At 51.4% G+C, this 230,686-nt stretch carries 219 protein-coding genes, 2 tRNA genes, 1 other RNA gene and 2 pseudogenes (2 of these 224 only partly in view); 97 read left to right on the top strand and 127 right to left on the bottom strand.

Annotated elements, in window-relative coordinates; all coding sequences use genetic code 11:
- The 4 genes from OGV80_RS11190 to ppsR all read right to left on the bottom strand — a co-directional run.
- Positions 1-1,919: the 5' portion of a TonB-dependent hemoglobin/transferrin/lactoferrin family receptor gene (locus tag OGV80_RS11190; protein WP_075146068.1), read on the bottom strand. Its footprint begins 67 nt before the window's first position; only the first 1,919 of its 1,986 coding nucleotides appear in the window; the start codon lies at positions 1,917-1,919; its stop codon lies off the left edge, out of view.
- 74 nt (positions 1,920-1,993) lie between these two features.
- On the bottom strand, positions 1,994-2,182 hold the full coding sequence (gene hemP, locus OGV80_RS11185) for a hemin uptake protein HemP (RefSeq protein WP_072033381.1): 189 nt from the start codon (positions 2,180-2,182) through the stop codon (positions 1,994-1,996).
- Between the two features lie 170 nt (positions 2,183-2,352).
- Complete coding sequence (aroH, locus tag OGV80_RS11180; RefSeq protein ID WP_047411681.1) at positions 2,353-3,399, bottom strand: 3-deoxy-7-phosphoheptulonate synthase AroH; 1,047 nt, start codon at positions 3,397-3,399, stop codon at positions 2,353-2,355.
- A 126-nt stretch (positions 3,400-3,525) separates the two neighbouring features.
- Complete coding sequence (gene ppsR / locus OGV80_RS11175; RefSeq protein WP_043016583.1) at positions 3,526-4,359, bottom strand: posphoenolpyruvate synthetase regulatory kinase/phosphorylase PpsR; 834 nt, start codon at positions 4,357-4,359, stop codon at positions 3,526-3,528.
- A gap of 328 nt (positions 4,360-4,687) precedes the next feature.
- Between ppsR and ppsA the strand changes: the two genes are divergently transcribed.
- A complete protein-coding gene (gene ppsA, locus OGV80_RS11170) occupies positions 4,688-7,066 on the top strand; it encodes a phosphoenolpyruvate synthase (protein ID WP_043016582.1) in 2,379 nt (792 codons plus the stop codon).
- A 67-nt stretch (positions 7,067-7,133) separates the two neighbouring features.
- On the opposite strand, the gene fadK is transcribed toward ppsA, so the two are convergent.
- From fadK to OGV80_RS11145, 5 genes are all read right to left on the bottom strand, one after another.
- Positions 7,134-8,780 carry a medium-chain fatty-acid--CoA ligase gene (gene fadK, locus OGV80_RS11165; RefSeq protein WP_286514910.1) on the bottom strand — a complete coding sequence of 549 codons (1,647 nt, stop codon included), beginning with the start codon at positions 8,778-8,780 and terminating at the stop codon, positions 7,134-7,136.
- Positions 8,781-8,862: 82 nt separating this feature from the next.
- Positions 8,863-9,156 carry a ferredoxin family protein gene (locus tag OGV80_RS11160; protein WP_043016580.1) on the bottom strand — a complete coding sequence of 98 codons (294 nt, stop codon included), beginning with the start codon at positions 9,154-9,156 and terminating at the stop codon, positions 8,863-8,865.
- The gene (locus OGV80_RS11155) at positions 9,153-10,442 is read right to left on the bottom strand and encodes an FAD-dependent oxidoreductase (protein WP_286514908.1); all 1,290 of its coding nucleotides are present in this window, start codon (positions 10,440-10,442) and stop codon (positions 9,153-9,155) included. The genes OGV80_RS11160 and OGV80_RS11155 overlap by 4 nt, the downstream gene beginning before the upstream one ends.
- 53 nt (positions 10,443-10,495) lie before the next feature.
- Positions 10,496-11,431, bottom strand: coding sequence for an electron transfer flavoprotein subunit alpha (locus tag OGV80_RS11150; protein ID WP_080625095.1), 936 nt, complete (start codon positions 11,429-11,431; stop codon positions 10,496-10,498).
- 21 nt (positions 11,432-11,452) lie between these two features.
- On the bottom strand, positions 11,453-12,217 hold the full coding sequence (locus OGV80_RS11145) for an electron transfer flavoprotein (RefSeq protein ID WP_286514906.1): 765 nt from the start codon (positions 12,215-12,217) through the stop codon (positions 11,453-11,455).
- Between the two features lie 506 nt (positions 12,218-12,723).
- Here OGV80_RS11145 and OGV80_RS11140 point away from each other — a divergent pair.
- Positions 12,724-13,614 carry an AraC family transcriptional regulator gene (locus OGV80_RS11140; RefSeq protein WP_047411666.1) on the top strand — a complete coding sequence of 297 codons (891 nt, stop codon included), beginning with the start codon at positions 12,724-12,726 and terminating at the stop codon, positions 13,612-13,614.
- Positions 13,615-13,668: 54 nt separating this feature from the next.
- Here OGV80_RS11140 and OGV80_RS11135 read toward each other — a convergent pair whose 3' ends face one another.
- The 9 genes from OGV80_RS11135 to ydiK form a co-directional block, all read right to left on the bottom strand.
- On the bottom strand, positions 13,669-14,820 hold the full coding sequence (locus tag OGV80_RS11135) for an acyl-CoA dehydrogenase (RefSeq protein WP_047411663.1): 1,152 nt from the start codon (positions 14,818-14,820) through the stop codon (positions 13,669-13,671).
- 13 nt (positions 14,821-14,833) lie between these two features.
- Entirely contained in the window at positions 14,834-16,429 is a 1,596-nt protein-coding gene (locus OGV80_RS11130; protein WP_220772133.1) for an acyl CoA:acetate/3-ketoacid CoA transferase, read from the bottom strand.
- A 156-nt stretch (positions 16,430-16,585) separates the two neighbouring features.
- Entirely contained in the window at positions 16,586-17,344 is a 759-nt protein-coding gene (gene aroD, locus OGV80_RS11125; protein WP_220772131.1) for a type I 3-dehydroquinate dehydratase, read from the bottom strand.
- A 36-nt stretch (positions 17,345-17,380) separates the two neighbouring features.
- On the bottom strand, positions 17,381-18,247 hold the full coding sequence (gene ydiB, locus OGV80_RS11120; RefSeq protein ID WP_043016572.1) for a quinate/shikimate dehydrogenase: 867 nt from the start codon (positions 18,245-18,247) through the stop codon (positions 17,381-17,383).
- Between the two features lie 21 nt (positions 18,248-18,268).
- Positions 18,269-19,504 carry an MFS transporter gene (locus OGV80_RS11115; RefSeq protein WP_043016571.1) on the bottom strand — a complete coding sequence of 412 codons (1,236 nt, stop codon included), beginning with the start codon at positions 19,502-19,504 and terminating at the stop codon, positions 18,269-18,271.
- 239 nt (positions 19,505-19,743) lie between these two features.
- Complete coding sequence (locus OGV80_RS11110; RefSeq protein WP_286514902.1) at positions 19,744-20,964, bottom strand: MFS transporter; 1,221 nt, start codon at positions 20,962-20,964, stop codon at positions 19,744-19,746.
- Positions 20,965-21,012: 48 nt separating this feature from the next.
- Positions 21,013-21,369 (bottom strand): YdiL family protein, encoded by a 357-nt coding sequence (locus OGV80_RS11105; RefSeq protein ID WP_043016569.1) that lies wholly within the window; start codon positions 21,367-21,369, stop codon positions 21,013-21,015.
- Between the two features lie 156 nt (positions 21,370-21,525).
- An RNA gene (gene rprA / locus OGV80_RS11100) (antisense sRNA RprA) lies at positions 21,526-21,633 on the bottom strand.
- 184 nt (positions 21,634-21,817) lie between these two features.
- On the bottom strand, positions 21,818-22,927 hold the full coding sequence (ydiK, locus tag OGV80_RS11095; protein WP_286514898.1) for an AI-2E family transporter YdiK: 1,110 nt from the start codon (positions 22,925-22,927) through the stop codon (positions 21,818-21,820).
- Positions 22,928-23,140: 213 nt separating this feature from the next.
- On the opposite strand from ydiK, the gene ydiJ reads away from it, so the two are divergent.
- From ydiJ to OGV80_RS11080, 3 genes are all read left to right on the top strand, one after another.
- Positions 23,141-26,197 (top strand): D-2-hydroxyglutarate dehydrogenase YdiJ, encoded by a 3,057-nt coding sequence (ydiJ, locus tag OGV80_RS11090; RefSeq protein ID WP_286514896.1) that lies wholly within the window; start codon positions 23,141-23,143, stop codon positions 26,195-26,197.
- On the top strand, positions 26,194-26,604 hold the full coding sequence (menI, locus tag OGV80_RS11085) for a 1,4-dihydroxy-2-naphthoyl-CoA hydrolase (RefSeq protein ID WP_114682693.1): 411 nt from the start codon (positions 26,194-26,196) through the stop codon (positions 26,602-26,604). Before ydiJ ends, menI begins: the two co-directional genes overlap by 4 nt.
- A 76-nt stretch (positions 26,605-26,680) precedes the next feature.
- Positions 26,681-26,869: a YdiH family protein gene (locus tag OGV80_RS11080; protein ID WP_003030540.1), complete on the top strand. Its 189-nt coding sequence runs from the start codon at positions 26,681-26,683 to the stop codon at positions 26,867-26,869.
- A 67-nt stretch (positions 26,870-26,936) separates the two neighbouring features.
- On the opposite strand, the gene OGV80_RS11075 is transcribed toward OGV80_RS11080, so the two are convergent.
- Positions 26,937-27,788, bottom strand: a complete 852-nt coding sequence (locus tag OGV80_RS11075) for a Vmh family MBL fold metallo-hydrolase (RefSeq protein WP_200001507.1) — start codon at positions 27,786-27,788, stop codon at positions 26,937-26,939.
- Positions 27,789-27,910: 122 nt separating this feature from the next.
- Here OGV80_RS11075 and OGV80_RS11070 point away from each other — a divergent pair, with 122 nt between their 5' ends.
- From OGV80_RS11070 to ldtE, 8 genes are all read left to right on the top strand, one after another.
- A complete protein-coding gene (locus tag OGV80_RS11070; RefSeq protein WP_047411640.1) occupies positions 27,911-28,786 on the top strand; it encodes a LysR family transcriptional regulator in 876 nt (291 codons plus the stop codon).
- A 485-nt stretch (positions 28,787-29,271) separates the two neighbouring features.
- The gene (gene sufA, locus OGV80_RS11065) at positions 29,272-29,640 is read left to right on the top strand and encodes a Fe-S cluster assembly scaffold SufA (protein WP_043016560.1); all 369 of its coding nucleotides are present in this window, start codon (positions 29,272-29,274) and stop codon (positions 29,638-29,640) included.
- 8 nt (positions 29,641-29,648) lie between these two features.
- On the top strand, positions 29,649-31,136 hold the full coding sequence (gene sufB / locus OGV80_RS11060) for a Fe-S cluster assembly protein SufB (protein WP_043016559.1): 1,488 nt from the start codon (positions 29,649-29,651) through the stop codon (positions 31,134-31,136).
- A 17-nt stretch (positions 31,137-31,153) separates the two neighbouring features.
- The gene (gene sufC / locus OGV80_RS11055) at positions 31,154-31,900 is read left to right on the top strand and encodes a Fe-S cluster assembly ATPase SufC (RefSeq protein WP_080625103.1); all 747 of its coding nucleotides are present in this window, start codon (positions 31,154-31,156) and stop codon (positions 31,898-31,900) included.
- Positions 31,875-33,146, top strand: coding sequence for a Fe-S cluster assembly protein SufD (gene sufD, locus OGV80_RS11050; RefSeq protein ID WP_047411629.1), 1,272 nt, complete (start codon positions 31,875-31,877; stop codon positions 33,144-33,146). The genes sufC and sufD overlap by 26 nt, the downstream gene beginning before the upstream one ends.
- Entirely contained in the window at positions 33,143-34,363 is a 1,221-nt protein-coding gene (gene sufS, locus OGV80_RS11045) for a cysteine desulfurase SufS (protein ID WP_080625105.1), read from the top strand. The genes sufD and sufS overlap by 4 nt, the downstream gene beginning before the upstream one ends.
- 12 nt (positions 34,364-34,375) lie before the next feature.
- Entirely contained in the window at positions 34,376-34,792 is a 417-nt protein-coding gene (sufE, locus tag OGV80_RS11040; protein WP_043016555.1) for a cysteine desulfuration protein SufE, read from the top strand.
- 123 nt (positions 34,793-34,915) lie between these two features.
- Complete coding sequence (ldtE, locus tag OGV80_RS11035; protein ID WP_075146085.1) at positions 34,916-35,920, top strand: L,D-transpeptidase LdtE; 1,005 nt, start codon at positions 34,916-34,918, stop codon at positions 35,918-35,920.
- A 67-nt stretch (positions 35,921-35,987) separates the two neighbouring features.
- Here the strand turns inward: ldtE and lpp are convergent, their stop codons facing one another.
- The 3 genes from lpp to ynhH form a co-directional block, all read right to left on the bottom strand.
- Positions 35,988-36,224 carry a murein lipoprotein Lpp gene (gene lpp / locus OGV80_RS11030; protein WP_003029373.1) on the bottom strand — a complete coding sequence of 79 codons (237 nt, stop codon included), beginning with the start codon at positions 36,222-36,224 and terminating at the stop codon, positions 35,988-35,990.
- 309 nt (positions 36,225-36,533) lie between these two features.
- Positions 36,534-37,946 carry a pyruvate kinase PykF gene (pykF, locus tag OGV80_RS11025; RefSeq protein WP_003029366.1) on the bottom strand — a complete coding sequence of 471 codons (1,413 nt, stop codon included), beginning with the start codon at positions 37,944-37,946 and terminating at the stop codon, positions 36,534-36,536.
- 7 nt (positions 37,947-37,953) lie between these two features.
- Positions 37,954-38,148, bottom strand: a complete 195-nt coding sequence (ynhH, locus tag OGV80_RS11020) for a protein YnhH (protein WP_242637968.1) — start codon at positions 38,146-38,148, stop codon at positions 37,954-37,956.
- A 376-nt stretch (positions 38,149-38,524) separates the two neighbouring features.
- Between ynhH and OGV80_RS11015 the strand changes: the two genes are divergently transcribed.
- From OGV80_RS11015 to OGV80_RS11005, 3 genes are read left to right on the top strand one after another with little or no spacing between them, the layout of a single operon-like run.
- Positions 38,525-39,547, top strand: coding sequence for a methionine ABC transporter ATP-binding protein (locus tag OGV80_RS11015; protein ID WP_043016552.1), 1,023 nt, complete (start codon positions 38,525-38,527; stop codon positions 39,545-39,547).
- Entirely contained in the window at positions 39,540-40,208 is a 669-nt protein-coding gene (locus OGV80_RS11010; RefSeq protein ID WP_047411615.1) for a methionine ABC transporter permease, read from the top strand. Before OGV80_RS11015 ends, OGV80_RS11010 begins: the two co-directional genes overlap by 8 nt.
- Before the next feature lie 21 nt (positions 40,209-40,229).
- Positions 40,230-41,042 (top strand): MetQ/NlpA family ABC transporter substrate-binding protein, encoded by an 813-nt coding sequence (locus OGV80_RS11005; RefSeq protein WP_047411612.1) that lies wholly within the window; start codon positions 40,230-40,232, stop codon positions 41,040-41,042.
- 94 nt (positions 41,043-41,136) lie between these two features.
- Here the strand turns inward: OGV80_RS11005 and ttrA are convergent, their stop codons facing one another.
- Genes ttrA through ttrB form a run of 3 tightly spaced genes read right to left on the bottom strand, consistent with a single transcriptional unit; the run spans position 41,137 to position 45,952 of the window.
- Entirely contained in the window at positions 41,137-44,202 is a 3,066-nt protein-coding gene (gene ttrA, locus OGV80_RS11000; RefSeq protein WP_199995131.1) for a tetrathionate reductase subunit TtrA, read from the bottom strand.
- Positions 44,195-45,217 (bottom strand): tetrathionate reductase subunit TtrC, encoded by a 1,023-nt coding sequence (gene ttrC, locus OGV80_RS10995; RefSeq protein WP_286514887.1) that lies wholly within the window; start codon positions 45,215-45,217, stop codon positions 44,195-44,197. The genes ttrA and ttrC overlap by 8 nt, the downstream gene beginning before the upstream one ends.
- Positions 45,218-45,952, bottom strand: a complete 735-nt coding sequence (gene ttrB, locus OGV80_RS10990; RefSeq protein ID WP_047411602.1) for a tetrathionate reductase subunit TtrB — start codon at positions 45,950-45,952, stop codon at positions 45,218-45,220.
- A 226-nt stretch (positions 45,953-46,178) separates the two neighbouring features.
- On the opposite strand from ttrB, the gene ttrS reads away from it, so the two are divergent.
- The 9 genes from ttrS to ydhT all read left to right on the top strand — a co-directional run bounded on the left by ttrS (position 46,179) and on the right by ydhT (position 55,112).
- Positions 46,179-47,912 carry a tetrathionate respiration histidine kinase TtrS gene (ttrS, locus tag OGV80_RS10985; RefSeq protein ID WP_286514962.1) on the top strand — a complete coding sequence of 578 codons (1,734 nt, stop codon included), beginning with the start codon at positions 46,179-46,181 and terminating at the stop codon, positions 47,910-47,912.
- Complete coding sequence (gene ttrR / locus OGV80_RS10980; protein WP_075146090.1) at positions 47,887-48,471, top strand: tetrathionate respiration response regulator TtrR; 585 nt, start codon at positions 47,887-47,889, stop codon at positions 48,469-48,471. Before ttrS ends, ttrR begins: the two co-directional genes overlap by 26 nt.
- A 92-nt stretch (positions 48,472-48,563) precedes the next feature.
- The gene (gene fumD / locus OGV80_RS10975) at positions 48,564-48,773 is read left to right on the top strand and encodes a fumarate hydratase FumD (RefSeq protein ID WP_003029345.1); all 210 of its coding nucleotides are present in this window, start codon (positions 48,564-48,566) and stop codon (positions 48,771-48,773) included.
- Positions 48,774-49,255: 482 nt separating this feature from the next.
- Complete coding sequence (locus OGV80_RS10970; protein ID WP_286514885.1) at positions 49,256-49,882, top strand: ferredoxin-like protein; 627 nt, start codon at positions 49,256-49,258, stop codon at positions 49,880-49,882.
- Between the two features lie 120 nt (positions 49,883-50,002).
- On the top strand, positions 50,003-52,105 hold the full coding sequence (locus tag OGV80_RS10965; RefSeq protein ID WP_047411596.1) for an aldehyde ferredoxin oxidoreductase: 2,103 nt from the start codon (positions 50,003-50,005) through the stop codon (positions 52,103-52,105).
- Positions 52,106-52,115: 10 nt separating this feature from the next.
- Positions 52,116-52,781 carry a YdhW family putative oxidoreductase system protein gene (locus OGV80_RS10960; protein ID WP_047411593.1) on the top strand — a complete coding sequence of 222 codons (666 nt, stop codon included), beginning with the start codon at positions 52,116-52,118 and terminating at the stop codon, positions 52,779-52,781.
- A gap of 64 nt (positions 52,782-52,845) precedes the next feature.
- Positions 52,846-53,514: a 4Fe-4S dicluster domain-containing protein gene (locus OGV80_RS10955; RefSeq protein WP_051642705.1), complete on the top strand. Its 669-nt coding sequence runs from the start codon at positions 52,846-52,848 to the stop codon at positions 53,512-53,514.
- Positions 53,511-54,296: a thiosulfate reductase cytochrome B subunit gene (phsC, locus tag OGV80_RS10950; RefSeq protein ID WP_043016542.1), complete on the top strand. Its 786-nt coding sequence runs from the start codon at positions 53,511-53,513 to the stop codon at positions 54,294-54,296. The genes OGV80_RS10955 and phsC overlap by 4 nt, the downstream gene beginning before the upstream one ends.
- Positions 54,297-54,299: 3 nt before the next feature.
- On the top strand, positions 54,300-55,112 hold the full coding sequence (gene ydhT, locus OGV80_RS10945) for a protein YdhT (protein WP_286514883.1): 813 nt from the start codon (positions 54,300-54,302) through the stop codon (positions 55,110-55,112).
- Between the two features lie 9 nt (positions 55,113-55,121).
- Here ydhT and OGV80_RS10940 read toward each other — a convergent pair whose 3' ends face one another.
- Genes OGV80_RS10940 through OGV80_RS10925 form a run of 4 tightly spaced genes read right to left on the bottom strand, consistent with a single transcriptional unit; the run spans position 55,122 to position 58,227 of the window.
- Positions 55,122-55,799 carry an amino acid ABC transporter permease gene (locus OGV80_RS10940; protein ID WP_043016540.1) on the bottom strand — a complete coding sequence of 226 codons (678 nt, stop codon included), beginning with the start codon at positions 55,797-55,799 and terminating at the stop codon, positions 55,122-55,124.
- The gene (locus OGV80_RS10935) at positions 55,789-56,574 is read right to left on the bottom strand and encodes an amino acid ABC transporter permease (RefSeq protein ID WP_286514881.1); all 786 of its coding nucleotides are present in this window, start codon (positions 56,572-56,574) and stop codon (positions 55,789-55,791) included. The genes OGV80_RS10940 and OGV80_RS10935 overlap by 11 nt, the downstream gene beginning before the upstream one ends.
- Positions 56,574-57,392 carry an amino acid ABC transporter ATP-binding protein gene (locus OGV80_RS10930; RefSeq protein ID WP_286514880.1) on the bottom strand — a complete coding sequence of 273 codons (819 nt, stop codon included), beginning with the start codon at positions 57,390-57,392 and terminating at the stop codon, positions 56,574-56,576. Before OGV80_RS10930 ends, OGV80_RS10935 begins: the two co-directional genes overlap by 1 nt.
- Before the next feature lies 1 nt (position 57,393).
- The gene (locus OGV80_RS10925) at positions 57,394-58,227 is read right to left on the bottom strand and encodes an ABC transporter substrate-binding protein (RefSeq protein WP_043016537.1); all 834 of its coding nucleotides are present in this window, start codon (positions 58,225-58,227) and stop codon (positions 57,394-57,396) included.
- 305 nt (positions 58,228-58,532) lie between these two features.
- Here OGV80_RS10925 and OGV80_RS10920 point away from each other — a divergent pair, with 305 nt between their 5' ends.
- Positions 58,533-59,441 carry a LysR family transcriptional regulator gene (locus OGV80_RS10920; protein WP_286514878.1) on the top strand — a complete coding sequence of 303 codons (909 nt, stop codon included), beginning with the start codon at positions 58,533-58,535 and terminating at the stop codon, positions 59,439-59,441.
- 37 nt (positions 59,442-59,478) lie between these two features.
- On the opposite strand, the gene OGV80_RS10915 is transcribed toward OGV80_RS10920, so the two are convergent.
- Complete coding sequence (locus tag OGV80_RS10915; RefSeq protein ID WP_003832695.1) at positions 59,479-59,619, bottom strand: hypothetical protein; 141 nt, start codon at positions 59,617-59,619, stop codon at positions 59,479-59,481.
- A gap of 332 nt (positions 59,620-59,951) precedes the next feature.
- Here OGV80_RS10915 and OGV80_RS10910 point away from each other — a divergent pair, with 332 nt between their 5' ends.
- A complete protein-coding gene (locus OGV80_RS10910; RefSeq protein ID WP_043016535.1) occupies positions 59,952-61,433 on the top strand; it encodes an APC family permease in 1,482 nt (493 codons plus the stop codon).
- A 21-nt stretch (positions 61,434-61,454) separates the two neighbouring features.
- On the opposite strand, the gene OGV80_RS10905 is transcribed toward OGV80_RS10910, so the two are convergent.
- Entirely contained in the window at positions 61,455-62,153 is a 699-nt protein-coding gene (locus OGV80_RS10905) for a cache domain-containing protein (RefSeq protein ID WP_043016534.1), read from the bottom strand.
- 24 nt (positions 62,154-62,177) lie between these two features.
- A complete protein-coding gene (locus tag OGV80_RS10900) occupies positions 62,178-62,903 on the bottom strand; it encodes a FadR/GntR family transcriptional regulator (protein WP_043016533.1) in 726 nt (241 codons plus the stop codon).
- Positions 62,904-63,218: 315 nt separating this feature from the next.
- On the opposite strand from OGV80_RS10900, the gene OGV80_RS10895 reads away from it, so the two are divergent.
- The 4 genes from OGV80_RS10895 (at position 63,219) to OGV80_RS10880 (ending at position 68,324) form a co-directional block, all read left to right on the top strand.
- Positions 63,219-64,646: a gamma-aminobutyraldehyde dehydrogenase gene (locus tag OGV80_RS10895; protein WP_087050625.1), complete on the top strand. Its 1,428-nt coding sequence runs from the start codon at positions 63,219-63,221 to the stop codon at positions 64,644-64,646.
- A gap of 11 nt (positions 64,647-64,657) precedes the next feature.
- Complete coding sequence (locus OGV80_RS10890) at positions 64,658-65,131, top strand: ester cyclase (RefSeq protein ID WP_286514875.1); 474 nt, start codon at positions 64,658-64,660, stop codon at positions 65,129-65,131.
- Between the two features lie 88 nt (positions 65,132-65,219).
- Positions 65,220-67,112: an NAD(P)-binding protein gene (locus OGV80_RS10885; RefSeq protein ID WP_043016530.1), complete on the top strand. Its 1,893-nt coding sequence runs from the start codon at positions 65,220-65,222 to the stop codon at positions 67,110-67,112.
- Positions 67,113-67,115: 3 nt separating this feature from the next.
- Positions 67,116-68,324, top strand: a complete 1,209-nt coding sequence (locus OGV80_RS10880; RefSeq protein WP_043016529.1) for a cytochrome c — start codon at positions 67,116-67,118, stop codon at positions 68,322-68,324.
- Positions 68,325-68,367: 43 nt separating this feature from the next.
- Here the strand turns inward: OGV80_RS10880 and pdxR are convergent, their stop codons facing one another.
- Entirely contained in the window at positions 68,368-69,843 is a 1,476-nt protein-coding gene (gene pdxR, locus OGV80_RS10875) for a MocR-like pyridoxine biosynthesis transcription factor PdxR (protein WP_221922453.1), read from the bottom strand.
- 105 nt (positions 69,844-69,948) lie between these two features.
- Here pdxR and puuE point away from each other — a divergent pair, with 105 nt between their 5' ends.
- From puuE to OGV80_RS10845, 6 genes are all read left to right on the top strand, one after another.
- The gene (gene puuE / locus OGV80_RS10870) at positions 69,949-71,211 is read left to right on the top strand and encodes a 4-aminobutyrate transaminase (RefSeq protein ID WP_043016527.1); all 1,263 of its coding nucleotides are present in this window, start codon (positions 69,949-69,951) and stop codon (positions 71,209-71,211) included.
- A gap of 214 nt (positions 71,212-71,425) precedes the next feature.
- On the top strand, positions 71,426-73,558 hold the full coding sequence (locus tag OGV80_RS10865) for a TonB-dependent receptor (protein WP_043016526.1): 2,133 nt from the start codon (positions 71,426-71,428) through the stop codon (positions 73,556-73,558).
- Positions 73,559-73,567: 9 nt separating this feature from the next.
- Positions 73,568-74,578 carry an ABC transporter substrate-binding protein gene (locus OGV80_RS10860; protein WP_043016525.1) on the top strand — a complete coding sequence of 337 codons (1,011 nt, stop codon included), beginning with the start codon at positions 73,568-73,570 and terminating at the stop codon, positions 74,576-74,578.
- 158 nt (positions 74,579-74,736) lie between these two features.
- Positions 74,737-75,792, top strand: coding sequence for an ABC transporter substrate-binding protein (locus OGV80_RS10855; RefSeq protein ID WP_286514867.1), 1,056 nt, complete (start codon positions 74,737-74,739; stop codon positions 75,790-75,792).
- Entirely contained in the window at positions 75,779-76,783 is a 1,005-nt protein-coding gene (locus OGV80_RS10850) for a FecCD family ABC transporter permease (RefSeq protein WP_043016523.1), read from the top strand. The genes OGV80_RS10855 and OGV80_RS10850 overlap by 14 nt, the downstream gene beginning before the upstream one ends.
- Positions 76,780-77,532, top strand: coding sequence for an ABC transporter ATP-binding protein (locus OGV80_RS10845; protein WP_075146097.1), 753 nt, complete (start codon positions 76,780-76,782; stop codon positions 77,530-77,532). Before OGV80_RS10850 ends, OGV80_RS10845 begins: the two co-directional genes overlap by 4 nt.
- Here OGV80_RS10845 and OGV80_RS10840 read toward each other — a convergent pair.
- The 6 genes and pseudogenes from OGV80_RS10840 to OGV80_RS10815 all read right to left on the bottom strand — a co-directional run bounded on the left by OGV80_RS10840 (position 77,519) and on the right by OGV80_RS10815 (position 80,058).
- Positions 77,519-78,241, bottom strand: a complete 723-nt coding sequence (locus tag OGV80_RS10840; protein ID WP_075146098.1) for a substrate-binding domain-containing protein — start codon at positions 78,239-78,241, stop codon at positions 77,519-77,521. The genes OGV80_RS10845 and OGV80_RS10840 overlap by 14 nt on opposite strands.
- Before the next feature lie 184 nt (positions 78,242-78,425).
- Positions 78,426-78,502, bottom strand: a tRNA-Val gene (locus OGV80_RS10835).
- 4 nt (positions 78,503-78,506) lie between these two features.
- Positions 78,507-78,583 (bottom strand) — tRNA-Val (locus tag OGV80_RS10830).
- A 199-nt stretch (positions 78,584-78,782) separates the two neighbouring features.
- Positions 78,783-79,265: a glutathione peroxidase gene (locus OGV80_RS10825; protein ID WP_199995139.1), complete on the bottom strand. Its 483-nt coding sequence runs from the start codon at positions 79,263-79,265 to the stop codon at positions 78,783-78,785.
- A 168-nt stretch (positions 79,266-79,433) separates the two neighbouring features.
- A pseudogene (locus OGV80_RS10820) lies at positions 79,434-79,692 on the bottom strand (hypothetical protein).
- A gap of 33 nt (positions 79,693-79,725) precedes the next feature.
- On the bottom strand, positions 79,726-80,058 hold the full coding sequence (locus OGV80_RS10815; protein WP_063941528.1) for an EmrE family multidrug efflux SMR transporter: 333 nt from the start codon (positions 80,056-80,058) through the stop codon (positions 79,726-79,728).
- 268 nt (positions 80,059-80,326) lie between these two features.
- Here OGV80_RS10815 and OGV80_RS10810 point away from each other — a divergent pair, with 268 nt between their 5' ends.
- From OGV80_RS10810 to OGV80_RS10800, 3 genes are read left to right on the top strand one after another with little or no spacing between them, the layout of a single operon-like run.
- Complete coding sequence (locus OGV80_RS10810) at positions 80,327-81,343, top strand: ABC transporter substrate-binding protein (protein WP_087053218.1); 1,017 nt, start codon at positions 80,327-80,329, stop codon at positions 81,341-81,343.
- Complete coding sequence (locus OGV80_RS10805; protein ID WP_047411538.1) at positions 81,343-82,368, top strand: FecCD family ABC transporter permease; 1,026 nt, start codon at positions 81,343-81,345, stop codon at positions 82,366-82,368. Before OGV80_RS10810 ends, OGV80_RS10805 begins: the two co-directional genes overlap by 1 nt.
- Positions 82,369-82,370: 2 nt before the next feature.
- Entirely contained in the window at positions 82,371-83,126 is a 756-nt protein-coding gene (locus OGV80_RS10800; RefSeq protein WP_043016475.1) for an ABC transporter ATP-binding protein, read from the top strand.
- 536 nt (positions 83,127-83,662) lie between these two features.
- Here OGV80_RS10800 and OGV80_RS10795 read toward each other — a convergent pair.
- Complete coding sequence (locus OGV80_RS10795; RefSeq protein WP_087050614.1) at positions 83,663-84,142, bottom strand: hypothetical protein; 480 nt, start codon at positions 84,140-84,142, stop codon at positions 83,663-83,665.
- Between the two features lie 364 nt (positions 84,143-84,506).
- On the opposite strand from OGV80_RS10795, the gene OGV80_RS10790 reads away from it, so the two are divergent.
- Both OGV80_RS10790 and OGV80_RS10785 read left to right on the top strand, forming a co-directional pair.
- Positions 84,507-85,196: a helix-turn-helix transcriptional regulator gene (locus OGV80_RS10790; protein ID WP_075146102.1), complete on the top strand. Its 690-nt coding sequence runs from the start codon at positions 84,507-84,509 to the stop codon at positions 85,194-85,196.
- Positions 85,197-85,267: 71 nt separating this feature from the next.
- Positions 85,268-86,014, top strand: coding sequence for an SDR family NAD(P)-dependent oxidoreductase (locus OGV80_RS10785; RefSeq protein WP_043016469.1), 747 nt, complete (start codon positions 85,268-85,270; stop codon positions 86,012-86,014).
- A gap of 319 nt (positions 86,015-86,333) precedes the next feature.
- Here OGV80_RS10785 and fecE read toward each other — a convergent pair whose 3' ends face one another.
- From fecE to OGV80_RS10740, 9 genes are all read right to left on the bottom strand, one after another.
- Positions 86,334-87,101 carry a Fe(3+) dicitrate ABC transporter ATP-binding protein FecE gene (gene fecE, locus OGV80_RS10780; protein ID WP_286514865.1) on the bottom strand — a complete coding sequence of 256 codons (768 nt, stop codon included), beginning with the start codon at positions 87,099-87,101 and terminating at the stop codon, positions 86,334-86,336.
- Positions 87,102-88,058, bottom strand: coding sequence for a Fe(3+) dicitrate ABC transporter permease subunit FecD (gene fecD / locus OGV80_RS10775; RefSeq protein ID WP_286514864.1), 957 nt, complete (start codon positions 88,056-88,058; stop codon positions 87,102-87,104). It lies immediately after the preceding gene.
- A complete protein-coding gene (fecC, locus tag OGV80_RS10770; RefSeq protein ID WP_286514863.1) occupies positions 88,055-89,053 on the bottom strand; it encodes an iron-dicitrate ABC transporter permease FecC in 999 nt (332 codons plus the stop codon). The genes fecD and fecC overlap by 4 nt, the downstream gene beginning before the upstream one ends.
- A complete protein-coding gene (locus OGV80_RS10765; protein WP_286514861.1) occupies positions 89,050-89,949 on the bottom strand; it encodes a Fe(3+) dicitrate ABC transporter substrate-binding protein FecB in 900 nt (299 codons plus the stop codon). The genes fecC and OGV80_RS10765 overlap by 4 nt, the downstream gene beginning before the upstream one ends.
- A 75-nt stretch (positions 89,950-90,024) precedes the next feature.
- Positions 90,025-92,349, bottom strand: a complete 2,325-nt coding sequence (fecA, locus tag OGV80_RS10760) for a TonB-dependent Fe(3+) dicitrate receptor FecA (protein ID WP_087053225.1) — start codon at positions 92,347-92,349, stop codon at positions 90,025-90,027.
- A gap of 86 nt (positions 92,350-92,435) precedes the next feature.
- A complete protein-coding gene (gene fecR, locus OGV80_RS10755) occupies positions 92,436-93,389 on the bottom strand; it encodes a ferric citrate uptake sigma factor regulator FecR (protein WP_286514856.1) in 954 nt (317 codons plus the stop codon).
- Complete coding sequence (gene fecI, locus OGV80_RS10750; protein ID WP_043016462.1) at positions 93,386-93,907, bottom strand: ferric citrate uptake sigma factor FecI; 522 nt, start codon at positions 93,905-93,907, stop codon at positions 93,386-93,388. The genes fecR and fecI overlap by 4 nt, the downstream gene beginning before the upstream one ends.
- A 334-nt stretch (positions 93,908-94,241) precedes the next feature.
- Positions 94,242-95,093 (bottom strand): glyoxalase III HchA, encoded by an 852-nt coding sequence (hchA, locus tag OGV80_RS10745; protein ID WP_100194430.1) that lies wholly within the window; start codon positions 95,091-95,093, stop codon positions 94,242-94,244.
- A gap of 343 nt (positions 95,094-95,436) precedes the next feature.
- Positions 95,437-96,375 carry a LysR family transcriptional regulator gene (locus OGV80_RS10740; protein WP_286514854.1) on the bottom strand — a complete coding sequence of 313 codons (939 nt, stop codon included), beginning with the start codon at positions 96,373-96,375 and terminating at the stop codon, positions 95,437-95,439.
- Between the two features lie 137 nt (positions 96,376-96,512).
- Here OGV80_RS10740 and OGV80_RS10735 point away from each other — a divergent pair, with 137 nt between their 5' ends.
- Together OGV80_RS10735 and OGV80_RS10730 are read left to right on the top strand one after the other, a co-directional pair.
- The gene (locus OGV80_RS10735) at positions 96,513-97,943 is read left to right on the top strand and encodes an aspartate ammonia-lyase (RefSeq protein ID WP_286514852.1); all 1,431 of its coding nucleotides are present in this window, start codon (positions 96,513-96,515) and stop codon (positions 97,941-97,943) included.
- Positions 97,944-98,050: 107 nt separating this feature from the next.
- Positions 98,051-99,349 (top strand): anaerobic C4-dicarboxylate transporter, encoded by a 1,299-nt coding sequence (locus tag OGV80_RS10730; RefSeq protein WP_100194428.1) that lies wholly within the window; start codon positions 98,051-98,053, stop codon positions 99,347-99,349.
- A gap of 216 nt (positions 99,350-99,565) precedes the next feature.
- Here the strand turns inward: OGV80_RS10730 and trpS are convergent, their stop codons facing one another.
- The 4 genes from trpS to OGV80_RS10710 form a co-directional block, all read right to left on the bottom strand.
- A complete protein-coding gene (gene trpS / locus OGV80_RS10725; RefSeq protein WP_043016457.1) occupies positions 99,566-100,570 on the bottom strand; it encodes a tryptophan--tRNA ligase in 1,005 nt (334 codons plus the stop codon).
- A gap of 219 nt (positions 100,571-100,789) precedes the next feature.
- Positions 100,790-102,574: a diguanylate cyclase gene (locus tag OGV80_RS10720; protein WP_200000749.1), complete on the bottom strand. Its 1,785-nt coding sequence runs from the start codon at positions 102,572-102,574 to the stop codon at positions 100,790-100,792.
- A gap of 119 nt (positions 102,575-102,693) precedes the next feature.
- Positions 102,694-103,803, bottom strand: coding sequence for an AI-2E family transporter (locus OGV80_RS10715; protein WP_047411496.1), 1,110 nt, complete (start codon positions 103,801-103,803; stop codon positions 102,694-102,696).
- 284 nt (positions 103,804-104,087) lie between these two features.
- On the bottom strand, positions 104,088-104,504 hold the full coding sequence (locus OGV80_RS10710) for a hypothetical protein (RefSeq protein WP_286514846.1): 417 nt from the start codon (positions 104,502-104,504) through the stop codon (positions 104,088-104,090).
- Between the two features lie 207 nt (positions 104,505-104,711).
- On the opposite strand from OGV80_RS10710, the gene OGV80_RS10705 reads away from it, so the two are divergent.
- Both OGV80_RS10705 and OGV80_RS10700 read left to right on the top strand, forming a co-directional pair.
- Positions 104,712-105,662 (top strand): helix-turn-helix domain-containing GNAT family N-acetyltransferase, encoded by a 951-nt coding sequence (locus tag OGV80_RS10705; protein WP_286514844.1) that lies wholly within the window; start codon positions 104,712-104,714, stop codon positions 105,660-105,662.
- A gap of 150 nt (positions 105,663-105,812) precedes the next feature.
- Positions 105,813-106,772, top strand: a complete 960-nt coding sequence (locus tag OGV80_RS10700) for a YbgA family protein (RefSeq protein ID WP_043016453.1) — start codon at positions 105,813-105,815, stop codon at positions 106,770-106,772.
- Between the two features lie 139 nt (positions 106,773-106,911).
- Here OGV80_RS10700 and OGV80_RS10695 read toward each other — a convergent pair whose 3' ends face one another.
- The 7 genes from OGV80_RS10695 to OGV80_RS10665 form a co-directional block, all read right to left on the bottom strand.
- Positions 106,912-108,840: a putative bifunctional diguanylate cyclase/phosphodiesterase gene (locus tag OGV80_RS10695; RefSeq protein WP_047411482.1), complete on the bottom strand. Its 1,929-nt coding sequence runs from the start codon at positions 108,838-108,840 to the stop codon at positions 106,912-106,914.
- Between the two features lie 17 nt (positions 108,841-108,857).
- A complete protein-coding gene (locus OGV80_RS10690; protein WP_286514841.1) occupies positions 108,858-109,352 on the bottom strand; it encodes a putative pterin-binding protein in 495 nt (164 codons plus the stop codon).
- Positions 109,353-109,776: 424 nt separating this feature from the next.
- Positions 109,777-110,418: a helix-turn-helix transcriptional regulator gene (locus OGV80_RS10685; protein WP_087050602.1), complete on the bottom strand. Its 642-nt coding sequence runs from the start codon at positions 110,416-110,418 to the stop codon at positions 109,777-109,779.
- A gap of 124 nt (positions 110,419-110,542) precedes the next feature.
- A complete protein-coding gene (locus OGV80_RS10680) occupies positions 110,543-111,511 on the bottom strand; it encodes a threo-3-hydroxy-L-aspartate ammonia-lyase (protein WP_080625134.1) in 969 nt (322 codons plus the stop codon).
- 27 nt (positions 111,512-111,538) lie between these two features.
- Positions 111,539-111,934: a RidA family protein gene (locus OGV80_RS10675; protein ID WP_087053235.1), complete on the bottom strand. Its 396-nt coding sequence runs from the start codon at positions 111,932-111,934 to the stop codon at positions 111,539-111,541.
- A 242-nt stretch (positions 111,935-112,176) separates the two neighbouring features.
- A complete protein-coding gene (locus OGV80_RS10670; protein WP_043016447.1) occupies positions 112,177-112,485 on the bottom strand; it encodes a monooxygenase in 309 nt (102 codons plus the stop codon).
- A gap of 36 nt (positions 112,486-112,521) precedes the next feature.
- Entirely contained in the window at positions 112,522-113,313 is a 792-nt protein-coding gene (locus OGV80_RS10665) for a PhzF family phenazine biosynthesis protein (RefSeq protein WP_043016446.1), read from the bottom strand.
- A gap of 133 nt (positions 113,314-113,446) precedes the next feature.
- On the opposite strand from OGV80_RS10665, the gene OGV80_RS10660 reads away from it, so the two are divergent.
- On the top strand, positions 113,447-114,145 hold the full coding sequence (locus tag OGV80_RS10660) for an RluA family pseudouridine synthase (protein WP_080625135.1): 699 nt from the start codon (positions 113,447-113,449) through the stop codon (positions 114,143-114,145).
- 38 nt (positions 114,146-114,183) lie between these two features.
- On the opposite strand, the gene mdtK is transcribed toward OGV80_RS10660, so the two are convergent.
- A complete protein-coding gene (gene mdtK, locus OGV80_RS10655) occupies positions 114,184-115,557 on the bottom strand; it encodes an MdtK family multidrug efflux MATE transporter (protein ID WP_047411470.1) in 1,374 nt (457 codons plus the stop codon).
- 217 nt (positions 115,558-115,774) lie between these two features.
- Between mdtK and OGV80_RS10650 the strand changes: the two genes are divergently transcribed.
- Positions 115,775-116,422, top strand: coding sequence for a riboflavin synthase (locus OGV80_RS10650; RefSeq protein ID WP_043016443.1), 648 nt, complete (start codon positions 115,775-115,777; stop codon positions 116,420-116,422).
- 41 nt (positions 116,423-116,463) lie between these two features.
- On the opposite strand, the gene cfa is transcribed toward OGV80_RS10650, so the two are convergent.
- Together cfa and punC are read right to left on the bottom strand one after the other, a co-directional pair.
- Positions 116,464-117,612, bottom strand: a complete 1,149-nt coding sequence (gene cfa, locus OGV80_RS10645) for a cyclopropane fatty acyl phospholipid synthase (RefSeq protein WP_043016442.1) — start codon at positions 117,610-117,612, stop codon at positions 116,464-116,466.
- Positions 117,613-117,903: 291 nt separating this feature from the next.
- A complete protein-coding gene (punC, locus tag OGV80_RS10640) occupies positions 117,904-119,109 on the bottom strand; it encodes a purine nucleoside transporter PunC (RefSeq protein WP_043016441.1) in 1,206 nt (401 codons plus the stop codon).
- Positions 119,110-119,222: 113 nt separating this feature from the next.
- Here punC and punR point away from each other — a divergent pair, with 113 nt between their 5' ends.
- Positions 119,223-120,155, top strand: a complete 933-nt coding sequence (gene punR / locus OGV80_RS10635) for a DNA-binding transcriptional activator PunR (protein WP_043016440.1) — start codon at positions 119,223-119,225, stop codon at positions 120,153-120,155.
- On the opposite strand, the gene purR is transcribed toward punR, so the two are convergent.
- Positions 120,152-121,177: an HTH-type transcriptional repressor PurR gene (gene purR / locus OGV80_RS10630; RefSeq protein WP_043016439.1), complete on the bottom strand. Its 1,026-nt coding sequence runs from the start codon at positions 121,175-121,177 to the stop codon at positions 120,152-120,154. The two genes, punR and purR, sit on opposite strands and share 4 nt — an antisense overlap.
- 297 nt (positions 121,178-121,474) lie before the next feature.
- On the opposite strand from purR, the gene cydH reads away from it, so the two are divergent.
- On the top strand, positions 121,475-121,564 hold the full coding sequence (cydH, locus tag OGV80_RS10625; protein WP_072036634.1) for a cytochrome bd-I accessory subunit CydH: 90 nt from the start codon (positions 121,475-121,477) through the stop codon (positions 121,562-121,564).
- Between the two features lie 175 nt (positions 121,565-121,739).
- Complete coding sequence (locus tag OGV80_RS10620; protein WP_087053237.1) at positions 121,740-122,909, top strand: MFS transporter; 1,170 nt, start codon at positions 121,740-121,742, stop codon at positions 122,907-122,909.
- Between the two features lie 38 nt (positions 122,910-122,947).
- On the opposite strand, the gene sodB is transcribed toward OGV80_RS10620, so the two are convergent.
- Both sodB and OGV80_RS10610 read right to left on the bottom strand, forming a co-directional pair.
- Positions 122,948-123,529 carry a superoxide dismutase [Fe] gene (gene sodB / locus OGV80_RS10615; protein WP_048211764.1) on the bottom strand — a complete coding sequence of 194 codons (582 nt, stop codon included), beginning with the start codon at positions 123,527-123,529 and terminating at the stop codon, positions 122,948-122,950.
- Between the two features lie 127 nt (positions 123,530-123,656).
- Positions 123,657-124,487 carry a C40 family peptidase gene (locus tag OGV80_RS10610; protein ID WP_043016436.1) on the bottom strand — a complete coding sequence of 277 codons (831 nt, stop codon included), beginning with the start codon at positions 124,485-124,487 and terminating at the stop codon, positions 123,657-123,659.
- Between the two features lie 334 nt (positions 124,488-124,821).
- Between OGV80_RS10610 and grxD the strand changes: the two genes are divergently transcribed.
- Positions 124,822-125,169: a monothiol glutaredoxin 4 gene (grxD, locus tag OGV80_RS10605; protein ID WP_003832760.1), complete on the top strand. Its 348-nt coding sequence runs from the start codon at positions 124,822-124,824 to the stop codon at positions 125,167-125,169.
- 53 nt (positions 125,170-125,222) lie between these two features.
- On the opposite strand, the gene rnt is transcribed toward grxD, so the two are convergent.
- The 4 genes from rnt to OGV80_RS10585 all read right to left on the bottom strand — a co-directional run bounded on the left by rnt (position 125,223) and on the right by OGV80_RS10585 (position 128,222).
- Positions 125,223-125,870: a ribonuclease T gene (gene rnt / locus OGV80_RS10600; RefSeq protein WP_003029200.1), complete on the bottom strand. Its 648-nt coding sequence runs from the start codon at positions 125,868-125,870 to the stop codon at positions 125,223-125,225.
- 95 nt (positions 125,871-125,965) lie between these two features.
- Entirely contained in the window at positions 125,966-126,373 is a 408-nt protein-coding gene (gloA, locus tag OGV80_RS10595; RefSeq protein ID WP_043016435.1) for a lactoylglutathione lyase, read from the bottom strand.
- A gap of 97 nt (positions 126,374-126,470) precedes the next feature.
- Positions 126,471-127,568, bottom strand: coding sequence for an alkene reductase (locus OGV80_RS10590; protein ID WP_043016434.1), 1,098 nt, complete (start codon positions 127,566-127,568; stop codon positions 126,471-126,473).
- A gap of 54 nt (positions 127,569-127,622) precedes the next feature.
- Positions 127,623-128,222: a TetR/AcrR family transcriptional regulator gene (locus OGV80_RS10585; protein WP_047411458.1), complete on the bottom strand. Its 600-nt coding sequence runs from the start codon at positions 128,220-128,222 to the stop codon at positions 127,623-127,625.
- A 101-nt stretch (positions 128,223-128,323) separates the two neighbouring features.
- Between OGV80_RS10585 and OGV80_RS10580 the strand changes: the two genes are divergently transcribed.
- The 3 genes from OGV80_RS10580 to sodC all read left to right on the top strand — a co-directional run bounded on the left by OGV80_RS10580 (position 128,324) and on the right by sodC (position 130,115).
- Complete coding sequence (locus tag OGV80_RS10580) at positions 128,324-128,563, top strand: DUF1289 domain-containing protein (protein ID WP_087053238.1); 240 nt, start codon at positions 128,324-128,326, stop codon at positions 128,561-128,563.
- Positions 128,564-128,612: 49 nt separating this feature from the next.
- Positions 128,613-129,509, top strand: coding sequence for an aldo/keto reductase (locus OGV80_RS10575; protein WP_043016431.1), 897 nt, complete (start codon positions 128,613-128,615; stop codon positions 129,507-129,509).
- Between the two features lie 81 nt (positions 129,510-129,590).
- On the top strand, positions 129,591-130,115 hold the full coding sequence (sodC, locus tag OGV80_RS10570) for a superoxide dismutase [Cu-Zn] SodC (RefSeq protein ID WP_047411451.1): 525 nt from the start codon (positions 129,591-129,593) through the stop codon (positions 130,113-130,115).
- Here the strand turns inward: sodC and OGV80_RS10565 are convergent.
- The 3 genes and pseudogenes from OGV80_RS10565 to OGV80_RS10555 all read right to left on the bottom strand — a co-directional run bounded on the left by OGV80_RS10565 (position 130,091) and on the right by OGV80_RS10555 (position 133,230).
- Positions 130,091-132,131: pseudogene (locus OGV80_RS10565) on the bottom strand (FUSC family protein). The gene sodC and the pseudogene OGV80_RS10565 overlap by 25 nt on opposite strands.
- Positions 132,128-132,991, bottom strand: coding sequence for an efflux RND transporter periplasmic adaptor subunit (locus tag OGV80_RS10560; RefSeq protein WP_047411447.1), 864 nt, complete (start codon positions 132,989-132,991; stop codon positions 132,128-132,130). The pseudogene OGV80_RS10565 and the gene OGV80_RS10560 overlap by 4 nt, the downstream one beginning before the upstream one ends.
- A 2-nt stretch (positions 132,992-132,993) precedes the next feature.
- On the bottom strand, positions 132,994-133,230 hold the full coding sequence (locus tag OGV80_RS10555; protein ID WP_047411444.1) for a DUF1656 domain-containing protein: 237 nt from the start codon (positions 133,228-133,230) through the stop codon (positions 132,994-132,996).
- Positions 133,231-133,422: 192 nt separating this feature from the next.
- Here OGV80_RS10555 and slyA point away from each other — a divergent pair, with 192 nt between their 5' ends.
- On the top strand, positions 133,423-133,863 hold the full coding sequence (slyA, locus tag OGV80_RS10550) for a transcriptional regulator SlyA (protein ID WP_043016426.1): 441 nt from the start codon (positions 133,423-133,425) through the stop codon (positions 133,861-133,863).
- A 47-nt stretch (positions 133,864-133,910) separates the two neighbouring features.
- Here slyA and slyB read toward each other — a convergent pair whose 3' ends face one another.
- A complete protein-coding gene (gene slyB / locus OGV80_RS10545) occupies positions 133,911-134,378 on the bottom strand; it encodes an outer membrane lipoprotein SlyB (protein WP_003029175.1) in 468 nt (155 codons plus the stop codon).
- Positions 134,379-134,652: 274 nt separating this feature from the next.
- Between slyB and anmK the strand changes: the two genes are divergently transcribed.
- From anmK to pdxY, 5 genes are all read left to right on the top strand, one after another.
- Entirely contained in the window at positions 134,653-135,774 is a 1,122-nt protein-coding gene (anmK, locus tag OGV80_RS10540) for an anhydro-N-acetylmuramic acid kinase (RefSeq protein ID WP_087053241.1), read from the top strand.
- 87 nt (positions 135,775-135,861) lie between these two features.
- A complete protein-coding gene (mliC, locus tag OGV80_RS10535; protein ID WP_087050595.1) occupies positions 135,862-136,191 on the top strand; it encodes a C-type lysozyme inhibitor in 330 nt (109 codons plus the stop codon).
- A gap of 58 nt (positions 136,192-136,249) precedes the next feature.
- A complete protein-coding gene (gene pdxH / locus OGV80_RS10530; RefSeq protein ID WP_043016423.1) occupies positions 136,250-136,906 on the top strand; it encodes a pyridoxamine 5'-phosphate oxidase in 657 nt (218 codons plus the stop codon).
- Between the two features lie 126 nt (positions 136,907-137,032).
- Positions 137,033-138,307, top strand: a complete 1,275-nt coding sequence (gene tyrS, locus OGV80_RS10525; RefSeq protein ID WP_003029168.1) for a tyrosine--tRNA ligase — start codon at positions 137,033-137,035, stop codon at positions 138,305-138,307.
- A 64-nt stretch (positions 138,308-138,371) separates the two neighbouring features.
- The gene (pdxY, locus tag OGV80_RS10520) at positions 138,372-139,232 is read left to right on the top strand and encodes a pyridoxal kinase PdxY (RefSeq protein WP_087050594.1); all 861 of its coding nucleotides are present in this window, start codon (positions 138,372-138,374) and stop codon (positions 139,230-139,232) included.
- 107 nt (positions 139,233-139,339) lie between these two features.
- Here pdxY and gstA read toward each other — a convergent pair whose 3' ends face one another.
- The 12 genes from gstA to blr form a co-directional block, all read right to left on the bottom strand.
- Complete coding sequence (gstA, locus tag OGV80_RS10515) at positions 139,340-139,945, bottom strand: glutathione transferase GstA (RefSeq protein ID WP_043016421.1); 606 nt, start codon at positions 139,943-139,945, stop codon at positions 139,340-139,342.
- 104 nt (positions 139,946-140,049) lie between these two features.
- Complete coding sequence (gene dtpA / locus OGV80_RS10510; RefSeq protein WP_047411438.1) at positions 140,050-141,555, bottom strand: dipeptide/tripeptide permease DtpA; 1,506 nt, start codon at positions 141,553-141,555, stop codon at positions 140,050-140,052.
- 613 nt (positions 141,556-142,168) lie between these two features.
- The gene (gene nth / locus OGV80_RS10505) at positions 142,169-142,804 is read right to left on the bottom strand and encodes an endonuclease III (RefSeq protein ID WP_003029161.1); all 636 of its coding nucleotides are present in this window, start codon (positions 142,802-142,804) and stop codon (positions 142,169-142,171) included.
- On the bottom strand, positions 142,804-143,496 hold the full coding sequence (locus OGV80_RS10500; protein ID WP_043016420.1) for an electron transport complex subunit E: 693 nt from the start codon (positions 143,494-143,496) through the stop codon (positions 142,804-142,806). The genes nth and OGV80_RS10500 overlap by 1 nt, the downstream gene beginning before the upstream one ends.
- 3 nt (positions 143,497-143,499) lie before the next feature.
- Positions 143,500-144,120, bottom strand: a complete 621-nt coding sequence (rsxG, locus tag OGV80_RS10495) for an electron transport complex subunit RsxG (protein ID WP_043016419.1) — start codon at positions 144,118-144,120, stop codon at positions 143,500-143,502.
- A gap of 9 nt (positions 144,121-144,129) precedes the next feature.
- The gene (gene rsxD, locus OGV80_RS10490; RefSeq protein WP_080625146.1) at positions 144,130-145,182 is read right to left on the bottom strand and encodes an electron transport complex subunit RsxD; all 1,053 of its coding nucleotides are present in this window, start codon (positions 145,180-145,182) and stop codon (positions 144,130-144,132) included.
- Positions 145,183-147,300, bottom strand: coding sequence for an electron transport complex subunit RsxC (gene rsxC / locus OGV80_RS10485; protein WP_087053243.1), 2,118 nt, complete (start codon positions 147,298-147,300; stop codon positions 145,183-145,185). It abuts the gene before it with no gap.
- Positions 147,293-147,871 (bottom strand): electron transport complex subunit RsxB, encoded by a 579-nt coding sequence (rsxB, locus tag OGV80_RS10480; RefSeq protein WP_080625148.1) that lies wholly within the window; start codon positions 147,869-147,871, stop codon positions 147,293-147,295. The genes rsxC and rsxB overlap by 8 nt, the downstream gene beginning before the upstream one ends.
- Positions 147,871-148,452: an electron transport complex subunit RsxA gene (gene rsxA, locus OGV80_RS10475; RefSeq protein ID WP_003029144.1), complete on the bottom strand. Its 582-nt coding sequence runs from the start codon at positions 148,450-148,452 to the stop codon at positions 147,871-147,873. Before rsxA ends, rsxB begins: the two co-directional genes overlap by 1 nt.
- A gap of 76 nt (positions 148,453-148,528) precedes the next feature.
- Entirely contained in the window at positions 148,529-148,969 is a 441-nt protein-coding gene (locus OGV80_RS10470) for a DUF2569 domain-containing protein (RefSeq protein ID WP_087053244.1), read from the bottom strand.
- A gap of 91 nt (positions 148,970-149,060) precedes the next feature.
- Positions 149,061-149,276 (bottom strand): transcription modulator YdgT, encoded by a 216-nt coding sequence (gene ydgT, locus OGV80_RS10465; RefSeq protein WP_043016415.1) that lies wholly within the window; start codon positions 149,274-149,276, stop codon positions 149,061-149,063.
- Between the two features lie 291 nt (positions 149,277-149,567).
- A complete protein-coding gene (blr, locus tag OGV80_RS10460; RefSeq protein ID WP_003029134.1) occupies positions 149,568-149,693 on the bottom strand; it encodes a division septum protein Blr in 126 nt (41 codons plus the stop codon).
- A gap of 241 nt (positions 149,694-149,934) precedes the next feature.
- Between blr and OGV80_RS10455 the strand changes: the two genes are divergently transcribed.
- Entirely contained in the window at positions 149,935-150,975 is a 1,041-nt protein-coding gene (locus OGV80_RS10455) for an oxidoreductase (RefSeq protein ID WP_043016414.1), read from the top strand.
- A gap of 45 nt (positions 150,976-151,020) precedes the next feature.
- Here OGV80_RS10455 and add read toward each other — a convergent pair whose 3' ends face one another.
- Positions 151,021-152,022: an adenosine deaminase gene (gene add, locus OGV80_RS10450; protein ID WP_087053245.1), complete on the bottom strand. Its 1,002-nt coding sequence runs from the start codon at positions 152,020-152,022 to the stop codon at positions 151,021-151,023.
- A 95-nt stretch (positions 152,023-152,117) separates the two neighbouring features.
- On the opposite strand from add, the gene OGV80_RS10445 reads away from it, so the two are divergent.
- The gene (locus OGV80_RS10445) at positions 152,118-152,873 is read left to right on the top strand and encodes a hypothetical protein (RefSeq protein ID WP_286514826.1); all 756 of its coding nucleotides are present in this window, start codon (positions 152,118-152,120) and stop codon (positions 152,871-152,873) included.
- Between the two features lie 45 nt (positions 152,874-152,918).
- Here OGV80_RS10445 and OGV80_RS10440 read toward each other — a convergent pair whose 3' ends face one another.
- Both OGV80_RS10440 and malX read right to left on the bottom strand, forming a co-directional pair.
- Positions 152,919-154,091 (bottom strand): MalY/PatB family protein, encoded by a 1,173-nt coding sequence (locus OGV80_RS10440; protein ID WP_047411419.1) that lies wholly within the window; start codon positions 154,089-154,091, stop codon positions 152,919-152,921.
- Between the two features lie 10 nt (positions 154,092-154,101).
- Positions 154,102-155,694: a maltose/glucose-specific PTS transporter subunit IIBC gene (gene malX / locus OGV80_RS10435; RefSeq protein WP_075146134.1), complete on the bottom strand. Its 1,593-nt coding sequence runs from the start codon at positions 155,692-155,694 to the stop codon at positions 154,102-154,104.
- Positions 155,695-155,863: 169 nt separating this feature from the next.
- Here malX and OGV80_RS10430 point away from each other — a divergent pair, with 169 nt between their 5' ends.
- Positions 155,864-156,892 (top strand): Mal regulon transcriptional regulator MalI, encoded by a 1,029-nt coding sequence (locus tag OGV80_RS10430; protein WP_043016409.1) that lies wholly within the window; start codon positions 155,864-155,866, stop codon positions 156,890-156,892.
- A 47-nt stretch (positions 156,893-156,939) separates the two neighbouring features.
- Here OGV80_RS10430 and OGV80_RS10425 read toward each other — a convergent pair whose 3' ends face one another.
- Entirely contained in the window at positions 156,940-158,448 is a 1,509-nt protein-coding gene (locus tag OGV80_RS10425; RefSeq protein WP_087053420.1) for a YdgA family protein, read from the bottom strand.
- Positions 158,449-158,554: 106 nt separating this feature from the next.
- A complete protein-coding gene (gene manA, locus OGV80_RS10420) occupies positions 158,555-159,730 on the bottom strand; it encodes a mannose-6-phosphate isomerase (RefSeq protein WP_087053246.1) in 1,176 nt (391 codons plus the stop codon).
- A 262-nt stretch (positions 159,731-159,992) separates the two neighbouring features.
- Between manA and fumB the strand changes: the two genes are divergently transcribed.
- Positions 159,993-161,639 carry a class I fumarate hydratase gene (gene fumB / locus OGV80_RS10415; protein ID WP_043016407.1) on the top strand — a complete coding sequence of 549 codons (1,647 nt, stop codon included), beginning with the start codon at positions 159,993-159,995 and terminating at the stop codon, positions 161,637-161,639.
- Between the two features lie 141 nt (positions 161,640-161,780).
- Positions 161,781-163,184, top strand: a complete 1,404-nt coding sequence (gene fumC / locus OGV80_RS10410; RefSeq protein ID WP_047411410.1) for a class II fumarate hydratase — start codon at positions 161,781-161,783, stop codon at positions 163,182-163,184.
- Here fumC and tus read toward each other — a convergent pair.
- Positions 163,181-164,110, bottom strand: a complete 930-nt coding sequence (gene tus, locus OGV80_RS10405) for a DNA replication terminus site-binding protein (RefSeq protein WP_286514822.1) — start codon at positions 164,108-164,110, stop codon at positions 163,181-163,183. The genes fumC and tus overlap by 4 nt on opposite strands.
- A 73-nt stretch (positions 164,111-164,183) precedes the next feature.
- A complete protein-coding gene (rstB, locus tag OGV80_RS10400) occupies positions 164,184-165,485 on the bottom strand; it encodes a two-component system sensor histidine kinase RstB (protein ID WP_087050586.1) in 1,302 nt (433 codons plus the stop codon).
- Between the two features lie 65 nt (positions 165,486-165,550).
- Here rstB and OGV80_RS10395 point away from each other — a divergent pair, with 65 nt between their 5' ends.
- Positions 165,551-165,892 carry a DUF1294 domain-containing protein gene (locus OGV80_RS10395; RefSeq protein WP_286514819.1) on the top strand — a complete coding sequence of 114 codons (342 nt, stop codon included), beginning with the start codon at positions 165,551-165,553 and terminating at the stop codon, positions 165,890-165,892.
- A gap of 29 nt (positions 165,893-165,921) precedes the next feature.
- On the opposite strand, the gene OGV80_RS10390 is transcribed toward OGV80_RS10395, so the two are convergent.
- Positions 165,922-166,713, bottom strand: a complete 792-nt coding sequence (locus OGV80_RS10390; protein WP_087053248.1) for an MBL fold metallo-hydrolase — start codon at positions 166,711-166,713, stop codon at positions 165,922-165,924.
- A gap of 191 nt (positions 166,714-166,904) precedes the next feature.
- Here OGV80_RS10390 and OGV80_RS10385 point away from each other — a divergent pair, with 191 nt between their 5' ends.
- Together OGV80_RS10385 and OGV80_RS10380 are read left to right on the top strand one after the other, a co-directional pair.
- The gene (locus tag OGV80_RS10385; protein ID WP_075146137.1) at positions 166,905-167,747 is read left to right on the top strand and encodes an aminoglycoside phosphotransferase family protein; all 843 of its coding nucleotides are present in this window, start codon (positions 166,905-166,907) and stop codon (positions 167,745-167,747) included.
- 120 nt (positions 167,748-167,867) lie between these two features.
- Positions 167,868-168,896, top strand: a complete 1,029-nt coding sequence (locus OGV80_RS10380; RefSeq protein ID WP_075146138.1) for a HoxN/HupN/NixA family nickel/cobalt transporter — start codon at positions 167,868-167,870, stop codon at positions 168,894-168,896.
- Between the two features lie 54 nt (positions 168,897-168,950).
- Here OGV80_RS10380 and OGV80_RS10375 read toward each other — a convergent pair whose 3' ends face one another.
- Entirely contained in the window at positions 168,951-170,291 is a 1,341-nt protein-coding gene (locus tag OGV80_RS10375; protein ID WP_047411391.1) for an L-cystine transporter, read from the bottom strand.
- Positions 170,292-170,537: 246 nt separating this feature from the next.
- On the bottom strand, positions 170,538-171,281 hold the full coding sequence (gene rstA, locus OGV80_RS10370; protein ID WP_043016399.1) for a two-component system response regulator RstA: 744 nt from the start codon (positions 171,279-171,281) through the stop codon (positions 170,538-170,540).
- A gap of 117 nt (positions 171,282-171,398) precedes the next feature.
- Here rstA and OGV80_RS10365 point away from each other — a divergent pair, with 117 nt between their 5' ends.
- The gene (locus OGV80_RS10365) at positions 171,399-171,734 is read left to right on the top strand and encodes a GlpM family protein (RefSeq protein WP_043016398.1); all 336 of its coding nucleotides are present in this window, start codon (positions 171,399-171,401) and stop codon (positions 171,732-171,734) included.
- Here the strand turns inward: OGV80_RS10365 and folM are convergent.
- The 3 genes from folM to ydgH all read right to left on the bottom strand — a co-directional run bounded on the left by folM (position 171,731) and on the right by ydgH (position 175,061).
- Positions 171,731-172,453, bottom strand: a complete 723-nt coding sequence (gene folM / locus OGV80_RS10360; protein ID WP_213733074.1) for a dihydromonapterin reductase — start codon at positions 172,451-172,453, stop codon at positions 171,731-171,733. The two genes, OGV80_RS10365 and folM, sit on opposite strands and share 4 nt — an antisense overlap.
- Before the next feature lie 36 nt (positions 172,454-172,489).
- Positions 172,490-173,872: an amino acid permease gene (locus OGV80_RS10355; protein WP_043016396.1), complete on the bottom strand. Its 1,383-nt coding sequence runs from the start codon at positions 173,870-173,872 to the stop codon at positions 172,490-172,492.
- Between the two features lie 244 nt (positions 173,873-174,116).
- The gene (gene ydgH / locus OGV80_RS10350) at positions 174,117-175,061 is read right to left on the bottom strand and encodes a DUF1471 family protein YdgH (protein ID WP_043016395.1); all 945 of its coding nucleotides are present in this window, start codon (positions 175,059-175,061) and stop codon (positions 174,117-174,119) included.
- A gap of 525 nt (positions 175,062-175,586) precedes the next feature.
- Between ydgH and pntA the strand changes: the two genes are divergently transcribed.
- The 3 genes from pntA to OGV80_RS10335 all read left to right on the top strand — a co-directional run bounded on the left by pntA (position 175,587) and on the right by OGV80_RS10335 (position 179,872).
- The gene (pntA, locus tag OGV80_RS10345; protein ID WP_080625158.1) at positions 175,587-177,116 is read left to right on the top strand and encodes a Re/Si-specific NAD(P)(+) transhydrogenase subunit alpha; all 1,530 of its coding nucleotides are present in this window, start codon (positions 175,587-175,589) and stop codon (positions 177,114-177,116) included.
- Between the two features lie 10 nt (positions 177,117-177,126).
- Complete coding sequence (pntB, locus tag OGV80_RS10340) at positions 177,127-178,515, top strand: Re/Si-specific NAD(P)(+) transhydrogenase subunit beta (protein WP_043016393.1); 1,389 nt, start codon at positions 177,127-177,129, stop codon at positions 178,513-178,515.
- Positions 178,516-178,675: 160 nt separating this feature from the next.
- Positions 178,676-179,872, top strand: a complete 1,197-nt coding sequence (locus OGV80_RS10335; RefSeq protein ID WP_087053249.1) for a multidrug effflux MFS transporter — start codon at positions 178,676-178,678, stop codon at positions 179,870-179,872.
- Positions 179,873-179,902: 30 nt separating this feature from the next.
- Here the strand turns inward: OGV80_RS10335 and OGV80_RS10330 are convergent, their stop codons facing one another.
- Complete coding sequence (locus OGV80_RS10330) at positions 179,903-180,937, bottom strand: AI-2E family transporter (protein WP_043016391.1); 1,035 nt, start codon at positions 180,935-180,937, stop codon at positions 179,903-179,905.
- Positions 180,938-181,075: 138 nt separating this feature from the next.
- Between OGV80_RS10330 and OGV80_RS24510 the strand changes: the two genes are divergently transcribed.
- The 3 genes from OGV80_RS24510 to mdtI all read left to right on the top strand — a co-directional run bounded on the left by OGV80_RS24510 (position 181,076) and on the right by mdtI (position 182,036).
- On the top strand, positions 181,076-181,246 hold the full coding sequence (locus OGV80_RS24510; RefSeq protein ID WP_087050578.1) for a protein YdgV: 171 nt from the start codon (positions 181,076-181,078) through the stop codon (positions 181,244-181,246).
- A 108-nt stretch (positions 181,247-181,354) separates the two neighbouring features.
- Positions 181,355-181,720, top strand: a complete 366-nt coding sequence (gene mdtJ / locus OGV80_RS10325) for a multidrug/spermidine efflux SMR transporter subunit MdtJ (RefSeq protein ID WP_167373452.1) — start codon at positions 181,355-181,357, stop codon at positions 181,718-181,720.
- The gene (gene mdtI, locus OGV80_RS10320) at positions 181,707-182,036 is read left to right on the top strand and encodes a multidrug/spermidine efflux SMR transporter subunit MdtI (RefSeq protein ID WP_043016389.1); all 330 of its coding nucleotides are present in this window, start codon (positions 181,707-181,709) and stop codon (positions 182,034-182,036) included. Before mdtJ ends, mdtI begins: the two co-directional genes overlap by 14 nt.
- Positions 182,037-182,070: 34 nt before the next feature.
- Here the strand turns inward: mdtI and OGV80_RS10315 are convergent, their stop codons facing one another.
- The 6 genes from OGV80_RS10315 to msrP form a co-directional block, all read right to left on the bottom strand.
- Positions 182,071-182,892: a trypsin-like serine peptidase gene (locus OGV80_RS10315; RefSeq protein ID WP_087053250.1), complete on the bottom strand. Its 822-nt coding sequence runs from the start codon at positions 182,890-182,892 to the stop codon at positions 182,071-182,073.
- 100 nt (positions 182,893-182,992) lie between these two features.
- Positions 182,993-183,076: a small membrane protein YdgU gene (ydgU, locus tag OGV80_RS24505; protein WP_100194403.1), complete on the bottom strand. Its 84-nt coding sequence runs from the start codon at positions 183,074-183,076 to the stop codon at positions 182,993-182,995.
- 86 nt (positions 183,077-183,162) lie between these two features.
- Positions 183,163-183,558, bottom strand: a complete 396-nt coding sequence (gene asr / locus OGV80_RS10310) for an acid resistance repetitive basic protein Asr (RefSeq protein ID WP_087053251.1) — start codon at positions 183,556-183,558, stop codon at positions 183,163-183,165.
- Positions 183,559-183,695: 137 nt separating this feature from the next.
- The gene (locus tag OGV80_RS10305) at positions 183,696-185,183 is read right to left on the bottom strand and encodes a carboxypeptidase M32 (protein WP_043016387.1); all 1,488 of its coding nucleotides are present in this window, start codon (positions 185,181-185,183) and stop codon (positions 183,696-183,698) included.
- Between the two features lie 46 nt (positions 185,184-185,229).
- Positions 185,230-185,856, bottom strand: coding sequence for a protein-methionine-sulfoxide reductase heme-binding subunit MsrQ (gene msrQ / locus OGV80_RS10300; RefSeq protein ID WP_286514811.1), 627 nt, complete (start codon positions 185,854-185,856; stop codon positions 185,230-185,232).
- The gene (msrP, locus tag OGV80_RS10295; protein WP_080625163.1) at positions 185,857-186,861 is read right to left on the bottom strand and encodes a protein-methionine-sulfoxide reductase catalytic subunit MsrP; all 1,005 of its coding nucleotides are present in this window, start codon (positions 186,859-186,861) and stop codon (positions 185,857-185,859) included. It abuts the gene before it with no gap.
- A gap of 189 nt (positions 186,862-187,050) precedes the next feature.
- On the opposite strand from msrP, the gene OGV80_RS10290 reads away from it, so the two are divergent.
- From OGV80_RS10290 to OGV80_RS10280, 3 genes are all read left to right on the top strand, one after another.
- Positions 187,051-187,773: a winged helix-turn-helix domain-containing protein gene (locus OGV80_RS10290; RefSeq protein WP_043016384.1), complete on the top strand. Its 723-nt coding sequence runs from the start codon at positions 187,051-187,053 to the stop codon at positions 187,771-187,773.
- Positions 187,770-189,260 (top strand): sensor histidine kinase, encoded by a 1,491-nt coding sequence (locus OGV80_RS10285; RefSeq protein WP_075146144.1) that lies wholly within the window; start codon positions 187,770-187,772, stop codon positions 189,258-189,260. The genes OGV80_RS10290 and OGV80_RS10285 overlap by 4 nt, the downstream gene beginning before the upstream one ends.
- A gap of 151 nt (positions 189,261-189,411) precedes the next feature.
- Positions 189,412-190,098: a CPBP family intramembrane glutamic endopeptidase gene (locus OGV80_RS10280; protein WP_043016382.1), complete on the top strand. Its 687-nt coding sequence runs from the start codon at positions 189,412-189,414 to the stop codon at positions 190,096-190,098.
- Positions 190,099-190,131: 33 nt separating this feature from the next.
- Here OGV80_RS10280 and ynfM read toward each other — a convergent pair whose 3' ends face one another.
- Positions 190,132-191,385 carry a multidrug efflux MFS transporter YnfM/SxtP(Kp) gene (ynfM, locus tag OGV80_RS10275; RefSeq protein ID WP_043016381.1) on the bottom strand — a complete coding sequence of 418 codons (1,254 nt, stop codon included), beginning with the start codon at positions 191,383-191,385 and terminating at the stop codon, positions 190,132-190,134.
- Positions 191,386-191,491: 106 nt separating this feature from the next.
- Between ynfM and ynfL the strand changes: the two genes are divergently transcribed.
- The 3 genes from ynfL (at position 191,492) to bioD (ending at position 194,560) form a co-directional block, all read left to right on the top strand.
- Positions 191,492-192,400, top strand: a complete 909-nt coding sequence (ynfL, locus tag OGV80_RS10270; protein ID WP_047411352.1) for a multidrug efflux transcriptional activator YnfL/SxtR(Kp) — start codon at positions 191,492-191,494, stop codon at positions 192,398-192,400.
- Positions 192,401-192,518: 118 nt separating this feature from the next.
- On the top strand, positions 192,519-193,739 hold the full coding sequence (mlc, locus tag OGV80_RS10265; protein ID WP_043016379.1) for a sugar metabolism global transcriptional regulator Mlc: 1,221 nt from the start codon (positions 192,519-192,521) through the stop codon (positions 193,737-193,739).
- Between the two features lie 125 nt (positions 193,740-193,864).
- Complete coding sequence (bioD, locus tag OGV80_RS10260) at positions 193,865-194,560, top strand: dethiobiotin synthase (protein ID WP_043016378.1); 696 nt, start codon at positions 193,865-193,867, stop codon at positions 194,558-194,560.
- Here bioD and clcB read toward each other — a convergent pair.
- From clcB to OGV80_RS10225, 7 genes are all read right to left on the bottom strand, one after another.
- Positions 194,516-195,805, bottom strand: a complete 1,290-nt coding sequence (gene clcB / locus OGV80_RS10255; protein ID WP_286514804.1) for a voltage-gated ClC-type chloride channel ClcB — start codon at positions 195,803-195,805, stop codon at positions 194,516-194,518. The genes bioD and clcB overlap by 45 nt on opposite strands.
- A 119-nt stretch (positions 195,806-195,924) precedes the next feature.
- Positions 195,925-196,539 carry a Tat proofreading chaperone DmsD gene (dmsD, locus tag OGV80_RS10250; protein WP_286514802.1) on the bottom strand — a complete coding sequence of 205 codons (615 nt, stop codon included), beginning with the start codon at positions 196,537-196,539 and terminating at the stop codon, positions 195,925-195,927.
- Between the two features lie 42 nt (positions 196,540-196,581).
- Positions 196,582-197,436 (bottom strand): dimethyl sulfoxide reductase anchor subunit family protein, encoded by an 855-nt coding sequence (locus OGV80_RS10245; protein ID WP_286514800.1) that lies wholly within the window; start codon positions 197,434-197,436, stop codon positions 196,582-196,584.
- Position 197,437: 1 nt separating this feature from the next.
- Positions 197,438-198,055, bottom strand: a complete 618-nt coding sequence (dmsB, locus tag OGV80_RS10240) for a dimethylsulfoxide reductase iron-sulfur subunit DmsB (RefSeq protein WP_043016374.1) — start codon at positions 198,053-198,055, stop codon at positions 197,438-197,440.
- 10 nt (positions 198,056-198,065) lie between these two features.
- Positions 198,066-200,492, bottom strand: a complete 2,427-nt coding sequence (ynfF, locus tag OGV80_RS10235) for a selenate/tellurate reductase subunit YnfF (protein WP_286514797.1) — start codon at positions 200,490-200,492, stop codon at positions 198,066-198,068.
- A gap of 276 nt (positions 200,493-200,768) precedes the next feature.
- Positions 200,769-203,207: a selenate/tellurate reductase subunit YnfE gene (ynfE, locus tag OGV80_RS10230; RefSeq protein WP_087053258.1), complete on the bottom strand. Its 2,439-nt coding sequence runs from the start codon at positions 203,205-203,207 to the stop codon at positions 200,769-200,771.
- A gap of 148 nt (positions 203,208-203,355) precedes the next feature.
- The gene (locus OGV80_RS10225) at positions 203,356-203,664 is read right to left on the bottom strand and encodes a DUF1161 domain-containing protein (protein ID WP_087053259.1); all 309 of its coding nucleotides are present in this window, start codon (positions 203,662-203,664) and stop codon (positions 203,356-203,358) included.
- A 102-nt stretch (positions 203,665-203,766) separates the two neighbouring features.
- On the opposite strand from OGV80_RS10225, the gene OGV80_RS10220 reads away from it, so the two are divergent.
- A complete protein-coding gene (locus tag OGV80_RS10220) occupies positions 203,767-204,477 on the top strand; it encodes a YnfC family lipoprotein (protein WP_087053422.1) in 711 nt (236 codons plus the stop codon).
- Positions 204,478-204,483: 6 nt separating this feature from the next.
- On the opposite strand, the gene speG is transcribed toward OGV80_RS10220, so the two are convergent.
- The gene (speG, locus tag OGV80_RS10215; RefSeq protein WP_043016370.1) at positions 204,484-205,044 is read right to left on the bottom strand and encodes a spermidine N1-acetyltransferase; all 561 of its coding nucleotides are present in this window, start codon (positions 205,042-205,044) and stop codon (positions 204,484-204,486) included.
- Positions 205,045-205,079: 35 nt separating this feature from the next.
- The gene (locus OGV80_RS10210) at positions 205,080-205,421 is read right to left on the bottom strand and encodes a DUF1283 family protein (protein ID WP_043016369.1); all 342 of its coding nucleotides are present in this window, start codon (positions 205,419-205,421) and stop codon (positions 205,080-205,082) included.
- Between the two features lie 153 nt (positions 205,422-205,574).
- Here OGV80_RS10210 and OGV80_RS10205 point away from each other — a divergent pair, with 153 nt between their 5' ends.
- From OGV80_RS10205 to OGV80_RS10185, 5 genes are all read left to right on the top strand, one after another.
- Complete coding sequence (locus OGV80_RS10205) at positions 205,575-205,901, top strand: YnfA family protein (RefSeq protein WP_075146147.1); 327 nt, start codon at positions 205,575-205,577, stop codon at positions 205,899-205,901.
- 107 nt (positions 205,902-206,008) lie between these two features.
- On the top strand, positions 206,009-207,223 hold the full coding sequence (gene rspA / locus OGV80_RS10200) for a starvation-sensing protein RspA (protein WP_043016367.1): 1,215 nt from the start codon (positions 206,009-206,011) through the stop codon (positions 207,221-207,223).
- A 13-nt stretch (positions 207,224-207,236) separates the two neighbouring features.
- Positions 207,237-208,256 carry a Zn-dependent oxidoreductase gene (locus OGV80_RS10195; protein WP_087053260.1) on the top strand — a complete coding sequence of 340 codons (1,020 nt, stop codon included), beginning with the start codon at positions 207,237-207,239 and terminating at the stop codon, positions 208,254-208,256.
- 53 nt (positions 208,257-208,309) lie between these two features.
- Positions 208,310-209,689, top strand: coding sequence for an MFS transporter (locus tag OGV80_RS10190; RefSeq protein ID WP_087053261.1), 1,380 nt, complete (start codon positions 208,310-208,312; stop codon positions 209,687-209,689).
- A gap of 164 nt (positions 209,690-209,853) precedes the next feature.
- On the top strand, positions 209,854-211,320 hold the full coding sequence (locus OGV80_RS10185) for a mannitol dehydrogenase family protein (protein WP_087053262.1): 1,467 nt from the start codon (positions 209,854-209,856) through the stop codon (positions 211,318-211,320).
- Positions 211,321-211,395: 75 nt separating this feature from the next.
- On the opposite strand, the gene ydfZ is transcribed toward OGV80_RS10185, so the two are convergent.
- From ydfZ to ydfG, 3 genes are all read right to left on the bottom strand, one after another.
- Complete coding sequence (gene ydfZ, locus OGV80_RS10180; protein ID WP_005121144.1) at positions 211,396-211,599, bottom strand: putative selenium delivery protein YdfZ; 204 nt, start codon at positions 211,597-211,599, stop codon at positions 211,396-211,398.
- 191 nt (positions 211,600-211,790) lie between these two features.
- The gene (locus tag OGV80_RS10175) at positions 211,791-212,477 is read right to left on the bottom strand and encodes a GntR family transcriptional regulator (protein WP_043016365.1); all 687 of its coding nucleotides are present in this window, start codon (positions 212,475-212,477) and stop codon (positions 211,791-211,793) included.
- 86 nt (positions 212,478-212,563) lie between these two features.
- A complete protein-coding gene (gene ydfG, locus OGV80_RS10170; RefSeq protein WP_087053263.1) occupies positions 212,564-213,310 on the bottom strand; it encodes a bifunctional NADP-dependent 3-hydroxy acid dehydrogenase/3-hydroxypropionate dehydrogenase YdfG in 747 nt (248 codons plus the stop codon).
- A 137-nt stretch (positions 213,311-213,447) separates the two neighbouring features.
- On the opposite strand from ydfG, the gene dcp reads away from it, so the two are divergent.
- Together dcp and OGV80_RS10160 are read left to right on the top strand one after the other, a co-directional pair.
- A complete protein-coding gene (gene dcp / locus OGV80_RS10165) occupies positions 213,448-215,493 on the top strand; it encodes a peptidyl-dipeptidase Dcp (protein WP_087053264.1) in 2,046 nt (681 codons plus the stop codon).
- A gap of 346 nt (positions 215,494-215,839) precedes the next feature.
- Complete coding sequence (locus OGV80_RS10160; protein WP_075146150.1) at positions 215,840-216,766, top strand: diguanylate cyclase; 927 nt, start codon at positions 215,840-215,842, stop codon at positions 216,764-216,766.
- Between the two features lie 286 nt (positions 216,767-217,052).
- On the opposite strand, the gene mgtS is transcribed toward OGV80_RS10160, so the two are convergent.
- Complete coding sequence (gene mgtS, locus OGV80_RS10155; protein WP_003032406.1) at positions 217,053-217,148, bottom strand: protein MgtS; 96 nt, start codon at positions 217,146-217,148, stop codon at positions 217,053-217,055.
- Between the two features lie 486 nt (positions 217,149-217,634).
- Here mgtS and urtA point away from each other — a divergent pair, with 486 nt between their 5' ends.
- From urtA to urtE, 5 genes are read left to right on the top strand one after another with little or no spacing between them, the layout of a single operon-like run.
- A complete protein-coding gene (urtA, locus tag OGV80_RS10150; protein WP_087053265.1) occupies positions 217,635-218,906 on the top strand; it encodes an urea ABC transporter substrate-binding protein in 1,272 nt (423 codons plus the stop codon).
- A gap of 43 nt (positions 218,907-218,949) precedes the next feature.
- Positions 218,950-220,524, top strand: a complete 1,575-nt coding sequence (gene urtB / locus OGV80_RS10145) for an urea ABC transporter permease subunit UrtB (RefSeq protein ID WP_087053266.1) — start codon at positions 218,950-218,952, stop codon at positions 220,522-220,524.
- Positions 220,524-221,597 (top strand): urea ABC transporter permease subunit UrtC, encoded by a 1,074-nt coding sequence (gene urtC / locus OGV80_RS10140; protein WP_047411331.1) that lies wholly within the window; start codon positions 220,524-220,526, stop codon positions 221,595-221,597. Before urtB ends, urtC begins: the two co-directional genes overlap by 1 nt.
- Positions 221,597-222,394 carry an urea ABC transporter ATP-binding protein UrtD gene (urtD, locus tag OGV80_RS10135; RefSeq protein WP_043016359.1) on the top strand — a complete coding sequence of 266 codons (798 nt, stop codon included), beginning with the start codon at positions 221,597-221,599 and terminating at the stop codon, positions 222,392-222,394. Before urtC ends, urtD begins: the two co-directional genes overlap by 1 nt.
- A 9-nt stretch (positions 222,395-222,403) precedes the next feature.
- Positions 222,404-223,102 carry an urea ABC transporter ATP-binding subunit UrtE gene (urtE, locus tag OGV80_RS10130; RefSeq protein ID WP_043016358.1) on the top strand — a complete coding sequence of 233 codons (699 nt, stop codon included), beginning with the start codon at positions 222,404-222,406 and terminating at the stop codon, positions 223,100-223,102.
- A 40-nt stretch (positions 223,103-223,142) separates the two neighbouring features.
- On the opposite strand, the gene ydeE is transcribed toward urtE, so the two are convergent.
- Complete coding sequence (gene ydeE / locus OGV80_RS10125) at positions 223,143-224,330, bottom strand: efflux MFS transporter YdeE (RefSeq protein ID WP_043016357.1); 1,188 nt, start codon at positions 224,328-224,330, stop codon at positions 223,143-223,145.
- Positions 224,331-224,527: 197 nt separating this feature from the next.
- Here ydeE and eamA point away from each other — a divergent pair, with 197 nt between their 5' ends.
- Positions 224,528-225,427 (top strand): O-acetylserine/cysteine exporter, encoded by a 900-nt coding sequence (gene eamA / locus OGV80_RS10120; RefSeq protein WP_047411328.1) that lies wholly within the window; start codon positions 224,528-224,530, stop codon positions 225,425-225,427.
- A gap of 30 nt (positions 225,428-225,457) precedes the next feature.
- On the opposite strand, the gene marB is transcribed toward eamA, so the two are convergent.
- Genes marB through marR form a run of 3 tightly spaced genes read right to left on the bottom strand, consistent with a single transcriptional unit; the run spans position 225,458 to position 226,543 of the window.
- Positions 225,458-225,676, bottom strand: a complete 219-nt coding sequence (gene marB / locus OGV80_RS10115; RefSeq protein ID WP_003832934.1) for a multiple antibiotic resistance protein MarB — start codon at positions 225,674-225,676, stop codon at positions 225,458-225,460.
- Between the two features lie 30 nt (positions 225,677-225,706).
- Complete coding sequence (gene marA, locus OGV80_RS10110; protein WP_003032424.1) at positions 225,707-226,090, bottom strand: MDR efflux pump AcrAB transcriptional activator MarA; 384 nt, start codon at positions 226,088-226,090, stop codon at positions 225,707-225,709.
- 18 nt (positions 226,091-226,108) lie between these two features.
- The gene (marR, locus tag OGV80_RS10105; RefSeq protein ID WP_016156485.1) at positions 226,109-226,543 is read right to left on the bottom strand and encodes a multiple antibiotic resistance transcriptional regulator MarR; all 435 of its coding nucleotides are present in this window, start codon (positions 226,541-226,543) and stop codon (positions 226,109-226,111) included.
- 257 nt (positions 226,544-226,800) lie between these two features.
- Between marR and OGV80_RS10100 the strand changes: the two genes are divergently transcribed.
- Positions 226,801-227,466, top strand: coding sequence for a MarC family NAAT transporter (locus OGV80_RS10100; protein ID WP_043016355.1), 666 nt, complete (start codon positions 226,801-226,803; stop codon positions 227,464-227,466).
- A gap of 37 nt (positions 227,467-227,503) precedes the next feature.
- On the opposite strand, the gene OGV80_RS10095 is transcribed toward OGV80_RS10100, so the two are convergent.
- From OGV80_RS10095 to OGV80_RS10085, 3 genes are all read right to left on the bottom strand, one after another.
- Positions 227,504-228,700, bottom strand: a complete 1,197-nt coding sequence (locus OGV80_RS10095) for a sugar transporter (protein ID WP_047411323.1) — start codon at positions 228,698-228,700, stop codon at positions 227,504-227,506.
- 176 nt (positions 228,701-228,876) lie between these two features.
- Positions 228,877-230,196 carry an MFS transporter gene (locus OGV80_RS10090; RefSeq protein ID WP_043016353.1) on the bottom strand — a complete coding sequence of 440 codons (1,320 nt, stop codon included), beginning with the start codon at positions 230,194-230,196 and terminating at the stop codon, positions 228,877-228,879.
- A 61-nt stretch (positions 230,197-230,257) separates the two neighbouring features.
- Positions 230,258-230,686 carry the final stretch of a phosphoglycerate dehydrogenase gene (locus OGV80_RS10085; RefSeq protein WP_043016352.1) on the bottom strand. 522 nt of this gene lie beyond the right edge of the window, so the window shows 429 of its 951 coding nt (coding positions 523-951); its start codon lies beyond the right edge, outside the window — the gene reads right to left on this strand; it ends in the stop codon at positions 230,258-230,260.

Below are 230,686 nucleotides of genomic sequence, written 5' to 3'. Positions count from 1 at the left end.
TACTCTTTGTCGAAGGCGTTGCCCAGTACCAGTGTGGTGGTCATACCTTTCAGCGCTTGTTGGCCCTGATAGCTCACGTAGAAATCGTTTACCGCATAGCCGGGCTGTTTAGTGTAGCTGCTGCTGATATGCGTTGAACGATCGGCAAATGTCCCTATCCAGCCCACGGAGAATCCGCTGTGCGCAACCGGCACGTTCAGTTTGCTGGTGACCGTATCTGGGTTAATGCTGGAAATGTATTCTCCCGTGTCAGTATCTTTGCCGCGCGTACGGTTATAGGCCATGTCGAGGCTGAACAGATCGGCGGAATATTTCGCCATGACGTCCCAGCCCCAGATTTTCGCGTTGGGGACGTTATAAGACATCGTTGTTGCGGCGGCGAAGTCGACGCTGGTGGAGATGTAATCTTTCGCTTTGGTGTCGAAATAGCTGGCTTTAAATTCGAGCGCATCGCTTGCCATCAGCAGATCGTCAAAGCGCAGACCAAATCCGTATTCCTGTGTTTCGTTGGTTTCCGGACGCAGGTTAGGGTTTGGCACCCAGTAGTTGGTGTAGAAACGGCCAATCGAGAAGTGTTTCGCATCGTTATACATCTCGCCCATAGTCGGTGCACGGAAGGCCTGAGCGTAAGAACCAAACAGCATCAGCCAGTCTGCTGGCGCAACGGTGAGTCCGGCGCGGGACGACCATTTATCGGCATCGACATCTTCATAGCCGTCGCTGCTGCCGCGATAAGAGTCATAACGGGTACCGCCCAGCAGCGTAACCGGCAGATCGCGCAGGGTGATTTCATCCTGTAGCCAGCCGGAGCTGAAATCAATCTTTGCCTCTGGGAAACCGGTGGTTGTGCCACCTGGCTGTTGTTCCTGACGATAGTACTCACCGCCGTAGGTCAGCAGGTGAGATGCGAAAGAGTCGGTAAACAGGCGGGTACGGTTGTCGAGTTTACCGCCTTTGGTCGTCTGCTTGCGAAACTCGCCGGTGTTATCCGTGTTTTGTGCATTAATGCGCGCTTCGGACCAGTAAATACGAGCATCCGCGTTCAGCCAGTCATTGTCCGCCGGGGAGAGCGAGTAGGTCAGTTGCGCATCGCGCTGGATCGTTGAACGGTTGGTCATCGGGTTGCTGGTGGCATCCGCTGCGCTGGTTTGCGGATTTTTAGGTTCACGGGCGTCATTGTTGTAGTAACGCAGCGAACCGGCCAGCGTCTGGGCGCTGTCAATTTTCCAACTGCCTTTCGCCAGCATATTGTTGATCGCTTCGTCGTTTGGCGCTGTTGTACCGTCACTCTGACGCAAATCACCACGATCGCGACTCGACCAGGCAAGCAGTCCGTCCAGCGTATCGGTGCGCCCAAAAGCGCTGGCGCCCATACCGAGGCTGTGATCGCCGGTTGCCGCAGTACCGAACACGCGATAACCGCTGTTTTGTCCGGCTTCCAGCAGATCTTTGGCATCCGCTGTGTCATAGGCGATAACGCCGCCCAGCGCACCGCTGCCGTACAGCAGTGCAGAAGGGCCGCGTACGACTTCGATGCGTTTGATAAGCGCCGGGTCGAGGAAGGTACTGTTCAGGTGTCCGGTGTCGGTGCCCTGACGAACGCCGTCAACCAGCACCAGAACGCCGCGTCGATCGTAGCCGCGTAGATTCACGTCCTGGCCATTGGTACGACCTGTGCCATCGAGGGTCAGACCCGGAACCGTCCGCAACAGATCGGCTGCCGAGCTGGCGGTCTGGTTTTCTGGGGCCGTGGCATCAATCACGCTGACCATCATCGGCGCTTCAAAGGCGCTACGGGCATTGCCAGTGGCGGTAACGGTCATATCTTCAACCGCCGCATAAGCGACGGCGGGCAGGTTACTGATAATCGCCAGCGCCAACAGTGATGGACGCAGGGATGCAGTGTGCAGGTGTGGCATAGCAACTCTCCATTAGGAAATCGAAAAGCGCTGGCTGCCTGGGGATTACCTGGGTGGCTGGCGAAAAGTGTTGTTTATTTAGTCAGAATGAGTTTTCCGGCTTGGGTCTGGCGCAGCAGATAGAGCTGACCATCGTGTTCTATGATCACGCGTCCCTCTTTGCCCAATAGACTTTTACTGTCAATTCGACGCTCGTTTGGCGCGACAGCAGGGGGGGCTTTCTCTTTTGCGTGCGTTGTTGTTGTGTTATCCATACGTGAAATAGTTTTTAAAAATAACAATCAATTTAACAATGATAATCATTATCATCAAACTGCAAATTTGCGGCAAGCATTTTTGTGAAATAATTGTGACGAGAATAGATTTTGTACAACAAGGAGGGGAAAAACAAAGGATTAGCACCGGGCAACGTGATGTTACCCGGCGAACAACATTAAAAACGGCTATCAACCGCAGAGGCGAGTTTTTCAACCAGCAGTTCAGTATCTTCCCAGTTCAGGCATGGGTCGGTAATGGACTGACCGTAAACCAGCGGCTGGCCGCTAACGATTTTTTGCGTACCTTCACGCAGGAAACTCTCCGCCATAATCCCGGCAATCGCCGTCGAACCGTTGCGAATTTGCTGACACACGTCATCACAAACGTCCAACTGACGACGATGCTGCTTCTGGCAATTGCCGTGGCTAAAATCGACTACCAGATGCTCAGGCAGGGAAAATTCGTGCAGGGTATCGCAGGCGGCGGCAATATCTTCAGCATAATAATTCGGCTTTTTACCGCCGCGCATAATGATATGTCCGTAAGGATTACCGCTGGTTTGATAAATGGTCATCTGGCCGGTTTTATCCGGAGAGAGGAACATGTGGCTGGCGCGGGAGGCGCGGATCGCATCGACAGCGATACGCGTGTTGCCATCCGTGCCGTTTTTAAAGCCGACCGGACAGGAGAGCGCAGACGCCATTTCACGGTGGATTTGGCTTTCGGTGGTGCGCGCGCCAATGGCTCCCCAACTGATTAAATCGGCAATAAACTGACCGGTCACCATGTCGAGGAATTCTGTTGCCGTGGGTACGCCCAGTTCATTGACCTGCAACAGCAGCTTGCGCGCCAGTTCAATGCCGTGGTTCACGCGGTAGCTGCCGTTTAAATCCGGGTCGGAAATTAAGCCTTTCCAGCCCACGACGGTGCGCGGTTTTTCAAAATAGGTGCGCATCACGATTTCCAGGCGCGCCTGATGTTTTTCGCGCAGCCCCTGCAAGCGGGTCGCGTATTCCATGGCGGCATCAAGATCGTGAATCGAGCAGGGACCTACGATCACCAGCAAACGAGCGTCTTCACCATTTAATATTTTTTCTATCCGACGTCGGGATTCCGTGACATGACGGGCGACGGAGGAAGAAACAGGATGCCGTTGCGCAAGCTCTGCTGGAGTGACCAGATTGTCAATACGCGCAGTACGGAGTTCATCGGTTCTGTTCATTACTTGTCTCAGAAATTTGTTGCTTCAACGGCAGGACTACCGGGAAGTGATGTACATCACAATATCACACTCATCCTGCCTGGTGGCGAGCATAATAACAAAAAATCGAACCAATGCACTAGCATTCTAGTACATGCGGCGATTCAGCCCCATTATGTCGAGGATCTTGGTAGCAATCTCTTCTACCGAATAATTGGTACTGTTCAGCCATGGGATCTGATTTTTACGATACAGCGCTTCCACCTCAGCCACCTCCATACGGCACTGGCGCATGGAGGCGTAACGGCTGTTCTCCCGGCGCTCTTCGCGGATGGCCGCCAGGCGCTCAGGGTCGATGGTCAGGCCGAATAATTTATGCTGCAACGGCTTCAGTGACGCTGGCAGCACCAGATTATCCATATCATCGGCAATAAAGGGGTAGTTGGCCGCACGAATACCAAACTGCATCGCCAAATAAAGACTGGTTGGGGTTTTGCCGCAGCGAGAAACGCCGAGCAGGATCACCTGCGCCTGATCGAGGTTGCGCAACGAAATACCGTCGTCATGGGCCAGGGTGTAATCAATGGCGGCAATGCGCGCATCGTACTTGTTGAGGTTGCCGGGATTCAGACCGTGGGTACGATGGGCTATCGGCGTGGGATCGAGCTTCATTTCGTGCTGCAGTGGGGCAACCAATGCCTGCACGATATCCTGACAAAATCCTTCGCTTTGTAGAATGATTGAGCGAATTTCCGGCAAGACGATGGAGTAAAACACCAGAGGGCGCACCCCAGTTTGTTGGTAGATCGCGTCAATCTGGTCTTTGACCGCCCGCGCACGACTCTCATTTTCCACAAACGGCAGCGTAATGCTGCTGATCGTGACCGGAAATTGCGACATTACCGCGTGGCCCAATACCTCGGCGGTGATGGCCGTACCATCAGAAATATAAAATACGTGACGATCAACAGCATTATCCATTTTGCTCATCCTGGGGCTGACATAATTCTCTGAAAGCATAAATTAAAATTCGCCAGAAGCGAATATTGCTGCATCTATTTTATAAAATGAAACGGTATTTTTATATTTAATGAAAAGTACATTTCATTTTTCGGAACAAATGTTTATACCGATAGTTTTTGTGGTGATCCCCTGTGGCTCGCGGGTTTGCGCAAATGCGTAAACAATCTGAAAAAATAAAAAATAAAGTTGCTTGAACGATTCACCGTTTTTTTCGCTGAGGTAAATATGCAAAGATAATTACGCAAAATTGAGTTTCCTAACCTCGTTCATATATAAGGATTGTTCGATGTCCAACAATGGCTCGTCACCGCTGGTGCTTTGGTATAACCAACTCGGCATGAATGATGTAGACAGAGTTGGGGGCAAAAATGCCTCCCTGGGTGAAATGATTACTAACCTTTCCGGTATGGGGGTTTCCGTACCGAATGGTTTTGCAACGACCGCCGATGCGTTTAACCAGTTTCTGGACCAGAGCGGTGTAAACCAGCGCATTTATGAGCTGCTGGATAAAACGGATATTGACGACGTCACCGAGCTTGCGAAAGCCGGTGCACAGATCCGCCAGTGGATTATCGACACTCCTTTCCAGCCGGAGCTGGAAAATGCCGTCCGCGATGCCTACGCGCAGCTTTCAGCGGACGATGCCCATGCTTCTTTTGCCGTGCGCTCTTCCGCTACCGCAGAAGATATGCCAGATGCGTCATTTGCCGGTCAGCAGGAAACCTTCCTCAACGTCCAGGGATTTGATGCCGTACTGGTTGCTATCAAACACGTATTTGCCTCGCTGTTTAACGACCGCGCGATCTCTTATCGTGTTCACCAGGGCTATGACCATCGTGGCGTGGCGCTCTCCGCTGGCGTCCAGCGGATGGTGCGCTCAGACCTCGCGTCTTCTGGCGTAATGTTCTCCATCGATACCGAATCTGGTTTCGATCAGGTGGTGTTTATCACTTCCGCATGGGGCCTGGGTGAAATGGTCGTGCAGGGTGCCGTTAACCCGGATGAATTCTACGTGCACAAACCGACTCTGGCGGCTGACCGTCCGGCGATCGTCCGTCGCACAATGGGTTCGAAAAAAATCCGCATGGTCTACGCGCCAACCCAGGAACACGGTAAGCAGGTAACGATTGAAGATGTACCGCAGGAACAGCGCGACATTTTCTCCCTGACCAACGCAGAAGTGCAGGAGCTGGCGAAGCAGGCGGTACAGATCGAGAAGCACTACGGTCGTCCGATGGACATCGAATGGGCGAAAGACGGTCACACCGGCAAGCTGTTCATTGTGCAGGCGCGCCCGGAAACCGTGCGTTCCCGCGGCCAGGTCATGGAGCGTTATACGCTGCATGCGCAGGGTAAAATTATTGCTGAAGGTCGTGCTATCGGCCATCGCATTGGCGCGGGCCCGGTCAAAGTCATTCATGACATCAGCGAAATGAACCGTATCGAGCCAGGCGACGTTCTGGTTACCGACATGACCGACCCGGACTGGGAACCGATCATGAAGAAAGCAGCGGCGATTGTGACCAACCGTGGCGGTCGTACCTGTCACGCGGCGATCATTGCCCGCGAACTGGGGATCCCGGCCGTGGTAGGCTGTGGCGATGCCACCGAGCGCATGAAAGACGGTGAGAAGGTAACCGTTTCCTGTGCCGAAGGGGATACTGGTTATGTTTACGCTGACATGCTCGACTTTAGCGTGAAAAGTTCCAGCGTGGAGACCATGCCGGATCTGCCGTTGAAGGTGATGATGAACGTCGGTAACCCGGATCGGGCTTTCGACTTCGCCTGCCTGCCAAACGAAGGCGTCGGCCTGGCGCGTCTGGAATTTATCATCAACCGTATGATTGGCGTGCACCCGCGTGCGTTGCTGGAGTTCGATGATCAGACGCCTGAGCTGCAAAACGAAATCCGCGGCATGATGAAAGGTTTCGATTCCCCACGTGAATTCTACGTCGGTCGTTTGACGGAAGGGATTGCAACGCTGGGGGCGGCGTTTTATCCAAAACGCGTCATCGTGCGTATGTCGGACTTTAAGTCCAATGAATATGCCAACCTCGTTGGTGGTGAGCGTTATGAGCCGCATGAAGAGAACCCGATGCTGGGCTTCCGCGGGGCGGGCCGCTACGTTGCAGATAGCTTCCGCGACTGCTTCGCGCTGGAATGTGATGCAGTGAAACGTGTCCGTAACGATATGGGCCTGACTAACGTTGAAGTGATGGTACCGTTTGTGCGTACCGTTGCTCAGGCGAAAGCGGTAGTAGAAGAGCTGGCGCGTCAGGGTCTGAAACGCGGTGAGAACGGACTGAAGATCATCATGATGTGTGAGATCCCGTCCAACGCCTTGCTGGCCGAGCAGTTCCTTGAGTACTTTGACGGCTTCTCCATCGGCTCAAACGACATGACGCAGTTAGCGCTGGGTCTGGACCGTGACTCTGGTGTGGTTTCTGAACTGTTTGATGAGCGTAACGACGCGGTGAAAGCGTTGCTGTCGATGGCGATTCGCGCAGCTAAGAAACAGGGTAAATACGTGGGTATTTGCGGTCAGGGACCATCCGACCACGAAGACTTCGCGGCCTGGCTGATGGAAGAGGGTATCGACAGCCTGTCGCTGAACCCGGACACCGTCGTGCAGACCTGGCTGAGCCTGGCTGAACTGAACAAGTAACATCATGCCTTATCCGGCCTATTCAATGTAGGCCGGATAAGATGCAAGAGCGTCGCCATCCGGCATTTTATCCTGCAACGATCTCCACACTCTCCACGTTTAAACGCTGAATAATATCCTGACGCAGCTGGTATTTTCGTATCTTACCGGACGCCGTGCGCGGTAACTTCTCGACAATCACGACATGCTCCGGATATTTATACTTTGCCACCCGTTTGCGGCTAAAAAAGGCCACCACTGATTCCAGCGAGAGTGAGTGATGCGGAGGTTTCAGCACCACGTAAGCGCACGACCGTTCACCTAAGCGTTCGTCCGGCATCGCGACAACGCAGGCATCATGAATGCGTGGGTGCTGCAATAAAATGTCCTCAACTTCGCGACTGCTGATGTTTTCCCCTCCGCGCACAATAATATCTTTTTTTCGTCCGGTGATTTTGATGTATCCCGCGTCGTCCATTCGGCATAAATCGCCACTGTAATACCAGCCGTCCTGATCCAGCGCGCGAGCGGTTAGTTCGGGTTCGTCGAGGTAGCCCATAAAAACATTGGGACCACGCGAGGCCTCTTCACCTTCTACTCCTGCGGGCAGGGTATTGCGCGCTTCATCGACGACTTTAATTTCGACGCCTGCGGCAGCATAGCCGTCGGTTGTCATCATGCGGGAGGATGAATCATCGAGATTGACCAGCGCATGCGGCGAGCTCTCCGTGGAACCATAAATACTTAACAATTTAATGCCTCGCTGTTGGCAGTCACGGGCAATCTTTTGCGGAATAGTGGTGCCTCCGCATAAGAAAAAACGCAGTGAGGTGAGATCGCCTGGCCGTTTTTCCATGCTACATAACATGTCGTAGACGAAGGGCGTAGCCCCGAGCACGCAGGTACAGCGTTGTTGCTCCAGCAGTTCAAGACAAGCTGTTGGGGTGAAAATATCCAACAATACGCTGCGCGCGCCGATTAAAAACGGCGCGGTAACGCCATGCAGAAAACCGGTAGCGTGTCCAAGTGGAGCGGGCATCAAAAACACATCCTGCCAGGTAAGGTTGAGGCGGGCGCAGTAGGCACGCTCGCTGGCAAGGATGTTGTTGTGGGTTAACATGACGCCTTTCGGCATTCCCTCGGTCCCGGAGGTAAACAGCACGGCAGCCAGTTCATCGGCGTGAACGTTAATCATCTGAGTTAACGGTGGCGCTAAAAGCAACTGGCTGAGCGCCAGCGAGGTTGTTGCTGGCGCCAGTTTATCTACGGCGACAATCTGTTGCAGATGCGGCAACTGGTTTTGTAAGGGGAGGATCAGATCGACCGGTCGGGTCTGCTTAAAAAGCGTTGGTGCGAAAAAAATCTTCGCCTGGCATTTGTTCAGTACCCATACCAACTCCGCTTCGCGCCAGGCAGGCAACAGTGGGACGGAAACCGCTCCGGTTTTCAGGCAGGCCAGATAGATAATGGTAAATTCGCACCAGCCCGGCAACTGAAAGGCAATGCGATCGCCGGGTTGAATACCGCAGGCTAAAAACCAGGTTGCCAGACTGCTGGCAGCACCGTCGAGTGCGGCGTAAGTGTACGAAGCGCCATGATTATCAACCACGGCGATTTTATCCGGCATGGCACTGGCCGTTTGGCACCAGTAGTCGCTAAGCGAAGCATCTCCCCATAAACCCTGTTTTCGCCAGGCTTCGCGGCGTTCGGCGTTAAACGTTAGTGTGATACTCATGAAGTTATTCCCTGGATGATTTCGGCATACATCTGACCGGATGGCCAGCGGGGCCAATCCGGCGGACAACATGCAAAACCCGCTAGCCGTAGCGGAAATCGACGCCAAATGTTCCGAGCGGATATTCCCATTGTGTGAGGATCGTGTCGCCGCACAGCACCCGGCAGGTGCCGCACTCCAGACAGCCTGCGGAGTCAAAATGAATATTGCCACTCTCATCCTGCTTATACAGTCCGGCGGGGCAGGCTTTCAGCAGCTTGCGAAATTCATTAAGGTCGGGGTGCTCAGCCAGGATGATGTGCGGATGACCTTCATCGACATTAAATTTATTGACGCCCAGTTTGACGTCGACGTTAACGTTATTGTCCTGATTCATAGCGCGGTTGCCCCCATGATGCCGTCTTTCAGTAGGTTCATCAGCCCAACTTTTCTGGCATGGGACATGATCATCTTGCGAACCGGCTGATTTGGGCGTCCGTCAACGGTAAACATATCGCTCATAATATCGGCCACCATGCGGGGATACTGGGTAAACAGGCGCGGGTTTTCCATCAGCGCCGGGATCTTGCGAAAATGCTGCAAATCACGCATCACGCAGCCCTGTTCGAGGGCGCGTTTGTAGTCCATCAGGCTAGTGGCTGAGTAATCCTGACGTTCTTTGGCTGCAATGGCTGTCTTGGCGGCGGCTTCTGCGGAGGCTATCGCCAAATCCATGCCACGCACCGTGTAACCCAGATTCAGACAGAAACCAGCGGCATCGCCGACGATCATCACACCGTCATCAACCAGCTTCGGAACCATTGCCAGTCCACCTTCCGGTACCATATGTGCGGAGTACTCCAGCAGTTCGCCGCCGGCAATCAACGGACGAATTGTCGGGTGTTGCTTAAAGTCTTCCAGCATTTGTGGAATGCTTTTCGTCGCATGGGCAATCTCTCCCAGTCCACACACCAGACCCAAAGAGATGGAGTTCTGGTTGGTATACAGAAATCCTCCGCCCATCAGTCCATCTGACGGCGAGCCTGCAAACAGCCAGGCTGCACCTTCGTTGCCTGACAGGTTGAATCGATCCGCAATGACCGCCGACGGTAAGCCGATCAGCTCTTTCACGCCAACGGCATAGTGCTGTGCAGAAGAGGGAGGCACCATCCCCAGTGACCGTCCCAGGATAGAATTGACGCCATCGGCAAGGATAACCATATTGGCTTCCAGGATGTCGTCCCCGGCTTGCACGCCGGTGACTTTATTACCTTCGCGGATTAGTGCGTCGACGCGCACGCCGGGAATGAACTGTACGCCAGCCTGTTCCGCTTTTTCCATAAGCCATGGGTCGAGCCTGTTGCGCAAAACTGTCCAGGAATCCTGCGCTGGCGCTTTGTCTTTCTCACTATGGAAGTCGAGGGTAACGGCGCTTTCTTCGGTCAGAAAGGAGATTTTTTCGCGGGTCACTTTACGTTCGAGCGGTGCTTCCTGCGCAAATCCAGGCATGATGCGCTCAAGGCTGTGCGCGTAGAGTCTCCCACCGGTCATATTTTTACTGCCTGCGCTGTTCCCGCGCTCGATGACCAGTACGTCCAGTCCTGCCTGGGCCATAACGTAGCCTGCAATTGTACCCGCTACGCCAGCACCGACCACAATGGCATCAAATTTTTCATCTGACATGCTTTATGCTCCTTTCCCGCCGCGAGGCAGCGGGAGATGTGCGTTAAAGAGGATTAGCGGCTGAGATGTTCGATAAGCGCTGGAACGACTTTGTAGATGTCGCCTACCAGGCCGTAATCGGCGTAATTGAAAATAGGCGCTTTTTTATCTTTGTTGATGGCGACAATGACTTTCGCGCCGTTACCGCCGACCATATGCTGGATTTGTCCTGAGATGCCTAGCGTGAGGTAAAGGTCCGATTTCAATAACACGCCAGAAACGCCAATATAGCGTTCGCGCTCCATCCAGTTTTCGCCTTCAGCAATGGGGCGTGAACAACCCACTTCAGCACCCAGTACGGATGCCAGTTGGTGCACCATTGCCAGGTCGTTTTGCGCAACCAGGCCGCGACCCACACCCACCACGCGTTTGGCTTTGCTGAGGTCCACGCTGCTCACGGATTTGGCGCGACGCTCCAGGCACATAATTTCATGGTGCGGTGCGATGTAATTTGCTGAGACAACAGGGCAGTTGTGCGAGGCGTTTTCCGCTACGGGTTCAAGCAGGCCAGGGGCAAGCGTGACGATCGCCAGCGTGCTTTTGATTTTTTCTTTGCCAAATGCCAGCCCACCGTACATACGGTGTTCAGCGAACAGTGTGCCTGCATCAAGCGTTACTGATGTGGCATCGTTCACCATCGCGGCGTTGAGCTGAATGCTTAAGCGCGCGCCAAGGGATTTGGCCCGTTTGGTGGCGGGCATCAATAGCAGTCCGGCGTGTTCCTGTATCAGAGCGGCGATGGTTTCGGCATAATTTTCAACACGCTGCAAACCGGAGATTGCTTCGAGCACGACGATTTTATCAGCGCCCAGGGGTTGCAACTGCTTGGCCTGGTCGCTGCCTTGCACAATAAGGTGTACCTGCTCACCCCACTGGCGAGCGCCGGCCATTAATTCTGCATAGCGTTCTACGTTATCGCTGAACACCCAGACGTTGGCTAATTTACTCATGATAATTTCTCTCCGTTGGGCTTAGTTCAGGGCTTTTTTCAGATGTTCAGCCAGTTCGGCAATGGCTTCTGCTGAGTCATTTTCCAGAATGATGTGCTGACGTTCGGTTTGCGGCGGCACGGTGAGACTCACCAGTTGTGCTAACAGTGACGCAGGTATCCAACCAATATCGCTGGCTTGCCACGGAGTGACCGGTTTTTTACCTGCGCCCAGAATCGCTTTCATCGAGGGGATACGCGGTGTGTTGATATCCGACGTCACGCAAAGTACGGCGGGGAGCGGCAGATCAATCACTTCGACTTCATCTTCCAACGTGCGCTCAACCACCAGGCGATCGCCGTTACGTTGGATGCGGCTGACGGCATTAATCACCGGGAGCTGTAATAGTTCACCAACCAGTAAGCCGACCTGCTGCGCGTAGATATCCCCCGATCCTTCACCGAACAACATCAGGTCGACATCCATTTTTTTGGCCGCGCAGGCCAGCGCCTGAGCGGTATCGCGGGGTAATGAGTGCTCCAACTGTGGATCCTGCACCATAAACAAACTGTCCGGCCCGCGGGACAGCACGTCCTTACGCACTTTAGAGTTTTGTAGTAGCGAACCACCCACCGTTAAGGCGACGATTTCATCACCCTCGGCGCTAAGTTGCGCAGCGGCCTCTATCGCATTTAAATCAAACTGACTGATTTTGGCATCGGCCCGGTCAAAGTTAAGCGAGCGCTGTGGGGTAACAACAACGTCCTGTTCTTCAGGCACCAACTTAAAGCAGGTTATTATTTTCATGGCATCTCCAGTGATTCTCGTGTGGATGATGACGTGGCGCGTCATTATCGACAGTAGGGAAAATTGACTGAAAATAGTGTGCGACAGAGGGGACTGTATTTTCGACGGGACAATCTGTTTTCATTGCCAACAATCTTGCAAAAAAAACGACCCAGGATTACCGGGTTTATCAGCAATAATCAGACGTTGCGTACTGCAGGAAAAAACGGGAAGACAAAGGCAGTGAAAATAAATGCGAAATGCATCATGTTTTTAATCGCTTTCATGCTTGATTTGTTTCTTATATGTAAATTATTAATACAGGGTTAATAACATTTATTCTTTCTGATTATTATAAAACACAAATAATCAGTGGTGACAATGCACTGGAGCAGCCGGTGTCATCTTGCAGATGGCGCAAATAATTTTGTTTCGCCTGGAAGGAATAACGTTGTATAACGTCATTATCGTTTTTATTTTTTCATATTAATAATTCATAAAATTGCTGCCTTTAGGTGGAGGTTGTCATGTATCAACGCTGCTTTGATAATGCCATGGAGACCCTTTTTGAACAGGGGAAAAACCCGAGGTTTTCGCGTTTCGTCATCAGTGATGACCCTAAGTGGGAGTCGGGGCATCATGTTCACGATAATGAAACGGAACTTATTTATGTCAAAAAAGGGGTCGCAAGATTTATTATCGATTCGTCGCTGTATGTCGCGCATGCCGGGGATATCGTGGTGATAGAGCAAGGGCGGCTTCATGCGGTTGCTTCAGATAGCAATGCGCCTGCTACCACATACACCTGTGCGCTCCACGATTTTCGTTTCAACGGTTGGCAGGATAATCAGCTATTACAACTGCACTCGTGTCCGGTCATAAGCGTGACTCAGGGTAAGGAGGTTATTAAGAGTATCTTTAATGAGTTGAGCGTCATGCTGCCCCAGAGCAAAAATAATTTGTCGTCTTCAGCTTACGATGCATTTGCTTATGCACTAACTGTTTTATATTACGAAAATTTTAAAAATGCATATCGTTCTGAACAAGGTTATATCAAAAAAGATGTTTTAATTAAAGATGTGCTGGTTTATTTGAATAATAACTTCCGCGAAAAAATAACTCTCGATCAGCTCTCCAAAAAATTCCGTGCCAGTGTCAGTTATATCTGTCACGAATTTACTAAAGAGTATCGTATTTCGCCGATAAATTATGTGATTCAGCGACGGATGACCGAGGCAAAATTTGCCCTGACAAATACGGAAGCCTCGTTAGCGGAAATCTCCTGGCGGGTAGGGTATGAAAATGTCGATCACTTTGCCAAACTCTTCCAGCGGCATGTGGGTTGTACACCCAGTGATTATCGTAAGCAGTTTAAAAATAATCTGGCTGAGCAGGAATGCCTGATGCCAGAGGTCTGATTATCCTGGCTTGTGCCGGAAAACGCATTTGCGCTATCCGGCACGTATTACCGCTTACTTGTTCTGATAGTCTTTCAGGATTTGGCGACCAGCGACGTAAATCATAATTTCGTCGGTACCGCCGCCAATACGTTCGCAACGGACATCGCGCCAGAATCGGGAAACGCGAGCTTCATCGGTGTAGCCCAACCCGCCCATGATTTGAATGGCGTCATCAATCACTTCCATTGCCGTACGGGCGCAATACAGTTTTGCCAACGCCGCGCTGGTCCGCAGTGACTGTTCCTGATCGGCCTGCCAGGCAACTTTCAGCACCATGTTGCGCATGTTTTCGATTTTAATCGCCATCAGCGCCAGTTTTTCCTGGATCATCTGGTTATGGCCAATCGGTTTACCAAATGCAATACGTTGGTTAGCGTAACGGGCGGCATCTTCGAAGGCGCACTCGGCAAAACCGGTACTGCGTGCAGCGTTGATCAACCGTTCCATTTCAAAGTTGTACATGACGTTAAGGAAACCCATGCCTTCTTCGCCGACCCTATCGCTTTCGTCTACTTCAACGTCATCAAGATAGACTTCGCAGGTGCTGAGCATGTGCCAACCAATCTTATGCAGTGGATTAACCTTAATGCCGGGTTTCTTCGAATCCACCCACCACAGCGTAAAGGCTTTTTTCGGATCTTTCGGCTCCGGATCGCGAGCCAGTACCAGCATATACGGGTACTCTTTCGCGCCGGTGATAAAGGTTTTTTGCCCGTTGAGATAGACCTTGCCATTTTTGCGAGTGTAGCTGGTGGTCGCGCTGTTGTTGTCTGAACCTGCTCCCGGCTCGGTTAATGCCAGCGCATAGGCCGGATCGCCCGTTTCCATGGTGCTTTCTGCCGTTTTACGTAACTGCTCGGCGGAGCCAAAACGGCGCATACTGTGGATACACTGACCGTTCGTTATTAAAAAAGCGGGTGCGCCGCATTTGGACACTTCCATCAGCGCCAGCATCTGCGTGACGTAATCTGCCGGGATACCGCCGAACTCTTCCGGAACGCCCAGCATCGAAATACCATTGTCGGCAAGGGCGCGCATAAACTCTTTCGGATAGGTAGCTGTCTGATCGCAGGTACGGAAATATTCTTCCGGGAAATTACTGGTAATCAGTTCCCGAATGCTGGCAAGCAGCAGTTCTTGTTCTTCAGTTAATGAAAAATCCATTAGGGTACTCCTTTTAATTGGCAGCATCGGGTAATACAAAACCCATCGAGGTGTCGATAAATAATCTTTCGTCCATCAGTTTCAGCTCGGGGGAAATAACCGGAGAAAAATCCATTTTGTCCAGAATGTCTTCCTGTAAAGAGACTCCTGGGGCAATCTCGATTAAATGAAGGCCATCTTCTTTTAACGTAAATACAGCGCGCTCGGTGATGTAGCGCACATCAAGCCCTCGCTCGAGGGCAATTTTCCCGCTGAAAGTAACTTCAGGTAATTCATTGACGAATTTTTTTACCCGTCCTTCCTGAACGATATTTAATTTGCCATCGGCAACTTCTGTTTTCAGACTTCCGGCAGTTAATGTGCCGCAAAATATTATTTTCTTCGAGGTGGCGCTGATATCGATAAAACCGCCAGTACCCATGATTTTGCCATTGAATTTATGTACGCCGACGTTGCCGTGGCGATCCACCTCAGCAAAGCTTAAATAGCATACATCCAGCCCGCCACCGTGATAGAAGTCAAACTGAGAGGTCATATCCAGAATTGCGCGAGTGTTGACGTTGGCGCCAAAAGCGATGCCCTGAGAGGTAATACCGCCTATCGGGCCGGTCTCAACCGTCAGAATGAAGTCGTCAGCGCAGCCTTCTTCGCGCGCGACGAGACCTATACCATCGGCGATACCCACGCCAACGTTGCCGACCGCGCCTTTACGCATTTCGAACAGGGCGCGGCGAGCCACCAGTTTACGCTGATTGAGCGCCAGGGGCGTTTGTTGGCTGTCATCGAGGACAAAATCGCCCGAGATAAAGCGGTTAACTGCCGCACCGCCGTACAGTTGAGTTTGATCGGGGTCGATGACCACAATATCTACCAGATAGCCCGGGATACGTACCGCTTTCGGGTGCAGGGTGGCTTTCTTCACCATTTTTTGCACCTGCATCATGACGATGCCGCCGTTGTTGTGTACGGCCTGGGCAATCACCAGCGCATCGAGATACATAACTTCATCTTCAAAGGTGGCGTAGCCTTCGCTGTCGCAGGTGGTGGCACGAATAAAGGCGATGTTTGGCGCAATGGCTTTGTAATAGAGGTACTCTTTGTTATCGATTTCCACCAGCTTGATCAGATCGTCGGTGGTCACTTCATTCAGTTTTCCGCCCTGTTGGCGGGGATCGACAAATGTTCCGATACCAATCTCACTCAGAATGCCAGGCTGGTGGGCTGCCGATGCACGCAGGGTCTGGGTTAATACGCCCTGAGGATAGTTGTAGGCGGCGATTTTATTCTGTTCAGCGAGGTCGGAGATTCGTGGTGATTGTCCCCAGTGGCCGCATAATGCCCATTTGACTAAACCTTCCTGTGCCAGCGGGCTAATTCCACGGTCTGCACGGTCACCCAGCCCCGTTGGGCTAATTAATGATAAGTTTCGCGGTGACTGTGCATTTTTATATTTTTCAGCCAGCGCGTTAATTAATGTCGTTGCTTCGAGGATACCTCCGCCTGCGCCTAAAACACAGAGCGTTGCTTCATCAGGAATGTAATTAATGGCTTCAGCTGCGGATAATACGGGTACCCGACCATCAATGCGTTTTGGTCTTAATAATTTCATGTAAACTCCAGATTATATGCGTGCGACAGCCTGTCGCTATATTCGACAATAATAATTTGAGTTATTTAATAATGTCCGGCCAGCTGCCCGATATTCATGAATGAGCGAATATCTGGGGCAGGGCATTACTGATATTAATATGAATAAATTTTATTATTACGCCTGATGCAATATGGTCAAAACGGTACGTAGATCGGTGACCGAAATTTGCCCAGGGGCAGAGGCTTTTTTTACCGCGCCAAAGGTTGCCGCTGAACCGAAAACCTCACCGGACAGGCGTGAAATCACCCCTGTTTTGGCCATTGACATGGTAATGATCGGCCGATCGGCATAGCGTTCTTGCATTTCCAGCGTGGCGCCAAGCAGGGTCAATACATCCGATGTGTTCTGCGGCATCAGGGCGATTTTAGGAATATCAGCGCCAAGTTCCTGCATTTTACGCAGACGTTGAATAATCTCTTGTGCGGCTGGCGTCTTATGGAAATCATGATTCGACATAATGACGGCGACATTTTTAGCGTGCGCATGTTCGACGGTGGCTTTAACCAACTCATCACCAGTGAAAAGCTCCAGGTCGATCATATCCACCAGACCGCTATCTACTGCCGCACGGTTTAGCTCGATATAGTTTTCAATAGATAGCGCCTGTTCACCACCTTCTTTAGCGCTACGAAAGGTAAACAGCAGCGGTTTGTCAGTCATTACATCGCGGATGGCGCGTGCAGCTTCCAGCACGCCATCTATGGAGGAGATATCGCTGAAATGGTCAACGCGCCATTCCAGAATATCGAAATCCGCTTCGCGATAGGCCAGCGCTTCACTTTTTACCGTTGCGATGTCTTTACCCATCAGCGAGACAATGATCTTCGGCGCACCCTCGCCAATCACGAGGTTTTTTACGGTTACGGTTTTCATCGATTACCCTATTAATATATTACAAATGCTTGTCCGTCAGGCTGCAAAACCCATAACCTGTTTCACATACTCCAGTGGGAAATCTTTCCCGGTCCAGAGTTTGAACTGTTCAGCCCCTTGCCATAACAACATGCCGTAACCATCAATCGTTTTGCAACCGGCAAGTTGTGCCTGCTGCAATAATTTGGTCATATGCGGGTTGTAGACGCATTCAGTTACCAGCAGGTCCGGTCGCAGCAGGGTAACGTCGGTTACGAGAGAGTCGTTCTCCAGCGGTTTCATGCCCACTTTCGTACCGTTGGTCAAAATATCTGCACTGGCCAGTGCGTCAGCAAAAGCCTGTCGATCGTCGAGATCGATAACGGTGACCACGCAGTCGGTATTCTCATTGACACGTTTGGCGAATTCTTGCGCTTTGGCAAAGAACTCATCCTGGCGGTTGAAGAGTTTTATTTCTTTGATGCCTTCAATCGCTGCCTGGGCGCCAATGGCCGTTGACGCGCCGCCTGCGCCCAACAGTACCATGGTTTTACCTCTGATATCGAAACCGCTTTCCTTGATTGCCCGAATATGACCGGTGCCATCGGTATTGTAGCCGCGCAGGTAACCATCGTCATTGACGATAGTATTGATCGCGCCGACCAGTTTGGCTGCAGGCGTTAATTCATCAACATATTCGCATGCCAGCTGTTTGTTGGGCATAGAGACTCCGGTACCGCGCATCTTTAAGGCTTTCAGCCCGGCAATTGCGTTAGCAAACGTTGAGTTATCAACTTCAAATGCCATGTAAGTAAAAGGCAATCCTGCTTTTTCTAATGCCTTGTTTTGCATTTCAGGCGACAGACTATGTCTGATAGGGTAGGCCATCAGACCAATCAGTTCATATTTTGCAGTTACGTCCATTTGATACTCCTTCTGAATAATTTATTGAAAATAACGTTCGCCCAACCGCACATCATTTTGGGGAATATCAAATACGCGGTAGTAACGAATAAAAACGATGATGGCGGTGACGAAGGCCAGCAAAGCGAATGCGAGGTCCAGCAAAATGATGTACTGCAGGCCAATGTTAGAAAGGTATCCGGTGATTAATGGGATAATAAAGTTGGCGACGCCACCCATCATCATATAAATACTGGTGACTTTGGCTTTGCTCCTGGGAAAAAACTCTGACATCACCGAAACGCCGAGCTGTAAAATCCCCCCTGCTGCAGAGAACCCAATCAGAAATGAACCGGCGTTACACACCAATGGAGATGGATATAAATAGATAATGGCAGCGGTGACGGTTGCCAGTCCGGCGTTAAAGACATTCGCCCAAATAGGTCGAACCATTTTCTTAAGCAGCGCTGCAAAAATAAACACGCAGACCAGCGATCCCATGCTGTAGTAAGAGATGGTTTTTAGCGCGTCGGCTTCTGCCATACCGGCAAATGCCATCGCGTATTTCGGCATCCAGACAACGATGACGTAAAAGGTCGAAAATGCGGCTACCCCGAACATGACGGATGCCACGCCTTCCAGCCAGACCAACGGTTTACTGTTCATCTGGGGGAGTTCTTTTGCAATGCCCGCATCCACCATCTGGCTGGGGAAGCGACTTCTTAGCAACATTAAGGTGATGATGACAAACAATACGCCCGGGATAATGACCGCATAGCCGTACCAGATATGATTGAGCAGCATGGTGCTGACGACGATGGGGTAGACCATCTGCCCAAACGAGACCATCGCTTTAACCAGGATAACAGCGGATCCAGATGCCTTAGGGAAACACTCCATCAATGCCGGATAGCCGCCTGTATCCAGCGCCGAGTTTGCCACACCGACGCAAACAGCCAGAATAAAGGCAATCATCAGATTCGGGCTGGCGGGAATACCGAAGAAAAACAGCATGTACAGAATCGCACCTAACAGAATGATTGCCCGCCGACCAAATTTGTCTGAGAGCACCCCAAAGAATAAAATACTCACTAATCGACCAAGACCAATGCCGGAAATTAAATAGGCAATCCCGGCATTGTCGGTGGAGAATTTTTCTGCAAGTGAGCTCATATTTTGCGCCAATGTAATGACGCTAATGCCGTGTAAAAAATAACTTAAATAAATACAGCTTATCGCCAAAAGAAATGGCGTAGTAAAGGTCTTGTTTTGAGACATTTTCACAACTCCTTGCGGATTTTAAAATTGTTCTGTGCTCGTCGGTTTAGTTTAAATTGCGGCGACCTTGTGAATAATATACCGGGTGGTAACTATTGGACCTACATAGCATGGCGTTTAACTTACCAGGGATGTTGCATGTCAAATTGTGAATTTAATACTCTGCGCCCACTTTTTGCTGAAATTTTAAAAATGCAGTCAATTATTTTGCAGGTATGAGGAACAATATTGCATCCGCGTTATTCTGCGACTTGAGTCATTTTTAATTGATGCTTTGACGCGATGTTGCTGCGATAACCAATAAACAGCGCCAACAGAAAACCTACAGCGGCTATGGCGGTATCAAACCACATGATGTGAGCGATGCTAATCTCGGAAAGTTTCGCTGTAATCAACGGGATGGTAAAAGTGGCTATGCTGCCTGCGCTGTAGTAAATCCCGGTGGCTTTGCCCTTTGCCTGCGGAAAGCGTGCCGCCATCAGCGTTAAACCGATTTGTACCACGCCTCCGGCTGAAGAAAAACCGATGACAAACGCGAAGCCGATGACCACGTAGGTTGTTGGATGCAGACACACCATGAGCAGGGCGCAAAATGAAATGAACGTGTACAGCATCAATAACGATGTCGCGCGTGCTGCTTTGCGTACCAGTGGGGCAGTAATTAAAACGCACAACAGGGAACCGCACGTGTAAATGCTTAAGAGTTTGATCGATAACGTATAGGACATCCCGGCGACAAACTGTCCGTATTGTGCCAGCCACTGGCTCACCAGATAAAATGTCGCCATGGCGATATAGCCGTATAAGGTATAACTGGCAAGGTCGAGCAAGGAGCATTGATGTTCAGGCTGTGCGGTTTCTTGTTTTGCAGGTTGTGTTCTGATGACGATATCAGGCCCGGGATGCGGCGGGAACCGGCAGCGAAACAAAAACACACCGTTGAATAACATAATGGCTGCAGCCAGCAGGAAGGACCAGCCAAACCAAAGTTCGGCCCACACCAGTAGACTGATAATCATAGGCAGTAAAAACTGGCCGCCGGAGACGAACGCTTTAATTAAAATATTGGCCGTGCTGGGTGTGCGGGGAAACGCCTCCATCAGGCTGGGGTAAGTACCGGCATCGAGAAAACTGTTTGCCATTCCTGCCAAAAACCCAAATGCATAGGCAATGTAAATACTGTGAGTATTGACGATACCGACAAAGAAAATCAGGTAGCAGGTCATGCCGAAAATAATAAACGGTCTGCGGCCATAGCGATCTGAGAGCATGCCTGCCACCAGTAAGACGCTTAAACGGCCAATGCCGAGTGAGGAAATAACAATTGAAACACCTGCGGCATTGGTCTGCCACTGTTGTTCCAGTGCAGACATATTGAGGCTCATCAGAATCACCCCCATGCCGTGTACCAGGTAATTAAAGTACAGCCCTATCGCAGTGGAGAAATAGGTATTTTTCATAATATGTTACTCAGCGAAGAGGCTAAATGAGAGTGGTGTTGCTGTCTCTTAACACAAACGCTCAAGGTCGTGGGCATACAGCTCTGCAGCAGCAGATTGGTAGATTTTCCAGTCAAGAAAATTATCGTGCTGATAAACCGTCTGAAAAGAGATGAAATCGGGGAAAAAACGCATGGTGTTATTACCGATACGATTATTTATTTTGTCGATAATTGCGTTAATTCTTAACTTTCTCATGGCCTTCATTTCTGCACAAATTCGCGTGATATCTTCCGGGATTTCCCTTTCGCCACTTTCCCATTGATGCCAGGCGGCAACATTATGATCCCGCGAGATATACATAGCGCTTTCTTCTACCGTCATAGCAAAAATATGGCGGAAAGCCTGGAGTTCTAATGCGTTCATTATTTGATAACCTCATCAAAGACGGTGGAATAGTAATAACATTGCTGTGGATATTTCGGCTTGAAGAGAGTCACAGTATCTTGTGCAATATTATTTGTTCATCAACGGGGAAGTGGACGTGTGGAGCGGTTAGGTGGGTGGCGAGGCGTGCTAAGGACAAAAAAAAGCCCATCGTGGGAGATGGGCAAAGACTACACACAGCAATTCGTTGTTTCACTCAGGGGATTTCCATGCTTATAAATCAATGTGTTGATCTAAAGCCATGGGCTAATAGTAGGCATACTGGTTTTTTACGTCGATCAGATTCATCTCAATAGTTTAAAAACTGTAAAGAATTTGCGACACAAATGAGTATTTAAAGAGGGGCGAGGTTCAGTCCAATATAGTAAGGGAAAGGAACTGATTAGCATTGTTAAACAATCAGGCGGCCGTGCCGCCTGAAGTGGGATTACTTATTGCGTTCCATTTCAGCAATTTCTTCGAGGATTTCATCCGGATTGCTGCCTGGTGCAGGGGCTTCGTTTACCCAGGCTGAGAACAGACGCCAGGAGACGGCCAGTACTACCGGGCCGATGAACAGACCAATCATACCGAAAGCAATCAGTCCGCCGATGACCCCAGAGAGAATCAGGATCAGCGGCAAATCGGCGCCCATGCGAATCAGCATCGGGCGAATAACGTTATCCAGTGTACCGACCACGCCGCTCCACACCAGCAGCACGGTGCCCCAGGTTGAATCCCCCGTCCAGTACAGCCAGATAATGGCCGGCACCAGCACCGGTAACGGCCCCAGTTGGATCAGGCATGACAGGATCATCAATACCGCCAGCAGCGTGGCATACGGCACGCCGGTTACCGCCAGACCAATGCCGCCAAGAACAGCCTGCACCAGGGCGGTGACCACAACACCTAATGCGACGGCGCGAATGGCCTGCGCTGCCAGCAGAATGGCAGCATCGCCGCGTTTGGATGCCAGGCGACAAGCAAAATGGCGAATACCTAACGCCACCTGTTCACCGTGCCAGTACAGCAGGGCGCTGAACAGCAGCATCAGACCACAGTGCATCATAAAGCGACCAATATGCGCAGCCTGTCCGACAAACCAGGTTGTCGTCGTGCCAATATAAGGACGAACCTTGGCCATGATGGCCGAGCCGCCCATATCCAGCAGGCTGTGCCATGCGGCATACATTTTGGCACCGACCAACGGAATACTGTTCAACCACGCCAGATCCGGCAACGTCATATCGCCAGCGGTTACGGCATGGATCAACGGCCCGCTGCCATCAACAATGCTATTCACCAGCAGCGCGATAGGAATGATAAACAACAGCACCAGCAGCAGGGTCATTACCAGCAAGGCCAGTGAGCGGCGTCCCCAAAGTAATTTTTGTAAGCGTAGCAGGATCGGCCAGGTTGCAATGACCACCGTACCTGCCCATGCAAAACCGAGGATAAAGGGTTGAACAATCCAGAGACAGGCCACAATCATGATGGCTAAAAACAGCACCGATAGCAGCACTTGTGCAATATCCCTGGGCTGACGGAAATTTACCATAAATACTTTTCACCTTTGTCTTTGCGCCAGAACGTTGACGCGACGTGAACACTTAAATGACACCCTGTAATGATGAGCAATTTCAGCGGTTTTGAACAGGCGGATTCTGCCTGTAAATCTGCTGAGCGTATTAGAAAAAAATGTGATACAACAAACAAAGCAACACGCAAACGATTAAATTCACAACACAGACCGCAGGAAAGGGTCACTATAATGATTCCACAAATTTCTCAGGCGCCAGGTGTCGTTCAACTGGTGCTCAATTTTTTGCAGGCGCTGGAGCAGCAAGGATTTACGGGCGATACGGCAACGAGCTATGCCGATCGCCTGACAATGTCGACGGATAACAGTATTTATCAGCTGCTTCCTGATGCTGTTGTTTTCCCGCGTTCAACCGCAGATGTGGCGCTGATCGCCCGTCTGGCGGCGGAACCTCTTTTCTCTTCGCTGATTTTTACCCCGCGCGGCGGTGGCACCGGGACCAACGGTCAGGCGCTGAATCAGGGCATTATTGTTGATATGTCCCGCTATATGAGCCGCATTATAGAAATCAATGTGCAGGAAGGCTGGGTGCGGGTCGAAGCTGGGGTGATTAAAGACCAGCTCAACCAGTTTCTGAAACCTTACGGCTATTTCTTTGCTCCCGAATTATCCACCAGTAACCGGGCAACGTTGGGGGGGATGATCAATACCGACGCATCCGGACAAGGTTCGTTGGTTTACGGTAAAACCTCCGATCACGTGCTGGGTATCCGCGCGGTGCTGATGGGCGGCGATATTCTTGATACTCAGCCAATGCCGGTCGAACTTGCCCAAACGCTGGGTAACAGCAATACCACTATTGGCCGCATCTACAAGACGGTTTATGAGCGTTGCCGCGATAACCGACAGTTAATCATTGATAAATTCCCCAAGCTTAATCGCTTCCTGACCGGTTACGATCTACGGCACGTCTTTAACGATGAGATGACCGAATTTGATTTAACCCGCATTCTTACCGGTTCTGAAGGTACGCTGGCGTTTATCACCGAAGCCCGTCTGGACATCACGCCGCTGCCCAAAGTCAGACAACTGGTTAACGTTAAGTACGACTCTTTCGACTCGGCGTTGCGTAATGCCCCGGTGATGGTGGAAGCTCGCGCGCTGTCGGTAGAAACCGTCGACTCTAAAGTGCTTAATCTGGCGCGGGAAGATATCGTCTGGCACTCGGTAAGTGAATTGATTACCGATGTTCCTGATAAAGAGATGCTGGGTCTGAACATTGTGGAGTTTGCCGGTGACGACGAAGCATCGATTGATTCGCAGGTCAGCGCACTGTGTGAACGTCTGGATGGCTTAATCGCTCGTCAGGAAGCGGGCGTCATTGGCTGGCAGCTATGTACCGAACTGGCGGGTGTAGAACGAATTTACGCTATGCGTAAAAAAGCCGTTGGTTTGCTGGGGAATGCTAAAGGTGCCGCGAAGCCGATCCCGTTTGCCGAGGATACGTGCGTCCCGCCTGAACATCTGGCTGACTATATTGCCGAGTTCCGCGCGCTGCTCGATAGCCATGGTCTCAGTTACGGCATGTTTGGTCACGTAGACGCAGGCGTGCTGCACGTCAGACCCGCGCTGGATATGTGCGACCCGCAGCAGGAAGTGCTGATGAAACGCATTTCTGACGATGTCGTCGCGTTGACGGCAAAATATGGCGGACTGCTTTGGGGCGAGCATGGAAAAGGTTTTCGTGCAGAATACAGCCCGGCGTTCTTCGGTGAGGAGCTGTATAGCGAACTGCGTAAAGTAAAATCGGTCTTTGATCCGCAAAACCGGCTGAATCCGGGGAAAATCTGTCCACCTGAAGGCGTAGATGCGCCGATGATGAAAGTGGACGCGGTGAAGCGCGGAACGTATGACCGTCAGATTCCGCTGGCCGTACGCCAGGAGTGGCGCGGGGCGATGGAGTGTAACGGTAACGGGTTGTGCTTTAACTTCGATGCGAAAAGCCCCATGTGTCCGTCGATGAAAATCAGCCTCAACCGTATTCATTCACCAAAGGGGCGGGCCACGCTGGTGCGTGAATGGCTGCGTCTGCTGGCCGATCGCGGGATTGACCCGGTACAGTTGGAGAAAGAGCTACCGGAAAAACGCGCCAGTTTACGTACGCTGATTGCCCGTACCCGCAACAGCTGGCATGCGCGCAAGGGTGAATACGATTTCTCGCACGAAGTAAAAGAGGCAATGTCCGGCTGTCTGGCGTGTAAAGCCTGTTCCACACAGTGTCCGATTAAAATCGATGTCCCGGAATTCCGCTCGCGCTTCCTGCAAATGTACCACACGCGTTATCTGCGACCGTTGCGCGATCATATGGTGGCGACCGTTGAGAGTTATGCGCCGTTAATGGCGCGGGCGCCCAAAACGTTTAACTTTTTCATCAACCAGCCGCTGGTGCGGAATCTGGCTAAAAAGCACATCGGTATGGTCGATTTACCGCTGCTGTCTGCGCCATCGCTTCAACGTCAGATGGTTGGTCATCGTTCCGCCAATATGACGCTGGAACAGCTCGAGTTGCTCAGCATTGAGCAAAAAGCCCGTACGGTGCTGGTGGTGCAGGATCCATTTACCAGCTATTACGATGCGCAGGTGGTGGCTGATTTTATACGCCTGGTTGAAAAGTTGGGTCTGCAGCCGGTATTGCTGCCTTTCTCGCCAAACGGCAAAGCTCAGCATATTAAGGGTTTTTTAAACCGTTTTGCCAAAACAGCGAAAAAGACATCCGAGTTTCTCAACCGGGTGGCGAAGCTGAACATTCCGATGGTGGGGGTCGATCCGGCGCTGGTGCTCTGTTATCGCGATGAATACAAGCTGGCGCTCGGGGAACAGCGGGGTGATTTCCATGTGCTGCTGGCTAACGAATGGTTATCGACAGTCCTGGAGTCACAGCCGGCAGTCACAATCGGCGGCGAACCGTGGTACTTCTTTGGACACTGTACTGAGGTGACGGCACTGCCGGGCGCGCCTGCGCAGTGGGCGGCTATCTTTGCACGCTTTGGCGCCAGACTGGAGAATGTCAGCGTGGGTTGCTGTGGAATGGCGGGCACTTATGGTCACGAAGTGAAGAATCATCAGAATTCACTGGGGATCTATGAGCTATCATGGCACCAGGCAATGCAACGATTGCCGCGTAACCGTTGCCTGGCTACTGGATACTCCTGCCGCAGCCAGGTCAAACGCGTTGAAGGCACGGGCGTTCGCCATCCATTACAGGCACTGCTGGAGATTATAGGATGATCTGGAAACGTGAAGTTACACTCGAGGCGCTCAATACTATGGGTGAAGGAAACATGGTGGGGCTGCTCGATATTCGTTTTGTGCACATTGGCGATGATACGCTGGAAGCCACGATGCCGGTGGATCACCGTACCAAACAACCTTTTGGTTTGCTGCACGGCGGCGCGTCCGTAGTGCTGGCGGAAAGTATCGGTTCGGTGGCTGGCTACCTGTGTACCCAGGGGGAACAGAAAGTCGTGGGCCTGGAGGTTAACGCCAACCATATTCGCTCCGCGCGGGAAGGGCGCGTCAGAGGGGTATGTCGCGCGGTACATACCGGCTCTCGTCATCAGGTGTGGCAAATCGAAATCTTCGATGAGCAGGGACGATTGTGCTGCACGTCGCGTCTGACAACCGCAATTTTGTGATGCATATTGCTTTTGGTCATTATCTGCACAGGGAATGTGTTATACTGTGCAGGTTTTGAACACAAGCGAGGATGATATGTCTACCCAATTAGACCCGGCCCAACTGGCAATAGAATTTTTACGTCGTGATAAAACCGATCTTTCACCGGCTCAGTACCTGAAAAGACTGAAACAACTTGAGCTGGAGTTTGCAGATCTGTTGGCGCTCTCTTCAACTGAATTGAAAGAAGAGATCTATTTTGCCTGGCGCATGGGTGTTCATTGATTCCGGTATGCTTATCGTAATAAAACCCCGACACGCGTTCGGGGTTATTTTTTGCCTTAGATCTTAATTACCACTTCATCTCACCGCTATTAACCTTCGCACTTAGCTCCAGAGAACTTGCGTCCGCAAGACCCGGCCATGCTGCGGTCATGGTTTTAATCACATAGTCTGAACCTTTCTTCGCCCCCAACGCCTGCTCAAACGACTGTAAATAGTCATGTGTGAAGCGAATGGCCTTATCGCCCGCAGGGCGTTCGCCAATGTAATGGCCCGGAACTACCTGAGTAGGCTGTAAATGCTGCATTTCGCTCAGTACGCTACGCCATGCGCTACGTTGTTCTGCAGACTGTGTATCCGCTGTCCAGACGTGAATCCCGGAAGCCACGCCGGTCCCGCCAATAATGGCACGGTTCGCCGGGATCCAGACATAGGCTGCATAATCGTCAGGATGACGCAGTTCCAGCGTTTCGCCATCAATCGTGAAATGCGTTTGCGTGGTCGCCTGTGGAACGGTGAGCGATGTTGGCGCGCCGTCCTTCATTTGCGGGCCCCAGAACTGCAGCTTAGCCTCTTTGGTGGCGCGGATATGGTCTACTACGTGCGGTGCTGCCAGAACTTTAACCTGCGGGAACGCGTTGACGATGGGCTGCAGACCGAAATAGAAATCCGGATCGCCGGAAGTGATCACGATAGCCTTCAGCGTTTTACCGCTGGCGCGAATCATCTGCACCAGTTGTTCGCCATCTTTGGTGCTGAACTGGGCGTCAAACAAAATCGCCTCTTTAGGGCCAGACACCAGCGTCGAAGAGACTGGGAAAATAGCCTTATCCTGCGGATTATAGACGTCCAGCTGTAGCGGTGCGGCGAAAGCTGAAGACGCAAACAGAGGTAACAGCAGGGCCAGAGATTTAACTTTCATACCAGGTAACCTTATGCAGGGAATTGTCTATTGATAGTTCACGTATTTTAAGCGTATTCGTATCTGTTAGAATTCCCTCATTAGGACATGCTGAGTTTCGTAAAACGATCGGATGGGATGCAATGGACAGAGTGATGGCGGCAACGGTATTCAACCATATCTGTGATTTGGGCAGTCTGAGTGCCGCCGCGCGCGCATTGGGGTTGTCGCGCCCGATGGTCAGTCGATATCTCGACGAGATGGAGAAATGGGCGGGGGCAAGGCTTATCCATCGTTCGTCGCGCCGTTTGACGATCACGCCAGCGGGTGAAGAGGCATTACTGAAAACACGTTCTCTGGCGCAACTTTCGCTGGATATTGGCGCCGCCAGCGCCGCACAAACGCCGTCCGGCACGTTACGTGTGGCCTGTGCACATTTTACTGCCTTGCATATCTTAGCGCCGGTTCTGCCCGCTTTTCTGGCGAGGTATCCGCAACTGCGTATCGAGGTGGAGATCAATAACCAACCGGTAAGCCTCGTGGGAGAACGTATCGATGTGGCGATCCGTATAACGGAAAACCCCGAGCCAGGGACTATCGCCCGTCGCCTTGGCGACTGTAAATCGGTGCTCTGTGCGTCTGTTGATTATCTGCATCAGCATGGCACTCCAGAGACTATCGATGATCTTACGCAGCATAATTGTCTCTACTACAGCGGTTTTGCTGGAAAATCCTGGCACTTTCTGGATGCCCAGGGCCAGGCTGTCTCTGCTGCAATCAGAGGTAATTTGAGCGCCGGGATCTCTTCGCTACTTTGTGAGTCGGCGTTGGCGGGAATAGGCGTTGCGTTGGTGCCTGAACTGGAGGCGCGGGAAGGGCTGGCACAGAGAAAACTGATTAGACTATTGCCCGAGCTTCAACCTAAATGCCTGCCGATATATGGTTTATACCTTTCTCGAGAGCATCAGCCAGCAGGGTTGCGCCTGTTGCTGGATGCGCTTAGTGAACCAGAGTGCTAACCGGGTGGCTAAACGTGCTTATAAAATAGTCAAACCGCCATTAGTGTTAAAAAAAACTGTTCAGTGTATGAGATTCTTCTTATCGCCCCTTCAAGAGCTAAGCCATCGTGAGTGCCGGAGATAAGCGCCGGATGGGGCCGGAACCCTTAAGCCTGCCAGCAAGCAGACTTAAGGGTTTTTTGTTTGTTCATTATTAGAATTGTATTTCCCTTCGGTCATCCCCACCTATCCCTTAAATAGACATTATCTATACATCTTTTAATATTTGACCTGCCTGAACGATTGGATTTTTATAATCCATTGTTAATCAATGTATTGAACAAAAAATTCCATCCCTGTAAACCCACGCTGCAGGGTCTATGCTTAGTAAAAGTAGTCAAAAAGGGCGATTAACCCGAATGCCCCTGCTGTTGAGGGGTTGAAGTGATAATCATTATCACTAACATGGTGTTATAGCTTCAAAGCTAGTGACTCGAGGTAACTCTATGGAATTGCATTCAGGAACATTTAACCCGGACGATTTTGCCTGGCGTGGACTGACGTTAACGCCAGCGGCTGCGGCGCATATCCGCGAGCTGGTAGCAAAGCAACCCGACATGTTGGGCGTGCGTTTAGGCGTGAAGCAAACGGGATGTGCGGGATTCGGCTACGTGCTGGACACTGTCCGCGAGGTCCAAAAAGACGATCTGTTGTTTGAAACGGATGGCGCCAGACTTTATGTGCCGTTACAGGCGATGCCGTTTATCGACGGTACAGAGGTCGATTTCGTTCGCGAAGGATTAAATCAGTTATTTAAATTTCATAACCCGAAAGCCCAGAACGAATGCGGCTGTGGCGAAAGTTTTGGGGTATAGGCGGTACTATGTCTCGTAATACTGAAGCAACTGACGATGTCAACACCTGGGCTGGCGGGCACCTTAATTATAAAGAGGGCTTCTTCACCCAACTGCAAACTGATGAGCTGGCGAAAGGGATCAACGAAGATGTCGTGCGTGCGATTTCGGCAAAACGAAATGAACCCGACTGGATGCTGGAATTTCGCCTGAATGCCTTTAACGCATGGCTCTCCATGGAAGAGCCGCACTGGCTGAAAGCGCATTACGACAAACTGAATTACCAGGAGTATAGCTATTATTCCGCGCCGTCCTGCGGCAATTGCGATGAAACCTGCGCATCTGAGCCGGGAGCGGTACAGCAAACGGGGGCGAATGCGTTTTTAAGCAAAGAGGTTGAGGACGCATTTGAACAGCTTGGCGTGCCGGTCCGCGAAGGCAAAGAGGTGGCGGTTGATGCCATTTTTGACTCGGTGTCGGTAGCGACCACCTATCGTGACAAACTGGCGGAACAGGGCATTATTTTCTGTTCGTTCGGTGAGGCGATTCACGATCACCCTGAGCTGGTAAAACAGTATCTGGGCACGGTCGTACCAGGTAATGACAATTTCTTTGCCGCGCTGAATGCGGCGGTGGCATCCGACGGTACGTTTATCTATGTACCGAAAGGTGTGCGTTGCCCAATGGAACTGTCGACCTATTTCCGTATCAATGCGGAAAAAACCGGGCAGTTTGAACGCACCATTCTGGTTGCGGATGAGGGCAGCTACGTCAGCTATATCGAAGGCTGTTCAGCCCCGGTGCGTGACAGCTACCAGCTGCATGCCGCGGTGGTGGAGGTCATCATCCACAAAGATGCCGAAGTGAAATACTCGACGGTACAAAACTGGTTCCCTGGCGATGGTAACACCGGCGGCATTTTAAACTTCGTTACCAAGCGCGCTCTGTGCGAAGGCGAAAACAGCAAAATGTCGTGGACGCAGTCGGAAACCGGCTCAGCCATTACGTGGAAATACCCAAGCTGCATTCTGCGTGGCGACAACTCTATCGGCGAATTCTATTCCGTTGCGCTAACCAGTGGTCACCAGCAGGCCGATACCGGCACCAAGATGATCCACATCGGCAAGAACACCAAATCGACCATTATCTCGAAAGGGATCTCCGCCGGACACAGCCAGAACAGCTATCGCGGTTTGGTGAAGATCATGCCGACCGCCACCAATGCCCGCAACTATACCCAATGCGATTCGATGCTGATCGGCGCGGATTGTGGGGCGCACACCTTCCCGTATGTCGAGTGTCGTAACAATAGCGCCCAGCTTGAGCACGAAGCCACAACGTCGCGTATTGGTGAAGACCAGCTGTTTTACTGCCTGCAGCGCGGCATCAGCGAAGAGGATGCCATTTCGATGATCGTGAATGGTTTCTGTAAAGACGTGTTCTCTGAACTGCCGCTGGAATTTGCCGTGGAAGCGCAAAAACTGCTCGCCATAAGCCTTGAACACAGCGTCGGTTAAAAATTTAAGGAAAGCACATGCTAAGCATCAAAGATTTACAGGTCAGTGTGGAAGATAAGGCGATCCTGCGTGGTCTCAGCCTTGAGATTCGCCCCGGAGAAGTCCACGCCATTATGGGACCGAACGGTTCCGGGAAAAGTACGCTTTCCGCCACGCTGGCCGGACGTGATGACTACGAAGTCACCGGCGGGACGGTAGAATTCAACGGTAAAGATTTACTGGAACTGTCACCGGAAGACCGGGCCGGTGAAGGGATCTTTATGGCATTTCAGTATCCGGTGGAAATCCCCGGGGTCAGTAATCAGTTTTTCCTGCAAACGGCGCTGAATGCGGTGCGCAGCTACCGTGGCGAGGAGTCGCTGGACAGGTTTGACTTCCAGGATCTGATGGAAGAGAAAATCGCGTTGTTGAAGATGCCGGAAGATCTGCTGACGCGTTCGGTAAACGTCGGTTTCTCCGGCGGCGAGAAAAAGCGTAATGACATTTTGCAAATGGCGGTACTGGAGCCTCAACTGTGCATTCTTGACGAGTCGGACTCCGGGCTGGATATCGACGCGCTGAAAATCGTCGCCGATGGCGTGAACTCGCTGCGCGATGGGCAACGTTCATTCATTATCGTCACCCACTATCAGCGCATCCTGGACTATATCAAACCCGATTATGTTCACGTTCTCTACCAGGGGCGAATTGTGAAGTCTGGCGATTTCTCGCTGGTCAAACAACTGGAGGAGCAAGGTTATGGCTGGCTTAGCGAACAGCAGTAACGTGCTGCAACAGTGGCATCATCTGTTTGAGACGCAAGGGGAGACGCGCTCGCATCATGCCCAGCAGCATCTGCAACAGATGCTACGTCTGGGACTGCCAACGCGTAAGCATGAGGACTGGAAATACACGCCGCTGGAGGGATTAACCAACAGCCAGTTTGTCAGCCATGTCGCTGAAATAACGTCAGCCCAGTGTGAAGCGTTAGCGCCGGCTATTGATGCTGTCCGACTGGTGTTTGTCGACGGGCAATTCTCTCCGACGCTCAGCGACAGCGCGGAGGGTAGCGGTTTTGAGATTGTCGTTGACGATGTGCGCCAGACGCTGCCTGCGGCTGTACAACCAGAAGTTTTTCTGCACCTGACGGAAAGCCTGTCCCGCAGCGTAACGCACATTCAGGTGAAGCGTAACCAGCGCCCCGCGAAACCGTTGCTGCTGCTGCACATTACTCAGGGACTGACGGGCGATGAGGTGAACACAGCGCACTACCGCCACCATCTGGAGCTGGCGGAAGGCGCTGAAGCCACCGTCATTGAATACTATGTAAGCCTAAGCGAGCTTCGCCATTTTACCGGTGCTCGTTTAACCATGAACGTCGCGGCGAATGCGCATTTGCGCCATATCAAACTGGCATTTGAGAATTCGCTCAGCCACCATTTCGCCCATAACGATATTCAATTGGGCGCAGATGCCACCGCCGCCAGCCACAGCTTTTTACTCGGTGCTGCGGTGTTGCGCCATAACACCAGCACCCAGCTTAATGGTGAAAACACCACGCTTCGGCTTAACAGCCTGGCGATGCCAGTGAAAAATGAAGTCTGCGATACCCGGACCTGGCTTGCGCATAACAAAGGATATTGCAACAGCCGCCAGCTGCATAAAACGATTGTCAGCGATAAGGGCCGGGCGGTATTTAATGGCCTGATCAACGTCGCCCAGCACGCTATTAAAACCGATGGTCAGATGACCAACAATAATTTGCTGCTCGGTAGACTGGCAGAAGTGGACACCAAGCCACAGCTGGAAATCTATGCCGACGACGTGAAATGCAGTCACGGAGCGACGGTAGGGCGGATTGACGATGAGCAGATGTTCTATCTGCGTTCACGCGGGATCGGCCAGCAGGATGCTCAACAAATGATTCTCTATGCGTTTGCCGCTGAGCTAACGGAAGCCCTGGGCGAGGAAACGCTGAAACAATTGGTACTGGCGCGGATCGCCCAACGCTTGCCGGGAGGCGTAGCATGACATTTCCCATTGAAAAAGTGCGGGCCGATTTTCCGGTCCTGGCGCGTGAAGTGAACGGTTTACCGCTAGCCTATCTGGACAGCGCCGCCAGCGCGCAAAAGCCTAATCAGGTGATTGATGCCGAAGCCGAATTTTACCGTCATGGCTATGCAGCGGTCCACCGCGGGATCCATACGCTGAGCGCGCAGGCCACAGAAAAAATGGAGAATGTACGCAAGCTCGCCTCGCTGTTTATTAACGCCCGTTCAGCTGAAGAGCTGGTGTTCGTGCGTGGTACCACGGAAGGTATCAACCTGGTGGCGAACAGTTGGGGCAGCAGCAATGTGCGGGCGGGCGATAACATTATCATCAGTGAAATGGAGCATCACGCCAATATTGTACCCTGGCAGATGCTGTGTACCCGCGTAGGCGCAGAACTGCGCGTTATTCCACTAAATGCAGACGGTACGTTGCAGCTGGAAACGCTACCTACGCTGTTTGACGATCGCACGCAACTGCTGGCGATTACCCACGTATCTAACGTGCTGGGCACGGAAAACCCGTTGGGTGAGATGATTGAGCTGGCGCATCAATACGGCGCAAAAGTGCTGGTGGATGGCGCACAGGCGGTTATGCATCATCAGGTGGATGTGCAGGCGCTGGATTGCGACTTCTATGTTTTCTCCGGACACAAGCTTTACGGGCCAACCGGTATTGGCGTTCTGTATGCCAGAGAGTCGCTGCTGCAGGAAATGCCACCCTGGGAAGGCGGTGGTTCGATGATTGCGACAGTAAGCCTGAGCCAGGGGACGACGTGGGCCAAAGCCCCCTGGCGGTTTGAAGCCGGAACGCCAAACACCGGGGGCATTATTGGGCTTGGCGCGGCGATTGAGTACGTTTCAGCGCTGGGGCTTACTGAAATCAGCGAATATGAACAGTTCATGATGCGCTATGCGCTGGAACAACTGGCGGAAGTGCCGGATTTGACGCTTTACGGTCCGGATAACCGCCTGGGGGTGATTGCGTTTAACCTCGGCAAACATCACGCCTATGACGTCGGGAGTTTTCTCGATAATTATGGGATCGCCGTGCGGACGGGACATCACTGTGCTATGCCGCTGATGGCCTACTACAACGTTCCCGCGATGTGTCGTGCGTCGATCGCCATGTACAACACCCACGAAGAAGTGGATCGCCTGGTAACGGGTCTCAAGCGTATTCATCACTTACTGGGATAACAGGGAGGCGTTATGGCTGCGCTACCGGACAAAGAAAAGTTGTTGCGTAATTTTCTGCGTTGCGCGAATTGGGAAGAGAAATACCTGTACATTATTGAACTGGGTCAGCGCCTGCCGACATTAAACGACGACGATCGTAATGCGGAAAATAGCATCCAGGGATGTCAAAGTCAGGTATGGATTGTTATGCGTCAGAATGGCGAAGGTATTATTGAATTACAGGGCGACAGCGATGCGGCAATTGTGAAAGGGCTTATCGCTGTGGTATTCATTCTGTATGACCGCATGACGGCTCAGGATATTGTGAACTTTGATGTGCGTCCGTGGTTTGAAAAAATGGCGCTCGCACAGCATCTCACACCGTCCCGGTCACAGGGGCTGGAGGCGATGATTCGGGCGATTCGCGCCAAAGCTGCAACTCTTAGCTAAACTGATAAAACACGTCAACTTTCAGACCGTCTTGAAAGCGTTCGTGTAGGGCAACGCAGTGACTCGTAGGCCGGATCGGGCGCTTGTCGCCGTCCGGCAAGAACGCCAGGGGGGTGAGTGAGTATGAAACGCGCGTCTGTTATTACGTTAATGCTAATCGGCGCTTACAGCGCTATTCAGGCCGCATGGGCGGTCGATTATCCTTTGCCCCAGGCGAACAGCCGTCTTGTTGGGCAAAACCAAACCTACACCGTGCAGGAAGGCGATAAAAACCTCCAGGCGATAGCCCGTAAGTTTGATACCGCCGCAATGCTGATCCTTGAAGCCAACAATACTATTGCCCCCGTACCTAAACCTGGAACGCTGATTACTATTCCCTCGCAATTACTGCTGCCGGATGCGCCACGCGAAGGCATTATTGTGAATCTGGCGGAATTACGTCTGTATTACTTCCCGCCGGGAGAGAATATTGTTCAGGTATTCCCGATTGGTATCGGTTTGCAGGGGCTGGAAACGCCGGTAATGGAAACCCGGGTTGGGCAGAAAATCCCCAATCCGACCTGGACCCCTACAGCAGGCATCCGTAAACGCTCTCTGGAGCGCGGCATCACCTTACCGCCGGTAGTACCCGCCGGGCCAAATAACCCGTTAGGACGCTTTGCACTGCGTCTGGCGTATGGAAACGGTGAATACCTGATCCATGGCACCAGCGCGCCGGACAGCGTGGGCCTGCGCGTGAGTTCTGGTTGTATTCGTATGAACGCGCCGGATATCAAAGCACTGTTTGCCCAGGTCCGTACAGGTACGCCGGTCAGGGTGATTAATGAGCCGATAAAATATTCGATTGAGCCGAACGGCATGCGGTATGTCGAGGTGCACCGACCGCTGTCGCCGGAAGAGGAGCAAAACGTCCAGACCATGCCGTATGTGCTGCCAGCCGGTTTTACCCAGTTTAAAGACAGTAACGCCGTGGATAACAGCCTGGTGGAAAGAGCGTTGTACCGCCGCGCGGGCTATCCGGTCACCGTGACTGCCGGGCAAGCCTCGGTCGTTAACAATGGAGCGGAAGTGAAGTCTGCACAGAATGGCGCGCCGGGAGAGGGCGCAGAGGTGCGTATTACGCAATAACAGGGAAGGAAATTCGGGGCAAAAAAAATGGCGCACAATGTGCGCCATTTCTATTACACAGATACTATTACTTGCGGTATTTAGTAGCTGCGTTGTCCAGACGCTGGTTAGCGCGAGCTGCGTCATCTTTAGCAGCCTGAACGTCGGAACGCATTGCGTTCACGTCGTTGCTCAGCTGGTCAACTTTAGCGTTCAGAGTCTGAACGTCAGAAGACAGCTGATCGATTTTAGCGTTGCTGGAGCAACCTGCCAGCAGAGTAGAACCCAGGATTACCGCGCCCAGTACCAGTTTAGTACGATTCATTATTAATACCCTCTAGATTGAGTTAATCTCCATGTAGCGTTACAAGTATTACACAAAGTTTTTTATGTTGAGAATATTTTTTTGATGGGAATGCACTTATTTTTGATCGTTCGCTCAAAGAAGCATCGAATTGTTCAAAAACGGCTAAAAAACCGAGTGAAAACAGAAAGCTTCCATCGGATTCATCTTAGATAATCACGGATTAGATAGTGAAATCCGATTTGATTTTTTATTAATTGTGGCTATCGATAAAATAAAAAAAGCGCCACCAGGGCGCTTTTTTAAGCAAATTAATTCGTGTTGGAATTATTACAGCACGTGAACGGATGCGGTGTTAGTCGTGCCGCTCGGAACCAGTGCGCCGGAAACCATAACCACAACGTCACCTTTCTGAGCCAGACCGCTTTCCAGAGCGACTTCTTTACCCAGGCGATAGAAATCATCGGTAGAGCTAATTTCTTTAACCACTTGTGCAACAACGCCTTTGCTCAGCACCAGCTGACGCGCGGTCGTTTCGTTGGTGGTCAGCGCCAGGATGGTGGCATCCGGGAAGTATTTACGTACTGCGCGAGCAGATTTACCGCCCTGGGTAGCGACGACGATCAGCGGCGCGTCCAGTTTTTCTGCAGTTTCAACCGCGCCACGGCAAACGGCTTCGGTGATGCGAAGTTTGCGGCTGTCGTTATTGAAGTCCAGACGGCTGGTCATCACGCGGTCAGTACGCTCACAGATGGTCGCCATGATGGTGACGGCTTCCAGCGGGTATTTACCTTTTGCAGACTCGCCAGACAGCATTACTGCGTCGGTACCGTCGAGGATGGCGTTTGCTACGTCACCGGCTTCAGCGCGGGTAGGACGCGGGTTTTTGATCATGGAGTCCAGCATCTGGGTCGCAGTGATAACGACTTTACGTGCACGGATACATTTTTCGATGATCATCTTCTGCGCGAAGATAACTTCTTCTACCGGGATCTCAACGCCCATATCGCCACGCGCAACCATGATGCCGTCAGACGCTTCGAGGATTTCGTCGAAGTTGTTCAGGCCTTCCTGGTTTTCGATTTTGGAGATGATCTGGATGTTTTCGCCGCCGTGCGCTTTCAGGTGCTCACGGATTTCTACGACGTCAGAACGTTTACGGATAAAGGATGCAGCAACGAAGTCAACGCCTTGCTCGCAACCGAAGATCAGGTCCTGTTTGTCTTTTTCAGCCAGGGCTGGCAGTGCGATGGAAACGCCCGGCAGGTTAACACCTTTGTTTTCGCCCAGGTCGCCGTTGTTCAGCACTTTACAGATAACTTTGTTACCTTCGATGGCGGTAACTTCCATGCCGATCAGACCATCGTCAACCAGAACGGTATTGCCGACGGACAGATCTTTAGTGAAGCCTTCATAAGTAACAGCAACGATTTCGTTGTTGCCTACGACAGATTTGTCGGTGGTGAACGTGAAGGTCTGGCCCGCTTTCAGGGAAACGTCGTTACCGCCTTCCAGTTTAATGGTACGGATTTCCGGACCTTTGGTGTCGAGCAGGATTGCGGCTTTCTTACCGGTTTTGCTCATGACGTTGCGCAAATTCTTGATGCGCTGACCGTGTTCTGCATAGTCGCCGTGGGAGAAGTTCAGACGCATGACGTTCATGCCCGCGTCCAGCATTTTGGTTAACATCTCTTCGGATTCGGTTTTCGGACCGATGGTGCAAACAATTTTCGTCTTTTTCATGACAGTCTTAGTCTTTAAGTTGAGAAGGATATGGAAATCTGGCTCCCGCCGCGCACGGACGGGAAGCTAAACCTGAGTTACGAAAGTTGTGATGCCTCGCTCTAAGGATAGGTGACATCGAAAGAGCGTGCAGAGGAATGTGTGCTTGTGTTTCAGCCCAACGGGATGGTGAGTTTTGTAGTCGTTGAGTTTTACAGGTCAATGTGCTGAAACCATTCAAGAGACAATTGGCGCGCATTATACGCTGAAAATTATCAAAAAGGAAAATGGAAACAGCGTTTCAAAACACATCTGTGCAGTTTTACAAAAATTATTCATTAATTTGTTCAGCTGTATGGATAAAGAAGCTGTTCGCAGCAGCGGTTTGTTGCGCAACAGGTCGTTATTGTCGTCCCACTGTCTGAATTTTTGGCATTTAACGCCGTCCAGGTAAGCATATTTCTAAAAGTTATATCAAATGCGTTTTAATTCATTTTAAAAGCCAATTCTACTGATTACACTCGTTTGGACATCCATACTGCTAAACAGCCAAAAGCGCTAGCAGAAGAACAATAAGCAGCAGCGGATACCCAAACGACATGATTGTCCTGAAAAATATTTCGAAAGTGTTTACGCCAGGCAGGCTTGCCATTACCGCTGTCGATAACGTCAACCTGACGGTTGAACAGGGACAGATTTACGGAATTATTGGTTACAGCGGGGCGGGGAAAAGCACCTTAATTCGTTTGCTCAATGGGCTGGAAAAACCGACCTCCGGCAGCGTAACGATCAACGGCCACGATATTTCTGCCGCCCGTGGGGAGTCATTACGCCAGGCGCGACTGAAAATCAGCATGGTGTTTCAGCATTTCAATTTACTGTGGTCACGAACCGTAAGCGAAAACATTGCGTTCTCAATGCAAATCGCCGGAGCGCCAAAAGCCTCTATTAAAGCGCGAGTTGCTGAACTGATTGCGCTGGTTGGGCTGAGCGGTCGTGAAAACGCGTATCCGTCCCAACTGAGCGGTGGGCAAAAGCAGCGGGTAGGAATTGCCCGTGCGTTGGCGAACAATCCGGACGTCCTGCTGTGTGACGAAGCCACCTCGGCGCTGGATCCGCAAACCACCGATCAGATCCTCGATTTACTGCTCGATATTAACCGCCGCTTCAAATTGACCATTGTGCTGATCACCCATGAAATGCACGTGGTACGCAAAATCTGCGATCGCGTGGCGGTAATGGAAAATGGCAAAGTTGTTGAGGAGGGTGACGTGCTCAGCGTCTTTACCCATCCGCAGCAGCCGATCACCCGACAGTTTGTGCGTCAGGTGAGCCAGTACACCGAGGAAGACGAATTTAATCCGCAGTTGGCAAGCGAGCTTGGCGGCGTAGTTATCAAGCTTACGTTCACCGGGCAGCGTACGCATCGGCCTGTGGTTGGCGAATTGACCCTGCGCTATGGCCTGCCGTTTAACATTTTACACGGCAAGATGACGCAAACTGCGCACGGTGTGTTTGGTCAGCTCTGGGTTCACGTTGTGGCCTCTGAAGAACAATTGAACAATATTTTGGCCGACCTGCGCCAGAGCGACATTGAAGGCGAGGTGATTCAACATGGCTGAAGAACTGTTTCCCCATCTGAAGTGGGAGCAACTGCTGGCGGCAACCCAGGAAACGCTCTATATGACAGCCCTTTCTGGTGCGGCGACCTTTGTACTGGGGATCGCACTTGGTCTGGCGCTGTTCCTGACCGCACGCGGCGGACTGTTTCACAATCGCGCGGTATATAGCGTTATTTCGCTGGTGGTGAATATCTTCCGTTCCATCCCGTTCATCATATTGATCGTGCTGCTGATCCCGTTCACCAAAGCGATGGTTGGCACCATTCTCGGTGCCAATGCCGCGTTGCCTGCGCTGATCGTGGGGGCCGCGCCGTTTTATGCGCGTCTGGTCGAAATTGCCCTGCGTGAAGTGGATAAAGGCGTTATTGAAGCGACGCGTTCGATGGGCGCACGGCTGAGCACGCTTATTTTTCGAGTTTTATTGCCGGAATCTTCTCCTGCTCTGGTGTCCGGGATCACCGTGACGCTGATTGCGCTGGTTAGCTACAGCGCGATGGCAGGGGTAATTGGCGCCGGTGGATTAGGGAATTTGGCTTATCTGGAAGGATTCCAGCGCAACCACAGCGACGTCACGCTGGTGGCGACGGTGACGATTTTGCTCATTGTCTTCATCATCCAGCTTTGCGGCGATGTGATCACCTCTCTGTTAGATAAACGCTAATAAAATACGGAAACCATTATCATGAAAAAATCACTGACGTTACTCGCCGCAGCAACCTTAAGCGCCCTGAGCTTTGCCTCCTGGGCTGATACTCTGACCGTTGGCGCATCTAACGTGCCGCATGCGGAGATCCTTGAGCAGGCTAAGCCGATTCTGGCGAAGCAGGGGATCGATTTAGAGATTAAACCGTTCCAGGATTACATTCTGCCGAACACCGCGCTGGCTGGCCGTGAGATTGACGCGAACTACTTCCAGCATATTCCGTACCTGAACAGCGTGATTAAAGACCATGCGGGTGATAAAACCTATGATTTCGTCAGCGCCGGAGCGATTCACATCGAGCCGATTGGTATCTATTCGAAAAAGGTAAAATCGCTTAAAGATCTGCCGGAAGGTGGCAAGATCATCATGCGCGATGCGGTATCTGAAGAAGGCCGTATTCTGTCGATTTTCGAAAAAGAGGGTGTGATCAAGCTGAAGCCGGGTGTGGATAAAGTGACCGCGCGCATTAGCGATATCGTCGAAAACCCGAAAAAACTGAAGTTCCTGCCTAACGTCGAAGCGGCGCTGTTACCGCAGATGTATAACAACGACGAAGGGGATGCGGTGGTGATTAACGCCAACTACGCGATCGATGCCGGGCTGGATCCGGTGAAAGATCCTATCGCCGTCGAAAGTGGTGAAAACAACCCGTATGCCAACATCATTACCGTGCATCGTGGCGACGAGAAGAAAAAGGATATCGTGGCGCTGGTTGATGTCCTGCATTCAAAAGAGATCCAGGACTGGATCCGCACCAAATATAAAGGCGCGGTGATCCCGGTAAATAACTAATTTGCTTTTTGCCGGATGGCGACTGTGCCTTACCCTGCCTACGACGTCCTGTAGGCCGGATAAGGCGCGTTGCCGTTGCCATCCGGTGCGAGAATTACACTCGCTCAATTCTCGCGGGTAACCCCTGGCGCACCGCCGCGCCCGATACCCAGTCAAGCCAGGTATTCGCTACCTGCCGGGTAGGATCCGCAAAGCCTAAATCGTTGAGATTAATCCCCGACCTTATTTGTGCATCAAACGCCATCGGTTCGCCGTCGAGCGTATGCTGCGCTGCGCCCATTTCTTTATGCCCATAACCGTGTTCAATGGCGATTACGCCAGGCATGACCCCATGCAGCAGGCTTATCTGCGCCAGCGCCTGACCGCCAGGCGTGGTGATCCGTACCTTATCGCCGTGCGCTAAGCCATATCGCTGACCGTCCTGCGGATTGAGCGCCACCAGATTTACCGGCTTCAGATGCTGCAGACGCGGGATCACCGCCGTGGCGCTGGACATTGTATTTGATTTAAAGGAAATCAGTTTCAGCGGCCACTCTTGTTCCGGGAACAACTCCTCGACAGCACGGCCATCTGACAGGCGCGAAGGATACCAGGCCGGGCAGCCGCTGAAGCGCTCGCCGGTAATCGCATGGCGGTGCGCGGCGACGTTAGCATTCCAGATTTGTAGCGGTTTTTCCCACGCATTGCCTACCCGATTCTCAACCCGCCCGCTGATGTCCGGCGCAAAGCGTCCGCCCCGGGAGTAGATAAATGCCACCCGGCTAATTTCATCGGCTTTCAGCGTTTGGGTCATCACAGGCACTATCCGCTGTACCCCAGTCAGCGCAATGTCTTCCGGCTGTGCCTCGGCGACCGGCGCTTTGCCCATAAACGCAATATTAGCGGCGAGTCGCAGGTAGTAATCTTCCGCACGGTTCAGTGGATAGCGGTTGCCTTGCGGATCGGTGATCGCATTGTCGCCGAATCCGGGTAGCCCGATGCGTTTTGCTACAGCGATACAGAAAGACTCCATCGAGGCCGGTTGACCGTTGGCGGTAGTGCTGGTCGCGGCTCTGACTACCGGCCAACGCGCGGTTGTGGCTTTACTGGCCACGCCCGCCCATGGGGCGCTGAATCCCCAACTTTCGAAGTTATGGGTATCTGGCACGATGTAATCTGCCAACGCCGTGGTTTCATTCATGAAGGCGTCAATCGCGATAAACAGCGGCAGACGTGCAGGATCCTTGAGTTTTTCTTCCGCCACGCCGCGCAACCCTGCAATGCCGTAGAACGGGTTGGTCATGTTGGAGATCCAGGCTTTCAGCGGATAAGGGTAACCTTCAAGCGCTGAGACGAGAAGTTCGGTTAGCTGACCGGCAACAAATGGATACCACGGGGCTTTGGCCGGGAAGGGGGATTGTCCGGCAGCCACTTTATTGCGGTACTCTTCCGAAGACTCATAAGCCGTTTTGCTGCGCGCGATGCTTAACCCTTTCGGTTTTACCTTCCCGGCGAAGCTGTCCATGTTGTAGCGCGGACCGTCGGTGGCGCCATTAAACTTGCCGCCGCCGACGAACACGCCGCCTTCAAGGCTGAGGTTGCCAATCAGTGCATTGAGCATCATCACCGACCAGGCATTATAAAATCCATTGCCTGCCATCATGCCACCGTGGGTGATCACCGCCGCTTTGCGTCCATGACGGGTAAACGCATCGGCCAGTGCGCTAATGTCTGCTTCAGACACGCCGCACTGCTGGCTGTATTGCGTGAGTGTTAGTTTCCCGGCGGACTCTTTCAGGCACTGGAGGCTGCTTTTGACCGTCACCGTCTGGCCGTCTGCCAGCATGACTTCGCGGCTGACAAACAACTGCGCACGCGGGCAACCGCTGGCGGCGACAATTTCGCCGGCCTCGTTAACGACTGCTGGCTCCTCGGCGGCATTTGCGTTCAAATGTGCGAGGGTTAAATGCTGTCCGGCAAGGGTTGGAAGCTCATCGGTAATCACCAGATGCGTGGCGTTAGTCCAGCTTTTTTCTTCGGCCTGCTGCATGGCCTGTATGCCGGGAATAGCGAGGTAATCGGCGTTATAGCGCTGTTTATCGATAATCCAGCGGATCATCGCCATCGCCAGCGCAGAGTCGCTTCCCGGACGTACGGGCTGCCAATGGCCGCGCTCGTCAGCCAGCACCGTAGTCAATGGCAGGGCGGGCGCCACCACCACATAACGGAAGTCGTCGCGTAACCGGGCGCTAGCCAGTTGCCGGGCCTGGCGCTTAAATGGATTACCGGATTGCGCCGGCGAAGTGCCCATAAACAGCGCGAATTCGACGTTATCCCAGTCGGGTTTCACGTGGGTGTTTTTATCCAGATCGCCCATTAGCGCACCGGATCCGGCCCGATAGGCCAGACCGCAGTAAGCGCCATGCGCACCGAAATTTTTACTGCCGAAACTGTTCAGCGCGAAGCGGCGTAAAAAGGTATCACGTCCTTCATCGCTGGTATTCGTGACCAGCAGTTGATTGGATTTCGGGCCAAAGCCGGGATGCCCGGCATCAAGCGGCGTGTTGGTATCATGGATTGCCCGCAGACCGTCAACGTGGCCTTCACCAAACAGATCGCCGCCTTCCACCACTTCTTCGATCAACTGTTCGAAGCTGATGCGCTGCCATTTCCCCTCACCGCGTTTGCCGACGCGCTTCATGGGCTGCAGAAGGCGCAGCGGACTGTACAGCCCTTCCAGTAAGGTTGCACCACGGGCGCAAGCGGTGGAACGCGCATCAAGACCCGATTCGCCCGCCAGTTGTTCCATTGCGGTGGCAAAGGGGACGGCGGAGTCAATATGATGCTCCTGAGACAATGGATGATAGGGGTTGCCCGCAATGCGCAGCACCTTGCCTTGTTCATTGTCGACGCGTACCCGCACGCCACACTGCGTCCAGCAGCCAAAGCACTGCGTCATGGAGATAACCTGCTGCGGGTTCTGCTGCCAGCGCGGCTGGGCATTGGCTTCGGGAATGAGGGCGTTACCAAAGATGCGATCACGGGTAATTTTGCCCGAGGTTCCGTCCAATAAACCGTCTATTGCGCGCTTTGCCACATCCCGATAACTCAGGCCAAAAGTCACCATGCCACCTACGGCAAGGCCTACTTTAAGCCACTGACGACGTGTTAAATTAGCCATGTTGCATTCTCCTTGCGATCGCGTTCAGGGCTTCACGAACAATAATGATCAGTGCAATCCACAGTCCAAAGGTGCCCAAAATGGCCAGCCAGCCATCGGTACCCCCAGGCAGGGTGTAAGGGTTAAACTGCGCGTTAAATTTCGGGATGGTCTGTACCTGGATGAGTAACGTCCAGCGCATCAGCCAACACAGCGCCATCGCGCTAAATGCGAGCATTATGCGCAGCGGCAGCGACAGGGGGTTACGTAGCACCAGCCCACAAAGAGCAAGCGATGCAAGCCATAGCGCAACCCAGCCGATGGCGTAGTGTCGTGCCGAAGAGGCAACGTCGAGCCACTGGCGAATAGCTGAACCGGAAAGCGAATTGCCGCTCGCCCATATCACCACCACTCCAGCCAGCGCGATCAGGGTAATTGTCTGCCCCCATGCCAGTTTGCGTGCTAATGTTTCCTGGTTTTTGGTCGTTGCGATGAGCAGGGCGAGAAACGTTTGCAGCGCGCTGAGAAACATTGCAATCGGAAAGGCGTAGCTGAACCAGACCGGACGCGCCTGCACCACTGACACTTCTCGACCGGTGTAAACCAGCAATCCGATGGCCGACAGGGCGCTACCTATGGCTAACCATTTGGTGACGCTGTAACTTTTTAGCGTTAACCGTTTAACGTGCTGCGCCAAAAACCACAGACCTAAGAAGCCGGTGAATAGGGGTAAAAACAGCGCGCCCCATGGCATCCACGACCATGGCGTTGGCCAGGCGTAGAAATGCCAGACGCGGGCGGTTTGGTGTAAGTCAGCGGTCAGCGCCAGCGGCGCGGTAATCGCGCAGGTCAGGGCGATTAACAGCGTCAGGTTTTCCAGTTCCGCCGTCTCTTGTTTGCGCCAGTGAAGCAGACAGGCGAACAGCGCGGCGCAGGCGGCAATGCCGATGAAAAAGAAATATTGTACGGCCCAGGGTAACCAGCTTACGTCCTGGGGATGGGCCAGAACCTCTTCAATAACCAGTGAATGGTTCATTTAAACCTCCTGCCAGAGAGCGGGTTGAGCACGTCCCATCAACGGGGTGACAAACGCCTCGTCCAGACCCAGATAGAACACGTGCGGTGCTGTTCCATTTTCCGGTTTCAGGACTTTGATGGCGTCATGGTGTTCACGCAGCATTTGCGAGATTCGACTGTGCGGATCTTTGATATCGCCTATGATGCGTGCGCCACCGACGCAGGATTCCACGCAGGCCGGGAGCAGGCCCGCTTCGAGACGGTGAACGCAAAAGGTGCATTTATCAGCGGTTTGCGTTTCATGGTTGATGAATCGCGCATCATAAGGACAGGCCTGCACGCAGTAGGCGCAGCCCACGCAGCGCGTGTTGTCGACTACCACAATGCCGTCTTCGCGTTGGAAAGTGGCCTGTACAGGGCAAACGGGGACGCAGGGGGGATTATCACAATGGTTGCACAGCCGCGGCAGCAGGACGTTGGTGACGCTCTGCTGGCCCTCAATCTGCACCTGATACTGGTTAACGAGGGTACGAAATTCGCCCTGCGGCGTCTGGTTTTCAATGGCGCAACTGACGGTACACGCCTGGCAGCCAATACAGCGACGCAGGTCAACCAGCATGGCGTAGCGGTGTTGAAGTGAGCCTTCATGGCGTTCAGGCGAGAAGGGGAATTGCGCCTGAGCTAAAGGTACCAGCGATGCGCCGGCGGTCAGGACGCCCAGTTGCTGGAGAAACTGCCGTTTACTGCTGTCCATATTTTCTCCCGTCACGATGCAACAACGAAACATTGGTCACGCCGTTGATTTGCTTGTGATGAATAAAGAATCTCGATGATTTACAGTGTAAAAATCGTGATGGGGGTACTCTATTGTGGTTAACCACATACCCGGCTTGTTGTTGATCTAAAACAACATAATTGACAGGGATAATTGAGTGGGACGAAACGTAGTAAAATGTCTGGTGGTGCTGGCGTCGCTATGGATGCTAAGCGGGGTGGTCAGGGCACAGACATGGAATATCGGCGTTTTGGCGATGCGTGGGGAGGTCTCCACACGTAATCACTGGCAGCCGCTGGAAACCTTGTTGAATCAGCAAATCCCCGGCGAACAGTTTCATATTCAACCGCTGGACCTGCACCAGATGCAGGAGGCGGTGAATCGTGGCAAGGTACAATTTGTGGTCACCAATCCGGCGCAGTTTGTGCAGCTAAACAGCAGCGCTGCACTACGTTGGCTGGCGTCGCTACGTTCTACTCGCGGGGGGAAAGCCACCAGTAACGTGATTGGCAGCGCGATCCTCGTCAGACGCGACAGCGGGATAACCTCCGCACACGATCTGATCGGCAAAACGGTTGGCGCCATTGACGCACAGGCATTTGGCGGTTATTTGCTGGGATATAAAGCGCTCAGCGATGCCGGTTTGCGCCCGGAGCGCGATTTGCATCTGATGTTCACTGGATTTCCCGCCGATGCCTTACTCTATTTATTACGCGAAAAAGCCGTGCAGGCAGTGATTGTACCGGTGTGTCTGCTGGAAAAAATGGATGAAGAAGGGCTTATTCGTAAAACAGATTTTATGGCCGTACTTAACCATCCAACGTCGATTCCCTGTTTAACCAGTACGCCGCTCTATCCTGACTGGTCGTTTGCGGCACTGCCTGCAGTAAGCGACGAGCTGGCCGATCGCGTCACGCGGGCACTGTTCAATGCGCCGCAGAATGCGACGTTTCGCTGGGGGGCGCCCGCCTCGACTCGCGAAGTCGAAGCGTTGCTGCGCGACGTCCGCCAACATCCGCAGCAGCGCCAGCTGTGGCTGGATGTCAAAAGCTGGTTTATTCAACATCGGCTGGCGATGGGAGGCGCGGCTCTCGTACTGCTGTTGCTGACGCTCAATTATATCTGGGTGATGCTGCTGGTTCGTCGACGCGGCAGGCAGTTGGAGCGAAACAACGTACTGTTGCGCAAACAGGAACAGGAACTGGAAACCGCTCGCCAAATGAGCGTGCTTGGCGAGATGACTTCAGGTTTTGCTCATGAGCTCAATCAGCCTCTGTCGGCTATCCGACATTATGCGCAAGGCTGTCTGATCCGCCTGCGCGGTCAGGATCAGCAGCACCCGCTGCTGCCCGCGCTGGAGCACATTGATAACCAGGCACAGCGAGGCGCTGATACGCTGCGTAATCTTCGCCAGTGGGTTAGCCAGGCGCAGGGCAATCCGGTAATTACCGACGACTGGCAAGTCGTCAATATTCACGATGCCATCCATCATGTCTGGCAATTATTGCGCATGCCTCAGCAATTCCCGGCGGTGGCGCTGCAAACGCAGATTAGTAAGGCGTTAACATTAACGCTGCCAGCCGTTCTCCTCGAACAGGTTCTGGCCAATCTGGTGCTCAATGCGGCCCAGGCAGGGGCAACTACAGTGTGGTTTAGCGCCGAGCGTGAGGATGGCGATGTGTGTATTCAGGTGCAGGATAACGCCGGAGGTATTGATGAGGCACAATTGTATCAGGCTTTTCAGCCGTTTATGACCACCCGTAAAGAGGGGATGGGGCTGGGATTAGCCATTTGTCAGCGGCTGGTGCGCTACGCGAATGGAGACATTGAGATCAATAATCATCAGGCTCCTGATGAAAAAGCGGGTGCGATGGTGACATTACATTTTAAGCAAAACCTGGAGGGAGGCCGTAGTGGCAATCATTCATCTGCTGGATGACGATATTGCCGTCACCCAGGCCTGCGCGTTTTTACTGGAAAGTCTGGGATATGAGGTGTGTTGCTGGGATCAGGGCGAAACATTCCTCGCCGAGGCAAATCTGCACCAGGTGGGCGTACTTTTGCTGGACATGCGTATGCCGGTTCTGGATGGGCACGCTGTCCATGAAGCCATGCGTCAGCAAGAAAGTACGCTAGCGGTGGTATTCCTCACCGGGCATGGCGATGTTCCGATGGCGGTTGAGCAAATGAAGCGCGGAGCGGTCGATTTTTTGCAAAAGCCAGTCTCCGCTGTGCCTTTACAAGCGGCGTTAGAGCATGCTTTGCAGGTTTCTCTCGCCGCATTCTCGCGACAAGAGATCGTCGTCTGTTATCAGCAGCTCACGCCAAAGGAGCGAGAGCTGGCACAGCTGGTAGCAAAAGGGTTGATGAATCGGGAAATTGCTGACGCAATGAATATCGCCGTGCGCACGGTAGAGGTTCATCGGGCGCGGGTGATGGAAAAAATGCAGGCGGGAAGTCTTGCGGAGCTGGTAAATCGACTCCAGAAGATTCAGTAGAGTTATGACATTTGTTTGATTTTCATTGAATTTTGTCTAAACCGTCAGACTGATATATGCTGTTGGTTTGAGTTAATGACGAGCGGGCAAAAATGGGAAATCAGACCAAAGACGATGAGCTGTACCGTGAAATGTGCAGAGTAGTCGGTAAAGTAGTGCTGGAAATGCGCGATCTGGGACAAGAGCCTAAGCATATCGTCATTGCGGGAGTACTGAGAACCACCCTCGCCAACCAACGTGTGAAGCGCAGCGAGCTAGAAAAACAAGCCATTGAGACCGTGATTAAAGCATTGGCCGGATAATCCGCAAAAAAGAGGGCGGTAGTTTCTCTCGCCGTCCTCTTATTCTCATTACGTTAATCTATCAATAATTATAATTTAGTGCTGCAATTAGCGTCATCAAACTCGCTGTATATTTAATTATATATCGCATGCGATATAAAAATATATATGAGAGTGGAGTCACAAATATTTGCACAGCATATGAAGTGCTATTTTAATTTATCTAAATGATAATAAATCTCACTCCGCATTAATTATTTCCCTTCCGTTTTTTAATTGATGACGATCAAGACTATGTATGCTGAATAACCACATTATTTCTACGCCTAACCCTAAAGAATTAGATTCATTCAGTTTAACCACCGTCATTTACGCGATCAGGTTAGGGCAAAATTTTACGTGTTGTTGGCAACATAAACCGCCCGAAATGGCTTGAGCTGGACTGGTTTAATTTAGCCTGGAGGTGTTGCTACCACAGCGTTTGCGAAGAGGATGCGAAATAAATGAACCAGGTTGATCGTCCATTTTTAGATTGTGGTTTAACGCGGCTTGAATTTCTGCGGATATCAGCAAAAGGTCTGGCGGGATTAACCATTGCCCCCGCACTGTTATCCCTTTTGGGCTGTAAGCAGGAAGATGTCGACAGCGGCACCGTGGGGCTTATCAATACGCAAAAAGGGGTGCTGGTAACCCAGCGAGCGCGCTGTACGGGCTGTCACCGCTGTGAAATTTCCTGTACTAATTATAACGATGGCGCCGTGGGCACTTTCTTTTCCCGTATAAAAATCCATCGTAATTACTTCTTTGGCGATGATGGCGTTGGTTCCGGCGGCGGACTGTATGGCGATTTAAACTATACCGCTGATACTTGCCGTCAGTGCAAAGATCCGCAATGCATGAAGGTCTGCCCCATCGGCGCTATTACCTGGAAACAGGAAGAGGGTTGTATTGTGGTGGATCACAAACGTTGTATTGGCTGCAGCGCGTGTACTACCGCCTGTCCGTGGATGATGGCGACCGTAAATACCGAAACCAAAAAATCCTCAAAATGTGTGTTATGCGGGGAATGCGCCAATGCTTGTCCGACTGGAGCATTAAAAATTATCGAGTGGAAAGATATTACTGTTTGATAGATAGCAGGTATGCCTGGTACGCGTCATTAATTGCCAAAAATATCGCATTTTTGCAGATAAAAGCTACCTGGAAAATGGCGGGTATATCTATTAAACCTTCTTGCAAAGGAAAACATGATGGCTAATGGTTGGACAGGTAATATTTTACGGGTCAATCTCACCACGGGTAATATCACCCTGGAAGATTCCAGTAAATTTAAAAAATTTGTCGGCGGGATGGGCTTTGGTTATAAAATTATGTACGACGAAGTCCCGCCTGGCACCATGCCTTTTGATGAAGGGAATAAACTGGTTTTCGCCACCGGACCATTAACGGGTTCTGGTGCCCCTTGTAGCTCCCGCGTCAATATCACCTCCTTATCGACGTTCACCAAAGGCAATTTAGTGGTGGATGCCCACATGGGCGGCTTCTTCGCCGCGCAAATGAAATTCGCCGGTTACGATGCCATTGTTATCGAAGGAAAGTCCGCATCTCCGGTCTGGATCAACATCAAAGACGATAAGGTGAGCATCGAAAAAGCCGATTTCCTGTGGGGCAAGGGAACGCGCGCCACAACCGAGGAAATTTGCCGTATTACCAGCCCGGAAACCTGCGTCGCGGCTATTGGCCAGGCGGGTGAGAATCTGGTGCCGCTCTCCTGCATGATCAACAGCCGTAACCATAGCGGCGGCGCCGGTACTGGCGCGGTGATGGGCTCGAAAAACCTGAAGGCCATTGCGGTAGAAGGGACCAAAGGGGTCAATATTGCCGATCGCAAGGAGATGAAGCGGCTCAATGACTACATGATGACCGAGCTTATCGGCGCCAACAACAACCACGTTGTGCCAAGCACCCCGCAGGCCTGGGCAGAATATTCTTCGCCAAACTCGCGCTGGACAGCCCGTAAGGGACTTTTCTGGGGCGCGGCAGAAGGTGGGCCAATCGAAACCGGCGAAATCCCGCCGGGTAACCAGAATACCGTGGGTTTCCGTACCTATAAATCCGTGTTCGATCTGGGGCCAGCCGCTGAGAAATACACGGTCAAAATGAGCGGCTGCCATTCATGTCCCATTCGTTGTATGTCGCAGCTTAATGTCCCGCGAGTGAAAGATTTTGGCGTGCCGAGTACCGGTGGTAACACCTGCGTAGCGAACTTCGTTCACACCACCATTTTCCCTAATGGCCCGAAAGATTTCGACGATAAAGACGACGGGCGCGTGGTGGGAAATCTGATAGGTCTGAACCTGTTCGACGATTATGGCATCTGGTGTAACTACGGGCAGTTGCACCGTGATTTTACTTATTGCTATTCGAAAGGCGTCTTTAAGCGCGTACTGCCCGCTGAAGAGTATGCGGAGATCCGCTGGGATCAGCTGGAAGCGGGCGATCCTCATTTTATTAAAGACTTCTACTACCGCCTGGCGCATCGCGTGGGTGAACTCAGCCATCTTGCGGACGGCTCGTATGCCATTGCTGAACGCTGGGATTTGGGCGAAGAGTACTGGGGTTATGCCAAAAATAAACTGTGGTCACCGTTCGGTTTTCCAGTCCACCATGCAAACGAGGCCTCCGCACAGGTGGGGGCGATCACCAACTGTATGTTTAACCGTGACTGTATGACGCATACCCATATCAACTTCATCGGTTCCGGATTACCGCTGAAATTACAGCGCGAAGTGGCGGGCGAGTTATTTGGTTCGCAGGATGCCTACGATGAAACCAAAAACTACACCCCGATCAATGCCGCCAAGATTAAATATGCCAAATGGACGCTGCTGAAAGTCTGTCTGCATAACGCGGTTACGCTGTGTAACTGGGTTTGGCCGATGACGGTTTCACCACTCAAGAGCCGTAACTATCGCGGGGATTTGGATCTGGAAGCGAAGTTCTTCCAGGCGGTCACCGGTGATGAAACCACGCAGGCGAGTCTGGACCTGGCCGCTGAACGCATCTTTACTCTGCATCGTGCTTATACGGTCAAACTGATGCAAACCAAAGATATGCGCAATGAGCACGATCTCATCTGTTCCTGGGTGTTTGATAAAGATCCGAAGATCCCGGTTTTCACTGAAGGAACCGACAAGATGGACAGGGAGGATATGCGTCAGTCCCTGACGATGTTCTATCAGGAAATGGGCTGGGATCCAGAGCTGGGTTGCCCAACGCGTGAAACCCTGAACCGACTCGGACTTGAAGACGTAGCCGCTGATTTGGCTGCACAGGATCTGTTGCCGGCGTAAGGAAAGCAAGATGACTAACGTGAGCGACGTTCTGATACCCGTTGAGGCGTTTCCTGACGAGGTTGACAGTCAAAAGAGACAGTGGCTGCAGGCGTTTCACCCTCCTGTAGAGCAGGTGACTGCACCTCAGGTTCAGGAACCCGTCAGCCCGGAGTCGATTGTGGCAGATTTTATTCGTCAGCATTCAGCGTCAGGACAAGTTGTGGCGCGCAGCGTGTTTCTGCAGCCACCTTATTCGGTCCCTGAAACCGAGCTTTCTACGCTGTTGGATGCGCTGTGTCAGGACGCGAATGACGCGGATATTAGCCGTGTGCAGGGCGCGGAAGATGCGTATTTCTATTCGACGCAAACCATGAGCGCAAATTACGCCGATATGTGTGTGCAGGTGATGGAAAACGACATCTGCCGTGCGATTGCCGAAGCGGTACGCTTCGACTGTCGCACGTATCCTCGCCCCTATAAGGTCGCCATGCTGACGCAACCGCCGTATAGCTTTGAGTCTCAACAGCTTGCAGCTGCGCTCACAGCCATGGAAACGCATCCTGATTACGCAGATATACGGCCTGTGGAATCGTCAAATGCGGAGCCTTATTTGTTCAGCGAACGTTTTATGAGTTATGGCAAAGCGTACGGCCTGTGTGAATGGCTTGAGGTTGAGCAGTATCAGAACCCCTGAATTATTCAGGTTGATGTCATGGAATGTGTGGACGACCACTGTCACAGTATTAGAGGATAACCCGATGTCCTTCACCCGACGAAAATTTGTCATTGGCATGGGGACGGTGATTTTTTTTACCGGCCCAGGTCAAAATCTGTTAGCGAGTACCAGAAGCCCTAAAGACGTTCATTACGTCATGATTCACGACGAATCACTGTGTAACGGATGTAATCTCTGCGCCCGCGCATGCAGGAAAACCAACCATGTTCCTGCCCAGGGCAGCCGTTTGTCGATAGCGCATATTCCGGTCTCGGACAACGACAACGAAACACTGTATCACTACTTCCGTCAGTCCTGTCAGCATTGCGACGATGCGCCTTGTATTGAGGTGTGCCCGACCGGCGCCTCCTGGCGAGATGAAAACGGTATTGTGCGGGTAGACACGTCTTCCTGTATCGGCTGCAGCTACTGTATTGGCGCGTGTCCTTATCAGGTACGTTATCTCAACCCGCAAACCAAAGTGGCGGATAAATGCGACTTCTGTGCTGAAACTCGTCTGGCGAAAGGTTTTCCGCCGATCTGTGTTAACGCCTGCCCGGAACATGCGCTGATTTTTGGTCGTGAAGATAGCCCAGAAATTCAGAGCTGGTTGCGAGAAAATAAGTATTACGAACATCAACTTGCAGGCGCCGGAAAACCCCATCTGTATCGTCGGTTCGGTCAACATTTGATTAAAAAGGATAATGTATGAACGCGTCGCAGAATGCCGAACAGTTTCACGCCCAGCTTGCGCAGTATGTTCCCCTGTTTTCACCGGACTACTGGCCTGTGTGGCTGGTTATCGCTGGGTTAATGCTGGTGGGAATGTGGCTGGTGCTGGCGCTACACGCCATGCTGCGCTTTCGAGCGGCGCATAAAGCGTCGGCAGGGCACGGTGAGAAAGTCTATTTATACTCGAAGGCTGTACGTTTATGGCATTGGTCAAATGCGCTGCTTTTTTTACTACTTCTGGCTAGTGGTCTGGTCAATCACTTCTCCGCCGTCAGCGCATCGGTGATGAAAAGCCTGCTTACCGTACATGAGGTCTGCGGCTTTTTATTGCTTGCCTGCTGGATTGGTTTTGTCCTGATCAACCTGATTGGCGGCAACGGACATCATTATATTATTCAACGTCAAGGATGGATCGCACGCGCGCAAAGACAAACGCGATTTTACCTGTTCGGCATTATGCAGGGTGAGTCACACCCATTCCCGGCATCAAAGCGTTCTAAGTTCAATCCGCTACAGCAGGCGGCCTATGTGGGCGTGATGTATGGTTTGCTGCCATTACTGCTAATCTCAGGGCTGTTGTCGCTCTATCCGACGGTTGTCGGCGATCTGTTCCCTGGCGTGCGTTACTGGCTGCTGCAGGCGCACTTCGCGCTGGCGATTGTCAGTCTGTTTTTCATTTTTGGGCATCTTTATCTCTGCACGACAGGTCGCACGCCGGGCGAAACCTTCAAGTGCATGGTGGATGGCTATCACCGACATTAAGCGATGATGATTACGCGAAGTGATTTACGGGCCTGGCGCGTTGGGCCCGTTATGTATCGCTGGTTTTTACGTACTTTTCCCGCTGGCGGAAGCTATGCCGATGTCCATCGTGCGCTCCAGCGAGAAGGGTATACAGACTGGGCAGACAGCCTGGTGGAATACGGCTGGTCAAAATGGCGGGAAGAGGCGAGTTTTGTCCAGCAGGATATTCGCGCGATGGGGAGTATTTCCCGTGTGCAAACGGCGGGGGAAACCCGCCGTCCGCTGGCGGATGCGGAAGATAATGCCCGGTTTAGTAGCGCTAGCGATAACGTTAAAATCGCCAGCGCAGGGTATGCCGCCCAGATTGCCAGCGCAGGTTATAGCGCACGCATTGGTAGCGTAGGCTACAACGTGCATATCGGCAGCTCAGGCGATCGCGGGCGAATTGCGGTTGCGGGAAATTCGGCACGTATCAGTAGCGTGGGTGACGGGACGCGTATCGCCAGTACCGGCATGCGCGTACGCATCAGCTCGCTCGGTGACCGAAACCGGATTGCCTGCAGTGGCGATTTAACCCAGTTGGCCTGTTTTGGCGCAGAGTCCAAAATCGCCAACTGTGCGGATAACATCCACATTATTGCCAGCGGAGAGAACGCCGTCGTTGCCAGTACAGGCGTTGTCGATTCGATAACGCTCGGTCCCGGCGGCTGCGCGGCGCTGGCCTACCACGATGGCGAGAGGATACGTTTTGCGCTTGCCGTTGAAGGGGAAAATAACATTCGGGCAGGGGTGAAATATCGGCTCAACGAAGACCATCAGTTCGTGGAATGTTGAGCCGTGGTGTCATTTTAGCGCGAAGCGGCGTTGGGTGATTTTCTCCAGGCTCAGGCACAGCAGGTAATAGACCAGTCCGGTAAAGATAAAAATAGCTGCCGGGTAGATTTGCACCCGGCTGTTAACCTGACCGGCAACCGTCGTGAGTTCCGGCACGTTAACGATAAATGCCAGCGATGTATCCTTCAGTAATCCAATAAAGATCCCCGTGAGCGACGGCAGCACGTTACGCAGCACCTGTGGCAATAAGATAAGCCACAGTGCCTGATAAGGGCGAAAACCCTGAACCACTGCTGCATCATATTGCCCGCCAGGCAGTGCGCTGATTCCTGCGTACACTGAGTGCATCACCGAGGCGGCGGTGAACCATGCCAACGCCAGCGTCACGGTAACGGCGCCGGGAAGATCGCTTCCGGTCAGCATGGGGAGCAAATACCACATCCAGAAAATCACAAAGATGAGCGGAATGCCGCGAATAAACTCTGCCCAGATGAACAATAGGTTGCGAATCGCGCCAGGAAACCGCCAGGCGCAGCAGGCAAGAACTATTCCGCCCGGCAGGGCCAGCAGCGCCGCGCCGAAAGCCATCAGCAAAGTGAGCAGAACGCCGCCGGGTTGCCCCTGCGCCATTCGTCCCCACAGGAGATAGTCAAGATTGTCGGTAATGACCGAAATATTAGCGATCACGCGGTATGCTCCTGACGCAGAAAATGCGCGTTCTTACCTTTGACGATTTACCCGACGCTGGCTGCGGGCCAAGACGCGTAAGCAGCATACCCAGAACGATGCCGGTGAACAGGTAAAGCGCCGTGCCAACGGCAAAGGCTTCCAGCGCGTGCGCGTTGTAGCTTTCAATTTGCCGTACCTGGTAGGTGAGCTCGGCAAAACCAATACCGCTGGCGAGCGAGGAGAGCTTCATCAGGTTGAGATACTGCCCAACAATGGGTTGCCAGGCGTTTGCCAGCCCCTGAGGCAGCAGAATGTGAAGGAACGTCGTCCAGGATGAAAAACCCTGCGCCACGGCAGCCTCGCGTTGTCCGGCAGAAACCGCTTGTAAACCAGAGGCGATCTCCTCGACCAAAAATGCCGAGGTAAATACGCCCAGCCCCCATGCTGAACAGATAAATTCTGGTGTTAACCACCAGACATCCCCCGGCAGAATAGACCATGGATGCTCAGCATTGATAAAGGTAATGATGTCGCGGGGCAGCCAGTTCCATGCGGCAAAATACCAGAACATCAGTTGCACCAGTAACGGTGTGTTGCGAAACACCGAGACCCACGCGCCGACTACCGCTTTGGCGAGGCGATTGCCCGTCAGGCGCAGGCCGATCAGCGCGATGGCAATAAGCGTGGCGAGCACGATACCTGCCAGCGTCACCCAGAGCGTGGTGAGAAAGCCGGAAATTATCCATTGCAGAGGTAGCCCGCTCAGCACCCCCTGCAAGTCCATTGCAAGCATTATAGCGATGACTCCTGGTGTAACGGATCGAGCACTTTTTTCAGGAAACGCTGGGTTCTCGGGTGCTGTGGTCGGGTGAAAAAATCTTCTGGTGCGGCTACTTCAAGAATATCGCCGCCATCAATGAATACCACCCGATCGGCAATCTCACGGGCGAAATGCATTTCATGGGTCACGACGATCATGGTGATGCCGCTGTGGGCCAGGTTTTTCATCACTTGTAATACCTCGCCGATCATTTCCGGATCCAGCGCAGAGGTTGGCTCATCAAACAGAATGATTTGTGGCGACGAGGCCAGCGCACGGGCGATGGCCACGCGCTGCTGCTGCCCACCGGACAACTGCGCGGCATAGGCGTTGGCTTTTTCTGCCAGTCCCACCTTTTCCAGCAACTCGAATGCCCGACGCTCCGCTTCCGCCTTGTTCCAGCCATGAACATATTCCAGCGCCAGCGCGATGTTCGAAAGCGCTGTCAGATGCGCATAGAGATTGAATTGCTGAAATACGAAACCAATACGGCTGCGTAACTGGCGTAATGCTGCCCCGCGCAACTGACTAATCGGTTTGTCATCAATGAAGATTTCACCTCCGCTCAGCGACTCAAGCTGGTTGATAAGACGTATAAGAGTGGACTTTCCGGAGCCAGAAGGGCCCAGAATAGTCACCACTTCACCGGGTTCAACTGAGAGGCTGACGCCGTTAAGTACGGTGTGAGCGTCATACTGTTTGGTGACATTGCGCAGTTCAACGCTCGCCTGACGCAAATGGGTAAAATCCGCAGCAGAAGCTGCGGACCGATGAAAAAGGGCTGAGAGCATATTATCTGGCTTCTATTTTAAAGGCGCGGGGTTGTGGATTCTTGGTTTCAGGACCAAACCAGACATCATAAATTTTGGCCGCCTGCCCGGTAGACTCCAGCTTCAAAAGCTCATCGTTGACGGCTTTTAACAGCGCAGGTTCACCTTTTTTCACCCCCACGCCGATCTCTTCTTTGCTCAGCAGATCCGGAAGAATTTTGAAATCTGCTTTATCCGGCGCGCCGCCTAATAAACCGGCCAGAATCGTACTGTCCTGGGTAATCGCCTGGACATTGCCGTTGCGTAGCGCGGTTAACGCCAGTGGAATATCGTCGTAGGCCAGCACACGCGACTGCGGAAAGCGCTGATGTAGCGCCTGCTCGCCGGTGGTACCTTTTACCGCGCCGATTCGCGCTTTACTGTATTCCTCGAGCTTGTCCGGAGATTTTGCTGGCACAAGGAACTGCTGACCGGTAACAAAATAAGGGACGGAGAAGTCAATCACCTGCGCCCGTTCAGGCGTGATAGTGATATCCGCGACGATTAAATCGGCTTTACCGGATTGTAATAACGGAATGCGGTTTGCCGGATTGGTCGCGACCAGTTCCAGTTTTACGCCAAGGGATTTGGCCAGCGCTTCGGCAAAATCAACGTCGTAGCCGACAATCTTATGCGTTTTCGCATCAATGGAGCCAAACGGCGGATTCGCGTCGAATGTCGCGACTTTTACTACGCCAGCGGCCTTGATATCAGCCAGTTGGTCGGCCTGTGCCTGCGAGACGGTAAGACCTGAAGCCAGCAGCACGCCGAGCGCCAGCAGTGTTTTTTTAGCGCGGTATTTTTTCGTTGCCATCATTGTATGAAATCCCTGTAGTTTTTGGTTTGTGCTTTTTACGCTCCCATAACTTACGGTTGGGACAAAATAAGAAAAAATTCTTATCTATATACAAAATGTTATTAGTGAAAAGGGTGTTAATTACGGGTGAAAATATTGCAATGGCGGAAGGCAAAATAGTGCATAACCCCGGCAGTAATTCACATTTGGTTTTTGTATGAGGGTGCGCGTGAATATGACTGAAGTGTGCTAATGTCCAGAAACGCTACTGGAATATCCTCCTGACCTGTACCATGTGTCACAACAGGTCTGGATTGGGGAAATGCATGCTGCGTGATAATTTTAACGATCTCTATTATCTCATTATCGTGGCCCGCGAGCGGAGTTTTACCCGGGCAGCGGCAAAGCTTGGGGTTTCGCAATCCGCGCTAAGCCATGCGATTCGTGGGCTTGAGGAACGTCTGGATGTACGACTTCTGACACGCACCACGCGCAGCGTTGCGCCGACCGAAGCCGGAGAACGGCTCATCAACAGTATCAGCCCGCGTTTTGATGACATTGAATCGGAGCTGCTGGCATTAACCGATGTCCGCCAGCGTGTGGCCGGTAACATCCGTCTGACGTTGGGCGAGCACGCGTTACAATCTACCGTCTGGCCCGCGCTGGAGCCTTTTTTACAGACTTACCCTGATGTGCATGTTGAAATGACCATCGACAATAGCCTGACGGATATTGTAACCGGCCGCTATGATGCGGGTATTCGGCTTGGCGAGCAGGTGGCGAAAGACATGGTCGCCGTCAGGATTGGCCCAGACTGGCGCATGGTAGTGGTGGGTTCACCGACATATTTTGCCCGTCATGGCAAACCCCATACTCCGCACGACCTGCAAAATCATAACTGTATTAACATGCGCATGCCGACGTTGGGCGGTCTGTATGCCTGGGAGTTTACCAAAGACGGTCAAGATTTGCGCGTGCGGGTGGAGGGACAGCTTATTTTTAACAATCTGCCCCCGCGGATCGGCGCGGCGATTACCGGAATGGGGCTGGCATTTGTGCCGGAAGATACCGTAGAACGGGCCGTTGCGGACGGCGCGCTGGAAAAAGTGCTGGAGGACTGGTGCGAACCGTTTCCTGGCTATTATATGTACTACCCCAGTCGCAAACAGCATACCGCCGCTTTTGCGCAACTGATTGAGGCGTTGCGATATACGGGCTCAAGCAGGAAGGGGTAGCAGGCGATAAAAAACCGGCATTGCGCCGGTTTAGAAATCAGATTTTGCAGGCGTCGCCGCAGTCATTATCAGCAATAATTTCCTGCGCTTTCTTGTCTGCATCTTCCAGACGTTCAGCATTACGCTCTTGCGCTTCTTCCAGTCCATCAAAGACCAGATTATCGAGATCAATTTCCATCATTTACCTGCTCAGGTTCAGCGTTTAACATCCCGTTATTATATTGCAAAAATGTTGCTTAATAGCAGCGATTCTTGCTACTTAGCATCGAACGCAATCCGCTGTGCGTATTTATCCGCCAAAGTGGCCCACGGTTCGCAATTGCTAAAGAATCGTTGGTCGTAAATACCGCAAAATCCTCGCTCTCTCTACCGTTTTACCTTCATTTTTTCATTAACGTGATATGCGATCATTTTTAACAAACGCGCGACAAAATCACTATACATATAACTTAATATCTTTTATACATTAATTGTTCAACCCTGCGACTATTCCACAAAAGAGAAAGCTATATGGAACAGACTACTGATAAGAAAAACGATAATTTTCAGAAAGATGGCAAAGAACAGTTCAATCGCTCGATCGGTCTTATTTCAAACTTTGCGCTGGGTTTTACCTACCTGTCGCCGCTTACCGCTGTCTATTCACTGTTTGCGTTGGCCGTAACGCTGGCGGGGCCGCCTGCAGTTTGGTGGATTTTAATCGTCGCATGTGGACAACTTTTAGTGGCGTTAGTGTTTGGTGAGGTCGCTTCCCAGTATCCAATAACCGGCGGGCTTTATCCCTGGGCCAGAAGGTTGTGGGGCAAGAAGTATGCGTGGATCGCCGCCTGGATTTACCTGTGGGCGCTGGTGGTCACCATTACGTCAATCGCGGAATATACGTCTACGTTTGTTGAATCGCTCTTCCACTATGGTCAGACGCCAGCCACCATGTTGGTGACTTCCGTCCTGCTGCTGCTGTTGATGATGGCGGTTAATATGTCCGGGACTAAGAATCTGGCCCGTGTTGCGAAAATTGGCTTCTGGTGTGAAATCGTCAGCGTGATTGCGCTGGGGATTTATCTGCTGATTTTCCACCGTTCGCAGCCGTTCTCTGTCATCTTCGATTCGATGGGCGTGCTGGCTCATGACGGCAGCTATTCCACCGCATTTATGTCCGCCGCACTGATGGGGCTGTTTATGTTCTTTGGCTTTGAGGCCTGCGGTAACGTTGCGGAAGAGGTGCAGAATCCGAGTAAAAAGATCCCGGTCGCGATGATTTTAAGCATCGTATTTGGTGCGATTTCTGCGATTATTTCCGTAATGGGTTATTTGCTGGCTTCACCGAATCTGGTCAGTATCGTGAATGGCAAAACGTCCGATCCGATCCCGGCTATCCTGAACGAAGCACTTGGCGAAACCGGCGCAACCGTCTTTATCATCGTCGCGATTGTGGCGATGCTGTCTTGCATTCTGTCTCTGCAGGCTGCCTTAAGCCGCCTTATCTTTTCCTTCTCCCGCGACAGAATGCTGCCGGGTAGTGAATGGATGTCAAAGATATCTAAAAATGGCGTTCCGGATAATGCCATGGTCGTCAGCTGTTTGCTGCCGGTCATCATCTGTGTTTGGGTCTATTTTCAGCCAGATAATCTGTCGCGTATTACCGCGTTTGCCGTCATCGGGATTTACATTTCGTTCCAGATGGTTGTGCTTGCCGCACTGCGCCAGCGCCTGAAAGGCTGGAAACCGGCCGGGGAGTGGACTATTGGCGGTTGGGGCACAATTGTGAACGTGCTGGCGCTGGCCTATGGATTATGTGGGATTTGGTTGTTGGCGCAACCGGCAGACAGCAGCGACTTCATCGATCGTTGGACGGTATTGTTCGGCCTGGCGATTGTTGTTGGCTCGGGGCTTATCTATATGTTCCTGACCCGACCGTTTGGTCGTTCTGCGGCACCGGAAAATGATGCTATTGCTTACGCTAACAAGCTGAATATAGGCCAGGATAACTAGAAACTAAGGGCCTTCGGGCCCTTAGTTTTGATAGTGATAAAGGATAAAGTAGTCGCTCTGATAAACCACACTACTGTTTGCTGGAGCGAGCAATTCACCCACGCGAAAGCGCGGCCAACTGGAGAAGATTATCCTGTTTTCCAGATTGGTCAGAATCACATAATCAGGGTGAGCGCAGGAGAGCAGTTCGGCTTCTATCTGACTAACCAGCAGGTCGACGGCAGCGACACCAAGAAACTGATCGTTGTAGTAGACCGGTACTGCCGAGGTCAGGGTATAGGAGATATTGCAGATATAGTCGACGTAGGGACCGTGGATATAGGCTTTTCCTGCCGGAGGTGAGTGTTTAAACCACTCGAAGGTTCTGAAATCCAGTCGTTGTTGTGTGGCCTGATCCAAATCGAGATGCGCCTGACTCAAACCATTATCCTTTTTATACCACCATTCCAGCAGCCAATACTCTTTTGTTGTTGCGGTACTCTCAATATGGCTGGCAAACCCGGCTCCTGAACAGTAATGATTGTCGTTGAGCGTGCGCTTGATGTGTTGCTGAACGGTCGATCTCACCGAGGGATCGAGGACAACCTCTGCCGAGGGCTTTTGCACCCCGGAAATCGCCTCATGGATGCTCCTCGCCAGCGCAACGGTAGAATCTACGGTAGAGGCGGTAATATCATCAATTTTACGAATTAATGCGCTTAAGGATGTCGAAGAGCTCATTATCTGTCCTGCCTTCACTGATTGTCAGTTCGCGTTATATTTCAGCTTTTTTTCAATAAGGTAATAGGTAAACGTGTCGATGATCCGTGTGGCAAGCTGCACAGATTCCGCCTCGTTGTGCGCCGCCAGCGCATCGGCCAACGCCGAATAAAGCGCGATAATTTCGGCATGAATGTTGTCTGCACGATAAAGTATCGCCACCAGCGATGCCCATTCAGCCTGCACCTGCAGCTCCTGGTTGGCCAGCCGCGCCGAATGCGAACTGGCGGCTATCGCCAGCAGGCAACGCATATCGGCCTGGGTCATCAGTTCAGGTGAGTTTGCTTTACTGAGTACTTCAACAAACTCGCGAAATTTGGCGATATCCGCGCTTGTCATCCGTCTGGAGGCCAGCCTTGCGCTATGGCTGATAATGGCGCAATGCATTTCACCCAGATCAGAAAGGTAATCCGTGCTGATTGCTTTGAACGGATGCAGAGCGCTGTTTTTGCCATCGATGTTTTCGCATACGAAGCTCCCGCCATTACGCCCACGAACCGTATGGATAAGATTATTAGCCCGAAGCGTGTTTAGCGCTTCTCTGATGGTGATATGTGAGACACCCATCATCTTTGCCAAATCAGTTTCGTTGGGGAGCTGTTCTTTTGGCTCCAGCAATCCCGTGATAATGGCGTTTGAAAGGCGCTGCACTATCTGGTCTGAACGACTGACCTGCCCGATAGGCGCAAATATGACCGCGTGAGTAATCATAATCTTTTCTGTACTCAATTCCCTGAAACAACGACCATTTTTAACACATGCCCGTCGGGCAAGGAAGGTAAGAATGGCCGAGTCATTTTACATGCCTGGGCGCAACTTAACTGCACAGGCGAATGTGTGTCCCGATAACCTCATGATGAGCCGGGCATAACGCGTTGACTCACGATGAAAAACCTTACCCTGTAAATGTGAAAATTAAGTTAAAAATGCGAGGCTTATCATAGTGTCAATGTTGCGCATTTGAAAATGTTTTACAATATATATATTACATAAGATTCTTTATGTATTAACTGGCAGGAGACAGGTATGAAAACCCTGAAGCATTTTATTAATGGGCAATATGTAGCAGGCAGCAGCGAAGACACCTTCGAGCTGGTGAGTCCGGTTGACGGCGAAACGTACGCATTATCTCCTAACGCCAGCGCGGCAGAGGTGGAGCAGGCATATTCGGCGGCGGAGGCGGCGTATAGCATCTGGAGAAAATCGACGCCGGCACAACGGCAAAAGGCATTATTGCGCCTGGCGGATGAGATTGAACGCAATGTTGAGCGGTTAGTAAACGCGCAGAGCCAGGAAACCGGTCAGCTTCGCCATTTTATTGAGAAAGAAGAGATCGCGGCATCCTGCGATGCCATCCGCTTTTTTGCCGGCGCGGCGCGCTGTCTTGAAGGGAAGGCGGCAGGAGAATATTCCGCCGGGTTTACCTCAACTATCCGCCGCGAACCGCTGGGTATTGTTGGCCAGGTTACGCCATGGAACTACCCGTTCATGATGGCGGTATGGAAGATTGCGCCAGCGCTGGCGGCAGGCAACACGGTTGTATTAAAGCCAAGCGACACCACACCGATCAGCACGCTGCTGTTGGCCGAACTGGCTGCCCCGTTGTTCCCGAGAGGAGCATTTAACGTCGTGTTGGGCAAAGCCAGCACCGGTTCGCTGGTGGTTTCAAACCCGAAAGCTTCGCTGGTTTCGATTACCGGTTCGGTCCGTGCGGGTCTGCAGGTTGCGGCTTCGGCTGCGGCAAACCTGACCAGGGCGCATCTGGAATTGGGCGGGAAAGCGCCCGCGGTGGTTTTTGCCGATGCGGATATGGACAAGGCGATTGCGACAATCGCCACGGCAGGCTTTTTCAATGCCGGGCAGGACTGCACGGCGGCTACGCGTATCCTGGTCGAACAGTCCATTTACGCTGAGTTTCTGGAAAAGCTGATCCAGAAAACGAAGAGTATTAAATTTGGACCGCCAGAGGACCAGGAGGCGCTGTATGGCGCATTAAATAGCAAAAATCAGTTGGAGCAGGTGAAAGGCTTTATTGAACGTTTACCAGCACATGCAAAAATTGAAACCGGTGGGCGCGCAGGATCTGGGCCTGGCTTCTATTTTGAACCGACGATCGTCTCCGGATTGCATCAAAATGATGAAGCTATTCAGCATGAAGTATTTGGTCCGGTAATGACTATTCAATCGTTTTCTACTGACGAAGAAGTACTACACAAAGCGAATGATGTGGAGTATGGTCTTGCCGCCAGCGTCTGGACCAGTAACCATGGTCGCGCGCAGCGCTTCAGCATTGACCTCGATTTTGGCACGGTGTGGATTAACAATCACATTCCTCTGTGCGCCGAAATGCCGCACGGCGGGTTCAAAAAATCGGGTTATGGCAAAGATCTCTCATCCTATTCGCTCGAAGAATACACTCGGGTGAAACATATCATGTGTGACATTTCTGAATAGAGAGAATGACGATGAAAACATTAAAAATAGCGGTGCTTTCATTAGTGATGTTCTCGGGCTTTAGCCTGGCAGAAAGCACCTCGCTGAATACCGTGAAAGAGTATATGGCGGCGTGGAATGCGCACGATGCTTCGCGAGCCGCTCAATATCTTGCTGATGATGCGGTCTATTATGATGCCGCTGCGGGCGAACCAATAAACGGCAGAGAAAAAGCGGAAAAAGAGGTCATCGGCGCTTTTATTAAGGCGGTGCCAGACCTGAGCTGGAAAATGGTGGGTAAACCCGTCTACGACGAAGATACCGTGGCATTCCGTTGGGAATTTTCAGGAAAAAATAGTGGTGAATGGGCAGGGAGTCCGCCGACAAATAATCCGATCAAATTTGAAGGCGTCAGCTATATTCATGTTAAAGCAGGAAAAATCACCTGGCAGGGTGACTATTATGATTCTAAAAAACTGGACGAAGAGTTAAAGCCAGTGAAGTAGTCGGCTGTACCCCTTTAATAATTTGAAGGGGTATATCTCTTATTTGTGTCGTATTAAGGGCAGTGTGTAGCAATAAGGAAAAAAGTTAATGGCAATTACCAGACGTGATTTTCTCAACGGCGTCGCGGTGACTATTGCGGCGGGGCTTACTCCGCTGGAATGGGTCAGGGCGGCAGGAAAGGGAAACGCATTTATAGATGGACACTATTATCCGCCCGCGCTGACGGGGCTGCGGGGTAATCATCCTGGATCGTTTGAAATGGCGCATGCGCTAGGCCGCGAGCATAAGCATTTTGATCTAAACGCTCTGCCCGTTGAGGAAGAGTACGATCTGGTGATAGTGGGGGGCGGGATTAGCGGGCTGGCTGCCGGATGTTTCTGGCGACAACTTGCCGGACAAAATAGCCGGGTCCTGATCCTCGATAACCATGATGATTTTGGCGGGCATGCCAAACGTAATGAATTTACCAGCTCGGGCAAGAAACTACTCGGTTATGGCGGCAGCGAAGCATTCCAGTCACCCGCGCATAATTTCAGTCCTGAGGTACAAAAACTGATGGAAACCGTGGGCGTCAGCGTCACGCGGTTAAAAGAGAGTTTTGACGTAAACTTCTACCCCGACTGGCAGCTCAGTCGCGGCGTTTTCTTCGACAAAAAGAATTTTGGCGAAACAAAAATCGTCAGCGGCGATCCGGGCCGCGCGGTATCTGATGATATCCCGCCGGACAGGCTCAATGGGCGTAAAATTGAAGACTTTATCAATGATTTCCCGCTAAGTGAGAACGACAGAAAAGCGCTGATCGACCTGCACGTACGTCCTGGCGATTACCTTCCGGGGATGACGGTCGATGAGAAAATGGAATGGCTGGATACCCACAGCTACAGTGAATTTTTAGCAACAAAAGTTGGTTTGAGTAAAATGGCGCTGCTCTATTTTCAGCAGCGTTCCAATGACTTCTTTGCCATCGGCATTGAAGGCATCTCCTGCAGCGATGCCAGGGCGTGCGCCTTACCCGGCATGGAAGGGATGGGGTTACCGCCGTTGGACGGAGAGTCGCTGGCCGACCTCGAAGAGCCGTATGTTTACCATTTCCCGGACGGTAACGCCGGTCTGGCCCGACTGTTAGTCAGGTATATGCTGCCGGATGCGCTACCGGGTAACACTATGGAAGACTCTGTTCTCGCCAGACTGCATTACGAAAAGCTGGATCTACCAGAAAACACCACGCGTCTGCGCCTGAACAGCACGGTGATAAATGCGGCCAACGTACAGGATGGCGTGGCGGTGACCTATCTGCGTGACGGCAAAATGCACCGTGTGCGCGGTAAGAACACCATCATGGCAGGCTATAACATGATGATCCCGTATCTGGTGCCCGAGATGCCGGAACAGCAGCAGGCGGATCTCAAACTGAACGTGAAAGCACCGCTGGTGTACACCAACGTGGTGGTCAAAAACTGGCAGGCGTTCAAACAGCTTGGCGTACATGAATTTTACTCTCCGGCTGCTCCCTATAGCAGGGTTAAGCTCGACTATCCGGTCAGCATCGGCGGGTACCAACATCCGGCCTCACCGGACGATCCAATGGTCATTCACATGGTCTATGTACCTACCTATCCGGGCAGTAACCTGTCGGCCAGAGAGCAGTTCCGTCTGGGACGAGCCTATTTACTGGGGACCACATTTGCGGCGCATGAGGAGATGATTCGCTCCCAGCTGCAGGAAATGTTTGGCTCAACGGGCTTTGATAATCAACGCGATATCGCCGCCATTACCGTTAACCGCTGGGCGCATGGCTATGCGTATTACGCCAACTCGTTATTCGATGATATGGATAAAATGCCAGAAATTATCGAGCGGGCGCGTCAGCCAGTCGGTCGCATCGCCATCGCTAACTCCGATTCTGACTGGAGTGCTTATGCCCATACGGCGATCGACCAGGCATGGCGTGCGGTTAATGAACTCAAGGATATGGGGTGATCTATGCGTAATGTAACCGTTCTTGCCGCCTGTTTATTTACCGCCTCTGTTAGCGCTGCGGAGTCTAATGGCGAATATATCGCGCGAATCTCAGACTGTGTGGCCTGCCATACCACTGAAGGTGGTGCTGCGATGGCGGGTGGCAAAAAGTTTCCTACCCCGGTAGGGGATATTTATTCGACCAACATTACCCCAGACAAGACGCAGGGTATTGGTAATTACTCATACGAGGATTTTGAAAAGGCGGTACGTCAGGGAATTGCCAAAGACGGTCATCCGCTCTATCCGGCTATGCCTTATCCCTCTTATGCAAAACTTTCTGACGCGGATGTTCAGGCGTTGTATCGCTATTTTATGCATGATGTCACGCCGTCTGCGCAACCCAATAAAGAGAATGCTATTCCGTGGCTACTCTCCGCTCGCTGGCCACTGCATATCTGGAACTGGTTGTTTACCGACGCGCCAACAACGACAGCAGTGAATGCGAAACCAGATGACAACGCTGCCCTGGTAAAACGGGGCGCTTATCTGGTGGAAGGTCCTGGGCACTGCGGTTCATGTCATACACCGAGAGGCATGGCGATGAACGAAAAAGCGTATACCAATGCTGATGCCGAGTACCTGAGCGGCGCGATGATCGACGGCTGGTATGCGCCTTCGCTGCGGGGCAGCGGAATGTCAGAGCAGGCGTTAAAATCGCTGCTGCTGACCGGTAAAAGCAAACATGCCGCGGTTTCTGGTTCGATGGCTGAAGTCGTTACGCAGAGTACGCAGTATCTGACTGATGAAGATGCCACGGCGATCGCGCAATATCTGCTGAGCCTGAAAAGCGCGAAGCCTGAAGCGGGGCGTACCGCATCGACTACTGCATCCTGGTCGAATTCACCCGAGGCGGGCAAAGTGACCTATAACCGCTACTGCTCCACCTGTCACGGACTGGAAGGGAAAGGTACGGATGATAACGCGCCTTCTTTGATCAATAACCCGTTGGTCATGGTTGATGACCCGACGCCACTGTTCAGAGTGATTGCCCACGGCGCAGAAACACCGACTACGCGTGGCAACGTCTCCTTTAAGATGCCTGCGTACGGTGGCCTGTTAAACGACACCGAAATGCGCGACGTGATTAACTACGTGCGTAAGAGTTGGGGAGAAGGGAATGGCGAAGTAAGCCAGGAAGACCTGGCTGGCGTTAAAAAAGCGTCACATTAAACAGCATGCCGGATAAGGCGCTTACGCCGCTATCCGGCAGTGCTTATACGGCGTTTACTCTGATAATACCCACCAGTCGTGTAAACGCCGCCGCCATTTCATGCTCTTCGATACTGGCAAATCCCAGCAGCAGTCCGCTGCGCTTCTCTTCATTCACGTAGTAGCGAGACAGCGGGCGCACCAGCAGCCCTTGTGTGTTCGCCTGTTGGGCAATAACAACGTCATCGCTCCCGGCGGGCAACTGTAGAATCATGTGTAGCCCGGCGTTGCTGCTGAAAGAGCCAAGATAATGCTCACCAAGCTGGCGGCTGATAAGCTCCACCAGTGTCTGACGACGACGACTGTACAGCTGGCGCATTTTACGTATGTGCGCCGCGTAGTAACCCTCACGGATAAACTCTGCCAGCGCGGCCTGAATCAGCAAATGTCCGCCGCGATAGAGGTCGTTATGAACTTTCTTCAGCGGTGCGGCTAGCGGTTTGGGCAGCACCACATACCCGAGACGTAGCGCAGGATAGAGTGTCTTACTGAATGTCCCGATATAGATGACCGGCGTCTCTTCTTCCAGTCCCTGCAAAGAGGGGATCGGCTGACCTGAAAAGCGGAACTCGCTGTCATAGTCATCTTCCACTATCCAGCTTCGCGTTTCGCGTGCGCGAAACAGAAGTTGCTGACGGCGACTGAGGCTCATCACCGAACCGAGAGGATATTGATGTGACGGTGTCACAAAAATAAGTTTTGGCGCAGGCTCTCCAGCTTCCGGAGGGACCATGCCTTGTTCATCAACCGGGATAGCCGAAAAATTTACCGCATTGATGCGCAGAATATTTTTGATTCCCCAGTAGCCCGGCTCCTCAATCCAGGCATTATCACCGGGGTTGCATAATGTTCGGGTCACCAGATCCAGCGCCTGGTGAATACCTTCAGTAATCAGAATTTGCTCCGGCGAACACCGCACGCCACGCGCGGTTCGCAGATAGTCTGCCAGCGCTTCTTTTAGCTCATTCACGCCGCCTGCGGCATCGTAAGTAAGAAACTCCGGACGCAGGCGTCTCGCCAGCCTGTCCTGAATTTTTTTGAGTACCCGGTGAGGGAAATGCTCTACATCAGGTACGCCTGGAATAAATGCCCCCCACTGACGGGGACTGGCGCTGGCATGACCCAACAGCTCAAGGCAGCGGTTAGATAAGCGGGTGTGATCCTCCGGAGTGGCAGCAACAGGTTCTTTATTGGGACGCAGGTTGAGATTGTCCAGCACGCTGTCAGTGACAAATGTGCCGCTGCTGGTACGCGCAGAAATATAACCTTCGGCCTGCAACTGCTCGTAAACCCGCAGGACGGTATTGCGCGATAGCGTCAGCTCTCCTGCCAGGTCACGCGACGGAGGCATTCGGGTAGCCGGTTTCAGGCTACCTTCGAGGATGCAACTACAAATGGCGGCATACAGACGACGATGCAGTTTTTCATCTGGCTGCTGGCTAAATGCCTGCTTGATCACATCTCCGGCAAGTGAACGCATTTGGATCCTTAAAATAAAACGATTTGGCTCTCGATTAAAGTACCAGACGGCGTCTAAATTTAAAGGGTAATTCAACCTAAATGTATTAATGGACAAGGTGTAAGAATGAACAATAAAAACCTGCAACAACGTCGTCTGGATGCCACCCCGCGTGGCGTGGGTGTAATGTGTGATTTTTATGCCCAGTCGGCAGAAAACAGCACGATTACCGATATCGAAGGCAATCAGTACATTGATTTTGCCGCCGGGATTGCCGTGCTGAACACCGGACACCGTCATCCTCGCCTGGTGCAGGCAGTCGAAGCACAGCTTCAGGCTTTTACCCATACGGCTTATCAGATTGTCCCGTATGAAAGCTATGTGTCTTTGGCTGAGAAAATCAACGCCGTTGCGCCAATCGACGGTAAGCGGAAAACCACGTTCTTCACCACCGGGGCTGAAGCGGTAGAAAACGCAGTGAAAATTGCCCGCGCGCATACCGGCCGTCCTGGCGTTATCGCGTTTGGCGGCGGTTTTCATGGGCGTACTTACATGACGATGGCGCTAACCGGCAAAGTAGCGCCCTATAAAAAAGGTTTCGGCCCGTTCCCTGGCTCCATTTACCATGCGCCGTATCCCTCTGAATTGCAGGGTATTTCTACGGCAGACTCCATAAAAGCGATCGAGCGCCTGTTTAAAGCCGATATCGATCCAACCCAGGTTGCGGCGATTATCTTCGAACCCGTCCAGGGCGAAGGAGGCTTCGTAGTAGCGCCGCCGGAATTTGTGACCGCCATCCGCCGTATTTGCGACGAGCATGGCATTGTGATGATCGCTGATGAGGTGCAAAGCGGGTTTGCCCGTACGGGCCAGCTGTTTGCGATGGATCATTACGCTGATAAAGCGGATCTGATGACCATGGCAAAAAGCCTTGCGGGCGGCATGCCGCTGTCAGGCGTCGTGGGCAAAGCCGAAATCATGGACGCGCCAGCGCCGGGTGGTCTGGGCGGAACTTACGCCGGGAACCCGCTGTCGATTGCGGCGGCTCATGCGGTGCTGGATATCATTCGTGATGAACAGTTGTGCCAGCGTGCGGCGGCCCTCGGTGAACAACTGCGCGCCACTCTGACCGAGGCGCAAACAGGGTGTCCTGAACTGGCCGAAGTGCGTGGCTTAGGCTCTATGATTGCCGCTGAATTCTGTGATGCAACGACGGGAGAACCCAACGCCGCCGCCGCACAGCGCGTGCAGAAGAAAGCCCTTGAGCAAGGATTGCTACTGCTGACCTGTGGTCAATATGGCAACGTTATTCGTTTCCTTTACCCGCTGACCATTCCGCAGGATCAGTTCGCCAAAGCGCTTGATATCATCAAAGCGGCAACCAAATAATCCATAAGTCAAAAGGATACTCATAGCCGACGGTCGTCATCACCGTCGGCTTTTTTGTTGCTATAAATTGACCAATTACACGTCGTTATATATTTACATACATATCGATTGAGTCTATCCTATTTATCATACAAATATAACAACTGTACTCTTCAAGAGAAGGCGCTTGCGTTAGTGGCCTCCAGTCTTTCTACCTAACAAACTGAATTAACGAATGTTAAATAACAAAATTACCCCAGTAGCCTCTGGGTTGTTGACCTTTGCCTGTCTTTCCACCGCCGTAACCGCGCATGCTGAAGATACCGTCATCGTTTCGGCGCCCGCCTCGTCACAATCCTCGTTTTCGAAACATGAACCGCCGGCGAGTGAAAAAAAAGCAATGTTAGGTAGCCTTGGCGAGCGTGAGCTGATTGATGTTCCCTGGTCGGTACAGACCTTGTCGAAAAGAGTGCTGGATCAGCAACAGATCAAAGACGTGAAAGATGCCTATCGTTACCTACCTTCCGTTCAGGGGGACGGCGTCCGCCCGCAAACCCGCGGCATGCAGGGGAGTGTGGTACAGAACCATATGATTGATGGCCTGAACGCCGTCTCCACGACGGAATATTCGACTGAACAGTTCCAGAGCATAGACGTGTTGAATGGAATAGCCGGATCATTGTACGGCCCAGCCAATCCGGCGGGGATGTTTAATCTGGTGTCTAAACGACCTGTCGATACGCCGTTACATCGCGTAACCGTAGGGCAAGGTACAGGGTCGGGAACGCTGACGTCGATGGATTTCAGCGGCCCAATCGATGAGGGAGACCGGGTGAAATATCGCTTTAACTTGCTAAATGATGAGGGCCGTAGTTACACCACCGATAGCCATGTCCGTCGACAGTACGCAGGATTAGGGCTGGATTTTCAACTGACAGATCAAACGGTGCTGGAGAGTAATTTCAGCTATTACCATTACTATGAAAAAGGCATGCCAGGGAGTTTTGCCCTGGCGAAGGGCGTTCACTTCCCCACGGCATTTAATCCTACGAACAGTAAATATGGTCAGTCTTATGCGGGTCATGATGACGAAACGACCACCGCCGATATGCATATTAAGCATGATTTTGACGGTAACTGGATGCTGGATCTGGGGGCGCTACACCAGGTCGCAGATCGAGAATCGACGGCAGTGACCAACACTCTGACGAATAATCGGGGAGATTACACCACCACAACCGCCAATTCGGCGGCCAGTCGCTTTACCATCAACAGTTATTTAGCGAACCTGACCGGTAGCATTGATACCGGCTGGCTGACGCAGGACATTTCTACCGGAATGCGTGGATTTGTATGGAAAAACTATAATCCCAGAAACGGGGGAACCTTCACCCTTGGGCATTCTTCTCTTGATCAACATCCCGACTACCCACGACCACCATATCCGGACTTTAACGATCGCTATCATTCAGCAACGACCACTCAGCATGCGTTTTTGCTAAGCGATACGCTGCATTTTTCCCCGCAGTGGAGCTTGCTGCTTTCCGGTAGTGAGAACCTGTTTACCGTCAGTAACTACAACAAAACTGGGCATGAAAGTAGCCGGCAGAAAGACAATGGCATGAGCGGTTCTACCAGCCTGATGTATAAACCGGTGGAGAGCGTCACGCTGTATACCACCTGGGCGGACAGCTTGCAGCAGGGCGATACCGCACCCGCTGGGGCGCGCAATGCCGGGCAGGTATTAGATCCCTACCGTAGTCGCCAGGTTGAAGTGGGCGCAAAATATGCGCCAGTAAAGGATCTGCTGCTTACCGCTGCGCTGTTTGAAGCTAAACGCCCCTTTGCCTATACCAACGACAACGGTGATTTTGCCCAGGACGGAACGCAGAAAAACCGAGGACTGGAACTGATGGCTGATGGGCATATTACCCGAAATTTGCGCGTGTTAGGCGGCGGAGCCTGGCTTGATCCGGTGCTACATAATACCGCGGCCAGCAATGCGGATGGTAAGCAAGTTGTTGGTTTACCACGCTTCGCCTCGAATATCCTCGCGATCTACACCATTGAACGGGTTCCAGGACTGGATGTCGACACGAATGTGCATTATGTCGGGCGTCGGGCTACTGATAACGCCAATGACAGCTGGGTCGGGAGTTACACCACGGTGGATATCGGCACGCGTTATGCCACCAGGCTATGGAACACGCCAACCACCTTCCGGTTTGATATCACCAACCTCACCGATCGTCACTACTGGACCAATATTGTTCCCGGCGCATTGACCGGTTACACGGGGGCAGGGGCTGCCAGCGCGCAACTTGGCGCACCGCGTCAGGCTCAGATTTCTGTTCAGGTTGATTTTTAGAGGTTACTCATGAAAACGTGCCACACATGGCTGCTTTGTGTGTGGCTGGCGTTTCCTGCCCTGGCAACACGCCAGGTTGTGGATGATGCTGGTCACACGGTTACCGTTCCCATGCAAGTTGAGCGTATTGCTGATGGCTGGTTTGCTCATCATTCGGTACTGATGACGCTGGGTGCTGGCCGTAACATTGTTGCGACGGTGAACCATGAGGAGAACCAGCCCTGGATGTTCAAAATCAATCCTTCCCTGAGACAAGCCTTACAGATACGGGGAACATCATTCAATAGTGAGGATTTGCTGGCCCGGCACGTCGATGTGCTGTTTGTGGCAAAAGGAAAAGGGGATGCTCAAAGTTACAGCCAGGCGGGCATCCCGACTCTTGAAATGGCATTTACTGACTATGCTTCGATGGAAAAATCGGTCACTACAACCGCAGAAGTGCTGGGTACCGGGCAAGCGCGCGCCCGGGCGACGGCTTACAATCAGTATCTAAACCGTGTACTCGCTGACGTGCAGGCTAAAACGGCGGGATTAACGGCAAACCATCGCCCACGGGTACTCCATATTCAATCGCTGAATCCGCTTAAAGTCGACGGCAGGCACACGTTGATCGATACCTGGATTACGCTTGCGGGCGGATTGAACGCAGCAGGAGAAGTGAACGGCAATATGAAAGAGGTATCGCCTGAGCGGGTGCTTTACTGGCAACCGCAGGTCATTATTCTCGGGGCGGGTTGCGGTGATATCGGCAATTCACCCTACGCGGCATTGTTCAAAGAACTTGACGCGGTTAAGCAGGGTAACGTTTGGCGTAATCCGGCGGGCGTGTTCCCTTGGGATCGTTACGGTACTGAAAGTGCGCTGCAGCTGCAGTGGGCTGCATCAAAACTGCATCCTGCGCTGTTTAGCGGTTTGGATATGGTCAGCGTGACGCGAGATTTTTATCGCCAGTTCTTCGATTATTCGCTTACTCAGGAGCAGGCGATGCGAATTTTAAATGCGTTACCTCCACAGGAGTAGCGTCCACGTGTAAAGACTGGCGCGCTAGGGATTGCACGCCATATTTACCCCTTTTAAATGTGGGATTTGATGCGACGCATGATGATAATGGGTTGCCAGCTATCACGTTATATAATTTAATGCATATCGATTTTACTCCTCTATCCAGATGGTATCCCATGTTTACTTTCCGTTCTTTTGTGCTGGTATGCGCCAGCATGTTGTTTGCATTTTCTGCCCTGGCCGACCGTACGATCACCGATCAGCTTGGTCGTCAGGTCACGATAGCGGACCACATCGACAAAGTGGTCGTGCTGCAACACCAGACCTTAAATATTCTGGTTCAGCTCGATGCGCAGCAGGACATTGTTGGCGTGATGTCGAGCTGGAAAAAACAGCTCGGGCCTGAGTTTGAACGCTTTATGCCGACAATTTCCACATTGCCGACACCGGGCGACCTCACCAGCGTGAATATCGAAAGCCTGCTGGCGATTCATCCACAGGTGGTGTTTGTCGCTAACTATGCGCCTGCGGAGATGATCCAGCAGATTCAAAACGCCGGTATTCCGGTCGTGGCTATCTCGTTACGTAGGGACGCCGCAGGGCAACAGAATAAAATGAACCCGACCATGGCCGATGAAGAGCAGGTTTACAACGAAGGGTTAAAGCAAGGGATTCGCCTGATTGCGGACGTGGTTGGGCGTAAACCGCAGGCCGAGACATTAATCGACTACGTTTTTGCGGCACGGGCAAAATTTAATGCGCCGGTTGCAAAAATCCCGGATGCGCAAAAAGTCCGTATTTATATGGCTAACCCCGACCTGATGACTTACGGCTCCGGGAAGTACACAGGACTGATGATGCAGCACGCGGGGGGATTAAACGTGGCGGCTGCCAGTGTGAAAGGTGCCCGTCAGGTTGCGCTGGAGCAGGTACTGGCGTGGAATCCGCAGGTGATTTTTGTGCAGGATCGCTATCCGCAGGTGGTGACTGAGATCCAAAATGATCCTAACTGGCAGGGGATTGATGCGGTGAAAAATCATCGCGTCTGGCTGATGCCTGAATACGCTAAAGCCTGGGGCTATCCGATGCCGGAAGCGTTGGCGATCGGTGAGCTATGGATGGCCAAGAAACTGTATCCGGATGCTTATAAAGACGTGGATGTTGATGCGCAGGCGCAAGACTATTATCAGCGTTTTTATCGCGTGAACTGGCAGTCTGATGCAGCTAAGTAACCGCTTTTTACCCCAGCAGCCGATTTTGATCGCGGCGGTCCTGTTGCTGGGCGTCAGTTCGCTGTGCCTCGGGCAGTATCCGCTTTCGTTGCGCGAGGTATTTTATCACCTGACGCACTTTAGCGATGCCGAAGGGATTGCCGGTCAGGTCATCTGGACGGTCAGGCTACCGCGTATTCTGATGGCGCTGCTGGCGGGTGGCGCGCTGGGTTTATGCGGCGCGACGCTGCAAGGAGTATTTCATAATCCGCTGGTCGACCCGCATATAATCGGCGTGACGTCCGGGGCCGCCTTTGGCGGCACGCTGGCTATTTTGCTCGGTCTGTCGCCGTGGTTGATGATGGGTTCAACGTTTTTCTTCGGCCTGACGGCGTTGATCCTTGTATATGCCATTGCTGCGCTGCAGGGGCTGGAAAATACGCTGGTGCTGATCCTGTCGGGTATCATTTTGAGCGGCTTTTTTGCCGCGCTGGTGAGCTTGATTCAGTATCAGGCTGATACTGAAGAGACGTTACCCAATATCGTGTTCTGGCTGCTTGGCAGCTTTGCGACGGCCAACTGGCATAAAGTACTGCTGCTGGCGATTCCGGTCGGTATTGCCGCGACGGTTTTGTACCAGCTACGCTGGCGGATAAACCTGTTATCGCTTAATGACAAAGATGCCAGAGCGCTGGGCGTCGCGGTTGTTCCTTTGCGACGCAGCGTTTTGGTGTGCTGCGCATTTTTAGTCGCCGCTCAGGTGGCGGTTAGCGGCAGTATTGCCTGGGTTGGGTTGGTTATTCCTCATCTGGCGCGTTTGCTGGTGGGCGTTGATCACCGTCGTCTACTGCCGTGCGCCTTCTGGCTGGGGGGCGGTTTTATGATTGTAGTGGATGATATTGCACGCACCCTGATGCATGCGGAGATACCGTTGGGGATTATCACCGCATTATTCGGCGCGCCGCTGTTTGCTTTTTTACTCATCCGCTCCAGCCGTCGGGAGAAATCATGAAACCTGCCGCACTGCGTGTAAATCAGCTGACTTATGGGTATCGCGCGCCGCTATTTGACCCGCTTACGTTCTGCTGCCAAAAAGGCGAGATCTGGGCTGTGCTGGGACGTAACGGTCTGGGTAAAAGTACGCTGCTCGATACGCTAACCGGCACGCTGCCTGCTTTGGGAGGCAGTATTGAAAATAACGGTGGGATAGGGATTGTGGCACAGCATAGCCATCTGCCGTTTCCTTATACGGTGAGTGATGTGGTGTTGATGGGGCGAGCACAGCACGTGAAGCTTTTTGCGCAACCGAGCCAGCAGGATCAACAAAGAGCAACGCAGGCGCTGGAGCAGTTAAATATTGCGCAGCTTGCTTCCAGCTCGTTTAGCTCACTTTCCGGCGGGCAACAACAACTGGTGATGATAGCCCGGGCACTGGTGACTGAGTGTCAGACGCTTTTGCTTGATGAACCATGTTCCGCGCTGGATCTTGCTAATCAGCAGGTGGTGCTTCAACTCATCAGCGATCTGGCCCATCATCAGGGATGCAGCATTCTCTTTTCAACCCACGATCCGCTGCATGCGTTACAGATAGCCACCCATACTTTGCTGCTGCTCCCCGAAGGCAAATGGCGGGCAGGACCTACGGACAGCATTGTGACGGAAGAAAATTTGTTCCTGGCCTATGGCTTACCACTGCGAAAACTTAGCGTGGAGAACCACCACACGCCGTTTATCGCGCCGTTGTTTTCTATTCGTCGTTAAGCGGTAAGAATCCTGCGGCGGTAAGAAACGCCTGCCCGTCGCGGGAAAGTATGAATTCAACCAGCGCCATCACTTCTTTGGACGCATCAAGCACCGCCAGTTGGTATTCGCAGTGAATATTGTGCTCATCAGGGATAGCCACGTAATGTACGTCGGGCAGCGCGCGCAGCGTGTGTGCGTAATGCGCGTAACCGATAAACAGATCGGCCAGCCCCTGGCGCAGGATCCAGGCGCTTGCTATTTCTCCTTGCGGGATTTTTACCGTATCACGACCACCAACCAGCGGGATGGCGCGCGTTCGAAGCTGTTGCCCGAGTCCCGGCTCCAGTACATCCATGTTGTCGAAAAATGCCCAGGTATAGTCTCCGGAAGGGTCACAGCCGGGCGTTGATGTACCTGGTCGCAGCGTTGGGTCGCGCAGCAAATCCAGCCAGGCGCCGGTTCGATTGCTGACCAGACTCAGTTGATTCCAGCTAAAGGTCTGCGTGAAAACCGCTTTCTTCTGAGCCAGCAGACGTTGCGGATGCTCCCGATTGGCCGAGGCAAAGAGCGCACAGGGTTCACCTGCTTCAATCCGCTCGCGCAATAAACCGGCCGGACCATATTCAACCTTAACGTCTATTCCGCTCTGGTGTGTGAACTGGCTTATCAGTGGAGTAAATGCCGGGCGTAAACTGCCTGCGGCGAACAGGAGGATGGAAGAGGGCATGGTATCCGTTCTCTGGCGAAAGACATTATGCGAAGAAGATGAATGATACGCGTTGATCATGGAACTTAGAATGATTTAGCGCAGTGCTATTGAATCATCATGGAAAATGATAAAACTGAAGGATACAAACCAGAGATAAAAAGAGAGTTTTGAAGGGAAATAGCACCAAATCAAAGAGATGATTTGGTGCGTCCGAGTGGACTCGAACCACCGACCCCCACCATGTCAAGGTGGTGCTCTAACCAACTGAGCTACGGACGCAAGATGGTGCGTTCAATTGGACTCGAACCAACGACCCCCACCATGTCAAGGTGGTGCTCTAACCAACTGAGCTATGAACGCAACGTTGTAGGTGACAACGGGGACGAATATTAGCGGCACAGACCGAATGAGGCAAGAGGGAAATAGCATTTTTCTTCCTGATCTCACGCGATTGCAGAGTAATTAAGCAAGTTGATTATATTTTGTTGATTTTGCAGCGTGTTTTTTATTCAGACAGCGAACTGGAGCATACCAGGGGCGGTTTGCATTACAGGGGCGCTCAGACTTTAAGCGCTGTAAGGATCGTGGCTTCTATTTTTTCTGGGGTAGTGAAGGGGGCAAAACGCTTGAGCGGCTTGCCGTCACGCCCGATCAGGAACTTAGTAAAATTCCACTTGATCCGCCCACCCAGCACGCCGGGTAATTCGTCTTTCAGGTAACGAAACACCGGGTGTGTAGCGGCACCGTTGACTTCCACTTTCTCAAACATCGGGAAGCTCACACCGTAGTTGATGTGACAGGTTTGCGCGATTTCGTCTGCTCCACCGGGCTCCTGATTACCGAACTGGTTGCAGGGAAAACCAAGCACTACCAGACCCTGCGCGGCGTACTTCTTGTAGAGCGCTTCAAGGCCTGTATATTGTGGCGTGAAACCACAATGGCTGGCGGTATTAACCACCAGAACCAGTTTGCCAGCGTAGTCGGCCATAGAGATGGGCTGGCCATGCAAACTGGTGGCAGTCAGTTGATGAAAGGGGGTCATACCGGATTCCTCAAATAAGATAGCATTACTCATGTTGCCCGCGAGTGACAGGCTTCGCTGCGTATCTATTTATTATGATCGCAACTGCAGGATTAATAAACTTGCCATTGGTGCAGGGCAAAAATAGAAATTCTCTGCGGTTCAGTTATGGACATTCCATAATTTATATTAACCAGGCTGACGAGCGTTCCATTCGTCGCGCGTGATTTCCCAGAGTTCAGAATCCAGCAAACCGCTGACATACTCTTTCTTTTCTGTCCTGATAAGCCGCATGCCGCTACTGTCTGAAATACGTCTGGAACGGATATGAGGATACTATATAGCGAACTATCTCCCAGCGTGGATAAAGCACCTGAATCTGCGAGGCATCTTCGGCTTCTAATGGTTTTAACAGCAAACGTTTCGTATGGAGTTTTGGTATTTTCATACTCACTTTTCCTGCTCAAGCAAGAGAAAAGAATCAATGTGGGGAGGATTTTGAAAAAATATTAATAACCAGAACCCCAGCACAAATAAGAAGCATGCCTGCGATCGCCGGAAAATCTAGCTTTTGCCCACTTACCAACCAGCCTAAAAGGCTGATTAATACGATTCCAGCACCTGACCAAATTGCGTACGCAATACCCGTTGGAATGGTCGACAGGGTCTGGGAGAGAAGATAAAAGGCTGTGCAGTAGCACACAATAGTTGCTACAGATGGCCATAAGCGTGTAAATCCGTCAGAGAACTTCATCAGGGTTGTTCCTATGACTTCCGCTACGATGGCCCCGGCAAGGAAAATGTATGAATTCAAAATCTGATCCCATGTAAAATCTAAAACAATTATCGTATCACATAGGGTGAGATGCGTTTGAACGCAACGCTAACTACTTTAGTTTAAAAAATGTCATCTTCGTGGCACGTAACGGATCGTCTGAAGCGCCGTGAGGTGTGCTATCAGCAAGAAGCGGACGTGTACGCGTTTTCTGAGATCCTGTATATGCAGGAGGCGGACTATGCGTTGACAGCGAATTTTAGAATACGTATATTGTTATGTTATAACATAACTTGAATATGGAATTATGAAACTCACTTTCCCCCTGTTGATGCCTGTACTGCTGTTGCTTCCCCTGACTGGCGCAACTGCCGGCAACTATCCACTGACAATCGAAAACTGCGGCGTTACAGAAACCTTTAACCATGCACCTTCACGTGTGGTGACAATTGGTCAACATGAAACGGAACTCATGCTGGCGCTGGAACTGAAAGATAAAATTGTAGGCACTGCTGTTTGGTTTGGTGCATTACCCGATGATTTGAAAAAGCAAGGTGCGGGGTTAAAGCGACTTGCTGAGAATGCGCCTGGATTCGAAGCCGTAGCGGCCCAGCGTCCTGAGCTGGTTCTTGCTCAGTACAATTGGCACGTTGGCCCGCAGGGAGAGGTTGCTACGCGTCAACAATTTGAACAATTGGGGATCAGGACCTGGATCTCTCCAGCCGACTGTACTGCAAAAACTGTCACAGCGACCTCCAACGGCGATGGCGCACGATCAAAACCTTACTCAATCGATATCATTCTTGATGAAATCTCGGCGCTGGCGCGCGTTTTTGATGTGCCAGCACGTGGTGAAGCTCTGAAGCAAAAGCTGTCTGAGCGAATTGTCGCCGCGCAGCAGCAAATCCACATGCAACCGCAAGCGCCGCTTAAAGTGGTTTACTGGTTTTCAAGTCCCCGTCTGAAAGGCGATCCATGGATAGCAGGCAGTAAAGGCGCGCCAGGCTGGATTAATAAAACACTTGGTCTGAACAATATCATCGATTCTGATGAGGAGTGGCCTGCGGTGACCTGGGAGCATATCGTTAAGTCTCAGCCTGATATTATTGTTATTGCGAGTATGGAAAGACGGCTTTATCCCGCCGATGACGTAGAGACTAAAAAACGGTTCCTGGAAACCGATCCCGTCACGCGTGAAATGCCTGCGGTCAAACAAGGGCATATCGTGGTGGTTCCTGCCATGTCGCTCAATCCATCCTTGCGTAACGTAGAAGCAGTAGAACTGATTAGCCAGCAGATGAACGCTTTCGCTCCCTCCAGATGATGAGCAAATCTGTTTTTTACTGGCAAATCAGCCTGATAATTTCCTGCGGGATACTAAGTCTGCCGGTCATGATGATCCTTGCTGCGGCAACCGGCGATATACCGGTAAGTTTCGCGACTGCCTTTCGCGCAATAACCAATGGTCTGGGGCTAACGCACTTTGATTTACCCGCCGTAGAAGCAGGGATTGTCTGGCAGTACCGGATGAGTCGTGCGCTGATGGCGGCCAGCTGCGGTGGAGGGCTGGCGTTATGCGGGCTGGTTCTGCAATCATTGTTGCGTAACGCGCTTGCCGATCCTTATTTGCTGGGGATCTCTGCTGGTGCCTCAACCGGCGCCGTCAGCGTGATGTTGCTCGGTATTGGCAGCGGCTCCATCACGACGGGTGTCGGGGCGTTTATCGGAGCCTGTACCGCTTTTATGCTGATCATATTGTTATCGGGTGGTATGCGCGTGAACTCTGCACGCATCATTCTGGCGGGTATCGCCGGTACGCAGTTGTTTAACGCGTTAACATCGTACATTGTCAGTACGGCGGCCAATGCTGAACAGTCGCGCGGCGTTATGTTCTGGCTGCTGGGTAGCCTGAGTGGCGTACGCTGGGCTGATGCGCTGCTGTGCTTCGCTGTCGTCATCATCGGGTTGCTTATCGTGGTTTGCTATAGCCGCTCGCTGGACACCTTTAACTTTGGTATAGAAGTCTCCTCGACGCTTGGAACGCGAGTGCTTCAGGTACGCGTTATTTTACTGCTGACTACCGCGTTGATTACGGCGGTAATCGTCAGCGCCATCGGTGCTGTAGGCTTTGTTGGGCTGGTTATCCCACATATAACCCGCATGATCGCCGGGCATCGTCATTTGCTCACTATCCCTGTTGCTTTTCTTGCCGGATGCCATTTTATGATTCTTGCAGACCTGATCTCACGCACCCTTATTAGTCATCAGGTTTTGCCGATTGGCGTAGTAACGGCGCTTGTGGGCGCTCCTGTTTTTGCCATGATTCTGTACCGCAACCGGGATAAATAATTATGCATATCGTGGTTGATAAGCTAAGTGTGACGCTCCAGGCTCGTCGGGTGTTATCTGATATCAGTTTTGTTGCGCACCGTTCGCAAACGGTGGGGCTACTTGGTCCTAACGGCTCTGGTAAATCCACGCTGATTCGCGCGATCGCTGGCGTTCAGCCCTGCGCGTGTGAGGGGGTGAAAATTGGCGGCAAGCTGACAAGTAACTTGAGCCAGCGCCAGCTTTCCCGCACGCTTGCTTTTGTTCCACAGCATGCGGAGGCGGAAGCGGAGCTAAGTGTTATTGATATTGTTCGCCTCGGCCGCACGCCGCACCGTAATGCATTCACGCCATGGCGGCAAGCTGATGAAGATGCTGTACAACAGGCGCTTTCGATGATGAGGCTTGATGCTCTGACCCAGAGAACCTGGCAGCGTCTGTCTGGCGGCGAGCGTCAGCGCTGTCAGATAGCCCGTGCGCTCACCCAGCAACCGGATATTCTATTACTGGACGAACCAATTAATCATCTGGATATCCAGTTCCAGCTGGAGCTGATGCGCCTTATTTCCGCGCTGCCGATTACCGTGATTATGGCATTACACGATCTGAATCTGGCTGCAAAATATTGTCAGCACCTGGTCGTGCTGCGTGAAGGTCAGGTTGTGGCGTCCGGTGAGCCTGCTGCTGTACTTACCCCGGAACTGATTCAGTCTACTTGGCAGGTCGATGCGACCATCTGTCGAACTGAACGGGGAATGATGAATATCCAGTACGCCTGAAATAGGCCTACGCAGAAACCATTATCAATATTCAGCGTCCGCTGGATTAAATCACTGGAATGTCAGTTTTGAGCGAAGAGCGGACGCTATTACCAACTTCAGCTATTGCCGTTTACGAAATTGTGCTTACGGTGTTTCCCGGTTGAAGCTAGCGAGAAACATCGTTATTTTTCTTATCGAATAATGCTTATATGGAGAGTAATTGAGGCTAAAGGAGGAATCAATGTCACATTCGTCATCAAGAAGAAAAGTTCTAGCCGCAGAAGGCCTTCTTACGCATAGAGCGTCACACGCACGGAGTTGCGCTAACCATGTTGCGAATAGATTGGGCATAACCCGAAGCGAGCTATTGATGAAGGTTGAGAAAGATACAGGGGCGAGTCTGGTATCGCCACTTACAGAAGATGAGTTAATGAAAGCGTTTTATTATATGGAAAACCTTTAAGAGCGACTGCTGTGAATTAAGAGCGGGGGAGAGCAATCGCTATCATGGCTGATGACGACTGCACCCGCGGTAAGATAGACAGTTTTGTCACTCAATCTATCCAGGGTACAGGTTCACCAATATAAGTGTGTGTGCAGCAACGACATGTCACCTTAACGTCATCTCTCGTGATTGAAGGATTTACCTGTTGCAGAATTCCGTTCTCATCAACAAATAGACCTGGGTAAAAACTGCTTTCACCAATGCAGACTAAATCCCTTCGCTGATGCTCATGTAGCGCGACCAACCAGAATACCGGCTCGGTGGTATCAAGACGTCCACATACTTCGCTGAATATTTCATCCCACGGTTTGCCAATCTGTTTGATCAAAAAATAAAACAATGGTGTGTAGTCTCGACCACGTTTCTGTTTGCCATGCATTGTCTCGTGCTTTGCCAGTAGCTCATCTCCAACTTTTTTACGATTGCGTCCCCAGCGATACTCAGCACCTGGATTATTAGAATGGTGCCGCGTCGTCGTGTTGACGCTGCGATACAGTTTACGGGACTTTTTCAGTTGGTGAGTACGCATAACTCGACCTCGTGCATCCATTATTCTGTGAGTCAGTAACCCCTGCCGGAGCTAGATTCAATAGTTTATGGTTGCATATAAACGGTCATGTTTAAAGATAGTCTTATTCTGCTGAAATACCTTCCTGCTGACAACTACCAAAAAGTCCGCTTCTGGCACACAGTGGACATCGCTGACTGAGCTGAAGGTCCGCGGTTAGCGAAAAGCGGATGTTTACACTCATGATCACCGCTTATGTACGCATTACGAACATAGCGCTGTATTAATCATCGGTAGCAGTTCAACTTAGCCATGTACACTTGCTTTGTACTAATATGTTTATCTAACAGATGCTTTAAAATCGCCTCAAAATGGATTTTTCAACATGACTAGAACAGAAAGACTTCTCGAATTACTACAAATATTAAGGGCACAAAGATATCCGATCACAGCATCCACCCTCTCAGAAAGATTGGGAATAAGTGTACGCTCCCTTTACAGAGATATAAAAACGCTGCAGCATCAAGGAGTATGCATTGAAGGTGGTGCTGGAATTGGTTATATTGTTAAATCTGACTTTCATTTGCCCCCCTTAAATCTTTCTCATGAAGAAATTAATGCTATTACACTTGGGTTAAATTGGGTATCGCACAATACAGATTATAATTTCAAAATTACCGCAAAGAATGCGCTTGCGAAAATACACGCCGTCATTCCCAGTGAATTGAAAAATCTTATTGAGAGTCAATCCTATCTGATCGGTCCTTCAGAAAACAATGAGATTTTTTTTGAAGACATTCGCAATGCTATAAAAAAAAGAAAGAAAATCAAAATAAATTATTGTGATAAAAAAGATTCTTACACTTCACGAGTCATATGGCCCATCGGATTGGTATACATGGAGTCGTGCTGGCTTTTGGTTGCATGGTGCGAGATGAGAAATGATTTTCGTCATTTTAGAACTGACAAAATTGAAGATATTGTGCAACTTGACTCCAACTATAGTGAAAGCAGGACAATTTTATTGAAAAAATGGAGAATAAAAGAAGGGATCTGCGAGGGGAAAGAGTACTGACAAAAACTGTCACAGATGGTTTGTATACTATCCCAGATGAAAGACTCAATTCTACTTCATAGGGGGTGGTTATGAATTTCCAGAATAAAATTGCCGTTATAACAGGAAGCACTACAGGTATAGGTGAGGCCGTCGCAGAGCAATTACATAAGCATGGTGCAAAAGTTGTTATTGTATCCCGCTCGTCAGAACAGGCTAAACAAAAAGCGGAACAATTATCTTCACAGGGACAACAAGCCATGGGGATCGGATGTGATGTGTCACAGCCCGAACAAGTACGGCAAATGATAGATGAGGTTATCAAACATTTCGGCAGACTTGATTATGCTGTAAATAATGCAGGCTTAACAGGTGAACATGGTAAAAATATAACAGAGCAGACAGTTGAAAACTGGGATAAGGTTATTGCTACCTCATTGAGCGGCGTTTTTCACTGCCTAAAATATGAAATACCCCAGATGATGAAGTTTGGTGGATCTATAGTTAATTTATCTGCAGTAAATGGTCTGGTTGGCATTCCTGGATTAGCACCTTACACCGTGGCTAAACATGGTATAATCGGTTTAACCCAAACCGCAGCGCTAGAGTTTGCATGTCAAGGCATTCGAATCAATGCAGTCGCTCCGGGCTATGTCCAAACCCCAAGAATGAGTGAGTTCCCTGAAAATATTGTAAGTAGTTTCGCAAATAGCCACCCTATGAAAAGGATGGCAAAAATGCAGGAAATAGCAGACTTCATATTGTTCTTGCTGTCAGACAGTTCTACATTCTGTACCGGAGGCGTTTATCCAATCGATGGCGGTTATTTAGCTGAATAAAAAAGCACATTATTTTGAAGTGTAAGAATTGCTTTGCCAAAGTGGTAGGCTCAATGGAAGCGTTAGAATATAAAATTAACGCTTCCATTACAGGGCTAGTGAAAACAATATTTTCGTTAGGGATCTATATGTGTATAGATGATCGGTTCTCCATTGGTTCATACATCATGCCATTAGCAACGTCCGCTCCTGGCACACAACTGACGTCGGTATCAAGCAAACCGACGCCCGTTAATATTAAGCTGAACGATTAATTAACCTATTCCCCCGTTTCGTCATCTTCTTGTTGAGACCCTGATACCATTACGGTCAGTGTCATCTACTTCACAACACACATCGGCCTGCCAGATGCCGGCTCGGGGTGTATCTCCGTATCCACGCTGAATACGGTTCTTAGCAATCCAGGGTTCATCACCTCTTCTGGTGTGCCTTGCGCCATAACATGTCCGTTCGCCATCACCACCAGATGATCGCAGTACCGGCTGGCCTGATTAAGGTCATGCAGCACTGCGACCACCGTTTTCCCTTGGGCCCGGAGTTCGCCCATCAACCGCATCAGTTCTACCTGGTGATTGATATCGAGATAGGTGGTTGGCTCATCGAGGAGTACAACGGGCGTATTCTGGGCCAGGACCATCGCCAGAAAGGCGCGCTGGCGCTGACCGCCGGAAAGTTCGGTTAACCGTCGTTCGGCAAGATGATGGATTAGGGTCTGGCTCATGGCGGTATTAACCCGCGTATTGTCTTCAGCGGAAAGCCGCCCACAGAGTGACAACCACGGGTTGCGGCCGTACGAAACCAGCTCCCGGACGGTGATCCCCTCTGGCGTTAAATGGTGCTGTGGCAGCAACGCCAGCCTGCGAGCGAGCTGGCGCGATGAAAACGCGTTAATGAGATGATCGCCGAAAAATACGCTGCCGGACTGCGGCATTAACAGCCGTGAAAAACAGTTTAACAACGTCGATTTCCCGCAACCGTTAGGGCCGAGCAGGGCGGTTATCTTCCCCGCTGGCAGTACGAGTGAAACGCCGTCAAGCACCTTATTTGTACCGTAACAGACCGTCAGATTCTCAGTTCGTAATGTCATTTATCGCATTCTCACAAGCAGCCAGACAAACCATGGCGCACCGATAATGGCGGTCAGCACGCCAGCTGGAAGCTCCAGCGGGGGATGAATAATTCGCGCCAGCATATCGGCAACCACCAGCAGCAATGCACCTGCCAGGGCCGAAACGGGCAGCAGCCAGCGGTGACGTCCGCCGGTAATGCTGCGCACCATATGCGGCACCACAAGCCCAATAAAGCTGATCGGGCCGCAGACGGACACGCCGGTTGACGTCATAGCAACAGCCAGTAGCAAAGCCCGGAACTGGGTACGCGGTACCGACACACCGAGCGTGGTGGCGCGCGCATCGCCCAATGCCAGGAGGTCGAGATCGCGGCAAAAACTCAGGCTCAGCGGCAGAAACAACATCAGCAGCGGGAGGGCAATCTTCACAAAGCTCCAGTCACGGCCCCATAAACTGCCGGTTAGCCAGAGCAGGGCGCTGTTCACATCCTGCGGGCGCGCGAGCATCAGATAATCCGTCAGGCTGGCCCAGCAGGCAGAAAGCGCGACCCCTGTGAGCGCCAGCTTTATCGGTTGGCTGGAGTTTGCCAGCATTTTCAACAGGATCAGGCCCGCCATACCACCGGCAAAGGCCAGCGGCGGTAGTGCAATCACCGGGAGTGACGGCAGGAGAAGCAGTGCGCCCACAGAGGCCAGGCTGGCGGCATGGTTTACGCCGAGTATATCCGGCGATGCCAGGGGGTTACGCACGATCCCCTGCACCAGCACGCCTGCAACCGCGAGGGCTGCGCCAACAAACAGCGCCAGCAGCAGTCGCGGCAGGCGGTACGCCGTTAACACGTAATGATACTCGCGCCCGGTCTGCCAGTCGGTCAGCAGGGCGCGCCAGGGAACGGAGATCACTCCCATTTGCAGCGACAGCACTGAAAATCCTGCCAGCGCGAGGGCGATGAAAATAACTAGCGCAATTTTCATCCACGCCTCCTGACCAGCCAGACAAAGCAGGGCGCACCAATCAGAGCCACCACGGCTCCCGCGGGTAATTCGCCAGGGAAGGCCAGTGCGCGGGCCAGAACATCGGCCAGTAGCAGCAGCGTGGCGCCCATAAGCATGCTCATCGGCAGGACTTTGCGCTGGTCGAATCCCACCCAGAAGCGAGCCAGATGTGGCATCAGCAGGCCGATAAATGCCACCGGGCCAGCCACGCTGACGCAGGTACCGACCAGAAGCAGCACCAGAATGTTGATGATTAAACGTAGCTTCGGCAGATTCACCCCCAGCGTGCGGGCGGTGCTGTCGCTGACGTTAAGCAGGTTCAGTTGATTAGCCATCAGCAACACCACCGGTACTGCAACCGCCACCACCGGTAAAAGCTGCCAGAATTCCTGCCAGCGTGCGTGGGATACGCCTCCCGCAAGCCAGTAAAAAATGCCGTAGGCGTGATCTTCCGTCAGCAGCAGAGTGATACGGGTCAGGGCCATACAAAAAGCCGAGAACGCGATACCCGCGAGGATCAGTTTGTTTCTGTCCTGGGTATGGCGGAATCCACCGCCTGCGGTCATCACCAGCAGCCAGCTTACGCCGCCGCCGCAGGCGGCGATAAAGGCGATGGAGTAACCCGTTATGGACACAGGGCTGATGGCGCTGGTGAGTGCCATCGCCAACGCCGCGCCGCTGTTAATGCCGAGTAGCGAAGGGGAGGCCATTGCATTATGCGTCAGCGTCTGCAGCAGCGTTCCCGCGAGAGCCAGGCTTGCGCCGATCAGAATGGCGACCAGGCTTCGCGGCAGACGAAGGTTTTGCACCAGCGCTTGTGGAAGCGTCGGCACATGACCCGGCAGCAGGGCGCGAATGGCGTCAACGCCAGAAACAGGAATGGCCGAGTAGCAAAACAGACTCAGCCAGAAGATTGCGATAAGCGCGACAAGGGGAAGTCCCCACTGCAACGCTGGATGTTTGAAAACTGTCATTTCACATCGGATAAAGGCTGGTGATGAAAGATTTTTACCGTGTCGCTGGCAATGCGTTCGGCCGCGAAAATGCCGCGCATTCGCGCCCAGGCGTTACTGTCGACCGATGCCGTCTGCTGTTTTTGCGCCGCGGTTAACATCTGCCATAGCGGGTCTTGCTGCCAGCGTTTAACGATGCTTTCTTCGCGATAGTGCGCGACCAGCAGCCATGCAGGATTGAGCGCCAGCAACTGTTCCAGTCCGATGGACGGCATAGACGCGCCCGACATCGCCGCAGGTACCGTCAGCCCCAGAGCGGTCAAAACGCTCCCGGTCCAGGTCTCCTGCGTGTGCAGGTTGAACTGCTGCTCCCGAGAGGTACCGAACAACACCAGCGTGCCTTTTGGCAACTGGCTGGCCCATGCCGACATCTGTTGTTTGTGTCGCTCCAGACGTAACTGCATCTGTGCCTTTTTACCAACGACTTCACCGATGATGGCCGCAGACTGCAGATTTTCAGCGTAGGTTTCATTGCGAGACTTAAGCAGCAGCACCGGTGCGATTTGCTGTAATGCGCTGTAAATACCCGCATGGCGGCTGCTGTCGGCAATGATCAGATCCGGTTTCAGCACGCTGATAGCTTCTAAACTTGGCTGTGCACGTGTGCCGACAGATTGCCAGAGGTTAAGACGGGCGCGAACCTCTGGAAGAATGCGCGCGGCGTCGTTATCGTCGGCAATGCCGACCGGACTGACATCGACGGCGGCCAGTGCGTCCGCGAACGACAGTTCCAGCACGACTATCCGCTGTGGCGTTTTATCAAGCGTAAAGGTGCCATGTTCGTCATGTATCGTGGCGGCAAAGGCGTGACTGGTGAGCAGCAGAGCGGCGAATAGCGTGCGTAATGGTGTGAACATGTGAGTTGCCTGTGTCTTGTGGCGCTGCGCTTACCCGGCATGTAAAAAACAGCATTCAGGCCGGGCAAACGGGATTTAGAACTTCAACGACCCCTGCATATACAGCGTGCGCGGTTGGCCTGTGTAGATGCCTTTGTTGTTGTCGTCGTAAGAGCGGGTGAAATACGCCTGGTCGAAAATATTTTTCACGCCGAACGCCAGATTCAGGTCTGCCATCTGCGGACCAAAGTCATAGGCTACGCGTGCGCCCCAGAGCATGAAGCCAGGGATGCGGCCGGTGCTGCCGTCGGCGCTCTCTTTAACGGTATTGGCGTTATCCGCAAACTGGCTGGACTGGAAATCGCTGTTCAGGTTGAAGGTCCAGTTGCCCGGCTTATAGTCCACGCCCAACGTGCCTTTGTGTTTCGGCGAGAAAGGCACCTGATTGCCGTAGGTATCGCCTTTCTCACGAATCTCGGCATTCACATACGCATAGCTTGCGTAGATCGACACGTCGTCGAGCGTTGGCGTCAGCGTGCCGAGGTCATAGCGGGCCTGGGTTTCCAGCCCGGTATGGCGCGTTTTACCGCGTGCGGTAACGGTGTCGTTGGTCTGGTTAGAATCGTACTGATTATTAAAGTTAATCAGGAACAGCCCCATTTCCGCTGTCAGTGCACCATCGTCATATCGGGTTCCAAGCTCCCAGGTTCGCGCTTTTTCCGGTTCCACATTGCCGCTTTGCACAGCCTTGCCAATTTGGCTGTACTGTACGGTGCCGAACGAGCCTTCGGTGTTTGCATAAAGATTCCAGCTGTCAGTCAGGTGATAGAGCACGTTTAGCGCCGGAAGTGGGGCGTTATAGCTCACTTCCTCATGTGTGCCTTTGATGGCGTTGTTCTGATATGACTCGATATGTTCAAAGCGCATACCCGGCGTGATAGTCCAGTTGCCGACGTCGATTTTGTCATCCAGATACCAGGCGTGCGCTTCGGTGCCGGAACGGGTGTCGCGATCGTAAGGGCTGGCGTTGGACGGCAGTTGTCCGCTGCTGGTGGCGGTGTAGTAACGCATTTCATGGGTCGACTCGCTCACATAGCGGTAACCTACGCCCACTTCGTGCGCGGAAGAGCCCATCATAAAGCTCTGACTGTAGCGAGGTTCAATGCCACGTACCCAGTAGTTACGCGGTGAAAGGGTGAGGCGTTTGCCCTGTTCCAGGTAGCCGCTGCGTAGGGTTTCGGTGTAGAAGCCCTGAATATTGAATTTATGCTGGCTGTCTGGCTGGAACTGATAGCCGAGGCTTGCCAGCTTGCGGCGTCCCCAGAAGCGATCGTAAGGGCGCGTGGATTGCCAGCGATCGGCGTTGTAATCCGCGCGAGACAGGCCACCGGGCATGTCGGCTTCACCGTCGTAGTATTGCAACAGACTGTTGAAGGTATGCACTTCGTTTGGCGCATATTTGCTTTTCAGCATCAGGTCGTCGATGCGCGTCGCACTGTGTTCGCGCCAGTCGCTGCCGCGAGTGCCGGAGTATAGCAGGGCGGTACCAAAACCGTTATCTGCCGTACCGCCCATCATCAGGTTGTGTGTCTCTTTTGGATTATTCTGTGAGGACGTTGGGCTGAGCTGGCCTTCCACGCCGGCTTCGATACCGAAGTCTTGCGGAATAGCGCGGGTGACAAAGTTCACCACGCCGCCCACGCTCTGCGGCCCGTAACGCACTGCTCCACCGCCGCGTACCACGTCGATGGCGTCCATATTTCCGAGCGAGACGGGTGCCAGTGAAAGCTGTGGCTGGCCGTAAGGGGCAAACGGCACGGGAATACCGTCCATCAGTACGGTTGATCGACTGGCGAGGCGCGGGTTCAGACCGCGAATACCAAAGTTCATTGCCAGATCGTGGCTGCCGGTACCGTTGTTTTCCGGGGCGGTGACGCCAGGAATGCGGTTCAGCACCTCGCGCATAGTTGTCGCACCGGTTTTGGCGAAATCCTCACGGCGGATAACGTCACGTGCGCCAGCATGTTCGAATACGTCGTTTTCGCGCGCATCTCCCAGCCAGTCGCCCACTACGGTCAGAGCATCTTCTTGCGGGGTTGGCGCAAGCTCGAGCGTCCAGCTGTTATTGCCCAGCGATTTCACCTGCAGGCCGCTACCGCTCAGCAGGTGTTGCAGACCAGTTTGGACGTCGTAGTCACCGTGAAGACCGTCACTCTGTTTACCGCGCGTCAGGCTGGCGTCAACCGACAGGGTAATTCCGCTGAGCGCGGCATACTGGTTAAGGGTTTTATCGAGCGAACCCGGAGCGATATCAACCTGTGCTGCGAAGGCGGATAACGATAACCCGGCCAGCGGCAGCAGGCTCAGGCGAATGGCGTTAACCAAAGGTGTTGTTTTGCGAAAAACGCGTAAAGGCGTCATACCTTCTCCATCATCATTTTTGTTGTGTTCAGCTATGAGTCGAACGAGAAGGGGAAAAAGGACAATCGAAATGAGAATTATTTTTCTTACAATGCGGAAATATTTACCCAGTATCGTGTAACTGACTGAATTTTCACTGGAAGGGTCTGGGCAATTACATCCAGGATCGCATCAGTATTTTTCAACGGGAAAGTTCCACTCAGGCGCAGTCCGGCCACAGCCGGATCGCAACGCAGCACGCCGTTGCGATAACGGCCGAGCGCGGCAATCACTTCACCCAGCGGTTTATCGCTGAAGCTCAGTACGCCCTGGGTCCAGGCGGCGTTGTCATCATCCGCTGAAGCTATCGCACCAAACTCAGACGCGCTAAACAGCAGACTCTCACCAGCGTTGACGATGCGTTTTTCCTGCGGACGGTTTGCCAATATGACTTCAACAGCGTGCTGTTGAACGATGACGCGCGTGGCGTTGTCCTGCTGGAAGACGGTAAATTTCGTGCCTAAGGCGGTGAGCTGACCCTGACGGGTCATCACCCGGAAAGGCCGCCGCTGGGCGTCTTTTGCCGTGGTAATGGCAATTTCACCGTACCAGAGGTGAACAGCGCGCTGTCGCGTATCAAAACGAACATCTGCGGCGCTTTGCGTGTTGAGCGTCAGCAGCGAGCCATCGTCCAGCCGCTGATGGCTGACCGCGCCTTTGGCGGTGCGGTAGTCGGCGCGCAGCCCTTCACCGGCTTCAGATTGCCAGAGTTGCCAGCCGCCGCCCACGCCCAACAGCAACAGTAACCCTTTCATGACGTGACGACGGGTAAGGCGCGTATCGTGCAATGCCCGGCTGGCGACATCGCCCGGTACGTGGCTGAGTTGGCTGCGCAGGTTTTCAACCTGTTGCCATGCCCACTGATGATCTTTGTCCTCTTCATACCATTGTTGCCAGCGCGCTTCCTGCTGTGGGCTGACGCGCTCGCCGCTCAATACGGCATACCAGTGTGATGCCGATCGCAATGCCTGGCGGCGAGAATCGGTGATAGAAGCGCTCACAGGCCGTGCTCCAGTCGAAACAGCAAACAATGTTCGATAGCCTTTGCCATATACTTTTTCACCGAGCTGACGGAAATACCCAGCTTTAGCGCGATCTCGCTGTATGTCAGACCATCCAGTTGCGAAAGCAGAAACGCTTCGCGTGTTTTGCCATTTAGTCCATCAAGCATGCAGTCGATGAGTTGCAGGGCTTCGAGCTGGCTTTCCCGTACCTCGGGCGAAGGCGCCAGCCCCTCAGGCATAAGCGCCAGCATCTCCAGGTAGGCTTTCTCCAGCGCGTGTCGGCGGAACAGGTCGACCATCACTCGTTTGGCGATAGTGCACAGGAAGGAGCGAGGATCGCGGATTGTCGAGAGCGTGTCGCTGCCCATTACCCGTAGAAAAGTGTCCTGGGCAATGTCATCTGCATCAAAGGCGGACTGGAGTTTGCGCGTCAGCCAGCTTTTCAGCCAGCCGTGATGTGCGCCATAAAGCGACTCGAGCGTAAATGAAGCAGTGGTAGTGGCGTGGTCAGACATGCGGAATGCATCAAAAGTTAATTATCACGCGGCCATATTAATATGAGAATGGTTATCATTACAATTAGAAATATAAATTGTATGTCGTTGAGGGTTTTAATATGTTGTTTTTTATGAAAAATAGTTTCAGAGACTCATTAGTATGAGCGGAGACTGCTATTTCGTCCTGACCTGACGACCAGAAAGCAGGATCACTAAATCTTCCACAAGCCCAAAACACCAAAAATATGATCTGACAGGTACATATGTCAATGTGACTGCCGCTGCCAGATCAATTAAATCTTCTATATGAAAAATAGGCAATTTCCGTATTATGCACTTAAGCTAACAATGATTAGGAGGCATAAACTGAAAGGAGCTCTTTAGCTGCCAGTTGACCAAGTGCATTGGCCGCAAAAGGACTGTCCCCAGTGAGCACCTTACGATCTTTGTAAACGCTTCCTTTAATATCCTCATTAACAATTTTCATCCCCATTTGCTTAAGCGCTTCGCCAAAATACCATGTGAGGTGACCAGGCATATAACCTATATCAGGCGTCTGCTTATCAGCTGAATCAGGGAAAGCACAAATAGAATAGCCTTTAAGAGGGTTATCGCCATTACGTAGCGAAAGGAATGCTGCAGGGCCATGGCAAAGGGATATGACGAAGCGGTCATTGTTCATGAACCAGCGAAGGGTATCGGCTACTTCGCTGCTTTCTGGCAGTCCAATCAGTGCGCCGTGGCCACCAGGAATAAACACGGCAGCATATTCACTTTGCTCGTTCAGGCTACTCAATATATTGGACAATTTTTCAGGATTTTGAAACTTAGCCCTATACCCGGTGAAAAATGGCATAATTTTTTCATCCTTATGCGGCATGGCCCAGTATTCGAACTTGGTCATGTAACCTGATATTGTCGCAATGTCAAAATCAAAACCGGCGGCATGCAGGTGATACATTGGAATCAGCGTTTCAACAGGATGGTTTCCTGTTGAGAACAGAGCCCCGCTATCAGTCATCAGGTAACGCTCATCCGCAGCGATGACCAGCACCTTTTTCTCTCCCATGTACTGTTTGGGATAGTTGTAGTCACTAAGGTCAGATACTGGGCTGGTAAACTGACTCAGAGAATAGTCAGAAGGGAAAAATGCGTTTTCTTCAGCATGATCCACTTTCGGGTGTTTACTTTTATCATCTGTCATTACGTATTCCTCGTTGATTGATGTTAACTCTCTTTCCAGGGTCTGAATTCGCCGGTTTTTTCCATTAAAAGCCTTCCGTTCACTTCAGCCCGGAGCATGCGTTCAGCGAATGGCCTCTACATGAACGAAACTGAAAAATAGGCTACAGTCAGAACCACACCATAAAGCAACTTCTCTCATATGCTGTTTCAGAGAATTCAGACCGCCCTCAGATATTCTTCATCTGAATAATAGTATTTATAGTTATCCTGATCACATCTGAAAGCGATTGTTGCTTATACCAGGCGCATGACAGAGCCAATACCTACTGGTTGGGTAACAAGCAGGTACGTATACCCATTTATTATAGAGAATTAGCACCCAGGTTCAGGTGACTGTAAAACTGCTGCTCCAGTTTCAATTCCAGTATTGAACGAATCTCAGATGCCAGGTTCTTATAAAATCCTGAAAGCTCATCATTCTTGCACAACAAAACAATTTTGCGACGCTCTTTGGGTTTATTGATCTGAATGATCTTCAGTGAGTCAGAGAAAGCTGGAAAGGTGGTAATAAATAACGGCGTGGTCAACGTCCATCCGTACCCGCAGGCAATTAGCTTTAAAATCTCATCAGCATTATCAATTTCAAACTGAATTGAAGGGGAGAAATTCTGCCATTTCAGCCAGTTGAGTGTCTGGATCCCTGTTGGCGTATTTTTGGTATAAGCAATGTAATTCCGTTGCTTACATAATTCTTCCAATTCTGTTTCCGGCCATCCTTTTGGGCAAATACAGAGGAATTCCTCCTCAATCAATGGGTACATTTTAACATTGGGCGGCATTTCCGTATGCAACATCGTTACAGCCAGATTAATATCCCCCTTATTCAGCGTCAGGAGCAATCCTGATGCTGTGCCAGTTACCTGTAAAATATGCTTCACCTGTGGTTGCAGGAACTTAAGGATATCCAAACCAACAGTTTTACTAATTGAATCCACAAAACCAATTTTCAGATGTGAGATATGTCCATCGCTTATAGCATTGATATGTTCTTGAAGGTGGACACCGTTATCAATAATTTTTTTCCCAAGTGGGTAGAGAGCCTGCCCGGCTATTGTCATCTGGATTGGGCGTTGAGAACGGTTAACCAGAGCAGTATTTAAGGCGAGTTCCAGGTTCGCAACCTGCTGTGAAATTGATGACTGGGTTACGCTAAGTTTCTTGGCTGCAGCTGTAAATGAGCCTGTATCTATCACGGCCAGAAATGCCTGTAATTGCTTAAAGTCGAAGTTGATATCCTTCATTTACACCCCGGATTATTACTGTTTTTAATAGTATCTATCTAACTTTTAAATGGTATTTTTTCTTTGAGCTACTTCAAACTATCTGTCATATCGGTAATTTAATGTATTGGCAACCTTAATACACAAGAGATAGAAAAATGCGTGAAGAGAAGGATCTATTAGGAACTTTAATGGTGCCAGACGAGGCTTACTACGGTATTCAAACACAACGTGCGGTGCTGAATTTCTCAGTGTCAGGAAAAACCGCAGGAGAAATCCCACACTTTTTATGGTCTATCGCCGTAATCAAGCAGGCAGCAGCACAGGCTAACAGACAAATTGGTGCTTTGGATCAACAGAAGGCATCAGCCATCGTTAAAGCGTCAGAGGAGGTAATGGCCGGAGATTATGATGCCCATTTCCCTATTGATATATTCCAGGGGGGAGGCGGCACTTCAACTAACATGAATATGAATGAAGTGGTCGCAAACCGTGCCAATGAGATTATGACTGGCAAACGTGGATATGATGAGATTCACCCGAATACCCACGTTAATATGGGACAGTCAACCAATGACGTCATTCCAGCGGCGATGAAAATGACCAGCCGTATGAATATAAATCAACTGTTAGTTCAATTAGAAAGACTTGAAGCCGTGTTGTCAGAAAAAAGTTGCTTGTTCGCTGACAAGGTAAAGTTGGGGAGAACCTGCTTACAAGATGCAGTGCCGATGACGTTTGGCCAGCAATTTGGCGCTTATCGCACGCAGGTCAGTAAACTTAAAGCGAAAATGGTGGAAGTAAGCGAAGAAGCATTATTTTTACCGTTGGGAGCAACAGCAATAGGTACAGGATTATCCACTCACGAAGGATATCTTCCGGCAGTTTATCAGTGGCTGGAAAGTATTACTGGAGATAAATATGCCCCAGAATCAGATTTCTTCGATGGTCTCCAACATGGTGATTTCTATATTGAATTTTCCTCGCAGCTAAAAAAAATAGCTGCATTTCTCTCAAAAATGGCTACTGATTTTCGTATTCAGGGTTCAGGACCAAGAGCCGGTTTTAATGAAATTAATGTTCCTGCTGTTCAACCCGGCTCGTCAATTATGCCGGGAAAAATTAATCCAGTGATGCCTGAATTGATAAATCAAATTGCGTATCAGGTAATTGGCAATGACCTGACCGTGACGATGGCTGTTGAGGGGGGGGAACTGGATCTGAACGTGTGGGAACCGGTATTGTTGAAAGCTCTCTTTGAGTCCTGCTCGTTATTGAGTAAAGGTATACCCTTATTTATTGATAACTGCCTGAAGGATATAGCGATCAACGAAGAAGTGAGCACGCGTTATGCAGAGGAAAGTACGGCGCTTTCGACCATCATCGCAACACTGTTTGGCTATCAGGTTGGGTCCAGAATTGCTAAGGCTGCGTATCAGCAGCAGACCAGTGTAAAACAGGTCGTGTTAGCAGAAAAGCTGCTGACGCCAGAACAGGCAGATTATTTGCTTGACCCAATGAATATGACTGACCCACAAAAAAGTACAGCAGTAATTAAACGGTATAAAAAGGAAATGAATATTTCGTAATCAATCGATGTGATAAACAACTCACTTTAACTTAAGGTAATGAATAATTATATTCATTACCTTTACATCCCTTTTGCGTGAATTATAATTTTAAACAGGTCAAATATATGGTGATTTTACATATCGCTTTATTGCTAGGGACTATCATGCTTGCCGCCCGTTGGGGAGGGATTGGCGTAGGGTTCGCTGGTGGGGTTGGATTAGCAATTGCAGTTTTTATTTTTGATGTTCCGGTTGGGAGCCCGCCTGTCGACGTTATGCTCATTATTCTGTCTACTATTGTAGCGCTCTCTGCAATGCAACAGGCTGGCGGAATGGATTATTTAGTAACTGTGACAGAGAAGTTATTACGCAATAATCCAGGTTATCTTAATATTCTTGCGCCAACTGTGACCTTTATCCTGACAGTACTTTCCGGGACAGGTTATACCGCCATGTCTGTCATGAATGTGATTCAGGAAGTTGCAAAAGATAACGGCATCAGACCCAGTCAGCCATTAAGCTCTGCTGTTGTAGCCTCACAGTTAGGGATTACAGCCTCACCAATCTCTGCCGCCACGGCAATTATGTATGGTACAGTAGAGGTAATGGGAGTCAGTTTTGCTGATGCTATGTTGATTGTTTTCCCCACCGCTTTTTTTGCTGTGTTGGTTGCAGCTTTCATCGCCAGCAAACAGGGCGAAAAACTGGCTGATGATCCCGTTTGTAGGAAAGTTATGCAGGAAAATAAAGTCGTTATAAATAAACATGTCAGCTATGAGACTCCCGCCAGCGCTAAATCATCGGTAGTGATATTCCTGATGGGTGTTTTATTTGTGGTTTGTATGTTGATGTTTAAGTCAGTTATTGGGCACAAAATTAACTCCCGCGATTTAATAATCATTACCATGTTTGTTGTTTCCACGGTCATTATCTTTACATGCAAGTTGGATATGAAGGAGCTGAAGAATTCACCTATATTTAAATCTGGTGCTGAATCATTAGTAGTGGTATTAGGTATTGTGTGGTTAAGCAGTACGCTTATTGGCGCACACATTGACGAGATAAAAATACAAGCCAGTGATATGTTGCGTTTATATCCTGGATTACTTGCAGTTGTTTTTTTCTGTACCAGTGCAATGTTATTCAGTCAGGGGGCAACGTGTGCCTTATTAATGCCTATTGCTGCTTCTATTGGCATTAGTGCTGATGCGATTTTGGCCAGTTTTGTCGCGGTTAGCGCACTTTATCTCACTAATATTTATCCAACAACTGCATTTGCTATTGCAACCGATGATACAGGTTCATTTTTAAGTAAACGATGGAATGGTTCTAAGATAGTTAATCATCCATTCTTTTTGCCAGGCTGTATCTCTATAGTGGTTGCGGTACCAGTCGGTTTCATTCTGGCAAAAATCATTCTTTAATTAATATCATTTCTAAGCAAGTTCAGGACATGCCAGGATGTAACGCAGAATATTTCATCATCTTCAGACTTATTATGACAGAATATTTTAGCGGGTTAAAGATAACTAACTTTTACTGTATTTGACCAATAAGCTGCGTGTCAGCTTCTGATAACTCCCGACGATAGTAATTCGTCGGGAGCTATCTTTATTTATCGAAAAGGGTGTTATCAGCGCTCAGAATACCGGTAAACCCAGACCTTGCTTCACTTCTCTTAATGTCTGCTGCGTAATTTCGTGCGCCTGTTCGCTTCCTTTTTTGAGCATCGCCATCAGCATGCCTTTATCCTGGATGTAGGTTGCCCGCCGCTCGCGCATCGGGGCGATAAGCTCTTGCAGGCACATCTCCAGCTCGTTTTTACATGCCCGGTCACCCAGTCCACCGCGCTGATAATGCGCTTTCATCTCAGCCACTTTCGCTTTATCCGGATGAAAAGCGTCGAGGTAAGTGAATACCATATTGCCGTCAATTTTCCCCGGATCGGAGACTTTTAGATGATTAGGGTCGGTGTACATTGCGCTGACCGCATGATGAATAGCCTCTTCGCTGGCGGATAAGAGTAATGTGTTACCGAGCGATTTAGACATTTTGGCATTACCGTCAATCCCAGGAAGGCGGCTGGTTTCACTCAGCAACGCTTTACAGTGCGACAAGACGGGGGCTGGTAACAGGCTATTCATCTTATGTACGATCTCATTGGTCTGTTCAATCATTGGCAACTGATCGTCGCCGACGGGAACCACTTCGGCTTTGAAAGCTGTAATATCTGCTGCCTGACTGATGGGATAAACCAGAAAGCCAACCGGTAACGAGCGGGCAAAACCTTTCTGCGCAATTTCGTTTTTGACTGTGGGATTACGCTCCACGCGAGCTACGGTGACGATGTTCATATAAAGAGTGGTCAGCTCAGCGAGGGCGGGCAGTGCAGATTGCAGACAAATGGTAGTGAGTGAAGGGTCTATACCAGCGGCGAGGTAATCGGCCAGTACTTCGGGAATATTGTCCCGGATCTTTTGCGGCGTGCTGCCGTTATCGGTTAGCCCTTGCAGGTCAGCAACCAATATAAACTGCTGATAATCATGTTGCAGAATAGCACGCTGGCGCAGAGACCCAACATAGTGGCCAAGATGCAGCGGGCCGGTGGGACGATCGCCAGTGAGGATGATGGTTTTGTTGTACATGTAAGACTCCTTAATCATAAAACCGAAAGGGGTCTTTAAATGCAGATAACCGCCTTTCGGCGGTTATCTAAAAATGGGGAAAACACATTCTGACCGCCTTTAAGAAGGCAGCCACCACTGGTTGTAATTAAATGCGGTGATATCGTGTTTTATGTTCATTCAGTTAACATATCACCGCCTGGCGCAGAGGTAAAGCAATGCACATAATGCCGGCGTAACTCAGTTTGCTTCCAGCATGCCAAAGCTAACGATGCGCGAACGTCCCAACTCTTTAGCACGGTACAGCGCGACATCTGCGGCGCGCAGCAAGTTGTCGCTCTGGGCGTGCTGTGGATAACTGGCAACGCCGATAGAGACATCGACGTGACCAATGTCAGAGACGCCAAAGCGCAGCGACAGTTCGCGTACGCCGTTGTAGATATCCGTTGCAAAGCGGTTAGCGGCCTGTTCATCCGTATTAGCCAGCAGCACCAGAAATTCTTCGCCGCCGTAGCGGAAGGCCATGCCGCTGTCGTGGACAACGCGTTGAATAGTCGCCGCGATACTTTTTATCACGCTATCGCCTGCCTCATGACCAAAGCGGTCGTTAATATTTTTGAAATGGTCGATATCGATCATCAGGCAGCTTATCGGCTCTTTGTTACGTACTGCCTGGCTCATTTGGGTGCGTAGCGTATCTTCCAGATGGTGACGGTTGCGCAGTCCGGTTAGCGGATCGTAGAGCGCTTTCTCCAGCAACGCATCGCGCAGGCGCTGGTTGGCTAACGCCAGACCGAGTGCTTCCGCCATCAGCTCCAGATACGCCCGTGAGGGAGCAGAATCTTTGCTGAGGTTCTGGAATGAGAGCAGACCAATGGCTTCACCCTGGGCAATCAGTGGCACGCACAAAGTGTGCTGCTGGCATGACTCCGGCAGATGATAGCAGGCGATATCGGGTTCGCCTTGCACCGGGGGATGGCTCTGACCACGGCGCACAGCCCAGCACTCGTCCGGGTGGAAAGCGTCTGCTTTGCCCTGTGGTGAAAGCCATTGTGCAACGCAGCGCATCTGCCAGGGTTCGCGGTCCAATATGTAAAGCCGCCCGGCAATACCCGGGGCAATATTTGGCGCAAACAGCTCGGCCACATTAATGACATCGGCAAAACTCTCGCAGCCCTGCAAACGTTGAGTCATGCGCGCCAGCAGCTCGCGGATAGCCCAGTCGGCATCTCGTTCTTTCTCCAGTCGTTGTCGTACCAGGCCGTTTTCGCGAAAAATTCGGATCGCCTGCGCCATATCGCCGATTTCATCGATCTGGTTAAAGCTGGGCGTTTCCACGGCGTAATCCTGCGACGCCAGACGGTTAACCACATCGCTCAGCCGTACAACGGGGCGCAGTACGCGGCGTTTTAAAATAAAGCCGAGGACAAACAAAAATAGCAGTGCCGTTAGCCCGACCATCACTTCCGAGGCCGTACGTAGCGTGCGCGATGCCTGGGTAGCATCTTCAATGGTGTCGCGTACGCGGTTGTCGAGCAACTGACGGAAATGGTCTATCCGATCCTGGGCGCGCTCCAGTTCTTGTTCATAAGTTTTCCCGTACAGCAGGGCGATGGCCTGCGACTCTTCTCCGCGCGCGACGCTGGCAAGCGCCGTAGCTTGTTCATCCTGCAGGGCATCAACAATCTGTAGTCCTTCATGTAACAGCGCCAGCTCTTCATCCGTTGCCCCGATGTCTTTTAGCTTCGACAACCGCTGTTCCACCGCTTTTAGCGATGCTTCTTTCTGACGGTAGGCATTAAGCGCCTCAGGATCTTTTGCAATAACATATTCGCGTGCCAGATCGGACAGCGACCAGGCGTCGAGCTCTACTTCTTCGGTCAGTTGATCGAATTGGTATCGCTGCTCCACCACCTGGCGTTCGGTGTTATCGGCGCTGGAGGCCATCAACATGACAACGCCGGAGGCTATGGTCAGACATACCGTCGCGCTGTAGGCCCAGTTGGTGATTGTGGCAATTCGCACTGATTAGTTCCTTCTGCGACGATTAATGAATACGCATGATTGAAATTATAGGAAACGTATGATTTTGCGTGAAAATAAAAAAGGCGGTCCGAGGACCGCCTTCTGTTATCGTCCTGCCATCATAAATCTGGAGGATTTTTTCCTTCTTCCATAAAGGCTTCGTCGATTCCTTCCACGTTACCTGCATGGTCACGCCCGGAAAACAGGTTCCAGCAGGTGATGAACAGTGCGGCAATCAGGGGGCCAATCACAAAGCCGTTAATGCCGTAGATCTCCATGCCGCCGAGGGTGGTAATCAGAATCAGGTAGTCCGGCATTTTGGTGTCTTTCCCCACCAGCAGCGGGCGCAGGATATTGTCCACCAGCCCGACGATAATCACGAAGAAGCCTACGATAAACAGCCCTTGCCACAACTGGTGCGTAGCGAAGAGAAATATTGCCGCTGGTACCCAGACGATTGCTGAGCCGACGGCGGGTACGAGGGATAGAAACGCCATCAGCGCGCCCCACAGAACGCTGCCGTCGATATCAACAATGGCAAACGCGATGCCGCCAAGGATACCTTGAACCAATGCCACTACCGCCGTGCCCTTGACCGTTGCCCGCGTCACCCCGACGAACTTGGCAAACAGGTGCTGTTTGGCAAAATCAGAAAGCGGTAATGAGTCCAGAATCTGGCGCACCAGGTACGGTCCGTCCTTCAGTAAGAAGAACAGTAGATACAGCATGATGCCAAAGCTAATAGCAAAGCCGAATGTTCCTTTACCAATCAGGAACGCGCTGCCTGCGAGGTACTGTCCACCCTGCAGGACAATGTCGGACAGTTTTTTCTGAATCTGCGCGACGTTATCCAGATTATGTTCTGCGAGGAAACTTCTGGCCCAGTCAGGAAGGTAAGAAATAATGGCGGTGACCACTTCGGGAAACTGAGTGTCGTTTTGTTGTAATTTGGCATATACCACGTTCAGCTCAATAGCTAACGAGGAGAGGATTATCATCAGTGGGATAAAGACAATCAGACAAATGATGCCGATGGTGAGCAGTGACGCCAGCCCGTTACGTTCCCCAAGCGCAGTGCGTAGTCTGTTTTTCACCGGGTTAAAGATAGTGGTCAGGATTGCGGCCCACAAAATGGCGGAAAAGTAGGGGGACAATACATCGAAGAATGCCCAGGTCACGAGGGCAAGTATGAAAATGAAGAAACCTTTTGTCAGTCCGTTAAATCGCATTAGTGAACCCTGTAATGAGAAGCAGTCACGACTATAGAACCGTTCAGAGGAATTACCAACTTTAGCTGCAGATATTAAGAAGAAAGATGACAAGGCATGAGCGGACGCCCTGTCATATGAAGATTCTTTCCTGGCTTTTAAAGGTCAGCAGCGAAGGTCTGCTGCGAGCGAGAAGCAGACTCTGTTAGCGAATGATTGTCCAGCGGCATCCACTTGTCTTACTGCAGATAAAGAGATGTAATTGATTGCCGGAAGCAGGCTACGACAACTTAAATTTACTAAAGTTAGGAGCGTACAATTGACATCTGAGATTTCGCCCATTTAACAGCATCATTAGTAAGATATTGATCGCCAGTTAAGTAGTCCACTACCAGTCCTCCGGCAAGACTAGCAATACAGCATGCTGTCGCTAAAGCCGATATCCACTCAAGTTCATATCCACCTGTTGAAAACACAATAACTAAGTCAGGTACGAAGGTAGTATTTAACTCATTAAGTTCATCACCATCCACCTCACGTGCAATATATTCGAAGCCCGAAGGTGAACCATTAACAGAACATGGTAAGAAGCCGCTGAACGTTAGAGGATCAAATTCATCATCCAGTTCGCAGGGAAAGCCTGACTGAATGATTGAATCTCTGAGGTCATTAGTTGGTGGGAATTTTTCTTTAATTATGTAAATGCCGATATCACGTGACAATTTTCATTCCTTCTCAGATAGGCTCTGGCTTTTAACAATAGATAAAAAACTGATGACTTGAATCGTTATGTCAGCTCATGGCACGAAACGGACAGCCTGATGCATCGCAAGGTCTACTTCGAGCGGGAAGCGGATATAGAATAAGGGATTGACAAATTCCTCACACCAATGGTTGTATGATGCAACTATTGTTGCAGGGTAATGCTCATGATTTCTGAACTAAGTAACATACAAAACATACGTGCGGCATCACGCTTAATGGTGCGAGAGCTTGGGTTCATGAACCAAAATCTGGCAGCTACCGACTATCCTCCTTCAGCAGTTCACGCCATGCTTGAAATTGAAACACATGGGTCATTGACAGCCGCTGAATTGGTCCAGATCTTGGGGCTAGAGAAGTCCAGCGTTAGCCGCATGCTCGCTAAACTTGTTGAAGCCGGAGAGCTTAAAGAAACTCCTTCTGCTGAAGATGCGAGGACAAAACGGCTAAGCCTTACCGGGAAGGGCGTGGAGACCGTACATAGCATCAATACTTATGCTGACGAACGTGTCGGAGCAGCACTTGGTAAGCTCGATCCGTTTACACAGCAAGCTGTATTACAAGGTCTTTCTTCCTATGCCAACGCGTTGAAAGCCTGTCGTGAAAGAAACGAGGGTAACCTGCGTAACAGCGTAAAAATAGTCACGGGTTATCATCCCGGCATGATAGGTCGTATTACTGAAATGCATGGCGGCTATTACGCCAGAGAACATAACTTCGGCAGTTTTTTTGAAGGGAAGGTTGCCGCAGGTCTTGCTGATTTTTCTGGTCGCCTGGACAAGCCATGTAATCAGATTTGGCTGGCAATCGTGAATGAGTGCATAGTCGGCTCAGTTGCAATTGACGGTGAGGATCTGGGGAATAATGAGGCGCATCTGCGTTGGTTCATCCTTGACGATGGGTGTCGTGGCAGCGGACTGGGTAGAAAACTTATTGGCGAAGCGATGAGATTTTGTGATGAGCAGAGATTCTCTTCGGTTCAATTGTGGACATTTAATAAACTTACTGCGGCAAGACGATTGTACGAATCATTCGGATTTGAATTATCGAAAGAATGGGAAGGCGATCAATGGGGTAATACTATTACTGAGCAACAGTTCACTCGAAAGGCATCTTAAAACCGCTAACCACTTCCCCTGGCGGCCAGGATTTTTTTGAGTACTTGCATCTATCAGTTGAACTCACAGCAGATATCGTACGCTATGATTTAATAGTGAAACCGTTATGTTTTTTCCCGAAAAGGGTCGTCAATAAACGAGGGGGTCGTTATGAACACTCAACCTGTCATCGGGATTAGTGGATGTTTAACCGGTTCAGCCGTGCGTTTCGACGGTGGGCATAAACGGATGGGGTTTGTGATGGATGAGCTGGCTCAGTGGGTGACTTTCAAACCTGTCTGCCCGGAGATGTCCATCGGTTTGCCAGTACCACGTCCCGCGTTGCGCCTGGTTCAAACCGCACAAGGGAATATCCGCATGTGTTTTAGCCATGCGCCAGGTGAGGATGTCACCGATAAAATGTCCGATTTCGCCGCTTCATATATCGATGGACTTGGCGGTCTGTCGGGTTTTATTGTCTGTGCTAAATCACCAAGCTGCGGTATGGAGCGAGTGAGGTTGTATGACGAAAAAGGAAATCGTGGCCGAAAAGAGGGCACTGGCCTGTTTACCGGCGCATTGATGGAAAGCTACCCGTGGTTGCCAGTCGAAGAAGATGGCCGTTTGCACGATCCAGTGCTGAGGGAGAACTTTGTCGAGCGAGTGTTCGCGTTACATGAGCTTAATAGGCTGCGGGCCGATGGTCTTACTCGTCACGGCTTACTCAATTTCCACAGTCGCTATAAGCTTCAGCTTCTGGCCCATCACCAGGCAGGTTACCGGGAGATTGGTCCATTCGTTGCTTCGCTCCATCAGTGGGATGATCTGGACGCTTTTTTTGTGGCTTATCGCGAAAAGCTCATGGCAATCCTTAAAAAGCCCGCCTCGCGGAAAAATCACACCAACGTACTGATGCATATCCAGGGCTACTTCCGCGATCGGTTAAACACCCGCCAGCGCGGAGAGTTACGTGACGTTATCCTCAACTATAGCGGCGGGCTGCTGCCAATACTGGCGCCACTGACGCTACTCAAGCACTATCTTGCTGAATACCCGGACAGCTATTTGCTTACCCAGAACTATTTTGATCCTTATCCGAATGATTTAGCACTACGGTTGATGATCAAGTAGCCTGATAGCGAATCAACATGGGGCCGATATAACCATGTTTGCGAAGGTTATCCTTGCGATCCCGCAGGGATAACGCTCGCAGTGTGCAGATGAGAAAAAACGCGGCCCTGTATCCACGAGTAAATGTGTCGTCCGTGATTTAACCGTTTCTGATTTCCTCATCAATGCAAGGCTGAGGTTTGCCAAACAGATATCCTTGTGCAAAATCGCAGCCCAGTGCCTGAAGACTTTCAAGTTGCTCCTGCGTTTCAACACCTTCTGCAACAGCCTTCATATTGAGGGATTTCGCCATGCCGGTGATCAGTTTGATGATATTAAGGGCGTCTTCCTGTGTGGATATCGAATGCACAAAGGATTTGTCTATTTTGATTTTATCGAAGGCAAGTCTGCTGAGGCGCGAAAGAGACGAGTATCCGGTACCAAAATCATCGATGGAAATTTTCACGCCCAGGGCTCTGAGCTTATTAAGCGTGTTCATTGGTGTCGTACTCTCAGTAAAGAGAGAAGACTCTGTCACTTCCAGTTCGAGGCGGTCCGGTGGAAGTCCTGTTTCTTTCAGAATGGTTAACACGATGCCGGCAAAGCCTTTGCTACTTAGCTGAACAGGGGAGACATTGACCGAAATCTTAGCCGGAACCGCCCAACACGCCGCTTCCCTGCAGGCAATTTCAAGCACCGCTTTACCCATCTCATTAATCATTCCTGTTTTTTCAGCAACAGGAATAAAGCTATCAGGCGACAGCAGACCTTTTAGAGGATGAATCCAGCGAATCAGCGCTTCATAGCTGTAAATTTTCTGGCTGAAAGAATCGACAATAGGCTGGTAATAGACCACGAATTCTTTGTTCACTATTGCCAATGCCATATCATGCTCAAGCGTTCTGCTTTCTTGCAGCTTTTCTAACATGCGTTGCCGAAAGACTTTTATCTTACCTGAGCCTTCATTTTTGGCCTCATACAGGGCCAAATCGGCAAATTTATAAAGATAGTCGGAGCGACGTTCAGTTTCTGAGATAACGATGCCAACACAGGTGGTTATGTTGATAATCGTGTTGTAAATAGTGTAGGGCTGGCTGATAAAATCACTTATTTTCTGTGCTCGTGAAACGGCCCGGCTTTCTGTCAGACCGCTCGACAGAAACGCAAACTCATCCCCTCCTAAGCGATACAGGGTATCCGAAGTCAGGCTCATCGAAATCAGACGGTCTGATATCTGGCGCAATAACATATCACCAGCATCATGACCATACGTATCATTTACCTCTTTGAATCGATCTAAATCGAACAACATCACGGTCACAGCATCGTTATTTTTTTCTGCTATCTCGATTGTTTTATTTAAATCGCTCCAGAATAGCTGGCGGTTATTCATCTCGGTAAGAGAATCATGGTAGACGTCATATTCCAGTTTAGCATTCTGGATTTGTAGCTTTTCTTTAGATTTCTGCAGTTCTTGGGCCAGACTCTTGACCTGAAGGTGCGCCCGCAGAATATTTCTGTTTTGATAGAAAATGAGCACGCCCAGAATCGCACTGAGTATTATCAACAATACAGAGGTAGCTGAGTAAATATAGTACAGCGTTTGAATTTTTTGGTTGGCATTATTGATCGAGTTAACATCCTTGTTTAAGGCACCGGATGAAAGACGGCCAAGTGGTGCATCCAGAGCATGCATTTTTTTCAGATATGCCTGAAGTGCTGAACGATTCATGCTCTCAAGATTAACATCCAGATAACTAAGAGTATTTTCAAGTTTTACCGCCAGCTCACGGTGGGCTATATTGCTTTCTATGTAGCGCCCCAGGTCACCTTCTTTTATCAAATCACTCTGGCTGAGCATAATGTCGAGACGCATACGTACATCATCGAGATTCATCGTATCATCGATAGTGTAAAGACCAAGCAACGATTCAAATCGGTAATATTGTGATACCAACTGAGCAGCAGACCAGGAATCAGTGTAATGAGTCAGTTTCTGTAGCTCTTGTTGCCGTTCATGCACGAGGAAAGAGATATACCCGGTAGATATAAAAAGAAAAAAGATGATGCCAGCCAGTATTCTGTTCATGATGTTCCTCTGAACGCTTACTCAATATCCATACTACTGACCTGCCATGCAGACCTTGAATAATAAATCTGATTATTCAGTTCTGGCATGCTGTCATAGGGGTACACAATGAATAGCGGGCCTTTGTCACGGATGCGCATATATTTTCCGTTGATTTTTAAAGCAAGGATAGCATTGTATTTTTTGAAATCACTGAGAGGGATAACGGTGGTGTAGTCATTGAGCGCAGTGACCTTCACAACAGAGCCATTCGCCCCGACATAATCCATGATTTTTTGAAGTGGAATACCCGTAAAGGTAGTGCGTCCATTATACCAAGGGGAGGTGGTCTGGAAGCTGACCATGCCGAGCTTCTCGAGGCTGGCGGTATCAAAAACGGCTTTCCCATCAGTATTTGTATTTTCAATATTACCCGACAGCGTTAAAAGAACTTTACCGGTGGGCCTGGAAAGTTCACCTGCCCAAAGCTGGGTGGAGAGTACAAAGCTTACCAACATGACCATTAACCGCATTCTTACCTCACCAATCAGCTGGATGTAAAAGAATTATAATTTAGATATCACGCTATTTATATATATTGCATAGGTATTATTGGTGCAATAAATTCAGTATTTTTTAAATTCTTTTAAATCAGTGGGTTAGTTGTTATTTGTTCTATTGTGAAGCATTAGCAATGCTGGTGGTGTTATTTGAGTAAAGCTAAATTTCACTGTGTACGTACAAAAATAAGTCATCTATTTACTCAGCGCCAATAAATACGCACGAAAATAAAGGTTTATTTTTTCACTGCAGCGGGATTTGGTTGTTTACTGGTGGATAACTATATCGGACACGAAATCGGGCACGAAGCCGCCCTTAGTATAGCGGGAGCGCTTCGTGTCGGTAATCAAGAGCAGACATTCTATGCTGCGGCAAGTGTGGTCTATCTGAACCCGTTTATTCACCCGCCTGAACTGACTGACGGGCATACAGATAAGCGGTAGCCCTGGAAACGCCCAAATGCTGCGCGACGGTATCCATAGATTTTCGTACGTTAAGCAAACCGTCTTTGCGTAATTGTTGAATCAGTCGCTTACGGTCTTCAGGTTTAAGGGCGCGGGCCGTTGTGGCGCGCTTAGCTGCAAAGTCATCGATACGCTGGCGGATGACTTCATTACTACCAGGATCGATATGTTCCTTAACAGGCGAGTCTGTGGTTTCAGTAAAACGCGCGAGGGCGCTCTGCATGCCACGAAACAGCGTCATATCCACATTCAGACACAGTGCTGCTACGTATATGCCTTTTTCATCCTTGATGCCTATGGACGTGCTTTTCACCGGGCGGCCATCGGCAAACTGGTTGCTGTAGTTGGCAATGATACTGGGAAATTCAGGCGATGCGATTCTGGCCAGGCCAAGCTCTGTTGCCGGTTGGCCGGGTTCACGTCCTGACAGGTTATTATGGATGGATAAAATGGCATGTTCAGGATTTTTGAGATCATGAACTACCACTTCGCAAAATGGAGAAAAGGTCTCACTCAAGCCCCTGGCGATAGTATCAATTTGGCAGAGAAGTGAGTTGTTGTCGGTTTTTGGCATGCCAGTCTCCTGCGGTGATGCCTGTTGCCACGATTGCGAGCAGTTTACAGTGAGCTGGGCCCGCTTTTCCAGACGGGAATGTACAGACAATAGTAAGGTATCCGCTTAGCAGATACCTTTTCGATCACCCGGCAAGGAATTCACTGTAACGGCTGATATCCACGTTGCCACCGCTGATGATAATGCCGATTTTCTTACCACGCAGTTCAGCTTTACGCGCTCTGGCGGCGGCGAAACCCAGGCAACCGGTCGGCTCCACGACAATTTTCATTCGTTCAGCGATAAATTTCATTGAGGCGACTAATTCATCGTCTGAGACAGTCAGAATATCGTTCACGTTTTGCTGGATAATTGGAAACGTAATATTCCCGAGATGTTGAGTTTGAGCGCCGTCAGCAATGGTTTTAGGTGTATCGATATGAACAATTTTGCCGCTGCGAAACGACTGTTGACCATCATTTCCTGCTTCGGGCTCGACGCCATAGATGATGCAGTCAGGAGACAAATGTCGCGCTGCCAGTGCGGATCCTGAAAGCAGCCCGCCGCCGCCCAGACACACGAAAAGAACGTCTAACTGACCTACTTCCTCAATCAGCTCTTTTGTGGCGGTGCCCTGGCCCGCAATCACGTGCGGATGGTCGTAAGGCGGGATTAGCGTCAACCCGTGTTTTTCTGCCAGGTCCCGGCCAATTTTTTCACGATCTTCGCTATAGCGATCGTACATCACCACATTTCCGCCATAGCCTTTTGTTGCGGCAACTTTAGCTGCCGGGGCATCATGCGGCATGATAATGGTCGCCGGGATCCCCAACAATTTTGCCGACAGGGCAATGGCCTGCGCGTGGTTGCCGGAAGAAAAAGTAACGACGCCCGCAGCGCGTTGTTCCGGGGTGAACTGGCGCAACGCATTCATGGCGCCGCGAAATTTAAACGCGCCCATTCTCTGGAAGTTTTCGCACTTGAAGAAAACTTCAGCAGCAAATTCTTCATTAACCGTTCGGGAGGTCATCACCGGCGTTCTGTTGGCATAATCGGCGATGCGTTCTGCCGCAGCGGCCACATCGTTATAATCTGGCAGTGTCATTTCAGTCATTGTTGTTCACCTGTATGTCGTTAAACGTTACGCTTGTGGGGCCAACGCAATGGCTTCAACTTCCAGCGCGAAGCCATAATGAAGCTCAGCAACGCCTGCTACGGCACGGGATGGGCGGAAATCACCGATCCATTCTCCATAGATTTTGTTAAACGTCGGCCACTGGTTCATATCCGTCACATAGACGCGAACAGACACCAGATGCTGACGGGAAACTCCAGCACCCGCCAGACAAGCATCAATATTCTTGAGTACCAGTCGGGTTTGATCTTCAAAAGAGGCATCCGCTTTTTTCTCGCCATCAAAAGTAACCGGCAACTGCCCCGAAATGAAGACGAAGCCGCCAGCCGTTGTACTGTGCGAGTAATGACCTGCTGGCGGGAAGCTTCCGGCAGATGAGTTCAATGTAATGTCCACGGACATAAGAAATCTCCTGTAGCTGATGGTGATTCACTTTGTATAAAATAATACTGTTTGTCTTATTTATACGCTTTCATACTGCTTTCGGCTAGTGGTAGTTTTCGCGGGTGATAATTTTGTGAACTATTGCAAACGCGGCACACGCTATATCGCCATCGTGAGGTGGCGAAAAGGGGGGGCTTTTGATGAGGGGGACGGCAGGAGAGTGTAGCAGCGCCCCGAAGTGGGGCGTCTGGGGGAAAATATTAGCCGATATGACCGTGGTTAATCTTACTTAATGGTTCATTGATATCGAAGATTTTGAACGTCACGTCTGTCACGCCTAAATGCTTCAGGCGGGCCGTGTGTTTTTTGATATAGGCCAGCGCGGTGTTTTCATCCTGGAACAAGTAGATGCCACCCGCTTCATTATTTGCTGCGTTTTCGGTCCAGATTTTCCAGATGAACCCCGGCTCCTGGTTGATTGACTCGGCCAGTTCAACGAGCTGATTCGACATCTCAGCCCCAAACGGACCATGAAAATCAAAGTGTATCTGTACGAGTTTGTTCGACATAAATCCTCCATGGATGGGTTAATTCGGGTAAGGCTGTTAGCGCAACAGCACGTGACCCGTCAGATAAGTTACAGCTTGTCCGCCGATGTAAACACGCGTTCCTGTCAGTTGGCAGCGTAAATCCCCGCCGCGTGCCGAGACCTGGCGCGCCAGCATCTGTGTTTTGTTCAGTTTTGCAGCCCAGTAAGGGATCAGCATGCTATGTGCCGAGCCTGTGACGGGGTCTTCCGCAACGGCTTCGCCCGGGCAGAAGAAACGGCTGACGAAATCGTATTCCCCATCACCCGGTGCGGTGATACAAACCATTTTCCCCAGCGGAAGCATGGCGTGGATGTTTGGGCGCACAGCCTCAACCTGCTGTTGATTCTCCAGCACCACCATGTAATCGCGTGCGACGCGCACCTCTTTGTATTCTGTGATGCCTAATGTTTCCAACAATAAGGTGGGCGGCTCGACAGGTTCACTTTGCCAGGCCGGAAAATCAAGCGTCAGCCATTCACCGCTGCGTGTGACCGTCAGCGGACCCACAAACCGGGTAGCAAAATGGAGGGTAGTGTCCGGGTAATCCAGATGTTCAAAGATGACATGCGCGGCGGCCAGAGTGGCATGCCCACACAGATTGATTTCTCCCTGAGTGGTAAACCAACGCAGCTCAAAGCCATTTTCCTTGGCGACAAAAAAAGCAGTTTCAGACTGGTTATGCTGCTGCGACATTTTTAATAATGTTTCATCGGGCAGCCAGTCAACGAGCGGACAGACTGCTGCGGCATTACCGCCAAACGTCGTGGTGGTAAAGGCATCTACCATGTAAAAATCGATTTGTTGCACTGTGTAACCCTCTCATCGCACTCGGGATAATCCACACTCTATCATGCAATGATTGCCATGGGTTAAGCGCGCCGATTCGCCTGGCTGGTCAAAATTCGTTATCATCCGTTCCCACACTTTATCCAGGCCGCTCATGTCTACGATCCTCGATACCTTCATTGCCCCACCTTGTCATGACGAGATAGAGATCCTCTATCAGGACGAGCACCTGGTGCTTATCAATAAACCCAGCGGGCTGCTTAGCTTGTCGGGGAAAAATCCGCAGAATCTTGATTCGGTACATTACCGGCTGGTACAGATTTACCCCGACTGCACGCTGGTTCATCGGCTTGATTTTGGGACTTCAGGGCTGATGGTGGTTGCCCGCAACAAGGCTATCAATGCCGCGCTTTGCCAGCAGTTTAGCCAGCGTACGGTCACTAAGGTTTACAGCGCGCTGTTATGCGGACATCTGGAAAACGATGAAGGGATTATCGACGCAGCGATTGCCAAAGACCCGGCGCTGTTTCCACTGATGTCGATTTGCGCTATTAACGGCAAACCTGCCCGCTCGCGCTATCAGGTTATTGAGCGCTTTTATCACCCCCTGGAGGAGGGGACTTTACTCCCCTTGACGCGCGTACAACTGACGCCTGAAACTGGGCGAACCCATCAACTACGGATCCACTGTCAACAGTTGGGGCATCCTATTTTGGGGTGCGATTTGTATGGCGGGCGTCTACTGCCAGGCACTGAACTAACCCCGCGGCTGATGCTGCATGCCAGTGAGTTGCATTTCAGGCATCCTGTCCACAAACAGTGGGTGAATGCCGAAAACGCCAGCCCCTTCTGAAGCGGTAAAAAAGCCGCCAGATGGCGGCTGTTATGGGGTTATCGCGCGGCGCGTTGTAAAATAACTGCTGACGGCTGGCGTTGTAGAAACCGCATGCGCAGCATCATCAGTATCGCCGCAGAGGTCAGGCCGATAATAAAGCCCATCCAGAATCCCGCCGGTCCCATCCGGTCAACGACCAGGTCGGTAAGCGCCAGAATATAACCGCTTGGCAAACCCAGCACCCAGTATGCCGTAAAGGTAATAAAGAAAATGGAACGCGTATCTTTATAACCACGCAGGATACCGCTGCCAATAACCTGGATAGAGTCCGATATCTGATACACCGCGGCCAGTAACATGAGCTGCGCCGCAAGAGCGACTACCTCCGGGTTATTGTTGTAGAGCAGGGCTATGTGCTCGCGGAATGTCACGGTGAAAATCGCCGTTACCATCGCCATGCAGACCCCGACACCCAGACCCGTTCTGGCGGCAGTTTGCGCATCCAGTGTTGATCCCTGGCCCAGACGATAACCGACACGAATGGTGACGGCTGCAGCCAGAGACATCGGCAGAACGAACATTAACGAGCTGAAGTTCAGTGCGATCTGGTGTCCGGCTACGTCGACAATCCCCAACGGGGAAACCAGCAGCGCCACCACCGCAAACAGCGTCACTTCGAAAAATAGCGCCAGCGCGATAGGCAAACCCAGTTGAATCAGACGTTTCATTACGGCGGTGTCCGGTTTCTGGAAACCACGCTCATTACGAATATCGCGCATCGAGCGTGCGCGTTTTACGTAAGACAGCATGGCGATAAACATCACCCAGTAAACCGCTGCCGTAGCTACGCCGCAGCCCACGCCGCCCAGTTCCGGCATGCCTAAATGCCCATAAATGAAAACGTAGTTAACCGGAATGTTCACCAGCAGGCCGAGAAATCCCATCACCATCGCCGGTTTCGTCTTGGCCAGACCTTCACACTGGTTACGGGCTACCTGGAAGAACAAATACCCAGGCGCCCCCCACAGCAACGCGCGCAGGTAGCCGACGGCTTTATCCGCCAGCGCCGGGTCAATATTATGCATGGAGTGAATAATGTAGCCTGCGTTCCATAGCACTACCATTATCAGAATGGATACGCTGCCCGCCAGCCAGAATCCCTGGCGTATTTGATGGGCGATTCGATCCCGGCGTCCGGAACCATTGAGTTGCGCAATTACTGGCGTCAATGCCAGCAGTAGTCCGTGACCAAACAGAATGGCCGGCAGCCAAATGGACGTACCAATGGCGACGGCCGCCATATCCGTGGCGCTGTATCCGCCCGCCATGACGGTATCAACGAATCCCATTGCGGTTTGAGCGATTTGCGCAAGAATCACCGGAATTGCCAGAGCTAATAACTGACGCGCTTCACTTACATACTTTTGCACGTGTACACCACTATATTGTTGTTATTTGAGAGACTAAAAAAGCCGCCTTATCTGGCAGCAAGGAGAAAATGCAGGGGAAATTTCAGTCTATTGTAGCGAGGAATACGTAATTCTCCAGTGAAAAAACAGGCAGGCGCGGCGCATTGCTGGCAACCTGAATTTCCACCTGCTATTGTGCTGTGCAGAGATGTCTTAATTGAGTTCAGGAGTTTGAAGTATGTTTACGGGTATTGTGCAGGGCACCGCGAAATTGGTGTCCATTGATGAAAAACCAAATTTTCGTACGCATGTCGTGGAGTTGCCTGAATATATGCTGGATGCGCTGGAGACTGGTGCTTCGGTTGCTCACAATGGGTGCTGCCTGACGGTCACCGAAATTAACGGTAACCAGATAAGCTTTGATCTGATGAAAGAAACGCTGCGCATCACCAATTTGGGTGACCTGAAGGTCGGTGATTTGGTCAACGTTGAGCGGGCGGCAAAATTCAGCGATGAAATTGGCGGACATTTAATGTCGGGCCACATTATGACTACCGCCGAAGTGTCGAAAATTCTGACCTCTGAGAACAACAGACAGGTGTGGTTTAAGGTTCAGGATCCATCGCTGATGAAATATATCCTGTACAAAGGATTTATCGGTATTGACGGTATCAGCCTGACGGTCGGTGAAGTGACGCCGACGCGCTTCTGTGTGCATTTGATCCCGGAAACGCTGGAGCGTACGACGCTCGGCAAGAAAAAGCTGGGCGCGCGGGTCAACATTGAAATTGACCCTCAAACTCAGGCGGTGGTTGATACCGTTGAGCGTGTGCTGGCGGCGCGTGAAAGCGCCATCAGTCACGTCACGGGCGAATCGGGAGCGTAAGCCTGAGTGTCAAGCCCCCGTTGGCTCGGGGGCGATAACGATTAGCGGGGAACGCGCAGACCGTGTTCAACGCCGCGGGAAAATACCACCTGCCATAGCTGAATGTCACGAGCACGAAACGCCCCGGCGCAGGCGTTCAGGTAATAGCTGAACATCCGTTTGAAACGTTCGGTATAGTTATCGGCGATTTCGGGCCAGGATCTCATGAAACGCTCGTGCCAGGCCATCAGCGTTGTATCGTAATCCGCGCCAAAATTATGCCAGTCTTCCATCACAAAATGTGGCTCGCTGGCGTTAGCTATCTGGCGAACTGACGGTAAACAGCCGTTCGGAAAGATATATTTATTGATCCACGGGTCAACGTTATTGTCGGTCTTTTTGGAGCCGATGCTATGCAGCAAAAAGAGACCGTCAGGTTTTAAATTACGATCGACCACCTCAAAATAGGTGGCGTAGTTCTTCGGCCCCACATGCTCAAACATGCCCACGGAGACAATGCGATCAAATTTGTCGTTCAGGTCTCGGTAGTCCTGCAGCAAAATGGTGACATCCAGCCCCGCGCAACGCGCCTGCGCCATTTTCTGCTGTTCTGCCGAAATGGTCACACCCACTACGCTAACGCCATACTGTGATGCCATAAACTGGGATAAACCGCCCCAGCCGCAGCCAATATCAAGCACCCGCATTCCTGGCTTCAACTGCAGCTTTTCAGCAATCATTTTTAGCTTCGCCTGCTGGGCAGATTCCAGGGTGTCGGCATCTTTCCAGTAGGCGCAGGAATACTGCATATAAGGGTCCAGCATGCGGGTAAAAAGGTCGTTGCCTAAATCGTAATGTTCTTTACCGACGACCCACGCACGTTTTTTGGTCTGTAAATTGAACAGGCGGGCCGTGGCGATACGTAGCGTATCTTTAAAGTGGCGGGGGAGTTGGTTTTCAAGACCCGCGCGCAGGACTTTACTAAAAAACATGTCCAGCCGGTCGCATTCCCACCAGCCATCCATATAACTTTCACCCAACCCTAACGATCCTTCCTGTAATACGCGTTTGAAAAAATCGGGGTTTGTTACGCGAATATCCGCCGGTGCCGGGCCATTAATGGTAATGCCTGCACGGCTCAATAATTCATTGGTGATGCGGTACCAGTCATCATCCGGTACGCTGACGTCTTCTATACACGATGAACTCATAGCTTCTCCATCACTGGTCGGTGATCAGAACCTTAAAACAGCGTAGACGCTTTTTTGGGCTTTGTGAGAAATCTCACGGAATTAATCCGCGAATCTATAATCCGACGTAGAACAGAGGAAGGGAGGAACCCTTGCCGAAAAGGCCATCCGTGGAAAAACGGGAACGTTCTTGTCACCGTTAATACATAGAAATTATCGTTATTTTTAACAACCGGAAATCAGTATAGGCCTGATTTTTTATCGATTCAACTGATAATTGTTAGCGGGCTAATTAATTGCCCGCAACAATCTTTAGTGAGACTCACCGTGGGCAATTTGTGCACGATCATCTGTTTGCGGGGCGTCAGCTTTCTGTGATTGCATTTTGTAACCCACGCCCGCCAGCAGCACCGTTGTCAGCATCACGCTGGTGGTGGTGAGCAGTGGGGTGGCGATTAACCAGGAAACCACAAGGCTTGCGAGGAAGCATAAACCCAGTTGCAGCGTGTTCTGCAATGCGGCTGCGCGTCCTGTTGCTTGTGGGAAAGGACGTAATGCTTGCGCGACGACGATAGGATAGATTGCCCCGTTAGCGATCGCCATCACACAGAATGGGATCAGGATTTCAGCCAGCGCAACATGATGAATAAAGCCGGTTGCCCAGGTGGCCACAACGCTGATGGCATACAGAATGAGTAACCAGGGCAGCAGTTGACGGCCCTGCCATTTTTGCAGCGCAGCGCGGCAGCCGTAACCACCGATTAAGAAAGCGATAGTTTGCGGAACATAGCTCAGGCCAATCACCGCTGGACTGTAGCCCATTTCGCTGAGGATGAACGGGGAACCCGTCAGCCATGCGAAAAAGCTTGCGGAACAGGCGGCATAAATCAGCACGTTTCCGCGGTAAGTTTTCGAGCGTAGCAAGGTGGCGAACGTCAGTTTGTCCTGGCTGTCGTCGCGTGCTTTAACCGTCGGTTTTAAGCGCAGTGCAGGAAGCATCAGAATTAGGGTAATAGCAAAAAGGGTGGCGAAAATGGCCTGCCAGGAAAAATGTACCAGGATCCAACTGCCTAGTAATGGTGCTAATGCCGGAGATAATCCGACCAGCGGCATAATGGTGGCAAAGATGCGGTTTACTTTTTGTGAAGGATAATAATCGGTGACCAACGCCTGCCAGATAACCGATGCAGCGCAAACACCAACGGCCTGGACAAAGCGCAGCACCAGCAGGCCGGTGGCGTTTTCAACCCACAGCATGCCCAGACTGCCCAGTGCAAAGATAGATAAACCCAGTAGCAAAATAGGTTTGCGACCGTAGTGGTCGGAAAGTGGCCCCCACAAAAGTTGCGCGACGGCAAAACCGGCTAAGAACAAGCTAAGGCTGGCGCTGACGGCAGATGCAGGTGTTTGCAAATCGGACTGAATTGCGGCAAAGGCGGGCAGATACATATCCGTTGCCAGAAAGCCGAGCACGCTAAGACCTGCCAGCCAGACTAAAAACCCTTTCCCAGGTTGCATCATCATTTCTCTTTTTTTAGCAATAGAACAATGCCGCTGAGTGTAGTGAGTGTAATTCTCGCTGTGAAACGCTAATATTTGCTTACTGATTTCAAATTTTTTGCAGGCAGAATATGTGGTCGGAATATTCACTTGAAGTGGTTGATGCCGTTGCGCGTAACGGCAGCTTTAGTTCTGCCGCCCAGGAGTTGCACCGTGTACCCTCCGCGGTAAGCTACACCGTACGTCAACTGGAAGAGTGGCTGGCGGTGCCGCTTTTTGAGCGGCGCCATCGGGATGTGGAATTGACGCCTGCTGGCGCATGGTTTCTTAAAGAAGGCCGCTCTGTTATCAAAAAAATGCAGATCACTCGCCAGCAATGCCAGCAAATTGCCAACGGCTGGCGCGGGCAACTGGCGATCGCAGTCGATAACATTGTCCGCCCAGATCGTACCCGACAAATGATCGTCGATTTCTATCGTCATTTTGACGATGTGGAACTGTTGGTTTTCCAGGAAGTCTTTAACGGCGTCTGGGATGCGCTGTCCGATGGGCGCGTTGAGCTGGCAATCGGCGCCACGCAGGCGATTCCGGTGGGGGGCCGCTATACCTTCCGCGACATGGGAATGCTGAGCTGGAGCTGCGTGGTGGCTAGCCATCATCCGTTGGCGTCAATGCCCGGGCCGCTGAGTGATGACACGTTGCGCAACTGGCCGTCACTGGTGCGTGAAGATACCTCCCGTACGTTGCCAAAGCGTATTACCTGGCTGCTGGATAACCAAAAGCGCGTTGTGGTGCCAGACTGGGAATCTTCCGCTACCTGTTTGTCTGCAGGGTTGTGCGTCGGCATGGTACCGACGCATTTTGCCAAACCGTGGATCGATAGCGGCAAATGGGTTGCGCTACAGTTGGAGAATCCATTTCCTGATGCCGCATGCTGCCTGACATGGCAACAGAACGATACGTCGCCGGCATTGAGCTGGCTGCTGGATTATTTAGGGGATAGTGAAACGTTGAACAAGGAATGGCTGCGGGAGCCAGATGAGGCCCCCGCGCAACAGGCTTAGCGGCGGTAATCGCGGAACGGGCCGTCGGCAACCGAGCGGCGTTCTACCAGACGCGGATGCACCTCGATAGATTGTGACTCTTCGCGCTTATTCACGATACGGTCTAACAACATGTTGAAGGCCGTTTCACCCAGCGAATCTTTCGGCTGGTGAATAGTCGTCAGGGCCGGCGTGAAGAAGCGGGCGTTGCGCACGTTGTCGTACCCGATAAGCGAGACATCCTGCGGTACGCGCAGTCCCATCTCGTCAGCGGCGCACAGTGCACCCATCGCCATAATATCGCCACCACAGAAGACGGCGGTCGGACGATGCGACTGTGACAAAATTTGCTGCATGGCGCGATAGCCGGACTCAGGTTCAAAATCGCCCTGCACAATCCAGTTTTCAGGCACTTTAATCAGCGCTTCTTCCATCGCTTTCATAAAACCAGCCAGACGCCCGGCTCCGGTGTTACGTTCCATTGGGCCAGGGATCACGCCAATCTCACGATGACCACGTTCTACCAGATACCGACCTGCCATGTAACCGCCTTCGAAGGCGTTATCAATGACCGTATCGGTAAAGTCGGCTTTTGCTTCGCCCCAGTCCATGACGACCATCGGAATATGGCGATACTCTTCGAGCATCGTCAGCAGCGGCTCCGGATACTCGGAACACATCACCAGCAGACCATCAACGCGCTTTTGCGCCATCATCGACAGATAGGCCTGCTGTTTTTCGAGACTGTTCCATGCGTTACCCAGAATCAGGGTATAGCCTTTCTGGAAACAGTTTTTCTCAACGGCTTCGATAATTTCAGCGAAATAGGCCGCTTCGCTGCTGGTGGCCAACAAGCCAATAGACTTGGTGTGATTCACCTTCAGGCTGCGTGCCACTGCGCTCGGAGAATAGTGCAGCTCTTTGATCGCCGCCCAGACAGCATTACGCGTTTCTTCCGCGACAAAGCGCGTTTTGTTAATTACGTGTGATACGGTTGTAGTGGAAACGTTTGCTCGCTTCGCTACATCTTTAATTGTTGCCATTACATCTCACTCCAGACCATATCCTAAGCTCCTGAGAATACTCCAGGTAAACGTTTGCCTTTACACACCCTTAGCGCAACGTAAGGGTTGCGGCACGCCGGGAAAACGACACGGAACGTCAGGAAGGGGTCAATGGCCGGTACGCTAATCAAGTAAGCGTGGAATTTTGTCTGATCTTAACGAAAAGGGGAAGAGTTAAAAGCAGTTATCAATATAAATCGTGAGAGATTTTTGCTTTCAAGTGTGTAAAAATGCGCAATATCACTTTTTGTGTGGGAATAAAAAGGAGAAAACTTGATGAGCACCGATCTGAAATTTTCGTTAGTAACTACCATTATTGTTCTGGGCTTGATCGTCGCGAGTGGCCTGACCGCAGCGCTGCATTGATTTCCCCGAGGGAGTTAATTCTCCCTCATCCTTTCCGCTGGCTTTTCCACTCTATTGTTTGCGAATAAGCAAAAGTCTTTTGCAGTTTTGTTAACTTTATTAATTTTGCGATCAATGTCATGCTTTTGACTCTTATTTTATGTCGCGCCATGGCTCGACGTTACGGAGTCGCAATATGAAACTCAATTTTCCATTACTGGCGCTGGCGATCGGCGCGTTTGGCATTGGTACCACCGAATTTTCGCCAATGGGATTATTGCCCGTCATAGCCAAAGGTGTGGATGTCTCGATTCCGGCGGCCGGCATGTTGATCAGCGCGTATGCGGTTGGCGTAATGGTGGGCGCTCCGCTGATGACATTATTGCTGTCTCATCGTGCGCGACGTAATGCGTTGATATTCCTGATGGCGATTTTTACGCTGGGTAACGTGCTCTCGGCTATCTCACCGGATTACACCACGCTGATGTTATCGCGTATTTTGACCAGTCTGAATCACGGGGCATTTTTTGGTCTTGGCTCTGTGGTTGCTGCAAGCGTGGTACCCAAACATAAGCAGGCCAGCGCCGTGGCAACCATGTTTATGGGGTTAACCATTGCCAATATTGGCGGAGTTCCGGCGGCAACCTGGCTTGGTGAAACCATCGGCTGGCGCATGTCGTTTATGGCAACGGCGGGTCTTGGGGTCATCGCGATGGTCAGCCTGTTCTTCTCATTACCCAAAGGTGGGGCAGGAGAGCGCCCGGATGTCCGTAGTGAACTGGCGGTACTTATGCGCCCGCAGGTGCTGTCGGCACTGCTGACGACCGTTCTGGGCGCCGGGGCGATGTTCACGCTTTATACCTACATCTCACCGGTGTTGCATACTATCACCCATGCCACACCGGCATTTGTCACCGGTATGCTGGTGCTGATAGGCGTTGGCTTCTCGATCGGTAACTACTTTGGCGGCAAACTGGCTGACCGTTCAGTGAACGGTACGCTGAAAGGCTTTTTACTGCTGTTGATGGTTATTATGCTGGCCATTCCTTTGCTTGCGCGAAATGAGCTGGGCGCGGCGGTCAGTATGGTGGTCTGGGGCGCGGCGACGTTTGCCGTCGTTCCACCGTTGCAGATGCGTGTGATGCGCGTTGCCAGCGAAGCGCCTGGATTATCATCCTCAGTCAATATTGGCGCATTTAACCTGGGGAACGCACTGGGTGCCGCAGCCGGTGGGGCGGTGATTTCCGGTGGTTTAGGCTACAGTTTTGTGCCGGTGATGGGGGCGATTGTGGCGGGGCTTGCGCTGCTGCTGGTCTTTATCTCGGCGCGGAAACAGCCTGAAGAGGTCTGTACTGCCACTCATTAAAACTAAAACGCAGAAGGGTTCCCTTCTGCGTTATCTTTTTATGCTGCGAAGTTCTTCGCAACAAATTCCCAGTTCACCAGCGCCCAGAAGTGCTCCAGGTAACCTGGACGGGCATTGCGATAATCGATGTAGTAGGCGTGTTCCCATACGTCAACGGTCATCAGCGGCGTCGCGTCGGTGGTCAGCGGAGTACCCGCGTTGGAGGTGGAAACGATAGCCAGTTTGCCATCCGTTCCTTTAACCAGCCAGGTCCAGCCAGAACCGAAGTTTTTGATAGCGGCGTCGGTAAACTGCGCTTTGAAATCCGCAAAGCTGCCAAAGGAGGCGGCAATTGCCTCGGCCAGTTTACCGGTTGGTTCGCCACCTGCGTTCGGTGCCAGGCAGTTCCAGTAGAACGTGTGGTTCCAGACCTGTGCTGCGTTATTGAAGACACCACCTTCAGAGCTACGTACGATCTCTTCCAGTGATTTACCTTCAAACGCAGTGCCTTTAATCAGGTTGTTCAGATTGGTCACGTAGGTTTGATGGTGTTTGCCATAGTGGTATTCCAGCGTTTCGGCAGAAATATGCGGTGCCAGAGCATCTTTGGCATACGGTAATGCAGGTAATTCAAACGACATTGCTTCTCTCCTTATTATTTATATTGAGTACACACAATAGCCTCATTGTGAGTAAGGATAGGGTAGCAAATTGAAAGGTTATGCAAAAGAAGAACTTATCCTACAGCATGTTCTGTAGGGTAAGTTTTTAGCGAATTGTTTTTGGCGTCATTACCCGACGAGCGCCCACATAGTGGCGCTGCCAGTAATCTTCACTCAGAGAGGTGATTTGAATTTCCTGCCCGCTTCGCGGTGACTGAATAAACTTACCGTTGCCAACATACACGCCAACGTGATCGGCGGTTCCGCGACCCTGGGTACGGAAAAAGACCAGATCGCCATTTTTCAGTTCGCCACGTTCGATCGGCGCGGCATCGCGCAGGTGATACATTTCGTTCGCGGTACGCGGAATGCGGAATTTCACCAGATCTTTATAGGCGTAATAGACCAGTCCGCTGCAGTCAAACCCGGTTCTTGGTGAGGTGCCGCCCCAGCGATAAGGTTTGCCGATTTGGTTCATCAAGGTAGACATGGCGGTTTTAGTCGCTTTCTGCACTTTCACTTTATGCGCGTCAGCAAGCGTCGTTGGGGTGGTGGTTTTCACCTTCACACAGCGCGGCTTATGGCCTTTGCGCGGTGTACATTTTTCAGTCCAGGTAACGGCAGCAGTTTGTGCTGCGGCAGTTTTACCACGACGATTTACAGTTTTAGTCGACTTTGCCGGAGCGGCTGTGCGTTTTTTTGAAGAGGAAGCGGTTTTGGTGCTGGTTTTACTGGTGGTCTTTGTCGCCGTTTTCTTGCTGGTCTTTGTTGTTTTTTGGCTGGCTGTAGCGCTTTTCTTTTTATCTACCGTTTTGATGGTGTGAGAATTGGTAGGTGTCGTCCTGGCCTGCTTGGAAGCATGAGCCATAGGCGTAAAGGGCAGTGTAGTAAAAAGTAAAGCACAGAGCGTGATCGAGATTCGGTTTATCCGCGCCACTGAGCAGTCCTCTGGTAAGGCAGGTCTATCGTGCCTGCGTGTGATTTTCAAAACTTGATGATTCTAATCTATAGAAAGAGGGAAAGTTAATAGCTTTTTTTGTTTAAACTTATGTTTCGTAACCGACCGCAAAAAAAAACAGCAATTAACGTAGGAGTTGGTGAACGGATAATCAAATCCACAGCCTTTAAAGGGATAAATGAGATTGTGAATGCAACTTTTAGCGTCAGGGGATAAAATAATAACGCGTAATGAAAATGTTATTTTCCGTTGCCTGTCTGACCCGCTACAATGTCAGACTACTGCCGTAAAAGAAGTTTAAGGAAGCAAGATAATGAGCACCACTATCGAAAAAATCCAGCGCCAGATCGCTGAAAACCCGATTCTCCTGTACATGAAAGGTTCCCCTAAACTGCCAAGCTGCGGTTTCTCCGCACAGGCTGTGCAGGCGCTGTCCGCCTGTGGTGAACGCTTTGCTTATGTTGATATTCTGCAGAACCCGGATATTCGCGCCGAGCTGCCGAAATACGCAAACTGGCCGACCTTCCCGCAATTGTGGGTTGACGGCGAGCTGGTTGGCGGCTGTGACATTTTGATCGAAATGTACCAGCGCGGTGAGTTGCAGCAGCTGATTAAAGAAACAGCGGCGAAATACAAAACTGAAGAGCCGGACGCTGAGTAATATCAGCAGAAGTAAAAAAGCGACCTGAAATGGTCGCTTTTTTTATGTCGCCGTTACGCTTCTTCAGGTACGGGAAGAGGCCAGCCGCCGAGACGTTTCCAGCGGTTAACGATTTCACAAAACAGCACGGCAGTACGTTCGGTATCATACAGCGCCGAGTGCGCCTGATTCCCGTCAAATTCCATTCCCGCCGCCAGACACGCTTTTGACAACACCGTCTGTCCCAGTGACAGGCCGCTTAATGCCGCCGTATCAAAGGTGACAAACGGATGGAACGGATTACGTTTCAGCGAGGCGCGTTCTGCTGCAGCCATCATGAAACTGTGGTCGAACGTAGCGTTGTGCGCCACCATGATCGCCCGATTGCAGCCGCTGTCTTTAATGCCTTTACGCACCATTTTGAAGATGGCATGCAGAGCGTCATATTCGCTGACCGCGCCGCGTAGCGGATTGTTAGGGTCAATACCGTTAAAGGCGAGGGCCTCCGGCTGCAAATTCGCGCCTTCAAACGGCTCTACGTGGAAATGTAACGTCGTGTCCGGCATCAGCCAGCCTTGTTCATCCATTTTCAGTGTGATGGCTGCGATCTCAAGCAGCGCATCGGTTTTGGCATTAAACCCTGCGGTTTCGACATCAATGACGACAGGATAAAAACCACGAAAACGGTCACACAGACCGGAAAGTTGAGCGTTATCGGACATCTGGGTCTCTTAATACGGGAAAATTGCAGCGCGTATTATGGCAAAATGATGAGTATAAAACTACGGGCACAGACGATCTGTGCCCGAGGGGGAGGTTAGTCGCCCAGGCCGCGCCCGGCGTCTTTCTCTTCAATCAGCTCAATTTTGTAACCGTCGGGATCTTCAACGAACGCGATCACTGTAGAGCCGCCTTTTACCGGACCTGCTTCACGCGTAACGTTACCGCCATTCTGGCGAATGCGTTCACACGCCTCGGCTGCGTTGTCTACGCTCAGGGCGATATGGCCGTAGGCGGTGCCCAGCTCATACTTGTCGACACCCCAGTTATAGGTCAATTCGATCACGGCTTCACTGGTTTCAGGGCCGTAACCGACAAAGGCCAGAGAATATTTGTATTCAGGGTTTTCGCTGGTCCGCAGCAGTTTCATGCCCAGCACGTTGGTATAAAACTCGATGGAACGCTGCAGGTCACCCACGCGCAGCATGGTATGAAGTAAACGCATCTTTTTCCCCTTCGAAAATGGCTAATACATTCAAAATGTTGTTTTAGTATAGCGGCGTTGTTACGCCGCTATCAATGGCAGAACGGAGATTGTGACGTTAGAGGGTAGGATAATCGGTGTAACCTTCCGCGCCGCCGCCGTAGAAGCTTTCGGCACGTTGCGGATTCAGCTCAGCTTTACGCTGCAGGCGAGCCACCAGATCCGGGTTAGCGATATAGGCGCGACCAAAAGCAACGGCGTCGATCAGGCCTTTCTCGATCAGCGCTTCTGCTTTTTCAGGCGTGTAGGCGCCCGCGCCAATGATCGGGCCGTGGAAACGTGCGCGAACTTTTTCGCGGAACGCGTCGGAATACGGCTCGCCACCGGCCCAGTCTGGTTCAGACATGTGCAGGTAAGCAATTCCGCGTTTGCCCAGTTGTTCAATCAGATACAGCGCATCAGCTTCTTCGTTTGGGCCGTTGTCAACGTTCTGGAAAGAGCCAATCGGGGAGACGCGAATACCAATACGATCGGCGCCCCATTCCTTAATTCCTGCATCGACAACTTCCAGCACCAGCCGCGCACGATTTTCGACGCTGCCGCCGTATTGATCGGTACGCTGGTTAGACGTTGGTGACAGGAACTGGTGCAGCAGGTAGCCGTGAGCGGAGTGCAGTTCAACCATGTCGAAGCCCGCTTCGCGCGCGTTGGCAATAGCCTGACGGAAGTCATTAACGATGCCCGGAATTTCTTCGGTTTCCAGTGCGCGCGGCATTGAGGTATCGGCACGCGTTGCCAGACCGTTTTCATCGCGCAGTGAGGTGCGGGTACCGGCGCTAATCGCAGAAGGTGCAACAGGAGCCTGACCGTTTGGCTGCAGACTGGCGTGAGAAATACGCCCAGTGTGCCACAACTGGACAGCAATATGGCCTTGCTCTGCGTGTACGGCCGCGGTGATTTTCTTCCATGCGGCGATTTGCGCTTCGCTGTGTATGCCGGGTGCCCCTGCATAGCCTTTCGCCTGTGCGGAGATCTGCGTCGCTTCGCTGATGATAAGACCTGCGCTGGCGCGTTGACGGTAATACTCGACCATTAGCGGAGTAGGGATGTCGCCAGGCTCAATACTGCGCAGACGCGTCAATGGCGCCATGAATACGCGGTTTGCTGCCGTAATGGCACCCACCTTCAGCGGGGAAAACAGTTTTTCAGATGACATGTGATACTCCTGAATAGACCGGTCGTCTAGTAATAAAAGAAATAAAAACGCCTGTTAAACGGCAGGCGTTGTGATGATGGTTTTAACGTGTGCCAGCGCATTTTCCAGCGGGGTGGCGCTACGAGAAATCTTGGCCTGCAAATTGGCGCCCAGCCATAGCGCATACAACACTTGCGCCTGCTGTAACGGCTCGCCAACAAAGGACAGACAATGGTTTGCCTGACCTTTCTCCAGCGCCTGCGCTAACAGCACAATAATGTGCCGCGCGCCTTTATCCATCGCGGTGCGCATATCCTCTGAGAGATCGCACACTTCGGCAGACAGTTTTACAGTTAAACAGCCGCTAATAATGCCGTGCTGGCTAAACTGGTTCAGGGTTTCCTGATAGTAGGCCAGAATACGGTCGCGGTAGTTACCCGCCCCCGAATCAAAGTGCGTAGCCAGTCGCTGATGGTAGGCCGCATAGTGGCGTTCCAGCATCGCCACACCGAACGCTTCTTTGGAGCGAAAATAGTGATAAAACGAACCTTTGGGCACTTCAGCGGTTTTCAGTAATTCGCTTAAGCCCATGCCGGTGAAGCCGCGCTGCATACACAGCAGCTCGCCAGTCGCCAGAAGATGTTCGCGTGTATCGTGTTCAGTGATTTTGTTCATGGAAACGAGTGTAATAGACCAGTCGGTCTAATGCAATAGCGCTTGCGAGAAATTCAGTTAACGTCTTCAATAGGTATATCAATCTTATTAAAGGAGGGGATGTGGCCGAACAGCTGGAGTTTTTCCCCGTCCAGAGCCCATGCCTTGGAATATGTCAGTCTGACGAACGCGGTTTTTGTCGTGGCTGTTTTCGCAGTCGGGATGAGCGTTTTAACTGGCAAAATATGAGCGATGCCCAGAAGCAGGAAGTGCTGCGGCTATGTCGTCAGCGACTGATGCGTAAATTACGAGCAAACAAAGCCAACCCTTCGGAAGAACCGCAACAACCTTCACTCTTTTAAAAGCGTAATTGCGTATACTCGATGCACATTCACTTATAAGGAAGCTGCTATGGTTCAGCGTATTACTATTGCGCCGCAAGGTCCGGAATTTTCTCGCTTTGTGATGGGCTACTGGCGCCTGATGGACTGGAATATGTCCCCGCGCCAGCTAGTCAGCTTTATTGAAGAACATCTGGATTTGGGTGTTACCACCGTCGATCACGCCGATATTTACGGCGGATACCAGTGTGAGGCGGCGTTTGGCGAGGCAATGAAGCTGGCTCCGCACCTGCGCGAAAAAATGCAAATTGTGACCAAATGCGGGATCGCGACGACGGCGCGCGCGGAAAATGCGCTGGGTCATTACATCACCGACAGCGCGCACATTATTGCCAGTGCGGAAGAGTCGTTGAAGTTGCTGGCGACCGATCATATTGATTTGCTGCTGATCCACCGCCCCGATCCGCTTATGGATGCAGATGATGTAGCTGATGCGTTTAAAAAATTGCACCACAGCGGCAAAGTGCGTCACTTTGGCGTCTCTAACTTTACCCCGGCGCAGTTCTCACTGCTGCAATCGCGTCTGCCGTTTACTCTGGCAACCAATCAGGTTGAGATTTCACCAGTACATCAGCCGCTCCTGCTGGATGGTACTTTAGATCAATTGCAACAGCTGCGCATTCGTCCGATGGCCTGGTCCTGCCTTGGCGGTGGTCGTCTGTTTAATGACGATGCCTTTCAGCCATTACGTAATGAACTTGCCGCGATCGCAGAAGAGCTGAACGCGCAGTCCATTGAACAAGTGGTGTACGCCTGGATTTTACGGTTACCGTCTCAGCCGCTGCCGATTATTGGCTCAGGGAAAATAGAGCGCGTACGTACCGCCATTGAGTCTGAGTCACTGAACATGTCTCGCCAGCAATGGTTCCGTATCCGTAAAGCCGCGCTGGGTTACGACGTACCTTAATCGCGTTTTTGATGCTTCTCCGCTCAAAATTGTGTCACTGGTTTACACTTAACAATCAGACACCTTTTGGATGGAGGTCTTATGAAGCGTTTGAGTTTGGCCATTATCACTTTACTGGCCTGTGCAGGTGCGCAGGCTGCCAGTGAAGAAAAAGTGACGATGAATCTGGTAACGTCGCAAGGCGTCGGTCAGGCGATTGGTACGGTCACTATTGCTGAAACCGGGAAGGGGCTGGAGTTTACGCCCGATCTGAAAGCCCTGCCGCCGGGTGAACATGGCTTCCATGTGCATGCGAACGGCAGTTGCCAACCGGCTATTAAAGACGGGAAAGCCTCAGCCGCGGAATCGGCTGGAGGCCATTATGATCCGCACCAAACCGGCAAGCATGAAGGCCCCGAAGGCGCAGGCCATATGGGCGACCTGCCACTGCTGGTGGTGAATAACGACGGTATCGCTACAACACCCGTTGTTGCGCCGCGGTTGAAAACGCTCGATGAGGTTAAAGGCAAAGCGCTGATGATCCATGTGGGCGGCGATAATATGTCCGATCAGCCGAAACCGCTTGGTGGTGGCGGAGCGCGCTACGCCTGTGGTGTTATCAAATAATCAGTTGCTTAGCGTACCCGGCGGCGGCGCTTGTTCAAGCTGCGAAAGCGAGCAGTGTAGCCGCCAGACCAATGCCGACAGTTCCTGCGCAGCAGGTTGATGATGATGGGCAAGCGTATCGCAGATGCGCTGTAGCTCACTCAGCGTGGCATTCAGCGGACGTTGCTGAACGCCGCGTTCACTCATCACGTCGCGAAGCAGTGAGATACACACGTCCCTGACGCGAGCCAGCGGATCTGAACGCGCCTCCCAGGTGCGCAGTTGCCACACCACGTGCGAACAGTTCAGCAAGACAACCCCCCAGCGCAATAACCAGCGTCGCGCCAGCGCATCCTGACTGTTACTGAGCTGGCTGACATGATGATAGGTCAGCGACTCAAATTCGTTTTCACTGAGTGATGGATGTCGGCTGAGCTGATCGACAAAATCCCGGCGCAGGGCGCGAATATGGCGGCGACTTTTCCGCGCATCCGATCCGGGACGCAAAATGGCGAAGGCCAGCCATGACAGCGCCACGCCAGCGATTTTTGCCATATTGTCATTCAGGAAACCAGCAAAATCGTAAACCGGTGGATTGGTCACCGCGATAAACGATCCCATAAACACGATCAACTGTCCCCAAAGACCTGCCAGAGCAGGCATTTGCAGCTTCAGAAGTTGCATGGTGGCGAGTAGCGGGAAAAGAAACAGAATGAATTGCCAGAGGTCAGAGATTTGCACCATCAGGCCAAACTTAACCACAAAGCTAAACAGCGACAGCAGAACCAGCGTGCGCATCAGTAAAGAAAGCGACTTGAAAGGCGTGGCAACGGCGGAATACAGCACGCTGCTGATGGCCGCGAGCGTGAGTGCGCCAGATCCTGATTCCCATTGTGCGCCAATGCTCCATGCGCCGATAAGCATCAACGTGCAGAACGTACGCAACCCGCTCCAGATAGCTTCCGCACTATCGGTATGACGGGCAAGTCCTGGTGTGCGGGCGATATTTATACGTTCGGCGGTAACGCCATTTTCCAGCAAATGCAGATACTGACTGCTGCGTAAATAGAGCCGACAAAAATAACGCAGTCGTTGCCAGAAGGCGACATGTCGATAGTCACGGGCATCGACGGGCCGCAGTGGAGCGATAATTTGTGCAACGGTGTAGCTGTCGGTATTGGATTTGACCAGCTCGCTGAGTAATTGTTCGATGATATCCCGGGTATTGGCCGGGGGATTAGGCCAGTTCAGCAGCATCCTGCGCAGACTGGAAATTACGCTGGTCATGCGCAACTGCTGGTGCAACAGCGAATTGAGCAACGCATTTTGACGGCGAAAACGGTAATGACTCCAGAATGCCTGAATTCGTAGCAGGTTCATGGTCAAAATCTGGCCAATGACACCTTCATGAGCCGTGCGAATGGCATCCGTTGTCTCAGGTTGCCAGAGTAAGCTGGCATGTTCCAGTAAACGCGAATGCATGTTTTTCAGCGCAGTCAGTAACGCGGTGCCATCGGAAGTGCTGGGCAGGATCATCATCATCACGCCTCCGCACAGGATACCGAGGATAACCTCGCATACGCGGGCCTGCGCGATGTCCCATAGCTGGGTAATCTCCACGGTATTGACCATGTGAAACGCAATGATCGCCGCCGTATAACCTGCCAGTTGAAAAGCGTAGGCGACGTTATTGGTGAAATGTGCGCAGGCCCAGGTACAAAAAGCGATCCACACCGACATACAAAGTAAAAACAGCCATGGTTCATTGAGGGTATGACCGGCGATAATCAACGCGGCGGTGGCGCCAAGCAAGCTACCCGCCATGCGACCCAGGCTTTTGCTGATAACACCGCCGACGGTAGGAAAACTGACCACGGCCGCCGAGGTCATCGCCCAGTAGGGCTCATCCAGATTCAGATAATAGGCAAACGTCAACGCCAGACACATGGCAATGGTATTTCGCAGCGCGTAACGCCATTGCGCTGCTGTGGCTTTGAACCACGGCCAATTGCCTGGCGTCAGGAGGGGCAGTTTCATTTACGCGGGCCGACAGACACGCTGCAGGTCGTACCAGAAACCAGCGTGACATCATGCGGTAGCGCGTCGAATTCGATGCGTACCGGAACACGCTGCGCCAGACGCACCCACGGCACGTTAGGTTTGATGTCGGGAATCAGGCCGGAATCACTTTCCACGCTTTGATCGTAGATAGCGCGACCAATACTGGAAACGTGACCCTGTAACTTAATATTGCCGCTGTAGAGCGTGATAACCGCAGGCGCACCTTCACGAATGTGGCGCAGCTTGGTTTCTTCAAAATATCCCATCACATAAAAAGAGTGGCTGTCGACAAGGGCAAACAAGGGCTTACCGGTTGAGGCATAGTCTCCGGTACGGGTAGAAAGATTGGTAACCCAACCCGCCACGGGCGCTTTGACCACCGTTTGCGTCAGTTGCCATTGTGCCTGGCGCAGACTGGCCTCGGCTGCTTCAACGCTGGCCTGCATGGCTTTCACATTGAGATTAGCGGTATCCAGATCTTCGGCTGAGATGTAATTTTGCGATAAATGGCGGCGTCGGTTGGCCTCGTTATTTGCTTTCGCCAGGTCGGACTGAGCTTTGGCCAGCTGCGCTTGCGCATTCAGTTCAGCAATGTGAAACGGCGTCTTGTCGATGATAAAAAGCACATCGCCTTTATTCACGAACTGGTTATCTTTTATATTGAGTTCGCTAATGCTGCCTGAGACCTGCGGCGTGATGCTAACCTGCTCAGCACGCACTTTACCGTCACGTGTCCAGGGCGACTGCATATAGTAATTCCACATCCACCATCCGGCGAAAACTGCGATTGCAGCGACTATAATGGTGGAGAAGTATTTAACGGTTTTAAGCGACATAATCACCACGCAATCAGCATTACAAAGGCCAGACATACGCAAAGCGTAAAGAGTGACAGATCCATTAACAGGGGATGCCAGATCTCACCGGAATAAATCCAGTCGCGCAGCAGGCGATGGACAACCAGCCAGAGAAGGAATCCTGCTACAAACGCCTTGAAAACAGGGGGGAAATAAACAGACGCTCCGATCATTAAATCTTGTAGGGGCAATCCTGTTGCATTAAACATAAACTTCACGGGCAAAATCCTTGGCGGAAGAGAGCATTGCTATAGGTTTAGCAAAAAAGAGACAATGAGTCTCTGTAACGCATAATGTCTGAAAAAATGTCAGCCGGTAAGCAAATTTGGCAATACATTTGTTTTGGCAATACAAATGCTGCACACTATTCTAAAATCAGCACAATAACTTAGCAAGCTAATTATAAGGAGATGAAATTGGAATCGCCATTAGGTTCTGATCTGGCACGGTTGGTGCGCATTTGGCGTGCTCTGATTGACCATCGCCTGAAACCTCTGGAGTTGACGCAGACGCATTGGGTTACGCTGCACAACATTCATCAATTGCCGCCTGATCAATCGCAGATTCAGTTGGCTAAAGCAATTGGCATCGAGCAGCCTTCGTTAGTTCGTACGCTTGACCAACTGGAAGAAAAGGGACTCATTTCACGACAGACTTGCGCCAGCGATCGTCGGGCAAAGAGAATTAAACTGACAGAAAAAGCAGAGCCGCTGATCGCTGATATGGAAGCGGTTATCAACAAGACGCGTGGAGAAATTTTGGAAGGGATTTCAGCTGAGGAAATTGATCTGCTGATTAAACTGGTCGCCAGACTGGAACACAATATTATTGAGCTGCAGTCACAGAGCTGAGGCGCAAAGATGACGTGTGGCCAGGGTCTGACCACACGTGAATTTGATTAGCGTGGAGACACGGTAACCTGGCTGCCGTTGTTAGCCATAACAACGCGCTGGCCGGCGGAGAACTTGGTCGCACCCTGTTTCTGAACCACCATGATGGTATTACCGTCGTCCTTACGGATTTCCAGTTCCACACCCTGGGTTTTATTCATTGCACCTTGTACACCTTGACCCGCTACGCCACCGGCAACTGCGCCAGCAGCCGTGGCTAATGAACGACCGGTACCGCCGCCGACGGTGTTACCAAGGAACCCGCCGAGTACCGCACCACCGATTGCGCCAATCACGTTTGCGTCATCGCCACCCTGGATTTGCACCGGACGAACATGAACAATCGTACCGTAGGTAACGTTCTGAACTTGTTTCGCTTCGGATGCAGTATATACGTCGCCTGAGAGGCTATCATTGTTAACGCAGCCCGCTAAAGATACGCCCATTAATGAAACAATCAGCACACGTTTAATCATTTACAAATCTCCTTTGTCACCACGAAACGCTAATTAAGCACTCTTCATGGCTAAATTATATGGCATTTGTGAGCCTAAGGTCACATGTTCTACTGGAACAATATGAAAATCTTAACCGAAATCGGATATACCGAGTATAAACGAATCATTCATATAATTGATGTAATAAAGCGTCCAGTGTAATGATTAGGCATTAAAAATCATTAAGGAAGCATGGCATTAGTCGGCACTTTATGGTTGAGTGTCAAGGCTAATTTGCTTAAAAGGATGACATATGAAATCGGGCCGTTTTATCGGTGTAATGTCTGGAACCAGCCTTGATGGCGTCGATGTTGTGCTGGCGACGATAGATGAAACGATGGTTGCGCAGCAGGCGAGTCTGACCTGGCCTATCCCCCTCCATGTAAAGCAGGCGATTCTGGATATCTGCCAGGGCCAGCAGCTTACGCTATCGCAGTTTGGCCAATTGGATGCGCAGCTCGGTTATCTGTTTGCCGAGGCGGTGAATGCGCTGCTGGCACAGGAAAAATTGAAGCCGCAGGAGATCGTCGCGATTGGCTGTCATGGGCAAACCGTGTGGCATGAACCCACGGGACGCGCACCGCACACGCTGCAAATTGGCGACAACAATCAGATCGTCGCGCGAACCGGCATCACCGTGGTTGGCGATTTTCGCCGTCGCGATATCGCCCTCGGCGGGCAGGGCGCGCCGCTGGTTCCCGCTTTTCATCAGGCGCTGTTGGCGCATCCAACGGAACGACGGATGGTGCTGAACATTGGCGGAATTGCCAATCTGTCTCTGCTTATTCCGCAGCAGCCCGTTCGCGGCTACGACACCGGGCCGGGTAATATGCTGATGGATGCCTGGATCTGGCGGCAATGCGGTCAACCCTACGACAAAGATGCGCAGTGGGCCAATTCGGGAACGGTGATCCTGCCTTTATTGCAAAATATGCTGAACGATCCGTATTTTTCTGCGCCTGCGCCGAAAAGCACGGGCCGCGAGTATTTTAATTATGGTTGGATAGAACGTCATCTGGCGCATTTCCCGGGAATAAGTCCGCGCGATGTGCAGGCGACGCTTGCCGAACTGACGGCGGTCACCATTTCCGAGCAAGTCCTGTTGAGCGGCGGTTGTGAACGGCTAATGGTATGCGGTGGTGGAAGCCGTAATCCGCTGCTGATGATGCGTCTGGCGGCATTATTGCCGGGTACAGAGGTCACCTCAACCGATGAGGCCGGGATTAGCGGTGATGATATGGAAGCGTTAGCCTTTGCCTGGCTGGCGTGGCGCACGCTGGCGGGATTACCGGGAAATTTACCTTCCGTGACCGGTGCATCAGAACCGAGCGTATTAGGGGCAATTTATCCTGCTAACCCGCGAACTCAGAGTTAACTGAAATTATTCAGCGCCATATGCCGGTAAACTCGGGATATTAGGGAGGGTGCCATTACCCTCCTGGACCAGGAAAGTCTTCAGGATATGGCTATGAAAAAACTGTTATTAGTGTGTCTGCCGGTACTGCTTAGCGGATGTAGCGTGTACAACCAATTTGTCGAGCGTATGCAAACGGATACGCTGGAATACCGCTGTGACGAAAAACCGCTTACCGTCAAGCTGAACAATACCCGCCAGGAGGCGAGTTTTGTTTATGATAATCAGCTATTGAACCTCAAACAGGGCGTGTCAGCATCAGGCGCGCGCTATACCGATGGTATTTACGTCTTCTGGTCTAAAGGCGACGAGGCAACGGTCTATAAACGAGACAGAATTGTGCTAAATAACTGTCAGTTACAGAACCCGAAGCGTTGAGATTTTCACCTGGGCGGCGCACAATAGCGTCACCCACTGACAATCCGTAGCCAACATCATGTCTGATAACGACGAATTGCAGCAAATCGCGCATCTGCGCCGTGAATACACGAAAGGCGGCCTTCGCCGCCGCGATCTTCCCGCCGAACCCCTTGCGCTGTTTGAGCGCTGGCTCGGGCAAGCCTGTGACGCCAAACTGGCCGATCCTACCGCAATGGTCGTTGCGACCGTTGATGAAAATGGCCAGCCTTATCAGCGTATCGTGTTGCTCAAACATTATGATGATAAAGGTCTGGTGTTCTATACCAATCTCGGCAGCCGCAAGGCGCACCAGATCGAGAAAAATCCCCGTATCAGCCTCTTATTCCCATGGCACATGCTGGAACGGCAGGTGATGGTTATCGGCAAGGCTGAGCGTCTTTCCACACTCGAAGTGGTGAAATACTTCCACAGTCGCCCACGCGACAGCCAGATTGGCGCCTGGGTATCTAAGCAATCCAGCCGAATCTCCGCTCGCGGTATTCTCGAAAGCAAATTCCTCGAACTGAAGCAGAAGTTCCAGCAAGGGGAAGTACCACTGCCCAGTTTCTGGGGCGGCTTTCGCGTGAGTATTGAGCAAATGGAATTCTGGCAGGGTGGTGAAAACCGTCTGCACGATCGTTTTTTATACCAACGCGAAGATAACGCGTGGAAAATTGATCGCCTTGCCCCCTAAAGATGCAAATTTCTTGTTTTAAGCGCTGGTGCTGAACAATCCGGCGCTTTATTCTATGTTTCTTTCGCATCAGGCGAAAAGTCGTGTACCGGCTAAGGTGCAGTCGTTTTATACATGGAGATTTTGATGGCAAGCAGTAACTTGATTAAACAATTGCAAGAGCGGGGGCTGGTGGCCCAGGTGACGGACGAGGAAGCGTTAGCAGAGCGACTGGCGCAAGGCCCGATCGCGCTCTATTGCGGCTTCGATCCTACCGCTGACAGCTTGCATTTGGGGCATCTGGTTCCATTGTTATGCCTGAAACGCTTCCAGCAGGCAGGCCATAAGCCTGTCGCACTGGTAGGTGGCGCAACGGGTTTGATTGGTGACCCGAGCTTTAAAGCCGCCGAGCGTAAACTGAATACCGAAGACACCGTGCAGGAGTGGGTGGATAAAATCCGCAAACAGGTTGCGCCGTTCCTCGATTTCGACTGTGGCGACAACTCGGCGATTGCTGCGAATAACTACGACTGGTTTGGCGGTATGAACGTACTGACTTTCCTGCGTGATATCGGCAAACACTTCTCCGTTAACCAGATGATCAACAAAGAAGCGGTTAAGCAGCGTCTGAACCGTGACGATCAGGGGATCTCCTTTACCGAGTTTTCTTACAACCTGCTGCAGGGTTATGACTTTGCCTGCCTGAATAAATTGCACGGCGTGGCGCTGCAGATTGGCGGTTCTGACCAATGGGGCAACATTACTTCCGGTATCGATTTGACCCGTCGTCTGCATCAGAACCAGGTGTTTGGTCTGACCGTTCCGCTGATTACTAAAGCTGACGGCACCAAATTCGGTAAGACTGAAGGCGGCGCTGTGTGGCTGGATCCGAAGAAAACCAGTCCGTATAAATTCTACCAGTTCTGGATCAACACCGCCGATGCGGACGTTTATCGCTTCCTGAAATTCTTTACTTTCATGGACATTGAAGAGATCAATGCGCTGGAAGAAGAAGATAAAAACAGCGGTAAAGCACCGCGCGCCCAGTATGTACTGGCCGAGCAGGTAACGCGTCTGGTTCACGGTGAAGAAGGTCTGGTAGCGGCAAAACGCATTACCGAAAGCTTGTTCAACGGCAATCTGAGCGATTTGAGCGAAGCGGATTTCGAACAGCTGGCGCAGGATGGCGTGCCGATGATCGAGATGGACAAAGGTGCCGATCTGATGCAAGCGCTGGTGGACTCCGAGTTGCAGCCTTCTCGCGGTCAGGCACGTAAGACTATTGCGTCAAACGCGGTAACCATCAACGGTGAGAAGCAATCCGATCCGGAATATTTCTTCCAGGAGAGTGATATCCTGTTTGGGCGCTACACCTTACTGCGCCGTGGCAAGAAGAACTATTGTCTGATTTGCTGGAAGTAAGATTTAGTTAGCAGGGGCGTGGGAAACTACGCCCCTTTATTTTTTCAGGGTTGTGGTAAGTAAAATGAAGAATATCCTCGCCATCCAGTCCCACGTTGTTTTTGGTCATGCGGGTAATAGTGCTGCAGAGTTTCCAATGCGTCGTCTTGGCGCAAATGTCTGGCCGCTGAATACCGTTCAGTTTTCTAACCACACACAGTACGGCAAATGGACCGGTTGCGTGATGCCGCCGAGCCATCTGACCGAAATCGTCCAGGGTATTGCCGATATCGATAAACTTCAGACCTGTGACGCCGTATTGAGTGGCTATCTTGGCTCGGCTGAACAGGGCGAGCATATTCTGGGCATTGTTCGCCAGGTTAAAGCGGCCAACCCGCGGGCGAAATACTTTTGCGATCCGGTGATGGGCCATCCGGAAAAAGGGTGTATTGTCGCGCCGGGCGTGGCGGAGTTTCATGTACGCCACGCGCTTCCGGCCAGCGATATTATCGCCCCAAACCTGGTTGAGCTCGAAATTCTGTGCGAGCATGCGGTGAGTAATGTCAATGAGGCAGTGGCGGCAGCGCGTGAGCTTATCGCTCAGGGACCAGAAATTGTGCTGGTGAAGCATCTGGCCCGCGCGGGTATCAGCACCGATCGTTTCGAGATGCTGCTGGTCACGGCTGAACGGGCGTGGCACATCAGCCGACCGTTAGTTGATTTTGGCGCTCGCCAGCCGGTTGGCGTGGGTGATGTTACCAGTGGCTTATTACTGGTGAAACTGCTGCAGGGCGCGTCTTTACAGCAGGCGCTTGAGCATGTGACGGCGGCGGTATACGAAGTGATGATTACCACCAAAGAAATGCACGAGTATGAGCTGCAGGTCGTGGCCGCACAGGATCGTATCGCGAAGCCTGAGCACTACTTCAGCGCGACGCAGCTGTAATCAATGCCCGATAGCGTTCACGCTTATCGGGCCTACGTTTGGCCGTCGGTCGGACAAGTAAGTAGGCCGGATAAGGCGCCTGGCGCCGCCATCCGGCACATTAGTGATTAGCTCAATCCTTCTGCTTTGAGCGCTGCGGCAACCGCCGGGCGTTCAGCCATACGGGCCATATACGCGTCGATATGGCTTAATCCTGCCATATTCAGCTTAACCGCATAAGCCCAACGCAGCACGGTGAACAGATAGGCATCGGCGATGCTAAAGCGCGGGCCGCAGATCCATTGATCGTCTTTCAGCGACTCGTTTACGTACTGCATTTTTTTCTCCAGCTGCGCGCGAACGGTTGGCTTGAAGTCTTCCGGCGTATCGGGACGGAACAGAGGCGTAAAGCCTTTATGCAGTTCTGTCGCAATGTAGTTAAGCCATTCGATGGTTTTGTAACGGGAGAGGCTGCTGGTTGGGGCAAGGAGCTGACGGTCTGGTACGGTGTCCGCCAGATATTGCATGATGGCGACGCCTTCGGTCAATAGCGTACCGTCATCCAGCAGCAGCGCGGGAACTTGACCTTTTGGGTTTACCGCGAAAAAATCATCGCCGTTTTCCAGACGTTTCTTCATCAGATCAACACCATCCAGCGTGAAATCTTTACCACTCTCCCGAAGGGTGATGTGGGAAGCGAGAGAACAAGCGCCCGGTTTGTAGAACAGTTTCATCGGTAACTCCTTTTGGCTGAGGTATATCGTATGGTAGTGCTAGCTCAGGCAAAAAAAAAGCCGCTAACATCAGTTAGCGGCCTGAAAATGAGTTTCCCTGAGAATTACGCTGTCGCGGCCTTAGAGGCTTTCTCATTGACGTCATCGTCCTGAGTCATACGATTCAGTTTTGGCGCCGTCAGCAGCATCAGAACAGCGATAACCGCCGTTGCAACACCAATCTGCAGGAACACACGACCGTAGACTTCAAGGGACATCAGCGGGTCAGTCACGTTCTCTGGTACAGCCATCATGTTAGCGACGTAACCACCGATGATGTTTGCACCGGCAGTGGTCAGGAACCAGCTACCCATGATGAAGCCCATCAGGCGTTGCGGTACCAACTGAGCCACCATTGCCAGACCCAGACCGGAGATCATCAGTTCACCGATACTTTGCAGACCATAGCAGATGATCAGCCAGTTAACGGATACGATGCCCGCGTCGGTAGCGAATTTCGCGCCCAGCGGCAGGATCAGGAACGCACCGGAACACAGCACCATACCAATCGCAAACTTAGTCGGCATTGGCAGGGTATCGCCCATCTTGTTATAGATAGCGGCGAGGATTGGGCTACCAATGATGATCCAGAACGGGTTCAGCGCCTGATACTGCTCAGGTTCGAAAGCAATACCAAGAATAGAGTGCTCAACGTTACGAATCGCGAAGAAGTTCAGTGAGGTCGGCATCTGGCTGTACAGTACGAAGAAGATAATCGCTTCAAGCATCAGAATGAAGGCGACGATCATTTTACGACGTGCAGCACCGTGCATGGTGAAGGCTTCTTTACCGAAGATAAATACGATACCCAGCGCAATGACGCCCAGAACCATACGTGCGATCTGCTGGTTGTGCAGCAACCAGGTTGCAATGGCGATCAGTACCACAACGCCAGCAATAGTCAGCAGCAGGTTACGGAAGTTGATCGGCTCAAAGTCAGGTTTAGAACCGTACTGTTTAACCCAGCGCTGGCAGAATGCGAAGTTAACAACGGTAATCAGCATACCTACGACGCTCAGGGCGAACGCGGTGCTCCAGCCGTAACGCGCAGCTAACCACGGCGTTGCCAGCATAGAGAAGAATGAACCGATGTTGACGGACATGTAGTACATAGTAAATGCACCATCAAGACGCGGGTCATCTTTGGCATAGCAGGTAGAGAGCAGGGAGGATGGGTTTGCTTTAAACAGGCCGTTACCGACCGCGATGGCCGCCATGCCCATATAAACGATACCCGCATCATGACCGGACCATGCAACCAGTGCATAACCGATGGCCAGGACAATTGCGCCGAGCATAATGACGCGTTTTGTTCCCAGAACTTTATCACCTAACCAGCCGCCAATGGCAACCAGACCGTACACCAGGGCGCTAAAGGACGAGAAAAGGGTGATGGAATCCGCTTCTGACATACCCAGCTGTTTAACCAGGTAGACGGCCATAATCCCTTGCAGGCCGTAATAACCAAAACGTTCCCACAGCTCAATAGAGAAAATGAGATAGAACGCTTTTGGTTGTTTGAAGGCGTTTAAACTCACGCTTTCTGTTGGTTTATTGTTTGCAGTAGACACTTTTACCTCTTTTTTTACATCCCATATCAACGGGGGTGTTCAGGTACGTGATGAGTCAAGTTCATCCGTCCGATTGTTATAGTGGGAGGGGAAACGGCAAGTAATGTTCACTATCTTGACCCTTCAGACAAGTGCTTTGTAATAATCTGTTACATATATCATGACTGGTGAAATCGTCGGGGCTGCGAAATGTTATCTAGCGTTAAATTTCTTCATTTGAAAAATGGCAGATTTTTACACTGTTTAATCAGGCCAGAAACCGCAATGTGGCGATATGTTCTGCTATTTAAGGTTGAATCCAGTGATATAGGCCATTATCTGAAAAATAGCCAGTGTAATGTTTTGTTTAGAAACTGTTCAGTTAGGTCATCTGATTGTCACTTTAACTGAAAAATAAAAAATTATTAACATTGTGTTATCTGGGTGATCTGGATCACGTATAGATAGAAATTTCTTTTGCTAAAAAAACGATTAACCTGCTCAGGTGATAATTCACAAGAATATTACATTAGATATGAGCGCCAGAGCGGCATCATTGTCGGCAAAAGAAACTCAGGGGAGTGCATAACTAATCGTTATGTGTGCGAGGGGCAAACAGGATGCCCCGGCAGCATCAGATATCGACTTTCTCTTTGAATTCGCAGAGATCTTCGATAATACAGGAACCGCAGCGCGGCTTTCGGGCTATGCAGGTGTAGCGGCCATGAAGAATTAACCAGTGATGGCAATCGACTTTAAATTCACTGGGTACAACCTTCAGCAGTTTCTCTTCAACCTGCTCAACGTTTTTACCCGGAGCGAATTGCGTACGATTACAGACGCGAAAAATATGCGTATCTACGGCGATAGTGGGCCAGCCAAAGGCGGTATTTAACACTACATTTGCAGTTTTTCGTCCAACTCCGGGCAGGGCTTCTAATGCGGCACGGTCTTCAGGCACTTCACCATTATGTTGTTCCAGCAGAATGCGGCAGGTTTTAATCACATTCTCCGCTTTGCTGTTAAACAAACCAATTGTCTTGATGTAGGACTTAACACCTTCAACGCCGAGCTCCAGCATCGCGGCAGGGGTATTAGCGACGGGGTACAGCTTAGCCGTCGCTTTATTGACGCTGACATCGGTGGCCTGCGCGGAGAGCAAGACCGAAATCAGCAGTTCAAACGGCGATGTAAAATTAAGCTCGGTTGTCGGATGCGGATTGTTATCACGCAGGCGCGTCAGTATTTCCAGACGTTTTGCTTTGTTCATTACACATTCCCTGTTTCACCCACGGGACTGTCCGCGACAGCCGCCTCGGCACGACGTTTCTTCATTTTCTCATCAATCAGATACTTCACCGCCAGCATCAGACCCAGGCCTATAAACGCGCCCGGTGGCAGCATGGCCAGCAGAAACGGCGTATCAGTATGGAAGATCTCAACGCGCAAGACTTTGGCCCAACTACCCAACAAACCGTCTGCGCCATCAAATAGTGTACCGTTACCAATTATTTCACGCAGCGAGCCCAGAACAAACATGGCACCTGTTGCGCCCATGCCGATGGAGAAACCATCGAGTGCGGATAAAGCAGGTCCCTTTTTGGCGGCGAAGGCTTCCGCACGACCAACAACAATACAGTTGGTCACAATCAGCGGGATAAAGATGCCCAGAGACTGATACAGTCCAAAAGCGTAGGCATTGATCAACATCTGCACCGCGCTCACCACGGAGGCGATGATCATGACATAAATCGGAATACGAATTTCTGGCGGTGTCCAGCGACGAAGGGCTGAAATCGTCAGGTTCGTCAACGTCAGGACGAGCGTAGTCGCGAGTCCCAGACCCAGCGCATTAGTGGCAGTAGAGGTGACGGCCAACAGCGGACACATCCCGAGTAGCTGCACAAGCGCGGAGTTATTTTTCCATAACCCCTGGACAATAACGTCTTTAATTTCGCTCATGGTTTATTCTCCACAGGCGCTAAGTTGAGGAAGTTGCGCGGGTAGCGTCTGCGCATACAAACCGGCGCGTTTTACTGCATTCACTACCGCACGCGGTGTAATGGTGGCACCTGTAAACTGGTCAAAGTCTCCGCCGTCTTTTTTCACCGCCCAGTGGGAATCATTACCCGCCGCGATCGTTTTGCCGCTAAAGTGGGTTATCCAATCGGACAGTCGCAGTTCGATTTTATCGCCCAGTCCTGGCGTTTCATGATGCTCGGTCACCCGCGTACCCAACACGGTACCGGTAAAATCGACGCCAACCAGCAGTTGAATAGCCCCGGAATAACCATCTGGCGCCGTAGCTTCAAGAACTGCTGCAACGGGGCGATCGTCCTGGCGGGCAATATACACCCGGTGACTGCCTTTGCCCAACGCTGGCGCATCGACCAGATAACAACTCTCAGACAAGTTATTATTGTAGCGATCGCCAGGCAGAACTTGATCGAACAGCGCTTTTTGCTGCAGCGCGGCCTGTTCATCAATAGTGGACTTAGTTAATTGATTGATTGCCGCGGTTAACCCCGTCGAGCCCGCAGCAAATAGCGCCAGTGTAATACCGTGTTTACGAATCGTTTTCAGCATAGGGAATCCTTAGCGATGTCCGTACACGCGAGGGCGAGTGTAATAATCAATCAGCGGAACCGTGATATTTGCCAGTAAAACGGCAAAAGCGACGCCATCAGGATAACCGCCAAAACTGCGAATCAACCACACGAGCAGGCCTGCAAGCGCGCCAAAAATCAGACGGCCACGGTTGGTGGTTGATGCTGTAACGGGGTCGGTAAGAATAAAAAATGCACCTAACATGGTCGCGCCGGAAAGGAGGTGCAACTGAGGTGAGGCCAGCGATTCTGGCGAGAAAATCCAGCCTAAAGTTGCGCAAACCGCAAGCGACAGCAGGAAGCTAACCGGGATATGCCAGCGAATCGCTTTCTGCCATAACAGTATGACACCGCCGACCAGCCAGGCAAGGTTAACCCACTGCCAGCCAGCGCCTGCAAGCATGCCGCTGTAGATTGGGTATTGCATCACCTGCTCAACAGTATGTCCCGCATGCAGCGAAGTCTTAAAGGTGTCGAGAGGCGTTGCCTGACTGATACCATCAATGCCCATACGCAACGTGTTCATATCCCCGCCGCTGGCGGTATGTCCACTAAAGATAACGTTAAGGGCGTCAAAGAACCCAGGCACAGTAGCCGCAATTTCATGCGGCGGCAGCCAACTGGTCATCTGTACCGGAAATGAGATAAGCAGTACGACGTAACCAATCATGGCAGGGTTAAACGGGTTCTGGCCGAGGCCGCCATACAGTTGCTTAGCGATGATAACGGCGAATACCGTGCCTAAAACCACCATCCACCAGGGGGCGAGCGGGGGAATACTCACCGCCAGTAGCAGCCCGGTGAGTAAAGCAGAGTTGTCTTTTAATACCGTGACAATAGGCTGTTTACGCAGTTTAAGTACGCCCGCTTCGGCAGCGATAGCGCTGACGGCTGCCAGAACTATCTGGAACAACGTTCCCCAGCCAAAAAACCACAGCTGAGCGGCGATCCCCGGCAATGCAGCAAGTAACACCAGTATCATGATGCGCGATGTCTGGCGCTGGTTATGGGTATAAGGGGAGCTTGCTATTCTGAATACCATTTATTCCTCGTTTACAACCTGCTGCTGTGCGGCTTTCTTTGCCTGAGCGCGTGCGATAGCGGCCGCGACGGCGGCTTTACGCGGATCAACTGGCTCGGCTGTTTCCGTTACTGCCTGCTGCTCAAGCTTGCGGGCTTTAGCGCGGGCGATAGCCGCTTCCACGGCGGCTTTACGCGGATCAACTGGCTCGGCTGTTTCCGTTACTGCCTGCTGCTCAAGCTTGCGGGCTTTAGCGCGGGCGATAGCCGCTTCCACGGCGGCTTTGCGCGGATCAACCGGTTCGACGGTTTCCGTTTCCGGTTGCTGCTCAAGCTTGCGGGCTTTGGCACGGGCGATAGCCGCTTCCACGGCGGCTTTGCGCGGATCCACCGGTTCGACGGTTTCCGTTTCCGGTTGCTGCTCAAGCTTGCGGGCTTTGGCGCGTGCAATAGCCGCTTCCACGGCGGCTTTACGCGGATCTGTACCCGCACTGTTGCCTTCAATTTGTGGTGGATTTTCAGTCCGGGCCGCGCGAGCTTGTGCCTTACGCGCCTCGCGTGCGGCAATCACGGCGCTATTGTCAGGTTTTTCGCCAGCCTGAATGACTACCGGCTGCATTGCCTGGGCCTGCTTTTCTTTTACGCGAGCCAGCGCGGCGGCAATGGCATCATGATCTTTAGCTGCAGGCTGAGCGGCGGCGCTTTTGTGGCGTTCAAGACGTGCAGCTTTTTCTCGTTCAAGGCGTGCCTGTCGGGCTTCGAATCGTGCTTTTGCTTCGGCGGCACGTTTTTCTTCCTGACTAATGGCGTAAATCTCGGCTTTTTCCTGGCGGAAATACTGCACCAGTGGAATGTTGCTAGGGCATACCCAGGCGCAGGCACCGCATTCAATACAGTCGGCGATATTGTGAGCCGTTGCTTTGTCGTGCTGTTGCCCTTTACTGAACCAATAAAGCTGCTGCGGCAGGAGATCGGCTGGGCAGGCATCGGCGCAAGCGCTACAGCGAATGCAGCCTTTCTCTTCCGGCGTTTCCCCCATTTCACTGGCAGAGGGCGCCAGAAGACAGTTGGTAATCTTTACCACGGGTACATCCAGCCACGGCAGCGTAAAGCCCATCAGCGGTCCGCCCATAATGACCATCTGGTCGGCGGAAGGGCAGAAGCCCGCGTCGTTGAGCAGATGACGAACCGGCGTGCCTAAACGCGCCCAGACGTTGCCCGGACGGCTGACGGCTTCACCAGTGAGCGTCACGACACGCTCGGTGATCGGTTCACCATCAATCACCGCGCGTTTGATGGCATAAGCGGTTCCGACGTTTTGCATCAGTACGCCGATATCTGAGGAACGTCCGCCGTGGGGAACCTGCTTGCCAGTCAGGATTTGTGTTAATTGCTTGGCCCCGCCTGAAGGATACTTAGTGGGGATCACACGTAAGCTAATATCGTGTGAATCAGCCATCACTGCGCGCAGCATAGAAATTGCCTGCGGTTTGTTATCTTCGATGCCCACCAAAATTTCGCGTGGCTGAAGAATATGCGCAAGGATACGGATACCTTCGACGACCTGCGCCGCGCAGTCCTGCATCAGGCGGTCATCAGCCGTAATGTATGGCTCGCATTCAGCGGCGTTGATGATCAGCGTTTCAATTTTATCTCCGCCGCCCTGTAGTTTGACGCCGGTGGGGAAACCTGCGCCACCCAGTCCGGCAACGCCGAACTGGTGAATACGCGCGATCAGCTCTTCCCGGCTGCGGGAGCGGTAATCGGTCCAGCCATCCCGCTCAATCCAGCGATCTTCGCCATCGGCGTCTATGATAACGCTCAACTCAGCCAGTGCCGATGGGTGTGCCGTAGAGTGCGGGGCAATGGCAACAACGGTGCCTGACGTTGGTGCATGGACCGGAAGCATTTTGCCTCGCCCGAGGGTTAACGCCTGACCTCGCAGTACGGTATCACCCACGTTTACGCACAGCTCACCTTCCGCGCCAATATGTTGCTTCAGCGGAATAACAAAGCGTGGCGCCAGCGGAACCTGCCGCAACGGCGTGCCGTTTGACTGGGTTTTCATTTCTGGTGGATGAATGCCGCCATCAAAGTCCCAGATTTTGTTTTTTCTGAATGCAGAGAATAACTTAAACATGTTGTTCCACGGGAATGATGCGCACAGGAATGGTGTTTAAATCCCATTTCCAGCTATCTGGTGTTTCGGCTACCGGACGTAATTCGATACATTGCGTTGGGCACGGATCAACGCACAGGTTGCACCCGGTGCAGAGATCGCTCATCACCGTATGCATGGCGCGCGTCGCACCCACAATCGCATCAACCGGGCAGGCCTGAATGCACTTTGTGCAACCGATACAGTTATTTTCATCAATGACCGCCAGCATACGCACGGGCGTAACGTCTTGTTCATCACCATCAATCGGCTGCGGATCGACGTTCAGCAGGGCGGCAATTTTTAACATCACCGCTTCGCCACCGGGAGCGCAACGGTTAATTTTTTCACCCTGAGCGCCGATCGCTTCAGCATAAGGATGACAGCCCGGATAGCCACATTGTCCACACTGGCTTTGCGGGAGAATTTCATCAATTTTCTCCACAACCGGATCATCTTCAACGGCGAAACGTCGTGAGGCATAACCCAAAATAGCGCCGAACGCCAGACCCAGTAGACTCACTGCGGCAACGGCAATCCAGATAGCATTCATTACAACTTCACCAAACCACTAAAGCCCATAAAGGCTAATGACATTAAACCGGCGGTAATCAGCGCAATCGCATTCCCGCGAAATGGCGCAGGGACGTCCGCCACGGCGAGACGTTCGCGAATTGCCGCGAACAGTACCATCACCAGCGAGAAGCCGACTGCGGCAGAAAAACCGTATAGCGCCGACTGTAAAAAGTTATGACCGAGGTTGATGTTCAGTAGCGCTACACCCAATACCGCGCAGTTAGTGGTGATCAACGGAAGGAAGATCCCCAGCAGGCGGTAAAGTGCAGGGCTGGTTTTGCGTACAACCATCTCGGTAAATTGCACCACGACGGCGATAACCAGAATAAAAGCCAGCGTGCGCAGATAGATGAGATTGAGCGGGATTAGGATCCAGGTATCAATCAGCCATGCGCAAATGGATGCCAGTGTCATGACAAACGTCGTGGCAAGGCCCATACCCATTGCGGTTTCCAGTTTTTTGGAAACACCCATAAACGGGCAAAGGCCCAGAAACTTGACCAGTACAAAGTTATTGACCAGTACAGTTCCGACAAACAGCAGCAGGTAATCAGTCATTTTTCGGCCTGAAATAAAAAAGCCGCCTATTATCTGACAATCTACAACAGGCGACAACAGGTTAACTGTAGGGTTATTACGGGTTCACAAACGTCGATTTAACGCGCTGCGATCGTTTGAAGTAGGGCACCAGCAGTGCTGCAGCCAACAATGGGAACAGCAGTTGGCGCACGGCAAAGGCGTCCGGGACCGGTGAAAACGCAAACGCTTTAATCGCCAGCAACACGGAGATCAGCAGCCACAGAATATAATGTTTAGGTACACAGGCTCTGCGTTTGAAAAACGCAATCGTCAGCCACAGCGTGTAATACCACATGGCGATCGCGGTAATAAAGGAAACGCCCCATAACAGCAAATTGACCGTACTTTGTTCACCCAGCATTTTGAAGGTTTGCGGTGTAGCCAGCGCAGTGACATAAAGTAGTAACGCCAGCGAAGCGCTCAACAACGCGACTAACAGCCAGGCCAGTGGCCCAAGGAGCCAGCCTCCGATACGTTGTGCCGGTGTGGTAGTCATCTCTTCTCCAGGTTTACGCGCGCAATCAATCATGCCATTCATTTTGGGGCAATTATTATAAAGCTTTTAACGTTGAGCGCTACTTTCTTCTTTATTGCACGTAATGCCAGACTGATTTAGGTACCTGACCGACATCAAACAGACGACCTCCCGAGATAAGCTCCGCACGGCGATGGTCTGCGGCACGGTACATATTGATAATGTCGCTATCGTCAGTGAGCGTGTAGTTAAGATGGTCGAACAGTTTTTCCAGACTATCGAGTGAACTGATTTTGCGGAATTTTAATAAGTAATCCTGAACAGTCATAAATGCAGATCCATATAAATAAAATAATACCAACGGAGTAGAAAATATAAAAATAAACAACGTGCACAGGTAAAAGCGGATTTACGTGCAAGTGTAAGAAGAGTGTTCATACCTGTGAAAAAGCAGGCGCTATACGCACCTGCAGCAAGGGTAACCCGCTTCGCCACAGCAGGCAATATGCGGCGGAGCGGGATGCGGCCTAATTCGCTTTTTTTGACAGAATTCGATCTTTTGCAGCCAAACCTTGCAGCTACTACATGTGAATTGCCGGGAATAAACGACTACCGACGCTTATTTCTTCTGCACAGCAGCAACGGGCTCCGGTGGCTGGTAATTGTCAATATGATTGGCAACACCCAGCAGGATTACGGAGACGGCGAGAACAATCCAACCTGTTAATTCAATAAGACGATTCATTACTGATGACATTTGCTTTGATTTATCCTTAAACACAGGCTGCAAATGTTACTAATCTCTCATTAATACAGCAAGATGATTGGGAACGATTTCTACCTCTTTTTCGCTGCAAGTTAAGCGTAAGTGGCATATGTTTGACTTAAGTTAAGAAACGACCTTTGTAGCGCAAAGGTTATTAAACTATTGAGACGTTGCAAGGTATGGTGTGAAATAGGTCTGTTTTGAATTGAGAGGCAATAACATGAGTGACAACATCCGCGTTGGGCTAATTGGCTATGGTTATGCCAGCAAAACCTTCCATGCCCCCCTGATTGTGGGTACACCGGGCCTGGAACTGGCTGCGGTTTCCAGTAGTGATGAAGCAAAAGTGAAGGCAGACTGGCCTACGGTGGCGGTTGTTGCCGAGCCTAAACATCTTTTTAACGATCCCAATATCGACCTGATAGTGATCCCCACGCCTAATGACACGCACTTCCCGTTAGCGAAGGCCGCGCTGGAAGCGGGCAAACATGTGGTTGTTGATAAGCCTTTCACCGTGACACTGTCACAAGCTCGTGAGCTGGATGCGCTGGCGCGCAGCCTCGGGCGCGTATTATCTGTGTTCCATAACCGTCGCTGGGACAGTGATTTCCTGACGCTGAAAGCCTTGTTGGCGGATGGCGTTTTGGGGGAGGTTGCGTATTTTGAATCTCATTTCGATCGTTTTCGCCCGCAGGTTCGTGACCGCTGGCGTGAACAGGGCGGCCCGGGAAGCGGCATCTGGTACGATTTAGCACCGCATCTTTTGGATCAGGCGATTAATCTGTTTGGTTTGCCCGTCAGCCTGACGGTAGACCTCGCCCAACTGCGCCCCGGTGCGCAGGCGACGGATTACTTTCATGCCATCCTGACGTATCCGCAGCGGCGAGTGATTCTACACGGTACCATGCTCGCTGCCGCAGAATCGGCCCGTTATATTGTGCACGGATCGCGCGGCAGCTATGTGAAGTATGGTCTTGACCCGCAGGAAGAGCGTTTGAAAAATGGCGAGCGGTTGCCTCAGGAAGACTGGGGTTATGACATGCGCGATGGCGTATTGACGCGAATAGAAGGTGAAGAGCAGGTTGAAGAAACCTGGCTTACCGTACCGGGTAACTATCCGGCGTACTATGCTGGCATTCGTGATGCGCTAAACGGTAACGGTGAGAACCCGGTCCCGGCAAGACAGGCTATCCAAATTATGGAGCTGATTGAGCTGGGTATCGAATCCGCAAAACATCGTTCGACGCTTTGCCTTGCCTGATTGAACTAATGCCGGATAAGCGTTACGCCATCCGGCACTTTATCGTTACGCTGCGGCGACTTTCTCACGCAAGGCACGTTTTTCTTCGTTACTCAGGAATGCCATTTCCAGACCGTTGATTTGCGCCTGGCGGATCTGTTCGCGCGTAAGGCCTACTGCTGGTGCGGCAATGGTGTACTCGTGAATAATATCCACCCCCTGAACAGCCGGGTCGTCCGTATTCAAACTGGCTAACACCCCATGCTCGAGGAACGTTTTCAGCGGATGGGCCGCCAGAGAGGCAACGGTGCTGGTCTGAATATTTGATGTCAGGCAGGATTCGATGCCGATACGGTGCTCGGCGAGATAATCCATCAACGCACGATCTTCTACGGCTTTAACGCCGTGACCAATACGTTCAGCGCCCAGCTCTTTAATGGCCTGCCAGATGCTTTCGGGGCCCGCAGCTTCGCCCGCATGCACGGTAATACGCCAGCCGGCGTCGCGTGCCTGGTTGAAGTGTGACAGGAACAGACTGCCCGGGAACCCCAGTTCGTCACCAGCCAGATCCAGTGCCGTAATATGGTCGCGGTGGGCTAACAGCGCATCCAGTTCCTGCAGGCAGGCAGCTTCGCCGAAGGTACGACTCATAATGCCAATTAAGCGTGCTTCAACGCCAAAGGTCTTGCAACCCTCGCGTACGCCGGCAATGACGGCTTCAACCACGCCCGCGACGGGAAGCTGATGCGCCATCGCCATATAGCCTGGAGAAAAACGTAATTCTACATAGTGCAGACCGTTACGTGCCGCATCCTCAATATTCTCAAATGCCACGCGGCGACAGGCATCCAGCGAGGCCAGAACCTTCACGCCCCAATCGAGCTTGGATAAAAAGCTCACTAAATCCGGCTCAGTTGATGTGACTTGCACATGAGGGATCAGCGTTTCCAGCGTTTGCGCCGGAAGCGTCAAGTTGAACTGACGACCCAGATCCAGGATCGTTTGGGCACGGATGTTACCATCAAGGTGGCGATGGACGTCGGTCAGGGGGAGAGAAGTATCAATCATGGTTGCACTCGTGTTTTTAGGTAAAGTGCAGGGCATTATACAACAGAAAAATGTTCCTCTAAAAACTTTAAAAAAAACAGTGCAGAGTTCGGGGTGTGAGGGAAGCAAGTGGTGCAAAATTGCTCGCCATGCTGCCAACGCACCAACAGAATGGGGTTCCGGCAGATCGTACCAGGATGCTTTTGCCTGGCGGTGGTAAGACAGGTGTAAAGTTAGCAATAACGCATTTTCTACAGCATGTGTTTAATGGCGGATTTTTTCTTTTTTTAAGATTATTTCCCTCGATTTTATTTAATCACTGCCTTTCAGTGTTAATTTATTCAGATATTAATTGGATAACATTGCTAATAGCGAAAAATGGACACTTTCCCATTTATGAATGCACAGCGAGGTATGTTATAAAAAACACAATAATGACTGAGGGTATTAATAAAGTGAAAAGTGTAAAGCTAATTATCAGTACAATGTTCTGTGGAAGTTTGCTTTTGGCAACTGTACCTGCGCATGCGGCGTATAAAGCGGATGAAACGCATGTGATCCAGTTTAAAAAAGGCACCAGCGGGGCAGATATCAAGGGTACAATTACGGGTGATAAAACAAAAGATTATACGTTTGTCGCCAAAAATGGGCAGACCCTGCAAGCAGTTCTGAAAAGCGCCTGGCCTCATCCTTTCATGAGTATTATTGCACCGGGCGATCAATTCATTTTTGATGGCATGATGAGCGGTGATACTTATAAAAATACGCTGCCTGCCAGCGGTAAGTATACTATCAGAATATATCAAAAAGGCGCGGCGAAAGATGAAGGGAAAACCAACGCATTCCAGCTGCATATGAAAATTACCAACTAATAATGAGTAAAAGATCGCCCAAGTGGCGATCTTTTACTTTGCTATTTAACGTATTGTGCGGATGGCGTTAATCAAACCCTGAACGCCTTTTTCAAGCTTGGAGCGCGGGCATCCGGCATTGAGGCGTACAAAACCGCGGCCTTCTTCTCCGTAAGTATATCCCGGCATGATGGCGACTTTCTGCTGGTGGATGAGCGCATCCTGCAGCGCGTGGTCATCAATATTGAGCGGGCGCAGGTCAATCCATGCCAGATAGGTGGATTGCGGAACCTGCCAGTTTAGCTCAGGGAATGCACTATTTAGCTCACGGGCAACAAAGTGCAGATTACTGGCAAGGTAATCGCGTAGCGCATCAAGCCAGCTAGCGCCTTGCTGGTAGGCTGCAATATGTGCAGTAAGCGCCAACACCGCAGGCGAGGAAAGGCCATCGCGGCCTTTTAACGCGCTGAGATAATCGTTACGGCTTTGCGCATCCTCAATGATTCCGTAAGCCCCGGTTAATGCCGGAATATTGAAACTCTTTGAACCGGAGGTGAACAGCGCCCAGCTGTCGCGCGCGACGTTGCTCCACGGGATGTGCGGCTGGTCTGCCCATACCATATCCATATGGATCTCATCAGAGATGACTTTTACACCGTGGCGCTGACACAGTTCCGCCATGGTTTCCAGTTCGTCGCGCGTCCATACCTTACCGGTTGGATTGTGCGGGCTGCAAAGCAGGAGAATTTTGCTTTCAGGTAGGGACAGGGCTTGCTCCAACGCAGCCATGTCGCAAAACCAACCGTCAGCGCGTTTTTCCAGTCCGACAGCGCGCACCTGGCGCTGATTACCTTCAATCGCTTTGTAAAACGCGTCGTAAGCTGGCGTATGAATGACCACCGCATCGCCTGCTGAGGACCACTGGCGGATCAGCTCCGACACCATATAGATGACCGAGGGGCCATAAACCAGCGATTGAGGATCAATTTGGGTATTATGACGCGAGAGAAACCAGTGGCTAATCGCCGCCAGAAATTCATCATTTTTCCAGCGGCTGTAACCCAACACGCCATGTGACAGGCGCTGAGTCAGCGCCTCCAGAATGCAAGGTGCGGTGGCAAAATCCATATCGGAAATGGTGAACGGCAGCAGGTCTGCTGAACCAAAACGGTCGGCAACGTAATCCCACTGGGTACACCAGGTACCGTGTCTGTCCACAACCTTTGAAAAATCAAACATAATGTTGTCCTTACGCCTGTACGGTATTCATCAGAACCGCGATCTCGTCTTTTACCGACTGGACCTGTGGGCCGATAACCACCTGGAGGTTATGCTGATTGAGTTGTACTACGCCAATGGCTCGATTGTCCTTCAGAGCCTGTACGTTAACAAGCGACATATCTTTTACTGACAAGCGCAGACGGGTGATGCAGTTATCCAGGCTGACTATGTTTTCCGCGCCGCCGAGCGCCGCCAGAATGGCGGGGACGTTGTAACCCGATTTACCCGGCGCTCCAGCCATGACTTTTTCGATATTGCTGGCAATTTCGACTTCACGACCCGGTGTTTTGAGATTAAAGCGCGTGATAGCGAAGCGGAAGATAACGTAATACACCGCGAACCAAATAGCCGCCACAACAGGAACCAGGTACCACTTGGTGGACAGTCCGTGCAGGATACCGAACACCACGAAGTCAATCAGGTTACCGTCCGTGTTACCGATTGTGACGCCAAGCACCGCCATCACGGTGAAGCCAAGACCGGTAAGCAGGGCGTGGATCACATACAGTACCGGGGCGACGAACAGGAATAAGAACTCGAGGGGTTCAGTGGTACCGCCAATGACACAGGCGATCAAACCAGAGATTAATAACCCTTTAATCTTATGACGATTCTCAGGACGTGCGCAGTGGTACATGGCTAATGCCGCGCCCGGTAAACCACCGAGGAACGCCGGCATTTTACCCTGGGACAGGAAGCGAGTGGCGCTTTCAGAGAACCCCTGGGTTGTTGGGCAGCTCAGTTGAGCCTGAAAAATAGTCAGTGCGCCGCTTACGCTGTGACCACAGACTTCCTGCGTGCCGCCAGCTTCGGTGAAGCGAATCAATGCCACCAGAATATGATGCAGGCCGAAAGGCAGCAGCAGGCGTTCGCCGGTACCAAACAGCATAGGACCAAATTCTCCCGCGCTATTGATGATGTGGCCGAGTCCGGTAATGCCCATGGCGAAAACCGGCCAAATCAGGGGAATGACCAGGCCGACCAGACCCATCACCACTGAAGAGATAATAGGCACAAAACGGGTACCGCCGAAGAAGGCCAGCGCGTCCGGCAGACGAATGTTGTGGAAGCGTTCATGCAGCATCCAAACGATGATCCCGGCAATAACCGCGCCGAGGATCCCCGTGTCGATCGACTGGATCCCCAAAATGTTTTGCACGTTGTTGGCTTTGAGGATCGCCGCATCTGTGGTGGGTAAGATACCTTTGGCAGTTAACCAGAAGTTGACGGCAAGGTTCATGACCGCATAACCGACAAAACCGGCAAACGCAGCAACACCTTTGTTCTCGCGGGCCAGGCCCAGAGGAATGGCAATACAGAACATGACCGGCAGGAAGCTAAACGCAAACGAGCCAACTTTGCTCATCCAGGTGAAGATGGCCTGAAGCACAGGGTTTCCCAACGCCGGGATCAGCGTCAGGACATCATGGCTGCTTAACGAGCTGCCGATCCCCAACATGATCCCGCAAAATGAGAGCAGTGCTACGGGCAACATAAAGGTTTTGCCCAACTGCTGGAAAAATTCCCATAACGTTATTTTTGGTGTGGTTCTCGTCGTCATCAAACGACTCCTTGTAAAAGCTGGCTGACTAATGATGGCGAGAAGATAAAACGTTTTACCTAATTTTAGTGCGGTATAAATCACATTATCGAACGATAATAGGGCGTATAAATATAAGTGATTGATAAAACGTTTTATCCGTCACGTTATCAGGGAGTTTTCTGTTTTTATGGCTATAGCCAAAAAAATAACCATCCATGATGTTGCGCTGGCTGCAGGGGTTTCGGTCAGTACCGTCTCATTAGTGCTCAGTGGAAAAGGGCGAATTTCATCAGCCACCGGCGAACGAGTTAATGCTGCTATTGAGCAACTGGGGTTTGTGCGTAACCGCCAGGCATCAGCGCTGCGTGGCGGGCAAAGCGGGGTAATTGGTCTGATTGTGCGCGATCTGTCTACGCCGTTTTACGCAGAGCTGACGGCGGGGCTGACGGAAGCGTTAGAAGCGCAGGGGCGCATGGTCTTTTTACTGCATGGTGGTAAAGATGGCGAACAGCTGGCGCAGCGTTTCGCGATGTTGCTCAATCAAGGGGTGGATGGCGTGGTCATTGCCGGAGCTGCCGGCAGCAGTGACGCGCTGCAACAACTGGCCGCTGACAAAGGGATCCCGGTAGTATTTGCATCACGCGCCAGCTACATGGATGAGGTTGACACCGTCAGACCCGATAACATGCAGGCTGCCCAGTTATTAGTTGAACATCTTATCCGCCACGGGCACCAGCGTATTGCCTGGCTGGGGGGGCAGAGTTCTTCATTGACCCGCGCAGAGCGCGTCGGCGGCTATTGCGCCACGTTGCTAAAATATGGTTTACCGTTTCATAGCGACTGGGTGCTGGAGTGTTCATCCAGCCAGAAGCAGGCCGCTGAAGAGGTGACAGCGCTGTTGCGTCGCAATCCGACAATCAGCGCGGTAGTGTGCTACAACGAAATAATCGCCATAGGCGCCTGGTTCGGCCTGATGAGAGCTGGACGTCAGAGTGGTGAAATTGGCGTAGATCGTTATTTCGAACAGCAAATATCGTTGGCCGGATTCGCCGATGTGGCAGAAAACGCGCTGGACGATATCCCTATTATTTGGGCCTGTACGCCCGCTCGTGAAATGGGATATACCCTTGCTGAACGCATGCTCCAACGCATTGGCCACGATGAAGGCCATTCACGCAATCTGACACTTTCCGCTCGGCTGGTGGCAGCGAAATAAAAAAAAGCCCGATAAGCAATGCTATCGGGCCAGTCATAAAACAGTGATTACTGTTGCGGGATGGCAGGAACGTCCGGCTGTGTAAGAGAAGGCATACCGAACATGCCAACAAACTCATCCAGCGGCATTTTTTGTCCGTTCAGCGTTACCTGGCCGTTTGCATATTGCAGGCTGGAGCCGATAACGTTGTCCTGCAGCGTCGTAATACGGAACATCTGACCCATCGCCGCCAGGCCATTAACCTGTTGCTTCGCCAGACCTGCTGCTTCTTCCTGCTGATATCCTTCCAGTTTGGCAATCTGCGTCATGAACTCAGTCGCCATATCGACAGGAATTGTCAGTTTAGCGTCCAGTGATTTGACGGAGCGATCCACTTCCTGCGCCAGCGTTTGCGGCTCCACGGAGTTTGCAGTCGGATCTTTTAGCAGCAGGGACAGATTAAATGCGGTTTCACCTTTTGCGTTCTTCCAGCTCAGCGGGGCAATAGTAATGACCGGCTCGCCTTTCATCAGAATTGGCAGTGCATTGAAGAAGGCTTCGGTGACTTTCTGCTGATAAAGCTCAGGATTTTGCACCACGTCAATCTGTGACATCAGCGCTTTGGTTTGGGCGCTATACTGCTGGCTGAACTGGTGCAGCGCTTCACCGTCTATCTGGCCCACTTTCAGCGTCAGTTTACCGCTTCCCATATCCTGGCCCTGAAGTTTAAGACTGTTCAGGGTGTAATCCAGCTGGCTGTTTACGGTTTTGCCATCGTTGATCAGATCGGATTTGCCATCGATACCCATACCTTCCAGTACCGCCAGCTCTTTACCCTCGACTGAAATCGACAGTTTTTCGAGTGACAATTTCTGGTCGCCGATGCGCTCACCAAAGCTGGCGATACTGCTGGAACCTTCAGTTTTCAGGTTATTAAAAGTAACCTGTACTTTCTGATCGTACTCATTGACCGCATTAACCAGGCCACTTTGCGCTTCGCCAGTCAGCGACACAGCATTGCCGTCTTTGTCAGCCGTAAACTGGAACTCGCCGCCGCTAAAGGCCACTTTTTCATCGCCTTTCTCATAGTTCAGTGGCTTGAGAGAGAGAGCGGAACGGGTATCGCCACTGTAGCTAATACGGGAGTTAATGATGAATGGCGTCTCACCTTTGGCAATATCAAACAACGGTTTGGTAACGTCGTTATTGACCAGCGTCGTTTTCACGGAGGCCATTGCCGGAACCAGATTCAGTGATTTCAACTGAGCCAGCGGGAAAGGACCGTGATCCACGGTTTCATTCAGGACGATGCTTTGTCCCGGTTTCAGCCAGGAATCAGCCTGTCCGGCGATAGGTTTTACCACCAACTGCAGTTGGCTATTGAACACGCCGCGCTGGTAGTTTTGATAACTCAGTTCAATGCCCGCCTCAGGGGAGTAGCGTTTTAACTGTTCGTTTGCCTGCGTCACCATCTCGGCGAGATGCGTTTCGAGTTTCTTTCCTGTGTACCAGGCTCCGCCCGTCCAGACGATACCCAGTGCAACCACCACACCCGCAGCTACCAGCGATTTTTTCATTTTGATATCCATAAAATAAAACCAGGCGTTTGAAGACGCCTGGAGGAGTGACATGTCTTTAACTCACTACAGCTTAGCAAGAGTTGTTAAAAATATCAGTATCTTGCTACAGCTTGTTATAAACCCGAGCTAAACGACCCTTGCCGCTGACGTTTATCGGCGATTCATTCGCGCTAATAAAGGCCGATTCACCCGGCAGCAGGACCAGACGCTGCTCGCCTTTACTCAGCACGGCTTCCCCCTCGATGCAGAACAAAATAGCCGCACTTTGCTGACTGATTTCTGTGCCATCGGCGGTCAGTTCATGCAGGGAGAAGGCGAAATCGTCGACCGGAATAGGGAAGTCCAGTTCGCCATCGGTCTTAACCGGTGTGGTCAGCAGCTGGTTTGCAGGTTTGGCGACAAACTTAACGTTGGCGACCAGCTCCGGGATATCAATGTATTTTGGTGTCAGTCCGGCGCGAAGCACGTTGTCCGAGTTAGCCATTACCTCAAGCGCCACACCTTGCAGGTAGGCATGTGGGGTTTCGGCAAACAGGAACATCGCCTCGCCTGGATTGAGCTTCACCACATTGAGCAGCAACGGGGAGAAGAGCCCGCTGTCGTTCGGGTAGAAGTCGGCTACCAGGCGAATGGTTTGCCAGGGTTCACCCTGCTGGCTGTTCAGCGCTGATTTCAGGATTGCCAGCGCATGGGATTTCTCCTCATCCTGCATATTCAGTAAGCTGGCGAAAAGATAGCTCAGACGTTCTGCGCTCGGTTCCTGCAGGAAATGCGCAATAGCCGGGTGCGCTGCACTAACCGGTTGTAACAGTGCAACAATGTCTGAGAACTCGCGAAATGCGTTCATCGCCAGAAATGGCGTTAAAGCAAAAACCAGTTCCGGCTTGTGGTTAGGATCTTTGTAGTTGCGCTCGGCGGCATCCATCGGGATCCCCGCCGCGTTTTCTTTGGCAAATCCGATTTCAGAATTGCGCTTGTTAGGATGAACCTGAATCGAAAGAGGTTGCGCGGCGCAGAGCACTTTAAACAGGAAAGGCAGTTCACCAAAGCGTTTGGCAACGGCATCGCCTAACAGTGCGGATTTATCGTGTTCGATGACATCGCGCAGAGCGACCTTCTGGCCGTCAGCGCCCAGAACCTGCGAGCTGCTTTTCGGATGCGCGCCCATCCACAACTCAGCCATCGGTTGCTGAGTGGGGTTGGCAATCCCATAAAGTTCCGTTAACGCAGTTTTACTTCCCCAGGCGTAGTTCTGCACTGAGTTGATGAGTTTTTGCATTCTCAAGCCCTGTTTCAATGTGGAATTTTCTGCGGCTATTAAACCAAGAAACCCCGAGGGAAGTAACCTGCACATGTAAAAAGTCGTACTTGTCTCAGTTTTTGTTAAAAAATTGTGTAGGATATGGTGACTCGCTTTTAATACCCTGAGCAATTCCGGTTGCAGAAAGCCCTTACTTCTACAATCCGACCTGCGGCAGGGAAGCAGGGCAATGGAACATCTGCCCAGAGAATAACCAGACCGAGCAGTAAGTGAGAGCACAATGTCAAACAAACCCTTTCATTATCAGCATCCTTTCCCCCTCAAAAAGGATGATACCGAATACTATCTGCTGACCAGCGATCATGTCTCCGTTGCCGAATTTGAAGGGCAGGAGATTGTTAAAATAGCACCGCAAGCCTTAACCCTGCTGGCTCGTCAGGCCTTTCATGATGCGTCGTTTATGCTGCGTCCTGCGCATCAACAGCAGGTGGCCGATATTCTGCGTGACCCCGAAGCCAGTGAAAACGACAAATATGTGGCCCTGCAATTCCTGCGCAATTCCGATATCGCGGCTAAAGGTATTTTGCCTACCTGTCAGGACACCGGAACCGCGATTATCGTAGGTAAAAAAGGTCAGCGCGTCTGGACCGGTGGCGGCGATGAAGCTGCGCTGGCGCGGGGGGTGTATAACACCTACATCGAAGACAACCTGCGCTATTCGCAAAACGCCGCGCTGGATATGTATAAAGAGGTAAACACCGGTACCAACCTGCCTGCACAGATAGATTTGTATACCGTCGACGGCGACGAATACAAATTCCTGTGTATTGCCAAAGGCGGTGGTTCGGCGAACAAAACCTATCTGTACCAGGAAACCAAAGCGCTGCTGACGCCAGGCAAATTAAAAGATTACCTGGTTGAGAAGATGCGAACGCTGGGAACTGCGGCTTGCCCGCCGTATCACATTGCGTTTGTTATTGGTGGTACGTCAGCGGAGGCCACGCTGAAAACGGTGAAACTGGCCTCGGCTAAATATTACGATGAGCTGCCGACCGAAGGTAACGAACACGGCCAGGCATTCCGCGATGTCGATCTGGAAAAAGAGCTGCTGATTGAGGCGCAGAATTTGGGACTGGGCGCGCAGTTTGGCGGGAAGTACTTCGCACATGACATCCGCGTGATCCGTCTGCCGCGTCACGGCGCGTCGTGTCCGGTTGGTATGGGTGTTTCTTGCTCAGCCGATAGAAATATCAAAGCTAAGATCAACCGCGAAGGTATCTGGATCGAAAAACTGGAGCATAATCCTGGCAAATATATACCAGAAGAGCTGCGCCAGGCGGGAGAGGGGGAAGCGGTGCACGTTGACCTCAATCGCCCGATGAAAGAGATCCTGGCCCAGTTGTCGCAGTACCCGGTATCTACGCGTCTGTCGCTTAACGGTACAATCATTGTTGGCCGTGATATTGCGCATGCGAAACTGAAAGAACGGCTGGATAACGGCGAAAGTTTGCCGCAGTATGTTAAGGATCATCCGATCTACTACGCCGGTCCGGCAAAAACGCCGGAAGGCTATGCCTCTGGTTCGCTTGGTCCAACCACTGCCGGGCGTATGGACTCGTATGTTGACCAGCTCCAGGGCGCTGGTGGGAGTATGATCATGCTGGCGAAAGGCAACCGTAGCCAGCAGGTGACCGACGCTTGCCATAAGCATGGCGGTTTCTACTTAGGCAGTATTGGCGGCCCCGCTGCGGTACTGGCCCAGGGCAGCATCAAGAGTCTGGAGTGTGTGGAATACCCTGAACTCGGGATGGAAGCTATCTGGAAAATTGAAGTGGAAGATTTCCCGGCGTTTATCCTGGTGGATGACAAAGGCAACGATTTCTTCAAGCAAATTCAGACGTCGCAGTGCGCACGCTGCGTTAAGTAACGTCAGCCGCCCTTCGGGGCGGTTTTTTTTACCGCACGAACCACCAAACGACAGATTAATCCTCGTTAATACTCATAAGACCAATGCAAATGGGCAATGTCGAAACATAACCTAATCAATTGTTAATGTAAGGAGCAGGTAATGGTAACGGTACGCCGCGAGAATGATTCAATGGGGGCAATTGATGTCCCTGCCGATAAGCTTTGGGGGGCGCAAACCCAACGTTCGCTGGAGCATTTTCGTATCTCTACGGAGAAAATGCCGGTCTCGCTGATCCATGCGCTGGCGCTGACGAAACGCGCCGCTGCAAAGGTTAACCAGGATCTCGGGCTGTTGGCGGAGGATAAAGCCAGGGCTATTATGCAGGCCGCAGATGAGGTGTTGGCGGATAAACATCGTGATGAGTTTCCGCTGGCCATCTGGCAAACCGGCTCTGGTACACAAAGCAATATGAACATGAACGAGGTGCTGGCAAACCGGGCCAGCGAATTACTGGGCGGCGTACGAGGGATGGAACGCAAGGTACACCCCAATGATGATGTTAATAAGAGCCAAAGCTCGAATGATGTCTTTCCAACCGCAATGCACGTTGCCGCACTGCTTGCGCTACGTAACGCTCTGATCCCGCAATTAAATGTGTTGACCAAAACGCTCAGTGATAAGTCCCACGCTTTCGCCGATATCGTCAAAATTGGTCGTACACATCTACAAGATGCAACCCCACTTACGCTTGGCCAGGAGATTTCCGGTTGGGTGGCAATGCTCGAACATAATCTCAGACACATTGAAAACAGTTTACCGCACGTGGCAGAACTGGCGCTGGGGGGAACTGCGGTAGGGACCGGACTGAACACACATCCTGAATATGCTCGTCGGGTCGCGGATGAACTGCGGGTTATCACCTGTGCGCCGTTCGTTACCGCACCGAATAAATTTGAAGCGCTGGCCACGTGCGATGCCCTGGTTCACGCTCACGGCGCGCTAAAAGGGCTGGCGGCGTCGCTGATGAAAATCGCCAACGATGTACGCTGGCTGGCATCCGGTCCACGCTGCGGTATCGGTGAGATTTCGATTCCGGAAAATGAACCGGGCAGCTCGATCATGCCGGGCAAGGTCAATCCCACCCAGTGTGAAGCGCTGACCATGCTTTGCTGTCAGGTAATGGGCAACGATGTCGCCATCAATATGGGCGGGGCGTCAGGTAACTTTGAGCTCAACGTTTACCGACCGATGGTCATCCACAACTTCCTGCAGTCGGTACGTCTGCTGGCTGACGGTATGGAAAGCTTTAACCAGCACTGCGCGACGGGGATCGAGCCCAATCGTGAGCGAATCGATCAACTGCTCAACGAGTCGCTGATGCTGGTGACGGCGCTCAACACCCATATCGGTTATGATAAAGCCGCTGAAATTGCCAAAAAGGCGCACAAAGAGGGTCTGACGCTAAAAGCCTCCGCTCTGGCGCTGGGATATCTGACCGAAGCGGAGTTTGACAGTTGGGTACGTCCGGAGCTGATGGTTGGCAGCATGCGGCCAGGCAGCTAATCAGCAACGTACAGGTGCAGTCGGGGAATTATCAATTTCAACGGCTGTGCCTGAGGTTTAAAACGATGCTGAACATTGTCGGCATCGTAATTCAGTAGCTCGCCGATATCCGGTACGGTCATACCGTTTTCGTTGTTAATTAGCGCGATCAATGGCGTCGGGCAGGCATATTGCACCTGCTTTTGCTCCCCTTTGTACCAGACGCGAGCGATGGGCTGCACTTTTACCGGTCGTTTGATTTTCAGACGAGCATGCTGCCCCAGGGCCGCGACATCCTGATATTCCCGCTCAAGCTTCGCCTGCCACTCTTCACGCGTCCAGGGGGGTACGATACGCGGTGACGTCAGGCTTTTTTCCAGTAGCTGCAGAACTTCATCGCGTTTCAGATTTTTAATAATGTGCTTATTGGCCCAGCCGAATCGCAGGGTAGCAGGCTCTCTGACAAGTGTAAGTGTGCGATAGGCATTCAGCGTAATCAGTCCCGGCAGGTGGCGATGCACCCATTCGAAACGTGCTGCCGGCGCCAGCCCGGATTCCACCGTGACAATACGCTCGAATGTCGTTTTTAGCTGGTTAATACGCTGTATTTGCTCTTCCAGAGCACGCTGGGCAGCGCTATCTACCTGATAACACAGCACTCCTGGCAGGCGGACGGCCGCTTTGCTGCTACGATTCTCGGATTGTTGCTGGATAAACAGGTGACGATAGTGGCCTAGCGCCAGCGTTTCAGCCTCTTTGCCTAAATGCTGCTTAACATCAATGCTTTGCAATGGGGCATGCTCTGCCTCCTTGACCACTTCCGGTAACGAAAAGACGCGCGCAATCAGCAGCGTCTGCTGCAACAGGTTTGCGTTCAGAAGCGCCAGCTCTTGTTCCATCTGGCGGAAGGTGCCGTTCAGGCGGTCGACGAGATCGTAACGGGCCATAAATTCACCATTTTAGTTACAACATACTTTTTTATAGCATAACATCTGCCACCTGACCACCGAGCAATGTGGGTCAGGCAGCTGAAAATTCAGGAATGTTATGCCATACGGGCCAACTGAACGTAAAACGGGCGCCGCCGAGTTCACCTTCATCACAGACGACCGTACCGCCCATTGCCAAAGCAATTGAGTGGACGATGGCTAACCCAAGTCCGCAACCACCGGTCGCCCGGTCGCGGCTGGGGTCAAGGCGAACAAACGGTTCAAAAATCTGTTCACGAGCATCGGGTGCAATACCGGGACCATCGTCTTCCACAACCAGCATCGCCTGACTGCCGTGCAATAACAGGCTCGCTTGCACCGTAGACTGGCAATAACGCAGGGCGTTATTCAGTAGATTATCCAGTACACGCTCCATCAGGCGCATATCCAGTGCACCGTAGTCGCCACTCTTGAGATGACGTAAACGTACTGCACGCTGGGGATTCACGCTTTGCACATCCTCCAGATGGGTTGTCAGCCAAACAGGGAGGTCCGGTACGCTGAGCTTTAGTTCATTTTGCGGACGGTCCAGCCGGGCGTAGGTCAGTAACTCTTCGATCAACGACTCCAGTTGGCCGATATCACGATTCAGTGCCTGAGATTCCTGCAGGGTGAGGTTATCACTCATTTCCAGCCGATAACGTAAGCGAACCAGTGGGGTACGAAGTTCATGGGCAATACCATCGATAAGCTGTTTCTTACTGGCGATAAGCGCGTTGATGTTGTCCGCCATCTGGTTAAACGCCACCCCCAGCCGCTCAAAGCTGGAACCGCTATCAAAATGGAGGCGTTCGCTCAGATGTCCCTCCCCAAAGCGTTGTGCAGCGGCTTCCAGTCGGAGCATTTCCTGCCAGTGTGGGCGCATCCAGATCAGTACCGGGAAGGCCAGCGAGATGGCAATGAACGCCATCAGCGCGACGTCCAGCAAGCGCATTTGATGGAGAAAATAGAGATAGGGGACCGGGCCGACGGCCAGTACATAATGGCTGCGGGGGATCCGTTGAATAAACGTGTACTGATCGTCAAGCGCAACGATATCGCCTTCGCGCAAACGCTGCATGGTAGGCGCGTCCAGCGTGTACTTATTCAGCGGTTCAACGCGCAGGTCAAAAGAGAGGTTTAAATCCATCTCCTTCAGCGTTTTCCCCCAGTCGCGTGGTGGGATCTCGCGCAGCTCACTGCGCATCAGGTACAACGAGCTTTTCATTAAATCGTCGAGCGACTGCCTGCCCGCGCGTTCTGCGGTGAATTTATATACCAGGCCGACCAACAGGGTCATCACCAGAAAGCAGACAAACAGCAGGAGATAAAACTGCACAAACAGCTTCTTCATATAAAATCACCGAATACACAATATAATGCCTACTGATACTCTCAAAATTGCTGTGATATAAAAATATGAATTTCAATCGCTGTTGTTATTTGCTACTCATTTTCGCGGCGACAGGCTGCATTTTCACCTCGTATCCCCTGATTATATGGTTTTTGATCGCCAACATACTGACGTTGGCGATGTACGGCGCGGACAAAATGGCGGCGCGCAGGGCCTGGCGGCGGGGGCCGGAATCCACCTTGCTGTTGTTTGGCGTTGTGGGTGGTTGGCCTGGCGCGATAGCGGGTCAACAAATCTTTCGCCATAAAACACAAAAACAGCCATTCAAAACCTACTTCATTATCAGTGTGATAGTGAATGTATCTGTCATTGGAGCAGTCTATCATTTCTATCCCATATCATCCTGATGAGCGCCAATGACAGACAAACGGTCTGCTTATTTGAGACAGGAAACATACTTTTCACCTGAACGCTGCACGATTTCATCGGCATTTTGCGTGATGTCTTTTCCTTCAAACGCGCCGTAAAGCTGTTTAAATCTCACCGTGCTCAGGCGGTGGGTAATGTCGCTGACCGTTGCGGCCGGCAACGGAAGCATATTGGGATAACTCCACATAAAGGAGACGGCATGCGCGCCAGGAGTAACCTGAACGATATCGCCGGAAAGCACCACGCCTTCATCTCGAGCCCAGTGCAATACGCAGCCGCCAGCAAAGTGTCCGCCCAGACGTATCACACTAACGTCTCGTGTCAGTTCCAGGGTATCGCCATCCCAAAATCTAATCCACGGGCTGTTGCGCATTACCCACTTGCGGTCATTGGCATGAAGGTAAATCGGAGCGTTAAATTCTTCAGCCCAGTCCTGCATGGTGGTGTAGTAATGTGGATGCGATATCGCGATGGCCTTAAGCCCGCCCAGGGATGTTAGTAGCATTTTTGTTGCATCGTCGAGCGTGGCAATGCAGTCCCATAAAATATTGCCTTCCGGGGTACGCAGAATAAACGCCCGTTGATCAATTGCAAAATCGGGAACGGTGCGGATACTGAAGAGAGCGCTATCATGTTGCCGCCACTTATTTGTGTGCGAAGCACAAAGGGCGGCAAAATCGACCCATTCCTGCCCGGTTGCGGGGACATACTGACGTTCATCTTGGCAGATATCGCAATGTTCGGGATAGGCGTCAGCAACGTCATAGGATGTTCCACAGGTTTTGCATATCGTGATCATCGGGCCTTCCTCATTGAAAAAAACACAGTCAGCATGGCACACCAATACGCAAGGGTGTGCTCGTTAGTGCTCTACCAGGTAAACCAATGATGTTGACAGTGGGGGGTGTGGCTCAACCAAAAGAAAACAGGAATAATGCTGAACCGGCATTTTTCGGTGGTTATCATCCGGCGAAAAAAAGAGGATATTGTTTGGAAAAGAGTCTGTTCAACACCTGGCTCAACCGTTGGGGACTGACTCCTGATGGCGAACCCTTTGAGACGCACACATCACAGCTTTTGCCCGTGGTGGCTATCAAAGAGGGTCAGAAAGCCATACTTAAACTCACCGACGATGACAGTGAACGGAGCGGCTGCGAACTCATGGTCTGGTGGAACGGGAATGGCGCAGCGAAAGTGCTTGCTCATGCAACAGGGGCGATCCTGTTGGAACGTGCGACAGGGACGGGGTCTTTAGCGGACATGTCCTGGACTGGTAACGATGCGCAGGCGTGTCGCATTATTTGCCATGCATCCAGTCGACTTCATCTTCCCCGGAATGCGTCAACGCCTGAGTTAACACCGCTGCATCATTGGTTTCGCGATCTCGCTCCTGCAGCGAAAAAGTATGGCGGTATCCTGACGCGTTGCACAGAGGTGGCAGACGTGCTGCTCTCATCTCCCCTGAATGAAGTTGTATTACATGGCGACCTACACCACGGCAATATTCTGGATTTCGGAGCGAAAGGATGGCTGGCTATCGATCCTAAAGGGCTGGTGGGCGAACGTGGCTTTGATTATGCCAATATTTTTACCAACCCTGATCTTGCCGACCCCTCCAGACCTGTCGCCATTGAGCCAGAAAGATTCACCCAACGGGTCAACATCGTGTCTGAAACCGCCCGCATTGAACGGCAACGTTTGCTGATGTGGATTATTGCCTGGTGTGGGTTGTCGTCTGCCTGGTTCTTGCAAGAAGGGGACTGCGCCTCTGTACCCCAGCGCATCGCGGAGTTAGCGATGGCGGAGCTCGCTTCAGGTGGTAATCAACTTTGATCTACGACACTGGGCTGGTAATTCTTAAGAGTTATCATTAGCCGGGTAAACGTTTTATTAATCAATCAGTGAATGGCGGTGTGGAGTGTTGTTTAGCGCAAATTTGACAGGGTGGAAACAATGAAGGCATTGTTTTCATTATTAAAAAAACGCCCGAACATTCTTTTGTTGATGGTCTTACTCATCGGGGCAAACATCGTAGCGTGGCTGTGGGCTTTCAGCGCGTTTAGCAACAACACGTCGTTACTGGCGCTGAGTCTGATCGCGTGGTGCTATGGTTTGCGCCATGCCGTTGATGCCGATCATATCGCCGCGATAGATAGCGCTACGCGCAAACTCATGCAGCAGAAAAAACGCGCCCTGACGACGGGAGCCTGGTTTTCCCTCGGCCACTCCACCATCGTGGTGCTGGCCAGCATTGGCATTGCGTTGACCACCAGCGCGTTTAAGCAACACATGGCATGGTTTCAGAATATCGGCGGCCTGATTGGGACCACGGTTTCTGCCGTGTTTTTGCTGATTCTGGCTACTCTTAATCTCATTATTTTCTGCCATGTCTGGAAGGCCTTTCGCCATCTAAAGCGCACCGGAACTTACGATGGCACCACGGAAGACATTACGGTTTCAGGTCCACTGAGCTGGCTTTTCCGCTCGGCGTTTCGGTTGGTAGGCAAAGACTGGCATATGTATTTTGTCGGTTTTCTGTTTGGTCTGGGTTTTGATACCGCCACTGAAATTTCTCTGTTGGGAATTTCCGCTTCAAGCGCGTCCAGTGGTATGTCGTTATGGTCCATTCTCGTGTTCCCTGCGTTGTTTACCTGCGGTATGGCGTTAATTGATTGTCTCGACAGTATTCTGATGGTTGAGGCCTACGGATGGGCATTCAATAAGCCGCAACGTAAGCTCTATTACAATATGACCATTACCGGGACTTCGGTGATTGTCGCGCTATTTATTGGTGGACTGGAGGCGTTGGGGCTTCTCTCTGACGCGTTTTCGCTCCAGGGTGGTTTGTGGGATACCGTCAGCGATTTAAGTGACCATATGGGGAATGTCGGATTTGCGATTATTGGCGTCTTTATCGGCTGCTGGATTATCTCCGCAGTAAACTATCGTTGGAGAAAATACGACGGACTGACGTTTAGTTGACGCAAAATAAAGCCTTCCGTGAACAGGAAGGCTTGTTTCTTACTAGAGGACAGGCTAATTCGCATTCACGCGTTGTGGTTCTTCAGCACTCTTTTTCAGGATCCTGTTAGCCAACACGCCCGACATCATCGAACCGTTCACGTTTAATGCCGTTCTGGCCATATCAACGACAGGCTCGATGGCAATGAAAATTCCGACCAGTGCAACCGGGAAGTTCAGCGTTGAAAGGACGATCAGCGCAGCAAATGTTCCGCCGCCGCCTACGCCCGCAACCCCGATAGAGCCGAGCGCAATTGCAGGCAGCATGGCGAGCAAAAAATGCACCGATAATGGATCAATTCCAATTGTTGGCGCAATCATCGCTACCATAATGGCCGGATAGATCCCGGCGCAGCCGTTTTGACCCATGCTGGAGCCAAATGAGGCCGCGATATTGGCAATGGTGTTTTGCACGCCAAACTTTTCCTGTGCGGAAATAGCCAGTGGAATAGATGCCGCACTACTGCGGGAAACAAATGCAAAGGTTAATACTGGCCAGACAGTTTTAAAATAGTGAACGGGATTATTGCCACTCAGCACCAGGATTAGCGCGTGGACGATAAACATCATCAGAATCGCAATGTAACAAGCGCCAATAAAGCCTAACAGACTGGCAAATTGTTCGAAGCGATACGCAGAAAATACGCCTGCCATTAATGCCATCACGCCATAAGGGGTGAGGGCAATAACGATGCGCACCATCTTCATCACCCAGAACTGGATGGCATTAATGCCTGCGCTTAACTTTTCACCTTCTTGCGGAGCATCTTGTTTGACTTTTAATAATGCCACGCCGGCAAGTAGGGTGAAGATAACAATGCCAATGACGGAAACGCTTCTGGCTCCAGTGAGATCGAGGAAGATATTCGTAGGGATTAGAGATGTAACCAGTTTAGGCAGTGAAATGGCAGCCGTTTTGCTCACATCGTCAGCCGTCAGCGTGGACTGCATATGAACAAATGCGCTGGCGTCCAGACCTAATACATGTGCAGTCAGCAACCCAACAAACCCGGCAATCATCACCAGACAGAGCATGCACCCGACGATGGTTAACGACATTTTCCCAATGCCAGCGCTATTTTCGAGTTTGTTAATAGCTGAGAGTATAGAAATGAAAATCAGCGGAACCGCGACCAGCTTCAGTAAATTTACATAGCCGTTGCCGATAATATTATACCAATCGATAACCGTTTTACTGTCGTCAGCAGCAATAAGATGCAGGGATAAGCCGATAACAGCACCCAAAAATATAGCGATGAAGACACTTTTTGACAGGGAGTGACTTTTTTGGTTGATTCTGAAAATTGCCCATGAACAAACCAAAAAGAATGCGATATACGCAAGCGTAACGAACATATTGTAGCCTCTTGCCTCATTCAGCACCTGAAATGCCGGAAAGAGTTTTGTTATTGCGAAATAAACCTATGAACCATAAGGGTTCAGGACCGCCACGGATTATAGGGAGGGGGGAGACCAACAGCCACACAAAAAATGTGGAACGTATCCGGATGGCGTTTGTATGCCTGTTCTGTAGACAATTTTACGTGACGGTGTAACGTATTGTGAGTAATCCAGCCGATCAATGAGATCGGCCCAGTGGCATTACTTCTGCGGCTCGTCGTCCCAGGCGTGGGGTGCAAAGAGATAACCTTTGTTGCGCACTGTTTTAATTCGATAAGGTTCAGTCGCGTTATCGAGCAGCTTTTTGCGTAACCGGGAAATCGCGACATCGACGCTGCGGTCCATGCCGTCATAACTTACGCCACGCAGGTTCTTCAGCAACGCATCGCGGTCCATAATCTGCCCTGCATGGGTTGCCAGCTCCCACAGTAATTCAAAATCAGCGGTGGAAAGAGAGACTTGCTCGCCGCCGAGTAGAACGGAGCGGTTGGTGGGGTCGATAGTGAGTGTGCCAAAGCGCAGCGTTGTGTGTGGAGTGATCGTTGCCGCCTGAATGCCTTTAGACTGGGTTGAATGTTCACTCTGGCGCAGATGCAGGCGCAGACGAGCCAGCAGCACTGCGGGTGGCGTTGTCTTCAGGATATAGTCACAGGCACCCATTTCCAGCGCCAGAATATGGTTCATGTCGCTGTCCAGCGAGGTGAGCAGGACAATCGGGCCCTGCCAGCGTCCACGTAAATCGCGGCAGATAGTCATCCCGTCTTTGCCCGGCAGCATGATATCCAATAACACCAGGTCGGGTTGAACTTGCAGGATTTTCTCCTCGGCCAGATCACCACGAGGTTCAAGGATAACCTCAATATCATGCCGGGCAAGGTAGGCCGCAATCAGTGAGCCAACTTCGGGATCATCTTCAACAAATACGATGGTGTTCATATCATTCATTTTGAATATAAAACGCCAACATACACCGCCCTGGTTTTTCCTTCCATTAATCTTTTCTAAACAAGAACGCTTCCGTTATGCTAGAGGCTGATGTTATTGATGTGTTAAGGCAGGGTGATGGGACTCGTTATAAAAGCGGCGCTCGGTGCGCTGGTGGTGGTGTTGATTGGTTTGCTGGCGAAAACAAAGAACTACTATATTGCCGGATTAATTCCGTTGTTCCCGACCTTTGCGTTGATTGCCCATTATATCGTGGCCAGTGAACGTGGGATCGAGGCGTTACGTACAACCATTGTCTTCAGCATGTGGTCGATTATTCCTTATTTTGTCTACCTCGTTTCGCTGTGGTATTTCACCGGATTTATGCGCTTACCCGTTGCGCTCGGCAGTTCAGTAGTATGCTGGGGCCTGAGCGCGTGGTTGCTGATTTTTTGTTGGATTAAACTGCACTAACGTAGATGACGCCCACCATCCAGGGCAAAACTACGTCCGGTGACAAAACAGCTAGTTAACAGATAGTCAATTAGATCAATGACCTCTTTTTCACCCGGTGCTGTTTTCATCAGTGATTTGTTCAATGCCTGCTGACGATATTCTGCATCGTCACCCTCGTTAAACAGGATTAACGAGGGGGCAATCGCGTTGACTTTCACTTCCGGCGCCAGTTTGCGGGCGAACGAGCGGGTCATATTGTCCAGCGCCGCTTTGCTGGCAGCATAAGCAATGTGCTTATCGCTGCCTCGCTCCACCACGTAATCTGTAAAATGGATAATATCGCTGGCAGCGTGTCCGTGACCGCGCAACAATCCTTCCAGTGCGTGGTTGAGCAGGTAGGGGGTATTGACGTGAATTTGCATCATGGCTGACAGCACTTCGGTCAGCGGAGTACCGGGCTTTTCTGCAAGCCAGGCACTGGCATTATGCACAATGCCGCGCAGGCCATCTGTATGTGTTTTAACTTCATCAGCAAAAGCCAGCACGCCTTCATCGCTGGAAAAATCAGCCTGGATACACAGCGCACCGGCATCTCGCAGGCCGTCAATGGCCGGATAATGCGTGCGGTAGCTGACGATAACCGGCTGTTTTTGATTTATAAAATGCCATGCGACGGCGAGGCCGATACGTCGACCTCCTCCGGTGATAAGAATTGGCAAAGGTTTTTTTTTACCCATCGTAATCTCCATGTGTCGCGAACGATGGGGACAATGTTACCCCATCAACATCCAGGTCGCCGGAACAGCAGCAACAAGCAGCAGGCCGATCAGCGCCATCTCCTGACGTTTTAATACATTTTCATGCGCGTGCGTTTTACGGGCATAAAGGAAAACCAGCAGTCCTGGCGCATACAGCACCACGGACAGCAGCAGGTGCATCGGACCTGAGGCATACAATAACCATATGCCATAAATACTCGCTCCGATACCAACAGCCTTATGAATTGGACGGGTGGCAATTTTCAGTAGAAAGGCGCCGACCAGCAAATAGGGCACCAGAATCATCTCTGAGGCGATGGTCAATAACGTATTGTAGTCCGAACCGGTGAGCCAGATCAGCACCAGGCAGATCTGAACGCAGATGTTGGTCAGCCAAAGAGATGCTGACGGCGCGCCTTGCGCGTTCTGGCGCGCAAAAATGCGTGGAAACGCTTTGTGCGTCGAGGCGAGGAACGGTACTTCCGCCGCCATAATGGTCCAGCTTAAATAGGCACCGCACACTGAGACAATCAGGCCTGCGGCAATAATAATTTCACCCCATGGCCCCATCATTTCCACCATCAGGCCTGCCATTGACGGGTTGCGGATCTCCGCCAGTTCGGGACGCGCGACAACGCCCAGAGACAGCAGGGTAACCAGCAGGTAGACGCCCAGCGCGGCGAGTACCGCCAGCAGGGTAGCGCGTCCAACATCGCGTTTATTTCTGGCACGGGCAGAAACCACCACCGCGCCCTCCACACCGATGAAAACCCATAGGGTGATGAGCATGGTATTTTTAACCTGCTCCCAGACGGGAACGCCCAATGCAACGCCAGTAAAATCGAGGGTAAAGGTGTCGAGCTTAAACAGCATGAACGCCAGGACGATAAACAGGCCAAGCGGCAATAATTTTGCCAGCGTCGCGGCCAGGTTAATACTGGCAGCCGTTTGCACACCACGCAGTACCAGAAAATGGACTACCCACAACAGCACCGATGCGCCAACAATCGACTGCCAGGTATTACCGTCGCCAAACAGACGTAACTCTGGTGTATCGGTGAAGAAGCTGAACGCAGAGAAAACGATCACCAGATACGAAACGTTAGCGATAACAGCACACAGCCAGTACCCCCATGCGGAGCAGAAGCCAATCAGCTCACCGAAACCTTCACGTGCATAGGTAAAGATGCCGCCATCGAGTTCAGGACGGATACGCGTCAGGATCAGCATGGCAAAGGCGAGCAAAAGGATACCTGCACCGGTAATCGCCCAACCAATCAGTAATGCAGCCGGGCTCGCTACCGCCGCCATATTTTGTGGCAGGCTGAAAACGCCAGCGCCGAGCATTGAGCTTAAAACCAGCGCGGTGAGTGCGCTCAGACCCAATTTCTTTTCCATTTGTATCCAGTGACAAAAACGAGAGTGAGAGAATAATTATTTTGGCAAACCGCATAAAAATGGTGAAAGCCACTAAGGCGCGGGATTTTACGGAGAGAAGAGAACGCATGCAATGGGGATAGAGAGATTTGTGACTAATAGTGTGAAAAGTTGTCTTAATACTGCTGTTTTTGTTTTACCGGAAGACTGGGGGGCGGGAAATTATCAGGCCTACAGGGTTGTAGACCTGATAAGGCATTGGGTATTACTTATACAGGTCAGCGCTGATGGTCATGTTATTACCACGTTCAGACCACTGGCGGGTGATGTGATAGTACTTAGCGCCTTTCTTCGCTGCGCGTTTAGCTACCTGGTAAGAGATTTCGGTCATGTTGCCATAGTTACCGGTGAACTTGATGCTGTCGAATGGCACCATCATCGCGGCAGTTGCTTTGTTCAGTTCTTCAACTTTGGTTCCATCCGGAAGCGTGACAGTGTAACGTCCGCCTTTGGTGGATTGCGTTTCGAAGAAACGACCAACTTCAGCGCTCGGAGACGCGGTAGTCGCAACACCTGGGATCTCAACTTTCTTCGCGGCTTCGCCACCTGCAGCTAATGCGGCACGACCGGCATCGGAATCTGCTGGGATCGCATCAGGGCTTTGTACTACGCGTTTTTTCGCATCAGCTTTATAGATGAATGCAGTAATACGCTGGTTGCCACCCTGGTTAGCATCGACCTGGCGCACGATATAGAAGGAGTAGGCGCCTTTCTCTTTCGCTGCTTTGGTGATGGCATCGTTCACTTCAGGCTGGCTGCGGTAGAAACCCTGCACCGTAACGGTATCGAATGGTTCTAACAGAACGGCCTGATCTTTCGGTAATTCCATAACGCCGTTAATGACACGGTTTTTGGATGCTTCCGCTTTTTCAGCGTCGGCTTTATAGATGTCGGCTACAACGCGCCAGTTACCGCCGCTGCCAAAATCTGAGGTATCAACAACATAAAAGGAGGCTGCACCGTCTTTATCTGCACGGCGTGATACGGCGGTCACCGCATCACCGATAGCATTAAAACGACCGGTAACCACAATGCGGTCATAGGGTTTCAGTGCAGCCGCTTGCTCCGGCGTCAATTCTGTCGCTGCATTTACAGAAAAAGCAGTCGCAGAAATAAGTGCGGACGCCAGGAGAGTGTTCTTAAGCTTCATAAAAATAATCCTTCGCCTTGCGCAAACCAGGTACTGGTATTGTTATTGACTAGAAACGTCGCTGATTATTGCATTTAAATTGTGTCAGTGTCTGCGTCAATTTTCACTCATCGTGCCACCTGACGTAACAACATCGATAACATTTTGTGATATGTCGAAAATTTCGGCGTTTGGCGAGCAAAACTGATAAAGCAGTTGAATTTCATAAGTTAATTTAATGTTAATTAATTGTTTTTGGCAGGCACGTAATCATGTTTTGCCGCTTCGCTTGAGCGAATTATCGGCCTTTGTGGGCTATTTTTAGGGCATTTTATCTGCCTGCCGTTCGATTCATCTCTATTTTGCGAATTTCATAATAAATACTGTTTTTTGGCGCTAGATCACAAGCGTCATTTTCAGTAGGTTATACAGAGTTTGTTACTGTTTTATTTTATTGAGGTAACACTGACCTCTTTCGAGAGTGCGCGCATGCCTCGTGCGAACATTGATAAACCATCATCATAAATACAGATGGAAGGGAACATTATGCGAATTGGCATACCAAGAGAACGGTTAACCAATGAAACCCGCGTAGCAGCCACGCCGAAAACGGTTGAGCAGCTGCTTAAGTTGGGTTTCAGCGTCGCGGTTGAAAGCGGCGCAGGTCAACTGGCGAGTTTTGACGATAAGGCGTTTGTTCAGGCAGGCGCAGAAATTGTTGACGGAAATACCGTCTGGCAGTCAGAGATTATCCTGAAGGTCAACGCACCGGAAGAGACGGAAATTTCGTTACTCAATCCGGGCACGACGCTGGTGAGTTTTCTTTGGCCCGCGCAAAACCCTGAGCTGTTGCAAAAGCTTGCTGAGCGCAACGTGACGGTGATGGCGATGGACTCCGTGCCGCGTATTTCGCGCGCGCAGTCGCTGGATGCCTTAAGCTCGATGGCGAATATCGCCGGGTATCGCGCTATTGTTGAAGCTGCACATGAATTTGGTCGTTTCTTTACCGGCCAGATTACCGCCGCGGGCAAGGTTCCACCGGCCAAGGTGATGGTAATCGGTGCAGGTGTTGCAGGTCTGGCGGCTATTGGTGCGGCAAACAGCCTGGGCGCTATCGTTCGTGCTTTTGACACCCGTCCGGAAGTGAAAGAACAAGTTCAGAGTATGGGCGCTGAGTTCCTTGAACTGGACTTCAAAGAAGAGGCGGGCAGCGGCGACGGTTACGCTAAGGTAATGTCCGAGGCGTTCATCAAAGCCGAAATGGAACTCTTCGCTGCACAGGCGAAAGATGTCGACATTATCGTTACCACCGCGCTGATCCCGGGCAAACCTGCTCCGAAACTGATCACCCGTGAAATGGTTGATTCGATGAAGGCTGGCAGCGTGATTGTCGATCTCGCCGCGCAAAACGGCGGTAACTGCGAATACACGGTCCCTAACCAGGTAACCACCACCGAAAACGGGGTGAAGGTTATTGGTTATACCGATCTGCCAGGCCGTCTGCCGACGCAATCTTCCCAACTGTACGGCACGAACCTCGTCAACCTGCTCAAACTGTTGTGCAAAGAGAAGGACGGCAATATCACCGTCGATTTTGACGACGTGGTAGTACGTGGTGTCACGGTGGTACGCGAGGGTGAAATCACCTGGCCTGCGCCGCCTATCCAGGTATCTGCTCAGCCGCAGGCTGCGCCGAAAGCCGCGCCAGCGCCGAAAGAAGAGAAAAAGCCAGTCTCACCGTGGCGCAAATATGCGGTGATGGCGCTGGTGGTCATTTTGTTTGGCTGGCTCGCCGACGTTGCGCCGAAAGAGTTTCTTGGCCACTTTACGGTGTTCGCGCTGTCCTGCGTGGTGGGTTACTACGTGGTCTGGAATGTGTCGCACGCGCTGCATACTCCGTTGATGTCCGTGACCAACGCCATCTCCGGGATCATCGTTGTCGGGGCGTTATTGCAAATTGGCCAGGGTGGCTGGGTGAGTTTCCTGAGCTTTATCGCGGTGCTTATTGCCAGCATTAATATTTTCGGTGGCTTCACCGTGACTCAGCGCATGCTGAAAATGTTCCGGAAAAACTAAGGGGTAACATATGTCTGGAGGATTAGTTACAGCTGCATACATTGTTGCCGCGATCCTGTTTATTTTCAGCCTGGCGGGGCTTTCGAAACACGAAACCTCTCAGCAGGGTAACAACTACGGTATCGCCGGGATGGCGATTGCGCTGATTGCAACGATTTTTGGCCCGGATACCGGCAACGTTGCGTGGATCCTGGTGGCGATGATCATCGGCGGCGCGATTGGTATTCGTCTGGCGAAGAAAGTTGAGATGACCGAGATGCCGGAGCTGGTGGCAATTCTGCACAGCTTCGTCGGTCTGGCTGCAGTTCTGGTGGGTTTCAACAGCTACCTGTATCACGACACGGGCCTGGAACCGATTCTGGTGAACATTCACCTGACGGAAGTGTTCCTGGGTATCTTCATCGGTGCGGTGACCTTTACCGGTTCCGTGGTGGCGTTTGGCAAATTGCGCGGCAAGATCTCCTCTAAACCGCTGATGTTGCCGAATCGTCATAAAATGAACCTGGCGGCGCTGGTTGTTTCTTTCCTGTTGCTGGTGGTGTTTGTTCGTACCGAAAGCGTGGGCCTGCAGGTCCTGGCGCTGCTGGTGATGACCATTATTGCTCTGGCTTTTGGCTGGCATCTGGTGGCGTCTATCGGCGGTGCGGATATGCCAGTCGTCGTTTCAATGCTCAACTCCTATTCAGGATGGGCGGCAGCGGCGGCGGGCTTTATGCTGAGCAACGATCTGCTGATCGTTACCGGTGCGCTGGTCGGTTCTTCTGGTGCGATCCTGTCTTACATCATGTGTAAGGCGATGAACCGTTCATTTTTCAGCGTTATTGCAGGTGGCTTTGGTTCTGACGGTTCTTCTACCGGGTCTGATGAAGAAGTCGGTGAACATCGTGAGATTACTGCGGAAGACACGGCAGAAATGCTGAAGAACTCGCACTCCGTGATAATCACCCCGGGCTATGGCATGGCAGTGGCACAGGCGCAGTACCCGGTAGCGGAAATTACCGAGAAACTGCGCGCGCGCGGCATCAAAGTGCGCTTCGGTATTCACCCGGTAGCAGGGCGCTTGCCAGGTCATATGAACGTATTGTTGGCGGAAGCCAAAGTACCTTATGACATCGTGCTGGAAATGGATGAGATCAACGATGATTTCGCCGATACCGATACCGTGCTGGTGATTGGCGCCAACGATACGGTAAACCCGGCGGCGCAGGACGATCCACACAGCCCAATCGCCGGAATGCCGGTGCTGGAAGTATGGAAAGCGCAGAACGTTATTGTGTTCAAACGTTCGATGAACACCGGCTATGCTGGTGTGCAGAACCCGCTGTTCTTTAAAGAAAACACCCATATGCTGTTTGGCGACGCCAAAGCCAGCGTGGATGCAATCCTGAAAGCGCTGTAATCGTTAGCGAAAACCAAGACGGCCTCTGCGGAGGCCGTTTTTATTAATATGCCGTTATTGATGATTGCAGTTCATAAACCCATGCGGTTTTAGCTGTCTAATCACCATAATACGTCGTGTATATACTGCTGCCTGACTTTTTAGAACATGACAGGACGCTATGCGTACACGTGAACATGCTTCGCCGGTAGTTTCCGCAAGCCAGACCGGGCTTACTTTTATTCTGATCCTCAGCGGCCTGATGGCCTTTACCTCGCTTTCCACCGACATTTATCTTCCGGCAATGCCGACCATGGCCGAGGATTTACAGGGCAATGTGGAACTGACCGTCACCGGTTTTTTGATAGGTTTTGCCATTGCACAGTTGATTTGGGGGCCGATAAGCGATCATCTGGGAAGGCGTAAACCGCTGTTTATTGGCATGGTGTTTTTTATCATCGGCTCTGCAGGATGCGCGATGTCTACGAGTATCACGCAAATTGTATTCTGGCGGGTTTTTCAGGCCCTTGGTGCCTGTACCGGACCTATGCTGGCGCGGGCGATGATCCGCGATCTGTTTGCGCGCACTCGCGCGGCGCAAATGCTTTCAACTCTGGTGCTGGTAATGGCGATTGCGCCAATAGCGGGACCGTTGATTGGCGGACAAATAATTCGCCTGAGTACCTGGCACTCTGTTTTTTGGCTACTGGTGGTGATCGGCGCGCTGATGTTTATCTCTTTGAACTGGTTGCCGGAAACATTCCCGGAAGAGAAACGGGTGAAAGCCTCTTTGGCTGGCGCATTTCGTCATTACCGGTCGTTATTAGCCAATGGCCATTTTATGCGCTACACCCTGAGTCTGACGTGTTATTACGTTGCAGCGTACGCGTTTATTACTGGTTCGCCGTTTGTTTATATTAGCTATTACCATGTTGACCCACAGCATTACGGCTGGCTGTTTGCGCTCAATATTGTCGGGGTCATGGCCATGAGCGTGGTAAACCGTCGTCTGGTGCAACGCCACGCTCTGGAACAACTACTAAAGTATGCGACGATGTTGGCGGCGCTGGCCGCAGTGGCGCTTGCGCTGCTGGTTAAACTGGAGTCAGGTGGCGTTGTTGCCATTATCGTCACCGTTTTTTTGTTTTTCTCGATGAATGGCATCATCGCTGCGACTTCAACCGCTGCCGCGCTGGATGCGGTACCGAACATTGCCGGTTCAGCCTCGGCGCTGATTGGTGCGTTACAATACGGTAGTGGCATTATCTCGTCGTTGTTGCTAACCGCCTTCAGCGACGGAACGCCATGGACAATGGCATGGATAATTGCGTTATTTACCTTGTTAAGCGCCATACTGGCGCTGCGCGCAAAACGATAAACAGATGCCCCGCGATGTCGGGGCAATCGTTCATTCTTTGTTGAGATCGCTGAGCAACACGGCAATGCTTTGACCGCCGTTGGTTTGTTCGAGAGCGATTTTCACGATGATGGTCAGCGGTACAGAAAGCAGCATCCCGACTGGCCCCAACAACCAGCCCCAGAAGATCAACGACAGAAACACCACCAGTGTAGATAACCCAAGCCCACGCCCCATGATCCGCGGTTCGAGGATATTTCCAAACACCAAATTAATGACCAGATAACCCGCCAATACGACCAGGGCATCGTAAAGGCCGCTAAATACCAGCACCTGAGCAATAGGCGGAATGGCTGCCAGCACCGAACCGATATTAGGAATATAGTTGAGAGCAAAGGCCAGCAATCCCCAGACAAAGGCGAAACGCACGTCGAGTGCTGAGAGCATGCCCCAGGCTACCAGCCCGGTCACAATGCTGATCGCCGTTTTTAGCACCAGATAGTGGGATACACTGTCGATAGCGCGTTGAATCGCCGCCATTCCCTCAATGGGACGACTCATCATTTGCTTGAGCTTGTTGGGTAGCTGCGGAACTTCCAGCAGCATAAACACTACCGTCAGCAGCAGCAAAAATATTGACGACATGGCATTAGACAGCTGCGTCAGTAAATTGGTCACCAGCGTCATTGCCGCGTTCGGATCGATATATTTGACGAGTTCGTCCACGGAAACGCCGATCCCTGCGCGCTGTAGCCACGGTTCGAGATTTTTAAGCGGGATAACCAGGGAAGAACGATACTGTGGCAGCGTACGCGCAAGCTCATTTAAGGATGTACCTAAATACGCTAACAGCAGCACCATTAGCATCACAATAATAACGATGAGCAATGACACCGCGAATACGCGCGGTATGCGAAGTTTGACCATCCGCTGCACCACGGGGTTTAGCACAACGGCAATAAATAACGCCAAAATAAAGGGGACGATGATATCTGCGGCAAAGCGGATGCCGCTCAGGATGATAACCAGCATGCCCAGCATAATGACTATTTTTAGGCCGTTAAGCGTGATGATCGGTTTCGCCATAGGTATTCCTGCGTTTTTCATTTTTGAATCTGAATAATAGTGTGATTTGCGTCGAGCCGTTATAACAAAAATCAAACGGGGCAGGTAAAGAAGTGAAAAGACTTTGAGTTCGTCTTGCAGCTATGATACAAATCATCTGTGTTTAACTACCGAGGACAATTATCATCCGCGATGATGAGAAGCAACACTGCGGATAATTGTAATATTATGGACAATATGTTCAGGATGTTTTTGCGTTTACCTACACTTCTTCGTACCTCCTCCACTTTCTTGCTTGCGGGTGAGCAACACTGGCGCAACGCGCTTTAGTCCCTTCTTCTGCCTGAGCTGGCGCTGTGCGCTGAGCTAACTAATTTTATTTTTTTGGTTTACTGCATGCAGTAGGCCCAAAGGACTATATTCTCAAGCAGGAGAAGCATCATGTTTTACTGGATATTATTAGGTCTGGCCATCGCGGCTGAAATTACTGGTACGCTGTCAATGAAATGGGCAAGCGTCGGTCATGGTAATTCGGGCTTTATTTTAATGCTGGTAATGATCGCCTTATCGTATATTTTTCTCAGTTTTGCCGTTAAAAAAATTGCCCTTGGTGTGGCCTATGCCTTGTGGGAAGGTATCGGTATTTTATTTATTACGCTATTTAGTGTGCTGTTATTTGATGAAACCTTGTCCACAATGAAGGTGGCAGGTCTGGTCTCGCTGGTGTTAGGTATTGTACTGATTAAATCAGGTACACGAAAACCGACAAAAGCGGGTAGAGAGGTGACCCATGCAGCAGTTTGAGTGGGTTCACGGCGCATGGCTTGGTATGGCCATCGTGCTGGAAATTGTCGCTAACGTCTTTCTGAAGTTTTCTGATGGATTTCGCCGCAAGATTTATGGCGTATTGTCGCTGGCTGCCGTGCTCGCGGCCTTTAGCGCGTTGTCGCAGGCGGTAAAAGGTATCGACCTTTCAGTAGCCTACGCCCTGTGGGGCGGATTCGGGATTGCCGCGACGTTAGCGGCAGGCTGGGTGTTGTTTGGTCAACGCCTGAATAATAAAGGCTGGATCGGCGTGGCGTTGTTGCTTGCCGGGATGATAATGATAAAACTTGCCTGATATCCGTGCTGCCCGTTAATGCGGGCAGCATGTGTTATTCCTTCGCCAACTCTTCCAGCTTATCGCGAAAACCGGTTACGGATATAGCGCGATTATCGGCCCGCCAGCGATCTTTCGCCGCCGGAGCAGAGCTTTGTACTCCAATCAACTGCCAGCCTGAATCAGTCTTCAACATCAATGGTGAACCGCTGTCGCCCGGGAGCGTGTCGCACTGGTGTGACAGAACGGTATTTTGCGCCCAGCCGGTCACTACGCAATCCTGATGCGTGTATAAGTCGTCAAGATGATCTTCCGGATAGCCCGACTGCGTAACTTTACGATCTGCGGTTTTCAGCGCTGCGGTTAATGCTGCTTTATCACCTTCAAATAATGGCAGCGGTGTGATCCCAGAAGGTGGGTAACGCAGCACCACCAGACCAAAATCCCACGGGGCCGCGGAAGGCGGTACTATCCAGCCATCACCATCGGCTTTTAAACGTTTTCCGAGCGAAGGATCAACCCGGCCTTCGATTCCATGAATTTCATAGCGCCAGACACCCTTTTTCGACACGAAGCGTAACACCACGGCTTTATCCGGCTTGCCTTTCGGCGGGGTGAGTAAGCAGTGTCCGGCCGTCAGTGCCAGACGTGGTGAAATGAGCGTGGCGGTACACAAGTTACCACTGGCGGTTTCCAGTTGCCCGATAGCGTCCCACGGAGATTGCGTTGGGTCGGTCACCTTGGTGCGATCGTCATGACCAAAAAATAACGTTTTTATGTTTTCTGCTTCAGCGCTGGCTGTTGCAGGCTGGTCCGCATGCGCAACGACAGGAAGTAAACAAATTGAACCCAGTAACACAGCAATGGTTTTATGCATATCACACTCTGGTGGGGAATTATGATTTTTAACAGCAAACCCTCAGTTAATACTATAGACGGGACGGCGGGAAAGTGGGAGTAAAATCAGATAACTACACTCAGGAAAGATAAAAATGCATGGCAATGAAGGCGCAAATTATTAAGGTAATAAGAATGAACTCAAAGCGGTAATGTGACACCATTTTACCCTCCGAAAGGCGGCGCTAAATCAGATCGATTTAGCGCCGTATGCTATGGCGTGGGGGACGCCATAGTGACTACAAATGTGTTATGCAGCAGGTTGAGCTGCTGGTTTAGCGGTGTCGTGTTTTACTGCTTTTTTGGTGTGTTTTTTAGCGGCCTGAGCTTTTTGCTCTGGTGCTTTTTGTTCTGCTACTGGTTTGGTTGCTGCTTTTTTGGTGTGTTTTTTAGCGGCCTGAGCTTTCTGCTCTGGTGCTTTTTGTTCTACAGCCGGTTTTGTGGTGGATTTTTTAGCGTGTTTCTTGGCAGCCTGAGCTTTCTGCGGCGCTGCTTTGTGCTGTTTTTTATGATGCGTGGTTTTTGCCGGCGCAGCTTTAGTGGTTGCAGCAGCAGCCGGAGCGGTTGTAGCAGTTGTTTCAGCAGCAAATGCAGCAGAAGACAGACCCATAGCAGCGGCAACAACCAGAGCTAATACTTTTTTCATTCTCATACCCTCGATTTGGTTTTTCATTCAACCCCACTGCGGGGCCGTTGAAATAACTATATCGCTGTAATCACAGGGCTTCCGTGAGTCATTGGTATCGACGTGTAACGATATGTACAATGACTCACGGTATGAGATTACAAATAGCGGGCTTCCAGGTGGGCGCGGAAATAACGGCTGCTAAGCGGCTCTCCGGTGGCCTGGGTAATAAGTTGTTCAGTGGTGAAACGGCTGCCATGCTGCCAGATGTTCTGACGTAACCAGTCAAACAGGGGACCAAACTCACCTTGCGCAATAGACTGATTCAAGTCAGGCAGTGCGCGGTTTGCGGCACTGAACAACTGCGCCGCATACATGGCGCCCAAGGTATAGGAAGGGAAGTAGCCAAAGCCGCCGTCGGTCCAGTGAATATCCTGCATACAACCGTTACGATAGTTTCCGATCGTTGACAGCCCCAGCCAGGCCTGCATTTTCTCATTCCACAATGCCGGGATATCATCCACTTCAATATCGCCATTGATGAGCGCGCGTTCGATTTCATAACGCAGGATCACGTGAGCGGGATAGCTCACCTCGTCGGCATCAACACGAATAAACCCGGGTTTAACCTGCTGGTTCCAGGCGATGAAATTGCTTTCTTCAAATGCAGCCTGATCGCCAAAGTGGCGCGTTACAGCAGGAATTAACCGTGTCAGAAAGGCTTTACTGCGTCCCAGTTGCATCTCGAAGAACAGACTCTGGGACTCATGAATGGCGGTTGAACGTGCCAGAGCGATAGGTTGCCCTAACCAGTTACGTGGCAAATTTTGCTCATAGCGGGCATGACCGGTTTCATGGATCACGCCAAACAGTGCGCTGAGCAATTCATTTTCATCATAGCGAGTGGTAATACGAACGTCTTCAGGCACGCCGCCACAGAAGGGGTGTGCGCTGATATCCAGTCGGCCAGCCGTAAAGTCAAATCCCAACTGCGCCATCGTTTCAAGCCCCAACTCTCGCTGGATAGCGGTTGGGAAGGGGCCAACCGGGGCGATGAGCGACTGCTGAGACTGTTTTGCCACCACCTTGTTTAGCAGGTCGGGCAGCCAGCTTTTTACATCTGCAAACAGGACATCCAGTTGGGCGCTGGTCATTCCGGGCTCAAAGATGTCCAGTAGCGCGTCATAAGGCGAACAGCCTTTTGCGTCTGCGCGTAGTCGGGCTTCTTCGCGGCTGTACTGCACGACTTCTTTCAGGTTTTCGGCAAATCCTTCCCAGTCATTTGCGGGTCGCTGACTACGCCAGGCATGCTCGCAGCGGCTTCCCGCAAGAGATTTTGCTTCTACCAACGATTCGGGCAATAGGGATGCCTGGTGATGTAGCCGCGACATTTCGCGAAGGTTCGCTTGCTCAACATCGTTGAGATCTTCCTGTTGCGCTGCGGCGATCCACGTTGCCACCTTCGGGTCGGTTAACAGCTGATGCTCAAGCACGCTCAGCTCGGCCAGCGCTTCGCCGCGAGCTTTGCTGCCGCCTGATGGCATCATGGTAAACATGTCCCAACTGGCTATTGCCGAGAGGTGGGAGAAGCGAGAGAGCCGCAGGAACGTGCGGGTGAGCTGATGGTAATTATCATTGTTACTCATTTTTTGTTCTCGTTCTGCTTAGGTGTAGTAAGAAGTTTACCGTGATTCATTCACTTTTCATAAACACACCTTTATACCTGGTTTTCCGTAACAGCTTTTTATAGCGAAAAGCCAGCAACACGACAAAACAAATGGCGTAGATAATGGGGAGCGGTGATAACACTTTTACCGACCACAGGTAATGCAGCGGTAGCAAAATGGCGGCCAGGTAAACGTAGTTGTGCAACGTTTGCCAGTTTTTGCCCATTTTACGTTGCGCGGCTTGCGTGGAGGTCAGCGTCAACAGGAGTAAGATAATCCAACCCGTCATGCCCAGCGTTAGCCATGGGCGTGAAACCAGTTCATGTCCTAGCAATCCCAGATTTTGCATACCCAACTCCAGCAGCGCATAGCTGAGCATATGCAACGTAGCCCATGCAAAGCACCACAAGCCTAACAACCGTCGGGTGCGAAATAACAAAGGCTGCTTTGCGCAGCGTGCGAGCGGTGATACCAGCAGGGTAGCCAGCAAAAACTTCAGTGCGGTGATGCCTGTAAAGTGCTGGATATCTTTTCCCGGGTCGGCCCCCAATCCGCCATGCTGTGTGGCCCAGAAGAGCCACAGCAGGGGTAAAAAACCGGCGAGATGCAGCAGTACTTTCAGGCCGGTTATCTGTTTTGCGGTTAGCCTCACTTAAAAGTACTCCCGTAGATCCATACCCTGATATAAAGAGGCCACCTCATCGGCATAACCATTGAAAGGCAATGTGGGCTGTCGCTGTACATCGAGAATGCCACCCGAACCGATAAAACGCTCTGTGGCCTGAGACCAGCGAGGGTGATCGACCTGCGGATTTACATTGGCGTAAAAACCGTATTCGTTCGGCGCTGACATATTCCAGGTGGTCGGCGGCTGCTCGCGCGTGAGCTTAATACTGACTATCGATTTAATGCCCTTGAAGCCGTACTTCCAGGGTACGGTCAGGCGTATCGGCGCCCCGTTTTGCGGCGGCAACGCTTTGCCATACACGCCCACGGTCAGCAGTGTCAGTGGGTGCATAGCCTCATCCAAACGCAGACCTTCAACATAGGGATATTTCAACCCACCACCAATGAAGCGATCTTTCTGGCCGGGCATTTCATCAGGAGCGTAGCGAGTTTCAAAGGCGACGTATTTGGCGTGGCTGTTTGGCTCAACCAGCGCCAATAATTTATGCAAAGGAAAACCGACCCATGGCACAACCATCGACCATGCCTCAACGCAACGCATCCGGTAAATACGCTCTTCTAATGGAAAACGAGTGGTCAGCGCATCATGATCCAACGTTAACGGTTTGTTCACTTCACCGCTGATGGTCAACGTCCAGGGATCGGTTTTCAGGCTACCGGCATTAGCGGCAGGATCGGCTTTATCCAGACCAAACTCGTAGAAATTGTTGTAGCCCGTCACTTTGTCTTCCGGCGTCAGGGGCAGACTGTTTTGCCAAAGCTCGGGTTTTGTAAACCCGAGTGGTTTGCCCGCCGGTGCAGGCGGACGATCGTTGCCTTTAAACCAATTTAACAAACTGGCTTGTGTCGGGGCAGACAACGACGCCGCCGCCGCGCCTATCCCAAGTGCTTTGAGAATCTGTCGTCGTTGCATAAAAAATACTGACTCGGCTGTAACATCAGCTTCCCGAAGTGGACGTTTTTTCTGCATAACGTTTCCTTTTTATTTTCATAGTAGGGAAAACAAAGCGACGTTTCCCTGTTGATGTCTGGCGTGTCGATAACGACATACTGTGCGCCTGCGTATCCCAGGATCCTCACGAAAAGTTAAAAATTTTGTGATAACTTCCGCCCCTTGCCTGAGGTAAGCTTTCAGCACGATGAGAGGGGGATGACACTGATGGCTGGCGCAAAAAAGATATTTTTGGTGGAAGATGACAGCGATATTGCCGCACTTTTGCAACTGAGCCTGAAGGATGAAGGGTACGAAATTATTCATGAGGCTGATGGGGCACGAGCGCTTGAGCAACTTGAGAAGCATGTCTGGGATGCCGTTATCCTCGATTTGATGCTGCCGGGCGTGGACGGTCTGGAGATTTGTCGTCGGATCCGTCAAATGAGTTTCTATCTTCCGGTCATCATTATCAGCGCCCGTACCAGTGAAACTCATCGCGTATTGGGACTGGAAATGGGGGCCGATGATTATCTGGCCAAACCTTTCTCGGTGCTCGAGTTGATGGCCCGGGTGAAAGCACTGTTTCGCCGTCAGGAGGCTATGAGTCAGAACCTGCGTATGGAAGCGGGGATTATCACCCTCCATGGCGTAGAGATTGATCCATTAGCCCGGGAAGTCCGCCAGCACGGTAAATCCCTTGATTTAACGCCGCGTGAATTCGATCTGCTCTATTTTTTCGCTCGTCATCCAGGGGAGGTCTTTTCGCGTCAGGCGCTGTTAGATCAGGTGTGGGGCTATCAGCACGAAGGATATGAGCATACGGTGAACAGTCATATCAATCGCCTGCGGACCAAAATTGAAAAAGATGCTGCGGAGCCGGAAATTATTCTCACGGTTTGGGGACGGGGCTATAAGCTTGCTGCGGTTAACGCGGAGCATCAGCCATGATTTATCGCCTGTCGCTAAGCCAGCGCCTGACCCTTGTCTTTACCGCCATTATGCTGATTTGCGCTGTTACCGTCAGCGTTGTCCAGATCCGCAGCAGTAAACAGTATGGCGACGCCATGGTGCAGAGACTTTCACTGGAGCTGGCGAGCAAAATTGTCAAAAGTGAGTCGCTTATTGATGCCAGTGGTCAGGTTAATCGCCAGATCTTAAAAGGACTTTTTAATCACCTGATGACGCTCAACCCAAGCGTGGAGTTGTATCTGGTCTCTCCGTCAGGTGAAATACTCGCCGATGCCGCCCCGCCCGGGCATATTCAGCGACAGAAAATTAGCGTACAGCCGATTCAGGTTTTCCTTAATTCGGACGAACTGCCCGTATACGGCAACGATCCGCGCAGCAGCCAGCAAAAAGTATTCAGCGCCGCGCCAGTTTTATTGAACGGTGAGCTGCATGGCTATTTGTACATTATTTTGCAAGGCGAAGACCTGAATACGCTGGCGAATACCGCCTGGCAAAAAACGCTCTGGAATACCGTGGCCTGGACGTTAATACTGGTTTTATTAGCCGGCGCAATCGCTGGATTCCTGGTGTGGCGATGGGTGACGAACCCGGTGAAAAGACTGACTGGACAGGTGGTTAAACTAGAGCAGGACAGCATTAGCGTCATCAAACAGCTGGCGCAAAAAGATCCCGAACCGGCACCGGCGAATGAAATAGCGTTGCTGAACAATGCGTTTATCGAATTAGCGCAGAAAATTGCCCTGCAGTGGGATTTATTAGCGGATAGCGATCGTCAGCGCAGAGAGTTTATAGCCAATATTTCGCACGATTTACGTACGCCGCTGACTTCCCTGCTGGGATATCTGGAAATGCTGTCTCTGAAAGCCGATACCATGACGCCGGAGGAAAATCGGCATTATCTTAGCATCGCGCTACGCCAGGGACATAAGGTTCGCCATCTGTCACAACAGCTGTTTGAACTGGCGAGGCTTGAGCATGGCGGTATAAAACCGCAGCGTGAACGATTTGCTATCGGCGAGCTGATCCAGGATGTGGCGCAGAAGTTTGATCTCCCTGTTGCCACGCGTCACTTGCAGTTGCACCTTGAGGTAATGGGACCGCTACCGCTGGTGAATGCAGATTTGTCGATGATGGAAAGAGTCGTGACGAATTTGCTGGATAACGCTATCCGTCATACGCCTGATGGGGGTGAGGTGCGGTTGAAAGTCTGGCGTGATGCAGACCGCCTATTAGCAGAAGTGCAGGACAGTGGGCCAGGAGTAGAAGAGGCTGTACGAGAAGTATTATTTCAACGCCCGACCGCGTTAATTCCCCGTGAGCAGCGGGCAGAGCGCGGCGGACTGGGTTTACTGATTGTGCGTAGAATGCTCGAGCTGCATGGGGGGGATATCAGCCTGGTTAATTCCACGGCTGGGGCCTGTTTCCGTTTTTCATTGCCGCTGGCGGATTCTCCACTAAATAGCTGACGATAATGTTCTGGCGATAAGCGCTATACCGCAATCCTCGTGTGAACCCGTGGCCATTGCGTAAAAGTTGGTAGGTTGTCAGTGATAATGAGAATTTTTATCATATATCGATAATTCATCAACTTATCTTTGATAAGCGCAAGGAGATCGTATGTCACAGGATGCCGACAACCTGTATATCGTCAGAACCAAAGCGGTTGCTGGCTGTTTTTCCATGTTTTTACTGATGTTTGGTCTCACGTTTACCCCGTTATTTTTCCCCGCGAGCCAGACACTGCTTGCCAAAGGGCTACTTTTTCCGCTGCTGTTTGCGCTGGAATTTGTTGTGCTGGTTCCGCTGTATTATTTCTTCTTCAGAAAAAGAGAGGGGTTGGGCAAAGGAATTTTCAACGCCAGGTGGTTTACCATTTTGTTCGTGGCGCTGTTGTTTATTCAGCTCATCCTGCCGTGGATTCTGGGCCTCAGACAAACCGAAGCGTGGGTGACCAGCCAGATATCCCTAAACAGCTACGCGTTGTGGTTATCCACTCTGACTCTGATATTTATTGCGCCAGTTTATGAAGAAATTGTTTTCAGGGGCTGTTTATTCAACGCATTCCAGTACTGGTTCAATAATAAAACCTGGCTGTCGTCGGTGGTGGTATCGGTCATTTTTGCCATCATGCATACACAGTATGTGGATTTGCGCACGTTGCTGATGTTGTTTCTTGTGTCGCAGGTTTTGATCATCGCCAGACTGAGAAGTAACGGGCTGTTGATGCCGGTTATGCTGCATATAGTGATGAACGGGACGGTTATTGCCCTGCAAATGGCGGCTCAGACGTTACAGCCTGGTTGATGAAGGCGATGCCCGGAACCCGGGCATCGTAGATTAAACGTGCAGACGATGGTGCAGACGTGTGCCGACCAGCAATGCCAGCACCAGCATCAGGGCGATAAATCCACCCACGCCGTTCCAGCCGTAGCTGTGCCAGAATACGCCGCCCAGCGTACCGGCAATGCTTGAACCCAGATAATAGCTGAACAGATACAGGGAAGACGCCTGGCCTTTAGCGCGTTTTGCCCGCGGTCCAATCCAACTGCTTGCCACAGAGTGCGCGGCAAAGAACCCGGCTGAAAAGAGCAGCATCCCGGCAAAGATCAACCACAGCGAAGTGAACAGAGTCATCAACAGTCCAGCCAACATTACGCCGGTTGAAAAGAGCATTACCGGGCCACGTCCATAGCGGGTAGTCATAGAACCCGCTTTCGGCGAACTCCAGGTCCCGGTCAGATACGCTACGGAAAGCAGGCCGACCACCGCCTGGCTGAGTTCCCACGGAGAGAGCATCAGACGGTAGCCGATGTAATTAAACAGCGTGACAAACGACCCCATCAGTAAAAAGCCTTCCGCAAACAGCAGCGGCAACCCTCTGTCGCGCCAGTGCAAACGAAAGTTGATAAACAACGTTTTCGGGCGTAGCGACGTTGGTCTGAAATGACGTGATTCCGGTAAGATTTTCCAGAACATCAGCGCGGAGGCGAGGGCAAAACACCCAATCGCCGCCAGCGCGATACGCCAGTTAAAAAAGTCGGTAAAAACGCCGCTGATCAAACGACCACTCATACCACCAATTGAGTTACCGCTGATATATAAGCCCATTGAAAAGGCGACGAAGCTGGGGTGAATTTCCTCGCTCAGATAGGTCATTCCCACTGCCGCCACGCCGCTGAGCGAAAGCCCTATCAGCGCGCGCATGATTAAAATACCGTGCCAACTGGTCATCATCGTCGAAAGCAACGTACAGCAGGACGCGAGCAGTAGCGCCGTAACCATTACCGGCTTGCGGCCTATCGCATCGGAAAGTGGACCGGTAAACAGTAAACCGATCGCCAGCATCGCCGTTGAGATGGAAAGCGAAATACTGCTGCTGGCAGGAGAGACTCCAAACTCGTTTGAGAGCACTGGTAGTATGGGTTGCACACAATAGAGGAGAGCAAAAGTCGCCAACCCGGCGGAAAACAGCGCCAGAGTGACGCGCATAAATGGGGATGTTCCGCGTTTGATAAAACCATCCGGCGGGGTAACTATCTGTTCATCAACATCGCTGGTTGGCGCGGTATCGACAGTTGTTGTACGGCTCACTTGAAATCCTTGCTCAATCAAAACTTCTACAGGACTAGCCTTAAGAGTATGAAAATCACAATATTCTGTCTAATATATTAATAATCTCAAATAATATCTTAAAAATATGAATATCGAACTGCGTCATTTACGTTACTTTGTAGCGGTTGCCGAAGAGCTGCATTTTGGTCGGGCGGCGGCGCGGCTGAATATATCGCAACCGCCGCTTAGCCAGCAGATCCAAATCCTGGAGCAGCAGGTCGGCGCCCGGCTTCTGGCGCGGACTAATCGCAGCGTGGCGCTGACCTCTGCCGGAAAGCAGTTCCTGGCGGACAGTCGGCAAATCCTCGGTTTGGTTAATGAAGCCGCTGCCAGGGCTGAGCGGCTTCATCTGGGAGAAGCGGGGGAATTGCGTATCGGTTTTACGTCTTCGGCACCGTTTATCAAAGCGGTTTCAGATACCTTATCCGTGTTTCGCCAAAGCTACCCTGCAGTGCATATGCAAACCCGCGAAATGAATACGCGCGAGCAAATTGCTCCGCTTAATGAAGGAACGCTGGATTTGGGACTTCTGCGCAACACACAGCTTCCTGAAACGCTGGAGCATGAAATCATTCTGCATGAGCCGCTGATGGCGATGATCCCGCGTACGCATCCGCTGGCGCAAAAGCCCGTGGTCACATTGGCGGAACTGGCCAATGAGCCATTTGTCTTTTTTGACCCCCATGTAGGGACGGGGTTGTATGACGATATTCTTGGCCTGATGCGTCGCTATGGACTGAAGCCGACTATCGCTCAGGAGGTTGGTGAGGCGATGACTATCATCGGGCTGGTGGCCGCAGGATTAGGTGTCTCCATTCTTCCCGCTTCCTTTAAACGGGTGCAATTGTATGAAATGTGTTGGATCCCGATAGCGGAGGAAGATGCCGTTTCAGAAATGTGGTTAGTGTGGCCAAAGCATCATGAGCAAAGTCACGCCGCGCAACGCTTTCGGGAACAGCTTCTGGCGGTCGTTAAGGCGATTAATTTAGTTTAAAAATGAGCGAAAATGTGCAGTAAATCACAAGGCTAAGGAAAAAGTTGACGGAAGCCATTGAAGTGCTTCACCATAGCCCGCAGATTATTTCGGAGCGCGAAAATAAAGGGAGTAAGTGGTGGTTGCTGATAGTCAGCCTGGGCATATCGATCAAATTAAGCAGACCAATGCTGGCGCAGTTTACCGCCTGATTGATCAGCTGGGTCCGGTATCGCGTATTGATCTCTCTCGCCTGGCGCAACTGGCGCCAGCCAGTATTACTAAAATTGTCCGCGAAATGCTCGAAGCGCACCTGGTGCAAGAGCTGGAAATCAAGGAAGCGGGCAGCCGTGGGCGTCCGGCTGTTGGGCTGGTTGTTGAAACGGAAGCCTGGCACTATTTATCCATTCGTATCAGTCGCGGCGAGATCTTTCTGGCACTGCGCGATCTGAGCAGCAAACTGGTGGTAGAAGATTGTCTCGAAATGGCGCTGGTCAGTGAAACACCGCTGCTGGAACGTGTTATTACTCAGGTCGACCAGTTTTTCATCCGCCACCAACAAAAGCTGGAACGCTTAACCTCCATCGCCATCACCTTACCCGGCATTATTGATACTGAAAACGGTATCGTGCATCGCATGCCATTTTACGAAGATGTCAAAGAGATGCCGCTGGGCCAGGCGCTTGAGAACCATACTGGCGTACCGGTCTATATTCAGCATGATATTAGCGCCTGGACCATGGCTGAGGCGCTTTTCGGCGCATCGCGCGGCGCGCGCGATGTCATTCAGGTGGTGATCGATCATAACGTGGGTGCCGGGGTGATCACTGACGGTCATTTACTGCATGCCGGTAGCAGTAGCCTGGTGGAAATTGGCCATACGCAGGTGGATCCGTACGGTAAACGCTGCTACTGCGGTAACCATGGGTGTCTGGAAACGATCGCCAGCGTCGACAGCGTGCTCGAACTGGCGCAGGTGCGCTTGAAGCAGTCAATGAGTTCTTCTTTACACGGACAACCGCTGACGGTAGACGCACTGTGTCTGGCGGCAATGCAGGGTGATTTATTGGCGAAAGATATCATTAGCGGCGTAGGGACCCACGTCGGACGCATTCTGGCCATCATGGTGAATTTGTTCAACCCGCAAAAGATATTGATTGGTTCTCCGCTCAGTAAAGCGGCGGATATTCTGTTCCCCACTATTGCTGACAGCATTCGTCAGCAGGCGCTCCCGGCCTACAGTCAGCATATAGTCGTTGAAAGTACGCAATTCACCAACCAAGGGACGATGGCGGGGGCCGCGCTCGTTAAGGACGCGATGTATAACGGTTCTTTGTTGATTCGTCTATTACAGGGTTAACATTTTTTAACTGTTGTACGAAAAATTGCGCTATCTCAAGCTGATTCTCGTCATCATACCTTAGACTTTCTCCACTGTTTTATTTTCCTGATTTATATTTTCAAAGCATAACGGTGGAGTTAGTGATGCTGAAGCGTTTCTTTATTACAGGTACAGACACTTCTGTTGGGAAGACCGTGGTTTCCCGCGCATTACTACAAGCGTTAGCGTCAGGGGGTAAAAGCGTTGCGGGTTACAAACCCGTAGCTAAAGGAAGCAAAGAGACACCTGAAGGCCTGCGCAACAAAGATGCGCTGGTGCTGCAAAGCGTGTCCACTATCGAACTGCCTTACGAAGCGGTCAACCCGATTGCGCTCAGCGAAGACGAAAGTAGCGTAGCGCATAGTGGTCCGGTCAATTACACTCTGTTATCCAACGGTCTCGCAAGCCTCAGCGAAAAAGTCGATCATGTTGTCGTGGAAGGTACCGGAGGCTGGCGCAGTCTGATGAACGATCTGCGTCCGTTATCGGAGTGGGTGGTGCAGGAACAACTGCCGGTGCTGATGGTGGTGGGTATCCAGGAAGGCTGTATTAATCATGCCATCCTCACCGCACAGGCAATTGCCAGCGACGGACTGCCGCTGATTGGCTGGGTCGCGAACCGAATCAACCCGGGGCTGGCGCATTATGCGGAAATCATTGATGTGCTAAGTAAAAAATTACCCGCTCCGTTAATCGGCGAACTACCTTATCTGCCTCGTGCAGAGCAGCGCGAGCTGTCTCAGTACATCCGTCTGTCAATGCTCGGCAGCGTGCTGTCGGTAGATAGAGTCCTGGCGTAACGTTCGCGACAGCACTGACGCCAACACGCAGGCAATCAGCAATCCGGGGAGTAGACGATACTCCCCGGTCATTTCACAAACCATCAGCGTCGACATTATTGGCGCATGCGTAGTTGCTGCCAGCAGCGTGGCCATCCCCGTTAATCCCAGCAAAATGGCAATCTCATCCGGACCCGGAAGCCACAACCCCCATACCCGTCCCAGCAGCATGCCCACCGACAGACCGACAAACAGCGTTGGCGTGAACACGCCGCCTGGCGCGCCGGATCCACTGCTGGCAAGCACAGCCAGTAATTTGCAGATGAAGATCCCGCTCACCACGGCCAGCAATGGTGGGGAAAGTAAATATGACTGCACCACGCTGTAGCCATTACCCCAGACTGCTGGTGTGAGTAATGACAGCAGGCCAACGATCAGCCCGCCAAGCGCCAGTTGCCACGGGGGCGAGAGTTTAAAGCGTAAAAAAACATTATGACTGGCGGTCATTAACCACATTAAAAGCGGTCCGCAAACGCCGGCAGCCAGACCCGTACTGACGATCATGACGTATTCCAGCACATGCAGCTCCCGTGTGAAGTGCACGGCATACAGCAGCGCATTGCTGTCGCTCAGCACATTGGTGGTGAGCAGAGCGACGACGGCGGAGACCACCACCGGTCCCAATGACGCCAGGATCAACGTGCCGAACAACACTTCGGCAATAAATAAACTGCCTGCCAGCGGAGCATGGTACGCTCCGGCCATGCCCGCAGCGGCGCCGCAGGCAATCCATAACTTCCATTCTGTACGCGGGGTAAAACGTTGAGCAAAGCAGGAGGCCGCAAGCGCCGCCAGTAAAATCATGGCGCCTTCACGCCCGATGGCGCTCCCGCTGGCAACGACCAGTAACGAGGCCAGCGATTTCACCAGGCTTGCACTGACGTCAAATTGTCCGTCGGTTTGCAGGGCCTCCATATAATCAGTGGGAGCCTGCGGGCGTAAACGGTTGAACTTTTGCCATCCCCAAAGCAGCAATCCTGCCGCCAGCCCCCCTAATGCAGGCGTCAGCATACGTCTTAAAGGGGAAAGGTTTGTCGCTGCATTGACCAGACTCCCGGTGTCGTTGCTCAGGAACAACCATTCGAGAAGAAACATAGCATGACGAAATCCTGCGACGGCCAACGCAGCAAGGATACCAATCAGCGCGGCAATCAGCAGGCGGCGAAACATGGCGCGCAGGTCAGGATAAGCATGTAAATGATGCATGTGTGGCCAGAGAGGAAGTTTCAGACGCTGTATTTTGCGGCTATTTGACAACAGAAGCAAAAGCTCAGCGTGCGCAACAGGATGCACGACAGGCAGGATGCATCCTGCCTGTCGTGAAATTAACGAAACAGGGGCTTATCAGCTATCGGGATCAGTAACTGCGACTGCCACTGGGCCAGCGTCAGGCGCGCCAGCTCACCCAGCGCCTGGTAAAACGGGTGGTCAGCTTTTTCGATAAACACCTCAAGGAAGCGCGATGACCACGGGAAAAGATGCCAGGCCAGCAGCTGTTCGCACTCGGTGTGGCGTTCGTTCTCAGCAAGCCAGGCTGTCAGCAATAGCAGCGAACCAAAGTGATCTTCTGGCTCATTTTGCTGCATGGCAAACTGGATGCCGTTGTCCCGCATCCACTGACGCAGAGCCAGCGTGGAGTCGCCAAACAACACATTTTCACGATCCAGCCAGACGGATCCCCAGGGCGGAGAAGGTAGCGCATACGGACCGACAAACAAGCGTTGCCAGGCCTGCGGCAGAGGCTCATCGGTCTCGGCTTGCAGTTGTACTGCCAGCGGGGAGAGTGTTGCTTGATCAAGCGGCCATTGCGCCTGCCAGCCATCGGCCCTTAACGCACTGACTACTGCAGAGGCTTCCACGCTGTCTGGCTCATAGTAAAACAGCGCGCCAAGCACGCGCGCTGCGGTAGAAAAGTTGTCACCTTGCGAAAAATGGGTCATGCAAAACATCCTGAACAGTGCGGGTTACCTCGCACCCAAAAGTTAACCTGCAACAGCCATGCCGACTGTCATATGTAAACCGTAAAACAAACCGCGGCCGATGATTTCACCGCCAAGTACTAAAACCAGGCCCAGCGCCAGTCCGCCGACTGACGGCTCTTTGCGACGGATTAACGGACATATCCAGCAACCCAGACCCGCAGCCAACAACAGGACACGCCAGACCTGTAAACTGCCATAGTCGGGAACCAACGCGCTGGCGTTTTGTACCGAGCTGCGAATATCACTGAGCGATACACCCTGCAGGACAATAACGGCCACCGCCACCAGCAGGGCCACAACGCTGATACTGGCGAATCTGGCGGCGTTAAAAGAAACACCCGCGGCGCGCAGCAGCAGGGCGGCAAACAGTGGTCCGCTTAGCAACAGTGTCATAAAAAATGCCAGCGTGGTGTAGCCATTATACCAGGTCGGAACGGTATCTATCTGGTAGACGCTGGTCATCGCCAACACAAAAACCAGGCCCAGCAGCATGCCAGCCAGCAGCCAGATTTTACCTAACGCTGCGGGCATTTTACCGAGAAACGCCACCAGCCACCACAGGCCGCCGACGGCGAAAAACAGAGAACCGCTGGCGATTTCATTACTCAGCGCAGATGCGCCGACCCTGTTCAGCGAGTTAAAGGCGCGCAGCGGTGAACCTAAATGCATTACCGAGGCGAGAAAGGCGATGCCCATCACCAGCCACAGAAAAAACATGCTGCGCACGATACGTTGTTTTGCCATTCCGTCTTTAGCGGTCAGCCAGCCATAGCCACTCACTATCAGCGCGCCAGCCACGCACTGGCCGAGCACCGTAAACAGGACCAGCGGCCATTCATGCCATCCATTGCCCATGTTACACCTCCTTCGGATTTGCCAGATAACCCGTGGTATCCCCGGTCGGGCGGCTATTGGCGTTGGGTTTGATCACAATGCTCGGTTTGGTGAAATGCGCGCCCGGCAGCGGAGCGACTGCCGCCAGCTCACCGTGTTTTTTGCGCAGTGCATCAATGGGACCAAAGTCCAGCGCGCGCAGCGGGCAGGACTCGACGCAGATGGGCTTTTTGCCGTCGGCGACGCGGTCATGACAACCGTCACACTTGGTCATATGTCCTTTGGCGGCATTGTACTGCGGCGCGCCATACGGGCAGGCCATGTGGCAGTAGCGACAGCCGATGCAAACGTCTTCATCAACCACCACAAAACCATCTTCACGTTTATGCATGGCTCCGCTGGGGCAAACCTTGGTGCAGGCTGGATCTTCGCAGTGGTTACAGGCAATGGAGAGGTAATAGGCGAAAACATTCTGGTGCCAGACGCCGTTATCTTCCTGCCAGTCACCACCTGCGTACTCGTAAATCCGCCGGAAACTGACGTCGGGGGTGAGGTCTTTGTAGTCTTTGCAGGCCAGCTCGCAGGTTTTACACCCGGTGCAACGGCTGGAATCAATAAAAAATCCATACTGAGTTGTCATGGGTTAGTCCTTATACCTTTTCAACCTGAACGAGATTACTGTGGGATGGATTCCCCTTCGCTAATGGAGAAGGTCGATGCGACGTGAGAATGTTAATGGAACCACCATGATCGATCCGATCGCCGAACATATCGGCATTGAGCCAGGCACCTTGTCCGATAGCTGTGACGCCGGGCAAAATGCGCGGTGTAACTTTCGCGCTGATCAACATCTGGCCATTATTGTTAAACACCCTTACCGTGTCGCCGTTACGAATACCACGTGCATTGTCATCAATGGGGTTTATCCAGACCTCCTGCGGGCAAGCCTGCTGTAAAACATCGATATTGCCGTAGCTGGAGTGGGTTCTCGCCTTATAGTGGAACCCCGTGAGCTGCAGTGGATACGTTTGGCGCTTAGGATCGTCCCAACCGTCAAAGCCTGGGGCATAAGCAGGAAGAGGATGAACAATTTCGTCGTCTTTGAGTTCCCATGTTTCTGCGATGACGGCAAGCCGTTCAGAGTAAATCTCAATTTTCCCTGATGGCGTTTTCAATGGGTTAGCGGCGGGATCTTCCCGGAAAGAACGAAAGGCAACATAGTGTTCTTCGGGACATTTTTTCTTGAATATGCCTGTCGTTTTCATTTCCTCGTAATCCGGCATTTCCGGGTTACGCTCTTTGGTTTTGGCATGAAGGTATTTCACCCATTCATGTTGTGTACGACCCTCGGTGAATTTTTGGTACACATCCGGGCCCAAACGTTTGGCGACTTCACTGAGCATCCAGTAAATGGGTTTACGTTCAAATTTTGGCGAAGTCGCAGGTTGACCAAGGATGACATACCCCATGTTCCCGGCAGACTCGTGGGAGATGAGATCTTCCTGTTCGGTTGGCATCAGGTCAGGCAGCAGGATGTCGCAGTATTTTGCGGAGGCAGTCATAAAATGCTCAATACCGACGATCATCTCGCACTTGCTGTCATCCTGTAAGACTTCATGGGTATGCGAGATATTGCCATGCTGGTTGACGAGCGTATTACTGGCATAACACCAGATAAATTTGATAGGCACGTCCAGCTTATCTTTGCCGCGAACACCATCTCTGGTCGCGGTCATCTCTGCGCCATGATCGATAGCATCCGTCCAGGTAAAGACAGATATCTGCGTTTTAACCGGATTTTCTAACATGGAGAACCATTCCACGCCCAGATCCCACGTCCCTTCACGCATCCCTGAGTTACCACCGTTTATCCCCACATTGCCGGTTAAAACGGAGAGCATCGTAATCGCGCGAGCGGTTTGTTCACCATTGGAGTGACGCTGCGGTCCCCAGCCTTGGCAGATATAAGCGGGTTTCGCTGCGCCGATTTCACGCGCTAAGTGGATAATTTTCTCAGACGGAATGCTGGTAATGTGAGAAGCCCATTCTGGCGTTTTGGCAACTCCGTCTGGCCCATCCCCCAGAATGTATGCCTTATAGTGCGCATTACGCGGTGCACTGGCGGGAAGAGTGGTTTCATCGTAGCCGACGCAGTATTTATCAAGAAAAGGTTTATCGATGAGATCTTCGGTGATCAACACCCAGGCAATTGCCGCAGCCAGTGCAGCGTCAGTTCCTGGTCGAATAGGAAGCCATTCATCTTCACGACCAGCGGCAGTATCGTTATAACGAGGATCGATAACGATCATTCGTGCGTTAGAACGTTCGCGGGCTTGCTCAACATACCAGGTTACACCACCGCCGCTCATACGGGTTTCGGCAGGGTTGTTGCCAAACATGACAACCAGTTTTGTATTGGCGATGTCGTCCGGGCTGTTGCCGTCGTTAGCACCAAACATATAACTCATGGCGGCGCTGATTTGCGCGGTACTATAGCTACCATAGCGACTCAAATAGCCGCCGCATGAATTCATCAAGCGATAGGGGACGTTGGAGTTTGTAATATTCCCACCATCTACACCTGTACCGTACAGCACATGGACCGCTTCGTTGCCGTAATCCTTCAGGATCCGCTGCAAATTACCGCTAATAGTGTCCAGCGCTTCATCCCAGGTGATCCGCTCAAATTTTCCTTCTCCACGCTTGCCTACGCGTTTCATTGGATATTTCAGGCGGTCAGGGTGATTCATCCGGCGACGGATCGATCGGCCGCGCAAGCAGGCGCGTACCTGGTGATTACCATAGGTATCATCGCCCGTTGTGTCAGACTCTACCCAGTAAACGGCATCATCTTTAACGTGCAGATGTAAAAGGCAACGGCTGCCGCAGTTAACGGTACAGGAACTCCAGACAGCCTTCTCTTCAACCGGTTGCATCGCTTGTTGTACTGCCGCGGCAGCGGATCTCATACCAAAGGGTAAGGACAGGCTACCCGCGGCAAGCGCCAGTGAACCGATAGCTGAGGACTTCACTAACGTCCTACGGCTGATGCCTCCGGATTGTTCGGTTTCAGACATAACTCACTCCATTGAAATCATCGCTATATATCTAATTATATAATGAATAAATAGCATGCTAATTGTAGGACGAGTTTACCCATTTATAGGTATGTTTTATTAATGCGTATCAAAGTGTGGGGCGATCTTATTAATGTGTCTCGAAATGGACTTTCAAATACTGACAATACTAAGCCCAGCGCCAGCCCTGAAAACTTCCTCATCGAGAACGTTTCGTCCTCTTTGCAACGGCTGGAATCAATAAAAAATCCATGCTGAGTTGTCATAGGGTAGTCCTTAAACTTTCTCGATCTCGACCAGATTAGTATGCTGTGGATTGCCTTTTGCCAGAGGAGACGGGCGCTGAGTGGTCAAGGTGTTGACGCAGGCGCCATGGTCAATCTTATCGCCGGCCATATTGGCATCGTGCCATGCGCCCTGGCCCATTGCGCTTACGCCGGGCAGGATCCGCGGCGTCACTTTCGCAGGGATGCGCAGTTCACCGCGATCGTTAAAGACCCGCACCATATCGCCATTTGCAATCCCCCGTTTTTGGGCATCGACCGGGTTTATCCACACTTCCTGACGGCAGGACGCCTGGAGAACATCGATATTGCCGTAGCTGGAGTGCGTACGGGATTTGTAGTGGAAGCCAAACATTTGCAGTGGGAAAGAACTGCGTTTTGGGTCATCCCATCCTTCAAACGTTGAGGCGTAAACGGGAAGCGGGCTAATCACTTCATCTTTTTGCAACTCCCAGGTGTTGGCAATCTTCGCCAGTCGGCTGGAGTAAATTTCAATCTTACCCGACGGTGTTTTAAGCGGATTGGCCTGCGGATCGTCGCGGAATTTTTTATAGGCGACAAAGTGCCCGTTTGGATCTTTGCGTTTATAGATCCCCATTTTTTTCAGCTCGTCATAAGAAGGGAGAGCGGGGTCCTTAGCCAGCATTTTCGCGTACAGATACTGAAGCCATTGCTCCTGGGTACGACCTTCCGTAAACCGTTGATACACATCATTGCCAAGACGCTTTGCAACTTCACTCATTATCCAGTAAATCGGTTTGCGCTCGAACTTAGGCGACGTCGCAGGTTGAATAAAAATGAGATACCCCATATTGCCCGCGTAGTCGTTTGGAATGATGTCTTCCTGTTCAACGGTCATTAAATCAGGCAGTAGAATATCGGCATATTTGGCTGAAGAGGTCATGAAGTTTTCAATGACAACTATCATTTCGCATTTCGTGTCGTCCTGAAGGATCTCATGCGTTTTATTGATATCTGAGTGCTGATTGGTGATGGTATTGCCCGCGTAGTTCCAGATAAATTTAATCGGCACGTCGAGCTTATCTTTTCCGCGTACGCCATCGCGGGTAGCGGTCATTTCCTGACCCCGGGCGATTGCGTCCGTCCAGCTAAAACAGGATATCTGGGTTTTGATGGGGTTCTCTGGTAGCGGCATACGTTCAATCGTGATGGTGTAGGTTGATTCTCGTGCACCACTATTGCCGCCGTTGATGCCGACGTTGCCGGTGAGGATTGGCAACATGGCGATTGCGCGTGAGGTCAGTTCACCGTTAGCCTGACGTTGCGGCCCCCAACCCTGACAAATATATGCCGGTTTTGTACTGCCGATTTCCCGTGCCAGTTTAATAATGCGTTCGGCTGGGATCCCGGTGATATGTGAAGCCCATTGCGGAGTTTTGGCAATACCGTCATCACCGTTGCCCAGAATATAGGCTTTGTAGTGTCCGTTAGCCGGCGCGTCGACGGGCAGGGTTTTTTCGTCATAACCAACGCAGTACGTGTCAAGGAATGCCTGGTCGACGAGATCTTCGTTAATCAGGACCCAGGCGATTCCCGCCACTAATGCGGCATCAGTTCCCGGACGAATAGGGAGCCACTCATCTTCACGACCCGCTGCGGTATCAGTATATCGCGGGTCAATGACGATCATCCGGGCATTAGAGCGCTCCCGGGCCTGTTCAAGGAAATAAGTTATTCCGCCGCCGCTCATACGCGTTTCGGCAGGGTTATTGCCGAACATCACTACCAGCTTCGTGTTTTCGATATCGGAAGTGCTGTTGCCTTCGTTAGAACCGTAGGTGTAAGGCATTGCCGCCGCGATTTGCGCGGTACTGTAGGTGCCGTAATGGCTCAGGAAACCGCCATAGCAGTTCATCAGGCGAGCCACCAGCGAGGCATAAGGTGAGGAGCGAGTAATGTTGCCGCCTACAATGCCAGAGGTGTAGTTGATATACACGGCCTCGTTACCGTATTTGTGCACGGTATTTTTCAAACTGGCACTGATGGTATCCAGCGCTTCCTGCCAGGTTATGCGCTCGAATTTCCCTTCACCGCGTTTGCCCACGCGCTTCATTGGGTAATTCAGGCGATCCGGATGATTGATCCGTCGACGAATTGAGCGCCCACGCAAACAGGCGCGAACCTGGTGTTGACCGTAAATGTCGTCTCCGGTCGTATCGGACTCCACCCATACGACTTCGTCATCTTTGACGTGGAGTTGCAGGGCACAACGGCTGCCGCAGTTCACCGAACAAGCACCCCAAACCACTTTTTCTTCAGCAGGTTGTAGCGCCTGTTGTACCGCAGCGGCTGCAGTGCGCATTCCGAAAGGTAACGACAGCCCACCTGCAGCAAGCGCCAGCGAACCGATTGCCGAGGATTTCACTAACGTCCTGCGGCTGATGCCTCCATATTGCTCAGTTTCAGACATAACTCACTCCATTATAGTTATCGCTATATATTAATTTCTATAACGAAATTAATAGCATGCTAATAATGGTTTGAGTTTACCTGGTTATGAGTATGTCATATTAATGCATATCAAACTGGAGTGACCCTCCGCGCACGGAGGGTGTAATTTATTGCGGTTCGGCGACGTGTCCATCCTGTGCTGGGGTTCTATTGGCAGGGGCGTTGCCACTGTTGGTACGGGTATAGAGAATTTTATGTGTGTCGTTTGCACAATGGCCCACGACCAGTGAATCAGGCTGATCGGCCTGATCGTTGGGGACAATGTTCAGCGTAAAGCTGGATTCAGCCACGCCGTTATTAATGATGCGCTGTTCGATATCGCTTTTCACGCGTTCACATGACGCCGGTGCCGCCAGAACCTGCGGGGACGCGACTACCAGTAAGAGCGCGGCAATTCCTGTTATGTATTTCATCATCAGCTCCTTTATTATCGACATAGACTAAGATTAGCATTTCTGGTGTAAATAACTGTATTTGCTAATATGATTGAGAATTATCTTCTTATCCCGGTGAAAAATGTGAAGAAACAGACCCTGTTAGGATTCCTGTGTGTCGTACTGGTCGGGTGTGATAACGCCAAAGGCCTGGATTCCTTTACGCCGGAAATGGCCAGTTTTTCCAATGAATTTGATTTCGATCCTCTGCGCGGGCCGGTAAAAGATTTCAGCCAGACGCTGCTTAATGACAAAGGTGAAGTCACCAAACGCGTTGTCGGTACGCTCTCACAGGAAGGGTGCTTCGATACGCTTGAGTTGCATGATATCGAAAACAATACCGGTATGGCGCTGGTCCTGGATGCTAACTATTATCGGGATGCCGAAACGCTGGAAAAACGGATCCGCTTACAGGGTAAATGCCAGTTAGCAGAGCTGCCTGCGGCGGGTGTGGTGTGGGATACCGACGATAACGGTTTCGTTGTTTCTGCCACGGGAAAAGAGATGAAAGTGAAATATCGCTATGATGCGGAAGGCTACCCGTTGGGCAAAACAACCGTCAATAAGGACAATACCTTGCAGGTTGATGCCAAACCATCGGTCGACCCGTTGAAGAAACTGGATTACACCGCAGTGAGCCTGCTCAACGATCATCCGTTAGGTAATGTCAAACAAACGTGCAAGTACGATGACTATGCTAATCCTGTCAACTGCCGGCTCGTTATCGTTGACGAGAGCGTTAAGCCGGCAGTTGAACATCATTACTCAATTGAAAACACTATCGATTACTACTAATCGCCTTTACTGAGCGGTAGGTTGCAACAGGTTAGGACCTGACGTTTTATGTTCTGCCAGATACTGCTGCTGGAAGATGCACATGCGGATAGTGTTGCGGTATTGGCCGTTGATAAAGAATTCATGAATCAGCTCACCTTCGACCATAAAGCCGAGTTTACGATAGATATGGATGGCTTTTTCGTTCTCTTTATCAACGATCAGATACAGCTTATATAAGTTGAGTACGGTAAAGCCGTAATCCATTGCCAGCTTTGCCGCGCGCGTTGCCAGACCTTTGCCCTGATAGTCAGGCGAAATAATGATCTGGAATTCGGCCCGACGGTGCACATGGTTAATTTCAACCAGCTCCACCAGACCGGCTTTTTCACCGTCACACTCCACCACGAAGCGACGTTCGCTTTGGTCGTGAATATGCTTGTCGTACAGGTCTGACAGCTCAACAAACGCTTCGTAAGGTTCTTCAAACCAGTAACGCATTACGCTGGCGTTATTATCAAGCTGATGGACGAATCGTAAATCTTCACGCTCCAGCGGGCGCAACTTAACACTGAGGGCGCTAGTCATATCGTATCCTTTCAATATCCTTCAACGTGCAATGATTATGGGGCAACGGTGCGGCCAGTACGGCGGTCAAGGCAGCGCAGGGTGTTGGGTTCCCAGTACGCATTAATATTAGCGCTCTGTTCGCACTTATCACGGCTATCGAACGCCGCGTCGGTTTTGTCCCACTCTTTCTCTACACGTTTATTAACTTTCTGGCGTAGCTGACGCGTATCGTTCCATTGTTCCTTTTCCATTGCTGCCTGTTGACGACTTTGCGCACTGTCTCCGGATTCAATGATCAGTTTACTGGTTTCAGCGAATGCGGAAGAGGTGTACACAGCCGCAGCCAGCGTCAGCATAGCCGTCAGGCACAGGCGTTTGGTCAGTGTAATTTTCATGGCGAATTCCTTTTATGGGAAAGGGAAAAAACGATAAAACAGGGTTAAATTCTACACTATTCCGGCTTCCGGGCATACCCACTCAGCGGATATGGATACGCTGGCAATATTCTGTCGTATCATGCTTAAACCTAAGGTAACTGAATAACATCAATGCTTAAGACTACTTTGCTTTTTTTCGTCACCGCATTATGCGAAATCATTGGCTGCTTTTTACCCTGGCTCTGGCTTAAGCGAGGGGCTACGGCCTGGCTACTGATACCCGCCGGGGTGTCACTGGCGTTATTCGTCTGGTTGCTGACGCTGCATCCGGCAGCAAGCGGACGTGTTTATGCAGCCTATGGCGGGGTGTACGTGGTGACCGCGCTGCTATGGCTACGCATTGTCGATGGCGTAAAATTGAGCCTGTATGACTGGTCAGGCGCGGTGGTGGCGCTGTGCGGCATGCTGATCATTGTGGCTGGATGGGGGCGCGCATAGCGCCTTTTTTGTGATCAATCAGCGCTTTTTTGATCATTATACTTGTATGGTAGTAGCTCAGTTGGGTAAATTTCCTGCATCACAAGAACAGATGTAAGGGATAAAAAATGAAGATTGTTGGGGCTGAAGTGTTTGTCACCTGTCCGGGGCGTAATTTTGTAACGTTGAAAATTACGACAGAAGATGGCATCACCGGACTGGGAGATGCCACATTAAACGGACGCGAGTTGTCCGTGGCGTCCTATCTGAAAGATCATGTTTGCCCGCAGCTAATTGGCCGGGATGCACACCGAATCGAGGACATCTGGCAGTTCTTCTACAAAGGCGCGTACTGGCGTCGTGGTCCGGTCACCATGTCGGCGATTTCCGCAGTGGATATGGCGCTATGGGACATCAAAGCGAAAGCGGCAAATATGCCATTGTACCAGTTGCTCGGCGGTGCTTCTCGTGAAGGGGTTATGGTCTACTGTCACACCACAGGCCATACCGTTGATGACGTACTCGAAGACTATGCGCGTCATAAAGAGATGGGCTTTAAAGCCATTCGCGTACAGTGTGGCGTACCTGGCATGAAAACCACTTACGGCATGTCTAAAGGAAAAGGACAGGCCTATGAACCGGCCACCAAAGGGCAATGGCCGGAAGAGCAGTTGTGGTCAACGGAGAAATACCTGGATTTCACGCCAAAACTGTTTGCTGCCGTACGCGATAAGTTTGGTTTCAACGAACATCTTCTGCACGATATGCACCACCGTCTGACGCCTATTGAAGCGGCCCGTTTCGGCAAAAGCATTGAACAATACCGTCTGTTCTGGATGGAAGACCCAACCCCGGCTGAAAACCAGGAGTGCTTCCGCCTGATCCGCCAGCATACGGTCACTCCGATTGCGGTAGGGGAAGTGTTCAACAGTATCTGGGACTGTAAACAGCTGATTGAAGAACAACTGATCGACTATATCCGTACCACCATCACCCATGCGGGTGGTATCACCGGTATGCGCCGGATTGCCGATTTCGCCTCGCTGTATCAGGTACGTACCGGTTCACATGGGCCTTCCGATTTGTCACCAGTATGCATGGCCGCCGCGCTGCACTTTGATCTGTGGGTGCCGAACTTTGGCGTACAGGAATATATGGGATATTCCGAGCAGATGCTGGAAGTGTTCCCACATAACTGGACCTTTGATAACGGCTATATGCACCCAGGAGACAAACCCGGTCTTGGGATCGAGTTTGACGAAAAACTGGCGGCGAAATATCCGTATGATCCTGCGTATCTGCCCGTTGCTCGCCTGGAAGATGGCACATTGTGGAACTGGTAAGGAGTGAGTTGCTATGAAAAGTATTGTGATTGAAAAACCGAATGTGCTGAATATTGCCGAGCGACCGATACCTGAACCCTCAGCCGGCGAGGTCAGGGTAAAGGTGAAACTGGCGGGAATTTGTGGTTCTGACAGCCATATTTATCGCGGACACAATCCATTTGCACAATACCCGCGGGTGATTGGCCACGAGTTTTTTGGCGTAATTGATGCGGTAGGCGACGGCGTGGACTGTTCACGAATGGGTGAGCGCGTGTCTGTTGATCCGGTCATCAGCTGTGGACATTGTTATCCCTGTTCAATTGGTAAACCTAACGTCTGCACGTCATTAGTGGTACTGGGTGTGCATCGCGATGGCGGTTTCAGCGAATACGCCGTGGTACCGGCGAAAAATGCCTGGACTATCCCGGATGCAGTGCCTGATGAACATGCCGTTATGGTGGAGCCTTTTACCATCGCTGCAAACGTGACAGGGCAAATTAACCCAACAGAGAACGATATCGCACTAATTTATGGCGCGGGCCCTATGGGGCTGACCACCGTACAGGCGCTTAAACGTGTCTATAAAGTAAAAACAGTGGTGATTGCCGACAGAATCGATGAACGCCTGAATATGGCAAAGCAGTGCGGTGCAGACTGGGCCATCAATAATAGTCGGCAATCGCTGCAGGATTTTCTGACGGAAAAAGGGCTAAAACCGACCATCATCGTGGATGCGGCTTGTCATCCATCCATTTTACAGGAGGCTATCACGCTGGCATCGCCAGCCGCGCGGATTGTTCTGATGGGTTTCTCCAGTGAACCTTGTCAGATTGTTCAACAAGGCATTACCGGGAAAGAACTTTCAATTTATTCTTCAAGATTAAATGCGAACAAATTCCCGGTTGTTATTGATTGGTTGGTTAACGGACTTATCGATCCTAATCAACTTATTACCCATACTTTTGACTATCACCACGTTACAGACGCAATTGAATTGTTTGAGAAAGATCAGCAGCGCTGCTGCAAAGTTTTACTCACATTCTCTGAATAATATAAATAACTGCGAGTAAGTGGTACGCATCTTACCTCTTAGAGATAGCCAATATGAACCAAGAAAAGCACGAAAGATCGACGATGGATCTGGTTAGAGCTGCCGTATCCGGATGGTTGGGAACTGCGCTCGAATTTATGGATTTTCAGTTATATTCCTTGGGTGCCGCGCTGGTATTCCATGAGATATTTTTCCCGGAACAGTCTGCCGCGATGGCGCTCATTTTAGCGATGGGTACCTACGGTGCAGGATATATTGCTCGTATCGTCGGAGCATTTATATTTGGCAAAATGGGAGACAGCATTGGCCGTAAAAAGGTGCTGTTTATTACTATCACCATGATGGGGATCTGTACAACTTTAATAGGCGTACTGCCTACGTATGCGCAAATTGGCATCTTTGCCCCCGTATTGCTGGTGACGCTGCGCATCGTGCAAGGGCTTGGCGCAGGGGCTGAGATCTCGGGCGCGGGTACCATGCTTGCTGAATATGCGCCAAAAGGTAAACGCGGGATCATTTCTTCGCTTGTTGCTATGGGGACCAACTGTGGAACCCTTAGCGCAACGGCCATTTGGGCGGTGATGTTCTTCGCTCTTGACCGCGAAGAGCTGTTAGCCTGGGGCTGGCGAATTCCGTTCCTGGCAAGTGTCGTGGTGATGATTTTTGCCATCTGGTTACGTATGAATCTCAAAGAAAGCCCGGTATTTGAGAAAGTTAATGATGAAGAAAATGCGTCGGCATTAAACAATGCTTCGGAAAATACGCTGGGAGCGATGTTTACCAGTAAATCCTTCTGGCTGGCAACCGGTTTACGCTTTGGTCAGGCGGGCAACTCCGGGTTAATCCAAACCTTTCTTGCCGGTTATTTAGTACAGACATTGTTATTTGATAAATCAATACCCACCGATGCCCTAATGATTAGTTCGGTACTTGGATTTATTACCATACCGCTGCTCGGTTGGTTATCTGATAAGTTTGGTCGTCGGTTGCCTTATATTATTCTGAATATTTCAGCAATTATCCTGGCTTATCCGATGCTGTCAATTATCGTGGATAAAACGTATAGCCCGGGCGTTATTATGACGGCACTTATTGTTATTCATAACTTTGCCGTATTGGGATTATTTGCTCTCGAAAATATTACCATGGCGGAAATGTTCGGTGCCCGTAACCGATTCACACGCATGGCGATCTCAAAAGAAGCGGGCGGGTTGGTTGCCGTTGGTTTTGGTCCGGTTCTGGCAGGTATCTTCTGCAACATGACAAATTCCTGGTGGCCAATTCTGGTGATGGTCATCGCCTACTCACTGATTGGTCTGATTTCCGCGTTGCTGATGCCGGAAGTGAAAGACCGCGATCTGAGCGTGCTTGAGGATGCTGCCGAGGTGAATAAAGCCGAGAAGGTTCGTTGCTCGGTGACTCAGACAAACTGATGCCAGACAGTAGCATGGATGGATGTCTCTTACGCCGTCCATGCTATTACACAGCTTTTCATGATGTCATACCAATCATAAAAAGCTTAATGCAAATCAAAACATACAACCATACAGGCGTTACTCTGAGACAGTCCTGATTCCATTGATAAGTAGGCCATACCATGCAAAACAAGCTCCTGGCAGCAAAGGCTGTGCTTCCCGACTACGATCGTACAAAACTGGTTCCGCGTATTGTCCATCTGGGTTTTGGCGCGTTTCACCGCGCACATCAGGGGGTTTACGCTGATATTCTGGCTGCAGAACATGACAGTGACTGGGGTTATTGCGAAGTGAACCTGATTGGCGGTGAGCAGCAGATTGCCGATCTCAAACAGCAAGATAATCTGTATACCGTTGCAGAAATGTCTGCGGATGCCTGGACTGCAAGAGTCGTGGGCGTGGTGAAAAATGCCCTGCATGCGCAGGTTGATGGTCTGGAAAGCGTACTGGCCGCGATGTGCGAACCGCAGGTTGCGATCGTTTCCCTGACCATCACCGAGAAAGGATATTGCCACTCTCCGGCGACCGGTCAATTGATGTTAGACAACCCAATGATTGCCGCCGATCTGCAAAACCCTACACAACCAAAAACTGCGCCAGGCGTTGTTGTTGAGGCTCTTGCGCGTCGCAAAGGTGCGGGTTTAGGCGCCTTTACCGTGATGTCTTGCGACAACATGCCAGAAAACGGTCATGTGATGCGCAATGTTGTCACTGCGTATGCCCGGGCGGTAGATGCTGATCTGGCTGCGTGGATTGAACAACATGTGACATTCCCTTCAACAATGGTTGACCGCATCGTCCCGGCGGTTACCCAGGATACGCTGGACAAAATTGAACGCATCACCGGCGTTCGCGACCCGGCAGGCGTGGCATGCGAACCGTTCCGTCAGTGGGTTATTGAAGATAACTTTGTCGCCGGTCGCCCTGAATGGGAGAAGGCTGGCGCGGAGCTGGTCGCTGATGTTATTCCGTTTGAAGAGATGAAACTGCGTATGCTTAACGGCAGTCACTCTTTTCTTGCTTATCTTGGCTATCTGGCTGGGTATCAGCACATTAACGACTGTATGGGCGATGAAAACTATCGTCTTGCCGCCCGCGCGCTGATGCTGCAGGAACAAGCGCCAACCCTGAAAGTTAAGGGCGTGGATCTACAGCACTATGCCGATCTGTTAATTGAGCGCTACAGCAACCCGGCACTGCGTCATCGTACCTGGCAGATTGCTATGGATGGCAGTCAAAAATTGCCGCAGCGTATGCTTGATTCCGTTCGCTGGCACATTGTACACGGTAGCTGCTTTGAGTTACTGGCCCTGGGCGTGGCAGGCTGGATGCGCTACGTCGGCGGTGTGGATGAACAGGGCCAGGCGATTGAAATTAGCGATCCACTGTTGCCGGTGATCCAGAATGCAGTGCGTAGCAGTAACGAAGGTGAAGAGCGCGTTCAGGCGCTGCTGGCTATCGATGCTATATTTGGGCGTGAACTGCCGCAGGTTGAACGGTTCAAAAACCAGGTCACACAAGCGTATCTTGCTTTACTGGCAGAAGGGGCGAAGGCAACGGTTGCGAAGTATGCTGCAAAACTGAAGTAAAGAAGAACACCTTTCAGGTCGCCATCTGGCTGTAAACGGGCCAGATGGCGCATTGTTTTCTGGCATTCACACCAATTAGTTCATGCCCAAACGAATCAGTTCGAGGGGGGCATATTTACCTTCACACCCTTCGATTTCCACTGTTTTTCCGCGGCGAATTTGCTCAGCGGTCAGGCCATCGGTATCTATCGCTGTAATGCGGCCTGTGAGTCCGGAGTCGCTAATCATGACGCGGCTGCCAGTGGTGATTGCGTTGCGGTTACGATCGTATGTTTTCATGGTGTTTTCTCCTTTCCAACTTACCGTCAAAGCCCGTGGGCTTTTAGTCCCACGTAACGGGCGCAATATAAATACGCTTCTCGTTAATGATTTTTTTTGTTTTCGATCAAAATCACAGCTTTTTTTATGCAGATGTGCGGGAGAGGGAAACATACAGGAGAAACTCACCTCGATGTGAGGTGAGTGTGGTATTAATCTTCGCTGAACCAGTCGCTATTTTCCTGACGGATCAACTGAACGGACTCACCAATTTCCTGGAGGTGCAGCATCATTGCACGCTCAACGGCATCGCCATCATGTTTCTCAAGTGCGGCAAAGATATCGTGATGCTGACGCAGCAGCATTTCTGGCGGGGAAATATGATCCAGGCTCATATAACGAACGCGGTCGATCGTGGCCTTAATATTCTCGACGGTGTCCCAGGCAAGCTGGCACTCGGCGATGAGAGCCAGTTTCTGATGAAACTCGTCATCAAGCTGGAAGAAATCATTAATTTGCTTGCGGTCAATCGCAATGCGCTGCTGATGCAGGTTTTGCTCGAGCTGATAACACTGTTTATCGGTGATCAATGATGCGGCGCGGCGGACCACGGCACATTCAATTGCCTGGCGAACAAAACAGCCGTTTTGTACCTGCGACAGCGAAATTTTATTCACGTAGCTGCCACGCTGCGGACGGATCTGAATCAGGCCATTCTCTGCCAGTTTAATGAATGCTTCTCGTACCGGCTGGCGTGACACATTAAAGCGTACGGAAACCTCTTTCTCCGACAACGGGGTACCGGGCGCAATCAGACAATGCACGATATCACGACGAAGAATACGGTAAATCTGTTGATTTACTGGCTGTGTAGGGTTGAGCTGCGTTTCTACGGTCATTCATTCTTACTTTTTAGAGAGTTAACCCAGGTATTTTATCACTTATTTCAGGCTATCTATACCCGGCGCAAGGCCGGGCAGAGAAATTAGCCACGATGAATACTCAGTCCGGCAAAAGACTGTGCCACAGGCATCATTTCAAGGGTGTTAATGTTGACATGAGCGGGTAAAGACGCCACCCACCATACCGCTTCAGTGACATCTTGCGGGGTCAGCGCTGTGGTATTTTCGTAAGCTTTTTCAGCTTTAGCGTCATCGCCTTTGAAACGGACATTTGAGAACTCCGTACCGCCAACCAGACCCGGTTCAATGTCGGTGACGCGAATCGCAGTACCGTGTAAGTCAGTACGTAAATTCAGGCTAAACTGGCGAACAAACGCCTTGGTTGCACCATAGACGTTACCGCCAGCGTATGGCCAACTGCCCGCCGTAGAACCAATATTGATAATATGACCGCGGTTGCGCTCAACCATACCAGGCAGAACAGCACGGGTCATATAAACCAGGCCTTTGTTGTTGGTGTCGATCATATTTTCCCAGTCTTCAATGCTGGCTTTATGAGCAGGCTCAAGGCCCAGCGCCAGACCCGCGTTGTTGACCAGAATATCAATATTGCGCCATTCAGCAGGTAAGGCGTCCAGCATCTCTTCAATTGATGCACGATTACGTACGTCCAGTTGCGCAGTATAGAGACGGTCACCCAACACATCTTTGAGTTCCTGCAGGCGCTCCTGGCGGCGTCCGGTGGCAATAACTTTATGCCCATTCTCAATAAAACGACGCGTAATGCACTCACCAAAACCTGCGGTTGCTCCGGTTACTAAAACGATCATCTCACTGTTCCTCAACGCTTTTTATGTAGTACTACCATAGCACGTCACTTCCGTTCAGAGCTATTGCTGCTTAACACGATTGCGGTCGATTCGTGGGAAGTCTACTCTGGTAAACAAATCGTTTTCAGGAGTGAAAGATGTCGTTAACGAATCCTTTTTTACACCACAGCACATTACCTTATCAGGCGCCGCAGTTTGATCAGATTGACGTGCAACATTATCGTCCTGCGTTCGATGAAGGTGTGCGTCAAAAGCGCGCAGAGATCGCAGGGATTGTGCAAAACCCGCAGCGCCCTGATTTTGCGAATACTTTACTGGCGCTTGAGCAAAGTGGCGCGCTGCTCACGCGGGTGACCAGCGTTTTCTTTGCGATGACGGCGGCGCACACCAACGATGAACTACAACGCCTTGACGAAGAGTTTTCCGCAGAGTTGGCGAGCCTTGCCAATGATATCTATCTCAATAGTGCGCTTTTCGCCCGCGTCGAAAACGTCTGGCAACGGCGCAGTTCCTCAGGACTGGATAGCGAATCAATACGCCTGCTGGAAGTCGTCTACCAGCGTTTTGTATTGGCCGGCGCCTGTCTGAATGAGACGGATAAAGCCCGCCTTAAAGCGCTTAATACGGAGTCAGCCACGCTGACCAGCCAGTTTAATCAACGCCTGCTGGCGGCGAACAAGTCTGGTGCTATGGTGGTGGATGATGTCCGGCATCTGGACGGGCTCAGCACAGAGGAAATTGCTGTTGCCGCCGAAACTGCAAGGGAAAAAGGGCTTGAAGCGCGTTGGGTTATCCCGTTATTAAACACCACTCAGCAACCAGCGCTTGCGGTATTACGCGATCGTCAGACCCGTGAAAATCTTTTCACCCGCGCATGGACACGGGCTGAAAACAATGATGCTAACGACACTCGGGCTATTATTCAGCGACTGGTGGAGATCCGGATGCAGCAGGCGAAACTGCTCGGTTTTGCTAATTACGCTGCATGGAAAATTGCCGACCAGATGGCAAAAACGCCGGAAGCGGCACTGACATTCATGCGGTCTATTGTTCCGGCCGCGCGAGCGCGAGCGTTAGATGAGCAGGCTGAAATCCAGAAAGTTATCTTTCAGCAAGACGGGCAGTTTAGCGCCGAGGCCTGGGACTGGTCGTTTTATGCCGAGCAGGTCCGTCGTGAGAAATATGCCCTTGATGAGGCTCAGCTCAAACCTTATTTTTCCCTGGATTCGGTACTGAACGAGGGCGTTTTCTGGACGGCCAATCAGCTCTATGGCATCAAATTCGTGGAGCGATTCGACATTCCTGTTTATCACCCGGATGTACGGGTATGGGAAATATTCGATCATGATGGCATAGGGTTGGCGTTATTTTACGGTGATTTCTTTGCCCGGGAATCAAAAAGCGGTGGAGCCTGGATGGGTAATTTTGTTGAGCAATCGCTACTTAACGAAACCAGACCGGTTATTTACAACGTCTGTAATTATCAAAAACCTGCAAAAGAGCAGCCCGCGTTACTGCTGTGGGATGATGTTATTACGTTATTTCATGAGTTTGGACATACGTTGCACGGTCTGTTTGCCACTCAGCGTTATGCCACACTTTCAGGAACCAATACTCCGCGGGATTTTGTCGAGTTCCCTTCGCAGATCAACGAGCACTGGGCGAGTCATCCGCAAGTCTTTTCCCGTTTTGCCCGGCATGTTGATACCGGGGAGCACATGCCGCAGGCATTGCGAGATAAAATGCAGCAGGCAAGTTTGTTTAACAAAGGTTACGACATGACTGAACTGCTCAGCGCCGCATTGCTGGATATGCGCTGGCACTCTCTGGAAATGAGCGACGCATGTCATCCGGTCGATCAATTTGAACAGCAGGCGCTGGTGGCCGAAGGGTTGGATCTCAAGGCCGTGCCGCCACGTTATCGCAGTAGTTATTTTGCCCATATTTTCGGCGGCGGCTATGCCGCTGGTTATTACGCCTACCTGTGGACGCAAATGCTGGCCGACGACGGCTATCAGTGGTTTGTAGAGCAGGGCGGATTAACCCGGGAAAACGGGCAGAAATTCCGCGATGCGATTTTGTCGCGCGGGAATAGCACTGATTTAGCTGTGCTTTATCGCCACTGGAGCGGACGCGATCCACAAATGGAGCCGATGCTCAAACATCGTGGTTTGAGCGCGTAAGGTTTGTTTAGATGACGAGAAGAACCGGGCGTGATGCCCGGTTTTTTATCTTGTGTTCATCGTTCCAATTGATAACGCTTATTCTCATTTTAACTATGCTGTCCGAGTTGTATATTGTTTTGCTTGATATGTTTTCGTTTCATTAAATATGAAACAAGGAAAGGGGTGATTAATATATCTCATTGATATTTAATGGTTAAATGTGAGTTTCAATCATCTTGCGACCTATAATGAAGGAGGCGTTAATTTGTTGTCTAATAACTACTATTAAAAAATTTACATAAATTTTCTTTTTTGTCGTTAAGATAATTACATCTGAGACGCTCGAACAGGGAGGGAGGTCGTGATGATGAAAAATACGGCGGAAATAGATGCGATTTTGCTAGCATTGAACAAGTCCATTGATGCTCACTATAAATGGATGGTGAAAATGTTCCGCTGCGTTGTGTCCTCCGATGTCACTCAGCCGGATATTGTAGGTGACAACTCTCATTTTGTTTGTCAATTTGGACAGTGGCTTAATTATCATCCATTGCACAATGAGGATGATTGTAGTTATGTAAGTAAGATAAATGCAGCCCATGAAAAGATGCATTTATTAGGAAAGGAGTTGCTATTGGCAATAGTGGAGAATCGTAGCCATTCATGGCATTTCGACAGCTTCCAGGACGCGTTACTGGCATTTACGTCTGCTGTAATGGACTACAAAATATATTTACTGAACATCCGCAGTAATATCGATGTATTAACAGGCTTACCCGGTAGAAGAATGCTCGATGAGTCTTTTGACCAGCAGTTACTCGATGCCGAGCCGCTTAATCTCTATATCTTGTTGCTGGACATCGACCGTTTTAAGCACATTAACGATACTTATGGTCACCTGGTGGGGGACGTGGTACTACGCGCTCTGGCATCAAATTTGTTGTCATGGACACGATATGATGAGGTGGCTTACCGCTACGGTGGTGAAGAGTTTATTATCATCATCCGCACAAAAACGGATGAACAGGCTTGCCAGGCAGGTTTGCGATTGTGTCAGCTTATTGGCCAGAAAAAAATACCCTATGCTGATGGAGAGATCGGAATCACGGTAACGGCTGGAATAACACGAGTTCAACAGGGAGAAGCGCTGGATACCGCTCTTGGTCGGGCTGATAACGCGATGTATCAAGGAAAACAGACCGGCAGGAATCGCTGTATGTTCATGGATGAACGCGAGCGGATCACTCTGGTTGACGCCAGTGATGAGATCTCATACCCCTTGAGCGCGTGAGATTTGCGAACACCGTTTCAAGGTAGTTGCGTTTCGTTTAACTTTCATTGGGGTTGTCGATGATAGATTAGTCAAATATCCGTTATCTTCGCAGGGAATTGCCAGATAGCGTATAAAAGCAAAACACAAATCTATCCATGCAAGCATTCACCGCTGGTTTATCCGGCGGTTTTTTTTATCTGTAAACCAGGGAAAAAGTGCCAGGAGGGCGATTCAGGTAAAAAAAATGGCCCCTTGTGCAGTTACGCTACAAGGGGCCGGGTCGGTGCAGGACTATCTCCGTTCATCAATCATCCCATCTGTGGCTAAAATACGCGGCCAGGAAACCGGAAAATAAAATAATTCCCAGAACAGCCATAAAAATATTCATATTACCCAGCATAGTAAATGCTCCTTTATCTGTGAGTTTCCTCTCTTACCTTAAGTTCACCTCGCTTATGACTATAGTAGCAATTCAATCTTAAACAAAGGCTGAACTGTGTGATTATTTTGGCTGAAAAGTAAAATTTTGACGTGATGGCGTCGGGAAAAATAAATAATAGTGACGAGACACATTTATCTGTAGGCAAATAACCCTGCTTTTCAACCCGGAGACGCCGTTATCACGGTGTGCTGCAGACACAGATTGTTGCACGTTTATAATGCAGAGTTGTCTCATGGTGGTTCAATTTTTCGTTTGATTAATCCTTCTGGTGGGAGATTTTAATACTAATCTTTGTAAACGATGCGCTAATCTATTGATTTTATGTGATGTTTTAATATCTGGCATCGTTTTTGCCTTATCACTTCTGAATACCCTTTATTTGCACCGTTTTGTCTGCCCGGCTGCACCGGAGCTTTCAGCAAGTCTAATTTCAGGAGTGAAACTATGCAGCGTCGTACATTTTTAAAAGCTTTTGCGCTTTCCGCCTCTGTAGTAGCAATGGGAATGAGTTTTACCGTTCAGGCAGCCGACACCATTAAAGTTGGCATCATGCATTCGTTATCCGGCACGATGGCTATTTCCGAAACGCCGCTGAAAGATGTGGCGTTGATGACCATTGATGAAATCAATGCGAAGGGTGGTGTGTTGGGTAAAAAGCTGGAGCCTGTAGTGGTTGACCCGGCCTCGAACTGGCCGTTATTTGCTGAAAAAGCACGTCAGTTGCTGAGTCAGGATAAGGTGGCGGTGGTTTTCGGCTGCTGGACATCGGTTTCGCGTAAATCTGTTTTACCGGTGTTTGAAGAATTAAACGGTCTGCTGTTTTACCCGGTGCAATATGAAGGTGAGGAGATGTCGCCTAACGTCTTCTATACCGGCGCGGCGCCTAACCAACAGGCGATCCCGGCGGTTGAGTACCTGATGAGTGAGGACGGCGGCAGCGCTAAGCGCTTCTACCTGCTGGGTACGGACTATGTCTATCCGCGTACGACTAACAAAATTTTACGCGCCTTTTTGCATTCGAAAGGCGTTGCCGATAAAGACATCGAAGAGGTGTATACCCCATTCGGACACAGCGATTACCAGACCATTGTCGCCAGTATTAAAAAATTCGCCGCAGGGGGGAAAACGGCGGTGGTATCAACCATCAACGGGGATTCTAACGTTCCATTCTATAAAGAGTTAGCGAACCAGGGGCTGAAAGCCACCGATGTTCCGGTGGTGGCATTCTCCGTGGGTGAGGAGGAATTACGAGGAATTGATACCAAACCGCTGGTGGGCAACCTTGCTGCGTGGAACTACTTTGAGTCCGTAGATAATGCGGCCAATAAAAAGTTCGTCGCGGATTATCGGGCGTATGCCAAAGCCCATAAGCTACCAAACGCGGATTCGGTGGTAACGAACGATCCTATGGAAGCCACCTGGGTAGGCCTGCATATGTGGGCGCAAGCGGTAGAAAAAGCCGGAACTACCGATGTGGATAAAGTTCGCGCCGCTATGGCGGGGCAATCATTCGCTGCGCCATCAGGTTTTACCCTGACCATGGATGCAACCAACCATCACCTGCATAAACCCGTCATGATTGGCGAGATTGAAGGCAACGGCCAGTTTAACGTGGTGTGGCAAACCGATGAGCCGGTCCGCGCCCAGCCGTGGAGTCCGTACATCGCCGGTAATGATAAAAAATCTGACCAGCCCGTGAAAACCGCCAGCAACTGATCTTACGCCCTCCCGCGGGAGGGCAACGCTTTGGAGAACGCTTATGAAAGCTATGCGTTTTATTCGTGGTGTGCTGTTGCTGATGTGGTTTATGCCGTGGATAGCGCAGGCCGCAGATGCCGATACCTTTACCGCCGGCAGCCGAACTCAGCAGGCCGCCTTGCTTGAACAATGGGCGGTGAATCCAGACGTTCAGCGTATGCCGCTGCTTAGCGCGCTGCGAGATGAGAACCTGCTGACCGATGACGCGAAAAATGCGTTCATCGTGGACGACTCGCACGTACAGCCGTTAGGAGTCGCGGCATCTCCGTCCGGCGAGCTTAAAAAAGTCCGCCTGACTAACCGCCTGCGTAATCTGGTGGCCGGAACGTGGGCCGTTCATCAACTTTTAAGTGACAGTGTCACCATGAGAAAAGGGGCAGCACGTACATTACAACGTGAGGCACAGCCGGGCATGCTGCCGTTTTTGCAGCAACAACTGGCCCGGGAGCCAGATGCTGGCGTGAAATCCGCGCTGGAGATTGCACTGGCAAACCTGCAACTAACCAGCACCTTGCCAGAGGTCAGACGGCAGGCCATCGAACTTCTCGGGGCGTCAAACGATCCTGAAACCCAGGCACGCCTGCTGCCATTCACCCAGGCTGAACATGAACCTGATGCGCGCGTTCGTGCGGCCGCTGGCGAAAGCCTGAATTCCATCGCGCATCGCATGAAGGTTGGCGATCTTCTTGGACAGGCATTTATGGGGCTGTCGCTGGGCTCAATTTTGCTGTTGGCGGCACTGGGGCTGGCTATTACCTACGGGCTACTCGGCGTCATTAATATGGCGCATGGCGAGATGTTAATGCTTGGCGCTTACTGTACCTGGATGGTGCAACAGATTATCGGCCAGTTTTTCCCGCAATGGTTGGCCTGGTATCCGGTTATTGCGCTTCCGGTCGCCTTTTTACTTACCGCGGCGGTGGGAATGCTGCTCGAGCGCGGGGTGATTCGCCATTTATACGGACGTCCACTCGAAACACTGCTGGCGACATGGGGGATCAGTCTGATGCTGATCCAGTTGGTGCGTATGACCTTCGGCGCGCAAAACCTTGAAGTCGCCAATCCGGCATGGCTTTCCGGCGGCATTCAGGTTTATGCCAATCTGATTTTGCCGTGGAACCGAATTGTGGTGCTTGGCTTTGCCATGCTGGTGCTGTTCTTCACCTGGCTGTTGTTGAATAAAACGCGTCTCGGGCTGCGCGTGCGTGCAGTGACGCAAAATCGCAATATGGCGGCCTGCTGCGGCGTACCTACCGGACGCGTCGATATGCTGGCTTTTGGTCTTGGTTCAGGGATTGCCGGGCTGGGGGGCGTCGCGCTCTCGCAATTAGGCAACGTAGGACCGGAACTGGGGCAAAGCTACATTATCGATTCGTTTCTTGTGGTGGTGCTGGGCGGTGTTGGGCAACTCGCCGGGAGTGTGGCCGCCGCGTTTGGGCTGGGGATCTTCAACAAAATTCTTGAGCCTCAGGTGGGGGCGGTTCTCGGCAAAATTATGATTCTGGTGCTGATTATTCTGTTTATTCAGAAACGTCCTCAAGGGCTGTTCGCGCTAAAAGGGAGGGTTATTGACTGATGACGATGCCAATGACATTGACGCTGGCGCGTAAAGCGCCGCGGGCGACACGCGTCCTGGGACTGTGCTTATTGCTCGCGTTGATTGTTCTGCCGTTTCTGGCGCTGTTACCTGCGGAACATCCGCTGGCCATATCGGTGTGGACGCTGACGCTGGCCGGAAAAATTCTCTGCTATGCCATTGTGGCGGTCGCGCTGGATCTGGTGTGGGGTTATGCGGGAATGCTTTCGCTGGGCCACGGTATCTTCTTTGCGCTTGGGGGCTATGCGATGGGAATGTACCTGATGCGTCAGGCCTCCGGCGAAGAGTTACCGGCCTTTATGTCGTTCCTGTCGTGGACCGAGCTGCCCTGGTTTTGGTGGGGGACGCAACACTTTATCTGGGCGATGCTGCTGGTTGTGCTGGTGCCGGGCCTGCTGGCCCTGGTATTTGGTTGGTTTGCCTTCCGTTCAAAAATCAAAGGGGTCTATTTTTCCATCATGACCCAGGCTCTGACTTTCGCCGGAATGCTGCTGTTTTTCCGTAACGAAACCGGCTTTGGAGGAAATAACGGTTTTACTGGCTTTACCACCATTCTGGGATTCCCGGTGACCGCGACCTCAACCCGTATTGCGCTGTTTCTGGCGACAGTCCTGCTGCTGGTTCTGGCAATATGGCTGGGGCTGGCGCTGGCCCGCAGTAAGTTTGGTCGTATTCTGACTGCCGTACGCGACGCCGAGAATCGTCTGATGTTTTGTGGATACGATCCAAAAGGTTTCAAGCTGCTGGTGTGGACGCTTTCCGCCGTGCTGTGCGGTCTGGCGGGTGCGCTGTATGTTCCACAGGTGGGAATCATTAACCCCAGCGAAATGTCGCCGACTAACTCGATTGAAGCGGCGATTTGGGTTGCGCTCGGCGGGCGTGGAACCCTGATCGGCCCGGTTTTTGGCGCCGTACTGGTGAATGGCGCTAAAAGCCTGTTTACCGTCATCATGCCGGAATACTGGCAGCTGTTTCTTGGCCTGATCTTTATCGGCGTTACGCTTTTTTTACCTCGCGGCGTGATTGGCCTGTTTCGCAAGGGAGACAAATAATGCAGCCAGATGAAGGACTTTTCACTCGCCAGATGCCTGGGGATCGGTTTCGCGACCAAACGGACCCCGTGTTACAGCTGGAAAAAATTAACGTTAATTTCGATGGATTTCAGGCGTTAACGGATCTCACGCTCAATATTGGCGTTGGGGAGTTGCGTTGCATCATTGGTCCCAACGGCGCCGGAAAAACGACGCTAATGGATGTCATTACCGGCAAAACCAGGCCGCAAAGCGGTCGTGCGATATACGATCAGTCAACCGACTTAACAACGCTGGATCCCATCGCCATTGCACGTCAGGGGATTGGGCGGAAATTTCAGAAGCCCACGGTATTTGAAGCGTTAACGGTGGAGGAGAACCTGGAGCTGGCGCTGAAAAGCGATAAATCTGTCTGGGGCTCTCTACGGGCGCGCCTAACAGGCGAACAGCGGGATCGTATTGATGAAATACTGGCGCTGTTGCGCCTGGGTAACGAGCGGGCCCGTCGCGCCGGGCTGCTTTCGCACGGGCAGAAACAATTTCTTGAAATTGGCATGCTGCTGGTTCAGGAACCTCATTTACTGCTGCTGGATGAGCCTGCTGCGGGTATGACGGATGCGGAGACGGAATACACGGCGGAGCTGTTTCGCCAGCTTGCCGGGAAGCACTCCCTGATGGTTGTTGAACACGATATGGGATTTGTCGAAACCATCGCCGATCGCGTCACGGTATTACATCAGGGACGTGTACTGGCTCAGGGGAGTCTGCGTGAAGTGCAGGCCAATGAGCAGGTTATTGAAGTTTATCTCGGACGTTAAGGGGTGCAGATGCTGCAGGTGAAAGAACTGAATCAATATTATGGTGGCAGTCATATTCTGCGAGGTGTGAACTTTGACGCGCGTATCGGCGAGGTGACATGTCTGCTGGGGCGTAACGGCGTGGGGAAAACGACGCTTCTGAAGTGCCTGATGGGGCTTATTCCTGCCCGTAGTGGAAGCGTGCTCTGGCAGGAAAAAAATGTCACTCAGTGGAAACCACATCAGCGGGTCAGGGCCGGTGTGGCGTATGTCCCACAGGGGCGCGATATTTTTCCACGTCTGACGGTGGAAGAGAATCTGTTGCTCGGCCTTTCCCGTTTTTCAGCACAGGAGGCCCGATGCGTTCCGGATGATATCTACGCGCTCTTTCCGGTTTTACAGGAGATGAAGCACCGGCGGGGCGGTGATTTGTCCGGTGGGCAACAGCAGCAACTGGCGATTGGACGGGCGCTGGCAAGTCGCCCGCAGCTGTTGATCCTCGATGAACCCACTGAGGGGATCCAGCCGTCAGTGATTAAAGAGATTGGTCAGGTGATTTCTCAACTGGCGCACCGGGGAGATATGGCCATTTTGCTGGTGGAGCAGTTCTATGATTTTGCGCAGCAGTTGGCCGATAAATACCTGATTATGTCGCGCGGCAGTATTATTCAAAGCGGCGACGGCAAAAATATGGAGACCGAGGGCGTCCGGGGACTTGTCGCCATTTGAAATATGCGACAGAGCGGCTCCGGCTCTGTCGCTTTACTCATTAGCAGACCGCTGTTTGTCCCCAGGGTTTGGTGCGCATGCCTTTTATCATTAGCGCCCAGGCAAGGATGATTGCGACCATCAGCGCCACAAATAGCGACCACGGCGGCAATGTAGTTAAAATGACGCCGCTGACTAATGGGTTTACCGCTGCGCCCAGCCAGCCTAACGACTGAGCGGAAAAATAACTGGCTTTCATGCCAGCTGGTGCGATGTTGTCGATGAGCATGTATTCACCTGGCGCGTAAATAACTTCACCAATAGTGAAAAAGGCGGCAGATATCCCCCATAACAACAGACTATTACCGGAGAAGGTGAAGCCAACCAGGCCAACCACAAAGAACAGCGTCGCCACCGTCATTAACGGTCGGATATTCGTGGCGGTGAGCCTGCGGCCGAAGGCATATTGCAGTGATACCACAATAGCGGCGTTGACGGGCAGAACCACTGCCACCACCTTCTCGGCAAAATCGCCGTCAGCAACCACCATGACGTATTGTGAAATACAGGACGCAAACGCGCCGCTAACGAATGACGCCAGGAATGCGGATAGCGTAAACCAGCATAATGCTCTGTCGCGTAGTAGTACCGAGGGGGACCAAACCGCGGCGTTTAAACCTTCTGATGCTGCCGGTGAACGTTTAACCCAGGTCTGGATAAACACCAGTGGTAGGGCTGAACAAGCCGCAGCGAGCCAAAACGGCAGGTTAATGCTTTGCATCACCAGCAGCGTGCCCAGCGGTGGGCCAACGGTCCAGCCAATGTTCAGCACGGTATAGTTAAGCGAGAAAATTTTCGTTTTGTTGGTCGCGGAGAGGTTATCGGCAAACCAGGCCTTCAAAACCGTGGCGAAGACGGAGTAGGCGCAGTTGATCAGAGCGAAAAGCAGAACCACCACCACCACGTTATGCACCAGTGGAATAGCAATAAAGCCTGATGCAAAGCCGCAGATAGCCAGCAGCATGTAGCGTTTTTTATCGAACTTGTCGGCCAGAATACCAAAGCCAAGGCTGAACACCACGCCAATGGTCAGAGCGACCGTCATCGCATAACCGATCAGGTCGACGCTCAGGTTGTACTGTCGACTGAGGTAGATAGTCATAAATGGCAGCGTGGCGCCACGGCCAATCGTTAATAACAATGATGATGCGAGTAACGCGAGAGTGGACCTTCTCAAAGAGATATTCATTTTCCTGCCCGACAATGCATGTTGTTATGTTTTTTTAGATATCAAAAACAAATAGCATGCTAAAAGTGTGATGTACACTCAATAAGTTGTCCGAAAACGCCCTGTGTGGCCTACCTGAATTAATGATCTGTTACGGCACAACGATTTCCGTTACTTTAACTTGTTTACAAAAATTTAATATTTGCAGGGGCGGTGGTATGTCGCGTAAAGACGGGTTATTAGCGTTACTGGTCGTTGTGGTTTGGGGGCTGAACTTTGTTGTCATTAAAGTGGGGCTGCACAATATGCCCCCCTTAATGCTGGCAGGACTGCGATTTTTACTGGTGGCGTTTCCGGCGATATTCTTTGTTGCCCGTCCGAAAATACCGCTTTCGCTACTACTCGGTTATGGACTAACCATCAGTTTTGGGCAGTTCGCGTTTCTCTTTAGCGCCATCAAATTCGGTATGCCTGCCGGGCTAGCTTCTCTGGTATTACAGGCTCAGGCATTTTTCACCATCATTCTGGGGGCATTTGCCTTTGGCGAGCGTCTACAGGGTAAACAACTGGTAGGAATTGCGCTGGCGGTCTTTGGCGTGCTGGTGTTGATTGAGGCCAGTCTGAACGGACAGCATGTCGGCATGCTCGGTTTTATGCTGACGCTGGCGGCGGCGCTAAGCTGGGCCTGCGGTAATATCTTTAACAAAAAAATCATGCAGCACCCGTCACGCCCGGCCGTGATGTCGCTGGTGGTATGGAGTGCGTTGATTCCTGTTGTTCCATTCTTCCTGGCCTCATTACTTCTCGATGGACCGGCGCAAATTACCCAAAGTCTGGTGGCAATAGATATGACCACCATTCTGTCACTGGTCTATCTGGCGTTTGTGGCGACCATTGTGGGTTACGGTATCTGGGGTTCTTTACTCGGGCGTTATGAGACCTGGCGTGTCGCGCCGTTGTCGCTGTTGGTACCGGTGGTTGGACTGGCGAGCGCGGCCGTGCTGCTGGATGAAACGCTGACCGGATTGCAACTGCTTGGTGCGTTACTGATCATGGCGGGGTTGTATATCAATGTGTTTGGCTTTCGGTTGCGTAAGACTGCGCAGGCGAGAGGATAAAAAAAGCCCCGCAGTGACGGGGCAAAAAAATCACAGGTTGCGCATATTGTAATAAGGCACACCTAATTCGTCGGATTTGTCGCTGCCTGCACCCATATGATTAAAATCGAACGGGGACTGATCGTGCGCTGGCGGCATAATCATCGCGTCGCGACTGTTTTGTGTGGCAGGCTGCGCGGTCTGTTCCGCCATGCTCTGGCCCGAAACAACAAACAGCAGGGCCAGCATTGCATAAGACAGAAGTTTCATGATTTCCTCGGTTACGTCGTTAACTGGCGATTAGCAATTACATTGATTGAGTGGAAGCAAATAGCGCGATTCGCCGTGCATATTCGTCATACGGTATTTATGCGGCGGAACATCAAAATAGTTTTTGAATGTTCGGGTCAGCGTTTGCTGAGACTCAAAGCCGTAACGTTCCGCCAGATAAAGGATCGGCTCGTTACTCTCTTTTAATTTTTGTGCTATTTCAGTCATTTTACGGCTGCGGATGTATTGGCCCAGTGAATGACCGGTTTCTTTTTTAAACATCCGTTGCAGGTGCCATTTGGAGTAACCTGAACGCTCTGACACTTTTTCCAGTGAGAGCGGCGATTCAAGGTTATTTTCGATCCAGTCCAAAATGCTATGAATAGTGATTGTGTCAGTATTGCGTCTGGACATCGTCATACCTCTTTCTGTTTACGGCAGGATTTTCTTAAGCAAATGCTCAAGCGTGGTCACTTCATCCGCCGTTAAGTTTTTTGTTAGTTCCTGGTGTAGGTCTTGCCCTACTAATTGATGACACTGCTCGCAAATTGCTGCGCCATGCTCGGTGAGTTTCACCAGCACGCCCCGCTTGTCATGTGGATTCGGAAGCCTTTCAATCCAGCCTTTACAGGCCAGTCTGTCCAGCATCCGCGTCAGAGCGCCGAGATCGACAGACAGCACTTTTTTCAATTCGACAGGGGTGATGCACACCGCGCAACGGATGGAGCAAAGCACCTTGAACTGCGATGCCGTGATATCCAGCGGTGACAGATAGTCGTTTAGCAAACGATCTTTTTTCTGATTAACCATGTAGATCAAACGACCCAGTGGGATGATTTCGTTAAACAGATCACTGGTGCTTTTCACAATGGTTGCCCTGGCAAGTAGTTAGTCACGGCTGATATTATTGCTTAGGCAAATATAAGTCAAATGAATGAGTCGGCAAATGCCACGTTTTGCTAAATCATCAGGCCGAACACCTGGCGAGTGGAAATTTAACGGTTTGATAATTATGGTTTATACCTGCAGATGAAAAATGAATCCTTACAGCGCGAAAATGGCTTATCTCCCGGATTTCACCGTATACTTGCCGTTGACGATTAACGCACAGGAAAGATGACATTATGATGGACTTGTTTAAAGCAATAGGGCTGGGGCTGGTAGTCCTGTTACCGTTGGCAAACCCGTTAACCACCGTGGCGTTGTTCCTTGGCCTTGCCGGCAACATGAACAGCGCAGAGCGTAACCGTCAGTCACTCATGGCGTCCGTTTACGTGTTCGCTATCATGATGGTGGCTTACTACGCCGGACAACTGGTGATGAACACCTTTGGGATTTCGATTCCCGGGCTACGTATTGCGGGTGGGTTAATCGTTGCGTTTATCGGCTTTCGGATGTTGTTTCCACAGCAGAAGGCGCATGATTCTCCGGAAGCGAGAAGCAAATCAGAAGAACTGGAAGACGAACCGACGGCCAATATTGCATTTGTTCCGCTGGCCATGCCAAGCACCGCCGGTCCGGGTACGATTGCAATGATCATCAGTTCGGCGTCAACCGTACGTCATGGTTCCGAGTTTCCGGACTGGGTGATCATGGTCGCGCCGCCGATTATTTTTGCGGCAGTCGGGGTGATCCTGTGGGGCAGTTTGCGCAGTTCCGGTGGGATTATGCGCCTGGTCGGTAAAGGCGGGATTGAGGCGATTTCCCGTCTGATGGGCTTCCTGCTGGTATGTATGGGCGTGCAGTTTATTATTAACGGCGTGCTGGAAATCATTAAAACTTACGCTTAAAACAACGCGCCCGGCATGGCCTGCCGGGCACGGTTTTTTACGAATGTTGAGGCTGTTCTTCCAGTGATACCGGCCATTTACGGAAGATAATTATCGACCAGATCAACGCCAAAACGGCAGGCACTGCGCCGACATAACCAATCGTAGACATTGACCAGTGCAGACTCACCTGATTTCCTACCAGCGCGCCAGCCCCTATACCGATATTAAAAATGCCTGAGAACAGGGCCATTGCGACGTCGGTGGCATCCGGGGCCAGCGCCAGCACTTTGACCTGCATACCCAGACCTATCAACATAATGGCGATGCCCCAGAATATACTCAGGACGGCCAGATGCATTTCGCTGTTTGCGGCGGGAAGTAACAGCACCAGGCACACCGTCAGCAGGGCAATGGCGCTGCTAATCAGTACGGATGCATGTTGATTACCCAGCTTGCCAAAAATGACGCTACCGACAATTCCCGCACCCCCCAGAACCAGCAGTAGCACGGTTGCAAAGTTTGCGCTCAGCCCGGCGACGGTCTGCACAAACGGTTCGATATAGCTGTAGGCCGTGTAATGCGCGGTGACCACAATCACTGTCAGCAGATACAGGCTCATTAACGCCGGACGATGAAATAACACGGGCAGGCTTTTCAATGAACCAGAATGCTCGCTGGGTAATTTGGGCAGGAGCTTAATCAGGCAAAGCAGGGTAACTAACGCCCCCATACCGATGGCGAAGAAGGTGGTGCGCCAGCCAAAATACTGGCCAACGATCCGCCCGATAGGCAGACCAAGCACCATCGCCAGCGCGGTGCCGGTCGCAATCAGACTGAGCGCCTGCGCGCGTTTCCCGGCAGGAGCCAGGCGAATCGCCAGCGAGGCGGTGATCGACCAGAAAATGGCGTGCGCAAAAGCAATACCAATACGGCTAATTACCAGCACGGTAAAATTCCATGCCAGGAAAGAGAGTACGTGGCTGGCGATAAACACCACAAACAAGCAGATCAGAAGTTTACGGCGTTCTACCTGGCTGGTAAGCAGCATGAAAGGCAGCGACATCAGAGCCACAACCCAGGCGTAGATCGTCAGCATGATCCCGACCTGCGCGGTCTGCATATTAAAACTTTGTGCGATGTCGGACAGCAAACCGACAGGGACAAACTCAGTGGTATTGAAAATAAAACCGGCAATGGCAAGCGTAACTACCCGTAGCCACGCGACCTTGCGGGAAACAGTGTCTGTTGTCATATCAAATAGGTGGATTAGCTGCGAAAAGGTAAGGTCACGATCTTAAAACGTTTGCTGGCGAAAATACAATCATTTCGTGATTTATATCACATTATTCTGCTGAATGTTTGGCGGTTTTTCGGGGAACCGGTCAGTACGATGACTGACCGGGAAACAGAGCAAAGTGATTGCAGGTGTTAATGCTGTCGTGCCTGGTTCATGCACAATGCGTCATACTCGCTGTCAACGATGGGTTCGACTTTGCCCATTAAAAACAGGTAATTCAAAATACCCAGTACGACGAGTGCCGCGGAAAATACAAGGGCCCACGTAAATGAACCCGTGGCAGCGACGATTGCACCTGTAATAATCGGGCCGACTGCACCGCCCATGTTTGAGACGGTATTCTGTAACCCGGCAACAATCGACACGCTGTTTTTGGGGGCAACATCGCCTGGTAATGCCCAGACCTGTGAGGCCGCGACGGTAGTTCCTGATTTAGCTACACACAGTAAAAAGACAGTCATGAAAACGGAGTCAGTAAAGGGGGCAAAACCAATACATAAAGCCATCAATAAACCAATAGTCAGGAATAATTTTCTTGTAGCGGTGAGCGATAATATCCGTTTATGTACCATGCGATCCGACGCCCAACCTGCGAACACTTCAATCACCATTCCGCAAAGCAATGGTAGGGCCGCGACCATACCCATTTTGATAAAATCCATACCTTTGTCTTTTACCAGATAGGTCGGCAACCAGGTAATAAAGAAATACGAAGTGTAATTGATGGTGAAAAAACCGATACACATTGCCCAGATATTGCGATAGCGTAGCAACTTATACCATCGCATGGGTAATACAGATTTATCACCATGTTTCTGTTTTTGCCCCTCGCGAATATGTTTCACTTCCGCCGGGCTGATTTTTTTGTGATCTTCCGGGTTTTCGGTATAAATAAAATACCACGCAATGACCCATAAAATTCCCACGCTACCAATAATAAGAAACGTTAATCGCCAGTCGAATTGATAAATCATCCAGACGATCAGCGGCATGGCAACGGCTCCGCCGAATTTTGAGGCACTGTCAAACAACCCGGAAACAGTTGCTCGCTCTCTGTCAGGGAACCATCGTGCGGCGATCCCCGCATTGCTTGGATAGGCAGCGGCTTCACCCACGCCCAAAGCCAGTCTGAGTGCCAGCAGCGACTTAAAACCAGTGGCCAGCCCCATCATTGATGTGGCTATTGACCACCACGCTACGGCAATGCCCAGACCTTTTTTCTGGCCGAAGCGATCGGCGAACCAGCCTGCAGGTATTTGCAATAAGGAGTATGACCAAAAGAATGCTGCCATTATAAACCCCATCATTTCGGGATCGAGCTTAAGCTCATCAATAAGATGCGGAGCAGCAGCTGATAATACCGTTCGGTCAATATAGTTAATTGCAATAGCAAGCCACATTAATCCCGCAATCCACCAGCGAATTCGGGATTTTTCAGCTAAATTATTCATATATTTGGCCCATGGTAGATGTTTATTGTTTTAGTATGAAGGGTACATTTTTACCGTTCTTTTAGAGTGAGTTCATAATGTTTTGCGGCTTATGTTGATGTATGACGCACGCAATAATATTGTGTACGCATTGCTCTCCAATATTGCTCACCGCACCTTCGGTATATCCTGCGATGTGCGCCGTCGGAATAAAGTTTTCAAGGGCAAACAAAGGATGTGAATTGCAGGGCTCCTGTATAAAGACATCGGCTGCAGCTCCTTTAATAACGCCCTGAGTCAGCGCCTGGAACAGATCCTCTTCATTAACGACACCACCGCGTGAAACATTGATTAAATAGCTGCTTTTCTTCATTTTCTGCATGCGGGCCAAATCAAAGAGATTTTTTGTTTCAGGGGTTAGCGGTGTATGGAGGGTAATAAAATCACTGTTTTCTGTTAAAGCATCTAATGAGACATACTCAACGCAATTTGCTTTGGCGAATGACTCATC

Origin of the sequence: Citrobacter sp. Ce119, assembly GCF_030334525.1 — a bacterium.
GTDB lineage: Bacteria > Pseudomonadota > Gammaproteobacteria > Enterobacterales > Enterobacteriaceae > Citrobacter > Citrobacter europaeus.
Note: the sequence above shows the minus strand (reverse complement) of the source record. Positions and strands in the feature narration are given on the sequence as shown.

Bases quoted from the DNA above. Each gene is read 5' to 3' on its own strand.
- aroH (WP_047411681.1), bottom strand. From the start codon at position 3,399: ATGAACAGAACCGATGAACTCCGTACTGCGCGTATTGACAATCTGGTC.
- ppsR (WP_043016583.1), bottom strand. From the start codon at position 4,359: ATGGATAATGCTGTTGATCGTCACGTATTTTATATTTCTGATGGTACG.
- ppsA (WP_043016582.1), top strand. From the start codon at position 4,688: ATGTCCAACAATGGCTCGTCACCGCTGGTGCTTTGGTATAACCAACTC.
- fadK (WP_286514910.1), bottom strand. From the start codon at position 8,780: ATGAGTATCACACTAACGTTTAACGCCGAACGCCGCGAAGCCTGGCGA.
- OGV80_RS11160 (WP_043016580.1), bottom strand. From the start codon at position 9,156: ATGAATCAGGACAATAACGTTAACGTCGACGTCAAACTGGGCGTCAAT.
- OGV80_RS11155 (WP_286514908.1), bottom strand. From the start codon at position 10,442: ATGTCAGATGAAAAATTTGATGCCATTGTGGTCGGTGCTGGCGTAGCG.
- OGV80_RS11150 (WP_080625095.1), bottom strand. From the start codon at position 11,431: ATGAGTAAATTAGCCAACGTCTGGGTGTTCAGCGATAACGTAGAACGC.
- OGV80_RS11145 (WP_286514906.1), bottom strand. From the start codon at position 12,217: ATGAAAATAATAACCTGCTTTAAGTTGGTGCCTGAAGAACAGGACGTT.
- OGV80_RS11140 (WP_047411666.1), top strand. From the start codon at position 12,724: ATGTATCAACGCTGCTTTGATAATGCCATGGAGACCCTTTTTGAACAG.
- OGV80_RS11135 (WP_047411663.1), bottom strand. From the start codon at position 14,820: ATGGATTTTTCATTAACTGAAGAACAAGAACTGCTGCTTGCCAGCATT.
- OGV80_RS11130 (WP_220772133.1), bottom strand. From the start codon at position 16,429: ATGAAATTATTAAGACCAAAACGCATTGATGGTCGGGTACCCGTATTA.
- aroD (WP_220772131.1), bottom strand. From the start codon at position 17,344: ATGAAAACCGTAACCGTAAAAAACCTCGTGATTGGCGAGGGTGCGCCG.
- ydiB (WP_043016572.1), bottom strand. From the start codon at position 18,247: ATGGACGTAACTGCAAAATATGAACTGATTGGTCTGATGGCCTACCCT.
- OGV80_RS11115 (WP_043016571.1), bottom strand. From the start codon at position 19,504: ATGTCTCAAAACAAGACCTTTACTACGCCATTTCTTTTGGCGATAAGC.
- OGV80_RS11110 (WP_286514902.1), bottom strand. From the start codon at position 20,964: ATGAAAAATACCTATTTCTCCACTGCGATAGGGCTGTACTTTAATTAC.
- OGV80_RS11105 (WP_043016569.1), bottom strand. From the start codon at position 21,369: ATGAACGCATTAGAACTCCAGGCTTTCCGCCATATTTTTGCTATGACG.
- ydiK (WP_286514898.1), bottom strand. From the start codon at position 22,927: ATGGTAAATTTCCGTCAGCCCAGGGATATTGCACAAGTGCTGCTATCG.
- ydiJ (WP_286514896.1), top strand. From the start codon at position 23,141: ATGATTCCACAAATTTCTCAGGCGCCAGGTGTCGTTCAACTGGTGCTC.
- menI (WP_114682693.1), top strand. From the start codon at position 26,194: ATGATCTGGAAACGTGAAGTTACACTCGAGGCGCTCAATACTATGGGT.
- OGV80_RS11080 (WP_003030540.1), top strand. From the start codon at position 26,681: ATGTCTACCCAATTAGACCCGGCCCAACTGGCAATAGAATTTTTACGT.
- OGV80_RS11075 (WP_200001507.1), bottom strand. From the start codon at position 27,788: ATGAAAGTTAAATCTCTGGCCCTGCTGTTACCTCTGTTTGCGTCTTCA.
- OGV80_RS11070 (WP_047411640.1), top strand. From the start codon at position 27,911: ATGGACAGAGTGATGGCGGCAACGGTATTCAACCATATCTGTGATTTG.
- sufA (WP_043016560.1), top strand. From the start codon at position 29,272: ATGGAATTGCATTCAGGAACATTTAACCCGGACGATTTTGCCTGGCGT.
- sufB (WP_043016559.1), top strand. From the start codon at position 29,649: ATGTCTCGTAATACTGAAGCAACTGACGATGTCAACACCTGGGCTGGC.
- sufC (WP_080625103.1), top strand. From the start codon at position 31,154: ATGCTAAGCATCAAAGATTTACAGGTCAGTGTGGAAGATAAGGCGATC.
- sufD (WP_047411629.1), top strand. From the start codon at position 31,875: ATGGCTGGCTTAGCGAACAGCAGTAACGTGCTGCAACAGTGGCATCAT.
- sufS (WP_080625105.1), top strand. From the start codon at position 33,143: ATGACATTTCCCATTGAAAAAGTGCGGGCCGATTTTCCGGTCCTGGCG.
- sufE (WP_043016555.1), top strand. From the start codon at position 34,376: ATGGCTGCGCTACCGGACAAAGAAAAGTTGTTGCGTAATTTTCTGCGT.
- ldtE (WP_075146085.1), top strand. From the start codon at position 34,916: ATGAAACGCGCGTCTGTTATTACGTTAATGCTAATCGGCGCTTACAGC.
- lpp (WP_003029373.1), bottom strand. From the start codon at position 36,224: ATGAATCGTACTAAACTGGTACTGGGCGCGGTAATCCTGGGTTCTACT.
- pykF (WP_003029366.1), bottom strand. From the start codon at position 37,946: ATGAAAAAGACGAAAATTGTTTGCACCATCGGTCCGAAAACCGAATCC.
- OGV80_RS11015 (WP_043016552.1), top strand. From the start codon at position 38,525: ATGATTGTCCTGAAAAATATTTCGAAAGTGTTTACGCCAGGCAGGCTT.
- OGV80_RS11010 (WP_047411615.1), top strand. From the start codon at position 39,540: ATGGCTGAAGAACTGTTTCCCCATCTGAAGTGGGAGCAACTGCTGGCG.
- OGV80_RS11005 (WP_047411612.1), top strand. From the start codon at position 40,230: ATGAAAAAATCACTGACGTTACTCGCCGCAGCAACCTTAAGCGCCCTG.
- ttrA (WP_199995131.1), bottom strand. From the start codon at position 44,202: ATGGCTAATTTAACACGTCGTCAGTGGCTTAAAGTAGGCCTTGCCGTA.
- ttrC (WP_286514887.1), bottom strand. From the start codon at position 45,217: ATGAACCATTCACTGGTTATTGAAGAGGTTCTGGCCCATCCCCAGGAC.
- ttrB (WP_047411602.1), bottom strand. From the start codon at position 45,952: ATGGACAGCAGTAAACGGCAGTTTCTCCAGCAACTGGGCGTCCTGACC.
- ttrS (WP_286514962.1), top strand. From the start codon at position 46,179: ATGCTAAGCGGGGTGGTCAGGGCACAGACATGGAATATCGGCGTTTTG.
- fumD (WP_003029345.1), top strand. From the start codon at position 48,564: ATGGGAAATCAGACCAAAGACGATGAGCTGTACCGTGAAATGTGCAGA.
- OGV80_RS10970 (WP_286514885.1), top strand. From the start codon at position 49,256: ATGAACCAGGTTGATCGTCCATTTTTAGATTGTGGTTTAACGCGGCTT.
- OGV80_RS10965 (WP_047411596.1), top strand. From the start codon at position 50,003: ATGGCTAATGGTTGGACAGGTAATATTTTACGGGTCAATCTCACCACG.
- OGV80_RS10960 (WP_047411593.1), top strand. From the start codon at position 52,116: ATGACTAACGTGAGCGACGTTCTGATACCCGTTGAGGCGTTTCCTGAC.
- OGV80_RS10955 (WP_051642705.1), top strand. From the start codon at position 52,846: ATGTCCTTCACCCGACGAAAATTTGTCATTGGCATGGGGACGGTGATT.
- phsC (WP_043016542.1), top strand. From the start codon at position 53,511: ATGAACGCGTCGCAGAATGCCGAACAGTTTCACGCCCAGCTTGCGCAG.
- ydhT (WP_286514883.1), top strand. From the start codon at position 54,300: ATGATGATTACGCGAAGTGATTTACGGGCCTGGCGCGTTGGGCCCGTT.
- OGV80_RS10935 (WP_286514881.1), bottom strand. From the start codon at position 56,574: ATGCTTGCAATGGACTTGCAGGGGGTGCTGAGCGGGCTACCTCTGCAA.
- OGV80_RS10930 (WP_286514880.1), bottom strand. From the start codon at position 57,392: ATGCTCTCAGCCCTTTTTCATCGGTCCGCAGCTTCTGCTGCGGATTTT.
- OGV80_RS10925 (WP_043016537.1), bottom strand. From the start codon at position 58,227: ATGATGGCAACGAAAAAATACCGCGCTAAAAAAACACTGCTGGCGCTC.
- OGV80_RS10920 (WP_286514878.1), top strand. From the start codon at position 58,533: ATGCTGCGTGATAATTTTAACGATCTCTATTATCTCATTATCGTGGCC.
- OGV80_RS10915 (WP_003832695.1), bottom strand. From the start codon at position 59,619: ATGGAAATTGATCTCGATAATCTGGTCTTTGATGGACTGGAAGAAGCG.
- OGV80_RS10910 (WP_043016535.1), top strand. From the start codon at position 59,952: ATGGAACAGACTACTGATAAGAAAAACGATAATTTTCAGAAAGATGGC.
- OGV80_RS10905 (WP_043016534.1), bottom strand. From the start codon at position 62,153: ATGAGCTCTTCGACATCCTTAAGCGCATTAATTCGTAAAATTGATGAT.
- OGV80_RS10900 (WP_043016533.1), bottom strand. From the start codon at position 62,903: ATGATTACTCACGCGGTCATATTTGCGCCTATCGGGCAGGTCAGTCGT.
- OGV80_RS10895 (WP_087050625.1), top strand. From the start codon at position 63,219: ATGAAAACCCTGAAGCATTTTATTAATGGGCAATATGTAGCAGGCAGC.
- OGV80_RS10890 (WP_286514875.1), top strand. From the start codon at position 64,658: ATGAAAACATTAAAAATAGCGGTGCTTTCATTAGTGATGTTCTCGGGC.
- OGV80_RS10885 (WP_043016530.1), top strand. From the start codon at position 65,220: ATGGCAATTACCAGACGTGATTTTCTCAACGGCGTCGCGGTGACTATT.
- OGV80_RS10880 (WP_043016529.1), top strand. From the start codon at position 67,116: ATGCGTAATGTAACCGTTCTTGCCGCCTGTTTATTTACCGCCTCTGTT.
- pdxR (WP_221922453.1), bottom strand. From the start codon at position 69,843: ATGCGTTCACTTGCCGGAGATGTGATCAAGCAGGCATTTAGCCAGCAG.
- puuE (WP_043016527.1), top strand. From the start codon at position 69,949: ATGAACAATAAAAACCTGCAACAACGTCGTCTGGATGCCACCCCGCGT.
- OGV80_RS10865 (WP_043016526.1), top strand. From the start codon at position 71,426: ATGTTAAATAACAAAATTACCCCAGTAGCCTCTGGGTTGTTGACCTTT.
- OGV80_RS10860 (WP_043016525.1), top strand. From the start codon at position 73,568: ATGAAAACGTGCCACACATGGCTGCTTTGTGTGTGGCTGGCGTTTCCT.
- OGV80_RS10855 (WP_286514867.1), top strand. From the start codon at position 74,737: ATGTTTACTTTCCGTTCTTTTGTGCTGGTATGCGCCAGCATGTTGTTT.
- OGV80_RS10850 (WP_043016523.1), top strand. From the start codon at position 75,779: ATGCAGCTAAGTAACCGCTTTTTACCCCAGCAGCCGATTTTGATCGCG.
- OGV80_RS10845 (WP_075146097.1), top strand. From the start codon at position 76,780: ATGAAACCTGCCGCACTGCGTGTAAATCAGCTGACTTATGGGTATCGC.
- OGV80_RS10840 (WP_075146098.1), bottom strand. From the start codon at position 78,241: ATGCCCTCTTCCATCCTCCTGTTCGCCGCAGGCAGTTTACGCCCGGCA.
- OGV80_RS10825 (WP_199995139.1), bottom strand. From the start codon at position 79,265: ATGACCCCCTTTCATCAACTGACTGCCACCAGTTTGCATGGCCAGCCC.
- OGV80_RS10810 (WP_087053218.1), top strand. From the start codon at position 80,327: ATGAAACTCACTTTCCCCCTGTTGATGCCTGTACTGCTGTTGCTTCCC.
- OGV80_RS10805 (WP_047411538.1), top strand. From the start codon at position 81,343: ATGAGCAAATCTGTTTTTTACTGGCAAATCAGCCTGATAATTTCCTGC.
- OGV80_RS10800 (WP_043016475.1), top strand. From the start codon at position 82,371: ATGCATATCGTGGTTGATAAGCTAAGTGTGACGCTCCAGGCTCGTCGG.
- OGV80_RS10795 (WP_087050614.1), bottom strand. From the start codon at position 84,142: ATGCGTACTCACCAACTGAAAAAGTCCCGTAAACTGTATCGCAGCGTC.
- OGV80_RS10790 (WP_075146102.1), top strand. From the start codon at position 84,507: ATGACTAGAACAGAAAGACTTCTCGAATTACTACAAATATTAAGGGCA.
- OGV80_RS10785 (WP_043016469.1), top strand. From the start codon at position 85,268: ATGAATTTCCAGAATAAAATTGCCGTTATAACAGGAAGCACTACAGGT.
- fecE (WP_286514865.1), bottom strand. From the start codon at position 87,101: ATGACATTACGAACTGAGAATCTGACGGTCTGTTACGGTACAAATAAG.
- fecD (WP_286514864.1), bottom strand. From the start codon at position 88,058: ATGAAAATTGCGCTAGTTATTTTCATCGCCCTCGCGCTGGCAGGATTT.
- fecC (WP_286514863.1), bottom strand. From the start codon at position 89,053: ATGACAGTTTTCAAACATCCAGCGTTGCAGTGGGGACTTCCCCTTGTC.
- OGV80_RS10765 (WP_286514861.1), bottom strand. From the start codon at position 89,949: ATGTTCACACCATTACGCACGCTATTCGCCGCTCTGCTGCTCACCAGT.
- fecA (WP_087053225.1), bottom strand. From the start codon at position 92,349: ATGACGCCTTTACGCGTTTTTCGCAAAACAACACCTTTGGTTAACGCC.
- fecI (WP_043016462.1), bottom strand. From the start codon at position 93,907: ATGTCTGACCACGCCACTACCACTGCTTCATTTACGCTCGAGTCGCTT.
- hchA (WP_100194430.1), bottom strand. From the start codon at position 95,093: ATGACAGATGATAAAAGTAAACACCCGAAAGTGGATCATGCTGAAGAA.
- OGV80_RS10740 (WP_286514854.1), bottom strand. From the start codon at position 96,375: ATGAAGGATATCAACTTCGACTTTAAGCAATTACAGGCATTTCTGGCC.
- OGV80_RS10735 (WP_286514852.1), top strand. From the start codon at position 96,513: ATGCGTGAAGAGAAGGATCTATTAGGAACTTTAATGGTGCCAGACGAG.
- OGV80_RS10730 (WP_100194428.1), top strand. From the start codon at position 98,051: ATGGTGATTTTACATATCGCTTTATTGCTAGGGACTATCATGCTTGCC.
- trpS (WP_043016457.1), bottom strand. From the start codon at position 100,570: ATGTACAACAAAACCATCATCCTCACTGGCGATCGTCCCACCGGCCCG.
- OGV80_RS10715 (WP_047411496.1), bottom strand. From the start codon at position 103,803: ATGCGATTTAACGGACTGACAAAAGGTTTCTTCATTTTCATACTTGCC.
- OGV80_RS10705 (WP_286514844.1), top strand. From the start codon at position 104,712: ATGATTTCTGAACTAAGTAACATACAAAACATACGTGCGGCATCACGC.
- OGV80_RS10700 (WP_043016453.1), top strand. From the start codon at position 105,813: ATGAACACTCAACCTGTCATCGGGATTAGTGGATGTTTAACCGGTTCA.
- OGV80_RS10695 (WP_047411482.1), bottom strand. From the start codon at position 108,840: ATGAACAGAATACTGGCTGGCATCATCTTTTTTCTTTTTATATCTACC.
- OGV80_RS10690 (WP_286514841.1), bottom strand. From the start codon at position 109,352: ATGCGGTTAATGGTCATGTTGGTAAGCTTTGTACTCTCCACCCAGCTT.
- OGV80_RS10685 (WP_087050602.1), bottom strand. From the start codon at position 110,418: ATGCCAAAAACCGACAACAACTCACTTCTCTGCCAAATTGATACTATC.
- OGV80_RS10680 (WP_080625134.1), bottom strand. From the start codon at position 111,511: ATGACTGAAATGACACTGCCAGATTATAACGATGTGGCCGCTGCGGCA.
- OGV80_RS10675 (WP_087053235.1), bottom strand. From the start codon at position 111,934: ATGTCCGTGGACATTACATTGAACTCATCTGCCGGAAGCTTCCCGCCA.
- OGV80_RS10670 (WP_043016447.1), bottom strand. From the start codon at position 112,485: ATGTCGAACAAACTCGTACAGATACACTTTGATTTTCATGGTCCGTTT.
- OGV80_RS10660 (WP_080625135.1), top strand. From the start codon at position 113,447: ATGTCTACGATCCTCGATACCTTCATTGCCCCACCTTGTCATGACGAG.
- OGV80_RS10650 (WP_043016443.1), top strand. From the start codon at position 115,775: ATGTTTACGGGTATTGTGCAGGGCACCGCGAAATTGGTGTCCATTGAT.
- cfa (WP_043016442.1), bottom strand. From the start codon at position 117,612: ATGAGTTCATCGTGTATAGAAGACGTCAGCGTACCGGATGATGACTGG.
- punC (WP_043016441.1), bottom strand. From the start codon at position 119,109: ATGCAACCTGGGAAAGGGTTTTTAGTCTGGCTGGCAGGTCTTAGCGTG.
- punR (WP_043016440.1), top strand. From the start codon at position 119,223: ATGTGGTCGGAATATTCACTTGAAGTGGTTGATGCCGTTGCGCGTAAC.
- purR (WP_043016439.1), bottom strand. From the start codon at position 121,177: ATGGCAACAATTAAAGATGTAGCGAAGCGAGCAAACGTTTCCACTACA.
- cydH (WP_072036634.1), top strand. From the start codon at position 121,475: ATGAGCACCGATCTGAAATTTTCGTTAGTAACTACCATTATTGTTCTG.
- OGV80_RS10620 (WP_087053237.1), top strand. From the start codon at position 121,740: ATGAAACTCAATTTTCCATTACTGGCGCTGGCGATCGGCGCGTTTGGC.
- sodB (WP_048211764.1), bottom strand. From the start codon at position 123,529: ATGTCGTTTGAATTACCTGCATTACCGTATGCCAAAGATGCTCTGGCA.
- grxD (WP_003832760.1), top strand. From the start codon at position 124,822: ATGAGCACCACTATCGAAAAAATCCAGCGCCAGATCGCTGAAAACCCG.
- rnt (WP_003029200.1), bottom strand. From the start codon at position 125,870: ATGTCCGATAACGCTCAACTTTCCGGTCTGTGTGACCGTTTTCGTGGT.
- gloA (WP_043016435.1), bottom strand. From the start codon at position 126,373: ATGCGTTTACTTCATACCATGCTGCGCGTGGGTGACCTGCAGCGTTCC.
- OGV80_RS10590 (WP_043016434.1), bottom strand. From the start codon at position 127,568: ATGTCATCTGAAAAACTGTTTTCCCCGCTGAAGGTGGGTGCCATTACG.
- OGV80_RS10585 (WP_047411458.1), bottom strand. From the start codon at position 128,222: ATGAACAAAATCACTGAACACGATACACGCGAACATCTTCTGGCGACT.
- OGV80_RS10575 (WP_043016431.1), top strand. From the start codon at position 128,613: ATGGTTCAGCGTATTACTATTGCGCCGCAAGGTCCGGAATTTTCTCGC.
- sodC (WP_047411451.1), top strand. From the start codon at position 129,591: ATGAAGCGTTTGAGTTTGGCCATTATCACTTTACTGGCCTGTGCAGGT.
- OGV80_RS10560 (WP_047411447.1), bottom strand. From the start codon at position 132,991: ATGTCGCTTAAAACCGTTAAATACTTCTCCACCATTATAGTCGCTGCA.
- slyA (WP_043016426.1), top strand. From the start codon at position 133,423: ATGAAATTGGAATCGCCATTAGGTTCTGATCTGGCACGGTTGGTGCGC.
- slyB (WP_003029175.1), bottom strand. From the start codon at position 134,378: ATGATTAAACGTGTGCTGATTGTTTCATTAATGGGCGTATCTTTAGCG.
- anmK (WP_087053241.1), top strand. From the start codon at position 134,653: ATGAAATCGGGCCGTTTTATCGGTGTAATGTCTGGAACCAGCCTTGAT.
- mliC (WP_087050595.1), top strand. From the start codon at position 135,862: ATGGCTATGAAAAAACTGTTATTAGTGTGTCTGCCGGTACTGCTTAGC.
- pdxH (WP_043016423.1), top strand. From the start codon at position 136,250: ATGTCTGATAACGACGAATTGCAGCAAATCGCGCATCTGCGCCGTGAA.
- tyrS (WP_003029168.1), top strand. From the start codon at position 137,033: ATGGCAAGCAGTAACTTGATTAAACAATTGCAAGAGCGGGGGCTGGTG.
- pdxY (WP_087050594.1), top strand. From the start codon at position 138,372: ATGAAGAATATCCTCGCCATCCAGTCCCACGTTGTTTTTGGTCATGCG.
- gstA (WP_043016421.1), bottom strand. From the start codon at position 139,945: ATGAAACTGTTCTACAAACCGGGCGCTTGTTCTCTCGCTTCCCACATC.
- nth (WP_003029161.1), bottom strand. From the start codon at position 142,804: ATGAACAAAGCAAAACGTCTGGAAATACTGACGCGCCTGCGTGATAAC.
- OGV80_RS10500 (WP_043016420.1), bottom strand. From the start codon at position 143,496: ATGAGCGAAATTAAAGACGTTATTGTCCAGGGGTTATGGAAAAATAAC.
- rsxG (WP_043016419.1), bottom strand. From the start codon at position 144,120: ATGCTGAAAACGATTCGTAAACACGGTATTACACTGGCGCTATTTGCT.
- rsxD (WP_080625146.1), bottom strand. From the start codon at position 145,182: ATGGTATTCAGAATAGCAAGCTCCCCTTATACCCATAACCAGCGCCAG.
- rsxC (WP_087053243.1), bottom strand. From the start codon at position 147,300: ATGTTTAAGTTATTCTCTGCATTCAGAAAAAACAAAATCTGGGACTTT.
- rsxB (WP_080625148.1), bottom strand. From the start codon at position 147,871: ATGAATGCTATCTGGATTGCCGTTGCCGCAGTGAGTCTACTGGGTCTG.
- rsxA (WP_003029144.1), bottom strand. From the start codon at position 148,452: ATGACTGATTACCTGCTGCTGTTTGTCGGAACTGTACTGGTCAATAAC.
- OGV80_RS10470 (WP_087053244.1), bottom strand. From the start codon at position 148,969: ATGACTACCACACCGGCACAACGTATCGGAGGCTGGCTCCTTGGGCCA.
- ydgT (WP_043016415.1), bottom strand. From the start codon at position 149,276: ATGACTGTTCAGGATTACTTATTAAAATTCCGCAAAATCAGTTCACTC.
- blr (WP_003029134.1), bottom strand. From the start codon at position 149,693: ATGAATCGTCTTATTGAATTAACAGGTTGGATTGTTCTCGCCGTCTCC.
- OGV80_RS10455 (WP_043016414.1), top strand. From the start codon at position 149,935: ATGAGTGACAACATCCGCGTTGGGCTAATTGGCTATGGTTATGCCAGC.
- add (WP_087053245.1), bottom strand. From the start codon at position 152,022: ATGATTGATACTTCTCTCCCCCTGACCGACGTCCATCGCCACCTTGAT.
- OGV80_RS10440 (WP_047411419.1), bottom strand. From the start codon at position 154,091: ATGTTTGATTTTTCAAAGGTTGTGGACAGACACGGTACCTGGTGTACC.
- malX (WP_075146134.1), bottom strand. From the start codon at position 155,694: ATGACGACGAGAACCACACCAAAAATAACGTTATGGGAATTTTTCCAG.
- OGV80_RS10430 (WP_043016409.1), top strand. From the start codon at position 155,864: ATGGCTATAGCCAAAAAAATAACCATCCATGATGTTGCGCTGGCTGCA.
- OGV80_RS10425 (WP_087053420.1), bottom strand. From the start codon at position 158,448: ATGAAAAAATCGCTGGTAGCTGCGGGTGTGGTGGTTGCACTGGGTATC.
- manA (WP_087053246.1), bottom strand. From the start codon at position 159,730: ATGCAAAAACTCATCAACTCAGTGCAGAACTACGCCTGGGGAAGTAAA.
- fumB (WP_043016407.1), top strand. From the start codon at position 159,993: ATGTCAAACAAACCCTTTCATTATCAGCATCCTTTCCCCCTCAAAAAG.
- fumC (WP_047411410.1), top strand. From the start codon at position 161,781: ATGGTAACGGTACGCCGCGAGAATGATTCAATGGGGGCAATTGATGTC.
- tus (WP_286514822.1), bottom strand. From the start codon at position 164,110: ATGGCCCGTTACGATCTCGTCGACCGCCTGAACGGCACCTTCCGCCAG.
- rstB (WP_087050586.1), bottom strand. From the start codon at position 165,485: ATGAAGAAGCTGTTTGTGCAGTTTTATCTCCTGCTGTTTGTCTGCTTT.
- OGV80_RS10395 (WP_286514819.1), top strand. From the start codon at position 165,551: ATGAATTTCAATCGCTGTTGTTATTTGCTACTCATTTTCGCGGCGACA.
- OGV80_RS10390 (WP_087053248.1), bottom strand. From the start codon at position 166,713: ATGATCACGATATGCAAAACCTGTGGAACATCCTATGACGTTGCTGAC.
- OGV80_RS10380 (WP_075146138.1), top strand. From the start codon at position 167,868: ATGAAGGCATTGTTTTCATTATTAAAAAAACGCCCGAACATTCTTTTG.
- OGV80_RS10375 (WP_047411391.1), bottom strand. From the start codon at position 170,291: ATGTTCGTTACGCTTGCGTATATCGCATTCTTTTTGGTTTGTTCATGG.
- rstA (WP_043016399.1), bottom strand. From the start codon at position 171,281: ATGAATGATATGAACACCATCGTATTTGTTGAAGATGATCCCGAAGTT.
- OGV80_RS10365 (WP_043016398.1), top strand. From the start codon at position 171,399: ATGGGACTCGTTATAAAAGCGGCGCTCGGTGCGCTGGTGGTGGTGTTG.
- folM (WP_213733074.1), bottom strand. From the start codon at position 172,453: ATGGGTAAAAAAAAACCTTTGCCAATTCTTATCACCGGAGGAGGTCGA.
- OGV80_RS10355 (WP_043016396.1), bottom strand. From the start codon at position 173,872: ATGGAAAAGAAATTGGGTCTGAGCGCACTCACCGCGCTGGTTTTAAGC.
- ydgH (WP_043016395.1), bottom strand. From the start codon at position 175,061: ATGAAGCTTAAGAACACTCTCCTGGCGTCCGCACTTATTTCTGCGACT.
- pntA (WP_080625158.1), top strand. From the start codon at position 175,587: ATGCGAATTGGCATACCAAGAGAACGGTTAACCAATGAAACCCGCGTA.
- pntB (WP_043016393.1), top strand. From the start codon at position 177,127: ATGTCTGGAGGATTAGTTACAGCTGCATACATTGTTGCCGCGATCCTG.
- OGV80_RS10335 (WP_087053249.1), top strand. From the start codon at position 178,676: ATGCGTACACGTGAACATGCTTCGCCGGTAGTTTCCGCAAGCCAGACC.
- OGV80_RS10330 (WP_043016391.1), bottom strand. From the start codon at position 180,937: ATGGCGAAACCGATCATCACGCTTAACGGCCTAAAAATAGTCATTATG.
- mdtI (WP_043016389.1), top strand. From the start codon at position 181,707: ATGCAGCAGTTTGAGTGGGTTCACGGCGCATGGCTTGGTATGGCCATC.
- OGV80_RS10315 (WP_087053250.1), bottom strand. From the start codon at position 182,892: ATGCATAAAACCATTGCTGTGTTACTGGGTTCAATTTGTTTACTTCCT.
- ydgU (WP_100194403.1), bottom strand. From the start codon at position 183,076: ATGGTGTCACATTACCGCTTTGAGTTCATTCTTATTACCTTAATAATT.
- asr (WP_087053251.1), bottom strand. From the start codon at position 183,558: ATGAAAAAAGTATTAGCTCTGGTTGTTGCCGCTGCTATGGGTCTGTCT.
- OGV80_RS10305 (WP_043016387.1), bottom strand. From the start codon at position 185,183: ATGAGTAACAATGATAATTACCATCAGCTCACCCGCACGTTCCTGCGG.
- msrP (WP_080625163.1), bottom strand. From the start codon at position 186,861: ATGCAGAAAAAACGTCCACTTCGGGAAGCTGATGTTACAGCCGAGTCA.
- OGV80_RS10290 (WP_043016384.1), top strand. From the start codon at position 187,051: ATGGCTGGCGCAAAAAAGATATTTTTGGTGGAAGATGACAGCGATATT.
- OGV80_RS10285 (WP_075146144.1), top strand. From the start codon at position 187,770: ATGATTTATCGCCTGTCGCTAAGCCAGCGCCTGACCCTTGTCTTTACC.
- OGV80_RS10280 (WP_043016382.1), top strand. From the start codon at position 189,412: ATGTCACAGGATGCCGACAACCTGTATATCGTCAGAACCAAAGCGGTT.
- ynfL (WP_047411352.1), top strand. From the start codon at position 191,492: ATGAATATCGAACTGCGTCATTTACGTTACTTTGTAGCGGTTGCCGAA.
- bioD (WP_043016378.1), top strand. From the start codon at position 193,865: ATGCTGAAGCGTTTCTTTATTACAGGTACAGACACTTCTGTTGGGAAG.
- clcB (WP_286514804.1), bottom strand. From the start codon at position 195,805: ATGCATCATTTACATGCTTATCCTGACCTGCGCGCCATGTTTCGCCGC.
- dmsD (WP_286514802.1), bottom strand. From the start codon at position 196,539: ATGACCCATTTTTCGCAAGGTGACAACTTTTCTACCGCAGCGCGCGTG.
- OGV80_RS10245 (WP_286514800.1), bottom strand. From the start codon at position 197,436: ATGGGCAATGGATGGCATGAATGGCCGCTGGTCCTGTTTACGGTGCTC.
- dmsB (WP_043016374.1), bottom strand. From the start codon at position 198,055: ATGACAACTCAGTATGGATTTTTTATTGATTCCAGCCGTTGCACCGGG.
- ynfF (WP_286514797.1), bottom strand. From the start codon at position 200,492: ATGTCTGAAACCGAACAATCCGGAGGCATCAGCCGTAGGACGTTAGTG.
- ynfE (WP_087053258.1), bottom strand. From the start codon at position 203,207: ATGTCTGAAACTGAGCAATATGGAGGCATCAGCCGCAGGACGTTAGTG.
- OGV80_RS10225 (WP_087053259.1), bottom strand. From the start codon at position 203,664: ATGATGAAATACATAACAGGAATTGCCGCGCTCTTACTGGTAGTCGCG.
- speG (WP_043016370.1), bottom strand. From the start codon at position 205,044: ATGACTAGCGCCCTCAGTGTTAAGTTGCGCCCGCTGGAGCGTGAAGAT.
- OGV80_RS10210 (WP_043016369.1), bottom strand. From the start codon at position 205,421: ATGAAAATTACACTGACCAAACGCCTGTGCCTGACGGCTATGCTGACG.
- OGV80_RS10205 (WP_075146147.1), top strand. From the start codon at position 205,575: ATGCTTAAGACTACTTTGCTTTTTTTCGTCACCGCATTATGCGAAATC.
- rspA (WP_043016367.1), top strand. From the start codon at position 206,009: ATGAAGATTGTTGGGGCTGAAGTGTTTGTCACCTGTCCGGGGCGTAAT.
- OGV80_RS10195 (WP_087053260.1), top strand. From the start codon at position 207,237: ATGAAAAGTATTGTGATTGAAAAACCGAATGTGCTGAATATTGCCGAG.
- OGV80_RS10190 (WP_087053261.1), top strand. From the start codon at position 208,310: ATGAACCAAGAAAAGCACGAAAGATCGACGATGGATCTGGTTAGAGCT.
- OGV80_RS10185 (WP_087053262.1), top strand. From the start codon at position 209,854: ATGCAAAACAAGCTCCTGGCAGCAAAGGCTGTGCTTCCCGACTACGAT.
- ydfZ (WP_005121144.1), bottom strand. From the start codon at position 211,599: ATGAAAACATACGATCGTAACCGCAACGCAATCACCACTGGCAGCCGC.
- OGV80_RS10175 (WP_043016365.1), bottom strand. From the start codon at position 212,477: ATGACCGTAGAAACGCAGCTCAACCCTACACAGCCAGTAAATCAACAG.
- ydfG (WP_087053263.1), bottom strand. From the start codon at position 213,310: ATGATCGTTTTAGTAACCGGAGCAACCGCAGGTTTTGGTGAGTGCATT.
- dcp (WP_087053264.1), top strand. From the start codon at position 213,448: ATGTCGTTAACGAATCCTTTTTTACACCACAGCACATTACCTTATCAG.
- OGV80_RS10160 (WP_075146150.1), top strand. From the start codon at position 215,840: ATGATGAAAAATACGGCGGAAATAGATGCGATTTTGCTAGCATTGAAC.
- mgtS (WP_003032406.1), bottom strand. From the start codon at position 217,148: ATGCTGGGTAATATGAATATTTTTATGGCTGTTCTGGGAATTATTTTA.
- urtA (WP_087053265.1), top strand. From the start codon at position 217,635: ATGCAGCGTCGTACATTTTTAAAAGCTTTTGCGCTTTCCGCCTCTGTA.
- urtB (WP_087053266.1), top strand. From the start codon at position 218,950: ATGAAAGCTATGCGTTTTATTCGTGGTGTGCTGTTGCTGATGTGGTTT.
- urtC (WP_047411331.1), top strand. From the start codon at position 220,524: ATGACGATGCCAATGACATTGACGCTGGCGCGTAAAGCGCCGCGGGCG.
- urtD (WP_043016359.1), top strand. From the start codon at position 221,597: ATGCAGCCAGATGAAGGACTTTTCACTCGCCAGATGCCTGGGGATCGG.
- urtE (WP_043016358.1), top strand. From the start codon at position 222,404: ATGCTGCAGGTGAAAGAACTGAATCAATATTATGGTGGCAGTCATATT.
- ydeE (WP_043016357.1), bottom strand. From the start codon at position 224,330: ATGAATATCTCTTTGAGAAGGTCCACTCTCGCGTTACTCGCATCATCA.
- eamA (WP_047411328.1), top strand. From the start codon at position 224,528: ATGTCGCGTAAAGACGGGTTATTAGCGTTACTGGTCGTTGTGGTTTGG.
- marB (WP_003832934.1), bottom strand. From the start codon at position 225,676: ATGAAACTTCTGTCTTATGCAATGCTGGCCCTGCTGTTTGTTGTTTCG.
- marA (WP_003032424.1), bottom strand. From the start codon at position 226,090: ATGTCCAGACGCAATACTGACACAATCACTATTCATAGCATTTTGGAC.
- OGV80_RS10100 (WP_043016355.1), top strand. From the start codon at position 226,801: ATGATGGACTTGTTTAAAGCAATAGGGCTGGGGCTGGTAGTCCTGTTA.
- OGV80_RS10095 (WP_047411323.1), bottom strand. From the start codon at position 228,700: ATGACAACAGACACTGTTTCCCGCAAGGTCGCGTGGCTACGGGTAGTT.
- OGV80_RS10090 (WP_043016353.1), bottom strand. From the start codon at position 230,196: ATGAATAATTTAGCTGAAAAATCCCGAATTCGCTGGTGGATTGCGGGA.